This window comes from Neobacillus sp. OS1-32 (assembly GCF_030915425.1).
GTDB classification, from domain to species: Bacteria; Bacillota; Bacilli; order Bacillales; family Cytobacillaceae; genus Neobacillus; species Neobacillus paridis.
On the sequence record NZ_CP133263.1, the window covers coordinates 56,802 to 287,487 of the forward strand.

Genomic DNA, 230,686 nt, shown 5'->3' on the forward strand with positions numbered 1-230,686 from the left:
TGCAATTTTACTATGGTCAGCAAATGCCATTAAGAATACTGGATGAAGCAGAATTTTGGAAACATCAAGAGGAGGAGCATACGGTTGTAATTCGCGAGTTGGTTTCCGAACTGGAACCTGAATTTGTCGATGCTTTGAAAAAATGGGAACAGGCCCTTGCTGAAACAAACCAGCAGGTAGTCCGTTTTATTGAATCGGTGGTCCGCTCTGGTTATCAAATATCAGACCAGTTGCACCAACAAGTGATGCAGCTGGTGGCCTATTGCCTGCAGCAAAGTGAATCGTTTATTGCCCTATGCCAACAAATCAAAACACACAGTGCTGCGGTAAGCAGCAATCATACAGCAAAAGTAGTACTTGTGCACATCATCCGTGAATCCGAGTATTTTATCGGTATTGCTCAGGCACTGTTATCAAGTGGACAGTAATAAACTTTAAAGTGATATTCCTTATTGGGATATCACTTTTTGAATCATGTTGACGCGACGGGTAAATTATCAAAACAGACGGGTAAAATCAGAAAAATGACGGGTAAATGATAAATCCCGTCTTAAAGCAGTACCAATAAAATAAAAAGCCAGCAAGTAATTCGCCGGCTTTTACACTAGTACGATTGTTTTTCTAGTAATATATGAAAAAAGGATTAACACTCCGATGGTTATAAGACTAACGGATGTTCCAATAATATTATTGCGATTAAATATAAATCCGATGAAGATCACGCCCAAGGCGATTAAAGCAAAGACGGTCGAATATGGGAACCATTTTACTTTAAAAGACGGCTGATTGAGGTATTGCGGCCGTAGTTTTAACTGTGCGGCACAAATACTCATCCATATTAGCATGACGGTGAAACCAGGGATTGTCATTAAATAGCTGATGACTTCATCAGGGGTCAGGTATGCCAGGAAGACGCCAAACATGATAAACAAACTCGTCATCATCAGCCCAATAATCGGAATTCCTTTACGAGATAATACCGCTAATCTGGCAGGCGCCACACCACTTTGTGCCATCGAAAATAACGTCCTGGAAGTTGCATATATACCGGAGTTAGCCGCCGAAAGCACCGCGGTCAAGAGCACAAAATTCATAATATGGGCTGCACCAGGCAGACCGGTAACACTAAATACTTGGACAAACGGGCTGTCGGCGCCAGTAACCTTATTCCACGGCATTATCCCACAAATGATGAGGATTGGCATTATATAGAAAATAATAATCCGCCAAACCGTACTCTTGATAATTCTTGGTAATACCCTTTCTGCATCCTTCGTTTCGGTCACGGCAACACCGATCAACTCGGCCCCGCCATAAGAAAACATAACGACCAAAAAGGCGCTGAACGTGCCCCCAAGGCCATGAGGGAAAAAGCCGCCATGCCCGGTATAATTTGACAATGGATTGTGAATCCCACTGGGAATAACGCCTAACAGTAATAAAAATCCTAAAATGATAAAGGCCGTTAGAGCAAGAATTTTCACCCCGGCAAACCAAAATTCAAGTTCTCCATAGTATTTTACTTGAAACAAATTAATTCCAATGATCACCACAGCGCAGATCAGACTTAGCAGCCATAAGGGGGATTGAGGAAACCAAAATTGCAGGAAGCTTCCTGCAGCTAATAATTCTACTGCCGTCACGATAATCCAGTTGATCCAATAAAGCCAACCCACGAGGAAAGATACTTGGGAACCAAAAGCCTTGTTGATTAAATGCTGCACATTATGATTGGGATAAGCCAAAGCCAATTCACCTAGCGCCGCCATAATAATGAACAGAATAACTCCACCAATTAAATAGGCAAAAACAACGCTTGGGCCGGCAGTATGGAGCGTATCCGCACTCCCTTTAAATATCCCTGTACCAATCATCCCGGCTAATGCAATAAATTGAACGTGGCGCGGTAATAATCCTTTGTTTAGTTGCTGTTTTTTCATAGTGCACCCGCTTCTCTCTCGCTTAAACGCTTTTAAGTGATAAAGCATTTTTTTATATTAATATATCATTTTTGTGAAAATTGTCAATAACAGCTAGTTGTTTCATAGAGATTGTAGGAAAACACAATAAAACAACACGCGGCAATCCGCGTGCTGTTTTAACGATTTCATTTATGAAGACATTTTAACTTTCTTATGTGTGGTCGTCCATTTTCCACGGCTTGGACTCATGACCAAATCATTATAGGCTAAGACATTTAAATCTCGTTGTACGGTTCGAGGAGTGATACCAAATTCCTCTACAAGTTCCTGTGTTGTAACTGTGCCATTCTTACGGATAAACATGTAGATACATTTGATGCGGTTTAACATCCGGTTAGTTGAAGGTTTCAAAGAACCACTCCCTATCCTTTTTTCAAACCTTTGGCTAATCCCTCTATCGACAGTCTGGTTGAAAATTGCTTTTCAAAATATGTAATTTTCTTTTCCGCGCAGACATCTCCTTTTTATGGAAGGTCCTCTGTCAATATTTCAATGTCTTATCCTTAGTCTTATTGTACCCATAATTTCAAAAAATTTCTACTACAATAGTATAGTTTTAAGAATTTTCCTCCATTATTTTGAAAAGCAGAGTGTTTTCCCTCCTTTTTTTAATTCTTACTATAGGGTATGGTGTAAACTATGGGACTTATGATAAATTAATTGAATTTTCTAATAAAATTTTTAGTGAAATATTTCGTTTTTTAGAAACTAGCTTAGTTGTAAGGACAAAAATTCAAGCGAGGGTTTTCACCAATGACAAGCATCATGTAAACCGGAAATTGAAAATCGATGTGGAAAATTGTAATCTTTACTATAAGTTACGTGGAAATAATCTGCGTCTTTTTATAAAGTGTCTCTTCATAGTTAGGCAAAAATAGAATAAAATTGTGAAAAGGAATGAAAACAATATGCAGCAAACCCATTATTTTTTTGCCGTTAGGATCCCGGAAGATACGAAGGTACTTATGAAGGATATAATGGAGAAATTGCAACAAAGTTTTCCTTTTGACCGCTGGGTCCATCATCAGGATCTTCATATTACATTAGCATTTCTCGGGGCGGCGGAGGCTGAGAAACTGACGGCAGCAGAAAGCTTCGTGAGAGAGGGATTAGAAACGGAAAAATCTTTTCGATTACAAATAAACGGACTCGGAGTCTTTGGAAGGGAGGATTCCCCAAGAGTATTTTGGGCAGATACGGTCGATAGCAGTGAACTGCGAATCGTAAGGAATAAGGTATATACAGCTTGCGGGAAAGCAGGCTTTCAATTAGAAACGAGGCCATTTCGACCGCATATTACTTTAGCAAGAAAATGGAGCTCCGAAACCACTTTTCAAAAAAAGAGGCTTGAAGTTTGGCAGGAATTGCAATCTGAACCACTCTCCTTTCAGGCGAAGGATGTTGTGTTATATCAAACGTATCTCAATCAAACTCCTAAATATAAAGCGATAACTATTTTTCCACTACAATCATAGAGATAAAAGGGTTGGTTTTTATGAGAAGCATCTACTTTATTGTTAATCCGAATGCCGGAAACGGACGCTGCCGTAAAATATGGGATAGAATAGAAACCTTGTTGATCGATGAACAAGTTTCTTTTTTGGCATTTTATACGGAATATCCGGGTCATGCAAAAAAACTTGCCGGACAAATTGCGGCTAAACATGATGGGGAAACCATCATTGTAACGGTTGGCGGCGACGGAACTTTGCATGAAGTCATGAATGGCGTCACCAGGAATAAAAATGTCATCCTTGGGTTTATTCCAGGCGGGTCCGGGAATGATTTTTCCAGAGGCTTCAAGATTCCGTCCAACCCTGTGAAAGCTCTGCAGGTACTGCTTCGTTTAATAAAAAGTGATCCTGTTCAAATAGATAACGGAAAAATGACATTGGCGGACGGGGCGGAGGAGTTTTTCATTAACAATATGGGTGCCGGATTTGATGCACTCATTGCCTATCAGGTCAATCATTCACCAATCAAGGCTATCCTTAATAAGCTGTCATTGGGCCGTTTAGTTTATGTTTATTTTCTGCTGAAAGAATTATTCACTTTTAAACCGACAACCATTGATATTGCGATTGATGGGAAAAAGTATTACTTTAAACAGTCATGGTTTGTCACCGTTTCAAATCAGCCATATTATGGCGGGGGGATGAAAATTGCCCCCGCAGCTATTCCCGATGACGGTTTACTGGATATTACCGTTGTTCATGAATTATCCAGATGGAAGCTGTTGCTGGTATTTATAAGCGTCTTTTGGGGCAAGCATATATTTTTTCAAGAAGTGAAGACCTTTAAAGGCAGAATGATATCGATTCAATCGGCGGAGAAACTGTTTGTCCATGGGGATGGGGAGCATGTTGGCTACACTCCTTTAAAAATCGAAATCCAGGTCAAGTCGATGCAGGTATTGACAAGAATGCAGCATGCCCCAGAAGTTAATCTAGAAGCGAGGGATTCAAATGACTTCCAATAATAGGAATTTTCTTGCTTATTTGGACGAGATGGACTTGATTACCATTCTTCTTCCCCTTTCCTATCACCAGGGGTTATCTTCCTCTTTTTCTTTAACTGATGGACTAGGAGAGAGTCGATTGCAAACAATTAAAAAATATTTCATCGAAGGCTATTATAAATATATCTGCCGATTTTCGGAAGAATATGACTTTGGGAAACAGTATTGGATTATCGACGAACATAGCGGCAAAACCGATTTACAAATCGGTGCTGTCATTAGAACGGAAGCCTTTGACCAAAAATTTTATTATGAGGGGCATGATTTAGGAGTAACCTATCAGAAAGATCAGTGCCTTTTTAAACTTTGGGCGCCGACTGCTGTTCAGGTTAAATTGAAATTAAGCCCACCTTCCAGTCCCGATTCGGAAATAGTAAAGCTGAAACGAGGGGATAAGGGGATTTGGTCGGTAATCGTTTCCCGTGATTTGGAATATTACCAATATAGTTATCTTGTACAGGTTAATCAGGAATGGCGCGAGGCCGTTGACCCGTACGTCAAGGCTGTCAGTGCAAATGGTGAAGCCGGTGTTATTGTCAATCTGAAGAAGACCGATCGGCCGAAGATCACTCTCCCCCCATTGAAAGTCCGGTGGATGCCATTATTTACGAAACACATATAAGAGATTTCACGATTCACCCGAATAGCGGGGTTAAGCATAAAGGATTATATCTTGGGGCCGGGGAATTAAATACCAAAGGTAAGGACGCCGAACCTACCGGTTTATCCTACGTAAAAGCTTTAGGTGTTACCCATATAGAATTCCTTCCGTTTCATGATTTTGCCGGTGTTGATGAATTAAAGCCGAAGGAATCATATAATTGGGGCTATAATCCCCTGCATTTCAATACTCCGGAAGGCAGCTACTCCACAGATCCCACTGATCCCTATTCCAGAATTATCGAATTAAAGCAATTAATTGACCAGGTTCATCGAGCTGGACTTCGGGTTATGATGGATGTGGTCTATAACCACGTTTATATCCGTGAACAATCCTCATTTGAAAAAATCATTCCTGGTTATTACTTTCGTCATAATGACATGGGAATGCCATCAAATGGCACCGGTGTCGGGAATGATATCGCATCCGAACGGCGGATGGTACGAAAATTTATCGTTGATTCCGTTCGCTACTGGCTAGAGGAATATCATATTGATGGTTTTCGTTTCGATTTAATGGGGATTTTGGATATTGAGACAATGAATGAAGTGAAAACTGTCTGTGATTCAATCAGTAAGGGTGAGGAAGTCCTCATCATTGGTGAGGGCTGGAGTCTTAATACCCCGCTGCCGTGTAACCAAAAAGCGAATCTGGCAAATCAGGATAAATTGCCGCGGATTGCCCAGTTTAATGATCAATTTCGCGATGTTATAAAAGGCAGTACGTTTCATTCTTGATGATAAAGGCTATGCCCTGGGAAATGAAGCGTACCATGAGGCCGCATTTGAAGCGATTACCGGCAGTATTGGCTTTAATAAGCGAGAAAATCGTCTGTTTAATGAACCAACGCAAACTGTCAACTATATTGAATGTCATGATAACCATACATTATGGGATAAGCTTCAAGTCTGTTTGAAGGATGAAAATATAGAGGTAAAAAAGAAATATCACCGTTTGGCAACCGGATTGGTCATCTTGTCGCAAGGAATTCCTTTTCTCCACAGCGGGCAGGAGTTTTTCCGGACGAAACAAGGTAACGGCAACAGCTACCGAGCCCCTGACACTGTTAATCAGCTCGATTGGATACGGAAAAGTGAAAATGAAGAAAATGTAAACTATCTAACAGGTCTTATTCAAATTCGTAAGGAATATCGTTGTTTTCGTTACCGGACTGCTGCCGAAATCCGAGCTAAAATTCGACAGTTTCCACTCCCCGCACCAATGATGGGCTTAATATATTATTCAGAAGGATACGATATTCTTCTCGTAGTGAACCCATCGAAAAAGCAGTACTCCATTTCCCTGCCAAAGGGAAAATGGTCACTTTTAGCTAATCAACATTATGCAGATAAGGTTCCAAAAGGCAGCTTTTACGAGGGGGAATCAGTGATTGAACCAATCTCACTTCATGTATTCGTAACATCCAGCTCTACGAGTAATCCTGCGGCAGCATTAGCATCGCTTTTTCTTCAAAAAGATGACTTGACGAAAAAAGGCAAATGGAGATAAAATCTATTATGATGGCTATTGTAGAATAACATATCAATAGCCCTTTTTTATTTAAATAACAGACCACGTTTAAATCTATTCTAATTGGAAATTGGTTATAAAGATAAACCTTTGGACGGTTAAGGTTCTTCCTATCCTGGAGAAGTCCTTCTAGTAAAGTTAGTTAGGATTAGGGACACCACCATTAGAACGGCATAAATTGAAGGTGACAATGTTGGAACATATATTAGGACAAAAGTGGGAAATAACACCCGCTGGCGGCGCCACTGGTGAAGCATTTTTTGCAAAAAATGAGAACCAAAGCCTTTTTCTCAAACGGAATTCTTCCCCTTTTTTGGCCGTGCTGTCAGCCGAAGGGATCGTTCCAAAGCTGATTTGGACAAAGCGTTTGGAAAACGGTGATGTCATTACAGCCCAGCAATGGCTGGAAGGGCGGGAGCTAAAACCAGAAGAAATGAATCAAGAACTTGTTGCCAGGCTGTTAAAGAAAATCCACCGATCAGAACCGATGCTTAGTATGCTTAGCCGCCTCGAAAAGTCTCCTTTAAACCCTGAAATGATATTTCAATCGATTATAAATGAAGTCGATAACGAAACGCTTTCTTTACCGGAAGTTCGGAGGGCATTGGCTTTCTTAAAACAAGAATCAAAAAATGTCCATTGCGAAGAAAAAGTCGTTTGCCATGGTGATTTGAATCATAACAATTGGCTGCTTACAGAGGATAACGAGCTGTACCTAATTGATTGGGATGGAGCTGCGATTGCCGATCCGGCAATCGATTTAGGAATGCTATTATATTGGTACATTCCCGAAGAAAATTGGCGGGACTGGCTTTCCATGTATGGGGAGGAGCTTACAGATAACTTAAAACTAAGGATGAAATGGTATACAGTCCTTCAGACCATTTCATCCATTCAGTTCCATAAAGATAAAAACCGCCTTGAGGAAATGAAGAAATGGATTAAATTTCTAGACGAAATTCTTTAATTACGAAAATTGTCCAATATCATTTACCCATTGTGATAAATTTTCCTGATTGGAAACAATGTGTTGGTCGAGGTCGGCAGTCTGGGCTCCTTCTTGACTGTAATAATAGATATCCTGCAGAATGTCTTTTATATTTTGGCTGACCTGTGCATTTACCATCAGTGATTTAGCCAATCGTTCCAGCTGTTCACATTCCGCTGTTGAGCCGCAACAATCGGTTTGATGATCATTTAATATATCTTTTAGTAATGTGACTTGATCCTGATGATTCAGTGGCAAGAAAAACACATCCTTTCAAGTAAAAATGAAAATTGAATTCACCTTTAGGTTGTGGATTCTTTTTTTGTTTATTCACTTGCAACAGATATTGCTTCGTGATATTGTTTTCATCAAAATTATCTTATAGGAGTGCCGTAATGAGACTTAGAAATAAACCTTGGGCAAAGGATAAAATAGCACAATACCCCCAGTATATCGTTCCAAATCCGGAAGAATATAAAGGAAAATGGCATGAGGCATTTGCTAGTGATCAGCCGCTCCACATTGAAGTAGGTACCGGGAAAGGCCGGTTTATTACCGAAATGGCCAAAGCTCATCCAGAGATTAACTACATTGGGATCGAATTATTTGATAGTGTCATCGTCGCTGCATTAGACCGATTAATTGAGGCAGAGCTTCCAAATCTTAAGCTGTTAAATGTTAATGCCAAGGATTTAGCCAAGTTTTTTGCCAAAAACGATGTCCAGCGCGTTTATTTGAATTTTTCTGATCCGTGGCCTAAAAAGCGTCATGAAAAAAGAAGATTGACTTACAAGGACTTCTTGAAGCTATATGAGGAAATCATGACAGATGGCGGGGAAATTCATTTTAAGACAGATAATCAAGGCTTATTTGAATATTCATTAATGAGTTTTTCTGCCTATGGCTTGCTGTTGAAATTTATCAGCCTTGATCTTCATAACAGCGATTTTGAAGGTAATATCATGACTGAATATGAAGAAAAGTTTTCCGAAAAGGGAAATCGGATTTATCGTTGTGAGGTTAAATATCAACATTAATGATTTCGGACCGCTCATTTTGATGGGTTGTCCTTTTTATTTTTCTTAATTATCAGATAATGATAAACTAAAAAAAAGGAGTTGATGAGTATGGATACATTAAAGATCGGAAATGTATCGTTAACATGGTTATCCGGCGGAGTAACCAATCTGGACGGGGGAGCCATGTTTGGAGTCGTACCAAAATCATTATGGTCGAAGAAATATCCGGCAAATGAAAAAAATCAAATCGAATTGCCAACAGACCCGATTTTAGTTCAATTTGATGGGAAAAATATCTTAATTGAATCGGGGTTAGGAAATGGAAAATTAACTGAAAAACAGCTTCGGAATTATGGGGTAACGAAGGAATCCGAACTGGATGTTTCCCTACAAAGCATAGGCCTTGATTCAACTAAAATTGATTACGTATTAATGACCCATTTACATTTCGACCACGCATGTGGCTTGACCAAACCTGGAAATGGTGAATTTGTATCGGTTTTTCCTAATGCCAAAATCATTACATCCAAAATTGAATGGGATGAAATGCGTCAACCCAATATTCGTTCAAAAAATACATATTGGAAGGAAAACTGGGAAGCCATCGAATCACAGGTTGAAACATTTGAGGAAAACTGGAGTTTTGGCCCGATCCGGATGATTCATACCGGAGGTCACAGCAATGGACATTCCATTGTGATCATTGAAGATGGCGGAGAAATGGCGATTCATATGGCTGACATTATGGCAACGCATGCCCACCAAAATGTCCTATGGGTAATGGCCTATGATGATTATCCAATGGATTCAATTGCTGCAAAGGCTAAATGGCAGCCATTTGCTGTAGAGAAACAGGCCTGGTTCACTTTTTATCATGATGCATTTTACCGGGCAGTTAAATGGGGACCGGACGGTCAAATGATGGAAAGCGTGAAAAGATCGAAATAACGAAAAGCCGTATCCTAATCGATGAATGGGATACGGCTTTTTCTTAAGCAATTCCTTCCGACAGACGGCGAATATCAATGAGTGTTCCTGTTGAGGCATCTGCAATAAATTCATATTGTTCATCGATGCCTTCAACAGTTTTGGAGATTCCTCCTTTGTAAACCTGGTAATGGATTTGCTGTTTTTGATATGGCTCCGCTACCATATGGATCCATGAGCCGGATATCGATCCATTTTGACTAAATTGCTTTTTAACATTTTCTAATACTTTTTCAGGTGATACCTTTGTTTGTTTAGTAATCATTTGGCGTGCCGTGTAGCCGCCAAGAATACCAACTGCAGCACCAAGCATAAAAGATTTCCAGTTCATTGCAGGACCTCCAACATACAAATATGGAAAAGATTGTGACTTCCTATTCTCTTCCAGTATAGCGCATTAATTTGACGGAAGATAGAAAAATCAAATGTTGGTAAAAATCCAATAAATTCTGTAATATTAGGCTGAATACATATATTATTTAGACCAATTCAAAAGGAGCAAACAGCTGATGAATGAACAAACTTTAAAGCTTTTTCAAACGTTAACAGAGCTTCCCGGTGCACCGGGAAATGAACATGCTGTCAGGAAATTTATGAGGGAACAATTAACGCAATATGCCGATGAAATTGTCCAAGATCACTTAGGCAGTATTTTTGGTGTTAAAAAGGGCAATGACCAAGGTCCCACCATTATGGTTGCCGGCCACATGGATGAGGTTGGCTTCATGGTTACAGCCATTACTGATAATGGTATGCTTCGATTTCAACCATTAGGAGGCTGGTGGAGCCAGGTCCTTCTCGCCCAAAGGGTCCAAGTCATGACGAAAAATGGTCCAATCATCGGGGTCATCGGCTCGATTCCACCGCATCTCTTAGATGAAGCGAAGAAAAATAAACCGATGGAACAAAAAAATATGTTAATTGATGTCGGTGCAGATGATCGGGCAGATGCTGAAAGAATGGGAATTAGACCGGGACAGGCGATTTTGCCAATCTGCCCATTTACCCCAATGGCAAACGAAAAGAAAATTTTAGCTAAAGCATGGGATAATCGCTATGGCTGCGGCCTGGCGATTGAGCTGCTGCAGGAATTAAAGGATGAAACATTGCCAAACATCCTTTATTCCGGGGCAACTGTACAGGAGGAAGTTGGATTACGCGGTGCCCAAACGGCAGCCAATATGATAAAACCTGATCTCTTCTTTGCACTTGATGCCAGCCCTGCCAATGATGCGAGCGGCGATAAATCGGAATTTGGCCAACTTGGGAAAGGGACATTGCTGCGAATTCTTGACCGGTCTATGGTAACCCATCGGGGAATGCGGGAATTTGTTCTTGATATGGCGGAGACAAACCATATTCCTTATCAATATTTCGTTTCGCAGGGCGGAACCGATGCCGGCCGTGTACACTTGGCAAATGAGGGAATTCCAAGTGCGGTAATTGGTATTTGTTCGCGTTATATTCATACCCATGCTTCGATCATCCATGTAGATGACTATGCTGCTGCTAAAGAATTATTGGTTAAATTAGTAAAAGCCTGCGACAAAACAACAGTAGATACCATTAAGTCCAATAGTTAATTTTTCTGGGGACAACTCTTTTGAGTAAGCCCCTTTTTTTATAAAGGAGATGGACAGCAATGAAAATCGTCATTGGATCAAAAAATCCTGCTAAAATTGCCGCAGTTAAAAATAGTTTCAGCCATCAGGCGGCCGAATTCTGTTCACTTGATATCCCCTCGGGAGTCAGCGAACAGCCTTTTTCCGATGAAGAAACGATTAAAGGGGCGATTAATCGGGCAGAAGGCGCCCTTCTTGAAGGAAATGGAGACATCGGAATTGGCCTTGAGGGAGGCGTCCAGGAAACGAGTTACGGTCTCTTGATTTGCAACTGGGGGGCATTGGCAGCACCGGGGAAGGAGCCGATTATCGCCGGGGGCGCCCGGATTTTACTGCCTGAAGAAGTGGTCGGTAGATTGCGGGCTGGTAAGGAACTTGGTCCGGTTATGGAAGAGTATGCGAAAAAGAAGAATGTCAGTAAACAAGAAGGGGCTGTCGGAGTATTTACCGACGGACGGGTCAACCGTACGGAAATGTTTACCCATGTGATGAATCTTCTTGTCGGACAATTTAACTATCACCAAAAGCAGAAATAGGATAAGCTAATGGAAAACAGATAGCAATTCTTTTACAACAAAGGTGAAATTCAGCACTGCATTTCGTTGGACTAGAAGCAGTTTGACTGCTATGATGTGATAGAACGTTAACAAATGATCAAGGCAATACGGAGGCGTTTTAAAATGAAAAATTTACAATCCATGGAGCAATTTGAACAGCTTCGTCAACAAGGAAAAACAATTTTCATGTTTTCTGCCGATTGGTGTCCAGATTGCCGTTTTATCGAACCGGTGCTCCCGGAAATTGAAGCAGAATTTCCTGACTATGCGTTTATTCATGTGGACCGTGACGGCTATATAGATCTCTGTCAACAGCTTGATGTATTCGGCATTCCAAGCTTTATTGCTTATAAGGACGGGGAAGAGCTTGGCCGCTTTGTCAGCAAAGATCGCAAAACAAAAGAAGAAATAGAAAACTTTATCAAAGGTTTAAAATAGAACCTGCCCTCCTTCCCTTTTGGAGAAGGAGGTTTTTTCCTGTAAAATAGGGAAAACGATTCCTGGGAACGAGAGGGGGATGTAGATGGACAGTCTTAAAATGAAACGTGAATTGGAGTCGCGCTTGGCAGGCGAGGATAGAATCATTACTTATGACCGTGAGAAAGACGAGCTGCGAATTGAAAGTAAAACAGCGGGGAAAGGGATTACCGTATCGCTCCCCGGCATTGTGGCTAAGTGGCATAACGAAAAGGAAAAGGCGATTGAAGAGGTTGTTTATTATGTAGAACAAGGGCTGATGGCAATGGTAAGCCCTGTTCAATTAACCGATCATGAGAAAAGAATCTTTCCCGTTATCCGTTCCACATCCTTTCCGGTGGAAGCTGAAGAAGGTGTACCATTCTTGACAGATGATCATACGGCTGAAACAAGAATTTATTATGCTTATGATATGGGAAAAACCTATCGCTTACTCGATTCCCGGATTATTGAAAAAGAGGGCTGGGAGCCACATCGGATTAAGGAAATTGCTTTGTTTAATGTAAGATCTTTGTCAACTAATTTAAAAGAAGATCAAGTTGCCGGTAATACTTTTTATTTTTTAAATACAAATGATGGCTACGATGCAAGCCGAATTTTAAATAAAGGTTTTCTACACGACATGGAAAAACAAATAACCGGAACGATGGTTGTAGCTGTTCCGCATCAGGATGTCCTGATAATCGCCGATGTTCGCAATGACAGGGGCTATGATGTAATGGCGCAAATGGCGATGAGTTTTTTCACAAGCGGTCACGTCCCGATAACCGCCTTATCCTTTTATTATCAAAATGGGGAATTAGAACCGATTTTTATCCTTGGAAAAAATAAATAAAAAATAAAATTGGGACCCGAAAGTGGTCCTTTTTCCTTGAATGATTTCCGGATTTGTCCAATTATAAATTGTTTTGAACTATTTCTATAGAATTGTCTCGAAAAAATATCAATTACTGCTAAAATAGAGTAATAAATGACAGCAGAAAGAGTGATAGTTTTGAGTTGGATCCAAAACTTATTTCAAAAATTAAAAAAAGATGAGGAAGAAGAATTTGCTGAATCCTTTTTTCATAATGATAAACAGGGAGATCTTTCACCACTTCAACAATATGATGGTGCAAAGGATGTCGAGGTAAAGGTTTCCTATCAATATCCGAAAAGCAACCCTCTGCCTCCCGAATTGTTACTCAAAACAAATCCAGAAGGCAGACATAAAGGAAAAAAAGCAAGGCATTCAGAAAAAAGAAAAACTGATCAAGTGGATGATTTGTATGATAAAAATGCATTTCCTAAAGAGGAAACACGACTAATAAAAGCAAACAGTTCATTTCATCCAACCGAAATTCCTTCTCCGGTATTTGGATTTAGGCGGCCAAGAAAAAAAACAGATATTGTTGAACACGAACTAAGTCCTTTTTTTCAAGCTGATCTTTCACCGCTGCCTGAGAATAAGGAATTGGCAACGGAAGTTGTTGAGAGGGAAAAGGAACAACAGGAATCCTCTCCTGTAACTCAGTGTGTGGAAGAAACTTCAGTTTCGCTTGAGAATACATCGGAGCAAGTGGAAATGGAACGGGATGCAGAAAATACATATGAGCTGCCTGCTGCGAACAAAGAAATAGTTGCCGAAGCTAACGGGCGGCAGCAAGAAAACAGCAGCGAACCGTTTTTAAAGGAAGAAAATATTGAGAAGAGAAGGTCAGCGCGGTCAGCAAGACAGCATTTACCCTTTAATGTTTTAATGTTAAAGCAGGATAAGGAAAAATGGGGGATGCATAAACGAATAAACAAAATCGCACCTAAACAGGAGCATACCAACCAGCCTGGAGAGGCGGAAAAGGCAGCTATGTCATTTGGACAGATTGAAGAGGAAAAGGAGCCAGCCGGAGAAATAAATCTGCCAGGCCATTATCAATTCCCTGATGTTAAGCTGTTAAAACCGCCGATTGCTAAAGGGAATGATACCGAGTGGATGATGCAGCAAGAGAAGCTTCTCAATCAGACATTAGAGAACTTTAATGTTGGCGCCAGCGTTGTTAATGTTACTCAAGGCCCTTCTGTAACCCGATTTGAGGTACAGCCGCAGCCAGGTGTTAAGGTCAACAAAATCACCAACCTGAGTGATGATATTAAGTTAAGCCTGGCAGCCAGAGATATTCGGATTGAGGCCCCTATTCCCGGTAAACATACGATCGGGATTGAGGTCCCTAATCAAACAGCAAGACCAGTATTTATTAGCGAGATTATTCAAAGCCGTACTTTTCGCGAAACAGCCTCACCATTAACTGTAGTCCTAGGACTTGATATTGCCGGGAACCCGATTGTTACCGATTTAAAGAAAATGCCTCACGGACTGATTGCCGGTGCAACTGGTTCGGGAAAAAGTGTCTGCATCAACTCGATCATTATCAGTCTGCTTTATAAAGCCGCACCAGAGGATTTACGCTTGCTGCTGATTGATCCCAAAATGGTCGAATTAGCTCCCTATAATCGGATTCCACATCTTGTCAGTCCCGTCATTACCGACGTAAAAGCGGCGACAGCGGCATTAAAATGGGCTGTCGAGGAAATGGAGCGGCGTTATGAACTTTTTGCTCATACTGGTGTTCGCGACATTAACCGGTTTAATGAACTGGCAGTGGAGCATAAGCAATATTCTGATAAACTGCCATATATCGTGATCATTATTGATGAACTCGCCGACCTTATGATGATGTCACCAGCAGATGTCGAAGAAGCGATTTGCCGGATAGCCCAAAAGGCAAGGGCATGCGGCATCCACCTGATCATTGCCACACAAAGACCGTCTGTTGACGTCATTACCGGTTTAATTAAAGCCAATGTGCCGACACGGATTGCTTTTTCCGTATCCTCACAGGTTGATTCCCGAACGATTATTGATATAAGCGGAGCAGAAAAGCTATTAGGACGCGGTGATATGTTATTTTTAGAAAATGGTTCTTCAAAGCCTGTCCGCTTGCAAGGAACATTTGTATCAGATAACGAAATTGACCAGGTTGTGGATCATGTCAAAGAACAGCGGGAGCCGGAATATTTATTTGAGCAAGAAGAACTGTTAAAAAAGTTGCAGCTAGCAGAAGGGGAGGATGAGCTGTTTTTTGAGGCTTGTGAATTTATTGTGGATCAGCAGGCTGCCTCCACCTCAAGCCTGCAGCGCCGCTTTAAAATTGGTTATAATCGTGCGGCCAGACTTATGGATATGCTCGAGCAAAACGGCTACATCACAAGTGCAAATGGCAGCAAACCCCGTGAAGTGTTAATCACCCAAACCGATTTGGAGATGATTCAAGATTTAAATGGATAATGGTTGATGATCATGGTATTGCTTTAAAGCAATGGACAAATAATAAAAAATAGATTGCTGACTGCTTTTTGTAATAAAATAGTTTTTATCCATGAACAGTGCTATAATATAAAAATGTGTTTAGCAGGTTTTTATTGTTACGTTGACAAAAGCTGCATGATTAGCAAATACAGACTGATGTCATATACTGTTTTACAGTATTATGTTGGTTGGAGGTTCATCTGATGACTATTTACCATTTTGTGGGGATAAAGGGAACAGGAATGAGTGCACTTGCACAAGTTTTACACGATATGAAATTTGAAGTGCAAGGCTCCGATTTTGAAAAACACTTTTTTACCCAAGATGCCCTTGAAAAATCCGGAATAAAAATCCTTCCTTTTCAAAAGGAAAATATAAAACCAGGAATGACCATTATTGCAGGGAATGCTTTTCCCGACACCCATGAGGAAATCCAAGAAGCGATGAAACTCGGTCTTCCGATTGTCCGCTACCATCGCTTTTTAGGCGATTTCTTGCAGCGGTTTACAAGTATTGCAATTACAGGGGCTCACGGTAAAACCTCAACAACAGGTCTCCTTGCCCATGTGATTTCCGGAATGAAGCCGACATCGTTTCTAATTGGCGATGGAACTGGTAAAGGAGAAGAAAATGCTGAGTATTTTGTTTTTGAAGCATGTGAGTATCGCCGACATTTTCTCTCCTATTTCCCTGATTATGCCATCATGACTAATATTGATTTTGACCATCCTGATTATTTCGCCAATATTGATGATGTCTTTTCCGCATTTCAAGAAATGGCAATGCAGGTGAATAAAGCTATCTTTGCCTGCGGTGATGACGAGCAGCTTCAAAAAATTCAGGCAAAAGTTCCCGTTTTATTTTATGGATTTGATGAAGGAAATGATTATCAAGCCAAAAATATTGTGAAGACCACGGATGGAACAAGCTTTGATGTGTTTATCCGCAATACCTTTTATGATACATTTTCGATCCCGACCTTCGGTACCCATAATGTGTTAAATGCCCTGGCTGTTATTGGCTTGTGTCATTATGAAGAAATGAGTGTTGATACAGTAAAGGAAAGATTAACTACTTTCCAAGGGGTTAAAAGAAGATTTTCGGAAAAAAGAATTGGTTCTCAAATATTAATTGATGATTATGCCCATCATCCGACTGAAATAAAGGCAACCATTGATGCAGCTAAACAAAAGTATCCGGAAAAAGAAGTTATTGCTGTTTTTCAGCCACATACATTTACCCGGACTCAAGCCTTTCTTGAGGATTTTGCTGCGGCTTTAAGGCTGGCGGATCGTACCTATTTGTGTGAAATTTTTGGCTCTGCTCGAGAAAATCATGGGAAATTAACGATTAAGGATTTGCAGGCAAAAATTGTCGGAGCGGAAATTCTGACGGAAGATAATACGGCCGTATTACAAAAGCATGATCATAGTGTCATCCTGTTTATGGGTGCTGGGGATATTCAAAAATTCCAAGAAGCGTATGAAAAATTATTGGTTTAACAGAGGCTGACCCAAAAGATGGTGTCAGGCACCGCAATGGCATATCTAGCTGCTGACCAAAGTAAAGCGTTAGATATAGTTAGTGGTGCTTGCCGCCATTAGGGACAGCCTCTTTATTTTAGGAATTTTATGTATCTGCTAATTCGCTTTATCTATAAGTATTTTTTTTAATTAATGGCAGGAAAACGAGACAAATAGATGGAAGTAGTATAAGATGATAGCGAGGTTTAGATCCTCAAAAGTTAGGCTATACATATGATAGATTGAGGCGGAGGTTTTACCATGCAAATTATTTTATACTTAAGCGTTGCCTTGATAGCTGTTGCGTTTTTAGTGCTTGTCATTTTTTTATCGAAGACCCTTAAGACTCTTCAGGAAACATTATCAAGTGTTTCTGATACGTTAAAGGGGGTAGAGAATCAGCTTGACGGTGTAACACGGGAAACTACCTTGCTTTTACAAAAAACAAATGCGTTAGCTGATGATATTCAGCAAAAGTCCCAAAGCATAAATAGTGTTGTAGATGCGGTAAAAGAAGTAGGTGAAACCGTTTCAAACTTTAACGGAACATTAAAAAATATTACAACAACGGTTGACAAAAAAGTAGAGGAAAGTAAAGAAAAGGTATCACAAATCATTCAATGGAGTCATATCTTCCTGGAATTAAAAGAAAAATGGCAGGAACGAAAGGAATTAAAAAATGAAGCTTATGAAACCGATAAGCGGAAAATTCACTCTTATTAGGACAAAAAGGAGCTGAAAAAAATGTCTAAACGAGATTATGATTCACGGGAAACCAACCAAAATCGCACCGGAGATTCAGCGGGTAAAAGCTTTTTTCTGGGCGCCCTGATTGGAGGTCTTGCCGGGGCAGCAGCAGCCCTTCTCCTTGCTCCTAAATCCGGAAAAGAGCTGCGCCATTCCATTAGCAGTAACACTGGGACGATTGTCACAAAATCGGTGGAATTGGGTGAAACAGTGAGAAATAAAACCTCCAATTTTTCACAAGGTTTAACCCGTCAATCTACAGAGATTATGAATAGAGTTACGGGAAAAGCAGTAAGCGATGAAGCAGCTGAGAATGAATCTGAAACTATCTATATTCCGATTGGCACCTCGAGTAAAAAACAGGATGATAAAGGGGCAGTGAATGACGGAGAGATAGAAAGGAAATTAAAAGAAGCTCAAATGGCCTTTGACGAGGAAGAACGGCGAATCAAACTATAATTGTAAAAGGTAAGGCCAGTTTAATTGTTAACCACACGGTGAAGTGATAAAATGACTTCACCGTTTATTTTTGGAGGGATACCAATCATGCTAAAAAAAGTTGATACGATCGAACAATTTAACGAGATCATCAAAGAGGATTCGCGTTTTTATTTTTTTAAGCACAGCCTTACCTGTCCAATCAGTCAGGCTGCGTACAAGGAATATGAGAAATTTACGGCAGACCATCAAGAGATTCCTGCTTATTATTTGGCTGTTCAAGATTCCCGCCCATTGTCAAATGAAATAGCAGAGAGGTTTGATATTAAGCATGAATCACCGCAGGCGATTCTTTTTTCAGATGGGAAAGCTGTTTGGAATGCCTCTCACTGGAAAATTACCAATCGTTCTTTAACAATGGCCTGGCAAGAAAATGAATAAAAAATGTCACAACATAAAGGGTTTTGCGATACAATAATTTTATACCATAAACATCTACTTTAACGCTTAAAAGCGTTTAAGAAATAAAGAAAAAAGAGATTACAAAGACATTACTTTCCGTTATAATAAACCCTAATAAAATTGTTACAAAATTTTTAAAATACTTATGAATCCGGTAAACCATAATCGATATCTCGATAGATTTGACTATTGTTAAACGAAGGAAAGGATGGGGACGAAAGATGGGCAATAATGAATTAGAGCGGTTGAGAGAGCGTGTGGATGAAGTAAACTTGGAGTTGTTGAGGTTAATCAATGAAAGGGCCCAGCTCGTTCAAGAGATAGGACATGTAAAAGGGAGCCAAGGAGTTTTTCGCTTTGATCCGGTCCGCGAAAGAATGATGCTTGACAAGATTAAGCAAAATAATGATGGACCATTTGATAATGCTACGATTGATCATCTCTTTAAGGAGATTTTTAAAGCAGGCTTGGATTTGCAAAAGGATGATCACAAGAAAGCGTTGCTTGTGTCCAGAAAGAAAAAGCCGGAAGACACCGTTATCAATTTAAAAGGGGAATATATCGGTGATGGCAAACAGCATTTTGTTTTTGGCCCGTGTGCCGTCGAATCCTATGAGCAAGTTGCCACTGTGGCCAAAGCAATGAAGGAAAAAGGCTTAAAGCTATTGCGCGGCGGTGCCTACAAGCCAAGAACCTCTCCATATGATTTTCAAGGCCTTGGGGTTGAGGGCCTCAAAATCTTAAAAAGGGTGGCTACAGAGTTTGATATGGCCGTGATTAGCGAGATTGTCAATCCTGCTGATATTGAAATGGCGGCTGAATATTTGGATGTCATTCAAATTGGCGCCCGAAACATGCAAAACTTTGAACTGTTAAAAGCCGCAGGGGCTGTCAATAAGCCGGTTCTGTTAAAAAGAGGACTAGCCGCAACCATTGAGGAATTTATTAATGCAGCTGAATATATAATGGCCCAAGGAAATGGACAAATCATTCTTTGCGAGCGCGGCATCAGAACATACGAACGGGCAACAAGAAATACGCTTGATATTTCTGCCGTGCCAATTTTAAAACAAGAAACGCATTTACCTGTCATGGTCGATGTTACCCATTCAACTGGCAGACGAGATCTGTTGCTTCCATGTGCGAAAGCAGCGATTGCTATTGGAGCAGACGGCGTTATGGCGGAAGTTCATCCAGATCCGGCTGTTGCCCTGTCCGATGCCCAGCAGCAAATGAATTTGGAACAGTTTGATCAATTCTATAATGAGCTGATTGCTTCAAAATTTGTTCACCTTTAATCATCTGAGGGTGAATGGCCTTCTGCTGTTTTAGCAGAAGGTTCATTTTTTAAGAAAATAAAAAAATATCGCCTAGCCAATTGCGGCTTTTATTTTCTTGTCGTATCATTAATACATAATTTAGATTGTTTACTTTATCACAAAAGGGTTGGAAGCGGATCAATGGTTTGTTTCGGATCCTATCTTGTGAGACTGGATTTAATGACTAGATTTTCACGACGTGATGTAAAATAAAGAGAACGATGTTCGTTTTTAGGAGAGTGTTATGAGTGAATAATATTACCATTTATGATGTTGCCCGTGAAGCAAATGTTTCCATGGCTACCGTTTCACGTGTAGTGAACGGCAATCCAAATGTAAAACCGGTTACCCGGAAGAAAGTATTAGAAGTCATCGAGCGGCTTGGCTATGTACCGAATGCAGTTGCCAGAGGGCTCGCAAGCAAAAAAACAACGACGGTTGGTGTTATTATCCCTGATATATCGAATATCTTTTTCGCGGAGCTGGCCCGCGGTATTGAGGATATTGCCACGATGTATAAATACAATATTATCCTTAGTAACTCTGACCAAAATAAAGATAAGGAATTACATTTAATTCATACAATGCTTGGAAAGCAGGTAGATGGCATTGTCTTCATGAGCGGCAAAGTTACCGAGGAACATGTTGAGGAGTTTGAAAAATCACAAGTCCCAATCGTTCTTGCGGGATCCATTGAAGCTAGCGAAAAGATTCCATCCGTTAACATTGATTACGAACAGGCTGCTTATGATTCGATTAATGAGTTTATTGCCAGAGGCCATAAACGGATTGCCTTTGTCAGTGGGCCGTTCTATGAACCTGACATTACTGTCAAGAAGCTAAACGGTTATAAACGAGCCTTAGAGGAAGCAAAACTTCCGTTTAACGAAGAGCTTATTATCGAAGGAGATTATACGTACGATTCTGGATTAGAAGCTTTTGATAAAATGTTAGAACTATCGGAAAAGCCTACTGCCATTTTTGTCGGGGCGGATGAAATGGCTCTTGGGGTTGTTCATGGGGCAGAAGACAAAGGCTACCACATTCCAGAAGATTTTGAAGTGATTACATCCGACAATACAAGACTGTCACTGATGGTTCGTCCGCAGCTTACAACGATTGTTCAGCCGTTATATGATATTGGTGCGGTGGCCATGCGCCTTTTAACTAAATTAATGAATAAGGAAAAAGTGGAGGACCAAATTGTGGTACTGCCACATCGGATTGAACACCGACAATCAACAAGAAATCAATAAGAAGAATAAAGAAAACTCGCCGACTGGCGAGCCCTAAGGGCGGTTCATGAGGCGTAGTTGAACTTATGCCTAATAGGAAAGTTTTCACACTTTCCTATCGGCCAAAAAAGCCGGCCATCTTGGTCGGCTTTTGCCATTACACGGTTTCGCTTTTCCTTTGATTTCTAATCGGGTATAGCGCTTTTTCAAGCGTATTTAAATTCTTTTCCGTTATTTCGGATTTTCTAGGGATGGGAGGGTATAGATTTTCCGGGTCATCCCATTCTCTTGGCAATTCGAGTGGGGCTTTAGCCTGCCAGTAATCAACCCATTCAGCAGGCAGGGGACCCGAAAATTTCGAGTTTTCCGTCATTTCCAGCCAAATCAGTGCCCATGCTCTAGGCACCACACGCCAAATATCATAGCCGCCGCCGCCCACCGCAATCCATCGGCCGCCACAATATTGATGAGCAAGTTCATGGGCCAGCTTGGGGATTTCCCGATAGCTTCTCATTGTTGTTGATAAATGTGTTAATGGATCATAATAGTGAGCATCTGCCCCGTTTTGAGTTAAAATGACATCGGGTTTAAAAAATTCCGTTATCTCTCTAAATGCTTGTGTATAGACATGAAGCCATGATTCATCTTCAGTAAAGGCATCAACGGGGATGTTGAAGGAATAACCATAGCCTGCCCCTTGTCCTCTTTCATTGACATTGCCTGTACCCGGGAATAAATAACGGCCAGTTTCATGTATTGAGAGAGTACATACTCTTGGTTCATCATAAAACGACCATTGAACGCCATCACCGTGATGTGCATCCGTATCTACATAAAGAACGCGGGCATTATATTTTTCCAGCAAATATTTAATGGCTACGGAGCTGTCATTATAGACACAAAAACCCGATGCTTTGCCCCGAAAACCATGATGTAATCCACCGCCAAGGTGAAGGGCATGCAACGCCCGGCCTGACATGACTTCATCAACAGCAGTCAGTGTGCCGCCAACCAATAATGAACTGGCTTCATGCATGTTGGGAAAAATCGGAGTATCCTCTGTACCCAAGCCGTAGTTTTCGGCAATTTCGTTCGGGAGCTGGCCGTGGCCTGCTTTTTTCACTGCTTCAATAAAACCAGGATCATGAACAAGCTGTAATTCTTCTTCTGTGGCCATTCTCGGTGGAACCATACATTTTGGGTCCAATGCATTGATCTTTTGTAATAAATCCATTGTTAATTTAAGCCGGAATTGATTAAAAGGATGATGATTGTTAAATTTGTAATTTAGCAGTTCTTCGGAAAAGATAAATTTGCATGCATCTGTCATAGTGAAATCCCCGGAAGATTAGGCCATAAAACGTGATGGCCAGCTTTTCTGAGATCTTGAATGAGTCCAGTGGGATTCATTAATTGAACCCTAAAGACCAGTATTTTATATTGATCATCCTGTTTATCCGGGTAAACCAGTACGCTAAGAATATTGGCATGTCGTTTACAGATAATTCCGGCAATATCGGAGAGGACACCGGAGATATTGGGAACCCTTATCTCAATTTGCGATCCTGGCTGATGGGCACCTGTCAGTTCGACCATTGTTCTTAAGATATCCGTTTCCGTAATAATTCCAACCAGTTTATGGTCATTAATAATCGGAATCGCGCTAATTTTGTGTTCATAAAATACCGCTGCTATCTCTTCAACAAAGTCAAGCGGATGACCGGTAATGATGTTTCGTTCCATAATCAGTTCAAGTGGCTTTTTTAAATCATCCGGATTTTCAGTTGTCCGGAATGTTGAAGGAGTTACTTCTTTTAATCGGGAAATAGTAACTAGACCAACTAAATTATTTTCACCATTAATAATCGGGATATGGCGGATATTATTAGTTTCCATTGCCTGAATAGCATCCTCAATTGTATTCGTAGGATGCAGCGTAACAACATCTCGATTCATGATTTCTTCTACAATCATTGCGATCCCCTCAATTCTAAAATTCAGATAAAAACTGGGAGTTTAATACATAAGTCGATTCATAAAGCGTAATCTGTCAAACCTTTGAATGCTTTCAATATCAACCCGTTTTCCAATTCTCGCCATTAAGCAGTTAGCAGGATGGGAACAAATTTCCGGATCGTCTGTGGCATACCACTCTAACCCACCGGCATTCATCATTTTTTCCATAACCTTTCGATATTCCCATACATTTAATTTCGTTCCTTTTAAATCCCAATGCCAATAGTATTCTGTTGTAATGATAATATAATCTTCCATTGCGTCATCCATCATTGACACTTTTAAAAGGTTTTTGCCAACTGCACAGCCTCTAAATTCCGGGATTACTTCAATCGCACCCAATTCAATTAGATTTTCGATCTTTCCCTCTGACCAGCGTTCCATCGGGTCGGGATAGAGGAATGTAACATAGCCAACAATGGTATTTCGATGTCTTGCAATAATGATTCGGCCTTCTGGCAAATCAGCAATTCCGATTAGAGCCTTGTGCTGCTGTTCTGGGGGGCGAAAGGCAATTAAATCTTTATGAAAATCTAACGCTTTCAGCTGGACTGAGGAAATAGGACCCTCAATAATTAGCGTGCCATTAGGAGTCTTTAACTCCTTGGCATTGTAAGTTTTTTTATGTTCCATTAAGTCACCCCTAGAAATCAATAATATCACAAATATATTATACATAATTTTCATGACGGAAAAGTTACTTCACAAAAATTTTTGGAATCTTTATCTTAATTGTTACAAATTTCGGAAAAAATTTTAAAAAAATATTTTTTTAAAATTGTGAATTGTCGCCTTTGGTAATATAATAACATTATCAACTTTAAAAAGGGGGAGATTTTGTGAGAGTGGAAGCGTTACCAGTTGTACAGGGGGAATATAATTTACGCAATTATGAGGAAATGTATGAAAAATTCAACTGGAAAGAAACAGAAAAGGAATTTTCCTGGAGTGAGACAGGGCTTGTCAATATGGCTTATGAGGCCATCGACCGCCACGTTGAGACCTTCCGGAAAAACAAGATTGCTCTCTACTATCGTGACGGATCTAGAAATGAAAAGTATACTTTTAAAGAAATGAAAGAGCTTTCAAACAAAGCGGGAAATGTACTAAAGAAGTATGGTGATGTTGAGAAGGGCGACCGGGTATTTATTTTTATGCCGCGTTCACCAGAACTTTACTTTGTTGCGCTGGGGATTATTAAGCTTGGTGCCATTGTTGGTCCATTGTTCGAAGCTTTCATGGAGGGTGCGGTCAGGGACCGCCTGCAAGACAGTGGAGCAAAAGTTTTAGTCACAACTCCGGAGTTACTCGATCGAGTTCCTGTACAAGACTTGCCGGAATTGAAGCATATTTTCCTTGTTGGTCAAAATGTGAAGGAAGAGGGGATCTTTGTTGACTTTTTAGACAAATTTGCCGAGGCTTCTAAGGAACTTCAGATTGAATGGGTTGAGCGCAATGATGGTCTGATCCTTCACTATACTTCTGGTTCCACTGGAAAACCGAAAGGCGTGCTGCATGTACATAATGCGATGATTCAGCATTATCAAACAGCAAAATGGGTACTTGATTTAAAAGAAGAGGACGTATACTGGTGCACAGCTGACCCGGGCTGGGTAACCGGAACTTCTTACGGAATGTTCGGTCCATGGTTAACCGGAACCTCTAACGTCATTATTGGCGGCCGCTTCAGCCCGGATTCCTGGTATAAGATGATCGAAGACTTTGGTGTTACCGTTTGGTATAGTGCCCCAACCGCATTCAGAATGTTAATGGGAGCGGGGGATGAACTTGTTAAAAAATATGATTTAAGCAGCCTGCGTCACATTTTAAGTGTTGGCGAGCCGTTAAACCCTGAGGTTGTAAAATGGGGTGTAAAGGTATTTAATAAACGAATTCATGACAACTGGTGGATGACGGAGACTGGCGGGCAATTGATCAGCAACTACCCTTGTATGCCGATTAAACCGGGTTCAATGGGGAAACCGATTCCCGGGGTTGTTGCGGCAATTGTTGATGATCAAGGCAATGAGCTGCCGCCGTACCGGATGGGCAATTTGGCGATCAAAAAAGGCTGGCCGTCGATGATGTATACGATTTGGAATAACAAAGAGAAGTATGAATCATATTTCATGCCAAATGGCGACTGGTATGTTTCGGGGGATTCAGCCTATATGGACGAGGATGGATATTTCTGGTTCCAAGGCCGGGTCGACGATGTCATCATGACATCCGGTGAACGCGTCGGGCCATTTGAAGTTGAAAGCAAGCTGGTTGAGCATCCAGCGGTCGCTGAGGCTGGAGTAATCGGAAAGCCGGATCCCGTCCGTGGTGAGATTATTAAAGCTTTTGTTGCTCTTAGAGATGGTTATGAGCCTTCCGAAGAATTGAAAGAGGATATTCGTCAATTTGTTAAAAAAGGACTTGCTGCCCACGCAGCTCCAAGGGAAATAGACTTCCGTGACAAACTGCCAAAGACGCGCAGCGGTAAAATCATGAGACGTGTCCTAAAGGCATGGGAGTTGGATTTACCAACCGGTGACCTTTCAACAATGGAAGACTAAGATGAAACAAAGACAGCACATCACCGCTTGATGTGCTGTCTTTTTATAACGCACTATTTCATAAAGTTCTACCGATTTATTGGCGCATTTGAACGTTTTATTAGCGAATCTGGACCTTTTATTAGCGATTTAGTGCATTATATTAGCGAATTAAAAAATCGTAAAAGAATGAGCTATTAATATTTAATTAATGTATACTTCTTTTTCCCTCTTCTAATGATAATAAACTGTCCTTCAATCCGATCTGCTTCTTGGAGAACATAGGCGGTGTCGGTAATTTTTTCCCCATTCACAGAAACAGCCCCATTCGAGATGTCTTCACGTGCTTGACGTTTCGACGGAGAAATTTTGGCAGCCACTAACAGGTCAACTAAATTTTCCTCTCCGGCTGCTTCGTATGTTGGAACGTCCTTAAAACCCTGCTTGATTTCATTAGCCGATAAATTTTTTACATCGCCGCTGAAAAGCGCCTGAGAAATTTTAATTGCTTGCTGCAATGCGTCCTCGCCGTGAATCAAACGGGTCATTTCTTCCGCTAACGCCTTTTGCGCTTTGCGCAGATGTGGTTCTTCTTCGACGCTTTTGGCCAATTGTTCAATTTCGTCATGAGAAAGGAAGGTGAAATACTTCAAAAATTTCACCACGTCGGCATCAGCAGTGTTAATCCAGAATTGATAAAACTCATATGGTGTCGTTTTTTCCGGATCCAGCCAAATAGCGCCACCTTCAGATTTGCCAAACTTGGTGCCATCTGCCTTTGTCACAAGTGGGATCGTCATTCCATATGCTTTCGCTTCATCCGAATGCATTTTCCGGATGAGCTCTAAGCCGGTGGTAATATTTCCCCACTGGTCACTGCCGCCAATCTGCAATTTACAATGATAGTGATCATATAAATGATTGAAATCCATTGCTTGCAGGATTGTATAAGTAAATTCAGTAAAGGAAATTCCTGTTTCAAGGCGGTTGGCAATCGTATCTTTGGCCAGCAAGTAATTAACCCCAATATATTTTCCGATATCACGAAGGAAGGTAACAACACTCATGGATTTGGTCCAATCGTAGTTATTTACCATGATGGCGCCATTTTCTCCCTCAAAATCAAAAATAGCCTCGAGCTGTTTTTTAATTCCCGCAGCGTTTTTCTCCACCGCCTCTAATGTTTGCAGTTTTCGCTCTTCTTTTTTTCCGCTTGGGTCACCAATTAGGCCAGTTGCCCCGCCGACTAAAACGATTGGCCGGTGGCCATGCTCCTGAAATCTTCTTAATGTTAAAAATGGCACTAAATGACCGATATGAAGACTGTCAGCAGTCGGGTCTGTTCCGCAGTAAAGCGATATTTTTTCCCTATTTAACAGTTCTTTCAGGCCTTCTTCATCCGTTTGCTGATAAATAATTCCCCGCCATTGTAAATCTTCCAGTAAGTTCACCAATAACTACCTCCAGATAAAAAAATAAGTCCCTGCATAAAATGCAGGGACGAAAGAAATCGCGGTACCACCCAGCTTGAGGATCATAATCCTCCAACTCGAAAAAAATAACGGTTTTATCCGTCCTCCGCTACTTGAATTGTTTCACGGAGAAAGCTCGAGGATGTAATTCATTCTTCTATTTGTGACAGCTTGCACCGACCGCTGTCTCTCTTGATACAGGGATAGAAGAACTACGATTGTTTCCCTTCACAGCCTTTAATAAAAATAACTTATAGTCTTTTTTATCATAATCCTTTTTCATTGTCAAATTAGATAGGGAAATTTCAGAAAAATGATGAATCATGTCAATCTTCCGCTTATCGATATGATATAATTGAAGGTAATTTTAGATGAGGTGATGGAATTAATGAAGGAAAAATGGCAAAAATGGATCAACAAAATAAAGTCCATCTTTACCTTATTAACCCATGGAAAAACGGTAAAGGGCGCTCGGATTACCTATGCAGTCGTATGGAATTTATTCCTTCTAACGATGACAGTTGTCATTTTAGGGGGGGCGTTTGCAGCAGGTGTTGGTGCCGGTTACTTTGCATCACTCGTGAAGGATGAGCCTGTCCGTTCTTATGAGAGCATGAAAAAAGATATTTATAATTACACAGAAACATCGGAATTATATTTTGATCATAATGTCTATCTTGGAAAGCTAAGAACTGATCTTGAACGTGAGGAAGTTAGCCTTGATCAAGTGTCTGATTATTTGATAAAGGCCATCGTGGCCACTGAGGACGAATATTTTTATCAACATCACGGTGTTGTACCAAAGGCTGTTCTGCGTGCTCTGTTTCAAGAAGTTACAAACTCCTCAGTCCAATCAGGAGGTAGTACATTAACCCAGCAATTAATTAAAAACCAAATTCTGACGAACGAAGTTTCATTTCAAAGGAAAGCCAATGAGATTTTACTGGCACTCCGGCTAGAGAAATTTTTTAGTAAGAAGGAAATACTGGAGGCTTACCTGAATGTTTCTACCTTTGGAAGAAACTCTTCCGGTAAAAACATTGCCGGGGTTCAAGCAGCAGCGAAGGGGATTTTTGGGAAAAGGGCAAGTGAATTAACATTAGCACAGGCTGCCTTTATTGCCGGCTTGCCGCAAAGTCCGTTTGGCTATACTCCGTTTACAAATGAAGGAACTGTTAAAAAGCACCTGGAACCAGGTCTTTCCCGGATGAAAACAGTATTAAAGAGAATGTATGACGGCGGTTATATTAGTGAAAAGCAATATAAAGAAGCATCTGCCTATGACATTACAAAAGACTTTATCCCACGTGCTGCCAATCCGATTGAAAAATATCCTTGGCTGACCTTTGAAATTGAAAACCGGGCCAAAGAGGTTTTAATGACAGTGCTGGCACAAAAGGACGGTTATTCGGAAAAGGATTTAAAAAAGGATGATTCGCTTTACTATAAATATAAAACGTTAGCAGCCCATGATTTGCGACAGAATGGGTATAAAATTTATACGACTATTGATAAAAAAATTTACGATGCAATGCAAAAAGTAAAGGACCGATACCAATGGTATGGACCGAATAAACCGGATAAAATAAAAGACCCGGATACAGGGGAATGGAAAACAGTGATGGAGCCTGTCCAGGTTGGTGCCATGTTGATTGAAAATAAAACCGGAAAAATCATCAGTTTTGTTGGCGGAAGAAAGTATGATAGCGAGCACCAGTTGAACCATGCGACAAATGCCATCAGGCAAAACGGATCAACCATGAAACCGCTGCTTATATACGCTCCGGCAATTGAACTAGGGAAGGCCTCACCGGGGACTCCTCTTCCTGATGTCGCCTTAAGCCTTAATCCTGCAAGCAGCAGTCCATGGCCGCACAACTACGATTACCGCTACAGCGGTTTGGTTTCAGCCCGTTACGCACTGGCAAAATCCTACAATGTTCCGGCTGTGAAACTGTATAAGGAAATCGTCAACCAACGTCCAGCCAAGTATCTTGAAAAAATGGGTTTCACTTCGCTTACCAAAGCAGACTATACAAATCTTGCTGCCAGTATCGGTTCGTTGACGAACGGTGTTACGATTGAAGAAAATACAAACGCCTTTAGCACATTTGCCAATGGTGGACAATTTATTGATGCCTATCTGATTGACAAAATCGTTGATAAAAATGGCAAGGTAATTTACCAGCATAAAGCGAAGCCGGTGAAGGTTTTCACACCGCAAACGGCCTATCTTACTCTAGATATGATGCGGGACGTGATCAAAATGGGGACCGCGGCGGGGCTCAGGAGCAAGTTAATCTTTAATGCCGACTGGGCCGGGAAAACAGGAACTGGGAATCAGTATATCGACTCCTGGTTTGTCGCAACCAATCCTAATGTCACCTTTGGGCTTTGGAGGGGTTATGACAAGCCTAAATCACTCCAGACTTATGGGATGTCCTACAGCCAGCGAACGAATACTCTCTGGGCTCAATTAATGAATGCCGCTTATAAAATCAGACCCGATTTGGTTGCCCCAAAACAATCTTTTAAGATGCCGGGCGGAATTGTCAGACGTTCCTACTGTGCCGTTTCAGGGCTGCTTCCTTCTGCAGCCTGTGCAAAAGCTGGACTCGTTGAAAGTGATTATTTTAAAGTTAATAATGTTCCTACAAAAGTGGATGACAGTTTAATTGAAGGTCAATATGTCACAATTGGAGACAAGAAGTATTTAGCCTTGCCTTCCACACCAAAGGAGTTTGCCCAGGTTGGCTTAATTTTAAACCCTGATTTTATCCGGCGAATGGTCGGGCCTAATTTTCATAATTACAGTCAGCTCATTCCCCAACGGGATCGCTGGGGAAAGGTACTTGTCTCGACAGCCAGGTTGGCGGATAACGGAAAAAAACCCAATCCTGTTAGTTTAAAAGCAAGCGGAAATACATTAAGCTGGTCGCAAGCTTCTGACAAAGATGTCGTCGGCTATCGGATTTACCGCGGGGGGGCAAAAGTGGGCAGTATTGTAAATGGCTCGAAGCGATCATTTACCGCCGGAAACGGGGCCTATTATGTGACGGCAGTCGATATTGCAGGGAATGAATCGGCACCATCGAATCTAGTTGAAATTGGAACGGGCGAAAAGCCCAAAGATCAGCCGGTAACAGGTAAACCGGGAGAAAAGTCAACAGGAAACCCTAAAGACAAGCCGGCTGGAAAAGATAACCACTAAGAAATCAGTTTAATCGCTGAACAGTGAAAAGGTTGTAGCAAAAGCACACTTGATGTGTGCTTTTTTGCGTGCTGAAATAACAGAAAAAAATTCCCTAACCAAAATGGCAGGGAATTTCTTTTGCGAAAATTAACGAGAGTAGAACTCAACGATGAATGTTTCGTTGATTTCAGCTGGTAATTCAGAACGCTCTGGCAAGCGAGTGAAAGTACCTTCTAATTTGTCTGCATCAAAAGTTAAATAATCAGGTACAAAGTTAGTTGCTTCGATTGCTTCTTTAATCACTTCAAGATTACGTGATTTTTCACGGACGCTGATCGTTTGACCAGGAGTTACGCGGTATGATGGAATATCTACGCGAGAACCATCAACCAAAATGTGCCCGTGGTTAACTAATTGACGAGCTGCACGACGAGTGCGGGCAAGACCTAAACGGTAGACTAAGTTATCAAGGCGAGATTCAAGCAGGATCATGAAGTTTTCGCCGTGAACGCCGCTCATTTTACCTGCTTTTACAAATAGGTTATGGAATTGACGCTCATTTACTCCGTACATATGACGAAGCTTTTGCTTTTCTTGTAATTGCAATCCATATTCAGAAAGCTTTTTGCGTTGGTTTGGACCATGTTGTCCTGGAGCGTAGGGACGCTTTTCTAATTCTTTCCCAGTACCGCTGAGAGAAATACCAAGACGGCGGGATAATTTCCAGCTTGGGCCGGTATAACGAGCCATAAAATGACTCCTCCTTCGTGTTTTTATTTGGGTAAAATAAAAACCGTTAAGACACACTTTTAACAGTCATTTTGTTTTCATGCACCATCGCCCCAGCAGCAGAGGGTTACACGATGCACCATCGTAAGATCTCTGAAAATGGTCTAGCTTCCGCTTTTCTTACGAGGAACAAAATGAAACAATTAAAGTTGTTCTTATAGGCTGCAATATTTTACACAAATGCTATTATATAATTTTTATATGATGAAAGTCAATATCATTTTAGCTAAAACAGTATATTCATGGATTGAAAAAATAAAAATGAACTTTTTCGAGAAAATATTGCAAAAGGACTACGAAATTTCCTGATATCAGGTTATAATGTATATATTTGGAATTTTATGCTATATCTGAATATTAGGTGGAGATAAAATGAATTATCTTGAAAGAGATCTGCGAGCGCAAGCTGAAAAATATAAAAATCTATTCCTAATTAGTGAAAAGCTGCATTCATGTATGGATCTGGAGACCTTATTAGAGGAACTATTTGTTATTTTGCAGAAGAATTATTCTGATTATTCTTATTGCCTGTTTCTTTCATTTGATACCCATAACCGTGAAAATTATCCGATCAAGGAATTGGAATACGATAGTGAAAATGTTGCCGCCGCGAAAGCCTATGCCTTAGGGGAAGTTCAATTTGAACAATCAATCACAGATAGAAACGCGATTATTTATGCACCTTTAAAGGGGATTCAAGGAGTTTATGGGGTATTGCAAATGATTGCCCGCGATTCAGTTGATTTTCCAGAATCAGAAATTGAATTTATAACCCTACTGGCTGGCAGTGTCGGACATGCCATTGAAAATGCAAAGCTGTACCAGCAGTCGGAACAGCTGGTATGCAATTTAAAGCTGTTAAATGAAGCTACCAAACAGTTTAATTCCAATCTTAAGCTTGAGGAGGCAATGAGCAATATTTCTCAACAAATTCAGTCCGCTTTTCAGGCAGAAGAGGTCGGCTTTTTTGTGCTGACGGATGACCAGTTGAAAGTGAAATTGCTGCCTGGTTCAACTTCATATTTTTATTCAAAGCCGGGACAAGTCTATATCCAATATTTTAAGGAGAAAATTCTGCAAGAAAAAGATTCTCTTTACTTTGCTGATTTTAGGAGCGAAATGGAGGATGGAGAAGAATTTCACTCCATTATGGCTGTTCCTGTGTACCAAGGTCAGAGCTTAAAGGGCTTTGCCATTGTCATGCATCATAAGCCATATTTCTTTACATTTGACACATATAAATTATTGCAGACATTAATTCAACATTCATCGTTGGCCATAATGAATCATAAGCTGCGGGAGGAATTGAATAAATTAGTCATCACGGATTATTTGACAAAGCTGCATTCGCGCAAATATTTAAATGAAAAGATTCTCCATTCGATGAACAAGGATAAGCAGGGTACGTTCATCTCTGATTGATATTGATAATTTCAAAAAAATCAATGATACCTACGGACATCAAGTGGGCGATGAGATTCTCGTTCAAGTGGCTAATGTAATTAAAGCGAATATTCGCGAAAAAGATATCGGAGCACGCTGGGGCGGCGAAGAGTTAGCCATCTATCTGCCAATGGTTTCATTGGATGATGGGACAGCGATTGCGAAAAGATTAATTAAGAAGGTGGAGGAAAATTCAAACCCTAGAGTCACGGTCTCATGCGGTGTTTCGTATTGGTATAAAGATTTGGCTCATTCCTATCAATCCTTGTTTAAACAGGCGGATGAAGCGTTATATGTGGCGAAAACAACCGGGAAGAACAGAGTAGTTGCTCAAACAGATCATCATGAGGCAAGATAGCAATGGTATCAGGCACTTTTTTGGTGCCTGACACCGCTTGAAACAGCCTTTTCTTAAATGAATTTAATTAATACTGAAACAAATTCCTCAAGCTTTTCTTGATCAAGTTCATCGAAGCGGTTCAATTCTGGTGAATCGATGTCTAAAACACCAATTAACTGTTCCCCTTTTAAAAGCGGTATGACGATTTCCGATTGAGAGGCGGAATCACAGGCAATGTGACCGGGGAATTGGCTGACATCAGCGATTCGGACCGTTTCTTTTTTTAATGCGGCGGTACCGCATACCCCTTTGCCGACAGGGATTCGGACGCAGGCGGGCAGACCTTGAAACGGCCCTAAGACAAGCTCGTTATTTGTATCCATTAAATAAAAACCAACCCAGTTAATCCGGTCAAGAAATTGATTTAATAAGGCCGCTGCATTGCTTAAGTTGGCTATTTGATTTTTTTCATCATGGATTAATGCATGTAATTGCTTTTTAACCATTTGATAATTTTCTTCACGGCTTCCCGTGTATTTTTCGACGTTAAACATGTTATTTCACCTATTTCTGTTACGTATTATTCATTATTTTAGCAGAAATCGAAGAATTTGAGCAGACTTTGTCGACATTTTTGAGAAGGAAACAACGGTGACAACAAGAATCCTTATAATAAGGGGATTTATGATGTTTCAAGGGGGGGAATCAATGAAGAAAAATGCTAAGGATGAGATTATCAGAGCGGCAATTATATTGTTTAATTCAAAAGGGTATTCAGGAACGTCAATAAGGGATATTGCCAAGCTGGCAAAAGTTAATACAGCGACCATTGCCTACTATTTTGATAACAAAGCGGGGCTGTTGGAATATTGTATTACCCACTTTTTTGAGCAATATATTCGAATCATGGATGAGGTGTTTCCTTCAATTGATAAGGGCGCCAGAACATGCCTAAAGCAAATGGTTACAGAATTATTGCAATTTCAATTTGATAACATTCAGCTGGCCAGCTTTGTTTATCGGGAAATGTCAGTGAATACGCAAGTTTCCCGCGAAGTCATGGCTACATACTCTTTGAAAGAGAAATATTATTTTCAACAGATATTTGAAAGAGGATTTGAATGGAACGAGTTTCGGCCGCATTCCATTCCGTATTTAATCATTCAGCTCAAGGCCTTATTAATGATGCCATTTACCAACGCCATTTATCTGCGGGAAGTATTATATATTTTTCCAAATGAAAATTTCTTTGTGCAAAAATATTTGAAAGATATCCATTTATGGATTGATCGAACCTTATGTACCGACCTTCCGCTTAAAAAAGGTGCGATAGTAAAATAGCGATAACCGCTATTTTTTTTTTACAAAAAAATTGAAAATAATAGTCAAAAATTGTCGTTTACATGGTATCATAAAGGCATCGAATAAACATGAAAGAATTTTTTTAAGATAAATTGTACGTGCTAAAATGGAATCATTGTTGTTTGGAATAGGAGGCTTACAAGTGATTTATATCATTGGACCGTTCATCCTCTTACTTGCATTATTTGTATCAGGATATTTCATAAAGAAAAAATACTTTAAAGAAATGGACCGTTTAGAGGCTTGGAAGATTGATCTGTTTAACCGTCCGGTAACAGAAGAAATGTCAAAAGTAAAACAGCTGAATATGACGGGACAGACAGAGGAGCTTTTTGAGCGTTGGCGGAATCAGTGGGATGAAGTGATTACTGTAAAGCTTCCAAGTTTTGAGGAGATGCTGTTTGATGCGGAAGAATACATAGATCATTACCGTTTCAAGAAAGCTAAAGAATTGCAGCAGCAGCTTGCAGAACAACTGCAGGAGGCTGAAAACCAAATAAATAATATTTTAGCTGAGCTCAATGAACTGGTTGGCAGTGAAGAAAAAAACCGGCAAGAAATTGAACAATTAAAGGAACAATATCGGGAAACAAAGAAGATGTTGCTGGCGCATCGTCATAATTTTGGCAAAGCCGAAAAACAGCTGGAAGCCGGACTTGATGAGATTTCCCAAAAGTTCCATGATTTTGATGAAAAAACAGAACATGGTGACTATTTGGAAGCGCGCGAAGTGGTTCTCTCGATTCATAGTAAGCTTGACATGATAAAGAATAACATGGATTTAATCCCACAATTGCTGATTGAAAATCAATCACTGCTTCCCAATCAACTAACGGAGGTTCTAGACGGCTATCGGGAGATGACGGAAGCTGACTATTACTTGGAACATATTAACGTGGAAACTGAAACAAATCGTTTACAAGAGAAGCTGGCCGAAAATATCTCCTTCATTGAAAACATAGAAATGGAAAAAGCTGCAGAGGGTACAAAAGAGGTAAAAGAGCGCATTGATATTCTGTTAGATCTGTTGGAAAAAGAGGTTTATGCCAAGCACTCGCTGTTAAAAAATAAGGAGATTACCAGTGATCTGTTGGCCTCAGCCGAAGCGGAAAATAAAAATCTTGCGGGTGAAATCCTCCAAGTGCAAGCAAGTTACCAAGTACCGGAAAAAGATTTGGAAATTCAAACGAATTTGGAAAAGGAACTCGCTGCGGTTTATAAACGCTATGAGATTCTATTAGAGAAATTAAAGCAAAATGAAACGGCTCAATCTGTCATGAGTGATGAGCTAAGTGAAATTAAGGAACAATTAGATTTGCTTGTTGAAGAACAGCAAACTTTCTCGCAAAAATTACAGGCACTTCGCAAGGATGAGTTTGCCGCTAGAGAACAAGTAAAAGAGCTAACGAAGAAAGTGGCAGAAACGGTTCGGCTTGTACAGAAAAGCAATGTTCCCGGATTGCCGGAAGATTATAAATACCTTTTTGAGGATGCCAATGAAAGTATTCGCAATGTCAAAGTACAGCTGGAAGAAAAACCGCTAAATGTTTCCGTGCTTAATCAATATTTGGAGATGGCGGTGTTAACGGTCGAAAAACTGGTGAATTCGACGATCGAGTTAATTGAAAATGTGATGCTTGCCGAACAAGGAATTCAATATGGAAATCGCTATCGAAGTCAATATCCATCTGTTGCCAAAGGCTTAGCCGAAGCTGAAAATGCTTTTAGACGTTATGATTATCAAGAAGCACTAGAGCAGGTTGCTGCCTCCCTTGAAGCAGTTGACCCGGAGGCGTTGAAAAAAATTAAAGCTGCAATAGAGTCAGCATAACCAAAGAAACCGGTTTTAACCAAATATTGGTTAGCCGGTTTCTTTACTTCTTTTTTTAAAACCTGGTATTTTTATGATAAAATTTTAGCGGCAGAAGAAAGGTGAAAAATTATGATCTACTTTGATAACAGTGCGACAACCAAACCCTATAAAGAAGTGCTTGATTCATTTCTTAAAGTTTCAAGTGACTATTTCGCAAATCCATCGTCATTGCATCGTTTTGGCGGGCAAGCTGAAAAGCTTCTTTCCCAAGCAAGAGAACAGGTTGCCCAGCTCCTGCAGGTTAAAACAAATGAAATATATTTTACCTCTGGTGGGACTGAAAGCAATAATTTGGCGGTTAAAGGTGCTGCTTTGAGAAACAAAAATAAAGGTAAGCATTTAATTACATCAAGTGTGGAGCATCCCTCTGTCCGACTGGCCATGGAACAGCTGGAACAGGTCGGATTTGACATCACTTATGTACCGGTTGACCGGAACGGAAGGGTATCGGCTGCTGACATCGAAAAGGCGATTCGAAAAGATACCACTTTCATTTCGATCATGCTTGTAAATAATGAGGTCGGAACGATTCAGCCAATCAAAGAAATAGGTGAAATGCTAAAGAGGTACCCAACTATTCTTTTTCATGTTGATGCTGTCCAGGGGATTGGAAAGGTTCCCCTCACTCTTCATGAAGACAGGATTGATTTATGCTCTATCTCCGGTCATAAATTTCATGGACTAAAGGGGACAGGTGTCCTTTATGTTCGTGATGGAGTAAGAATTACGCCATTATTTTCTGGTGGCAGCCAAGAGCGAGCCTTGAGGAGTGGAACGGAAAATGTAGCAGGGGCCGTTGCTTTGGCGAAAGCACTCAGAATGACTTTTGACAGGAGTACAGCGGGGATTGAGAATATGAGAAATATTCAAAACATGCTACGGCAGGAATTAAGCAAAAATGAACGTATTCAAATAAATACACCGTCCGAAAATGCTGCTCCGCATATTCTGAATTTCTCGCTGAATGGGATTAAATCAGAGGTATTTATTCATGCCCTTGAGGAGAAGGAGATCTTCGTCTCAACAACAAGTGCCTGCTCTTCTAAAAAGAAATCAGCCAGTACCACACTTACCGCAATGGGAGTCCCAAAGGCAACTGCTGAAAGTGCCGTTAGGATCAGCCTGTCTTATGATAATACCACCGAGGAAGCGTTGAAAGTCATTGAAGCGATTGAGAACTCATTAAAACAATTAGAAAGGGTAATGAAATAAATGAATTATGACCGTATATTAATTCGTTATGGGGAAATATCTACTAAGGGTAGGAATCGAAATAAATTTATCGATAAGCTAAGAAAAAGCGTGCGCATCGCGTTGACGAACTTTCCTAACATTAAAATAGAAGCCAGCCGTGATCGGATGTATATTGTCCTAAACGGCGAAAATTCCCAAGCGGTTATTGAAAAGTTAAAACCTATTTTTGGGATTCAATCCTTCAGTCCAGCTATCAAAGTGGCCAAAGAAATTGAAACATTAAAAATAAAATCACTTGAATTGGTAAAATCTCAATACAGTGAAGGAAACACCTTTAAAGTAACGGCAAAAAGATCTGATAAGACGTTTGAATTAACGACAGATGAAATTAATCATTTGATAGGCGGGCATCTGCTGCAGAACATCCCCGGCTTAAAAGTAAATGTTAAAAATCCTGATATTAATCTAAGGATTGAGGTGCGAAAAGAGGCTATTTATTTATCATCTGAAACCATTCCAGGTGCTGGCGGGCTTCCAGCCGGGTCAGGGGGAAAAGCAATGTTAATGCTGTCCGGCGGAATTGACAGCCCAGTAGCAGGTTATTTATCAATGAGACGCGGACTGGATATTGAGGCAGTTCATTTTTTCAGCCCGCCATTCACCAGTGAGCGGGCTAAGGAAAAGGTAATTGATCTGTCAAAAAGACTAGCGGAAATTGCCGGTGGTTCGATAACACTCCATATTGTGCCATTTACTAAAGTGCAGCAAGTGATCCGTGAGCAGGTCCCGGAAAATTATACGATGACCTCTACCAGAAGAATGATGCTGCGAATTACCGATGAAATTAGAAGGAAACAGGAAGGGCTCGCGATCATAACCGGGGAAAACCTTGGCCAGGTTGCCAGCCAAACATTGGAAAGCATGTATGCCATTAATGAAGTAACCAATACGCCCATTTTACGTCCATTGATTTCGATGGATAAGAACGATATTATAAAAATGGCTGACATGATTAATACCTTGGAAATTTCAAACAGACCTTATGAAGATTGCTGCACCATCTTTGTCCCAGCATCACCGAAAACGAAACCTAAAAGAGAAAAAGTCATTCAATATGAAAGTTATTTTAACTTTGAACCATTGATTCAAGAGGCCGTGGAAAAGGTGGAAACCATCACCATTAAGCCTGAACGGGAACAGCGTCGGGAATTTGAAGAATTATTCTAATTGTATATTTTGATATTTTTGTGAACAATTACCAAGTAAAAACAAGAATTTTGCCATGTGGTTTTACACATTCTATACTCACAAGGAGGTGAAAATCACATGGCAAACAACAACAACTCCAATCAATTACTAGTAGCAGGCGCTGAGCAAGCCCTTGAACAAATGAAAGTGGAAATTGCTCAAGAATTTGGTGTAAACCTAGGTGCTGAGACAACTTCACGAGCTAACGGTTCTGTTGGTGGTGAAATCACTAAGCGTCTCGTTTCTATGGCACAGCAGCATTTAAGCGGATTTTCACGCTAAACCTAAATAAATATAATGGCTACAGAGAGTAGAGGATTCCTCTACTCTCTTTTTGCATGGAGAAATTTTTAACTGAATAATAATTTAAAATCTTAAAATAATTTTGTATAATCATACTATAACCTATCTTGGGAGGGATACGATGAAAAGAGAAGATCTAATTGCCCCTGAACAGTATAATCTTGTGACAGAGGTAGAACGCTTTGCAAACGATCCGAAGAAAATTGCTTTAAAGTGGGAAAACGAATCAGGGGAGAAGAAGCAGGTTACATATGAACAATTATTGAAACAAGTAAACCGGGCCGGAAATGTTTTTAAGGCCAGTGGTTTAGACAAAGGCGATGTGGTCCTGGTGATTGTACCTCGGCTGATTGAAGCCTATGTTGTTTATTTAGCCGCCTTAAAGGCCGGTATGGTGGTGATTCCCAGCTCTGAAATGTTAAGAGAAAAAGATTTGCAATATCGCATTTCTCATGGCGATGTTAAAGCGGTTGTCAGCTATTATCCCTATGTTGACCAATTTAGCAATATTACTTCAGCGCAGCCCCTTGTTAAATTCACCGTAGGTGCAAAAGCCAAAGGCTGGATTCATTTAGATGCAGAAATGGAGGAAGCAAGTGAGGAATTTGCAACAGTAGCCACGTTAAGAGACGATATGGCCTTTTTATCTTATACCTCCGGAACAACCGGAAATCCTAAAGGTGTTGTTCATACCCACGGCTGGGCCTTTGCTCACTTAAAGACAGCAGCATCCAATTGGCTCTGCATCGAAGAAGGGGATACTGTTTGGGCAACCGCAAGCCCGGGTTGGCAAAAATGGATTTGGAGCCCTTTCCTCTCGGTTCTCGGCTCTGGTGCAACAGGATTAGTCTATAATGGCAAATTTGAACCCAATAAATACTTAAGCCTGCTGCAAAAATATGATGTAAATGTTCTTTGTTGTACACCAACGGAGTACCGGTTAATGGCAAAAGTGGATAATTTGGCTGAATATCAATTGCCAAACCTTCACAGCGCTGTATCTGCTGGTGAACCATTAAATCGCGAGGTCATTGATACTTTCCGGAAACATTTTGGTGTTGATGTTCGTGATGGTTATGGTCAAACGGAAAACACCTTACTCGTCGGAGTAACAAAAGGAATGGAATTAAAGCCGGGTTCAATGGGAAAACCGACTCCGGGCAATCGTGTCGAAATTATTAATGATGAGGGGGAAGTATGCGCTGTTGGAGAAGTTGGCGATATTGCCGTGCACATTGAAACCCCTGCCTTATTTAAAAATTATTACAAGGATCCGGAAAGAACCGCGATGCAATTCCGTGGAGATTATTATATAACCGGAGATAAAGCAAAAATGGATGAGGATGGCTATTTCTGGTTTGAAGGCCGCGGTGATGATATTATCATCAGTTCAGGCTATACCATTGGTCCTTTTGAAGTCGAGGACGCCCTTGTCAAGCACCCATTTGTAAAAGAATGTGCTGTGGTCGCCAGCCCTGATGAAATCCGCGGCTTTGTGGTAAAAGCTTTTGTCGTTCTAAAAGAGGATGTCGATGCAGATTCTCCGGATTTAACGGCAACACTGCAGGAGCATGTTAAAGCGTTGACTGCACCGTATAAATATCCAAGAAAGATCGAGTATGTGTCGGAACTGCCAAAAACAACCTCCGGTAAAATCCGCAGAATTGAACTGCGCCAAAAGGAATTGGAAACAGCAAAAAAATAAATGACTTATATGTCTAATTAGCGGATAACCGCTGGTTCCTTGCCTATTTGCATTGTGCACTTGCGGAAATATATAAACTGTCCCTAGCAGGAATTTTACTTATGAATCCCATTAGTGAATGAAGCAGGCGAATTTCTCTCGTCTGCTTTTATATTGCAAAAAGGAGAACAAAAAATTCCCCTATTTTAGTTGTTTCATTGTATAATTAAAATTATTTCGATTTTAGAAAGAATAGGGGCTTGGGAAATGACAAAAAAAAGCGAAGCACAGCTAGGCGCCATTCATGCTGGTTTTTCCTATCTTCTTTGGGGGTTATTACCGATCTATTGGAAGTTTTTGGGTGGCATAAATGCTATAGAAATCCTTGCCAATCGGATTTTTTGGTCGTTTATTTTTATGTTGCTTGTTGTGTTATTAACAAAAAAATCGGGACTGTTTCTTTTAACCATCAGGGGATTTGCCAAAAAGAAAAAGCAATTGTTCGCCTTGATTTTGGCCTCAATACTGATAACCATTAATTGGTTCATTTATATTTGGGCGGTGAATAGCGGTCATATTGTTGAAACAAGCTTAGGTTATTACATCAATCCGCTGGTCAGCATCTTATTGGGGATGGTCGTTCTTAAAGAAAAATTATCACCGGCCCAATATTTATCTTTTTTTCTGGCAGCAATTGGTGTCATCATTACGACCGTTGCTCATGGTAAATTCCCATGGATTGCGATTGGTCTGGCCATCTCCTTCGGCTTGTATGGTTTGGCGAAAAAATTGATTAATGTTGATTCGTCTGTTGGGTTAACATTGGAAACGTTAGTGATTACACCGGCGGCGGCAGCTTATCTGCTTTATCTGTTTATAAATGGAACAAATGCCTTTTTATCAGTTGATATCCGTACAGTATTATTATTAATCGGATCTGGAGCAGCGACAGCCGTACCCCTGCTTTATTTTGCGAAAGGGGCGCAAAAAATCCCGTTGTCTTTACTCGGCTTTTTACAATATATTGCTCCGACTTTGACGCTACTTCTCGGAATTTTCGTCTACCATGAACATTTTTCAACAGTACAATTGGTATCATTTTTGTTTATTTGGACGGCATTAATACTTTACTCTCTTTCCAAAACAAGGTTATTTGCCGGAAAACGCTTAAACGAAAAGCAAGCATTGTAAAAAAAGGTGTCAGCTCCAGCAAATTTTTGCTGGTGGTCTGACACCTTTTGAATCATAGAAACGTCCGCTTTACTTTTTCCCAGAAGGAATTATCTTTTAATTTTAATGTTTTTAACTTTTTATTGCTTAATTGGATTTCGATATGATCCACTTCGCGAATACTTAGCGCTTCATTATCCATTCCCATTACAGGATGGTCATTCTCTGTTTTAACTTTTAGTGTAAGTTTTCGATCATTGCTTAAAATAAACGAAGAGCCAAGGGTCCGGTAATTGTTGTTATTAATCGAAGCTATCTCGCTTATTTGCATACAAGGTATAAGCGGGTCAACAATCGCCCCTTTTACCGATTTATTATAGGCTGTGCTTCCTGTCGGGGTTGCGACAATTAAGCCGTCGCCGCGGAATGTTTCAAAATGAAGCTGATCGATAAAGACATCAATTACCAGGGTTTTTATGATGGATGAAACGATACTAAATTCGTTAATGCAATTAAACGCGCCCTGGCCATTGACGGAGACCTCTATCAGAGGGTAACGGCGTACCTCCAGCTGCTCATTCCTCATCGCTTCAATCAATTTCGAGGTATCATCAATGCGAAAATCACAATACATATTTAAATTATTTTTAGTTGAAATCCCCATATACAAACAATCATCACGAAATCCTGTTTTTCGAACAGCTTGAAGAAATGCCCCATCATCGCCAATGCTGGCAATAATATTTGCCTGGCGAAAATCGTTGACAATCGTAAACCCATATCGTTCCGTAGCTTCAAAGAGTGGCGCTGCATTTCGAAGGATTTCTTCATTGCGCTTGTAATAATAATATACATTACGTCTTTCTGGCATACATGATCCCCTCCTGGAAAAATGGTGAGAAAAAGAACAAGTTTTCTCCATTTTACCATGTATCTTTGATAAAATAAGGTTTGTCCTGCATTAGTTTAGCATTTTTTTTGAAACAATATGAGAATGGATATTTCATTTTTAGCGGAAAGAGAAAGAGAGGAATATGGATGAGTGGAAAACGTTGGGCTGCACTAGGGATTGCTGCCGCATTATTCTTTGTTTCAATTGTTGTAAATTTTCTATCTGCGTTTGCTTTTAAGGGAATCAAAACAGATTTCACTGATTTTATGACTTCAGCTGAGCAGCCGTTTACAGAGGAAGTGGTGGATAACGGGAGCGAGCTTAAGAAAATAGTCGTTCTTGATGTCGATGGCGTTATTCAGGACACCGGTGATTCCGGATCGCTGTTACAAGGCGGAGGATATAATCATCAAACGTTTATGAAGCAGTTAAACTATCTTAAGGATGACGATTCGGTAAAAGGGGTCATCATTAGGGTAAACTCTCCAGGAGGCGGTGTGATGGAGAGTGCTGAAATTCATGATAAATTGGTTGAAATCCAAAAGAAATCTAAAAAGCCGGTCTATATTTCGATGGGGGCAACGGCAGCATCAGGGGGATATTATATTTCAACGGCGGCGAAAAAGATTTATGCCAGTCCGGAAACGTTGACAGGAAGCCTCGGAGTCATTATGGAAGGAATTAACTATAAGGGATTAGCCGATAAGTATGGTGTTGATTTTGTGACCATTAAAAGCGGGAAATATAAAGATATTATGAGTCCGACGCGGAAAATGACGGAAGCAGAACGAAAAATTTTACAAACGATGATTGATCACTCTTACCAAGGCTTTATCAAAGTCATTTCCGAAGGCCGTCATATGAGTGTTGACAAAGTTAAACAAATTGCCGATGGCCGGGTGTATGATGGCCGGCAGGCAAAGGAATTAAATCTAATTGATGGTTTTGGATACTTGGATGATGTGATTAAACAAATGAAAAAGAATGAAAAGCTTAAGGGTGCAAAGGTTGTCCGATATACGGAGCCGCTTGGTCTCGGTTCGCTGTTTTCTTTCGAGGCTAAAAGATGGGCCGGTAATAACGCTGAAATGGCCGGCTTAATGAAGGTTCTTTCAAAACCCAATTCACCACGGCTAATGTATCTTTATGCGGAATAGGGGAGATAGCGGATGGATACGAATGAAAAATTTTATGAAACAGAAAAAAATATTTCCGAAGGTTTTAAGGACCAAAGTTTGAATCGCACTCAAGCTGCTGATGGGGAAGTACCCGCGGAAAGTCACACCCAGCAGCTGCCAGTTCGCTATGCTGGTTTTTGGATGCGGTTCTGGGCCTATCTGCTTGACTTAATTGTAATCGGAAGCATTGTTCGTTTGTTGATTAACCCGCTTTTTCGCCTGCTTGATATTTCCTTGGCCGAATATAATATGTTTGCTCCGATCTCCATTGCGTCAGCCGTGATCTTTTATTTATATTTCGTGTTGATGACGAAGTTTTTTCAGCAAACACTGGGGAAAATGGTGTTTGGGTTGAAGGTAATTGATTTGAAACATGAAAAATTATCATGGGGAACGATTATTTTTCGTGAATGGATCGGCCGGTTTATTTCCGTCACCGTTCTCATTGGCTACCTCATCGTTGCCTTTCTTCCCAAAAAGCAAGGGCTGCATGATATTTTTACCGATACGACTGTTATTCATTCAGACTAATCGACAGACACCAAGCTTGATAAGTCTGAAGGGAAAAAGACTTTGGGGTATTTAAGCCTGTCAACAAAAGTTGGCAGGTTTATTTTTTTACGGTTGAGGAAATAATAGCAGGCTGAAAGGTTGTGGAGAACTTGCTATGGCTTTATATTTCTTTATCCGTTTTGCTGGGATTATTGCTGCTTATTGTATTTACCAAATTAACGATCATCATCAATTATCAGCACCATAATGATGACGATGATTTAAAAGTGGAGTTCAAGATTTGGTTCGGGTTGATTCAATATAAAATCAATGTTCCGTTAATCAAAATTGATGATGACTCTCCCAGCGTGATTGTCAAACATCATTCTCATTTAGGAGAAGAGCCAGGTGGAAAAGTAGATCATAAGGTGAACCAAATCACGAAAGATAAGGCAGTAAAAAATATTGAGAAGGCCAGAGATTTTTTGCAAAAGGTTGTAAGAATGCAAGTCATCGTCAGGAAGTTCTTTCAAAAGATTAGTGTTAAAAAATTCGAGTGGTCATCATATATCGGAGTTGGCGATGCTGCTTATACGGCGATTGCAGCAGGGGCATTATGGACCCTTAAAGGGAGTATTGTAGGTTTCTTAAGTCGCTTTTTTAAGCTGACAGTCATGCCGCAACTAGCGATAACGCCCCAGTTTCAAGCTGCGGTGATTCAAACGCATCTGCTATGTATTTTTCAGTTTCGAATCGGGCATGCTATTTTAGCAGGATTAAAGTTGATTAAATACTGGAGAGGCGAAAAAAATCGCTTCACAAGCAAATCAACTTTTTCAAATGATAAAACAAAGTTCGTTTGAAGAAGGAGGAAATTACGATGGCAGATCATCCAATTCAGGGATTGATGACTACTGCAATGGAAAGTCTAAAGGAAATGATTGATGTGAACACAATCATTGGGGATCCTGTGGAAACCCCTGATGGGAGTGTCATTTTAACTGTTTCTAAGGTAGGGTTCGGATTTGCAGCCGGCGGCAGTGAATTTAACATGAGCGGTAGTTCAGGAGGCCAAAATCAAGGCCAGAGCCAAAGTCAGGGACAAGGTCAAAGCCAAGGGCAGCAGCTTCCATTCGGAGGAGGCAGCGGTGCCGGTGTCTCGATTACGCCAATCGCCTTTTTAATTGTCAATGCCCAGGGAGTAAAAATGCTTCATTTAAATGAAAGCACTCATTTGTATGAGAAGATTTTAGAACTTGCCCCTCAGGCAGTGGATAAAATTCAACAAATGTTCGCCAAGAAAAATGAATCAAGCCAACAATCTCAAACCGGAAATCAATCCCCCAATCATAAACCTAAAGTAGACTTGGACATTGATGTAATCCAATAATGCAATACACTGCGGCTCGCCGATTGGCGAGTTTCTTATATTTAGACAATGATAATTTCAAAGGCCATATTAATTGCAAAATTCATACTTACAGGATATATTTACTATGTACATGTGGGAAACGAGTTGATTCAAGTTGAATCAGTTATACTCAGTAGAATAAAGGAGGATGTAAATATGGCAAATGTTACATTTAAGGGAGGTCCTGTCACTTTACTTGGCAACGAAGTAAAGGTAGGAGATAAGGCGCCTAATTTCACTGTCTTGGCTAACGACTTATCAGAAGTTACTTTAGACGATACAAAGGGTCAAGTTCGCCTAATCACTTCCGTACCATCCCTTGACACTGGAGTGTGTGATGCCGAGACACGGCGTTTTAATGAAGAAGCGAACAGCTTGGGAAATGTAAAAATATTAACAATCAGCGTTGATCTGCCATTTGCTCAGAAGCGCTGGTGTGCAGCCGCCGGAATTGAAAATGTCCAAACCTTATCAGATCACCGTGATCTTTCGTTTGGGGAAGCGTACGGGGTTGCGATTAAAGAATTAAGATTATTAACCCGTGCCGTATTTGTCGTTGATTCTTCCGACACGGTTACATACGTTGAGTATGTAAGTGAAGCAACCAACCATCCAAACTACGAAGCAGCCCTCGAGGCCGCACGAAATGCTAGATAATTCGAAAAGCAAAAGCGACCGTTTTGCGACGTATGGACTGGAGGGGTTCGACTGAGATAAAGGAAACACGAAGAGCGTTAGCGATTTGATGTTGACTTATCGTAGGGAGAAGACCGAAGTACACTAGTCGCTGGGCGCTGGAGCTAGACAATTTTTCAAAGTTCAATTAGGGCCTCGCCATTCGGCGGGGCCTTTTAAACTTGTGTTAAGAATACATACGTGATTATAATCTTAGTAGTAAGGGAGGGAAAAGATTGAATTCTCCAGTTGAGCAATTATTTACCTTATTTAATGAGACATCTATTCGCTTGCAGGACGAGCTGGGATGTTCTTATTTGGAGGCATTGGCGGAGTCCGGAGAAAATGTATTCCAGGGTGCCGTTCTTCAAGAGGAACTAAGTGAATTAACAGTTAAATGGCTAACAAAACAATATGAAGGGATACACTTAGGGCAATACTCCAAAGAAGAGATCCGCAAGGCATTCCAATTGGTGATCTTAAAAGGGATGAAGGAAATGGTCCAGCCTAACCACCAAATGACTCCGGATTCTGTAGGGATGCTGACGGCCTTTCTCGTCGAAAAGTTTATTAAGACTCCATCCTTTCGTTTGCTTGACCCGGCAGTTGGTACAGGCAATTTATTGCTGACGGTGTTAAACTACACGGATAAAAACGTTGCGGCTTATGGGGTGGACATTGATGACTTGCTGCTCAAGCTTGCTTATATTAATGCCAATTTACAGCAGCAACCGGTGCAATTCTATAATCAAGACAGTTTAGAGACTCTCTTTATTGATCCGGTTGATGCGGTAATTGCAGATTTGCCTGTAGGTTATTATCCCAACGATATCAGGGCCGATGATTATCAATTAAAGGCGGATAACGGTCATAGTTATGCCCATCATTTATTTATTGAACAAAGCGTTCGCCATACGAAACCGGGAGGATATTTATTTTTTATTATCCCAAATGGATTATTTGAAAGTGAACAAGCAGGTAAGCTTCATGATTTTATCAAGGAACATCTGTTGATTCAAGGATTGCTGCAGCTCCCTGTCAGCATGTTTAAAAATAAGAATGCTGCCAAAAGCATATTTATTGTTCAAAAGAAAGCTGCTGACCTTAAACCGCCTAAGCAGGCATTACTAGTAAATTTACCAAGTTTATCAAATAAACTGGAAATGGATAAAATTCTATTTAAAATAAATAAATGGTTTCAAGACAATAAGGGATAACATCGTTCATTGGTGTTATCTCTTTTTTATTTTATCAATTCTGAATAAAACTATATTTCGCTGCAATCGATTACATTTCAAAAGCATCTTGAAATGCTATTTTCGCAGTGATTAAATGAAAATTCGGGGATGTAATACAAAGGTATTATGCACAAACTATAAGAGTAAATAAATGGATACAAAAAAATGTTTTTAGATAAAGGAGCGATCGTACATATGGCGAAAATAATTGCGATTAATGCCGGGAGTTCTTCTTTAAAGTTTCAATTATTTGAAATGCCGCAGGAAGAGGTCATTACAAAGGGGCTGATCGAGAGAATCGGGTTAAAGGATTCCATTTTTACGATTACAGCAAATGGTGAAAAGCTTCAGCAAACTCTGGATATTCCTGATCATGAAGTAGCTGTTAAAATGCTGTTGGAAAAATTAACCTCACTTGGAATTATTGATTCATTGGATGAAATAGAGGGTATTGGTCATCGCGTTGTTCATGGCGGGGAAGAATTTAATGATTCCGTTCTTATCATTGATGAGGTATTACAGAAAATTGAAGGTTTATCGGAATTGGCGCCATTGCATAATCCGGCTAATGTGACAGGAATTAAAGCGTTTAAACGGGTCCTTCCCAATGTCCCGGCTGTTGCGGTATTTGATACCGCCTTTCATCAAACAATGCCGGAAAGTTCTTTTTTGTACAGCCTGCCGTATGAGTATTATCAAAAATACGGCATTCGAAAATATGGCTTCCACGGAACGAGCCATAAATACGTTTCCCAAAGAGCTGCAGAAATTTTAAGCCGTCCGCTTGAACAGCTGCGGCTGATTTCCTGCCACTTAGGGAATGGTGCGAGTATTGCAGCCATTCAAGGAGGAAAGTCGATTGACACTTCGATGGGCTTCACCCCTCTTGCCGGGGTAACAATGGGAACCCGGTCTGGAAACATTGACCCGGCACTTATTCCTTTTATTATGGAGAAGACGGGAAAGACCGCAGAAGAAGTACTGGAGATTTTAAATAAAAAGAGCGGCATGCTGGCTATTTCAGGTTTTTCAAGTGATTTACGAGATATTGAAATTCAGGCAAGTCAAGGTAATCAACGGGCACAGCTCGCTTTAGATGTTTTCTCCAATCGGATTCATAAATACATCGGTTCTTATGCAGCCCGCATGAATGGCGTGGATGCGATTATCTTTACCGCAGGAATTGGTGAAAACAGCGATGTGATTCGCGAGAATGTGTTAAGGGGCCTGGAGTTTATGGGGGTTTATTGGGACCCTGCCCTTAACAAAATTAGAGGTAAAGAAGCATTTATTAGTTACCCCCACTCTCCCGTAAAAGTCATGGTCATCCCAACAAATGAAGAAGTCATGATTGCTCGCGATGTTGTCAGGTTAACGGCAAATCGATGAAGCAAAGACAAGCAAAGGCCCTGTGGCTTTTGCTTTTTTCTTAACCCATTATTAATGTGCTATACTGGTAATAGAACCAGATTTAAGGGGGAATGTTGATGCCGCTGACAGATCGCGAAAGAAAGGTCTTAAACGATATAAAGGAATGGGAAAATAATTTATTGAATTACCAACCAAATGATTTTCAATTAACCTATGAAAAATATTTGGAGAGGTCCTTTTCCCTATTACCGGAAAACTTGCAGAAACAATTTTTTGCTGTCATCGATACTTGGCTGTTTCACCTGCATGGCATTATTCAAGGTTCCCAGCTTCAAATGGATACAAAAGAAAGAATCATTGCGTCGGGAAGAATTTTTCAAAAGGAAATCGAAGAAATCACTGACATGCGGCGATTAACAATTGAGCAATTGCAATACATAGCTGAACAGCAAATTGCCAGACACCGTTTTTATTCATTCGCTCAAGGCGGATTGGCGGGAACGGGAGGTACCCTTTTATTGGGAACTGATATCCCGGCAATGGCTGTAATTAATTTACGAGTAGTCCAGCTAATTGCGATGACCTATGGGTTTGAAATAAATACTCCCCATGAAATGATGACGTCTTTAAAGGTATTTCATACGGGCACATTGCCACCCAGGATCCAAAAAGCGGGATGGTCGATGTTGATGAAGGAATTAGCTGACGAAGATCATTACTTCTATGAAGGAAAAGAAGAAATTATAGACATTACCTGGATTGAACTGCCTGTACAACAATTATTAAAGGCAATGGTTATTACTTTATTTCGAAAAAAAATGATTCAAGGTATTCCCCTTGTCAGCATGGCAATAGGGGCTGGCGTAAATTATCAAATAACAAGAAAAGTAACAGAGGTGGCTCACAAATATTATCAACTGCGCTATCTAAAGGCTAAAGGGGAGTTGTAAGCATGAGTACACAAGAACATAAAATGCAGGCACCACGGACAGTCAACTGTAAAGTCATTACAGTAAGTGATACAAGAAATCAAGAAACTGATAAAAGCGGCCGGCTGATGATTGATTTGTTGGAACAAGCGGGACATAAAATAGTGGAATACTGTGTTGTAAAGGACGAGATTGAACCGATAAGGAGAGAAATTTTACAAGCTTGCAGCCGTGAAGATATCGATGTAATTCTAACAAATGGCGGCACAGGAATTGCCAAGCGGGATGTAACGATTGAAACAGTAAAGGGTTTGCTGGATAAGGAAATTGTTGGTTTTGGGGAATTGTTCAGAATCCTGAGTTATCAAGAGGATATTGGTTCGGCAGCTATTTTATCAAGGGCCATTGCCGGGGTGGTTCAAAATAAAGCGGTATTTTCAACACCGGGTTCTTCCGGTGCGGTTAAGCTTGCGATGAATAAATTAATCCTCCCCGAGATCGGCCATGTTGTAAGAGAAATTAACAAGGATTTATAAAAGCCTACTTTTCATGGTGGTTTGCTAGGCTGGCGTCAGTGCCCGGCGGCTTATTGCCCTAACCGGTCACTTCCGCATATTTATTGATGGACTTTGCCTGAAATGGTTTGATTTGCCCGGTACCAGAGCCATAAATCATTTATGATCGATGCCAGCTCGGCAATCTCACTGTTCAACCGGCAGGAGCGGGGAAAATCAGTTTCATTGTCAAGTTGTGCTTGTTTTTTATTTATTTCCGATTCCAGTTCAACAATCCGGTCAGGTATCGCTCCCCGAATTTTTTCCCAGTGGTAAAGAATAGCCTCTTGCGTTTCTTTACTATAATCCTCCCAGTCGGATGATAATTCAGGAATAAAGATACCAAGACGCTTGTCGAAAGAAAAATATTCTTTCATTGGTATTCCTCCAAGTTGTATAGTTATTTACCATTGTACTACACAATCTTGATCGAGGGCTAAATTTTTTAAAAAAGCACGGAAGCTGCTATCGCTTCCGTGCTTAAAATTTTATTCGATATCTTTTTGTGTACGTATGACGAGAACATCACAAGGAGAATAGCGGATGATATGTTCAGAGACACTTCCCATAAAAAATCTTTCTACTACATTTAAGCCTGTAGCTCCGCAAAGGATTAAGTCAACGTTGTGGTTCTTCGCGAGATCTCTTGGAATCCTTACTTTTGGAGAGCCAAAATCAATTTCGTATGTGACATCATGTAAGCCAGCTTCCAGAGCTTGTTTTTTATAATTCTCAAGCATGTCTGTTGCAAGTTTTTCTGCTCTGTCACCTACCACCGTGTCATATGCTTCGATCAATGCAAATGACCTGGTATCGATGACATGAACCAACAGCAGTTTTGCGTTATTTCTTTTGGCAATTTCAACCCCTTTTTTGAAAGCCCAATCTGCTTCTTTTGAGCCATCAATTGCAACCATAATTTTTTGGTATGTTACTCCCATGATTATCATCTCCTCCCTTTGATTATACAATATTTAACAAGGAATAACTATTGCAATTTTTTGAACAATAAGAAGGAATTCAACTTTGAAAAAGGAGATTTTGAATATGGGTAAAAAAGATCCAAATAGGCAAAATTTATTCGAATTTGATGAGCATGGAACCAACCTAGTCGGGGAACAAATCATGGATGCCTATAATATCGGTTTTATCGACACGGAGACGACCGCCGATGAAAGTGATGAATTTTTTTCGGCTGAAGGGTAAAGAAAATCGCAGATATAAGTTTTTTCTAATGTTAAACTGCTGAACGAACTTGTTAAAAATGGCTATACTACATGATTGGGGTAGCCTTTTGTGTGTTTATCACTGAAAATTACCGAAAGCAGGGCGATTACCCAAGACTTTATTAAGGCTCTTGCATATTCTTTAGTGAAAACACATGAGGAGGTTAAAAAATGAATACTAATATGTATATGGGTCCTGGATATGAACAAATGCCGTATAATCCTGGTGACTCCCGGCTATGGGGAGGATTTGGCTGGGGTTTTAGGCCATGGGGCTTTGGCTTCAGACCATGGGGCTGGGGCTTTGGCCGGCCGTTCGGCTTTGGCTTTGGTTTTGGCGGTCCGTTCTTTGGCGGTTTCCCATTCTTCATTTAAAAAAAATTAGAATTTTGGGCAGGATTAAATAAGACTAACACACAAAAACCAGCATCTAACTGATGCTGGTTTTATATATTATTATTAGTGGAGCCGCAATTGCCGTATTAAATATAAGAAAGTTTTAAACCACCACTCCTCAAAGTGGGTGTTCGCACAAAGTTCCTGCATGTCCCCCATGTCGTATAGACAGAGGCCTGTCATTTTAGCTTTGTTTTAAAACTCCCTATAACAGTCTAAAGGTTAAAACTTTATTATGATTACGTACAACGCAGCTTGTATAAGTATATTACTGCAAAACTTGCTAAAGTTCAATGTGAATAGTTGGAAATTGGTTTCTTATCTGATCATTTGTAGTTCTTTTGGAAATTTAGTCAATACCTTGGCACCCTCTGCGGTTATATAGACATCATCCTCTATCCGTACACCTGCTACATTTGGTACATAGATGCCCGGTTCAATCGTGTAAACCATGCCTTCTTCAATAACAAGCTGATTGGTTTCGGTCATTGAAGGATACTCATGAATCCCAATTCCTAGACCGTGTCCCAGCCGATGTGGAAAATATTCACCGTAACCGGCATCAGTAATGATTTTCCGTGCAGTCAGGTCGACTTGGGCAGCCGTTACCCCCGGCTTGCTTGCTTCAATAGCAGCTAATTGAGCCTGTAAAACCGTATCATAGATTTCTTTCTGCTTATCATTAATATCACCGTAGGCAACGGTTCGTGTGATATCAGAACAATAACGATCCACCACAACTCCTAAATCAAAAAGGACAAAATCGCCTTTCCGAATTTTTGTATCTCCAGGGTTTCCGTGGGGAGAAGCAGCATTAGTTCCCGTCAATACCATTGTGGCGAAGGACATTTCGCTGACGCCCTTTTGTTTTAAGGCATATTCCAAAGCATTCAAAACATCAAGTTCCGTCTTGCCTTCTTTAATTTCGCTGCAGCCGAATTCAACAGCATAATCGGCCAGCGCGCATGCTTCTTGAATTGCTTTTAATTCTTTTGCATCTTTAATCATGCGGAGCCTTCTTACTTTTTCTTCTGCCGAAACAAATACAGCTTTCGGGAACAATTGCAAAAGCTGTTCATATCGTTCAACATTCATATGTTCTTTTTCAATCGCAGCTTTAGTCACCCCATGAATCCTTTTCCCAATCGCTGTGTGAATCATTTCCCATGGATTATCAATGTCGCTGAAGCCGATAATTTCTTGCTCCCAGCCTGACCGTTTTGCATCATGAACTTCCATTGCCGGACAGACTAAAAATGGCTCTGCCTCCTGGAAAACAGCCAGCGCAAGCAGCCGCTCGTGTGGGTCTGTATAATAACCGGTTAAATAAAAGACATTCTCTGAAGAGGTTAAAAAGCTAACTTCAATTTCTTGCTCCTTCATCCATGTTTGCAGCTTTTCTAAACGCTGATTCAATTTTTTTGCCTCCTTCATATGTATTACCACATTGAGAGTATCAATTTAAAATTAAAAAGTAAACTATCAGTGACCGGTAAAAGTTCACCTAATTGTCCTTTGGCTTAGAAAAAGAGAAGGAATTTTAACTTTTTTATGGAAGTACATTAATGTATAGATATTAAAAAGGAGCTGAGAAGATGAAAATTTCATATCACGGACATGCGGTTGTTCAAATTCAAACAAATGGAAAGACAATCTTAATTGATCCATTTATTACCGGTAACAGTTTAACTGATTTGAAGGCAGAAGAAGTAAAAGCAGATGCGATTATTTTGTCTCACGGTCATAATGACCATGTCGGCGATACCGTTGCGATTGCGAAACGAAATGATGCTCTCGTTATTGCGAATGCTGATCTTACCACATACCTCAGCTGGCGAGGAGTTAAAACGCATGGTATGAATATTGGCGGTGCCTGGGAATTTGACTTTGGAAAGGTAAAGTTTACCCAGGCTTTTCACGGTTCAGGATACACCACAAATGACCATGAAATCATTTATTGCGGTATGCCGACGGGAATTCTGTTCATGAGTGAAGGCAAAACGATTTACCATGCCGGTGATACCGGGTTATTTTCTGATATGAAGCTGATTGGCGAACGTCATCGAATTGATGTAGCATTTTTACCGATCGGTGATAATTTTACCATGGGGCCTGAAGATGCAGCCTACGCAGCCAAACTATTAAAGGCCAAGATGGTGGTGCCCATTCATTACAATACCTTCCCGCCAATTAAACAAGATCCACATCGTTTTATCGAAATGCTAGAAGCTAGAAACGGAAAAGTCTTAAATCCAGGTGAGGCAATCGAATTGTAAAATTTATTAGATTCACATACTTTTTTCCTCCTATTGTGCATACAGTGAAACAAGCAGTATTTATAATAGGAGGAGTGAACAAGTTGAAAAAAAATAGATATTTACTTTGCCTGTTACTTTGTGGTTTGCTGCTTTATTTTGCTGTACCGCGGCTTTCGGTAACGGCTCAAGGGATTCAAGGAGTTTTCGCTATAACTTGGCTGATCTTTGCCTTGATGGTTATTGCCGGCAATTTAACGGCACTGCTTTATGCTCCGAAAAGAAAAGTGCAAAGGTCCCAACCACAAAAATTGCCACGAAAATCCCGTTCCTTCTAACTGAATAATGTGAGAAAGCGCATTGAATCAAGACTTTTAAAACTTTATAATGGAATTTAGGCATCATTCTAGAAAAGGTTCCAGAAGAAGCGAATTCGAGAGTATAAAGGGTGAAGGTCTTGGCTACAAAACATGAACAGATATTACAATATATTGATGGACTGCCAATTGGAGAAAAAATCTCGGTTAGACAAATAGCCAAAGCATTAAATGTGAGCGAAGGTACAGCCTACCGGGCCATTAAGGAAGCGGAAAATAAAGGGTATGTCAGCACGATTGAACGGGTAGGAACCATCCGTATTGAACGCAAGAAAAAGGAAAATATTGAAAAACTCACATATGCTGAGGTAGTTAATATCGTAGATGGCCAAGTTTTAGGCGGCAAAGGCGGTTTGCATAAAACACTAAATAAATTTGTCATTGGGGCAATGAAATTAGAAGCTATGATGCGATACACTGAAGCCGATAATCTTTTGATTGTTGGAAACCGGACACAGGCCCATGAACTGGCATTAAAAGCTGGTGCAGCTGTCCTCATAACCGGAGGATTTGATACCGATGAACATGTAAAAAAATTGGCCGATCAGCTGGAACTTCCGATTATTTCTTCCAGCTATGATACGTTTACGGTAGCAACGATGATTAACCGTGCGATTTATGACCAGCTCATCAAGAAAGAAATTATTCTGGTTGAAGATGTATTAACCCCCCTGACGAAAACCTATTATTTACGGACTTATGATAAAGTCCTCAAATGGCACGAGTTAAATCAGCAAACAACTCACAGCCGCTACCCGGTCGTCGATCAAAATCTAAAAGTTCAAGGAATGGTGACTAGTAAGGATATACTTGGGCGGGATCGTGATATTACGATTGATAAGATTATGACCAAGCATCCGATGACCGTTAATGGAAAAACAAGTGTCGCTTCGACAGCCCATATGATGGTTTGGGAAGGAATTGAGGTTTTGCCGGTAGTAGATGATGCCAACCGATTGGAAGGAATCATCAGCAGGCAGGATGTTCTGAAGGCATTGCAGATGAACCAGAGACAACCGCAGGTTGGTGAAACAATTGATGATATTATCACCAATCAAATGGAGCTAGTGAAGGAAAAAGAAAGAGGCGAAGATATCTTTACATTGGAAGTAACTCCGCAGATGACCAATCATCTTGGAACGATTTCATATGGTGTGTTTACAACCATTGTTTCAGATGCAGCTAATCGAGTGTTACGCGGTTATAAAAAGGGCGATTTAGTCGTTGAAAATATGACGATTTATTTTCTAAAACCAGTTCAGATGGAAAGTAGATTGGAGATCCATCCCAAGATCCTGGAAGTTGGTCGGAAATTTGGTAAAGTGGATGTAGAAGTTTTTAAAGATGGAGTTCTTGTTGGGAAAGCGATGATGATGTGCCAGTTAATTGATCGGACATAACAACCATTTTACAAAACGAGAAAGCCGCTTCCTCTTTTAGAAGCGGCTCCATTAGTTTTCGACATCTAATTCTCTGGCTTCCTCGATGGCAAATGGAAGATAATGTTTATATTTTTTATACCCGATCCAGGCAAAATAGCTTCCATAAAGAATAAATACAATTGCGACCAAATAATTAACGAGGGATTCAGCGATAAAAATCAAATGGTTTAATCCGAATAAACTGACAAAAAGTCCAAGAGCGATATTGGATTTCGCCGCAAGCCACTTTTTTTCAACCGGGCGGTTGCTTCGAAAGTATTTTGTTTTATAAAATAGATAGAAAACCAATAAAATAATAATGAAAAAGATAAAAATAAACATTATAACTCCTCCAAGTATCAAACTGATTATTATTGTACCGTTAAATTTATGAAAATACCACAACCAGGTTTAACTGTGAAAGGGTAAAGGAGCGCTTATGAAAGAGAAAATATTAGAGGCCATCAACCAATATGAAACGATCATTGTTCACCGCCATGTCCGTCCAGACCCTGACGCCTATGGTTCACAGGGAGGATTAGTAGAAATTTTAAAAGAGTCCTTTCCGGAAAAAAATATCTATGCCGTCGGGAAGGATGAACCAACACTCGAATACTTGCGCAGTCTTGATGTAATTGCGGATGAGGTTTACAACGGGGCTTTAGTCATTGTTTGTGATACGGCAAATAAAGAAAGGATATGCGATTCCCGCTACTCCATGGGGGATATGCTAATAAAAATTGATCATCATCCAAACGAAGAACCATATGGGGATCTTTTGTGGGTGGATACAACCGCAAGCTCCTGCAGTGAGATGATTTATGATTTCTACCTGTATGGAAAGGACAAAGGATTAAAAATGAATGATGAAGCGGCCAGGCTGCTCTTTGCTGGTATTGTTGGCGATACAGGCCGGTTTATTTTTCCCAGTACGACAGAGAAGACCTTTGCTTATGCTGGGGAATTAATTCACTATCAATTTTCCAGACCGGAATTATTTGACAAAATGTATGAGCTTGAACCCAATATTGTGAAGCTTAAAGGCTATATATTGCAAAACTTTGAGTTTCAAGACAATGGCGTGGCGATTGTAAAGCTGACTAAAGGGCTGCTGGAAGAATATCACGCAAAACCGGCTGGGGCTTCGCTTTTAGTTAATGCTTTACAGGATGTAAAAGGAATCAAGGCTTGGGTTTTCTTCATTGAGGAAAATGACCAAATAAGAGTTCGGCTTCGCTCTAAGGGACCGGTTATTAATGGAGTGGCAAGGAAATTTAGAGGCGGGGGACACCCGCTGGCTGCAGGTGCTTCAATTTATTCATGGGATGAAGTAAATGATGTCATTAATGAACTCCATAAAGTTTGCGAATAGGGATTTAAGCGGGAACGGCCAAACCGATATGGCCGTTTCCCTATTCAGCAAACTGGATTTCCAACTCGACTGTTAAGGTCGTGAAAATGACCATCTCCCGTACCTTCAGCTTATACCTTTTATCATATATTTTAATCGGTTTATTTTCGATGATTTTCTTAATTAAATCCTTACTTTTCGCAACTGTTTCTAAATCTTTTGCCAGAACCATTTTAATATCAATCCGAACGTCTTCTTCTGTCTCAAACACACTAAACTCATCCAGCTTATATTTTTCCCAGTTGATAATTTTGATATTAATCTTTTGGATGGTTATTTTTCCTAAATTACGGTTATTAAGCTCCTCATAGTCTTCCTGCCAAATTTTTATGTCATTTTTTAATTCGGCAATATCGTTCTCCTGTTTGCGAATGAGCTTTGCGTTTTCTTCCTGCCAAACACCAAAAATATATAAAAAAATACACCAGCTGATCATACCGCCAATAACCATTCCTGAGAAAAAGCGCTGCCATGATGGTCTTTGGTAATAAGGAGGAATTCTCATGGTGAAATATGCTCCTGGGTGAGCCAGTTGATGACGAGCGCGCCTGTTTGAGCGCCGCCTAAAGCAGACAGAATTAATAAAAATTGCTTAAAAAGATCCCTTGTCTCTGCATTTAAAAAACCGCGTTCAAACGTATAAACGGCATCAAATGTTCCGCCAATTGCTGCCACAATTGCCCATATTCTAAGTGCTGAAGAAAGCCGATACACAGTCGTCAATGGTGGCTGTCCGGTTAAAAAAGAAGCAATTCCGCCAATCAGCGAACCACCGAGCAGGACACCCAAGGCGATAAAGTAACTTTCAATAAATGCTGGAAAAAAACCGATTTCTTTCATACAGTTCTCCGTCCTTGTTTTCACAATATATGGTCTTCTACCATTTATATGGACAGGCAGTCATAATTATGAATGATTAAATGAGAACATATTTTCTTTTTTTAAAATAAAGCTCTATAATGAAAGGTGAAATCATGTATTAAGGGTGTGATGAAATGTCTTTTGTTCACCTGCATGTGTATAGTGCGTATAGTTTATTGACAAGCACAGCTGCTGTACCCGAGTTAATTAACAATGCTTGGGAAAAGGGCTTTCGCACGCTTGCTCTTACAGACAGAAACGTTATGTACGGTACGCTTGAATTTTATAAACTGTGTAAACAAAAAGGAATCAAGCCGATTATCGGTTTAACAGTGGATGTATCAGGCACCGTTAAAGAAAACGAGGCCTTCCCGCTCGTCCTCCTGGCAGAAAACGAAACCGGGTATAAGAATCTATTAAAAATATCAAGTGCTGTTCAGACAAAATCTGAAAATGGGCTTCCTGTTAAATGGCTGCGACACTATTCCGCCGGACTTATCGCCATCACACCAGGGGTCGAAGGGGAAATTGAACAGGCCATCCTCAACGGAGAACTCGAACAGGGCCGCGAATTAATCCGAAAATTTTTGACCATTTTTGGGAAAAAGAATTTTTTTCTGTCACTGCAAAATCATCAGTTGGAACCGGAAGCTAAAATTAGACGACAACTAGTATTACTATCAAAGGAACTGAGTGTCCCGCTCGTTGCAACGAACCAAGTCTATTATTTAGAACAGGTTGATACTTTTGCCCACGAATGCCTGCTGGCGATTAAGAATGGTGATAAATTGCAGGATGACACCCGAGAGAAATTAGGAAGCGACCAGTTTTATTTAAAAACAGCAGCAGAAATGATGGAATGCTTTGGGGATATTCCGGAAGCCTTGGAAAATACCCTGCTAATCGCTGAGAGGTGCAAGGTAAATATTGAATTAAATAAAACTTATCTGCCAACTTTCCCTGCAGAAAATCATTCTTTCGGCTGATGACTATTTGGAACAATTGTGTTATCAGGGACTAAATGAACGTTTTACTTCCCCGCCGCAAGAATATAAAGAACGGCTGGCATATGAATTGGCCGTCATCAAGCGGATGAAATTTAGCAACTATTTTTTAATTGTTTGGGATTTTATAAAATACTCCCGCGAAAAGGGAATTTTAACCGGACCGGGGCGGGGTTCGGCCGCCGGCTCACTTGTGGCATATGTATTATATATAACGGATGTCGACCCAATTCAACATCATTTATTATTCGAACGATTCTTAAATCCGGAGCGAATATCGATGCCTGATATCGATATCGATTTTCCTGATCATCGTCGCGATGAAGTCATTGAATATGTTGCCAGGAAATATGGGGAACTGCATGTTGCCCAAATTGTGACGTTCGGAACGCTGGCAGCAAAAGCAGCCTTAAGAGATGTGGGACGTACTTTTGGCTTAAATACGAAAGAACTGGAGCATTTATCGAAATTGATCCCCTCCCGGATCGGGATCAATTTACCAGCTGCTTATAAAGAGTCTGAGGGTTTAAAGAAATTTGTTAATGAATCACCGCTAAACAAACGGCTATATGAAACTGCTTTAAAATTGGAGGGCCTGCCGCGGCATACTTCGACACATGCCGCCGGCGTAGTCATCAGTGAAAAGCCGCTTATCGAGTTAGTCCCGATTCAATCTGGCACCAATCATGTATATCTTACCCAATATTCGATGGAATATCTGGAAGAAATGGGCTTGCTTAAAATGGATTTTCTCGGGCTGAGAAATCTGTCATTAATAGAAACCATATTGTCGTTAATTCATCGCAATACCGGGAAGAAGCTGGAGATTCGCTCTGTGCCGTTGGATGACACAAAAACTTTTGCCTTATTAGCGGCAGGAGAAACGACCGGTATTTTCCAATTGGAATCCGAAGGAATGAGAAAGGTGTTAAAGCAGCTAAAGCCGTCAAGATTTGAGGATATTGTTGCTGTTAATGCCCTGTACCGCCCTGGACCAATGGAAAATATCCCCCTGTTTATTGATCGGAAACATGGACGGGCTGTTATCGAATATCCACATCCGGATTTAAAACCAATTTTGGAAAATACGTATGGCGTGATTGTTTACCAGGAACAGATTATGCAAATTGCCTCAAAAATGGCCGGTTTCTCACTTGGAGAAGCGGATCTGTTAAGAAGGGCTGTAGCCAAAAAGCAAAAGGAAGTACTCGCTAAAGAGAGAAATCACTTTGTTCAAGGTGCCCTGAAAAAAGGCTATAATACGGAGCTGGCCAATGAAATTTACGACTTAATTGTCCGCTTTGCAAATTATGGATTTAACCGCAGCCATGCGGTCGCTTATAGTATGATTGCCTACCAATTGTCCTTTTTAAAAGCAAATTATCCGATCCATTTTATGGCAGGGCTTTTAACATCGGTGATTGGAAATGAAACGAAAATTGCGCAATATATTTTGGAGGCAAAGCAACTGGGGATTACGATTCTGCCTCCATCGATTAATCAAAGCGGTTTTTCCTTTCAAGTCGAACATAAAGGAATCCGCTATAGCTTGGCCGCTATTAAAGGTGTGGGCGGTCAAGCACTGAAGGAAATTTTTCAGGCCAGAAAAAGGAAAAAGTTTGTCGATTTATTCGATTTTTGCCTTAGAGTTTCTACAAAAGTGATTAACCGAAAGACACTTGAATATCTTATTCATTCCGGAGCCTTTGACGAATTTGGCGAAGATCGTGCGGTATTATTTGCTAGTCTTGGTGTAGCCATTGAACATGCCCAAATATTTAAACCGGATGATTCCAATCAAATGGATTTATTTGCAGGAGAATTTGATCTTAAGCCGAAATATGTAATAGTGGATCCAATCAGTCAGGAACATAAACTCTCATTTGAGAAGGAGGCCCTTGGATTTTATCTCTCTGACCACCCCATTTCAATTTACGAGAAGGAACTTAAACGGAGCGGTGCTCTAGGCCTATTTCAGTTAAGTGCCAGTTCAGGGAGAGTTACCTCGGGTGTTTATATTTCGGCAGTCAAATCGATTCGGACGAAAAAGGGTGAGGTGATGGCCTTTTTGACGATAAGTGATTCCAGTGGTGAGATGGAGGCAATTGCATTTCCGAATGTTTATAAAAAATCATCAGCACTGTTAAAGCAAGGGAAATTTGCCTTGCTTGAAGGGAAAATGGAGGAGAGAGGGGGGAAACTTCAATTTATTATCCAGCAGGTTCAAGATCTTGACCAATGGCTGAAAAGAACATCGTTGAAGCCGGTTTTATATTTGAAAATTTGCAAACAAATGCATCAAGATCTATATCTTCAGCAAATTAATCAACTGCTTGAGAAACATAAGGGAGATACTAGCGTCATTATCCATTATGAAATGAATCGGAAAACAGTAAGGTTAGGGACGGAAAAAAATGTTCACCCAACACCTGATTTGCTGCAATCTTTGCAGGAACTTTTAGGTTCGCCAAACGTCGTCCTGAAAGATTAATTCTTTACAACATAGGATGATATGTTATATTGTAAAAGAGAAATTGTGGTCTGACCACCAGGGACGAAGTGTTTTTTTATAGAAAGGTCTTGTATTTAATTTTGTGTATATATTTAAGGGGTGACATTTCTTGACTTTAAGAGAAGAAGCATTACATATGCATCGAATTAATAAAGGAAAATTGGAGTCAAAATCGAAGGTACCTGTCCGCAATGCTCATGATCTTAGTTTAGCCTATTCGCCGGGGGTAGCAGAGCCATGTAAAGATATTTATGAAAAGCCGGAGACGGTATACGAATATACGATGAAAGGAAATATGGTCGCGGTTGTTTCTGACGGAACCGCCGTATTGGGACTGGGAAATATCGGACCGGAAGCAGCCCTGCCAGTAATGGAAGGAAAAGCGGTATTATTTAAAAGCTTTGCAGGTGTAGATGCTTTTCCTATTTGTTTAAATTCAACCGATGTTGATAAAATTGTTGAAACGGTCAAGCTGCTGGAACCCAATTTTGGTGGGGTAAACCTGGAAGACATTGCCGCCCCGAATTGTTTCGTGATTGAAGAAAGATTGAAAAAAGAAGCGAATATCCCTATTTTTCATGATGACCAGCATGGAACGGCTATCGTTACCGCCGCCGGTCTAGTTAATGCACTAAAACTCACCGGCAAAAAGATGACAGAAATAAAAGTAGTTGCCAATGGTGCAGGGGCAGCAGGAATCGCGATTATTAAATTGTTATACAGTTTTGGCGTCAGGGATATTATTATGTGTGATACTAAGGGAGCAATTTATGAAGGACGCCCTAATGGAATGAATGCTGTTAAGGCTGAGGTTGCAAAATTCACGAATCGTGATAGTGTTTCCGGAAGTCTTGAGGATGTGATCAAAGGTACTGATGTATTTATTGGGGTCTCCGTTGCCGGTGCATTAACGAAAGAGATGGTGGCGTCCATGAACCCTGATCCGATTATTTTTGCAATGGCAAATCCGGTTCCAGAAATAATGCCTAGTGAGGCAAAAGCAGCAGGGGCCAAAGTAGTTGGTACTGGAAGATCTGATTTTCCGAACCAAGTAAATAATGTTCTTGCCTTCCCAGGTATTTTCCGCGGAGCACTGGATGTCCGCGCCACCCATATCAATGAAAAAATGAAAATTGCCGCTGTACATGCCATTGCCGGTTTAATACAGGATGATGAATTAAATGAGGATTATGTCATTCCGGCACCGTTTGACACCCGTGTTGCTCCAAATGTAGCAGCAGCTGTTGCCAAAGCAGCGATGGAAACAGGTGTTGCCCGAATCAAGGTAGACCCTGAGGAAATTAAGGAAAAAACAAAGAGGCTCGCGCTTATTGGTAAAAGTGAGTGATTGGTAAGTGTCAACGACAAAAGTATATCTTGAAATTGTTAAACAATTAAGAGAAATGATTACTGCTGACGGGCTCAAGCCTGGAAATAAAATTCCTTCTGAACGGGAGTTAACCGAGCGTCTGAACGTAGGACGCTCTTCCGTCAGGGAGGCGCTCAGAGCGTTGGAACTGCTCGGGTTAATTGAAACAAGACGAGGAGAGGGTACCTTCCTCCGCGATTTTCGCGGGAATCAACTCGTTCAGCTTCTTAGCACATTCATCTTGCAGGATGAAAAGGCAAAAAAGGATGTCTTTGAAACCAAAAATATGATAGAAATTGATTGTCTTCGGTTAGTGCTGCAGCGGACAGACAAAGAAAGTATCGGCAATCTAATGAATTGGGCATCAAATACAGAGGACTTTCATGATGATGAATTTTTTTATCGGATTATTTTACTGGCAGATAATCACCTATTTTTAAGAATGTGGGTGATTTTAAAGGACTATTATTATTCCTTAATTCAAACTCCTCCCCAATACGATCGTGAGGATTATTTATTTTTATTAAAGGCTTTAGGTGAAAAAAACGAAGAACAGACTATTTTGGCTTACCGTAAATTAAGAAATTTATCTGTTTTGTAACGACAAATTGTAACAATCATTGATGCTTATTTATTTTATAGTAGAAATGGTACTCACCCAAAAGAGGGGGCATTTTTAATATGCAAGTGGTCTGACCACTTTTGTAATCTAAACGTATGAGAATTAGATTAGATAGAAAGACTGCTAAGTAGATTTAAACGAATCGTTTTTTATTTGGCAGCTGTTATTCAAGGGAGGTTTAAACTTGGCACTTAAAGATCTGTTTACAAAAAATCAGACCAAAAAGAAAAAATACGCAACCATTCCGACGGAAGCAGCAAAACAAGATGTACCCGAAGGAATTATGACAAAATGCCCTTCATGCAAGAAAATTATGTTCACAAAAGAGCTATTAAAAAATCATAAGGTATGTTTACATTGCCAGCATCATTTTCAAATGAATGCAAGAGAACGAATCGAAAGTTTTATGGATGAAGGCAGCTTTGAGGAAATCAATGAAAATATGACTTCAAAGAATCCGCTTGATTTCCCAGGTTACTTAGAAAAGCTGGAAAAAGATCGGCAGCAAAGTAAGTTAAATGAAGCTGTCGTTACGGGAAGCGGGACCGTTGGAGGCCACAAGGTCGTTGTTGCCATTATGGATGCTTCTTTTCGGATGGGAAGTATGGGATCAGTTGTCGGGGAGAAGATCACACTGGCAATTGAAAAAGCGGACGAGCTAGCAGTTCCCTTTATTATTTTCACGGCCTCTGGCGGAGCCAGGATGCAGGAGGGCGCCATTAGCTTAATGCAAATGGCCAAAACAAGTGTGGCATTAAAGAAATTCAGCAGCCATGGCGGTTTGATTATATCGATTATGACTCATCCAACGACCGGTGGAGTATCAGCCAGCTTTGCATCATTGGGTGATTTTAACTTTGCCGAACCTAAAGCGCTAATTGGGTTTGCCGGCCGCCGAGTCATTGAACAATCGATTCGCGAAAAACTGCCGGAAGATTTCCAAACAGCCGAGTTTCTTTTAAAACACGGGCAATTAGATGCCATCATTTCACGATTAGAACTTGCCGAGAAAATAGCAAGTATCCTTGAAATCCATCAGCCAGGGGGTGAAATCAAGTGGTTGGAGAATTAGAATTCGAACGTCCGCTTATTGAATTGCGGAAAAAGATTGCAGAATTAAAAGAGTTTACCAATAATACGGATGTTGATTTAAGCTCTGAAATAAGTAAATTGGAGGCTCGGTTAGAAAAACTTGAACATGATATATATGAAAATATAAAACCATGGGATCGTGTGCAAATTGCACGGCATCCGAATCGACCGACAACGCTTGATTATATTTCTTATTTATTTGAGGATTTCTTCGAATGTCACGGAGACCGAACATTTGCAGATGACGAGGCCATTGTAGGCGGAATCGCCAAATTTAAAGGCCTGCCCGTTACAGTTATTGGTCACCAGAGAGGAAAAGATACGAAGGAAAATATCCGCAGAAATTTTGGCATGCCGCACCCTGAAGGATACAGAAAGTCATTAAGGCTAATGCACCAAGCCGAAAAATTTAAACGGCCGATCATTTGTTTTATTGATACAAAGGGTGCCTATCCGGGAAAAGCTGCTGAAGAGCGGGGGCAAAGTGAAGCAATCGCCCATAATTTGTTTGAAATGGCCGGACTAAAGGTCCCGGTGATTTGCATCGTGATTGGCGAAGGAGGCAGCGGTGGAGCACTTGCACTTGGGGTCGGCAACCGAATTTATATGCTGGAAAATTCCACTTATTCGGTTATTTCACCTGAAGGAGCCGCAGCAATTCTTTGGAAGGATGCTGCATTGGCAAAACGGGCAGCAGAAACAATGAAAATTACAGCACCGGATTTAAAAGAATTGGGAATTATTGATGAGATTATTCCGGAAGTAAAAGGCGGTGCCCATAAAGATGTTCAGCAGCAGGCTGAAGAGATTGAACGGGTGTTAATAACTGCTTTAAAAGAGTTAATAAAATTATCGGAAAATGAATTAATTGAAGACAGATACAATCGTTTTAGAACGATTGGAGAGTTTGATTTCACAAATGAATATGTTGAGATAAACTAAGGAACGTGCTAATCTTGGGCGCGTTTTTTTGGCAGACAGGAAACTTTCCTATCAGGCGTACGTGTAACTGGGCCTGACGAACTGCCCTTAAGGACTTACTAATCAGCGCGTTTTCATTTGCAAGATTTTCAAAAAATGTTCACAGAAACAAGCAAGATAACGTTTACAAATATTAATAAAACGATTTCAATTTAACAATTATTCGACGAATTAAAACTGAGGCTGTGATGAGGTTGTTAAGCCATCGCCTTCGTGTTATTTTATTTATATTCAAAGACTTTTACGAGAATAATAAAAAGAGGTTTCCTTTTATTATTCGGAATGATTTACATAGTTTTTCAATTTCAATTTTGAGGTGAGAATTATGAAAAAAATTGGAGTACTTACAAGCGGCGGCGACGCGCCAGGGATGAATCCGGCAATTAGAGCGGTAGTCCGAAAGGCTATTTATCATAATCTTGAAGTGTATGGAATCTACGGGGGATATACAGGATTGATTTCAGGAAATATCCAGAGACTTGATTTGGGCTCTGTTGGGGATATTATTCACCGCGGGGGAACGATGCTGCATTCAGCGCGCTGCCCGGAATTTAAAACAAAAGAAGGACAGCAAAAAGGAATAAAGCAATTACAGGCGCATGGGATTGAAGGACTGGTTGTCATTGGCGGCGATGGATCCTACCGCGGTGCTAAAGCGTTAACGGAGCTAGGATTCCCATGTATTGGTGTTCCGGGAACAATTGATAATGATATTCCTGGGACAGATGTTACGATTGGCTTTGATACCGCATTGAATACGGTGATTGATGCCATTGATAAAATTCGTGATACGGCATCCTCTCATGAAAGAACATTTGTCATTGAAGTAATGGGACGCGATGCCGGGGATATCGCCCTTTGGGCAGGCCTTGCCGGCGGTGCCGAGACGATTTTAATTCCAGAAGAAAAATATGATTTAAATGACATTGTGGAGCGGCTGCGCAAAGGGCAAGAGCGTGGGAAAAAACATAGTATCATTATTATTGCGGAAGGAGTCGGCAGTGGAATAGAGTTTGGCAAACGGCTTAAAGAAGCAACAAATCTTGACACGAGAGTCTCAGTATTAGGACATATTCAACGCGGTGGGTCACCAACCGTTGCTGATCGAGTGCTTGCGAGCAGATTGGGTGCCAGAGCGGTTGAACTGCTGATTGAAGGAAAAGGCGGTCGTGCAGTCGGAATCGAAAATAATGTTCTCGTGGATTACGATATTATCGATATTCTTGACAAACACCATAAATTTGATCGAGAACTTTATAAACTTTCCCAAGAATTATCGATTTAACTTAGAAGAATGGCCGACTTAACAGGGAGGAAATAAAAAATGTTGCGAAAAACAAAAATAGTTTGTACGATTGGTCCTGCAAGTGAAAGTGTTGAAAAGTTGGTGCAAATTATCAATGCCGGCATGAATGTTGCACGGTTAAATTTTTCACATGGAAATTATCAAGAACATGGGATGCGGATCCAAAATATTCGTGAAGCGGCAAAGCAAACGGGAAAGACAATCGCTATTTTACTTGATACCAAAGGTCCTGAAATCAGGACACATAATATGAAAAATGGAGCAATTGAACTGAAAGCCGGAGAAAATATTGTGATCTCAATGACGGAAGTAGAGGGAACGACTGAGAAATTTTCGGTTACGTTTTCCGGATTAATTGATGATGTCCATGTCGGTTCCAAAATTCTTCTTGATGATGGTTTAATTGGTCTTGAAGTTTTAAAAATTGATCAAGCTGCAAAGGAAATTCACACGAAAATTCTTAACAGCGGTACGCTAAAAGATAAAAAGGGAGTGAATGTTCCTGGTGTTTCAGTAAATTTACCGGGAATTACCGAGAAGGACAGGCAGGATATCCTGTTTGGGATCGAACAAGGGATTGATTTTATCGCGGCCTCATTTGTCCGCAGAGCAAAAGACGTGTTGGAAATTCGCCGGCTTTTAGAAGAAAATAATGCTACATACATCAATATCATTCCGAAAATTGAAAACCAGGAAGGCGTCGACAATATTGATGAAATTCTTGAGGTTTCCGACGGACTAATGGTTGCCAGAGGTGATTTGGGCGTAGAAATTCCCGCTGAAGAAGTGCCGCTGGTGCAAAAGCTGTTAATTAAAAAATGTAATGCCCTAGGGAAACCGGTTATTACAGCTACCCAAATGCTTGATTCGATGCAGCGAAATCCACGACCTACCCGTGCTGAGGCAAGTGATGTAGCGAATGCCATTTTTGACGGCACTGATGCAATCATGCTATCAGGTGAAACGGCTGCCGGCCAGTATCCTGTAGTAGCGGTGCAAACGATGCACAATATTGCTTCAAGGGCCGAACAAGCTTTAAATCATAAAGAGATTTTATCGCTCCGCAGCAAGAGAATGGAGCATAATATCACGGATGCCATTGGGTTATCAGTTGCCCACACAGCTTTAAATTTGGAGGTTAAATCGATCATTACCCCAACCGAAAGCGGTCATACGGCACGGATGATTTCCAAGTATCGCCCTAAAGCAGCCATTGTTGCTGTCACAGCGAATGAAACAATATGCCGCCGGTTACAATTAGTGTGGGGAGTATACCCACAGCTTGGAAAATGTGCAACCACGACAGATGAAATGTTGGAAATTGCCGTGGAAGAAAGCCTGAACAGCGGCATAGTTAAACGTGGCGATCTCGTCGTGATTACCGCTGGTGTGCCGGTTGGCGAAGCAGGAACAACCAATTTAATGAAGATTCACGTTGTTGGAGATATTATTGCCAAGGCACAAGGAATAGGACGTAAGTCTGCCTTTGGTAAAGTTGTCTGTGCACACGATGCCGAAGAAGCTATGGAAAAAGTTAAGCCGGGCTCCATTTTGGTAACACTCGGGTCAGACCGTGAAATGATGCCGGCAATTGAAAAATGTGCTGCTTTGATCACTCAAGAAGGCGGGTTAACAAGTCATGCAGCAGTCGTTGGTTTAAATCTCGGAATTCCGGTCATTGTCGGGGTTGAAAACGCCCTTGGCTTATTAAAAGATGGCCAAGAGGTAACGGTAGATGCAGCCCGAGGTATCATTTATAATGGTCACGCAAGCGTATTATAAATCAAACCGGACTTGCTAACGAAAAAAGTATCATTAGTCAACATAAATAAGCACCAAAAAAAGCAGAGCAAATGCTCTGCTTTTTTTGTAAGATAAGAAAGTATAAATTTTCGACTTTGGGAATTGTCCAGCTCCAGCGCCTAGCGGCTAGTGTCCTTCGCTCTCCGCCCTACGATAAGTCAACATCGAATCGCCTCCTGCTTCTGTGCCAAAGCTTATTCAACGAAGCTGATGTTCAGCTCGTCGCAAAGCCTGGGAAGCATATTCAGGTAGTTACTTGGCTCTTCGTGTTTCCTTTATCTCAGTTGGAGCGCTCCACAAGGAAGGCTTCGACAGCATTTGCATCGCACGAAGGAAAAGCGATAGCTTTTTCGAGGAGGCCATACGCCGCTGATCAAGGCGCTTGCGCTTTTCTAATCGTTTAGGAAATCACACTAGCGTTGCAAAATTCAACTACGCCTCCTGAACCGTCTTTACGGACCCGCCAGTCGGCAAGTTTTCATTCATGTCTCATTCCCTTTTATATACGTCCAAAGGTCATGAAACACATTTGCCCGATATAGGGTATTGATAATAACAACAGTGACAGGCCCGATAACTAAGCCGAGAAAGCCCAATAATTTAAAACCGACAAACAATGCAACCAAAGTGGCTAATGGATCGAGGCCAATACTTGAAGAAAGAATTTTTGGTTCCATTACTTGTCTCTGAACGAGAACCACGATGTAAAGAATACCTAAACCAATGGCCAGGCCCATATCACCGCCAATCGCTTCATAAATAATCCATGGCACAAAGACAGCTCCTGTACCAAGATAGGGAAGAATGTCGACAATACCTGTTAGTAAGGCTATCGTAATCGCGTAATCAACTCTTAGGATTAGCAAACCAATCAAAATAATCACGGTGGTAAGCGAAATAAGTGTCAGCTGGGCTTTAATAAAACCAAATAATGCCTTTTTTAAATCAATAAAAATGGTTTTACCGCTTTTCTTGGCTTTATTCGGTAACAGACGCCCTCCCGCTGCAGTTAATCGCTGCCAGTCTTTGCTGATAAAAAAAGTAGCTAATAAAGAAAATATTAGAACAGTAGCGGCATTTGGAATCCAAGAAAAGATAGTTGGAATATTGCCAAACAAATTTTTAATGAAATTACCAACTGTTGTTCCGATTGTCTTTCCAACATTTTGGATGTTTGTAATGATTGTATCCTGTTGCCCAGTACCTAACTGTTTAAAAACGGATGTCAACTGGTTGTAAAGTGGGATGATTTGGGCTGTAAATAAATTTTCAAGATAATCAATCAAAGTATCGAGATGCTGAGGTACAACTTTCGCCAAATAGTTTGCTCCGGAAACAATTTCAGCCACCAATAAGGTTACTAATCCGGCGAATACAGCAATCAGCAGGATTAGCGTAACAATAACGGCCAGTGCCCGCGGCATTTTTGCTTTTTTTTCAAAGAAATTAACAACCGGATTGATCATAAAAGCAATGGCAATTGCTATTATGAAGGGATAAGTTATTTTCGATAAATAATATAAGGAAAGAAAAGCTAATACAACCACACCAATAACCAATAAAAATCTCAGTGTTCGGTAAAGGTACTTCAAATTCAAAGAAAGCCCTCCTAATAATTGCTATGACCTATTTTACCATTTATTTTATCGATCTGCATAATTTCCCAAGTACTCTTTTTGATATATAAGTTATACGGACAATTAGGAGCAAAAGTTTCAGGATACAAGTTTTTGCGACCATCAATTCATTAACGTTAACACTTTTTTGATTATTATGGTAAAATAATATAAATAAAAGATATTTTGCAATCAAATTAAAAAATACCGAAGGAGTTTGATTGTTTTTAAAATAATATTTTTTGTATTTTGAGTTCCTTTTCATTCACAAAAGTCTGATTATTGTTTATAATAAACTTGTAAGCGTATCCTTTTTACATAAACTATATTTTTATAGTGGATACTTGTAAAATAATTAATTATTGTGAATGAAAGGCGCTTTCCGTTTTAATCCCGAACAATCGCTCAGTCAACGGATGTTCTAGTAAAAGGGATTCATTAGTTGACATGAAACGCCATTTCTTTCCAATAAGAGCTTTTATAGCTCCGAGTAAAGACCAATTTTAAAAACATGGGTAATGGGGAAATTAGAAAGTGAAGGAGAGATTATGATGACAGTAACACGCGGTCTTGAAGGGGTAGTCGCAACAACTTCCTCCATCAGCTCAATTATTGATGACACGCTGACATATGTTGGCTACAACATTGATGATTTAGCTGTAAATGCTAGTTTTGAAGAAGTAATATATCTTTTGTGGCATTTGAAATTGCCTAATTCCGAACAATTGGCAAAATTAAAAGAACAGCTCGCGGAAAACGCAGCCCTTCCACAAGGAGTTATTGAGCATTTTAACATGTACCCAATTCATGATGTACATCCAATGGCAGCGCTTCGTTCAGCTGTTTCTTTGCTAGGTTTATATGATGAAGAAGCAGATATCATGGATCCGGAAGCAAATTATCGCAAAGCCATTAGATTACAGGCTAAAATGCCTTCAATCGTTGCCGCTTTCGCTCGGGTTAGAAAGGGCCTCGAACCAATTACTCCAAGAAAAGACCTGGATTTTGCTGCTAATTTTCTGTATATGTTAACCGGAAAAGAGCCGGAACCCATTGCAGTTGAAGCAATGAATAAGGCCCTTGTCCTTCATGCAGACCATGAACTGAATGCTTCAACATTTACCGCACGTGTTTGTGTAGCAACACTATCTGATGTTTATTCCGGAATTACAGCAGCCATTGGGGCTTTAAAGGGACCTCTTCATGGCGGAGCTAACGAAGCGGTTATGAAAATGCTGACGGAAATCGGTACACTTGAAAACGTTGAACCGTATATTCGTGGGAAACTTGCCAACAAAGAAAAAATTATGGGGTTTGGTCATCGGGTATACCGCAAAGGGGATCCTCGTGCCAAACATTTAAGAGAAATGTCGAAGAAATTGACGGAACTTACTGGACAGCCTGAGCTGTATGAAATGTCCGTTAATATTGAAAAGATTGTTACTGGTGAAAAGAAATTACCGCCTAATGTAGACTTTTATTCTGCCTCTGTATATCATAGTTTAGGAATTGATCATGATTTAATGACACCGATCTTTGCTGTAAGCCGTGTATCCGGATGGCTGGCTCATATTTTAGAGCAGTATGATAACAACCGTTTAATCCGTCCGCGTGCAGAATACACTGGCCCTGGTATGCAAAAATATATTCCGATTGAACAAAGAGGATAATATTTTACTTTTCTATCAAAAATTGATTCAATAGAATATGGATAAAGAAAGGTTAGGGGATGAGTCTTCTAACCTTTGATTCAGTCCATTTCTTTTACTTTTATTTTTATTGTTCTATACATACAGGAGGGTGACGTAACATGCAAGGAGAAAAAATCACGGTTAAAAATGGAGTATTAAACGTACCAAACAACCCGATTATCCCGTTTATTGAGGGGGACGGGACTGGTCCGGATATTTGGGCTGCTTCTTATCGGGTTTTAGATGCAGCAGTAGAAAAAGCCTACAGGGGTGAACGGAAGCTGGTTTGGAAAGAAGTTTTAGCAGGTGAGAAGGCCTTTAATCAAACGGGGGAATGGCTTCCGCAAGAAACTCTTGACGTGATTAAAGAATATTTGATTGCCATCAAAGGTCCATTAACCACGCCTGTCGGGGGAGGAATTCGTTCATTAAACGTTGCTTTGCGTCAAGAATTGGATTTATTTGTCTGCTTGCGGCCTGTAAGATGGTTTGAAGGTGTTCCTTCACCGGTTAAGCGTCCTCAGGATACGGATATGGTTATTTTCCGGGAAAATACTGAAGATATTTATGCCGGTATCGAATACGAAAAAGGTACTGATGCCGTTAAAAAGTTAATAGACTTTTTACAAAACGAAATGGGCGTAACGAAAATCAGATTTCCGGAAACATCCGGTATCGGTATTAAGCCAGTTTCCGAGGAAGGCACAAAGCGCCTGGTTCGTGCCGCCCTTAATTATGCGATTAAGGAAGGACGTAAATCGCTAACACTTGTTCATAAAGGAAACATTATGAAATTCACCGAGGGTGCCTTCAAAAACTGGGGCTATGAGCTTGCGGAAAAAGAATTTGGCGATAAGGTATTTACTTGGGCTCAGTATGACCGAATTAAAGCCGAACAAGGTACGGATGCCGCAAATAAAGCCCAAGCTGAAGCTGAAGCTGCCGGCAAGATCATTGTAAAAGATGCCATTGCAGATATTTTCTTACAACAAATTTTAACACGGCCGCGCGAATTTGATGTCGTCGCTACAATGAACTTAAACGGTGACTATATTTCTGATGCTCTTGCAGCACAAGTAGGCGGGATCGGTATTGCTCCTGGAGCTAATATTAACTATGAAACTGGCCATGCCATTTTTGAAGCTACTCATGGTACTGCTCCAAAATATGCCGGCTTGGATAAGGTGAATCCTTCATCTGTTATTCTTTCCGGTGTACTGATGCTGGAACACTTAGGCTGGAATGAAGCAGCCAATATGATTGTAAAATCCATGGAAAAAACGATTGCTTCCAAAGTGGTTACCTACGACTTTGCCCGCTTAATGGACGGTGCAACAGAAGTGAAAACTTCTGAGTTTGGTGATGAATTAATTAAAAACATGGAATAATCATTCCAGTTTATTAAAGAATTTGGGCTGTTTCACAACAGCCCAAATTCCACTTATATAATAATTAAAAAGGGAGTTGATCATCATGTCATTAAAACGGAAGAAGATCTCTGTTATTGGCGGAGGATTTACAGGTGCAACGACGGCATTTTTACTTGCGCAAAAAGAACTTGGAGATGTTGTCTTAGTTGATATTCCGCAGATGGAAAATCCAACCAAGGGCAAGGCTTTGGATATGCTGGAAGCAAGTCCGGTTCAAGGATTTGATGCCAATATTATTGGTACATCCAATTATGAGGATACGAGAGACTCTGACATTGTTGTCATTACCGCTGGTATTGCCCGTAAACCAGGGATGAGCCGTGATGATTTAGTTCAAACAAACCAAAAGATTATGAAAGCTGTAACCTCTGAAATCGTAAAATATTCTCCAAACTGCACCATTATTGTGTTAACAAACCCTGTTGATGCCATGACTTACACCGTCTATAAAGAATCAGGATTCCCTAAAAACCGAGTCATCGGTCAATCGGGTGTTCTTGATACTGCTCGTTTCCGCACCTTTGTAGCTCAAGAATTAAATTTGTCAGTTAAAGATATTACCGGCTTTGTTCTCGGTGGACATGGCGATGACATGGTGCCGCTTGTCCGCTACTCGTATGCCGGTGGAATTCCTTTAGAAACATTAATTCCGAAGGATCGTTTAGAGAAAATCGTTGAGCGGACAAGAAAAGGCGGCGGCGAAATTGTGAACCTGCTGGGTAATGGAAGCGCCTACTATGCTCCGGCAGCATCTTTAGTTGAAATGTGCGAAGCTATTCTGAAAGACCAGCGCCGCATCCTTCCATCTATCGCTTATCTTGAAGGCGAATATGGTTATCAAGGTATTTATCTTGGGGTGCCTACCATCCTTGGTGCTAACGGTATTGAAAAGGTCATTGAGCTTGAATTGACAGCTGCAGAAAAAGCGGCATTAGACAAATCTGTTGAATCTGTGCGTCATGTTATGAATGTTTTAGTGTAAATGTCTCAGTGAAAATCGGGTAAAGGGAGAGCCTTTTTCCCGATTTTTTCAGCAAATAGTGAAATCGTTTTCAAAGGGGTGCTAAATAATTTGTTGCTTGGGAAAAAAAGAAAGTTAGGAAGAAGGATTGAAGAAATTTCAATAGGGGAGAAATTATCTATTACGGAAAAAGTTGAAGATAAGGATCTTTTGCTCTATCTAGGATTAACTGATGATGCTAATCCTCTTTATATTCAACATGATTATGCCTCGCAAACTCCATTTGAAAAACCAATGGTCCCCACTATTATGCTAACAGGCATGATTACCTCAGCCGTATCAAAATATTTGCCTGGTCCGGGAAGTCATATTATAAAGCAAGAAATAGAGTTTAAGAAACCTGTATATCATTATGAGAAGGTGGAACTCTTATTTGAAGTAATCGAAGTGAATTCAGCTAAACATTTTATTTCACTAAAAATTAACGGATTAAATGAACAAGGGGATACGGTCATTAAGGGAACATTAAAAGTCTGCCCGCCTTACCGGCTGATGGATATTCACTCCGAGGCATTGGAGAACTTTTAAATTTAGACTGTAAAGGAATGTGGACACATTCCTTTTTTTTGTCTAGCTCCAGCGCCTAACGCCTAGCAAACTTCAGGTCTCCTCCCTACGATAAGTAGTAGGCTCGAAGTCAAGTAATCTTTTCTAATTTATAATATAATGGAACAAATGATACATAAATAGCGGGGGGTATTATGAAAACGAAGGTACTAGTTGTCGATGATGAGCAATCAATCGTTACTTTACTGCAATATAATTTGGAACAAGCCGGTTTTGACGTCATAACAGCGATGGATGGTGCAGACGGAAAACGCTTAGCAGAACTGGAATCGCCGGATATTATCGTTTTGGATTTAATGCTGCCGAAATTAGATGGAATGGAGGTATGTAAACAGCTAAGACAGGAAAGGATTATGACTCCGATTCTGATGTTAACAGCAAAAGACGATGAACTGGATAAAATATTAGGCTTAGAGCTGGGCGCTGATGATTATATGGTGAAACCATTTAGTCCGCGGGAGGTCATAGCGAGGGTAAAGGCCATTTTGCGAAGGACTCAAGCACAAGTAGAGACGCCTGGGGACAGAACCGCTGAAGAATTACGAATTGAGATTGGCAGTCTAAAAATTTTACCGGAAAAATATGAAGCTTATTTTCAATCTGAACTGCTTGAATTAACCTTAAAGGAATTTGAATTGCTTCATTATCTTGCACAAAACAAAAACCGTGTCCTGACCCGCGAACAATTGCTCAGCGCTGTTTGGAATTATGACTTTGCTGGTGATACTAGAATTGTCGACGTTCATATTTCTCACTTAAGAGAAAAAATTGAGAAGGATACAAGAAAGCCGGTGTATATTAAAACAGTCCGCGGGCTTGGTTATAAACTCGAGGAGCCAAAGGGAGAATGAACAAGTTTCGGACAAGGCTGCTTATTGCTCTGATTACTTTAATTATTTCAGTATTAGTCGGCTTGGGAATATTGCTTGGACAATTGTTTAAAAGCTATTATTTGCAATCCTTCAATGAGCGGTTAAAAATTGAGAAAAATCTTCTGGGCACCTATATTGAGGAACATGGAGGGGTATCCTCATTTAAACAACAAGATGTCTTAAAAATAAGTGATATGTTAAATGTCAGGGCAACCATTACCGATCAACACGGAAACATTTTGTATGACAGTGGTGAATTCAATGATCTTAGTTCCACTGGCCTGAAAAAAATTATTGATGATGTTGTTAAGAAAAAAATAGTAAAAGAGGCTCGCTTAGAAGAAGGGGACGGCTATGACCTCCACTACTATTGGAAGGCACTTACAAAAGACGGTCAAAAGGAAGGTTATATCTTTTTAAGTACCAAAACGGATGAATTGAACCAGGCATATGGTCAAATTTGGTGGATTCTTTCGATTAGTTTAGGTATTGCCCTGATTATGATCCTCTATTTAGCGATACGAATTACCTCCCGATATACAAAACCGATAGAAGAGGCCACCACTGTCGCAATCGAATTAGCCAAAGGGAATTATCGGGCCAGAACATCAAACAGTAAAATGGCTGAAACCGGGATGTTAGAGACAGCGATTAATCAACTTGCCAATAATTTACAAAAGATGGTAAAGACACAAGAAATGCAGCAAGACCGGCTTACGGCATTAATTGAAAATATCGGCGCAGGATTAATTCTGATTGACAGCCGCGGGATGATCAATTTAATTAATAAAGGCTATATTGAGATTTTTCAAGTGAATCCGAATGAGTATTTGAACCAATTGTATTATGAAGTCATTGAGCAAAAGGAGATATGTCAATTAGTTGCCGAAGTATTTCGCACGGAACAAAAGGTCAGAAATCAATTATTAATCCCTCTGCAAATTGAAAGAAGGTATTTTGATGTTTATGGGGTGCCAATCATCGGGTCAAACCATGTTTGGAAAGGCGTCCTGCTTGTTTTTCACGATATCACGGAAATGAAAAAACTCGAGCAAATGCGGAAGGATTTTGTTGCTAATGTTTCTCATGAGATAAAAACCCCTGTTACCTCGATAAAAGGATTTGCCGAAACCTTAATGGATGGGGCAATGAATAATAAAGAAACGCTGGAGGCCTTTCTTTCCATCATTTTAAAAGAAAGCGATCGCCTGCAGTCGCTAATTCAGGATTTATTGGAACTTTCAAAAATTGAACAACAGGGATTTCAATTGAATTTGCAGCAGGTGGATTTAAATGACTTGCTTCACGAAGTCGTAACGCTTTTAATTGGAAAGGCACAGGCAAAAAATATCCATCTGGAATTAACCACTAACGGCATACCCGTACGGATCAAAGGGGATCTGGATCGGTTAAAACAAGTATTTATCAATATCGTTAGTAACGCGATCAACTATACTCCTGCGGATGGTTATGTAACAGTCTCTGTGAGGGATCTTGGAGATCTGGCCCAAGTTCTTGTAAAAGACTCGGGGGTGGGAATCGAGAAGGAAGAGATACCGCGGATTTTTGAGCGTTTTTACCGAGTGGACCGGGCCCGAAGCCGTGATTCTGGGGGGACTGGACTTGGACTGGCGATTGTTAAACATTTAATCGAGGCACACCATGGCAATATTCATGTCAGAAGTGAGGTTGGAAAGGGAAGCGAATTTATTATTGAACTCAAAAAACAATGACAATGGGTCTTGGAAGGTGAAACAAATGAATAAGAAAAAGCTGGTGCTGATTGATGGGAATAGCATTGCCTATCGCGCCTTTTTTGCATTACCCTTACTGAATAATGATAAAGGTATTCACACAAATGCTGTCTATGGTTTTACGATGATGCTGATGAAAATTTTGGAAGAGGAAAAGCCAACACATATGCTGGTAGCCTTTGATGCGGGAAAAACAACTTTCCGCCATAAAACCTTTGAGGAATATAAGGGCGGAAGACAAAAAACGCCGCCGGAGTTATCAGAACAATTTCCCTTTATTCGTGAACTTCTTGATGCCTATGGTATTTCCAGATATGAGCTGGAAAATTACGAGGCAGATGACATTATTGGCACCCTGTCTCTAATGGCGGAAGCAGATGGTTTTGAAGTAAAAGTCATTTCCGGAGATAAGGACTTAACTCAGCTGTCCTCAAAGGCAACCACCGTTGGCATAACCAGAAAAGGAATCACTGATATTGAGGAATACACCCCGGAGCATATTAACGAGAAATATGGGTTAACCCCTGAACAAATTATCGATATGAAGGGGCTGATGGGGGATGCCTCTGATAATATCCCGGGTGTACCCGGCGTCGGGGAAAAGACAGCGATTAAACTGTTGAAAGAATTTTCAACAGTTGAGAATTTACTGCAGTCGCTTGACAAAGTTAGCGGCAATAAACTTAAGGAAAAACTGGCGGAGTTCACTGATCAGGCACTAATGAGCAAACAACTGGCTACTATTGAACGTAAGGCACCGATAGAAGTGAACTTGGGAGACATTACCTTTGAAGGATTTCAACGTGAAAAAGTCGTGAATTTGTTTAAGGAATTGGGATTTTCCTCGTTATTGGACAAGCTGGGGGAAGCTGCTCCTGAAACGGAAACAAATCGACTTGAGGAAATTGCCTTTACCAGCCCGTCCGTGATAACCGAAGACTTATTTACCAAGGAAAATTATTTTTATGTTGAAATGCTCGATGATAATTATCATCATGCTGATATACTTGGCTTTTCGGTTGTCAATAAAAAGGGAGCCTTTTTCTTTTCGCCAGAACTTGCCTTAAGATCAGATGTATTTAAAAACTGGGCAGAGGATGAACAGAGTAAAAAAATCGTCTATGATGCAAAGCGTTCAGAAGTCTCCCTAAGGAGATATGGAATCCATTTAAAAGGTACTGATTTTGATATTGTGATTGCTACCTATCTTCTTAACCCATCTGATTCACAGGAGGATCTTGCGGCGATTGCGAAAAAATATCAGCTTTATAATATCCAATCAGATGAATCCTTTTATGGAAAAGGAGCAAAGCAAAAAGTTCCTGAGGAAACTGTGCTTGCCGAACACCTTGTCCGAAAAGCGATAACGATGTCTGAATTAAAAGCAAAGCTCGAAGCCGAATTAAAGAAGAATGAACAATATGAATTATTTACTGAACTGGAGATGCCGCTATCCCTGATATTAGCAGATATGGAGTCAACCGGCATTAAAGTGGAGCGAAAACGTCTGGAAGCGATGGGGCGAGAGCTTAATGAACGGCTGATTGAAATCGAAGAAAAGATATGCGAATTAGCTGGTGAAAAATTTAATATTAATTCCCCAAAGCAATTGGGTGTTATTTTATTTGAAAAATTAAATCTTCCATCATTTAAGAAAACAAAAACGGGTTATTCCACATCTGCTGATGTCCTGGAAAAACTGGCTCCGCATCATGAAATTGTCGAGCATATTCTTCTCTATCGACAATTAGGGAAACTGCAATCGACTTATATTGAGGGATTGCTAAAAGTAATCGATCCAAAGACGGAAAAGGTTCATACCCGATTTCAACAAACGCTGACAGCAACAGGAAGATTAAGTTCAATTGATCCCAATCTCCAGAATATCCCGATTCGCCTTGAGGAAGGCAGGAAAATTCGTCAGGCCTTCGTTCCTTCAGAGGAAGGCTGGGTTATTTTTTCCGCCGACTATTCGCAAATTGAGCTGCGTGTTCTTGCCCACATTGCCGGCGATAAAAAACTGATCCAGGCATTTAAAGATGGTATGGATATTCATACAAAAACGGCGATGGAGGTCTTTCATGTCGATAAGGATGAAGTGACATCCAACATGAGGCGGCAGGCGAAGGCTGTTAACTTTGGAATCGTCTATGGCATCAGTGATTATGGGCTATCGCAAAATTTAGGGATCAGCAGAAAAGAAGCTGGACAATTTATTGAGCGCTATTTAAACAGCTATCCGGGCGTAAAGGAATATATGGAAGACATTATTCATTCGGCAAAGCAAAAGGGGTATGTAACGACGTTACTGCAAAGGCGAAGGTACTTGCCAGATATCACCAGTCGAAATTTTAACATAAGAAGCTTTGCGGAAAGAACGGCGATGAATACCCCCATTCAAGGAAGCGCTGCTGATATCATTAAAAAGGCAATGATTGATATGGATGAAGCGTTAAAGGATAAGGGTTTGAAAACACGGTTACTCCTGCAGGTACATGACGAATTGATTTTTGAAGCTCCGGAGGAAGAAATCGAGATTCTAAAAGAATTAGTTCCACTAGTAATGGAAAATGCGATTGAATTAGATGTACCGTTAAAAGTTGATTACGCCTATGGACCAACATGGTTTGATGCTAAGTAAGGGGGATATTTGTTCATGCCGGAACTTCCAGAGGTTGAAACAGTTCGAAAAACACTAAAAAAACTAGTTCTTGATAAAACGATTGAAAATATCCAGGTTTTTTGGGCGAAAATGATCAAAAATCCGCCGGAAGTAGAACAATTTATCGACGCCCTCAAAGGTGAGACGATCGTTGAGATCAGCAGGAGAGGAAAGTTTTTACTTTTTTATACAAAAACCTATGTGCTTGTGTCACATTTAAGGATGGAAGGGAGATATGGCCTGTTTTCCAAAGATGAGCCATATGATAAGCACACACATGTGATTTTTCATTTTACCGATGGTACCGATTTAAGATACCGCGATGTCCGGAAATTCGGCACGATGCATTTATTTCTCAAGGGTGAAGAATTTGCCAGGCCGCCGCTTGCCGGACTTGGTCCGGAACCTTTTTCAGACGAATTTACTGTCGGTTATTTGCAGGCAAAATTAAAACAGACTCATCGGAAAATTAAACCTGCTTTACTGGATCAAAACCTGCTTGTCGGTCTCGGGAATATTTATGTGGACGAATCGCTTTTCCGTGCCGGTATCCATCCGGAAAGATTGGCAAGTTCTCTAACGAAAAAAGAAGTCGCCTTTTTGCATCGTGAAATTGTTGCAACCTTAGCGGAAGCCGTTGAGAAGGGGGGAAGCACGATCCGCTCATATGTGAACTCCCAAGGTGAAATCGGGATGTTTCAGCTTCAATTATTGGTCTACGGACGGAACGGGGAAGAATGTAAAAAATGCGGCCGTCCCCTTGTAAAAACAACTGTCGGCGGCAGGGGCACACATTATTGTCCACACTGCCAAAAGCTTAAGAAGAGAAGGAATTAAGAAGAGAGAATAATTAAAACACAAATTATAGGCTCCTGCCATATACTATCGTAGTGATTTTGGAGGAAGGAGTCCTTGACAACATGGGTCCATTATTCTCACTTTTTATTTTAGCCTTTGCTCTAAGTCTTGATAGTTTTAGCGTCGGCTTAACCTACGGATTAAGAAAAATGATCATGCCGCTAAAGTCAATTATGATTATCGCAATCTGTTCGGGGCTAACGTTGTTAATTGCGATATCGATTGGACATGGGCTTGAAAAGGTACTATCACCCAAAATAACTACCAGCTTGGGCGGTTTCATTTTAATTGTCCTGGGAGCGTGGGTGTTATATCAATTTTTTCGTCCCGATAAAGAGAAGGAAATCCTCAAGCAAGAAAAAACCATTGTAAATTTTGAAATCCGCTCCCTTGGATTGGCCATTAACATTCTAAAAAAGCCGATGTCTGCTGATTTTGATCAATCCGGGACAATTACCGGCATTGAAGCCTTAATGCTGGGGTTTGCCTTATCGCTTGATTCCTTTGGCGCCGGCATTGGAGCTGCAATGTTGGGCTTTTCACCAATTTATTTAGCCGGTTTGGTAACTGTGATGAGTTTCTTATTTTTACTTTTAGGTATCAAAAGCGGTACTGTTTTGCATCGCTTTCACTGGGTTCAACGGTTTACCTTTTTGCCGGGAATCTTACTAATTATTATTGGTATTTGGAAAATCTGATCGATTAGAAAGGAAAAGAGTATGTCATTAGTTGTCGGTTTAACAGGCGGAATTGCCAGTGGAAAAAGCACCGTATCTAATATGTTGAAAGAAATGAATATAACCGTTATTGATGCAGATGTTGAATCACGTCTTGCCGTACAAAAAGGTGAGCCAGCCTACAGGAAGATCATAGCCGAATTTGGCCGGGAGATTTTACTTGAAAATGGTGAAATCGACCGAGCTGCACTTGGTTCAATTATCTTCCATCAAGAGGAGAAAAGACTGCTCTTGAACCAGATTGTTCATCCGGAAGTCAGAAGAAGAATGAACGAGAAAGTCAAACAGGCAAAGCTTCATCATGAGGAAATAATCGTTCTTGATATCCCGTTATTATTCGAAAGTAACTTAACTTATATGGCAGATAAAACACTCCTTGTATATGTAGACGAGGAGATCCAATTAAAAAGGTTAATGGAGCGAAACCATTTATCCGCGGCGGAGGCGGAGGCAAGGATTCAGTCACAAATGCCCCTCTCCGCTAAGTTAACTCTCGCTGATGCCGTCATAAACAATAATGGTACGCTCAGAGAAACGAAAAGGCAACTGATGAAAATCCTTGCCGACTGGGGCATTCACAAGGAGTAAATGTTGACTGAAAAAGGGACCAATATGGTTCCTTTTTATTTGGTTAAGAGTATTTTTTTAAAAATAAAACTTTATAAAAAATGAGCTATTTATTTATCACAGTTAAGGTTAAATGTGTTATACTAATAACATCAGACAAAGATATAAAGTATAACATTAATACGGAAGGGGCCGTACGATGGGGACTAGAATTGCAATTAACGGATTTGGGAGAATTGGAAGGATGGTTTTTAGACAAGCAATCCTTGAAAATAAATTGGATGTTGTCGCTGTTAACGCCAGCTATCCTGCAGAAACATTAGCTCATTTAATAAAATATGATACAAGTCATGGTACCTTTCAGGGAGATGTCCTTGCTTTAGATGATGAAATGATTGTAAATGGCAAACGTGTCAAGCTATTAAGCAATCGCAATCCGGAACAGCTCCCTTGGAAAGAGCTGGGGATTGACATCGTCATTGAGGCGACTGGGAAATTTAATTCCCGGGAAAAAGCAGCGCTGCATTTGGCGGCGGGAGCAAAGAAGGTCATTTTAACTGCACCAGGTAAAAATGAGGATGTTACTATCGTTATGGGTGTAAATGAGGAAATGCTTAATGTGGAAGAACATGATGTGATTTCAAATGCTTCTTGTACAACCAACTGCCTTGCTCCAGTCGCCAAGGTATTGGATGAGAAGTTCGGAATCGAAAGCGGGTTAATGACGACTGTTCATGCATACACAAATGACCAAAAAAATATTGATAATCCACATAAAGATTTGCGAAGAGCCCGTGCATGTGCACAATCCATAATACCGACCACAACAGGTGCGGCCAAAGCATTATCCCTTGTACTGCCACAATTAAAAGGAAAATTGCATGGAATGGCGCTCCGCGTGCCGACACCAAATGTCTCGCTTGTTGATCTGGTCGTTGATCTTAAAACAGATGTGACCATTGAGGAGGTAAATAATGCCTTTATTGAGGCGGCCCATGGTCCATTACAAGGAATTTTGGATTTTACGATGGAACCGCTAGTGTCAATTGATTTTAATACAAATGATCATTCCGCCACAATCGATGGGTTATCAACAATGGTACTGGGGACAAGAAAAGTGAAGGTACTGGCTTGGTATGATAATGAATGGGGCTATTCTGCCCGAGTTGTTGATTTGAGTCTGTATGTCGCAGCGGAAATGGCGAAACGCTCCCAAGTGAAGGTAAGTTAACCAATTTATCCTGAATGAATGACTAGACAAAAGGTGTACAGCTGTGCACCTTTTTTATATTTTTTCGGGTAATGTTTTATAATAATACATAAGGATATTAAGAAGGGGGTCACTTGCATGGCTTTTTTGGTCAGTTTATTTACCCGTTATAAGAGAGAAATTGAGACATCTGATAAACAGCCGGATGAGAGCTTAAAAACACATTATTATAAAGCAGCTTATCAACAAGTATTTGCTTCTGTTGAAAAGGTATTTAGAGATGATGCTGATTGCCGGATCACCACTGTTTCACAGGAACGCGGCGAAATCGCTGTTGAAATCAGTAAGCCTTTTAACTGTTTCCTGGTGGCGACAATTGTTTCTGTCAAGCCGTTGGAAACGGCTGTCGACTTTACCATTTCTTCAGAAAAGTTTTCGTTATTAGGTATTTATCCTGATTTAAAAAAGCGAATCAACTCCTATTTTAATAAAATTAATCAAGTACATACGAATATTTCTCTGAAATGAAATTAATCCATACTTCTACTTGTCGTTTTGACAACTTTTTTATAAGATAAGATTAGGAAAATTATCGGATTTTGTTAGGGATTATTGTGTCAGAGTTGGAGTTGATTCTATAATGAAATGCCCTTCATGTCAGCACTATGGTACACGTGTACTGGATTCTCGACCGGTCGATGAAGGACGAGCAACAAGAAGAAGACGGGAATGTGAAGAATGCGGCTATCGGTTTACGACTTTTGAAAAAATTGAAGAGATTCCCTTAATCGTCGTAAAGAAAGAAGGAACAAGGGAAGAATTTAGCCGAGATAAAATCTTAAGAGGCTTAATCAAAGCCTGTGAAAAACGGCCTGTTGCTTTAAAAGAGCTGGAAGACATTACCCATGGTGTTGAAAAAGAGCTTCGAAATAAGGGGATTTCGGAAATAAAAAGCGAGGTAATTGGTGAAATGGTCATGGACAGATTAGCCAAGGTTGATGAGGTCGCGTATGTCCGCTTTGCATCTGTTTATCGCCAATTTAAAGATATCAATGTTTTTATTGATGAGTTAAAAGAATTGATAAAAAAAGAAAAATCATAGGGAGCTAAAGGGTTCTTTGGCTCCTTTTTTCAATCTAGGAAAAAATAAAGGGAAAGGTGAAATCGTATGGCGCAGCATTGGCAGGAAATTCTCCCGATTGATCGTTATGTTGTAACGGCAAGCGGGTTACTCCATGAGTATGATCGCAAAGTGCTTACATTTTTATACCAGCCCTTAATTGGCTCAACCTGTTTTAGCTTATACATGACTCTTTGGGGAGAGCTCGAGGAAAATAGACTGTGGTCTGAAACCTCTACACATCATTTGTTAATGAACCTTTTGGATATGAATTTAAAGGAGATTTATGAAGCACGGCTAAAGCTTGAAGGGATTGGATTACTTAAGGCTTATGTTAAAACGGATGAAGGGGAACGATCCTTTATTTACGAATTGTCGCCACCCTTAAATCCTCAGGCATTTTTTATGGACGGTATGTTAAATATTTTCCTATATCAAAAAATCGGCAAAAAACATTTTTTGCGGCTGAAACGATTTTTTTCCGTCCCGCTAATTCCTAAGGATAAGGAGTATCAGGACGTAACACGATCTTTTCATGATGTCTTTGCATCTGCAACCCCTGAGAGTCTTCAATACATGCAGGATATTTCCGGCGATCTTGAGTCAGAAGCTAATAAGCAATTTATTGGTCGGCATGAACAAAAGGGGATTCAAATCGATCCTAATACTTTTGATTTTAGCCTATTAATGGCAGGATTAAATGAATCACTTGTACCTAAAAAAGCCATAACATCAAAGGTAAAAGAAGTTATTAGCATTTTAGCGTTTTTATACAATATAGATCCAATTGAAATGAAAAAGTTTATTTTAGGTGCTCTTGATGAAACAGATGAAATTAACATCGAAGAACTAAGAAAAGGTGTACGGGATTGGTATCAATTTGTTAATTACGATCAACTTCCTAGTCTAATTAGTCGTACACAGCCAGTTGCCTATCATGTTCAATTAACAGAACCGAAGACACCGGAGGAAAAATTAATTCGTTCTTATGAAACAACCTCCCCTTTAACTGTTTTTAAAGAGCTTTCTGGTGGAGTAGAGCCAGCAACTTCGGATTTAAAAACATTAGAAGAAGTAATGATTAAATATAAGCTTCCACCAGGTGTGGTAAATGTCTTGATCGATTATGTAATGAGAAAAACAGACATGAAATTTACAAAGGGATTAGTTGAATCCATTGCCAGCCATTGGGCGAGAAAACAAATAAAAACGGTTAAAGAAGCAATGGAAGTAGCTAAAAGTGAAAATTGGTCAAACGAAGGGAAAACCAGCGGTAGAAACACAAGAAAAAAACCAATTCGAACGGAAATCCTGCCAGACTGGTTTGATGAGCAGGAGCAATCAAAACAGCCGAATAAAAAACAACAGGCCAGAAATGCTGATTTAGCGGCTAAAAAACGGGAAATTGAAGAGATGTTGAAGGCATTTGACGACTAGGGGGTGATCTGCCATGGAAAAAATTAATCAAACACTAAAACGCTTAGCTTCACATGAAAATTTTCAAAAGCGCTATGAAAAAATGCGTCAGGAAATCCTCGTTCATCCCGATATCAAGGCATTTATCAGAGAAAACCAGAGTAAAATCAGTCCGGAAATAATTGAAAAAAGCTTAAACAAACTTTATGAATATATCAACCAAAGCAAAGAATGTAATAAATGTGAAAGTCTTGAAGGTTGTATCAATATGATGAAAGGGTACCACCCGGAATTGGTGCTGACAAGAAATTCGATTGATGTTCGTTATGACCGCTGTCCACGGAAGATTCTGGATGATGAAAAGCGAAAAAATGAACGGCTTATTAAAAGTTTATACGTTCCGAAAGATATTCTGACAGCCACGTTCGAAGATTTTGAACATGATGCCGAGAGGATTGATGCTGCCCAAAAGGCTGCTGCCTTTCTCTTGAATTATGAGCATGGAAAAACAACAAAAGGATTATATTTTTATGGCAAATTTGGTGTTGGAAAATCCTATTTATTAGGAGCGATTGCTAATAAATTAGCAAAAAAACAAATTTCTTCGATGATTGTTTACGTTCCGGAATTGTTTCGTGAAATGAAAAGTGCGATTGCCGATGCTACCTTAAACGATAAAATTGAGGCGTTAAAGAAGGAACCGATTCTGATGCTTGACGATATTGGTGCTGAGTCCGTTTCAAGCTGGACGAGAGATGAGGTGCTTGGACCCATACTTCAATTTAGAATGCTTGAAAGTCTGCCAACCTTTTTTACTTCCAATTTTGATCTCGAAGGCTTAGAGCATCATTTAGCCCATAGCCAGCGTGGTGAAGAAGAAAAAGTGAAGGCTCGAAGAATCCTGGAGCGGATTCGTGCTGTTAGTGAACCGGTTCTTGTTGGCGGCCCGAACCGGCGAGGTTAAAATAATTTATATGTTTTAATGAGGACTGTCCGAAATTGGGCAGTCCTTTTTAAATGTTCGTGTTTTCGAAGGTATTCTAATTTTAGCAAGTCCCCCATATATATTACAAACAGAGATTTTGGTAAAAGGGGGGATTTGGTTGGTAGAAATCATCTTCCAAAGCAAGTCGGATGCGATTAAATTTTATAATCATTTGCAGAAATGGTTAAAGCATGATCCAGTTTATGAAAATGTTCTTCTACATGAAGACCGACATATAGTAAAAATTTCAAAAGATTCTCTTACCAATGAGATTCTCGAGGCGATTAAAGCTGCTTTCTATGAATTTATTACAACGGTCAAGCGTGATGATTGGCTGAAAGACATACTGAAAAATCAATATTATTTTGAAGATATTGAAGAACAGCAGCAAATCCTCGACATTCTTTATTCCGTACTTGATGGCGGGCGGGAAGACCTGGCCGTCTTTTTGAAAGAAACTAATTTTGAGAAAATGATTAAAGATGCTATTGATCATGTGATTGCTGACAATGTCAAGTTTTCATTTGATTCATTTTTAAAATTTCGGCTCCGCTCTTATTTGCAACTATTGCAGAACTATATCGAGATTTCTATTGACGAATATAAAATGGAGCAGGAATATCAAATGTTTGTCCAAATGCTGCGGGATTTTTTGGCGGATCGTGAACCGATAATGGCGCTTTTGCATTTATTATTCGATGATGATATTACTTTTTTCGATGAGCAGTTTGTGGAGATAAAACGAGGCGAATTAGCTAAAATGATTGATCGGAAGCTTTTGGTGAACCATCCAGTTTATATTGATTCCGCCTCGATTGCACCGCTTCTATCCCTGGCACCGACAAAAATTTTTCTGTATACAAAAAATGCCGAGGCTCCATTAGTCCGAACAATCAAAAATATCTTTGAAGAAAGAGTAATCATTAAGCCATTTCAGGCGCTGCGGGAAATCAAAAGCAAAAAGATCGAGGATCATTCCTCGCAACAGTATGGCTAATTGTGGCATTAATTTGTTATTTTGGGCTCGAACAACTTGATTTTTAAAAATGAAGTCATTATAATAACGTACATAGCAGAAAAGTGATATCGCTCTGTGCTGGATATGAAAGAAATACATTTAAAAGTAATGATGAGGATAACAGTATTTTTTTACGGTTTATAGAGAGGGAGGCCGCGGCTGAAAGTCTCCTAACACGAAAGAAATACTTACCACCTTTAAACTTCAACAGTAAACACTTCAACGATTGAAGTCAGTAATTGTTGACGGTTCAGCCGTTACCTGACCAGAAGTCAATTTTGTTCGGGCAATGCCCGGTGAAATTGAGAAATTTGGGTGGAACCACGTGTTAATGATAACTCGTCCCTATTGCTAGGGGCGGGTTTTTTATTTTTCGAAAAAATAAAAAGGAGGAAGAAAAAATGTCAGATGTTGTCAAAATTACGTTCCCTGATGGCGCAGTAAAGGAGTTTCCTAAGGGAACAACAACAGAAGATATTGCCGCTTCGATTAGCCCTGGTCTAAAGAAAAAAGCGATTGCCGGCAAATGGAATGGCAAAATGTATGATCTACGCCGTCCAATCTTGGAAGACGGAGCAATAGATATTGTAACGCAGGACAGACCGGAGGCGCTTGAAGTACTGCGTCATAGTACAGCCCATTTAATGGCCCAAGCGGTGAAAAGATTATATCCAAATACGAAGTTTGGTGTAGGTCCTGTCATTGAAAATGGGTTCTATTATGATATGGATTTGGAGCAGTCGCTTACACCGGAAGATCTTCCGAAAATTGAAAAGGAAATGGCCAAAATCGTGGGTGAAAACCTTGAAGTTGTCCGTAAAGAAGTGAGCCGTGCGGAAGCCGTCCAGCTTTTTAAAGAAGTGGGCGATGAGTACAAATTGGAACTCATTGAGGCGATTCCGGATGATGAAACGGTCACGATCTATCAACAGGGGGAATTCTTTGACTTATGCCGCGGCGTTCATGTGCCATCCACTGGGAAAATTAAAGTCTTCAAGTTATTAAGCATTGCCGGTGCCTATTGGCGCGGGGACAGTGACAATAAAATGCTGCAGCGTGTATACGGGACAGCGTTTTTCAAAAAGGAAGACCTGGAAGAACATCTCCGGTTGCTTGAAGAAGCAAAAGAGCGCGATCACCGTAAGCTGGGTAAAGAGCTAGACTTGTTTACAACTTCGCAAAAAGTAGGACAAGGGCTTCCGCTTTGGCTGCCAAAAGGGGCGACAATCCGCCGCATCGTCGAGCGCTATATTGTCGATAAAGAAATCAGCCTCGGCTATGACCACGTGTACACTCCAATCATGGCCAATGTTGAACTTTATAAAACTTCCGGCCACTTGGACCATTACCATGAGGATATGTTCCCGGTTATGGAAATGGACAATGAGCAACTAGTTTTACGTCCGATGAATTGTCCACATCATATGATGGTCTATAAAAATGCGATTCACAGCTATCGCGAGCTGCCAATTCGGATCGCTGAGCTTGGAACGATGCACCGCTACGAAATGTCTGGTGCCTTGTCAGGACTGCAGCGTGTGCGCGGCATGACGTTAAACGATGCTCATATCTTTGTCCGCCCGGATCAAATCAAGGAAGAGTTCCAACGGGTCGTCCAGTTGATTTTAGAGGTTTACAAGGATTTTGACATCACCGATTATTCTTTCCGTCTATCCTATCGCGACCCGCAGGATAAGGAAAAATATTTCGATGATGATGCGATGTGGGAAAAAGCTCAAAGCATGCTGAAGGAAGCGATGGATGACCTGGGCCTCGATTATTTCGAAGCGGAAGGAGAAGCAGCTTTCTATGGTCCTAAGCTAGATGTTCAAGTAAGAACAGCATTAGGGAAAGACGAAACACTATCCACCGTTCAATTGGATTTCTTATTGCCGGAACGCTTTGACTTAACTTATGTCGGTGAAGACGGCAAGCAGCATCGTCCGGTTGTCATCCACCGCGGGGTTGTCTCGACAATGGAACGTTTTGTTGCTTACTTGATTGAGGAATACAAAGGAGCATTTCCGACATGGCTTGCACCAGTGCAAGTTCAAGTCATTCCGGTTTCACCGGAGATTCATTATGACTATGCGAGAAAAGTTCAGGAACAGCTAAAAGCAGAAGGCTTCCGTGTGGAATTAGACGGCCGTGAAGAAAAAATCGGCTATAAGATTCGGGAGGCACAAATGCAAAAAATCCCATATATGCTTGTTGTCGGTGATAAGGAAGTAGCTGAACATGCCGTCAATGTTCGTAAATATGGCGAACAAAACTCCGAAACACAAAGCTTTGCCGACTTTTTAGCAGCGCTCAAAGCTGAGGTTAAAAAAGCATAATTTGGCAACGGGAGGATCTCAGCCTCCCGCTGTTATTTAAAAAACCAGTTGAATAATTTATTGTTTCCTGTTAAAATAATTTTCGTTGTCGTAAATGAAGTTCATTTGACATAATGCCTTTGTATATGATATAGTAACTAAGGTATAAAACTGAATACGATATTTTGGGAAAGAAGAAGCACCCGCTTCTCACCTGATTGACGCTATATTGGCAGTTAGCAGGTTTTAGTTGAACTCTTTTTAGTAATTTTACTATGTTCGTAAAGTGTGGGTGGTTTTCATCCGCACTTTTTTATTTGAGTATTGTCATGGATAGTAAATCCTGTTGATTCAATAGGGTGTCAGTAATCAGGTATGAAGTGTTAGCCTTGTTTGATTTTCTTGACCCGAACGAAAAGTATTCGTGATTAAACCTTGGAGGTGGCTAATTATTAGCAAAGACATGTTGTTAAATGAGGGAATTCGCGCTCGTGAAGTTCGTCTAATTGATCAAAACGGTGAGCAATTAGGGATTAAGTCTAAAAACGAAGCGTTAGAGATTGCCGGACGAGTGAATCTTGATTTAGTGCTTGTTGCACCGAACGCAAAGCCTCCGGTAGCCCGGATTATGGACTACGGCAAATTTAAATTTGAGCAGCAAAAGAAAGAAAAAGAAGCTCGTAAAAATCAAAAGATCATTACGACTAAAGAAGTGCGTTTAAGTCCAACAATTGATGAGCATGACTTTAATACAAAGCTTCGCAATGCTATTAAATTTTTGGAAAAAGGCGATAAGGTAAAAGCTTCGATCCGCTTTAAAGGTCGGGCAATTACTCACAAAGAAATCGGTCAAAAAGTATTGGATCGATTTGCTGATGCTTGCAAGGAAGTAGCTTCGATTGAAGCCCACCCAAAAATGGATGGCCGGAGCATGTTCTTGGTTTTAGCACCGAAAAATGATAAGTAATAAGGAGGATATCCCAAATGCCAAAAATGAAAACACACCGCGGCGCTGCAAAGCGTTTTAAAAAGACTGGTTCAGGTAAATTAAAACGTGATCACGCTTATACGAGCCACTTATTTGCCAATAAATCTACAAAAGCAAAACGTAAACTTCGTAAACCAGCGATTGTTTCAAATGGTGATTACAAACGCATTCGTTCTTTATTATCTAACATGAAGTAATTCGAAAGTTTCGATTATATAGGAGGGAAATTCAATGCCACGTGTAAAAGGCGGTACAGTTACTCGCAGACGTCGTAAAAAAGTTCTTAAATTAGCTAAAGGTTATTTCGGTTCAAAACATACATTATACAAAGTTGCTAACCAACAGGTTATGAAATCATTAAGCTACGCTTATCGTGACCGTCGTCAGAAAAAGCGCGATTTCCGCAAACTGTGGATTACTCGTATCAATGCAGCAGCACGTATGAACGGTCTTTCTTACAGCCGTTTAATGCACGGATTAAAGCTTGCCGGCATCGAAGTAAACCGCAAAATGCTTGCTGACTTGGCTATTAGTGATGCCAATGCATTTAATCAATTAGCGGAAGCTGCGAAAGCACAATTGAACAAATAAAGCGGAAGCGCCTTGTCCAGGGGCGACAAGCACAAGACGAGCTGGCGAGAAGGCTGCTTTTTAGCCTTCTTGACGGATTAGCTTGTGACCTTGAGCCCCTAGGCGCTGGAGCTAGAATAAACAAATAATTTTTCAGATACAGCCATTCTCTGTGATGAGGATGGCTTTTTCTATAAAGGAGTGCTTTAACCATGAATTATAATGTCAAGGTAAAATTAATCCATAAGGATGCGATGTTACCCTTCCAAGCAAATCCGGGGGATGCAGGATTAGATTTATTTGCTGTAGAGGAAAAACTGATTAAGCCCGGAGAAGCGGAATTAATTCGTACAGGGATTATATTAGAGCTACCGGAAGGAACGGAAGCGCAGGTGAGGCCGAGAAGCGGCTTAGCATTAAAACATTCCGTCACCGTCTTAAATAGTCCCGGTACGATTGACGAGGGTTACAGAGGGGAAGTAAAAGTCATCCTCATCAATCATGGAAAAGAAGAATTTAAAGTCGAAAAACAAATGCGAATCGCCCAAATGGTGATTGCCCCGGTTGCCAAAGTTGATATCACTCAAGTCGAAGAGATAGCTGATTCCGAGAGAGGTGCAGGAGGCTTTGGATCCTCCGGGATAAAGTAAAATGAAAGAGATTATCCCATAGGTAAAGATAGTTGAAGGATTTTTGAATATGTTTAAGATTTGTTTCCACAGCCGGCTCATGTTGAATTTATCTCGCAATTCATTTTAAAAAAGCCCTCCCCGAAAATATACGGGGGAGGGTTTCTCTGTCTCAAAAGAATAAATCGAGAATGAAATAGCATATTGCTGCAAGAGTAGCGGAAATAGGCAAGGTAATGACCCAAGTAATGAGCATCCTTTGCGCCGTGCCCCACTTGACTCCTTTCAGACGATGAGAAGCACCAACTCCTAGAATGGATGAAGAAATCACATGTGTTGTGCTGACAGGCATGTGAAGAAACGTTGCGCCAAAGATTACGGCAGCTCCCGTCAAATCAGCTGCGACCCCGGAGACAGGGCGGATTTTCATGATTTTGCCGCCGACGGTTTTAATAATTTTCCAACCACCCAAGGCGGTTCCCAATGCCATTGAAAGAGCACAAATAAATTGCACCCAGAACTGAATATCATTGGAACTTTGATAATTATTGACGATCAAGGCCATTGTAATAATTCCCATGGCCTTTTGCGCGTCGTTAGTTCCGTGAGAGTATGACTGTAAAGCAGCGGTGGCAATCTGGATGTGCCTAAATCGTTTGTTGGTTTTCGGCAAATTACTATTTTTGAAGACCAATTTAATAATACTATAGACGATATACCCTACTCCGAATGCTAGAAGCGGGGATAAAAGGAGTGCCTTTATAATGGCAATAAAACCACTATAATTTAATGTGTTGAACCCTGCAGCGGCAATAGCAGCACCGGCAATGGCCCCAATTAACGCATGGGATGAACTGCTTGGAATCCCATAGTACCAAGTGACTAAATTCCAGATGATCGCAGCCGCTAACGCTGCAAGGATCACGGTCGATCCGTTTTCAAGAGTAAAAGGATTGACAATATCCTTCGTAATGGTTTTTGCCACCCCTGTAAATGTCATTGCACCGACAAAGTTCATCACGGAAGCCAATATAATCGCACGTCTTGGGCTGAGTGCTTTTGTCGAAACGGATGTCGCAATCGCATTTGCCGTATCATGAAACCCATTAATAAAATCAAATACGACCGCAAAAACAACAATTAAAATTGTAAGGATAAGGATTGTATTCATGCTAGTTGGTTACTCCTTATGCATTTTTCATAATAATTGCTTCAAATATGTTAGCGACATTCTGACAGTAGTCAGCTACTGTTTCAAGCTCTTCATAAATTTCCTTATATTGAATAATTCGAATGGGGTCCTTTTCGGTATGGAATAAATGTTTAATAGAAATCCGCAGAATCAGATCACATTTAGATTCATAGTCTTTCACTTTTATCATATGCTCTCTAATTTGTATCAGCTTCTTATTCGATAATAAATCGATAGCTTTCTCGATTTCTTCAACACATTTTTGGATGGCATCAACAAACTGGAGCATATATTCATTAGCCGATGTGATGGAATACATATCAAATAATGCAGCAGTACGTTCTAAGCCATCGAGAATATCATCCATATTCATTGCTAGTGCTAGTATATCCTCACGCTCAATCGGCGTTATAAACACATTATTCAGATCCTGAATAACTTGATGGACAAGAGAGTCGCCTTTTTTCTCATAGTCTTTCATTTTTTCAGAAAAAATAGCTAAGTCTTCTGTATTCCTTAACTTATAATCAGAAAAATAATTCGTACTCTCTGTCAAGTTCGCAGATATATTAGCTAAATGAAGAAAAAATTGATCCTTTTCTCTCTTAAACATCTACCTGATCTCACCTCGTAAATTATTTATCAAGCTCTACAAATTTTAGCTTATTTTGTAGAAAGATAATAGGAGTTTAATGAATAATTTACATAAACTTTACAATCATGGATTGATTTGACTTACATATAATGGAGAGATTATTTCAAGTGATTCGTTATAGGAAATAAAACTATTTATTTTATCCAGCGCCATTTGAAATGGTCCCGGACAATATGGAAGGTTGTTGTTGAGGCAGAAGGCACTGGCTGGGGCTTCCATGAAAGTTTGGCCGATTCCTATTATTCAATTGAATGGATCCATGAAGATGGAGAGGACGAATAAGTATTAAAATGGAAAATTCTCTTAAAAAATAATAGTTTGTTTGTACGAAAAAAGTGCGGCTCACATTAGTAGGCCGCACTTTTTCGTGACAATATCATGCTGAAAAATCAACATTCTTGGGTATTTCTATTTTTAATTTTCGGACAGCCCCTTTAATTAGCAAAATAGAACTATATAATTTTAGACTCTAAATATCCTGCTGATTTCTGCGCTAAGTCCTTCAAAAATGAATGATTGTGCCGCCTCGTCATTTTTAAAAGTGGTGCTATTACTTATATTATTGTCCTCAAAAAGATAAACAGTGACTTCCTTGTTGTCCGGATTCACAATCCAGTACTCGTTCACCCCGCAGGACATATAGAGATCAAGCTTTTTAATCAGGTCCTTTCTTCTCGTACTCTTTGAAAGTACTTCTGCGACTAGTGACGGGACCCCTTTATAATAATCCTCCTCGTTTAAATTTTCCTCCAGGTCGCAAATAATCATGATATCAGGCTGAACGATATTAATATTTTCGGGTGTTCTTCTTAGCTCAATATCGTAGGGTGCAACCATTGGAGTACATTTTGATCCTTGGAAAAAGGTGTAAAAAATTACAAGTAACTCAGTAATAGCTATTTGATGAGCAGTCCTTGGCGAAGCGAGTAAATAGATTTCCCCATCAATATACTCGTATCTTTCGTCAGAGTTCTGTTGTAATTCGAGAAACTCTTCATAAGTCGCTTTTTTTCCATAAAAGCTATATTCTGGTGCATTTTCATGTACTTGATCTGGTTGGGCATTATCCTTCAATCGTTTTTCTTTGATTGCTGTTAGTTTGGCGATTTCTGTGCCGTTTCGTGTAATAATAATATCCTCTTGTGCCGCAAGCATTAAATACTTTCCAAAATTATTCTGCAATTCAGTGGAGTTAATGATCATATTATAGCACCTCCAATATTAGTTAAAATAGCTAACTTAGCTATTTTTATCATACCGAATTATTTGTTTTTTTGGAATGGAAAGACATATTTTGAAATAAATTATCAGGGGAACCAACACTATTAGCGAAAAATTTGTAATATTAATATTTTCTTCGCTATAATTATTAACGATACATACATATAAGGGAGGCTAAAGAATGGCAAAGTTCGATGAAACATTGACGATGCTGAAGGATTTAACCGATGCCAGGGGCATTCCCGGCAACGAGCGTGAAGTCCGCGAAGTAATGAAAAAGTACATAGAGCCATTTGCGGATGAGATCACAACTGATGGACTTGGCAGCTTAATTGCAAAAAAGGTTGGAAAAGAAGATGGGCCTAGAATTATGATAGCCGGCCACCTGGATGAAGTCGGCTTTATGGTTACGCAAATCGATGATAAGGGCTTTCTGCGCTTTCAACCGGTTGGCGGCTGGTGGGGGCAGGTCATGCTGGCTCAGCGCGTTACAATTGTCACGAAAAAAGGTGATGTGACCGGCATTATTGGTTCCAAACCGCCGCATGTGTTATCTCAAGAGCAGCGTAAGAAACCGGTGGAAATTAAAGATATGTTCATTGATATCGGGGCATCGAGCCGGGAAGAAGCTGAAGAATGGGGCGTACGTCCGGGAGATATGGTTGTGCCATACTTCGAATTTACCGTCATGAACAATGAGAAAATGCTGCTGGCTAAAGCCTGGGATAATCGCATTGGCTGCGCGATAGCCATTGATGTGTTAAAACAATTGAAAGGTGTCGAGCATCCAAACGTTGTGTACGGTGTCGGTGCCGTTCAAGAAGAGGTCGGCCTCCGAGGTGCAAAAACAGCTACTTACAAAATCAAGCCGGACATCGGCTTTGCTGTTGATGTTGGCATCGCCGGCGACACTCCGGGAATCACCAAAAAAGAAGCAATGAGTAAAATCGGCAAAGGCCCGCAAATTGTGGTATATGATGCCTCAATGGTCAGCCATAAAGGTTTACGGGATTTTGTTACAGATGTGGCCGATGAATTAAATATTCCCTATCAATTTGAATCCATGCCTGGCGGCGGAACCGATGCCGGTTCCATTCATTTAGTGCATAACGGCGTGCCGGCACTGGCAATCACTATTGCCACTCGCTATATTCATTCACATGCCGCGATGCTCCACCGCGATGACTTTGACAATGCCGTGAAGTTGGTTGTGGAAGTGATTAAACGTCTTGACCGTGAGACGGTTGATAAAATTATTTATGAATAAAATTTTGAATCCTCGGTACTGGGTATCGGGGGTTTTTTGTGAATATTTTTGGAAGGAAAGTCTACTCGTCCAAACCATCTTGGAATTTGTCCAAGGTTACTTAAAAAATGTCAATACCTATCACTAGTGTTGCATAAAAAGTATCGGAATTTTCAGTTAAAATATTTCACCTTTTTAGGGCCAAAAAGATAAATACCCATTTAAAGGTGGCTCTGTCCATTTGGAAATTTATTTACAGTTAAACCTGAAGACCTGTGGGACGACAACAAATTTGCTTATTAAGGAACAGCTTTTCCTTCAATCTTTCGAAGCCAAATATGCGCCGGTTTCCATAGTGCAGCCCTTAAATATCGGCTAATTTGTAGGATTTTTCGACTACTTTTTAATTCAATTTGCGCTAGAACATGTAGGCAAAAAACAATGAGTGCAATGAACACTTGATTCTGAATCGCCCATTCGCTTTGACCGTAAAACTTTTTTATGCTGAGGTGCTGTTTGATCCATTTGAAAAATAATTCAATGGCCCAGCGTGATTTGTACATCTCTGAAATTTCATCAGCTTCCAAATCGAAACGGTTGGTGATTAAATGGAGTTCATTTCCTTTTGAATCCAGAACTTTTATCAGTCGAAAATAATTTTCAGCACGATTTTGTGTGGTTCCAATCAACACCATTTGGTCCGATAAAACAGAAGAATTTTCCGGTAGTTTAAAGTTGTAAACTTCCCGTATAACAGCGTTCTTACGTAACCTTGAAAGAAAAAAGTAACCATCATCGGTCATGCGGTCAAAACGTTCGTAATCTAAGTAACCACGGTCGAACACATACATGCATTCTTTGTCATCTACCATGATTTCAAGCTGGCCACGATCATGTTCTTTTGCCGTAGTCATAACGGCTTTTTCCGGGTAAGAAGTGCCTTTTTCCATAAATACAAGCCGCAAATGCAGTTTTACTCCAGCCTTTGTTTTGCGGAATTTTGCCCATTTATGATTCGTCAAATTGAGTGGCAAGGTACTTGAATCGATGATTTTTAATGGCATCACAAGTTTTGTGTAATGTGTTTTGACATGAATTTGGGACACCAAATCAAGAAAAAGCCTTTGGAATAGATCAGGATTCATCCCATTTAAACGGCGTGACAGCTGAGAAATACTAATAGAATCAAGGTCAATTTCCTTTTGAAGCTGATCATCGAAAAGGTAATCTCCAAGCGCATGAAGGCTTTCCACTTCTTGTAGCTGCGCAAAAAGAAGTAATTTTAGGAACGACTCCGTCGTTAATTTCTTTGTATAGTAATCTAATTTCATCGTTTTCACCTGTTCCTCAAATAATTGAAGATTTATTGGTGAAAACCATTGTCCAAATGAAGTTTTTCGTGTAATCTTGTCCATGAGCTAGTCCTTTTATATTGGATTTGGACGGATTACCACCTGACCTATCCATTATAAAGGACTTTTTCTTTGCAGAGAATAATAAAATTGAACATTTCGAGTATTCCTAATAGTTAAATTAAATTAATGCAACACTAGTGAATACCTATATAAAATAAAAACTGCCGGTCCATGGATCGGCAGCCCTTTATAAATTTTATTGCTTTAACCCGTTTTCAAGGGTGCTGAGCATTTCCTTTTTCTCATCTTCAGAGGAATGTTGCCAGATGACCTCAAAAAGAACGCCAAGACCAGGCAGCATTTTTTCCTCACCACTTTGAATGGCATCAACAATGGTATCTTCTAATTGTTCTTGCGTATTTCCGGAAACATTGTGAATAATGGCATTGCGTAAATTCAAGTTCAAAATCAATACACCCCTTCAGTAACATCATTTTCACTAATATGATTTTCTCTTTTTGGTTTTATTATGTATTTTCGTTATAATATTAAAATCAAAGGTAATTAAAGGGGAAAAAATCATTGAAGTACATTCAATCATTACAAAATCCACAAGTGAAGCAATGGAAAAAGCTATTAACCAAAAAAGAACGGGATCGCTCCGGTACCTTTTTAATCGAAGGCTTTCATTTAGTCGAGGAGGCCCTTAAAGAAGGGCTGGTATTAGAGGTGATTGTTTCTGAAAAAATTGGACTACCACCCCGCCTTGATATCGGTTCAGCGGCTGTTATAACGGTTACGGAGGAAATAGCTGATTCACTGTCAGATACAGAGACACCGCAGGGCATCTATGCTGTTTGCCGCCAGCCAAAAATAAATGAGGGTGTTTCAAATGCTAAAACTTATTTGCTAATTGATGCCGTCCAAGATCCGGGAAATCTTGGAACGATGATCCGTACCGCCGATGCTGCGGGAATGGATGCTGTTATTGTCGGCCGCGGCAGTGTGGATGTATACAATTCAAAAGTGTTACGGTCGGCTCAGGGCAGCCACTTTCACCTTCCGATTATTAGAGGAGATTTAGGAACATGGATTGACAGGCTGCAGAAAAAAAATATTCCTGTTTACGGAACAGCACTTGAAGGGGCGGCAACATATACGGATATTCCAGCTGGTGAAACATTTGCCTTAATCGTTGGTAATGAGGGCAGCGGGGTGAACAAAGACCTGCTTTCTACGACAACGGCAAACCTTTATATTCCGATTTATGGCAAGAGTGAATCATTGAATGTCGCTGTTGCTACAGGAATTCTGTTATATTATTTGAAAAAATAGGCGAAACTTGTTTGAAACGCTTGAAAAATTAGTATATAATAATGAACAATGTTAATGAAAATAAAGACGATGACGGAGAAAAGTATTATACTTGTTTGACCATCCAGGGAGAGAGTGCCGTGACTGGAAGCATTCTTATGGAAAAGGTATAAGAAGTTCACCTCCTGAGTTGGCATCGGGACCATTTCGATCATGAAATGTAAAGATGCATCGGCGAAAAGCCGTTATCCCAATCAAGTGAACACCAGTGTCTGACATAGGTGTTTATAAGGGTGGTACCGCGACAATAACCTCGTCCCTTTTTGGGATGGGGTTTTTTTATTTTCTGAATTGTCCAGCTACAGCGCCTGAAGACTAAGGAAATCTTCTTAGAATAATTATCGCAGGAACAAGCTGTGCTTGTTCCGAAGGCGCTTCCGCTTTTCGCGGTGCCTGACACCAAAATATAAGGAGGAAAAGGATCATGCAAGAGCGTTTAAAAGAGCTGCAGGCAGAAGCGATTGAAAAGGTTGAACAGGCTTCGAGCTTAAAGGAATTGAATGACATCCGCGTTGCTTATTTAGGAAAAAAAGGTCCGATTACCGAGGTCCTTCGAGGTATGGGAAAACTTTCTGCAGAGGAGCGTCCAGTTATCGGGGCTTTTGCCAACGAAGTCCGGGCAGCTATTTCTGCAAAAATTGAAGAGAAACAAGCCGAGCTGGAGGAAGCAGCGGTGCAAGCCAAATTGGCATCAGAAACCATCGATGTTACTTTACCAGGGCGCCCGGTTAAGCTAGGCAACCATCACCCGTTAACCAAAATTATCGAAGAAATCGAAGACTTATTTATCGGTATGGGTTATGAGGTAGCGGAAGGGCCGGAGGTAGAACAGGACTACTATAATTTCGAGGCCCTGAACCTGCCGAAAGGACACCCGGCACGAGACATGCAGGATTCCTTCTATATTACAGAAGACATTTTATTACGGACGCATACATCACCAGTACAAGCCCGGACAATGGAAAAGCACGAAGGGAAAGGTTCTATCAAAATTATTTGCCCTGGTAAAGTGTACCGCCGCGACAATGATGATGCGACACACTCTCACCAATTCATGCAGATTGAAGGTCTCGTTGTTGGTGAAAACATCCGTATGAGTGACCTGAAAGGAACACTAGAAGTGTTTGCTAAGAAAATCTTCGGTGAAGACCGGGAAATCAGACTGCGTCCAAGCTTTTTCCCATTTACAGAGCCATCCGTAGAAATGGATATTTCATGTAAAATTTGTGGCGGCCATGGCTGCAGCGTTTGCAAGCATACCGGCTGGATTGAAATTCTCGGTGCCGGCATGGTTCATCCAAATGTACTTGAAATGGCCGGCTATGATTCGAGAGTATTCAATGGATTTGCCTTTGGCATGGGCCCGGAACGGATTGCCATGCTGAAATATGGCGTTGATGATATCCGTCATTTCTATACCAATGATGTTCGATTCTTAAAACAGTTTGCAGTTGAAGAGTAGGAGGTTTAGGATATGTTGGTTTCATATAAATGGCTCCAAGACTATGTTGATTTATCGGGAATCACAGCGAAGGAGCTTGCTGAAAAAATCACCAAAAGCGGGATTGAAGTCGAAGGAGTAGAGGTTCTAAATGAAGGTATTAAAGGGGTTGTTGTCGGCTATGTGCTTGAGCGCGAGCAGCACCCAAATGCCGATAAATTAAACAAATGCTTGGTTGATATTGGCGCCGGCGAACCGGTGCAAATTATTTGCGGCGCCCCGAATGTTGATAAAGGACAAAAGGTTGCAGTTGCCACGGTTGGGGCAAAATTGCCGGGCGGTGTGAAAATTAAACGAGCCAAGCTTCGCGGCGAAGTATCAAACGGGATGATTTGCTCGCTTCAAGAGTTGGGCATGGAGGGAAAAATTGTTCCGAAAGAATATGCAGAAGGAATTTTTGTTTTTCCACAAGACGCGGAAGTTGGCACTGACGCGATTGCTCTATTGAATCGAAACGACGAGATCCTTGAGCTCAGTCTAACGCCAAACAGAGCGGACTGCTTAAGTATGCTTGGAGTTGCCTATGAAGTGGCAGCAATTTTAGGAAGAGAAGTAAAACTTCCGGAAACGAAACTTGAACCTGTAGCTGAAAAGGCATCTGATTACGTCAAGGTTGTCGTTGAAGCACCGGAAGATAACCCATTGTATGTGGCGAAAATAATTAAAAATGTCAAAATCGGTCCATCCCCACTTTGGATGCAAACCCGTTTAATGAATGCCGGAATCCGTCCGCACAACAATGTAGTCGACATTACCAACTATATCTTGCTGGAATACGGCCAGCCGCTCCACGCTTTTGACTACGACCGTTTTGGATCCAAAGAAATTCTCGTCCGCCGCGCGAAGGAAGGGGAAAAGTTTACAACGCTGGATGATGTGGAACGGAGCTTAACAGCCGATCATTCTTGTAATTACGAATGGAACCGAGCCTGTCGCCCTTGCCGGGGTAATGGGAGGTGCTAATTCAGAAGTTACATCCGATACTACCACTGTTTTGCTGGAAGCGGCCCTTTTTAACGGTCTTACAGTTCGTAAAGCATCAAAAGATCATGGATTGCGCAGTGAAGCAAGTGCCCGCTTCGAAAAAGGCGTTGATCCTAACCGGGTCCGCGCAGCCGGTGACCGGGCAGCTTACCTTATGGCGAAATATGCTGGCGGTGAAGTATTGACAGGGGCAGCTGAGGTAGATACATTAACGATTGAACCGGCGGTTATTCCAATTACGCTTGAAAAAATCAATCGAGTCCTCGGTACAGATCTCGACATGAACCAAGTAAAAGAAATATTTGCCCGCCTGCAATTTGAGGCTTCTGTTGATGGCGATACCATTACCGTTACAGCTCCAACGCGCCGCGGTGATATTAAAATTGAAGAAGACCTGATTGAGGAAGTGGCTCGTCTCTATGGCTATGACAATATTCCCAAAACATTGCCGGTTGGTTCTTCCACGCCAGGAAAATTAACAGCCTATCAAAAGAAACGCCGCGTTGTCCGACAATATCTGGAGGGGGCAGGACTTTATCAGGCTGTTACCTACTCCTTAACAAGCGAGGAAAAAGCGGCTCAATATGCTCTCGAAAAACGCGAGGCGATTCATTTAGCGATGCCGATGAGTGAAGACCGCAGCGTGCTTCGGTTAAGCATATTGCCTCAGCTATTAGAGGTTGTAAAATATAATAGCGCCCGACAAAATGATAGCTTAGCGGTCTATGAAACAGGCAACGTCTTTTTAGCAAATGGTACTGACGCGCTTCCGGAGGAAAGAGAACATTTAGCAGCCGCCATTACCGGCTTGTGGACAAATCATTCATGGCAGGGAGAGAAAAAGCCTGTAGATTTCTTCGTGTTAAAGGGGATTTTGGAAGGGCTGTTTGCCAAGCTTGGGTTAACGGATAAGGTGGAATATGTACAAGCGCAGGTAGACGGTCTGCACCCGGGACGGACGGCCGAAATCCTATTGAACAGTAAACGAATCGGCTTTGTCGGTCAGGTACACCCAAGTGTCCAAAAAGATCTGGACCTCAAAGACACGTACGTCTTCGAGCTGTCATTAAAAGCGGTGCTGGAAGAGGAGACAGACGACTTACAATATGTTCCGATTCCGCGCTTCCCATCAATTACAAGGGATATTGCCCTCGTGGCAAACAAAGAGACAGTGTCAGACACCTTAAAGGAGATCATTCTTGAGGCCGGGGCTCCGCTCTTGAAGGAAGCAAACGTCTTTGACTTATACGAAGGCGATAAAATGGAGGAAGGCAAGAAATCGATTGCTTTCTCCTTAAAATACGCTGACCCGGAACGGACCCTGACGGATGAAGAGGTCACGAAGGTTCATGAACAAGTACTGGCCGCTTTGAAAGAGCAAGCAGGCGCCGTCTTACGGGGATAAATTATGGAAAAAGCTAGCTTAAGGGCTAGCTTTTTTCGTTATTATTTTCGATTCGCTAATAAAAGCAATTGATTCGCTAATAAAATATATGAATTCGCTAATATCCCCCGAAAATTCGCTAATATAATTTTTAAAAATAAATTATTAGCAAATTTCGTCAAAAATCAGCAGGATTTTCTCCTTGCATCCGAGAAATTAATAAGCAATGTTGAAAGGAGTGATCGTTTTGATCGTAAAAGCAAGGACAATTCCATTAAAACTTCTCATTTTAGCAGCGATTTTGCGGCGGCTGCCGCCAAACCACGAAAAATACCAGGCCATTTTTGAAGAATTCAAGCGAAGAGAAGCGGGATACCAGGGAGAGGTCTCCGTCGATTACTACTATCGATTCCTGCCACAGCAAAAATACCGTATTCTTCATGACTTAAACCTCCCAGACGGTGATTATAACTGTCAAATTGACACCCTTCTCGCGACTCCCGAATTTATCCAAATTATAGACGTAAAGAATATGAGCGGAAAATTAATTTTTGATACCGAAAACCAGCAGTTTATTCAAATCACTAACGACAAGGAGAAGGGGTATCCTGATCCAATCGCGCAGGCTTGGAGGCATAAAGAATATTTAAGAAAGTGGCTTATTGCTAATGGTTTTCCTCCGGTACCGATTGATTACATAGTAGTGATCAGCAACCCGTATGCTACATATGTAATATCAGGTCCCAGCACCCGCAAGATTAATCCCCGTATATGCAAAGCCGATGCGTTTATAGGAAAAATGCAAGTTCTTGAAAAAATGTATCCCGAGCCAATCCTTAGTGAAAAAGAACTTCGAAAGCTTTGCCGACTCCTGATTAAAATGAATACCCCGCCGACAAACTTTCTTCTATCTAGATATGGGATTTACCGATCCGAATTACTTCCCGGCGTTCACTGCCCCATTTGCTACTATCTTCCAATGATTCGAAAAAAACAGAAATGGTATTGCCCACACTGTCATCATTTTTCGACCACTGCCCATTTGGAAGCTTTAATGGACTATTTTCTATTGTATGATATGAAAATTACCAATAAGCAGTTTCGGGAGTTTGCTCATGTTAATTCCATCCATACAGCAAAAAGATTATTGACATCAGATAAAATAAAATTTTCAGGAACAAATAAAGGACGGGTGTACTTTCCGGTAACTTTTCCATGGTAAAATTCAATTCGCTAATAAATAGGTCCAATTCGCTAATATAACAATATAATTCGCTAATAAAACTGCTAGAATCGCTAATAAACACAAAAAATTCGCTAATAAAACTTTTAGATGTTATTTCCTGGTCAAATAATATTAAAAAACGGCCCCGTCATTAAATCGATGGGGCCGTTTTTCTTACATCTTATATTTTTCATAGATTTCATCATATTTTTTTGCCAAGGCTACGTTTAAATCTGTCAGCCCGCCTGCGTGCCAGGAAGTAAGCTTCAAAGTCACCAATTTATAATCAATAGCCATGAAAGGATGATGATTCTGGTCTTCCGAAAGCTGGGCAATTTCGTTTACAAACTCAATACCCTTTAAAAATTCCCGAAAACGATATTTTTTTACCACGAATTTTCCATCGAGCTTCCAACCGATTAAACTATCAATGGACTTTTCAATTTCTGCGTCAGTTAATCTCCGCAATCCCAACCTCTCCTCCTAGTTTCTCTTTTTCCGTACAAGCGCCATTGCCTTTTCTGTATTGGCAAAATGAAGTTTTACGAATGAACCGAGTTGATCGCGCCCCTTTTGCAAAATCAGCTTCGCTGCTGCTTCATCAACAAGTGGACCGGCGCCTTTTGGAATGGGGAAGCCGGCCGATTCACTCAGCTTATCCATATATTGAATGAAAGCGTAGCGAGCGAGGATGCTGGCAGCGGCAACGGCGAGATGGATGCCCTCCGCCTTGGTACTAAAGTACACCTTCTCGCGGGCGATGGATTTTTGTCCTTTTAAATGCTGAAAATAAGTGCCTGGCTGGACGAATTGATCGATCAAAATCGCCTCCGGCTTTTCCGGAGCTATTTTCTCCATTACTTTTAGAATCGCTTGATTATGAAGCAATGCTTTCATTTTTCCCTGCGACATCCCGGTCTGCTGGATCTGATTATATTTATCATTTTTCAAGGTCATCAGGCTAAATGGGATGATCTCTTTAATTACTTTGGCTATTTCGATGATTTTCTCATCAGTTAAATCCTTGGAATCGCGTACGCCCAATTCCTTTAATAACGGAATTTGTTCCTTCTTTACATAGGCGGCAACAACCGTAATTGGACCGAAAAAGTCCCCCGTTCCCACCTCATCGGAACCGATCACGGACATCCGGCTTATTTGTGCGGGTAGATCGCCTTTAGCGATAGACTTTGTCTTGACAGCTGCTGACTTTTCGATTGCAGCATCTCCCGATTCGGTTTTCTGCCATTTTTCCGCTTCTGTTTCATAATCATTTCCTTGAAATAGGACTTTGCCTGATTGATAGGCAGTGATGGTGCAGCCCGGCATTTTGGCAGCAAACACACTTCCCGGCGGATTTTTGTCTAGCAATTGTTTTTCATAATATGTTTTCATTTCATGAATCGTATCTTTTCCACAAATTAAAACAACTTGTCCCATAATGAAACACCACATTTCTTTTAACTTTTCCTTTTATTTGTGTTCGTGTTATGATAAAGTGTAGGATTCTTGATTGGAGGCATTTACGTTGTCAAATACACAAAAAAATCGAATAACTGTTGATATTTTTGGTACCCAATATGTCATTCTAGGAACAGAAAGTAAAGACCATATCCGACATGTCGCATCATTAGTTGACAAAAAAATGCGTGAAATCAGTTCGAAGAATCCCGGATTAGATGTTAGTAAACTCGCTGTTTTGACAGCTGTTAATGCAGTCAATGATTATCTGATCATAAAAGACGAATTGGAACAGCGGAAAACAGAACAACAAAATGAGAAGGAATAATAACATATGTTAGACTTGGCTATTATCATTTTTCTGTTTATCGGTTTTCTTATTGGCTTGAAGAGGGGCTTTATTTTGCAGCTTGTCCATCTTACAAGTTTTATTATCGCATATGTTGTCGCCTATTTATACTATGAAGAATTAGCACCAAAGCTTATTCTTTGGATCCCATACCCGACTTGGGGGGATAATCCGACATTAAAAATATTAACGGACTCTAGTAATATGGAATCTGCTTTTTACCGGGCAATTGCTTTTGTCATCATCTTTTTTGCAGTAAAAATTATTTTGCAAATTATCGGCTCGATGTTTGACTTTATCGCTCATTTACCGGTCTTAAAGCAGCTAAATGTCTGGGCAGGTGGAATACTAGGATTTTTAGAAGTCTATTTACTTATTTTTATTGTATTATACATTGCTGCCCTCATGCCAATTGAACATTTTCAAACGATATTAGATGACTCGTCATTGGCAAAAACGATCGTCCACTACACCCCAGTCCTATCTGAACAGCTCAAAGGCTGGTGGATTGAAAATACGGCTGCGTGAACTTCTCTATAGGCAGAGAAGTTTTTCTATTAACGGGCAAAATAAGATGGCGACGAAAATAGGCAGGTGATTGTATTGGGAGTAAATAAACAAGAAATTGTCCGTCATTTGGAAATGATTGCGGTTTATATGGAATTAAAAGGGGAGAATCCCTTTAAGGTTTCGGCTTTTCGTAAGGCCGCCAATGCCTTGGAAACCGATGATCGCAGCATCTCTGAAATCGACGATTTTACGGTCATATCCGGTATCGGTAAAGGGACTGCCACTGTCATTGAGGAATACATAAAAGATGGCTCCTCAACGCTTTTAAAGGCGCTTAAACAAGAGGTTCCTGCCGGGTTAATTCCCCTCTTGCAGCTGCCGGGTCTTGGCGGTAAAAAAATTGCTAAATTATATAAGGAATTAGGTGTTATAGATGTTAACAGTTTAAAGGAAGCCTGCCGGGAGGGCCGGGTTCAGTCGCTTGCCGGTTTTGGAAAAAAGACCGAGGAAAAAATTTTAGCAGCGATTGCCAACGTGGGATCGAGACCAGAACGGCTGCCGCTGGCCTACATGCTGCCGCTTGCCGGACAGATTGAAGCGATGCTGGCTGAAATTAAGGAAGTTAAACGGTTTTCAAGGGCTGGAAGTTTACGGCGAATGCGTGAAACAATCAAAGATTTGGATTTTATTATCGCGACAACTGAGCCAGAAGCTGTGCGTGAGCAATTATTAAAGCAGCCGGGCATAAAAGAAGTAATTGGGGCTGGTGATACTAAGGTTTCGATAGTGTTTACCCAAGACTACGATATATCGGTTGACTTTCGCTTAGTAAAGCCCGAAGAATTCATCACCACTCTGCATCATTTTACCGGCTCCAAGGATCATAATGTCCGTATGCGTCAGCTTGCCAAGGAGCGCGGCGAAAAAATCAGCGAATATGGTGTGGAAAACAACGAAACAGGTAAAATTCAAACGTTCAAATCGGAGGAAGAATTTTTCAACCATTTTGGTTTGCCTTATATTCCACCGGAAATTCGTGAAGATGGGAAAGAAGTGGATATCTTTTCAGCCAATCAAGGATTAATCGACTTATCGGACATAAAGGGTGACCTTCATATGCATACAACATGGAGTGATGGTGCCCATTCCATCGAGGAGATGGTCGAAGCGTGCCGGGCGCGTGGTTACCGCTACCTGGCGATAACCGATCATTCCCAATATTTAAAGGTTGCAAGCGGACTCACAACAGAGCGGCTCTTGAAGCAACATGAAGAAATTAAGAAACTCAATGAAAAATATGATGATATATTGATTCTATCAGGGGTGGAAATGGATATATTACCGGATGGCACCTTAGACTATGAGGATTGGGTCCTGGCCGAAATGGATTTTGTCATTGCCTCGATTCATTCCGCTTTTTCCCAATCGAAGGAAAAAATCATGGAGCGGTTAAAGACAGCGCTGGAAAATCCCCATGTTGATTTACTTGCCCATCCAACTGGAAGGAAAATTGGCCGGCGCGACGGCTATGAAGTGGACATTGATTTACTGATAGAACTGGCAAGAGTGACGAACACGGCTTTGGAGCTGAATGCTGATCCGAACAGGCTGGACCTGAAAGCGGAATATTTACGCAAAGCCCAGGAAGCCGGGGTGAAAATTCTTATTAATACCGATGCCCATAGGAAAGAAACCTTAAGCGATATGGAAATTGGCGTTGCTGCTGCCAAGAAGGGCTGGGTAAAAGCTTCAACGGTACTGAATGCACTTGAACCACATGATCTCCTTCATTTTTTGCATAATCGACATTGAACAATAAAGGAGGGATACCCTCATGCAAGATAAAGTATTAAAAGTGTTAGAATTTACTAAAGTGAGAGAGCAGCTGTTAGAGCATGCGGCTTCATCACTAGGGAAAGAAAAAATAGCAAACTTGGTACCATCAACGGATTTCGACGAGGTGGTGAAACTTCAGGCAGAAACCGATGAGGGGGCCACTGTTTATCGGATTAAAGGCAATATTCCACTTTCAGGGATCTATGATATCAGGCCGCATATTAAGCGTTCCATCATTGGCGGGGTGTTAAGCCCGCATGAATTGATGCAAATTTCCAGCACCATTTACGCAAGCCGGCAAATGAAACGTTTTATTGAGGAAATTGATGAAGAACGCACTGAGATACCGATTTTAAAGGAGCAGGTGGATCAGATTATTCCACTAACGAACCTGGAGCATGTCATTAAACAGGCGATTGACGAGAGCGGTGAAGTGTTGGACGGGGCCAGCGAACTGCTTCGGACCTTAAGACACCAGCTGCGATCCAATGAGGCACGGGTCCGGGAAAAATTAGAAAGTATGATTCGTTCCTCCAGCGCCCAAAAGATGCTGTCAGATGCGATTATTACTATTCGCAACGACCGTTTTGTCATCCCTGTTAAGCAAGAATACCGCGGTCATTACGGCGGGATTATTCATGACCAAAGCTCTTCGGGGCAAACATTGTTTATTGAGCCGCAGGTGATTGTGCAATTAAACAATCAGCTGCAGGACATCCGCGTTAAGGAACAATTGGAAATTGAACGAATCCTTACCGAGCTGTCAGCAAAAGTGGCCGAATTTGCAAACGAACTGCAAATCATTGTCAAGATCCTGGCTAATTTAGATTTTATTTTTGCCAAGGCAAGATATGGGAAAAAAATAAAAGCGACGATGCCGATTATCAACAATGAAGGCAGAATCGCATTATATCAGGCAAGGCATCCGTTCATTCCGCTTGATGAGGTTGTCGCAAATGACATTTTGCTTGGCGAAGATTATACCACGATTGTCATTACCGGTCCCAATACCGGCGGGAAAACGGTTACGCTCAAAACACTTGGACTATGTTCGCTTATGGCTCAGGCCGGATTGCAGGTACCGGCCCAGGATGGTTCCGAACTGGCGGTGTTTGGCGCTGTTTATGCCGATATTGGTGATGAACAATCCATTGAACAAAGCTTGAGTACATTTTCTTCCCATATGGTAAATATTGTCGATATTTTAAATCGAGTTGATGATAACAGCCTTGTCCTGTTTGACGAGCTAGGTGCCGGTACTGATCCACAAGAAGGAGCAGCATTGGCGATTTCGATTCTAGACGAGGTTTATCGGATTGGTGCCAGGGTAGTCGCTACCACTCACTATCCGGAGTTAAAGGCATACGGCTATAATCGTGAAGGCGTCTTGAATGCCAGTGTTGAGTTTGATGTCGAGACACTAAGCCCCACCTATAAATTATTGCTGGGAGTGCCCGGCCGCAGTAATGCATTTGAAATTTCCCAACGCCTTGGCCTCAATGAACGAATCATTAATAATGCCAGGTCCTATATTAGTGAGGACACCAATCAAATTGATAACATGATCGCGTCGCTTGAAGAAAGCAAGCACCAGGCAGAAATCGAACAGCAGGAAGCATTGGACTTTTTAAGGCAGGCGGAAAAGCTTCATAAAGATTTGCAAAAACAAATGATAGAATTCTATGAGAAGAAAGATTCTATGCTCGAAAAAGCGGCTGCAAAGGCGGCTGAAATTGTCGATGAAGCCAAAAAAGAAGCCGAGCAGGTCATTCGCGATCTTCGTAAAATGCGAACGGAAAAGCACGCTGAAATAAAAGAACACGAATTAATTGATGCTAAGAAACGTCTGGAAAAAGCAGTACCGGAGATGACTAAATCAGCGAAATTGACCAATAAGAAGAGTAAAAAGCAGCAATATCTGCCCGGGGATGAAGTGAGGGTTTTAACCTTTGATCAGAGAGGTACACTTGTGGAGAAAGTTTCTGCTGATGAGTGGCAGGTACAAATGGGAATTTTAAAAATGAAGGTCAAAGAAAAAGATATGGAATATCTTGGGTCAACGGAAAAGAAACAAGAGACAAGACCGATGGCCATTGTAAAAGGCAGCGACTCCCATGTTAAACTGGAGTTGGATTTACGTGGAGAACGGTATGAAGATGCGCTGCTCAAGGTAGAAAAGTATATTGATGACGCTCTTCTTGCAAGCTACCCGCGTGTCTCAATTATTCATGGAAAAGGAACAGGTGCTTTAAGACAAGGAGTTCAGGAGTATTTAAGAAATCATCGAGCGGTTAAGAAAATCCGCTTTGGCGAGGCCGGAGAAGGAGGCACCGGTGTCACTGTAGTGGAATTTAAATAATGTCCGGGGAGACTTTGCAATGAACCAGTTTTGGGAAAATGAGTATATTCAAATTGCAGCTTATTATAGTGTTGTCATTTTATGCACAATTGTTTTTTTGGCGATTTTTGAATTGGTCACGAAATATCGGAATTGGGAAGAAATTAAAAATGGCAATCTGGCCGTGGCCATGGCGACCGGAGGAAAAATCTTCGGGATTGCAAATATTTTTCGCAGTACAATTGAAGAGCATACTTCATTGACTTCTATGATTGGATGGGGGATTTATGGCTTTTTCCTATTGTTGGCAGGCTATTTTATCTTTGAATTTTTGACGCCAAAGTTTAAAATTGACGAAGAAATTCAAAATGATAATCGTGCCGTCGGTTTCATTTCCATGATGATCTCGATCGGGTTATCTTATGTGATCGGTGCAGGAATTTCTTAAGGGGAGAAAGGGAAAATGAAAAATTTAGCAAAGGTTCTGATAGGTTTATCAGCTGTGTTTATTCTGATCGGGATTATATATCTTGTATTTTTCACATGAATCGAATGTTCCGTTAGACATTTCAATCTAATTAAAGTCATCACTGATCCTTCAGTGGTGATTTTTTTTACTACCAGGTAAATTAGAGGGGAGAAAATTGTGAATTGTTAAATATATAATCCTGTACTATAATTAAATGAGTAGTTGGAATTTTTAAAAATTTTCGTAAAGGGAGGTTAATAAATGATAGAATCTAAACCATGGTTGAAATTGTATCCTAAAGAGATACCTGCCACGATCGAGTACTCCTCTGACCCGATTCAGACATATTTGGAAAATTCCGCTGCAAATTATCCAGATAAAGTTGCCATTCATTTTATGGGCAAGGAGTTAACTTTTAAACAGTTGCATGAGGAGGCCGTAAAGTTTGCCGGATATCTGCAAAACCACATCGGCATTATAAAAGGAGACCGTGTTGCCATCATGCTTCCGAATACGCCGCAGGCAGTCATTAGCTATTTTGCAATTCTGCTGGCCGGAGGAATTGTCGTTCAAACGAACCCGCTGTATACGGAACGTGAATTAGAATATCAAATGAAAGATTCAGGGGCAAAAGCCATCGTCACCCTTGATATCCTTTATCCTAGAGTAACAAAGGTAATGCCGCAGACAGGACTAAAGCATATCATCGTCACTTGCATTAAAGATTACTTGCCGTTTCCTAAAAATCTTCTGTATCCCTTTATTCAGAAAAAACAATACGGACTGGTCGTTAAAGTAAAGCATGAAGGAAATTCACACTTGCTTTCAGAAATTCTAAAAATGAAACCGCTTAAACTGACCAAGTATGAGATCAATCCTGATGAAGACCTTGCATTGCTCCAATATACGGGAGGGACAACCGGTTTTCCAAAAGGCGTAATGCTGACGCATAAGAATTTAATGGCCAACACGACAATGAGCGAGAAATGGATGTACAAATGTCACCCTGGTGAAGAAACGATTCTTGGCATTGTTCCTTTTTTCCATGTTTATGGTATGACTGTTTGTATGCTGTTATCGATAAAAATGGCTGGCAAAATGATTCTCATGCCAAAATTTGATGCGTTAGAAACGTTAAAAACGATTCACAAACAACGTCCTACACTTTTTCCTGGGGCACCGACCATCTATATCGGTCTGCTGAACCATCCTGATATAAAGAAATATGATCTGTCTTCCATTGAGGTCTGCATCAGTGGATCCGCCCCACTTCCGTTAGAGGTCCAGCAGAAGTTCGAAGAGGTAACGAATGGTAAGCTAGTCGAAGGCTATGGATTATCAGAAGCATCACCAGTGACACATACGAATTTCCTGTGGGATGTGGAAAGGGTAAAAGGCAGTATTGGGGTTCCATATCCGGATACAGAGGCAAAAATCATTGCTGTTGGTTCAGAAGAGCCGCTGCCCCCTGGTGAAATTGGCGAAATTGTCATTAAAGGGCCTCAGGTCATGAAAGGCTACTGGAATCGGCCTGATGAAACCGCCGAAGTTTTGAAAGACGGCTGGCTGTATACCGGTGATCTTGGCTATATGGATGAAAAGGGCTATTTTTATGTGGTTGATCGCAAGAAGGATATGATCATCGCCGGAGGGTACAATATTTATCCCAGAGAAATCGAGGAAGTATTGTATGAGCACCCGGATGTAGTGGAGGTTGTAGCTGCAGGTGTTCCTGATCCATATCGCGGCGAAACCGTTAAGGCTTACATCGTCTTAAAGGAAGGCGCAAAGGTTACCTCAGAAGAAATGAATCAATTTGCCAGAAAATATCTGGCAGCCTATAAAGTGCCGAGAATATATGAGTTCAGAGACGAATTACCTAAAACAGCCGTTGGAAAAATTTTAAGAAGACAGCTTGTCGAAGAAGAAAAGAAAAAAATCGATGAACAAAATAAAAACCATGCTTAATCCGAACAATTTTAATTTTTTTTTGCAGTAAGCTTGTCCCAACAGCATAGATCATAGATAAAAATTTGTTGCTTGAAAGTCAATTTGTTTTCTTGACAGACATGCCGATAAAATCTATTATAAAAATATGAATGATGATTCATTCATATTTTTCTTTTTAAATTTTTCTTCAAAGAAGGGATTACAATGAAGAAGACAAAACCAAAATACATGCAGATCATTGATGCCGCAGTGGTAGCGATTGCGGAAAACGGCTATCACCAAGCACAAGTATCAAAAATTGCGAAGCAGGCGGGAGTCGCCGACGGGACCATTTATCTTTATTTCAAAAATAAAGAAGATATTCTTATCTCTCTCTTTGAAGAAAAAATGGGAACTTTTATTGAAAAAATAGAGCAAATGATAGCAGGAAAAAAGACCGCAACGGAGAAGTTATTAAAAATGATTGAAACTCATTTTGAATTGCTTTCAGCCGATCATCATCTTGCCATTGTTACACAGTTGGAATTACGTCAATCCAATAAAGATTTACGATTGAAAATTAATGATGTGTTGAAAGGTTATTTAAAGGTGATTGATAAGATACTGATTGAAGGCAAGGAAAATGGTGAGTTCTCAAACAATCTTGATATTCGTCTTGCCCGACAAATGGTTTTTGGCACAATTGATGAAACAGTTACGACATGGGTGATGAATGAAGAAAAATATGATTTAAAAGCTTTGGCATCCCCAATCCATAATATGTTTATCAATGGATTTGGCGGTTGCTAGGGTCTGAACAAAGGGGGAATTTATTGGGATGGACTATTTAAAATGGTCAAGTCAGGACAGGATTGCCACGATTACCATACAACGTCCGCCGGCAAACGCGCTTTCATCAGGTCTTTTACGGGAATTATCAGCAGTGCTGGATGAAATCGAACCAAACCGCGACATTAGGGTGATTGTGATTCATGGAGAGGGACGCTTTTTCTCAGCCGGGGCAGATATTAAGGAATTTACCACGCTTAATTCTTCAGAAGGGTCTTCAAATTTTGGTAAGTTTGGACAAGATTTGTTTGACCGGATCGAAAAGTTTCCAAAACCAATCATTGCCGCCATTCACGGTGCTGCGCTTGGCGGCGGTTTAGAGCTGGCCATGGCATGCCATATCCGCTTGGTTAGTGAAACCGCGAAACTGGGGCTGCCTGAGCTTCAGCTTGGGATAATTCCTGGTTTTGGCGGAACACAGCGGCTGCCAAGGTATGTTGGAATGGCTAGAGCAGCCGAAATGATGTTCACCTCAGAGCCAATAACCGGGCTGGAGGCAGTGGAATACGGTCTGGCTAATCATGCATATCCGGAGACAGAAGTATTGGGAGAAGCGTTAAAGCTGGCACAAAAAATTGCCAAGAAAAGCCCTGTTTCGCTTCATGCGGCTATTCAACTATTAAACTATGCCAAAACGGGCGAATTCTATGAAGGTATGAAAAAAGAAGCGGAATTATTCGGAGAGGTCTTTGTGTCAAATGACGCGAAAGAGGGGATCCAGGCTTTTATTGAAAAAAGAGAGCCGCATTTTAAAGGAGAGTAAACATATCTATTTAATAATTTTTTAGCTCCAATTTTTTCAATCTTTTTAACTGAACAAATGTTTGAATTTTTTAGGAGGCGCTAGATAATGAACATTTACGTATTAATGAAGAGAACCTTTGATACCGAAGAAAAAATTACATTAAGCGGCGGAAAGATCAACGAAGATGGTGCTGAATTCATCATCAACCCTTATGATGAATATGCCATTGAGGAAGCAATTCAAGTCCGCGATGCCAATGGCGGTGAAGTAACAGTTATTTCTGTTGGCAGCGAAGAGGCTGAAAAGCAATTGCGCACTGCGCTTGCAATGGGCGCTGATAAAGCAGTCCTTATCAATACAGAGGACGATGTTGAAAACGGCGACCAATTTACGACTGCCAAAGTTCTTGCTGAATATTTAAAAGATAAAGAGGCTGATTTAATTTTAGGCGGGAACGTTGCGATTGATGGCGGATCTGGCCAAGTCGGACCACGTGTTGCGGAACTGCTCAATATTCCCTATGTAACAACGATTACGAAATTAGAGATCGATGGTAACAATGTAACGGTGACCCGTGATGTTGAAGGTGATTCCGAAGTAATTGAGACAAGCCTGCCACTGTTAGTAACAGCACAGCAAGGTTTGAACGAACCGCGCTATCCATCGCTTCCTGGGATTATGAAAGCGAAGAAGAAGCCGCTTGAAGAATTAGAATTGGATGATCTTGATTTGGATGAAGAAGATGTGGAAGCAAAAACAAAGACAATCGAAGTGTATTTGCCGCCTAAAAAGGAAGCTGGAAAAGTGTTAGCAGGAGAGCTATCCGATCAAGTAAAAGAGTTGGTTCATCTGCTTCACACTGAAGCAAAAGTAGTCTAATTAACACATCAAATTTTTGAAAAATGAGGCGGAATGTCGTTTAACGTGAGTTAATGCTAACTAATGAAAGCGGATAGGCCATATTAATGTAATGCCTTTTCCGATTCTGTTCACACCGCCTGCATTGGCTGGTGGGAGGTATTTGTTCGTTTTTTCAAAGTAAATGATGGCGCGGAAGGCCATAGTTCGTATACAGGGGGTAAACTCATATGTCCAGAAAAGTATTAGTATTAGGAGAAGTTCGCGACGGCTCCTTACGTAACGTATCCTTTGAAGCAGTGGCTGCAGCCAAAACGGTGGCTGAAGGTGGAGAAGTTGTCGGAGTATTACTTGGTGAGAATGTAAGCGATTTAGGTACAGAGTTAATTAAAAACGGTGCAGATCGTGTCGTTGTAGTAGAAGATGGCAAATTGGCTCAATATACTTCTGATGGGTATTCTCAGGCAATCCTGGCTGTAATGGATCAAGAGCAGCCGGAAGGACTGGTTTTCGGTCACACGGCCCTTGGGAAAGACCTATCACCAAAAATTGCTGCCAAACTCGAATCCGGCCTGATTTCAGATGCAACCGCAGTTGAAGTGGTTGGAGGAAATGTTGTGTTTACAAGACCAATCTATTCAGGCAAGGCATTCGAAAAGAAAATTGTCACAGACGGATTAATTTTTGCAACCGTTCGTCCTAATAACATCACACCGTTAGAAAAAGACGAATCAAGAAGCGGTGAAGTTACTTCTCTTTCCATTGAAATTAAAGACCTTCGTACGATCATCAAAGAAGTGGTGAGAAAGGCAACCGAAGGCGTTGACCTGAGCGAAGCAAAGGTAGTTGTTTCCGGTGGGCGCGGAGTCAAGAGTGCTGAAGGCTTCAAACCATTAAAAGAATTGGCCGACGTATTAGGCGGTGCAGTAGGTGCTTCCCGAGGTGCATGTGACGCTGAATACTGCGATTATTCGCTGCAAATCGGTCAAACTGGTAAAGTTGTTACACCAGATCTTTATATCGCTTGTGGTATATCCGGCGCCATCCAGCATCTTGCCGGGATGTCAAACTCCAAGGTAATTGTTGCGATCAACAAGGATCCAGAAGCAAATATCTTCAAAGTAGCAGACTACGGAATCGTCGGCGACCTGTTTGATGTTGTCCCAATGCTAACGGAAGAATTTAAAAAGCTAAAAGTTCATCAATAATAAGAAAAGCGCAAGCGCCTTGGTCATCGCTGGACAATAAGAGAAGCGGGCAGCATAGAGACTGCTCGCTTTTTGCATAGCCCGTTTGTATCCGGGGAAAAGTACTTAGGAAACAAATTATTAGCTTGATTTTTCAATCAATGTTATACTTTCGGTAGTATTTGAAAGTAATTTGTAGGAGGTTAAGTAAATTATGGCAATTTCTCACATAACAGATCAAAACTTTTCAGCTGAAATAAGCTCTGGCCTTGTTCTGGTAGATTTCTGGGCACCATGGTGCGGTCCATGTAAAATGATTGCTCCTGTTTTGGAAGAACTTGACGCTGAAATGGGCGATAAAGTGAAAATTAAAAAATTAGATGTGGATGATAATCCACAAACTGCTTCTAACTTTGGTGTTATGAGCATCCCAACACTATTGGTATTCAAAAATGGCGAGGTCGTTGATAAAGTAGTCGGCTTCCAGCCAAAAGAAGCTTTGGCAAGCGTCCTGCAAAAGCACATCTAAGCAATTTATTATGACAAAGCCTTAACCGGAATCTTTCTGGTTGAGGCTTTTATTTCGTACTTTTCTTTACAGGCGGATTGTTTTAATATGGATAGGAAAGTGAATTGCCAGAAAGGAGTGGCCGGAATGAATGAAACGATTAAACAAAAACTGACATTGCTGCCTGATCAGCCTGGCTGCTACTTAATGAAGGACCGTCAGGGAACGATCATTTATGTTGGCAAGGCTAAAGTCTTAAAAAACCGTGTTCGATCGTACTTTACCGGATCGCATGACGGTAAAACCCAGCGGCTTGTCCAGGAAATTGAGGACTTTGAGTATATTGTAACCTCCTCTAATATTGAGGCATTACTGCTGGAATTGAATTTAATCAAAAAACACGATCCTAAATATAATGTGATGTTGAAAGATGACAAAACCTATCCGTTTATCAAGCTGACAGCCGAACGACATCCAAAGCTGATCATCACCAGAAAAGTCAAAAAGGATAAAGGAAAATATTTTGGCCCTTACCCAAACGTTGGTGCTGCAAATGAAACGAAAAAGTTGCTAGACCGGATTTATCCTCTAAGAAAATGCGCGACCTTGCCGGATCGCGTTTGTTTGTATTACCATCTTGGGCAGTGCCTGGCACCATGTGTAAATGACGTGAGTGAAGAACAGTACAAACAAATAACCGATGAAATTACTCGTTTTTTAAATGGCGGGTATAAAGAAATAAAAAAAGAACTGACCGAGAAAATGACAGCTGCTGCCGAGGAACTTGATTTTGAACGGGCCAAGGAGTATCGCGACAAAATTGCTCATATTGAAACGATTATGGAAAAACAAAAGATTACGATGACGGATTTTACCGACCGCGATGTGTTTGGCTACGCTGTTGACAAAGGTTGGATGTGTGTGCAGGTCTTTTTTGTCCGTCAGGGAAAAATGATCGAGCGCGACGTCTCGATGTTCCCCGTCTATAATGAACCGGAGGAAGAAATCTTGACCTTTCTTGGTCGTTTTTATCAACAACCGAATCATTTTAAGCCAAAGGAAATTCTCATTCAGGACGAAGTCGATGTGCATATGGCGGAGCAGCTTCTAGAAGTAAAAGTACTGCAGCCAAAGCGAGGACAAAAGAAGGATCTCGTCAAGTTGGCGATCAAAAATGCCAAAATTGCTTTGAATGAGAAATTCTCGCTAATTGAAAAAGATGAAGAAAGAACGATTAAGGCGGTGGAAAATTTGGGGGAACTTCTTGGAATTTATACACCGCATCGCATTGAATCTTTTGATAACTCCAATATTCAAGGAACTGACCCGGTTTCAGCAATGGTTGTCTTTACTGATGGAAAAGCGGACAAACGTGAGTATCGGAAATATAAAATCAAATCGGTTCAAGGGCCTGATGATTACGAATCGATGAGAGAGGTAACAAGAAGGAGATATTCCCGCGTTCTGAAGGAAAACCTGCCGCTGCCGGATTTAATTATTATTGATGGTGGCAAAGGACATGTGGAAGCAGTCAGAGACGTGCTGGAAAATGAACTCGGCCTGGATATTCCCTTGGCAGGTCTGGTAAAGGATGAGAAGCATAGGACTTCACAGCTTTTGTTCGGTAATCCGTTAGAAATGGTCCCCCTGCCCCGAAATAGTCAAGAATTTTATTTGCTGCAAAGGATTCAAGATGAGGTTCACCGGTTCGCCATCACCTTTCACCGCCAAACACGCGGCAAAAATGCTTTCCATTCCATGCTGGACGATATTCCTGGCGTTGGTGAAAAGCGGAAAAAGCTGTTATTAAAGCATTTTGGCTCCGTGAAAAAAATGAAGCAGGCAAGCCTGGAGGAATTCACAGCAATTGGGCTGCCGCATCACGTTGCCGAAGAACTGTTAAAAAAATTACAAACATAGCAACAACCGCAGTACCTGCTTCAGCGAAAAAATGGTGTCAGGCACTATCTGAATCATTCACATAGTGCCTGGCACCGAAGCCTATACCGAATCTTTTTGATCCCATTTGACTGTAAAGCGGACGATATTGGCTTTTTTTATTGGGTGTTCAAAGGTTTCAGTTATCACTTGTTTTTGCCGTTCGATTTGTTGGGCCAGGAAGCCTGCCTCCAGCTGAAAGAATTGCTCAGCTTTTGATTTTACCCGGGATACAAGCAGCGGGCTGGTTAATTCAAATTCCATTTCGGTTTTTGTTTCATTTTTTAATACAAGATGTCCCCACGAAGCTTGATCGAAAAATTCGACAATTTTGTCGTAATCATCCAATGGATATTTACGTGCGAGGTGTTTACCAGCCCAATATAATATTTCCGGGGTATCTTTTCCCAATATATCAGGTAAAAGAATTTCCCGAATTAATTCATATCCAAAGATGGAAATGGATCTGGGATCATCCGTATTGATTAATTGTTTTGAAGCTGTGCTTTCGTTCACAAGTTTCCCCTCTTTCTACCATTCTATTATATACAATTTGAGTAAAGTTTCAGCACTGTTTTTTAAAAAAGGGTTGTGAAGAACGGATTATTATATTAGGAATATTTACTAATTTTCCTGATAATTTATTGTTCCCTAAACGAGAAAAATCCCAGCCAAAATTTATTGGGAATACATCCAAAAATTGCCGGAATAATTTATCGTTGCAAAGATGACCAGGAGCATTTTTTAAAACTATTATAATAGCAATATATTTTAAATATTTTATCTATTAACGATAGAATTATGTATCCGTTTCCTTGACGCTCTATGTTGTTGGGAGTACAATGTACATGTCACATAATTGTCACAGTGATGTAAGTTTTTGGGGAAATTTGGGGACTTAACATCATCGTGAAAATTCAAAGGGGGTTCAATTTATTAATGGCGGGTAATCGCGAGTTTTTTAATCGGAGATTGCATTCATTGCTTGGGGTTGTTCCAATTGGCTTGTTTCTATTGGTGCATCTTACAGTCAACCACCAAGCAACAGGGGGAGCGGAATCATTTAACCGAGCCGCAAATTTTATGGAGAGTTTGCCATTTTTGCATGTCCTTGAAATCTTATTAATTTTCTTACCTTTATTATACCATGCAATTTATGGCCTATACATTGCCTTTACGGGCACTGTAAACACTGGGAAGTTCGGGTATTTTAGAAACTGGATGTACCTTCTACAGCGGATTACAGGTGTTATTACTCTTATTTTTGTTGCATGGCATGTTTGGGAAACAAGGATTGCAATGATGTTTGGCACACCTCTTAACTACCAAATGATGGAGGATATTTTTTCCTCGCCGTTTATGATCGGCTTTTACCTTGTTGGGATTATTTCAGCTATTTTCCATTTTTCTAATGGATTATGGTCGTTTATGGTTAGTTGGGGGATTACATTATCGCCTCGTTCTCAAGTGATTTCTACATATGTAACAATGATTATTTTTGTAGTTTTGTCCATCGTGGGAATTCAAACTGTTTTTGCATTTATTTAATAGATTTTGAACGGAAAAATACAGGATTTAGAATTAGGGAGTGACTTACGATATGAGTAATGGCAAGGTGATCGTAGTCGGCGGTGGACTTGCTGGCTTGATGGCAACGATTAAAGTTGCAGAACATGGAACACCTGTAGAATTGTTTTCACTTGTTCCGGTTAAACGCTCTCACTCCGTTTGTGCCCAAGGCGGTATTAATGGAGCAGTAAATACAAAAGGTGAAGGGGATTCCCCATGGATTCACTTTGACGATACGATTTATGGCGGCGACTTTTTGGCAAACCAACCGCCAGTTAAAGCGATGTGTGAAGCAGCACCTGGTATCATAAATCTATTTGACCGGATGGGAGTTATGTTTAACCGTACTCCGGAAGGATTGCTTGATTTCCGACGCTTTGGTGGGACACAGCATCACCGTACTGCATTTGCCGGTGCAACTACCGGACAGCAATTACTATATGCTTTGGACGAGCAGGTGCGCCGTCACGAAGTTGCCGGATTGGTGACAAAGTATGAGGGCTGGGAGTTTTTAGGTGCAGTCCTTGACGATGAAGGTGTCTGCCGCGGGATTGTAGCACAAGACTTAAAAACGATGGAAATTAAATCATTTGCTGCTGATGCCGTGATCATGGCGACAGGCGGACCGGGAATTATCTTTGGAAAATCAACCAACTCTGTTATTAATACTGGTTCAGCTGCATCTATTGTTTATCAACAAGGGGCTTATTATGCAAATGGTGAAATGATTCAAATTCACCCAACCGCCATTCCTGGTGATGACAAGCTTCGCCTCATGAGTGAATCTGCTCGTGGTGAGGGAGGACGTATCTGGACCTATAAAGATGGAAAACCATGGTACTTCTTGGAAGAAAAATATCCTGCATACGGAAACCTGGTACCTCGTGATATTGCAACGCGTGAAATTTTCCATGTTTGCGTTGATATGAAATTAGGTATTAATGGTGAAAACATGGTTTACCTCGATTTATCGCACAAGGATCCACATGAATTGGATGTAAAACTTGGCGGTATTATTGAAATTTATGAAAAATTCGCCGGAGATTATCCGCATAAGGTTCCAATGAAAATTTTCCCTGCTGTTCACTATTCAATGGGCGGTTTATGGGTGGATTATGATCAAATGACAAATATTCCAGGTCTGTTCGCTGCTGGTGAATGTGATTATTCACAGCATGGTGCAAACCGATTAGGTGCGAACTCCTTGCTTTCAGCCGTGTATGGCGGCATGGTTGCCGGACCTAATGCACTTAAATATATTGAGGGACTTGAAAAGAGTTCCGATGCAATATCTTCAACTGTTTTTGATCGCAAAGTTAAAGAAGAACAAGAGAAATGGAATGCAATTATGGCGATGGATGGTACTGAAAATGCGTATGTGCTTCATAAGGAGCTCGGCGAATGGATGACCGCAAATGTTACCGTAGTTCGCTATAATGACAGGCTGTTAAAAACAAATGAAAAAATTCAAGAACTATTAGAACGGTACAAAAACATTAACATTAATGATACGGCAAAATGGAGCAACCAGGGAGCTGCATTCACCCGTCAATTACAAAACATGCTGCAAATGGCACGTGTCATCACTATTGGTGCTTACAACCGTAATGAGAGCCGCGGTGCTCACTATAAACCTGATTTCCCTAAACGTGATGATGAAAACTTCTTGAAAACAACAATGGCGAAATTTGTTGATTCTAGTTCTGCTCCAGCTTTCCATTACGAGGATGTTGATATTTCCTTGATTAAGCCGAGAGAGCGCGATTATACGAAGAAGCATTAAGTGAAAGGGGAGTAGGAAAAAATGGCAGAAACGAAAACAGTTAAATTTATCATTACCCGTCAGGATACTCCGGACTCTAACCCTTACGAGGAGGAATTCGAAGTTCCATATCGTCCCAATATGAACGTTATCTCAGCGTTAATGGAAATTCGGAGAAACCCTGTAAATAATAAAGGTCAGCAGACTGCACCAGTCACCTGGGATATGAACTGTCTTGAAGAAGTCTGCGGTGCTTGCTCAATGGTTATCAATGGCAAGCCGCGCCAAGCATGTTCAGCGCTGGTAGACAAGCTGGAACAGCCAATCCGTCTGGCACCGATGAAAACATTCCCTGTTGTCCGTGACCTGCAAATCGACCGCAGCAAAATGTTTGATTCCTTAAAGAAAGTTAAAGCATGGATTCCAATTGACGGAACCTATGACCTCGGACCTGGTCCGCGGATGCCGGAAACGAAGCGTCAATGGGCATACGAGTTATCTAAATGTATGACTTGCGGCGTTTGCTTGGAAGCATGCCCAAATGTAAATAGTAAAACGAATTTCATGGGACCATTTGTCTTTAACCAAGTTCGTTTATTCAATGCCCACCCAACAGGTGCCATGAACAAGGCAGAACGTCTTAATGCCTTTATGGAGGATGGCGGGCTGACAGGCTGTGGTAACTCACAAAACTGTGTTCAAGCATGTCCGAAGGGTATTCCGATAACAACATCGATCGCAGCCGTTAACCGTGATGCAACCCTTCAATCATTCAAAAACTTCTTTGGCAGTGACAGAGCCTAATCGAAAACAACCTTCTTTTTCCAGTTTTGCTGAAAAAGAAGGTTGTTTTGTTGTTTGCGTTCGAAATCAGGTCGGGAGAAAAAAATAACTTGCTAGATAAGATTAATAAAAATCTCCTGCTTCAAGGCGAATACAGTCACTACCTTTCCACTGTTCACATATGATATGGTGACTAAATATATACCCACCCCCGGTGCATAACTGGCGAAGGCAAGGAGGGTTACAATACTTGAAGGAGAATGAATATACTCACAAGCCATTACTCACCAAACGAGAAAGGGAAGTATTCGAACTGTTAGTACAAGATAAAACAACAAAAGAAATTGCTGGTGAATTATTTATAAGCGAGAAAACGGTTCGGAATCATATTTCCAACGCAATGCAAAAGCTTGGTGTAAAGGGGCGATCACAAGCAGTTGTAGAACTCCTTCGTATGGGAGAGCTAGAACTATAAACATGGCCGGCATCCGTAATGGAGGCCGGTTCATGCTTTTTATCAGTACAAAAGGTAAAATTCTATAAGAAGTGGTTGTTAATCAGCAAATGGATATTCAATAGTTTTACTTGAATTTTTCCTTGAAAAAGTAGAAAATAAGGACAAGTTTACCTTGTCTCGAGGAGAAGCCTATTTTAGGAGTGTAAAATACATGAAACCCGAAAATCCAGAAAGAACTGGGGACATTATTGCTAATATTGAGAAGGATCTACGTTATATCTCCGGAATTATTAAGCAAAAAGGCAGGGAAATGCTGACTAATTATAAGATTACGCCCCCCCAATTTGTCGCCTTGCAATGGCTCTTTGAAGAGGGGGACATGACCATTGGTGAGCTTTCCAGCCGGATGTATTTAGCTTGTAGCACAACAACGGATCTGGTCGACCGTATGGAGAAAAACCAATTAGTTGAACGGGTAAAAGATCCGCATGACCGCCGTGTTGTCCAAATTCATTTACTTGAAGAAGGAAAAAGAATTATTGATGAAGTCATCAAAAAACGGCAGGCCTATTTAGCAGAAGTGTTAAAGAACTTTTCAATAGAAGAAATTCAACTTTTGCAAAATAATCTGGAAAAGCTGCATGAAGAAATGCGCTAATTTGAAAAGGATAATTTGCTGGCAGCAGTCTGGTTTTGGCTGGCACAAAAGACGCAGTATTTCAAGAATTTAAATGAGGCGAGAAGTTTTGAAACAACCAATTGGTGTAATAGATTCCGGTGTTGGCGGACTAACAGTTGCAAAAGAAATCATGCGGCAGCTTCCGAATGAACAAATAATCTACTTGGGAGATACCGCCCGCTGTCCCTATGGTCCAAGAACAGCAAAGGAAGTAAAAAGATTTACATGGGAATTAACTCATTTTTTATTAAAAAAAAATATTAAAATGCTCGTCATTGCCTGTAATACGGCGACGGCAGCGGCCCTTGAGGAAATTCGCCGGGAGCTTCCGATTCCGGTCCTGGGTGTTATTAATCCGGGAGCCCGGGCAGCAGTTAAGCGAACAAAGAATTACCGGGTCGGTGTGATTGGAACTGAAGGAACTGTGAAAAGCGGGGCTTATGAAAAAGCTTTAAAATCGTTAAATAGCCGGCTTTATATCAAAAGTCAGGCCTGTCCCAAATTTGTTCCGCTAGTTGAAAGCGGCGAATATGATGGACCGATTGCTGAAAAAATCGTTAGTGAAGCGTTAAAGCCGTTAATCGATCAAAATTTAGATACGTTGATCATGGGCTGTACCCATTACCCTTTACTTGGCACACTAATACAAAGGGAAATGGGGGAAAAGGTACAGGTGATCAGCTCAGGTGATGAAACGGCTCGGGAGGTAAGTGCCATTTTGGAATATAATGGGCGGCTGGATACTGATGATGATCAGCCGGTTCATGAATTTTATACAACCGGTTCAACGTGGATTTTTTCAAAAATTGCTTCCCAATGGCTCGGGCCACAATTTCCTGTCAACCAGGTAAAAAAGATTAAGCTATAAGAAGGACCTCCTTTGATTAAAAGGAGGTTCTGGTTTTTACTACTCTTTCGATATCAACAACATTAATTTTTCTTTCTAAAGACGGTCTAATTTTTTTATAGGCTCGTATACATGATAGTACAAACTGTCTTTGGGGGGAAAAATATGCTCAAACATAAAGGGAAAATCCTCGGATACACGATTCTTACTTCTGCAATTGTGTTGTCAGGGTGCGGCTTGCTTGGCGGTGAAACAAAACAAAAAATTGATCCGCCAAAAACTATATCAGTTGCGGATCCAAAAGAAAGTAAAAAAACCGCAGCAAAAAACACAGAAAACACAGTGAAGACCGAACTTTACCTGATTGATAAAAACGGCTATGTTGTCCCGCAAACCCTTAATTTGCCTGCGACCAAATCGGTGGCAAAACAAGCGCTTGATTATCTAGTGGTTAATGGTCCTGTTGCGGAGAGTCTGCCAAATGGGTTTAAAGCTGTATTGCCTGAAGGAACAGACCTGTCGGTAGATGTAGCGGATGGTGTAGCAACCGTTAATTTTTCAAAGGAATTTAAGAACTACCAGCCAGAGGATGAACAGCGAATTCTTCAATCAGTAACTTGGACATTGACGCAGTTTGATAATATCAATTCAGTTAAGCTGAAACTGAATGGCCACCCCTTAACGCAAATGCCAGTCAAGGGAACCCCTATTAGTGAAAACCTCTCCAGGGCTGCGGGAATCAATTTTGATTTGACTGATGTAGTGGATATTACCAATACAAAGCCTGTAACGGTTTATTTTATCGGCGGTGAAGAAGGTTCCTATTATTATGTTCCGGTTACACGAAGAGTCAGCAACAGTGAAAAGGATAATATTGCTGCGGCTGTGACGGAATTGGTGAAAGGGCCTAGTGAAAAATCAAATCTCGTATCTGAATTTATGTCGGATGTAAAGCTTTTGGATCCGCCGAAAGTAGAGGACGGGAAAGTAACCTTAAATTTTAATAAGAATGTCTATGGCAGCTTTGAGGAAAAGGTGATTTCCCAACATTTATTAGATGCCTTGGTTCTTACTTTAACCGAACAAAAAGGAATTGAAAAAGTAGCGGTTCAAGTAAATGGTAAGGCTGAGATCAAGAGTGATCAAGGGAAGAATCTTTCAGAGCCTGTAACACGTCCAGAAAAAGTAAACACCGGTAGTTTTTAAAAGGAGATTTTTGTTATACTATATAAAGGACTGTGAAAGGAGGTTGGCTGGTAAGCCGCCTCTTTCTTATTTAATGAAAATGCGTCTTGAAATGAAGGAGGAAGCATTGTGCGTATAGATGGAAGAGAACCAATGCAATTAAGACCGATACATATTGAAACCAATTATTTAATGCATCCGGAGGGTTCGGTGCTTATATCTGTAGGCAATACGAAAGTGATTTGTGCAGCCAGTATCGAGGATCGGGTACCACCCTTTATGAGAGGAGAAGGCAAGGGCTGGATTACCGCTGAATACTCGATGCTGCCGCGGGCTACCGAAACAAGAAATATTCGGGAATCGTCTAAGGGAAAGGTTTCTGGAAGGACGATGGAGATTCAGCGCCTGATTGGCCGCGCCTTACGTGCAGTGGTTGACCTTGGCACGATTGGAGAACGAACTGTTTGGATCGACTGTGATGTGATTCAGGCTGATGGCGGCACAAGAACCGCCTCGATTACCGGGGCATTTGTTGCGATGAGTCTGGCGTTAAATTCATTAGCTGAGAAAAAGTCACTTGCAAGATTTCCAATTATTGATTACTTGGCCGCAACCAGTGTCGGAATTTTAAAGGATAATCAAACCGTGCTTGATCTAAATTATGCTGAGGATTCAAAAGCTCAAGTGGACATGAATGTCGTGATGACTGGCAGCGGTGAATTTGTCGAATTGCAAGGAACGGGCGAGGAATCAACTTTTTCCTATGAGCAGCTTCAAGGCTTGCTGCAGGCTGCTCAAGGAGGCCTTGTCGAACTTTTCGAGTACCAAAAGAACGCACTTGGAGCAGAAATAATGAAAAAAATCGAGGAGCGACGGAAGAAATAGGGTGGGTTAAGAGAATTGCAGATAATTGGCTGAAACTGCAGATATAATACTGATTATTGCAGATAAGTCAGTAAAAATGGCAGATATATTTGTTCAATTGCCTATTTCGCGCCTGTTAAAATATATTTTATAAGGAAATAAAGGAGTTAGCCATGAAAGAAGTCATTATTGCAACGAAAAATCCCGGCAAAGCCAGAGAATTTGAACATATTTTTTCACCGAGAGGCATCACAATAAGGACTTTACTTGACTTCCCGGATTTGCCTGAGGTGGAAGAAACGGGTTCGACTTTTGAGGAAAATGCGATATTAAAAGCAGAGACCGTTTCCAGAGCATTAAATAAAATGGTGATGGGCGATGATTCCGGCTTGATAATTGATGCCTTGGGTGGCAGACCAGGAATTTATTCAGCCCGGTATGCTGGTGAGCCGAAAAATGACGAAAACAATATTGATAAAGTGCTATCAGAATTAACTCATGTTCCGAAAGAAAAAAGGACAGCAAGATTCTATTGTGCATTAGCTCTCGCCGTACCGGGACAGGAAACTTTCACGGTGTCTGGCACCTGTGAAGGAGAAATTCTCGAGGAGCGCAGAGGCAAAAACGGATTTGGTTATGATCCGATATTTTTCCTTCCTGAAATAGGTGGGACAATGGCAGAGCTGACCTCCGATGAAAAAAATAAAATCAGCCACCGTGCCAATGCTTTAAAAAAATTGGATGCCGAGCTGGATTCACTCTTAGAAAGAGGTGACAATCATGTGTAAGGTGCTGATTGTCAGTGACAGCCATGGTTTAACAAAGGAACTGGAGGTTATTAGAGAAAGGCACTCACAGGAAGTTGACCTCTTCATTCATTGCGGGGATTCCCAGTTGATGCCTGACCATAAAGCGATCACCGGGTACCTTACCGTGGCTGGGAATTGCGATTTTGGTGATTATCCCTTAGAACTTTTCCCCAATGTTGCTGGTAAAAAGTTTTTTATTACCCATGGTCACCATTATTCGGTAAAGTCTTCATTAATGAAATTAAAATTCAAGGCTCAGGAAGTAAACGCTGATATCGTTTGCTTTGGCCATTCGCATGTGTTGGGGGCTGAGCTAGTGGATGGAACATTATTTGTCAATCCAGGCAGCATTCGCCTCCCGCGCGGCCATTTCGATAAAACATATGTTATTCTGGAGTTAAACAACGATTCAGTAACCATGAAAGTTTATGAAGTAAACGGTCGCGAACTCCCAAGCTTGGCCCGCGGATTTGTGCTAAAATAGAAAAGGGGAGAATCCTCTCCCCCCTATTCATGAAAAAATATGAAATCACTGTTGACTTTTAGATATTAGGATAATATAATAAATCTTGTCTTTGATAAATAGATACCACGTCCCAGTAGCTCAGCTGGATAGAGCATACGCCTTCTAAGCGTACGGTCGGGAGTTCGAACCTCTCCTGGGACGCCATCCTACATACCAGACATCTGAACTTGCCTATTAAGGTGAGTTTTTTTTGTACTTATTTTAGTATAGGATTGGTTTCCTTTTTCCCATTATTAATGCTAAACTTATGGACATCAACAGGCCGAAGGACGGATTAATATGATGAAGAAGCGGGAAACGCTAAAAAGAAAAGATAATGTAATATTTTTTCCGGGATTTGAAAAGAGGTTAATTAGCAAAGGCATTGAAAATCTGCACAATAAAAAATTTTCCGATGCGATTGATTTGCTTGAGCTTGCGAGGGAATATGACCCCGATAATGATGAAATTTTAATCGGGCTTGTTATGGCGTATTTCGAAGCATCTGCCTTTGAAAAAGCCAGGGAGATCGCCAAGGAGATATTGCGAAAAGGGGTTGGCGATTATTTTCAAATGGTGGATTTATATCTGACAGTGCTGATCCAGCTTCACGAGTACGAAGAAATTATTACCACTATAGAACTATTACTGGATGAAAAAGAAGTTCCGCCTGACAAGTTTGATCATTTTTTAACAATTCTCCAATTTAGCAAGAAGATGCTCCAGAACCCTGCTCCAGCAGTAGAAAGAAAACAGCAGAAAGAAGAAAATAACCCGCAAAAGCTAAATCTTTTTTCACTTAATGGTGTAAATGAACAAATGCTTTTAGTTTCAAATCTTGCTGAAAAAAATATTCGACCATACTTCCAAGAAATTGCAGAATACTTAAGGGCGGAAACAGGAAATTTTTTTCTTAAAACTATTTTATTGACCCTTTTAAAAGAGCAGGAAATTGACAGCCCGGTAACTGTCAATAAATTTGAAGTCAGGAAAAATGTCATTCCGGTCAAGCTTCCGGAGGTTAGGCAGCAGCCAAAAATGCTCGAGGTCAAAGCTGCGTTGGAAAATCATCTTGAAAGCCGGAATCCCGTTCTATATCAAAATATCATCACCTTAGTAGAACGGATTTTCTTCATTAGTTATCCGATGGAATTGGAGCCAGCTAATGCATTTGCCTGGGCAGCTGCCTTTCATTTTCTGGCAGAGGAATACCATGGATTTCAATCGAAAAAAACTGAAGTGGCTAAGGAATATGATGTCAAACCCGAAGAAATGGAACAGGCAATCAGGCAGGTCGAGCGAATCGAAGAAATTTCTTACCCCAATCTCTAGCCAAGGCTGTTGAAAGAAACAAAACCTATGGTATAATGTAGGGGTTGCATTGTGTAAAAAAGGTCATATTACAGTAAAAAACTAGGACATGACTTGGTAACAAGACATATTCCTGAATTTAATTCGTTACGAATGAAATGAGAATAGATGTTGGAGGGAACAGTATGACTGCAAAATGGGAAAAGTTAGAAGGAAGCCGCGGCGTACTTACAGTTGAAGTAAGTGCCGATAAAGTAAACGAAAGCTTAGATGCGGCATTTAAAAAAGTGGTTAAGCAAGTAAATGTACCTGGTTTCCGTAAAGGAAAAATACCGCGTGCATTATTTGAAAAGCGCTTTGGTGTAGAATCACTTTATCAAGATGCTTTGGATATTCTTCTTCCAGATGCATACAGCAATGCGATTGATGAGACTGGAATCGAGCCAGTTGATCGTCCGGAAATCGACATTGAGCAAATAGAAAAAGGCAAAGAATTAATTTTCAAAGCAACTGTAACGGTTAAACCTGAGGTGAAATTAGGTGACTATAAAGGTCTTGAGGTTGAAGAATTAGACACTACCGTTACAGACGAAGATGTGCAAAAAGAACTTGAATCACTGCAAAATCGTCATGCAGAGCTTGTTGTAAAAGAAGCAGGCACTGCTGAAAATGGCGATACAGTTGTCATCGACTTTGAAGGTTTCGTTGATGGCGAAGCGTTTGAAGGCGGCAAAGCTGATAACTATTCATTAGAACTTGGGTCTAATTCATTCATCCCTGGTTTTGAAGAGCAGTTAGTTGGTGTTGCTACAGGCGAATCTAAAGACGTCGAAGTGACCTTCCCTGAAGAATATCATGCAGCAGAGCTTGCAGGAAAGCCGGCAACATTCAAGGTTACTGTTCACGAAATCAAAGCAAAAGAACTTCCTGAGTTAGATGATGAATTTGCAAAAGATGTCGATGAAGAAGTTGAAACATTAGATGCATTAAAAGAAAAAATCAAAACCCGTTTAGAAGACAGCAAAAAGCACGAAGCTGAACATCACCTGAAAGATTCACTTGTGGAAAAGGCAGCAGACAATGCTGAAGTTGATATCCCTGAAGTGATGATTGAAAACGAAGTCAACCGCATGTTGCAAGAATTCGAACAACGTCTGCAAATGCAAGGAATGAATCTTGAGCTTTACTTCCAATTCTCAGGTCAAGATGAGCAGGCTCTACGCGAGCAAATGAAAGAAGAAGCTGGAAAACGAGTGAAAATTAACTTAACATTAGAAGCCATTGCTAATGCTGAAAATATCGAAGCAACGGATGAAGATGTGAATGCCGAGTTGGAAAAAATGGCTGGAATGTACAATATGACCGTTGATAACATTAAGGCAGCTCTTGGTGGAGTGGAAGGCATTAAATCAGACCTTAAACTTCAAAAGGCAGTAGACTTTCTTATTGAAAATAAGAAGTAAACATTAATGTACCACAAGGCACGATTTTTTAGTCGTGCCTTGTTTTTGCTACATTCGGAATTCTTTAGGTATTTTACAGCATTTTATCAATCGTCTTTCAGACCTGTTCAGCAGTGAAGTTTTCTTTTATGTATTTTTTGAATTACATATTATAATTAGAGTAGGGAACATTTTTAACAACAAGCAGGAAAAATTCTTTTCAAGAGCGAATTAATAATTCCATGCATGATAAGTCTTATTTTTAAAAAATATGGCTAAGATTAATTAGTACCTTTATTTTAAACGCGAAATCCCCGTAAAATGAAAACATATTAGGATAAAGCTTTTTATTTTCAGTATATTGACCAAATGTGATACAATGCAAAATACATACTATTCAATTGATAATAATCGTTTGTGGGAATCGCGTTAACAATAAAGGATTAACGTTCTGAGGGGTGAAAGGTTTGTTTAAATTTAATGATGAAAAAGGACAATTAAAATGTTCGTTCTGTGGTAAAACTCAGGACCAAGTTCGAAAATTAGTAGCGGGGCCAGGAGTTTATATATGCGATGAATGTATTGAACTTTGCACTGAAATTGTTGAGGAGGAGCTTGGTACAGAAGAGGAAGTAGAATTTAAAGATGTTCCTAAGCCACGGGAAATTTGTGAAATTCTTGACGAATATGTAATCGGTCAGGATCAAGCGAAAAAGTCGTTATCTGTTGCTGTTTATAATCACTATAAACGGATTAATTCCAACAGCAAAATTGATGATGTTGAACTGCAAAAAAGTAATATCTGCATGATTGGGCCGACAGGAAGCGGTAAAACATTGTTAGCACAAACATTGGCGCGAATTTTAAATGTCCCATTTGCCATTGCCGATGCGACTTCCCTTACGGAAGCGGGTTACGTTGGCGAAGATGTTGAAAATATTTTGTTAAAATTAATCCAAGCTGCCGATTACGATGTGGAAAAAGCAGAAAAGGGCATTATTTATATCGATGAAATTGACAAAATTGCCCGAAAGTCTGAAAATCCTTCGATTACCCGGGATGTTTCCGGTGAAGGTGTTCAGCAGGCGTTGTTGAAAATTCTTGAAGGTACGGTTGCCAGCGTTCCCCCTCAGGGAGGCAGAAAACATCCGCATCAAGAATTTATCCAAATTGATACAACCAATATCTTATTTATTTGCGGCGGTGCTTTTGACGGTATTGAGCAAATTATTAAGCGCCGCTTAGGGCAGAAAGTAATTGGTTTTGGTTCAGACATTAAGCAGCACGAGGTTAGTTCAAAAGAGCTGCTTTCCAAAGTTTTGCCTGAGGACTTATTACGCTTTGGGTTAATCCCTGAATTTATTGGCCGCCTTCCGGTCATCGCCAGCCTTGAGCAATTAGACGAAGCTGCGTTAATTGAAATTTTAACAAAACCTAAAAATGCGCTCGTCAAGCAATATCAAAAAATGCTTGAAATTGATAATGTAGAATTAGAATTTGAAGAGGGTGCATTAAAAGAAATTGCTAAAAAAGCAATTGAACGCAAAACAGGTGCTCGCGGCTTACGATCCATCATTGAAGCGATTATGCTTGATGTTATGTTCGACCTGCCTTCACGTGATGATATATCAAAATGTATTATTACCAAGGATACGGTTGTCAATAACAGTGTTCCAAAACTCATTTTAGAAGATGGAACCGTCATTGTAGAAGAAAAATCGGCTTAATAAGGTGGACAAAATTTTAGACCCGGTAGTTTGCCGGGTCTTTTAATTTTTTTGTTTATTCCACCAATCTGCAGGAAATACTTATTATTATCAAATGAGTATTTCTGTGCAGGAGGAATAGAGATGAGTTGGACGGGGATTGCATTATTTATCCAATTATTTTTTGGAATCATTATTGGACTGTATTTTTGGAACTTGCTCAAAAATCAGCGGACGCAAAAGGTATCGATAGATCGGGAATCACGCAAAGAAATGGAGCAATTACGAAAAATGAGGTCGATTTCCTTAACTGAGCCACTATCTGAAAAAGTGCGCCCAACCAGTTTTCAAGATATTGTCGGCCAAGAGGATGGGATTAAATCATTGAAAGCAGCTTTATGCGGGCCAAATCCACAACACGTCATCATATATGGTCCTCCTGGAGTCGGCAAAACAGCTGCTGCCAGGTTAGTGCTAGAGGAAGCCAAGAAGAATCCCAAATCACCTTTTAAACGTGACTCGGTTTTTATTGAATTAGATGCAACGACAGCCCGGTTTGATGAACGGGGGATCGCTGACCCATTAATCGGTTCTGTCCATGATCCGATTTATCAAGGTGCCGGGGCTATGGGACAGGCTGGAATTCCCCAACCGAAACAGGGTGCCGTGACCAATGCCCATGGCGGTGTCTTGTTCATTGATGAAATTGGCGAGCTCCATCCGATTCAAATGAATAAATTGTTAAAAGTATTGGAAGATCGAAAAGTATTTTTAGAAAGTGCTTATTATCACGAGGAAAATACACAAATTCCAACACATATCCATGATATTTTTAAAAATGGCCTGCCGGCCGATTTTCGTTTAATTGGGGCGACAACCCGAACACCCAGTGAAATCCCACCTGCCATCCGCTCCCGCTGCATGGAAGTGTTTTTCCGCGATTTAACCGAGGAGGAGATCGTAACGGTTGCCAAGAAGGCGGCCGCCAAGGTCTCCATGGATATTAGTGAAACGGGGGTTCATACCTTATCTACATATGCCAGAAACGGCCGTGAAACAGTCAATATGATTCAGATTGCTGCTGGATTGGCGATTACCGAAGAACGAAATTATATTAAGGATGAGGACATTGAATGGGTGATTCATTCCAGCCAACTGACACCTAGGATGGAACGGATGATCGGAGACAATGCCCAAATCGGGCTTGTTAACGGGCTGGCCGTCTACGGTCCAAATTCTGGAGCGCTGCTAGAAATTGAAGTAACTGTAATTCCTGCAAAAGAAAAAGGAACTATTAACATTACCGGCATTGTCGAAGAAGAAAGCATTGGCGGGCAAGGGAAATCAATCCGGCGAAAAAGCATGGCCCGCGGGTCGATTGAAAATGTGATTACCGTTTTACGATCGATGGGTGTTCCGGCAAATGACTATGATATCCATGTGAATTTTCCCGGCGGGGTGCCAATTGATGGTCCATCTGCGGGAATTGCCATGGCAACGGGGATTTACTCGGCAATTTACAAAATCCCGATTGATCATACAGTAGCGATGACCGGAGAAATAAGCATTCACGGTAATGTGAAACCAGTTGGCGGTGTTTATCCGAAAGTTAAGGCAGCGAAAAAAGCAGGGGCCAAAACGGTTATCATTCCTGAAGAAAATAGGCAAAATATTTTAAATGAAATCGGCGGAATTAAGATCATTCCGGTGACCCATCTGAATGAAGTTTTTGAAATTGCTTTAGTTCATAATTTGGCAAAAAACACTGTCATTCCGGCCTCGATAGAATTGTCCAAAAAAGAATCCATTTAAAAACTTCGTCTGCTGTTAGAAAATGGGTATCACAAAAACTTCGGTTTGAACAAAACCGGAGTTTTTCTATTGTAATTTGGGGAACATAAAAGTATCGTGTAATGACAGGAATCAGTTAAAAATAGACACTAAAAAACAAATAAGATAGAATTTGTACAAGGACTATTCCTTTCATACTTAATGGAGGTGCAGTACTTTGACGAATAAGAAGGAATTAATCGTCCCACTTTTACCGCTTCGGGGGATGCTTGTGTATCCGACAATGGTCCTACATCTGGATGTCGGACGTGAACGGTCAGTACAGGCACTTGAAAAAGCGATGGTAGATGACCATATCATATTTTTAACAACCCAAAAAGATGTCACCATTGATGAACCTGCTGAAGAGGATCTATACCGTTTTGGCACTTTAACAAGGGTTAAGCAAATGTTAAAGTTGCCTAATGGGACTATCCGTGTATTGGTGGAAGGTCTTAAACGGGCGGAGATTGTAACTTTTCAAGCTGAAGACAGCTACTATTCCGTACAAATCAATACATATGAGGACCCCGAAATAAAAGATATCGAAGATCAAGCTCTGATGAGAACGATGCTCGATTATTTTGAGCAATACATAAAATTATCGAAAAAAGTCTCGGCAGAAACATTTGCATCGGTTACGGATATTGAAGAACCGGGAAGAATGGCGGATATTATTGCTTCCCATTTACCAATCAAGTTAAAGGAAAAGCAAGAAATTCTCGAAATAATTGACGTTAAACAAAGAATGAATTATGTGATTAATATCATTCATAACGAAAAAGAAGTGCTTAATCTTGAAAAAAAGATTGGCCAGCGCGTCAAGCGGTCGATGGAGCGGACGCAAAAGGAATATTATTTACGGGAGCAAATGAAGGCGATCCAAAAGGAACTGGGTGATAAAGAAGGGAAAACAGGTGAAATCGCCGATTTGACCGAAAAAATCGAACAGGCAGGGATGCCGGAACATGTTTATCAAGCAGCCATGAAGGAATTGGATCGCTATGAAAAGGTGCCGGCAAGTTCGGCTGAAAGTGCGGTTATTCGCAATTATATTGAATGGCTTATCTCTCTGCCGTGGTCCCAAAAGACGGATGATGACATCAACATCGATCGGGCAGAAAAGATTTTAAACCAAGACCATTACGGACTCGAAAAAGTAAAGGAACGAGTTCTTGAATATCTGGCCGTTCAAAAGCTGACCAATTCCTTAAAGGGACCGATTCTTTGTCTTGTCGGACCTCCAGGGGTTGGAAAAACTAGCCTGGCCCGGTCGATTGCGAGATCCTTAAACCGCCATTTTGTCCGGGTATCGCTTGGCGGAGTTCGTGATGAATCAGAAATCCGCGGCCACAGAAGGACATATGTCGGTGCCATGCCGGGGAGAATTATTCAAGGAATGAAGAAAGCGGAGACCATCAATCCGGTATTTTTACTCGATGAAATTGATAAGATGTCCAGCGATTTCCGTGGCGATCCGTCGGCGGCGCTGTTAGAGGTATTGGATCCGGAGCAAAACCATAATTTCAGTGATCATTATATTGAGGAGCCGTATAACTTATCGAAGGTCATGTTTATTGCAACTGCCAATAATTTAGCAACCATTCCTGGTCCATTGTTAGACCGAATGGAAATCATTCTCGATTGCCGGCTATACCGAGTTGGAAAAGGTTCATATTACCCGCGACCATTTACTGCCGAAGCAAATTAAAGAAAATGGATTGACAAAAAATACACTGCAAGTGCGTGATGATGCCATTTTAAAAATTGTCCGTTTCTATACAAGAGAGGCTGGGGTGAGAAGCCTTGAACGGCAAGTGGCAACCATCTGCCGTAAAACGGCTAAAATTATTGTCTCGGGTGAGAAAAAACGCGTTGTCGTTACTGAAAAAATAATAGAAGACTTTTTAGGAAAACCAAAATTCCGTTATGGACAGGCGGAAGCTGAAGATCAAGTTGGGGTGGCAACGGGTCTGGCCTATACCACTGTAGGCGGTGACACCTTGCAAATTGAAGTCGCTTTGGCTCCCGGAAAAGGAAAACTTGTCTTAACTGGTAAACTCGGCGATGTCATGAAGGAATCTGCCCAAGCGGCCTTTAGCTATGTCCGTTCAAAAGCAAAGGAACTAGGGATTGCGGAGGATTTTTATGAAAAATATGATATCCATATTCACGTACCTGAAGGTGCTGTTCCCAAGGATGGTCCTTCTGCCGGGATTACCATCGCAACTGCACTGGTTTCAGCCTTAACAGGGCAACCAATTCGCCGTGAAGTTGGGATGACCGGAGAAATTACGTTACGCGGCCGGGTGCTGCCAATAGGCGGTTTAAAAGAGAAATCTCTCGGTGCCCACCGTGCTGGTTTAACGAAGATCATCCTGCCAAAAGATAATGAAAAGGACATCGACGACATTCCGGAAAGTGTTCGTAATCAATTGGAATTTATCCCAGTATCGCATCTGGATGAAGTGCTGAAGCATGCTCTCGTAGAAGGTGATATGAAATGAAGGTCACCAGTTCCGAAATCGTAATCAGTGCGGTTAGACAAGAACAGTATCCGGAAAGTAATTTACCAGAATTTGCCCTTGCCGGCCGCTCAAATGTCGGAAAATCATCATTTATCAATAAAATGTTAAACCGAAAAGGGTTGGCGAGAATTTCCTCCAAACCTGGTAAAACACAAACATTGAACTTTTTCCTAATCAATGACCTTTTACATTTTGTCGATGTTCCCGGTTATGGTTATGCCAAGGTGTCAAAGTCGGAGCGGGCTGCCTGGGGAAAAATGATCGAAACGTATTTCACAACGCGTGAGCAGTTAAAGGCAGTTGTATTAATCGTCGATTTACGCCACCCGCCGACAGAAGATGATGTGATGATGTATGATTTTTTGAAGTATTATCAAATCCCCTGCATCATTATTGCCACAAAGGCCGATAAAGTTCCAAAGGGAGAGTGGCAAAAGCATGTAAAGGTGATTCGTGAAACATTAGACCTTGAAGCAAACGACCAAATCGTTGTTTTTTCGGCAGAAACTGGTGAAGGCAAAGATACAGCTTGGGCCATCATCGAAAGCTTTATATAGCGATTATCCAAATGTAGGTGTCAGGCACCATGTTTTTCATAGTGCCTGACACCTTACTTTTTCTTTTTAAGAAGAAAATAGAGGCCAATCACAATGAGGAGGGCAGGCCAAAATTTCCAGATAAAGCTCACTCCGCTTTGCAATAGTCCAAAATAGTCGGCTATTTGGTCATAAAATAGCAGCAGTACTGATAGGATGAGAAACAGGAATGCTTGAAATAAGCCTGTATTGGCTTTTTGAAAGCGTAGAAAGGAACCGATGGAGATGATTAACATGAGCATTCCAATTTGGTTATCAGGCCAGAAAGCCAATTTTCCTACAAGCAGAAAATGAAGGCCAAAGCCGAAACAGAATGAACCCGGGAAGGATTGCTTCGGAATCATTTGCCCAATACCCTTGACCCAAAAATGCTGTGCCGACAATAATCATTAAGATTGGCCATGTTGAAAATGGCTGAAAAAAGGAAACCCCAGCCTGCTGCAATAAATAATAAGCACCTAAGCCGATTAAAATAATCCCCGGGAAAATACGTTGATTTTTCATTTCAAACACCACTTCCAGTAAGGTTCACTTGAATCATGTCGAATTTTTTGATACTGTACAAAGGGAGAATATTAATTATAAAACTTCTTTATTCAATTTTCTATATTAACATAAAGTGTCATTTTTTGTTCACAATTTTAACAATTTGGACAAAAATGGGCATGTTAAGATTAGAATTGGATTACTGTATATTTTAATGGGGGTGTACGTGAACAAATGCATATTTTGGTGATCGGTCTTAATTATAAAACAGCCCCTGTCGAAATTCGCGAGCGGTTGACATTTAATGATACCGATCTTGTGGATGCGATGAAATTATTAAACAAAAAGAAAAGCATCCTGGAAAATGTTATCTTGTCCACTTGTAATCGAACGGAAATTTATGCTGTTGTTGATCAATTACACACTGGCCGCTATTATATTAAAGAATTTTTAGCGGAATGGTTTGGAATCGAGCAGGGAGAGTTTTCTCCGTTTTTGTTCATTTATGACGGCGACGGTGCAGTGGAACATTTATTTAAGGTAACTTGCGGTCTTCATTCCATGGTTTTAGGGGAAACTCAAATTCTTGGACAGGTACGGACAAGCTTTATGGAGGCCCAAACCAATGGCACAACCGGCTCTGTATTCAATCACTTATTTAAGCAAGCGATTACGTTAGCGAAAAAGGCTCACTCCGACACAGAAATTGGGGCCAATGCCGTTTCGGTCAGCTATGCAGCAGTTGAATTAGCAAAGAAAATATTCGGTTCGCTTGAGAATAAGCATGTTGTTATTTTGGGTGCTGGGAAAATGGGAGAATTGGCCGTTCAGAATTTGCACGGCAATGGCGTTAGAAAAGTGACAGTAATCAACCGAACGTTTAATAAAGCCCAAGACCTTGCCAGCCGCTTTAATGGCGAAGCAAGAACGATGGATGAATTGCAAAAATCACTGGTGGAAGCTGATATTTTGATCAGTTCAACTGGTGCAAAGGATTTTGTGATAACAAAAGAGCGGGTATCGCGGATTGAAAAGCTGCGGCGGGGTAAACCGTTATTTCTAGTGGATATTGCCGTACCGCGAGATCTTGATCCAAAGCTTGCCGAACTTGAAAATGTTTTTTTATATGATATTGATGATCTCGAGGGAATTGTTGAAGCCAACTTAGAGGAACGGAAAAAGGCTGCCGCCAATATCATGCTCATGATTGAAGAGGAAATCGTTGAATTTAATCAATGGCTGAGCATGCTCGGTATTATTCCAGTTATTTCTGCTCTTAGGGAAAAAGCATTGGCAATTCAAGCTGAGACAATGGTCAGCTTGGAACGAAAGCTGCCCAATTTATCGGACCGTGATAAAAAAGTTTTAAGTAAACATACAAAAAGTATTATTAATCAAATGCTCAAAGATCCGATTCTCCAAGCAAAGGAACTGGCGGCAAGACCTGATCGTGAACAGGCCTTGGATTTCTTTATGAAGATCTTTAATATTGAAGATCTGGTAAAGAATCAACAAGCGATTTCATCCAAAAAGAATAAACAGCCGGTTAAAGAAGCGCAGGCTTCCTTTCAGTCATAAGGGGGCCATTCGCTATGATTAGCGTCTCTATGACGAGGGTGCATGAAGTAACGGTTGTTCTTTATGCCTTAAGTGTATTACTATATTTTTTCGATTTTATTTATCATAACCGGAAGGCAAATCGGGTTGCCTTCTGGTTACTTGCATTTGTATGGGTTTTGCAAACCATTTTCCTCATTCTTTATATGAAAGAAACGGGGAGATTCCCAGTTCTCACAATATTTGAGGGTCTTTATTTTTATGCCTGGGTCTTAGTTACCTTGTCACTTGCTATAAATCGGATATTACGGGTTGATTTTATTGTTTTTTTTATGAATATATTAGGGTTTATTGTCATGGCAATTCACACATTTGCCCCAACTGCCTCTCATTCTCATGTAATGGCACAACAGTTGGTGTCTGAATTGTTGTTGATTCATATTACGATGGCGATTCTGTCTTACGGGGCCTTTTCCTTGTCCTTTGTCTTTTCGCTATTATACTTACTGCAATATGATTTATTAAAGAAAAAGAAATGGGGTACAAGACTTTTACGGCTCGCCGACCTGGAGAAGCTGGAGAGGTTGTCATACATAATGGCAGTAATTGGTGTCCCGATGCTTCTATTAAGTTTGATCTTAGGTTTGCAGTGGGCGTTCCTCAAGCTCCCCGGCATGCCTTGGTACGATATTAAAATCATCGGTTCGTTTATTCTGCTAACTGCTTATAGTTTCTATTTATATTTACGTACTGTAAAAGATCAATCAGGAAAAAAATTGGCCCTGTGGAATGTAGCCTCGTTTTTAATTGTTTTAATTAACTTTTTCTTATTTGGGCAATTATCGTCCTTTCATTTATGGTACTCATGACACGAGGAGGCAATTATGCGAAAAATTATTGTAGGTTCCAGACGCAGTAAATTAGCATTAACACAAACCAACTGGGTAATGGACCAGCTGAAGAAGATTGAGCCAAGCTTGGAGTTTGAAGTAAAGGAAATCGTCACAAAAGGCGATAAAATTTTAGATGTGACGCTGTCAAAAGTAGGCGGCAAGGGCCTATTTGTCAAAGAAATTGAGCAGTCGATGCTGAGCAAAGAGATTGATATGGCGGTCCATAGCATGAAGGATATGCCAGCTGTCCTGCCGGAGGGGCTGACAATCGGTTGTGTTCCTGTCCGTGAAGATCACCGCGATGCTTTAATTTCAAAAGACCATGTGAAATTAGCAGATCTAAAACCCGGTGCGATTATCGGAACAAGCAGCCTGCGCCGCAGCGCTCAGCTGCTGGCCAAACGGCCAGACTTAGAAATAAAATGGATTCGCGGCAATGTCGATACCAGATTAGCTAAATTGGAGACAGAAGATTACGATGCCATCATTTTAGCAGCGGCCGGCCTTTCCCGCCTAGGCTGGTCGGCTGATATTGTAACAGAATTTTTAGACACGGATATTTGCATCCCGGCCGTAGGCCAAGGGGCCTTATCAATTGAATGTCGCGAAGACGACCAAGAATTGCTGGAGCTATTTAAAAAATTTACGTGCAAAAAAACAGAAAGAGCGGTCCGGGCAGAACGGGCCTTCCTGCAAAAAATGGAGGGCGGCTGTCAAGTTCCGATTGCCGGTTATGCGTTTATCGCCAATAACGATGAGATTGTTCTAAATGTATTGGTAGGAACGCCGGATGGCCGGCAAATTCTTAAAGAGGAAGTAAGCGGGCACAACCCGGAAGAGCTTGGTAGGAAAGCTGCTGATATTTTGATTGAAAGAGGAGCCAAGGACTTAATCGACCGAGTGAAGCAGGAGCTTGAGGAAAAATGATCAAGGCACTGCCATTACTTGATAAAAACGTTCTCGTCCCGAGAAGCAGAGAGCAGGCCCAATCCTTCTCTAAGCTGGTTGAAGAATACGGAGGGATTCCCGTCGAAATCCCGCTGATTGCTTTTCGTCCGCTTGAAAAAAATCAGTATTTTGAGGCATGTTTGTCCAGGCTTGAGAGATATGACTGGATCATTTTTACAAGTAATACTACGGTTGAAACCTTTTTTTCGTTTGTAAAGGCTGAGGCTAAGCTGCCGAAAATTGCGGTGATCGGAAAACGAACCGAAGCCGCGTTAAAGGAAAAAGCTGTGCCGGTAGAATTTGTGCCTTCTGTGTATGTAGCAGAGACATTTGTTGAGGAATTTAACCCGTATGTTCATGAAGGAGCTCGGGTGTTACTTCCAAAAGGGAATCTTGCCCGTGATTATATCGGATTATCCTTGGCTAAGGCAGGCGCCGAGGTCGATGAAGTGGTTATTTATGAAAATTATTTGCCGGAGGAAAGCCGCAGAAAGCTGGCAGAAGCGCTGAGCCGTCGGCAGCTGGATATTCTCACATTTACCAGCCCATCCACTGTCGATCATTTGATGGCTGTAGTCCGTGAAAATGGGTTGCTGGAACAACTAAACGGCTGCATCATCGGCTGCATCGGCCCCGTTACCGAAAAGCGGCTTCGCGAATACGGGCTGCCGATTCATGTCTCACCCAAGCAGTATACGGTGAAGGAAATGTTGAAGAGCTTGGCCGAGTTTCTGGAAGAGCAAGGGCCATCATTAACGGATGCCATAGGTCAGAAAAAAAGGTAATCTGACCGTAACTGGTAAAGCGACAGTAAACGGTTGTCATCTGACAGTAATAGAAGGTTATCCCGCCAGTATACAGGTGTCATGCGACAGTCTATCAAATTAATCATAAAACATATTTTTATTATTTTGGGAGGTATGAACAATGGAACTGCAATTTTCACGTCATCGCCGGTTAAGGTCAAGTGCCAGCATGCGCGCACTCGTGAGAGAAAATCACTTAAGCGCGGATGATTTTATTTACCCGCTGTTTATATACGAGGGCGAAAACATCCGTAAGGAAGTCTCCTCGATGCCCGGCGTGTTCCAAGTATCATTGGATAATCTAGAAGCGGAAATGGAAGATATCGCTGCCCATGGAATTAAGGCTGTCTTATTATTTGGGATCCCGGAAACAAAGGATGAATGCGGCGGTCAGGCATACCATGACCACGGGATCGTCCAAGAAGCTACCCGCTTCATTAAAAAACATTTTCCGGACATTCTTGTTGTTGCTGATACCTGCCTGTGTGAATATACCAGCCATGGTCACTGCGGAATGGTTAAAGGTGATAAAATTTTAAATGATGAATCACTTGATTTGCTTGTTAAAACAGCCGTCAGCCAAGTAAAAGCCGGAGCCGATATCATTGCCCCATCCAACATGATGGACGGCTTTGTTGCGGCAATTCGCGCCGGATTAGACGAAGCCGGATTTAAAGAAATTCCGATCATGTCCTACGCCGTTAAGTATGCATCGTCATTCTACGGGCCATTCCGTGAAGCAGCAGAAGGCGCGCCCCAATTCGGCGACCGCAAGACCTATCAAATGGACCCGGCCAACCGTTTAGAAGCGTTTAGAGAAGCAGAATCCGATGTTGCTGAAGGAGCTGACTTCTTAATTGTCAAACCAGGTATGCCATACTTGGACATTGTCCGTGATATTAAAAATAACTTTAACCTGCCAGTGGTTGTTTACAATGTCAGCGGTGAATATTCAATGATTAAAGCGGCCGCGCAAAACGGCTGGATTGATGAAAAGAGCACCGTTTTGGAAATGCTGACAGGGATGAAGCGAGCAGGTGCCGATCTCATCATCACTTATCATGCAAAAGACGCGATTCGCTGGTTAAAAGAAGACCAATAAATTATTGAAATGAGGGAATAGGATGCGCATCTTTACAAAATCGATTGAAGCATTTAAAGAAGCCCAAAAGCTCATGCCGGGTGGTGTAAACAGCCCGGTTCGTGCCTTTAAATCTGTCAATATGAACCCCATTTTCATGGAGCGGGGAAAAGGCTCGAAGATTTATGATATTGATGGCAATGAGTATATTGACTACGTTCTGTCATGGGGACCGCTCATTCTCGGCCACTCCAATGATCGTGTAGTGGAAGCGTTGAAAAAAACAGCTGAGCTTGGAACAAGCTTTGGTGCCCCGACATTGATGGAAAACAAGCTGGCCAAGCTGGTCCAAGAACGGGTACCTTCAATTGAAATTATCCGGATGGTGAACTCCGGAACAGAAGCCACAATGAGTGCGCTTCGCTTGGCACGGGGCTATACTGGCCGTGACAAAATTTTAAAATTTGAAGGCTGCTATCACGGTCATGGTGATTCGTTATTGATTAAAGCCGGTTCCGGTGTTGCCACACTAGGCTTGCCCGACAGCCCGGGCGTCCCTGAAGGTATTGCCAAGAATACAATCACTGTTCAATATAATGATCTCGAAGGGGTAAAATACGCCTTTGAACAATATGGCAAAGATATCGCTTGTATCATTGTAGAGCCCGTTGCCGGCAACATGGGGCTTGTGCCGCCGCTGCCAGGATTTCTGCAAGGACTTCGAGATATTACGACCGAGTACGGGGCCTTGCTGATTTTTGATGAGGTTATGACAGGTTTCCGTGTTGGCTATCAGTGTGCTCAAGGCTATTTTGGCATTACACCGGATCTCACTACCCTGGGCAAGGTAATCGGCGGCGGTCTCCCGGTTGGAGCTTACGGCGGCAAAGCGGAAATTATGGAAAAAATAGCCCCGAGCGGTCCAATCTATCAAGCAGGAACATTATCAGGAAATCCGTTGGCAATGACCGCTGGCTATGAAACATTAAGTCAGCTGACACCAGCTCACTATGAGGAGTTTATCAACAAAGGTGACAAGCTTGAACAGGGCTTTAAGGCGGCGGCTGAGAAATATGATATTCCGATTACTTTTAACCGCGCCGGCTCGATGATTGGCTTCTTCTTTACTGATGAAGACGTTATCAACTACGAAAAAGCAAAAACATCGAATCTGGAATTTTTTGCAGAGTACTATCGGCAAATGGCTGATCAAGGCATTTTCCTGCCACCATCCCAATTTGAAGGATTGTTCCTGTCAACGGAACACTCCGATGAGGATCTCGACAAAACCATTAAAGCGGCAGAGGTTGCGTTCTCGAAGCTTAAATAATGGTTGGACTTCCCACCCGTCAAACATGGCGGGTGTTTTTTCATTATGCGAGTGGTTTCAACGTGCTGGTTTTTTTACGTAATTCAGAGGTTATTTTTCAAAAAACAAGCATAATTTTACAAAATTACTTATCAATTTTACAAAACTCCGTAGCGATTTTACATAAAAAGGTACAAAATGGAGCCCTCCCTGACTTTACCTAAAAATAATCATAAATAAAAGAAGATATTCATAAATTGTAAGTGACATAGTGATTTTGCGTGAAGGAAAGGAAAGGAGGAGTCGCTTTGTCCCAGGAGAATCAATCATCACTAAGATTTTCCTTGGAGGAATCTCTGTGGTTTCGAAAAGGACAGGAAGTCGAGGAACTGCTGTCCATTTCGCTCGACCCGGATATAACAATCCAGGAAAATGATCAGTATGTAACGATACGTGGAACGCTTGTACTTACCGGAGAATATAAAAGTTGTGAAGCAGACAATGAAAGCGAGGGGGAAGGTTATACCTCGCACAAGTTTATTGAGACGGTATCCGAACGAGAGGGGGGAAATTGCGAATTTTCCCATCACTTCCCAGTTGATATAACCATTCCAAATAATAGGATTCAGAGTATTTATGATATTGATGTCCTTGTGGAATCGTTTGACTATTCCATACCTGAGCGCAGTTGTTTAAAGCTGACGGCAGAACTGAACATAAGCGGTCTTCATGGAATTGAGTCAAACCATCAACAGCAACAGGCACAGGAGTTTGAGGTTCTTCCGCGCGATGATTCCCCAGAAGAGGACGAAACCGTAGCGGATCAGCCGTCCATTGCCGAGAATCCTGCCAATGATTTATTATTTGAAACAGAAGCACGAAAAGAACAGGAGGGAGAACCGGAAACGACTATTCCAAGGTTTCCAACCTTTCATTACCAGGAAGAGGAACAGGCTGATCATGAAGCGACAGAGCCTTCATGGCATTTCCAAGAATATAATCCTTCTGTTAGCGAGCCTGTCTGGCCTTTACAGGAAGCTAGAAGCGAAGAGAAACAGCCGATCGAAGTGGAGGTTGAAATCGAGCAAGAAATCGTCGCTGAAAATGAAGAGGTTGACTATGTTCACGAGGATGAAAGCTCATCTTCTTCCCCTGAGGATACGCCGAAAGATAAAAAGAAAAAACTATTCTCTAAAACTAAAACGATGACATTGACGGAGTTTTTTGCCCGTAAGGATGAAGGAACTGCACAGGTCAAATTAAAGGTTTGCATTGTTCAAAAAGGCGATACGGTCGAAAGTCTTGCTAAACGTTATGACGTTTCCGTGCAAAACCTGCTTCGGGTAAACAATTTAGAATTGAATCAGGATGTATTTGAAGGGCAAGTTTTATATGTTCCCGCAACACTGGCAAAAAAATAATGCGTTAGAGGAATATAAGTGAGCGGGTTTCAAAGGACCTGCTCCTTCTTTTACGGATTATTTACTTTGCTATTTTGAAAGAAAGAGTTGAGTTCGCATGGATGACTCGAATCGTCTGGAAGCAGTAGCACCTATTCTTCAACAATATCAAGTTGAGCCGTATTTTATTGAAGATTTTGGCACCATTCAAAAGATATATTCAAACAAGGGCATATTTGCTTTAAAAAAGATCTCCCCTGCATGCGGAACTGATTTTATCCGTCATGTTCACTTTTTATATCAAAAAGGGTTTAATCGGATTGTGCCCATTTACCCGACAATGGATGGCAGATATGCGGTGCTGCACGACCATTATCTTTACTATCTGATGCCATGGCTGGCAAACGAAAACCGCGATCCCAAAAGCCGTCAGTTGTTCAGAGAGTTGGCACGGCTCCATTCTCTTTCCGCAAAGGAAATCATGATCAACAAAGAAGAAAGGCTCGAACATTACGAAAAAACAATTCAGCAGCTGGAAAAACATCAAGAATTCTTGAACGGCTTTATCGATGTTTGTGAAAGAAAGACATATATGTCGCCTTTTGAGTTGTTATTTTGCTTATATTACAATGAAATCAGCCAAGCGCTTCGCTTTTCTAAAGCGAAGTTTGAAGAGTGGTATGAAACTACAAAGGAACATGATAAAGCTCGTATGGTCGTTACCCATGGGAAGTTATCAACCGACCATTTTTTGTTTGATGAGCGGGGGTACGGCTATTTTATCAACTTCGAAAATGCGGCCTATGGCTCGCCGATCCATGACCTTTTGCCATATATATCCCGGACGTTAAATACGAGTCCAAGGCGGAGCGATGACACCATTGATTTGCTTTATCATTATTTTAAATATTTTCCCTTCAAAGAAGAAGAAAAACAATTATTTTACAGTTATTTAGCCTATCCGATTCCGTTGATACAAACGGTGGAAAAATATTACCGCAAACAGCGTCGGAAAAATGAATTAAAATATGTCCGCCAGCTGCAGCAGCGCTACTGGCATTTGAAAAATACTGAGTATGTCGTCATGCGGATGACAGAAATTGAAACACAGCAGCAGCAGGCAAACGAGGCACTTGCCCAAGAAGCGAAAGAAGGAGCCCAACAGCAGCAGTAAGTCTGCAGGTTAGGCTCCTTATATGATTTCAAAATAGATGGAAATAGCAATCACGATAAAAAAGGACAACAATAAGACATCAAAAATGGTCGGCAGAAAAATCGTGCGGATGAACTGGAAAATAATAAAGGGAATGATTAATTGTCCGCTCCATTTACGAAACGTTCGAAACCAGGGACGGTATTTATATTTCTGTAAATTCCTCAACCGATAACCTCCCCTTTCCCAAGTTATTATAGTTTATGTATATTCCCAAGTTGTGTGCACATTTCCGAAAACAGCATATCGTATAAAAAACAATAAATTTGGCCAACATGATTGACGTAACCAGCTCTTTTGGATAGTATAAACAATATAACTGAAAACTAAAGCAGTGACAGGGAAGAGTACGATGCCACCCTGCTTCAAGAGAGGGAAATCAATTGCTGGAAGATTTCCTAAGCAGAACATCGGAAGGTCGCCCAAGAGCTTCTTCTGTGAAAAGGATCCATACTGGACTGAGTAATGGAAGACGGATGAAATCCGTTATCTGTTGAAGTGCCAATCAAGTACTTGATTGGAAAAAAGGTGGTACCGCGAAGCAAACTCCATTCGTCCTTTTATGACGATTGGGGTTTTTTTACGTTGATGGCAATCATTAAAGGAGGTAAATGTTAGATGGAAACACAAGAAGTGAAGATGTCCACCAAATACGATCCGCAAACGATTGAAAAAGGTCGTTATCAGTGGTGGCTTGAAGGGAAATTTTTTGAAGCCAAGGATGATGAATCAAAACAGCCCTATACCATTGTGATCCCGCCGCCGAATGTTACCGGGAAACTGCATTTAGGTCATGCCTGGGATACAACCCTGCAGGATATCATCACCCGGATGAAGCGAATGCAGGGCTACGATGTTCTCTGGCTGCCCGGTATGGACCATGCCGGAATTGCAACACAGGCGAAGGTTGAGGCTAAGCTCCGCAGCGAAGGTAAAAGCCGTTATGACCTCGGCCGGGAAAAGTTTGTCGAAGAAACGTGGAAGTGGAAGGAAGAGTATGCTTCCCACATCCGCCAACAGTGGGCAAAATTAGGCTTAGGGCTCGATTATTCGCGCGAACGGTTTACGCTTGATGAAGGACTGTCAAAGGCGGTTCGTGAGGTATTTGTTACCCTTTATAAGAAAGGGTTGATTTACCGCGGCGAATATATCATTAACTGGGACCCCTCAACGAAAACGGCACTTTCTGACATTGAGGTTATTTACAAGGACGTTCAAGGTGCCTTTTATCATATGAGATATCCGTTAGCAGATGGATCAGGTACGATTGAAATTGCGACAACACGACCGGAAACAATGCTTGGGGATACAGCCGTTGCCGTTCATCCCGACGATGAACGTTATCAGCATTTAATTGGGAAAACGGTGATCCTGCCGATCGTTGGCCGGGAAATTCCAATTGTGGCCGACGATTATGTCGATATGGACTTTGGTTCTGGGGCGGTAAAAATTACTCCGGCACATGACCCGAACGACTTTGAAGTCGGTAACCGCCACAATCTGGAGCGCATTCTGGTAATGAATGAAGACGGAACGATGAATGAAAAGGCCGGCAAATATCAAGGGTTAGACCGCTTTGAATGCCGCAAGCAAATTGTAAAGGACCTGCAAGAGCTTGGCGTGTTATTTAAAATAGAAGACCATCTTCATTCTGTTGGCCACTCGGAGCGCAGCGGTGCTGTTGTCGAACCGTATTTGTCGACGCAATGGTTTGTCAAAATGAAGCCGCTCGCAGAAGCTGCGATTGAATGGCAAAAGAAAGAAAACAAGGTTCACTTTGTCCCGGACCGCTTTGAAAAGACCTATCTGCACTGGATGGAAAATATCCGTGATTGGTGCATTTCGAGACAATTATGGTGGGGGCACCGGATTCCGGCATGGTATCACAAGAAAACGGGTGAAGTGTATGTTGGACATGAAGCACCTGCCGATAGCGAAAATTGGGAACAGGACAAGGATGTTTTAGATACATGGTTTAGTTCCGCTTTATGGCCATTCTCGACAATGGGCTGGCCTGACACGGAAACGGCAGATTTTAAGCGCTATTTCCCGACAGATGTACTCGTAACCGGTTATGATATCATTTTCTTCTGGGTTTCGCGGATGATTTTCCAATCGATCGAATTCACAAGTGAACGGCCATTTAAGGACGTTCTCATTCATGGCCTAGTCCGGGATGAACAAGGAAGGAAAATGAGTAAATCGCTTGGTAATGGGGTCGATCCGATGGAGGTCATTGACCAATATGGCGCCGATGCCTTGCGTTATTTCTTATCGACCGGAACATCGCCGGGGCAGGACTTGCGTTATAGTACGGAAAAGGTTGAAGCAGTCTGGAATTTTGCTAATAAAATATGGAATGCCTCCCGCTTCGCTTTGATGAATATGAATGGCTTAACGTATGATGAGATTGATTTCAGCGGCGAAAAGTCGGTCGCCGACAAGTGGATCTTAACGCGCTTGAATGAAACAATTGACCATGTCACAAAGCTTTCTGACCGCTATGAGTTTGGGGAAGTCGGCCGTGCTCTTTATAACTTCATTTGGGATGACCTCTGCGACTGGTATATTGAGATGGCAAAGCTGCCGTTGTATGGCGAAGATGAAACGGCCAAGAAAACAACACGTTCAGTCCTGGCCTACGTATTGGATCAAACAATGCGCCTGTTGCATCCATTCATGCCGTTTATTACGGAAGAAATTTGGCAGAATCTGCCGCATTCAGGTGAGTCGATTACAGTAGCAAAATGGCCGGAAGTAAGACCGGAACTGTCAGATGACGACGCTGCCAAGGAAATGAAGCTGTTAATGGAAATGATTCGATCTGTCCGAAATATCCGGGCGGAGGTAAATACACCGTTAAGCAAAAAAATCAAAATGCTTGTAAAAGCAAAGGACGAAGTGATTCTCAATGCTATTGAGAAAAATCGGGCCTACATCGAGCGGTTCTGTAATCCGGAAACATTACAAATGGGCACAGATATTGACATCCCGGAAAAGGCCATGACCTCAGTTATTACCGGCGTTGAAATCATTCTTCCGCTTGAGGGATTAATCAATATTGACGAGGAAATGGCCCGGCTTGAAAAAGAATTAGATAAACTGAATAAAGAAGTCGACAGAGTACAAAAGAAACTAAGCAATGAAGGCTTTATCAAAAAGGCACCTGAAAAGGTGATCGCTGAAGAACGAGCCAAGGAGAAAGACTATCTGGAAAAGAGAGATATCGTGATGGCTCGTATTCAAGAACTACGCGGCTAAAAATAATTGAGGCGGATCCATCTGAAGGATTCGTCTCACCTTTATTTTAAAAAGAATATTGGGGGTGGCCGGAATGTTTACAACCTATGAAGAAGCCCTGGAGTGGATTCATGGGCGGCTAAGACTTGGCATTAAGCCTGGATTAAAACGGATGGAATGGATGATGGCAAGGCTCGGGTTTCCGGAAGAAAATCTGAAAATGGTGCATATCGGCGGGACAAACGGGAAAGGATCAACGGTAGCCTTTTTACGCTCAATACTCCAGGAGGCTGGCTATACTGTCGGGACGTTTACTTCTCCCTATATTGAACATTTTAATGAACGGATCAGTATCAATGGGAAACCCATCAGCGACGAAGAAATCCTAAATTTAACAAATATCATTCTACCGTTAGCAGAGCAATTGGAGGAAACAGAGCTTGGTGGTCCAACAGAGTTCGAAGTGATCACGGCAATGTCGTTTTATTATTTTGCCCATCATCCAAAAGTAGATGTCGTTCTTTATGAGGTAGGCTTGGGCGGCCGCTTTGATTCGACCAATATTATTCAACCGCTGGTCTCGATCATTACGAATATCGGCCTTGACCATACCAATATCCTTGGCGACACATATGAAGAAATCGCGTTTGAAAAAGCAGGTATTATTAAAAAAGCTACCCCGGTTTTTACAGCAGTTAAACATCCGGGGGCATTAAAGGTGATGAAAGACCAGGCGAATATAATGGAAGCGCCGCTTTATCACTTAGGTGAAGATTTTATCATTAGCGATCACCACTCGATGATAAAAGGGGAAGTCTTTACGCTTCAAACTGCAACAGAAACTTTGAAACAGCTGGAAATCAGCATGATTGGTCAGCATCAAACGGAAAATGCGGCGTTAGCCATTTGCACGGCCCAATATTTAAATCAGGCCGGCTTGTATAAAATCACGGAGCGGGATATACGAAAAGGATTAACGCATACTTATTGGCCGGGAAGATTTGAAATTCTCTCGGAGCTTCCGTTGGTAATCATTGATGGGGCGCATAATGATGAAGGCATTACCACGTTAGTACATGAATTATCATCGCGTTTTTCTGACCGTACGATCCACGTAGTGTTTGCAGCGTTAAAGGATAAAAAATACGACAAAATGATCGCCCAGCTGGATAAAGTGGCCAGCCAGATTACATTTGTCAATTTCGATTATCCACGGGCGGCAAAAGCCGAAGACTTTTTGAAAATCAGTCAATCAGCCAATAAAACAGCGGTAGATGATTGGAAAACGTACCTTTCTGAAGAGATACAAGACCTTAAGGGCAGCGACATGCTGGTTATTACAGGCTCACTCTATTTTATTTCAGAAGTTAAACCATTTTTATGTTGTTATTTGAAAAATAAGACAATTTCACTGTGACAAGCTTCTTAATATTTGTTAAAATTAATTTATCTTGAATTAATAACATTTTGAAAAGGGGGGCTTTAGATGAAAATTAATCCACTTTTGAAAAGAATTATTTATCTATCGTGGATCATTGTGGTTCCAGCCGGTTTATGGTTTACCTATAAAACTTACCCCCCTCATTTTTCCGGTAATTGGCCTGATTTATTGGCATTTTTCTTGCTAACATTGGTGGTTGCGGCGATGCCGATCGTCATCAATAATATGTTTATTTTTTTAATTCAGTGGGTGGCTTTAGCTACCTTTTTAAAATTTGGCTTGTTTTTTGAGATTATTTTTGCCCAGTTTGCGGTTGTCGTGGTCCTGTTAAGGTCACATGTTTATCGCCGGGAAGAGTTTTTCCGATATCCGCTAAATTTAAATATGTTTTTTGCGGTCTCATTCTTCAGCGGGATTATTTATTATACTCTTGGTGGTGAAGTGGCGCCAACATTGAGCGGTAACCTAAGCGCCATTTGGCTCGCTGTTGTTTATTCATTTGCTAACTATGGAATCAATCAAATTATCATTTCACTTCATCTTCATTTTATTTATAAAACATCATTTTGGGGGAAGGACTTCTTTGTCGAAACGATTTCAACGATCATCACCTTCCCGATTGGGATTGTATTATATATTTTATACAACCAGGTTGGCATACTAGCACTCTTATTTGTTGGAGTTCCGTTTATTAGCGTGTCAATTATTTTCAATCTCTATTATTCCAGTCAAAAGATCAATGAATACTTGCAAAAAGCAGCTGAAATCGGCCATCAGATGGCCGAGCGTCTGAATGAAAACGATGTGATTCATTTATTTATCCAAAAGCTTAGTGAAATGCTGCCAGTCGATTATGCTTATATTTTAGAATCAGAGGGGGAAGAGCCTAGATTGCTCCGCCGCATGGAAAATGGAACGGTTCTGCCGAATGAAATGAAATCAATGAAAAAAACGGAAGGCATCAGCGGCTTAGTATGGCAGAGCGGAAAAGCCCATCTTTTCAATAAAAAGCAGGAATGGAAGCAGTATGAAACCGGTAATATTCCTTCAAATGCTGAGAGTATTTTAGCTGTTCCCATCGAAAGAAGTAACAAAATAATTGGCGTCCTAATTCTCGCATCCAATCAAAAACGTGCCTATGAAAAATATCAACTGATGATTCTCGAAATTCTTTGCTCATCCTTCGCGGTTGCGATGGAAAATGCCAAGCACTATGAGCAAACAAAGCGGCAGAGTGAACGTTGCCCGCTAACGAAATTATATAATTACCGTTATTTCGAAAATGTGTTGATGGATGAATTCGATAAATTGCTCCATTTTAAACGGCAGCAGCTTGGCTTAATTATCCTGGATATTGACCATTTTAAAACGATTAACGATACCTATGGCCACCAAAGTGGAAATGAAATCCTCATCGAATTGGCAACTAGAATTTGTAAACTAGTAGGTGACCGGGGGACAGTGGCCCGTTATGGGGGCGAGGAATTTGTTGTCCTTTTGCCAGACCTGTCGAAACAAGAAGCTTTTCAGTTGGCCGAACTGATGAGGCAGTCGATCGGAAATTGGCCTTTCGTTTTACGCCAGTCCTTGGATCAAAGAGAACATCAGGTGCCGATTACCGTTTCCATTGGCGTTGCTGTGGCACCTGAGGATGCCGAAGATGCCCTTGCATTAATTCGCCATGCCGACAGAGCGCTTTATGTCGGCGCAAAACGGGCCGGACGGAACCGGGTCGCGGAGTATTCGACTTGTTAACCGGCTTCTATTATATATATAGTTTTTCAAAAAGGTCGATTCACTGAATCGATCTTTTTGACTTTTTCTTTTGATTATGTTTGATTTCGAAATATTGGGTATTTTATAAAAAAGTCTCATTCTTCAATAAAAAAATTCATTTTATAATGATTATTAATTTGATATACTACTAGTAGAAGGAAAATAGGAAAATAGCATCATTTATATAAAGAAAAAAATCTATTTATAGGAAGGAGGAATCATTTATGAAAAGAATCTATGCATTATTTGGATTACTTCTACTAATGGTAATATTCAGCATACCGAATAAGTCCTTTGCCCAATCAAACAATCCGCCAAAGGTAGATTTTAGTGTAAATCCATCACAAAATGTAATTGTTAAACCACAAGATCAAAATGCATTGGGCAATCTCGATGTTCACTTAACACCGTCCGGAAAGTCAACGAATGTAAATCGTGACCCGATAGATGTTATATTTATTTTTGATAAATCGGGGTCTATGGATGAATCAGGGAAGAATCCGCAAAAATTTAAAAGCGCCAAAAATGCCATGGCTGAGGCTGTCAGTTATTTCAAAAAAAATGCAGGTCCAAATGATCGGTTTGCTTTTATTTCTTTTAGTTCGGATGTAGAACAGGTAGTAAATTTTTCTCCGACAACGATAAATGAAGGATTGGATAAAATTAATCAGACGGCCCAATCACTTACAGCAAAAGGCGGAACGAACTATACGCAGTCATTTGAAAAAGCAATTGAGCTACTGGATGGATCGCAAAACAATAAATACATTATCTTTTTGACGGATGGTGAACCTACTTTTTCCATCTTTAATGAAAAAATGACCTATAATAAACAAGTACAGGTAGGTACGAAAACTGAATGTGTCCTAGGTATCTTATTTTGTAGTGAAAAACCTGTTTATGAAACAAAACAAGTTACTGAGGATGTTCCTGTGCACTATGAATTATATGGTTCCGGTAAAAGCATGACAAACAAAGTGTATTATGAATTAAATGGAACCAGATATAATAAGAGCATGTCGGTTGCAGCAACTGTAAACAATATCAGAAGTCATGGAGTCTCAATGGCCAATAAACTAGCGGAGAAAAATATTAAGCTATTTTCCATTGGTTTCGGCAGTGATTCTGAAGTGGATATGGCCTATTTGCGTGAGCTTTCATCGAAAACTGGGGTTACCGCACGACAAGCTAATACAGATAATATTTCTGGTATTTTCCAAGATATTTCAAAAGATGTTGCCACTCCTGCGATTGATGGGGAAGTATCAGTCGATCTAAGTAAGTTTAACGGAAAAGTAAGTTTAGTAGACGGAACAGACGCAAGACTTGAAGGAAATACGGCTATTTATAAATTCAACTTTAATTTTCCATTCAATCAAGAGGTTAATCAATCAAAAGATATCAGCTTCCCATTTAGTTTTTCGGAAACAGGTACGTATACGTTCGATAATATTTATATGACTTACCGAAACCTTGATGGTTCTATTGTCACACTCAAACATGACCCAGTTACAATCGAGGTTAAACCAGATGCACCACCAGGCTTTAAAGGCTCAATGACATTAAATGGAGTTACGAATACCGTTGATAATTTAATCAAAATTTCAAACGTTAAACAAACAACGAACCAATTTAATGTGACCTATAGTTTGTCTCCATATGGGCTTATAAATAATACCGTTAAGGGAACATTAAGCAATTTGAGAATTATACAACCATTGCCTGAAGGTATTTCTTTAATCCCGTCAACAGGTATTAAACTTATTACTTATAATGGCAAACCAGCAGCGCAGATTGATCTATCTCAGACTATCAATTATGAAAATGGGGCTTTTAGTCCAACCCAAGTTCCTGCGGTTCTTAAATTACAAGCTGATTGGGCACTGAGTAATACCGTGATGCCAAAAGCCATTTTGCAATTTAAAGATAGCCGGTTTACGCAAACACAAGAGACCTCTATTCCTGCCTCCAATCAGGTTATTAATATGAAGGTTAGATTGAATCAGTTTCCTGATATCATATATGAGGGAGATTCGTTTGGAATCATTACAAAAATAAATGATACATTAAAGAACACAATTTCCCAAACAGATTTTCCAAATAATTATGGTTTGAAAAATAAACCTGTTAAGGAAATGGTTTTCGGTCAAGATGGTACATCGATCATCATTACCTATTTTGATGACGAAACAGCAACCATCTATTTAAAACCTGATTTTGAGCTCAAAGGAAAAGACACCGGTAAGCAATATAATTCCGGGGATACAGCCAATGAGTTTGTCGATGTGAAATTATCAAAACTGATTCCGGGTAAAGAAGTGAAGTATTACTACTCGATTAATCAACAGCCATGGGTAGAATTTAATCCGAATGAGGTTATTCCTATAACAAAATCAGGAGATAATACTATCACGATTAAAGCTGAAGGCGGGTTTGCTTTAGATAATCAGCCGATTACAAAAACCATTAAGATTATAAAGAAAATTGAATCTGTCTCAGTTGCCCCGAATCCAATTGAGGTTGAAGTAGGTACATCGGTTGAATTCGCTGTGACGATTCTTCCAAATGATGCAACCAATAAAGACGTAACGATTTCGATAGATAATAAGGAAATCGCAGACTTATTGGAAGCAAATCGAATAATCGGTGTAAAGGAAGGAAATACTGAATTAATAATTAAAACAACAGATGGTTCCGATATTACCGTTACGGTTCCGATCCATGTAAAAGATCCATATATCGCCTTAAAGGAAATTAAATTTAAAAAGGCTGTATTTAAAATTCGTAAGAATGATAAGATCCCAGTCGAAGATTTACTGATTTTCAATCCAGCCAATGCCACCAATAAGGCGATAGCTGATGTAACAACCACAATGAAAGACAAAGTGGCGGTTACAAAAGAAAATGGAACTTGGTATATTATCGCTAAAGACATCGGTTATTCAACGGTAAAGGCAACGGCAGTGAAACAAAAAGACGGCAGCGAGCCAAGTGATTCCGCATTATTCGAAGTAGTAAACGACGATCAGTCGTCCGATGATAATGGAGTAGACGGCGCAGGCCGCTGGTAATAAAAAACTCGTTCCCTATGTTCGGGAACGAGTTTTTTACTCTACAATTAATTCATCTGAATAGATTTGCAGTTGATCAATAATCGGCAATGCATCAATTCTTTGCAGGAGGATGTCGCTATTATAATTGACAATAAAACGAGAATACATATCTGTTTGAGTCAGACTTGGTGGTAAATCATCTATTTTTGTGACTTCGCCTCGAATTGCATTGATCTCTAGCCTGTCCTTGGCAAACAGGCCGCCATCAATATAAAAGAGCGAACCAACACCATAGAGGATGGCATTCGATTCCGTATAGAAAAAGGCTTTTAAAGGTTTAATCGTATTTTCTTTCTCAGGTAAATAAGGTTTTGCACTTTCTTTAGAAGGTTGGAAATTTTTAAATTCATTGATCCTTGTAATCGTTAACTTACCATTGGCTAATAAGATTAATTGTTTCTCATTATCATTGGCACCTAGGATATTTACATTTGAAATGTTGGCTGTATGATCGACATAGACAACCGAGTTAAAAATGACCGCATCATTTTCACTGGTTACGGTACTGGCAGCTAATTCATCATCGCCATTAATAGTCAGCGAGCCGGCTGTCACAATGTTCTTGTTGATTTTTATAGAAGTATCAACTGGCTTAATCATAATATTGTTACCAGCTAGAATATCGGCATTTACGATAATGTCATTATTTGCGCTGGCTCCCATATTTAATTTATTTCCACAAATGACTACACCATTTACTTCCACTTGTCCGCTATTTCCACTGGATTCAATATCTATATTGTTTGCACCAGCGATATTTCCATTTAGCAGAATCGTACCGCCAAAGTTAACAATATGAATATCACCAGTCACATAAATATTGCTTAAGTTAATATTTTGATAGCTTACAATATAAAGATCTCCTTTTACAACGAGCTGTTGTTTTAATGTAATATCATTACCACTGCTCATAATAACCAAGTCACCATTGACGCTGATCGGATCATCTATAGGCGGTGTGCTTCCCATAATATAGCTTCCCTTCGCTGTAGTACCTCCATTTGGCAGATTAACCGGGGCATCTTTCCTATCAATTCCGAAATCAGATAGCGGCCGATTATTTTCCGTGTATTGAGCATTAATCCGATCCAGCAAATCTGTTTGAAAAGCACCCCGATCCCCGTCCCAGGACAATCCTAAACCACCTTCCACAAGTATATCATTCATTTGATTATCGAATGATTCCCGAAAATTAATATTAATAAATTGACTGTCATTCTTAAGTTCAGGAATTTCTCCTTTATAAAAATGCTCCTTTTCCTTTACAATTGGCAGTAAATTTGCCGTCGAACTATAGAGATCCCCATTAATGGAAGGCATCGGTGTAGCGGATGTTTTATCAGATCCATCTCTAAGCTGATAATTCGCATTTTCACTGATCGTTAATTGATTAGCATAAACATTCCCGTAAATATTCGGTGAACCGTTTAACACCAGACCGAAATCATTCCCTTCACCGTAAGAGCCAACGGCATATTTTAAAAAGCTCGGCAGCGGGGAGAGAATAAAGCATTTGCGAATTGTTCGCTGAATTTTACCCTCATTCTTGTTTGGATTTTTCGTGACAAGCACAATCTCAAACACTCTCGTAAAATCATTGTCCTTGTTAATCTGATAACTAGAAAACTTGCTTAAATCGTTAACACAGGAGCCAGACGATCCAATAATTTCAGAAGCGCTCGCGCCGCTTTCATCCACGAGACTAAGGCATTCTATTTTTGCTTTTTCGTTGTCTGTTATTTTAGTTAATGAATCTTTTAAGAGCTCTTGAAGCTTTGGATCGAATGTAGGATCAATCGTTGTTTGCCCGCCTGATCGCGTCATATACGATTTTAGCGATAGGGTATTTAGTTTATTCGTAATATTGGTTGTAATGTCACCAACCACTTTTATGGCGTTATAAGATACATCAATATCCGTTTTTCGGTTTTCTGTCCGTTTTGTACCACTGATTGAGGAGGAAATGATCGCCAAACCGATGATGGTAAATACTAATGATATGAGAAGTACGGTTATCAGTGCGTTCCCCTTTTGGTTATGAATCAATGAAACTTCCCCCCTTAAAAGCCAAATTGACTTGTTAATTTGAAAGGTTTTTCCAATCGACTATGATTTAATTCTAATTCAATCTTGACCATCCCCGCCTTACAGCCTCCATCAGCTGGTTGCGAATGGTCCTGATTGTCATTACATGTATAGGTCATGTTGACATTGCTAAAGTGCGAAATATCATCAAATCTTTTTCCGTCGATCTCAAGTATTTGATTTCCATCCGCATCTTTCAGAAACGTAATGATTTTACTCGTAGTCGTATCAGTATCTCGATCTTCATGCTGTTTGACTTCATAAAAGCTTCTCTTATCTACTTGTTGGATTTTGGTGTATTGATTATCAACCAGTTCAATGCAGTTGTTCCCACACTTCTTTACCTCATCAAAGGGATAGGAATAGAAGGTGTTCATGATCATGGTGACAGCATAATCAGCATCATCCCGGAGTTGTCCTTCAATTTGAATTTTATTGTAAAGCTTTAATCCTGATGTGAGCACACCATAAATAACCGGCAAAACGATCATTAAAAGTGTGAAAACGGCCAATAATTCAATTAGCGTAATTCCCTTTTCATCGAATATCTTCACTTTTTAAAGCCCCTTTGAGTTCGGTCGAATCTGGTTTTTTATTAACTTCCCACCCAACTTTTACTGCTAATGGAATCATAAAGGATTGATTATCCTCATCTGTAGAAGTAATCGTTACATTGTAGTCGATAGACGGTAGTTCAATATGATGCTAAACTTCCGGTTAATCGTGAAATAGTGAAAACACAGGGAAAGAAGGGTATTCTTGTTAAAGTATACCGGTACAAGGTTGATGAGGATGGAAATACCCTCGAAAAAACGCTGCTTGCGGAAGATTTCTATCTCCCGATAAATCGGCTTGTGTTTCATAGTTTATTAGTAAACGAGCAGCAAACTTCAGAAACGAACGCGGACGGAACAGTTACCGGAACAGAGAACGCTGATACAGGAAATAACGGAACGAAAAACGGCAATAAAGAAAATGGAAATTCAGCGGATTCTTCTAACGAAACGGATCAAAAGACCGGGAAGGGTCAGAGTAATCAGGGGACAAAAAATTCTGATCAAACCACAAATGAAGCTAGAAACTCTGGTGATTTATGGGGAAAACCGAATGAAGCTGCAAAATAAGAAAAAAAGCAGGGGTTATGATGATTCAAACGCGAAAGAGGCTTGGAGATTTACTGATTGAAGCAGGATTAATTACCGAAGAACAATTACAAATGGCCTTAAAAGATAAAAATCCAAAACAAAAAATTGGAGACGTCTTGATCCAAAAAGGGTTTATAACGGAACAGCAGTTGATTGAGGTTTTGGAGTTCCAACTGGGAATTCCTCATATTACCTTATACCGCTATCCTTTTGACCCAAGCCTTTTTTCCCTTGTTCCAAAAGAAATAGCCAAAAGGCGGCTAATTATTCCGTTGAAAAAAGAAGGGGAAAAGCTCTTAGTTGCCATGGCGGATCCAATGGATTTTATTACGATCGATGACTTAAGGCTATCGACGGGATTTCATATTGAGACGGCCATTGCCACTAAAGACGATATTCTTCGGGCAATAAACAAGTATTATGACATGGATGAGGGGTTTGAAGATTTATTACTTGACCGTGAGCCGTCTGTCCAATCAGAGGAAGAAAAAATTGTTGATAAGGATTCACCCATTGTTAAACTGGTGAATCAAATCATTTCCAATGCTGCAACGGCAAAGGCCAGCGATATTCATATTGATCCACATGATACGAAAGTTGTTATTCGAAATCGGATTGACGGTGTTTTAAGAACAGAAAGAAGTCTGCCAAAACATATGCAAAGTGTTTTGACAGCAAGAATTAAGATTATGGCGAACATGGATATAACCGAACATCGGATTCCTCAAGATGGGCGGATCAAGATGAATCTCGATTTTCATCCAATTGATATTCGTGTCTCCACTTTGCCTACTATTTATGGTGAAAAAATTGTTTTACGATTATTGGATTTAGGATCGGCCTTAAACGATCTTAATAGTTTGGGATTTAATAAAGTAAATTTAAATAGATTTATCCGATTAATTGAAAAACCGACTGGTATTATTCTCATAACTGGACCAACCGGATCAGGAAAATCATCAACCCTTTATGCTGCCTTGAATCGATTAAATAGTGAAGAGGTCAATATTATTACGGTTGAAGATCCTGTTGAATACCAGCTTGAAGGAATTAATCAAATTCAAGTGAATTCGAATGTTGGCTTGACATTTGCGGCCGGTCTGCGCTCTATTTTGCGTCAGGATCCCAACATTATTATGGTTGGGGAAATTAGGGATACAGAAACAGCAGAAGTTGCCATTCGTGCCTCGTTAACTGGTCACCTTGTTCTAAGCACACTTCATACGAATGATTCTCTTGGCTCGATTACCCGTTTAATCGACATGGGGGTAGAACCATTTATGGTGGCCTCTTCTATTAGCGGAATCGTGGCGCAGCGGCTGGTGAGAAGAGTGTGCCGCGATTGTGCCGAAGTACAGCAACCGACAAAGCGGGAAATTGAGATTTTTGCCAGAAGAGGGTTGAAAATTGACCAAGTTACCCGCGGGAAAGGTTGTGCTTCCTGTAATATGACGGGGTATAAGGGCAGGATTGGGATTCATGAAGTGTTAGTGATGGATGATCGGATGCGGCGGGTCATTATGAATGGCGAGCCGTTTTCGAGACTTCGCGAATTAGCCTTGGAAAATAAAACAATTTTTTTAATTGATGATGGTCTATTAAAAGTAAAACAAGGAATTACCACCACTGAAGAAGTTTTAAGAGTGGCCATCCCTGATTAGGAGTTTTCAAAATGAAGAGTAAAATTGACCTTCTGCTTAAAGCCGGGTTTGATGTAAAGGCATCGGATATTCATTTGACAGTTGGGGTTCCGCCGATTGTAAGAATCAATGGTGAATTAAAAAGACTTGGCAAAGAGCCGCTAACTCCTGTTGATACCGAAGAAATGGCAAAGGCAATTGTCCCCAGCGGGATGTGGGAAAGATTTAAGGAAAAAGGAGAGCTTGATTTTTCTTATGGACTGCCAGGGGTCTCAAGGTTCAGGGTCAATGCCTACTTTCAACGTACCTGTATCGCGATGGCGATTCGCGTGATTCCAACACGGATTCCCACACTTGACGAACTGGACTTGCCAGCTATCATCAAAAAAATTGCTGATCGCCCACATGGACTCGTGCTGGTAACCGGTCCTACGGGCAGTGGAAAATCGACGACATTGGCGGCATTGCTAAATTTTATGAATCAAACACAGAGAAAACATATCGTCACGCTGGAGGATCCGATTGAATATTTACATAAGCATGGAAACTGTATTATTGACCAGCGGGAGGTAGGGTTTGATACGGAAACCTTTGCGAATGGATTAAGGGCAGCGTTAAGGCAGGATCCCGATGTTATTCTGGTTGGTGAGATGCGGGATTTGGAAACGATCCAAACGGCCATTACGGCAGCTGAAACGGGGCATTTGGTTTTGGGAACATTACATACATCCAGTGCACCAGCAACGATTAACCGCATTATCGACGTATTCCCGCCTTCACAGCAGCCACAAATCAAAATTCAACTTGCCTCTGTTCTCGTAGCGATTGTTTCACAACGGCTGTTTCCAACTGCCGACAGAAAAGGAAGAAGAGCAGCTACCGAAATTTTAGTCAATAATTCTGCTGTTGCCAATCTGATCAGAAATGATAAAATTCATCAAATTGCCAATGTCATGCAGACTTCAAGAGCTTCAGGAATGCAAACGCTGGAAATGAATATTAAAGACTTACTGCAGTCAGGTGCAATCGCAAAAGAAGCAGTTGTTCCGTTCTTACAGGAAAAGGTGGAATAAGATGGCGCGATTTAAATACAGCGGACGTGATAAAAAAGGGAAAAAGTCAGGTGTGATAACCGCGTCTTCCAGAAGAGAAGCATTGCTTGAGCTGAAAGACAAGGGAATCAGAGTGTTGGAAATAAATGAAGTGCCGGAAACTTTCTTCACCAAAGAGTTAACATTGGGCAACCCTGTTAAACTGCAAGATTTTGTCATTTATCTAAGGCAATTCGCCACCTTGATCAGGGCAGGAGTTCCAATCGTCGAGGCGACCGCTATTTTGGCAGAACAAACAGAAAGTAAATCGCTTAAAAAGGTGTTACTCGAAGTAGAACAAGATTTACGTGAGGGTCATCCATTATCGGCTGCAGCCGAAAAACATAAAAGAATATTTTCCAATATGTTTGTCAATATGATTAGGGCTGGGGAAGCCGGGGGAAATATGGATGAGACGCTGGAAAAGTTGGCAGTGCACTTTGAAAAGCAACACTTTACAAAGCAAAAGATTGTCTCGGCACTTGCTTATCCCCTCACTGTTGCGATTATTGCTGTCGGTGTAGTCATTTTTCTTTTGGTCAATGTAGTGCCGACGTTTGTTGATATGTTCAAAGATTTTGGCGGGGAACTGCCGGCGATTACCCGGTTTGTGCTGAGTGCCAGCGATTTCATGCAAAAGTTTTGGTGGCTGGTCATTTTCATCTTCTTAGCGTTTGCCACAGCGATTATGGCGATCAAGAAAAATAAAAAAACAAAATATTATCTGGATTATTTCTTATTGCGAATGCCGATTTTCGGAAAAATGCTGCAGAAGGCGGCAATCGCCCGGATGACAAGGACATTAAGTTCGTTATTTTCAAGCTCCGTGCCGATTTTACAAGCGATGTCCATTGTCGAGACGATTGTGGAAAATGAAGTAATCGCAAGGGTGATCGAAAAGTCACGGAATTCGTTGGAACATGGACATTCACTAACAGACCCGATGAAGCAGCACTGGGCATTTCCACCTCTGGTAACACAAATGATTATTATCGGGGAACAGTCAGGTACACTTGATTTAATGCTGGCAAAAGTGGCTGATTTTTATGAAAAAGAAGTTGAAAGTGCCACCGATCGGCTAAAATCATTGATGGAACCGCTGATGATTGTCGTTTTGGCTGGTTTAGTCGGGACGATTGTTACCTCGATTTTGGTACCGATGTTTGATATTTTCCAACATGTTGGTTAATCAAAATTTTTCAAAAAAATTCAATTTCTATTATTTTGCTAATCTAGTATAATATAGTTGTATGACAAAGGTCATAATCCAAATTGACTATTAAAGGAGAATGGGTATGTTACAAAAAGTAGGAAAAAGGTTAAAAAATCAAAAAGGGTTAACGTTGATCGAACTTCTAGCGGTTATTGTCATTTTGGGGATTATTGCGGCAATTGCAATTCCAGCCATTGGTGGGATTATTCAGAAGTCGAAGGAAGATGCGGTAAGATCGGATGCTATTCAAATCTTAAACTCCGCTAAAACGTATGTGGCAGCAAATGGAATTCCTTCAAGTGGAAATGTAACTGATTCAGATCTTGATTCATATGTAGATAGTGAAAATTTTAAGGGTGTAAAGTATTCCGTTGAAATTACTGAAGGCGGTGATAATAAAATAACATATAAACTAACAACTAATGGTAGTGTGCAAGCAGGTAAAAAGTATATTGTGTTTGATAAGGCCACTATTTCAGATATTGATAATAAAGTAGCTGCAAGGGTTAAAGTATCGAGTGAAGTAACCCAACCAACAAATCCGTAATATGTTGTTATTATTAGTCTTTCTCTACGGAATTACCTTAGGTTCCTTCTACAACGTAGTCGGCCTGCGGATACCAGTTAACCAATCCATCGTCAAACCGCGGTCGCATTGTCCAAACTGTAACCATACGTTATCAGCGATTGAGCTGATTCCAGTTTTATCATATGTATTATTAAGGGGGAAATGCCGGCGCTGCAAGGCGCCGATTTCGCCCTTCTATCCTATTGTCGAACTGCTGACAGGGCTTTTGTTCGCAGCTGCTCCGCTGATCATCGGCTGGTCCTATGAACTGATCATCGCCTGGACCCTGATCTCGTTAATGGTGATTGTCTTTGTTTCCGATGTCCATTATATGATCATTCCTGATAAGGTTCTCATCGTCTTCACGCTGCTATTGGTAGCAGAGAGATTCTTCCTGCCACTTACTCCATGGTGGGACTCGCTTGCCGGCGCTGCAGCCGGTTTTATCTTACTGCTTGTGATTGCGATCATCAGCAGAGGCGGCATGGGAGGCGGAGATATTAAACTGTTCGCCGTCATCGGACTTGCCGTTGGAACGAAGCTCTTGCTCATCGCCTTTTTTTTGTCTACCCTTTTCGGCGCTGTGTTTGGACTAGCTGGCATGGCGATTGGCAAGATAAAAACAGGCAAGCCGATGGCCTTTGGACCCTATATCGGCTTGGGCACCATCACCGCCTATTTCTTCGGCGAAAGAATCCTGCAATGGTATATTGATTTTTTTTAAGGAGTTTTCAACATGGCATTCAATTTGATGATCGGAAAACATAAAACGGTCAATTTGACCATAAAAGATCATGCCATCCGGTTTGTCGAGCTTAAACAAACTCAGCCGCTTGCCATTCAAAGGATGGGCGAGTATTATTTGCCCAATGGTTTGATCAAAGAGGGCAAAATACTCGATTTTGATACGTTAGCAACGATTCTAGAACAATGTGTTGCCGAATGGAAAATGGCCAAGAGACAAGTCCGATTTATTGTTCCAGACCCTTATATCGTTATCCGTAAAATACCCATTCCACATGATATCCAAGAAGATGAAATAAGGGGATATTTATATATGGAAATCGGTTCAAGTATTCACTTGCCATTTGACGAACCAGTATTTGATTATTACCTGTTAGACCACACAAAAGAAACAGAAGAAAAGGCGAATGAAATTTTACTATTTGCCGCGCCAGAAGATAAAGTAAGAGAATATACGGATCTATTTGAAAAAGCAAAGTTGAAACCGATTGCCGCTGATATTTCTGCCCTTGCGATCAACAGACTTCTGTTTCATTTGCAAGACCGCCCAAAATTACAACATCAATACTTAATTGTCCAAGTCGATTTACAATCGGCAAATGTATGTATCTTTGAAAATAATATCCCGGTTATTATGAGACATTTGTATATCGATATCGAAAGAGAAAAATGGAATTACACCCAGAAAAAAGATTCCTTCATCACCTTTGATTTTATCGGCGACAAACAGGAAGTCCTAAATGGATTAATCGATATGTATAGTGAAATGGAAAAGGTGATGAATTTTTATCAATATTCTTTGAAACAAGGAAATCAGCGAGTCCAACAAATTATTCTTGATGGAGACCATCCTTGGCTAAATGAAATATTCGCCCAATTGAAAGAAAGATTTGAGATTCCCGTTTTAAAAATCAACGATCTTCTAAAAAAACATATAGGCACTGAGCCGGTACCCTCCCAATTTCATTTAAATATGGGGTTAGGTTTAAAAGAGGTGTAATGATGTTAGTTGAAATTAACCTGCTGCCAAAAAAAGATGAAAAGAATATCGCCATTTATGTGATGGCAGGGATTTTTTTGTTTCTGCTCATCATATTGTTTGTTTGCTTCAGCTTTTATCTAAACGGAAAAAAGGAAGAACTGAACACCTTGGATAAACAAGTAACCATGAATCAAAAGATCCTCGAGATACAGCAGCAGAAATTAAAAAGCTACCAATCCTCCAATTCAGTGGTGAAGTTGGAAACTGTCATTAAATGGGCAAAGGATCAGCCCAATAATATCGTTTATGTGTTACAGAAACTGACGAGTGCTCTGCCACAACGGGGATTTATTCTTGAATTTGAATTGAACGAGGAAAGCAAAATCACCCAAAAGGTTCAGTTTGATACAAAAACGGATGCTGCCTACTATTTAAGTTCAATTTTAAAATATCCTTGGATCACGGATGCGGTGATTAATGATGTAAATCAGACTGATCTTAAGCAGTTAGCGAATAACCAGAATAGTACCCAGGATCAAACGGTAACAGAGGGAGAGATCGTACCTCGTTATCAGGCGGAATATCAAATCGACCTGAATATTCCGTTATTAAAAAAAGTCAGTACCAAAACGGATAATAAAGAGGAAGGGGGCGCAACCCCATGACCCTCGAGTTTTCCAAAAAACATACGCTTGGCTTCATCCTGGGACTGATCGTCATTGGATTATTAGCTGTTCTTGCCTACTACGTTTACATCATTCCAATTAATACCAACTTAGATCAAAAAAAGTCAGAGTTAAAAATGACAAACCAAGAATTAACGATCTATCAAAATAAACTTAAACAAACAAGTAATCAAACAATTGTCAGTTCAATGGAATTGCAACAGCAAGTACCTGTTAAACGAATGCTTGACCAATTGTTATTGGATATAGAAAAGGCAGAAATTATTTCCGGGGCGAATATTATTGAGACGAAACTAAATAGTTCTGGACAAGATGCGATCCAAGCTGCTACTAATGATACAGCGCAAAAAACGCAGAGCAATAGCAGTTCAGCGTCAACATCAAAAGCAACGGCAACGGATAAAACATTGCCTAACGGAATGAAACAAACATCGATTTTATTATCAGGGGAAGCTAATAGTTATTTTGAGATGGAAAAGTTCTTGGAGGAAATCAAGTCTTTAAAAAGGATTATCAAAATTGACCAACTTAAGTTTACCGGTCAGGAAGAAATGGTCTCAGTCGAACAAGCATCCTCACCGCTAAAATTTGAGGCTGTCTTGACTGCTTATTATGACCCTGAACTGGTTGACCTGCAGAAAGATCTGCCGCCTATTGATGTTCCTAAAGTTTCAAATAAAAAAAATCCATTAAGTGACTTTTTAGCTGAAGAAGACGATCAAGAACCTTAAATCATTTGGAAGAACAAAGGGTCCTGTGAATGAAAAAACGATTGCGCTTTAATGAAAAAGGATTAACTTTAATTGAGTTGCTCGCAGTCCTGGTCATTTTGGGAATTGTTGCTGCCATTGCGATAATCTCGATTTCAAGAGTCATACAAGATTCAAAAGACCGGGCCTTTGTTGCGAATGCACTTGCCTTAAAAGAGGCAGCTAATTTATTTTTAAGACAAGAAAGTGTACATGATAGTTTTCCGAGCAAGATTACCTATAAAATGCTCTATGATTCTGATTTTATCGATGAGTTTAAAGATCCTGATACGAATGATTACTTATTGCCAACTGATCAAACATATGTCGTTGTAAAGGGCCAAAAAATCGATGCTGTTTGCCTTCAAGGAACAAAAAGAAATTTATGCTCCTATCAAGGGGAAAACACTCCTGTTCCCTTTAATAAATTGTCCGTCGAGCAAATCAGTTCCAATAAATGAAAATTTTGGCGAAAGTCTACGATAACAAGACGACAAAAGTCTTGTTATTTTTTTTGCCCGTTATGATAGGATGAAACCAATCAGCTATCTTTATCGAAAGGAGCAGGCGAATGTGGACAAGCCTAAAAAAGGCAGTACCATCACAATTAAAATAAATGAAAACCATAAAGCCTATCAGGACGAACTTCGAAAAGGTGGGCTTAAGCCGATGAAGACGACAGCTTCCAAAATAGTAGAATGGCCTCAAACGGATAAAAAAGACGATCATTTGCTGGAAACAGCAGCGGCACATGAATCAGAGGATGAAAGTTTTGATTGGATCATTCCCGAATCATTGGAGAATGATCGTGAAAAATTCCATGCTACAGGCGGCAAAGGGAAGAGTAATGATCCTAAAAAAGCAGGCGTCAAAAAGACGGTTTCCTTTTCAAGCTATTATAAAAAGAAAAACGGCCGCCCGCTGCGAACCATTTTTATTACCGCTCTATTGGCAGTTTTAATTGGCTCAACGATTGGTATATTCATGCTTAAGCTATTAAATGGCCAGCCTGCCGAAAAGGTAGTGCCCCAACAAAATGCTGTCGATGAGGCGCAGTCGGGACCAAAGAAAACGAATAAGACGACAGCAAAAACGACTGCGGCCGCCAATAAACAACAAACCATATTCGTAATTCAGGGAGGTGTTTTTGCTTCCAAGACTGGTGCTGAGGAGACGAGTCAACAACTTGCTTCGATTGATATTCCATCACAATCAATCGATCTCGATGGCAAGTTTTATTTGTTTTTGGGTCTTGCCGATTCAATTGAAAACGCCAAATCACTGGGTGCCCACTATAAAGCAAACGGTGTCGCCGATGTTTTTGCCAAGCCGCTATTATTGGACGCGAAAAATATTACCGGCTTAACTAAAACGGAAAAAAACTTTTTTGAATCTGTCCCATCCATCTACCAAACACTTTCTCTAGCGACCTCAAGTGCACTGTTGACCAATGAGATTCCACCCGAATCTGCTGGTAAATTGGCAGACGTTAAGAAACAATTAAAGGCTGCTGACATGAACAACGAAAAGATCAAAAAAATAAACCAGGAATTAACGGCAGCATATGAAAAAGTAAAGCAGTATGAAACAGCGAAGGATGAAAAAAATTTAACTGATGCCCAGCAGCATTTATTAAACTTCGTGGCATATTATTTTTCTCTCTGAATGGTCATTTCGCCAGAGTCATTGCCACACAAATATTTTCCGGGAAATTATTTCTCCATAAGGTCTGTCCAGTCCGGGCAGACTTTTCTTAGGTGGAAAAATACTTTCACGGAAAAATACCTGTATAATTTTACAAATTTCATCAAAATTTAATGATATAAAAATTGTTTGCGACGACGATTTTTGATACGATTGAGTTGTATCTCCCTTTAAACGCAAAAAGGTAAGGTGATGACATGCAAAACCTCATTTTAGCCTCTTCTTCTCCACGGCGAAAAGAACTTCTAGAAAATCTCCACTTAACATTTGCAATTTCCAGCAGCGAAGTTGATGAAAGCTACAACCCGAAGCTTACACCGGAAGAAGTCGTTATGGAACTGGCAGAACGGAAAGCACGGGCGGTTTTTAACCAGCATCGGGATGCTTATGTAATTGGCGCCGATACAATTGTGGTGGCGAATGAGCAAATTTTGGGCAAGCCGGCAGATGAGGCGGAAGCTATTTCAATGTTACACAGTCTTTCCGGAAAACAGCATCATGTTTACACAGGTGTATCGATTGTCTCGCAGACAAACTCAACCAAATTTTATGAAAAAACAGAAGTATGGTTCTGGGAGTTAACAGATAACGAAATCACTACCTATGTGAAAAGCGGCGAACCATTTGACAAAGCAGGGGCATATGGCATTCAACAGCTGGGAAGTTTGCTTGTCAAAAAAATTCATGGAGACTATTTTACAGTTGTCGGCCTGCCTGTTTCCAGGACTTTACGAGAACTGAAGCGGCTTGGCTATCAACTGCCGTTCTAACCTTATTATCAGTAACTCCCGGCCAAAATGGGAGGAAAAAACAATGGCAACAAAAACATTAATGATACGTGATTTTCCGCAGGATGAACGACCAAGAGAGCGCTTTATTCAACATGGACCACAGAGTCTTTCGAACCATGAACTGATTGCCATTCTGCTTCGCAATGGGACAAAAGATGAATCGGTCCTGCAGTTGGCAAACCGTCTCCTGACCCATTTTGAAGGGTTACGGCAGCTGAAATCAGCGACTTTGGAAGAGATCACTGAAATTAAAGGCATTGGACCTGCTAAGGCGATTCAAATTCTGGCGGCGGTTGAAGTCGGCCGCAGAATCAGCAATTTGAATTTCCATGACCGTTATGTGATCCGTTCGCCGGAGGATGGGGCAAAATATGTGATGAATGATATGCGCTTTTTAACGCAGGAGCATTTTGTTTGCTTATATTTAAATACGAAAAATCAAGTCATTCATAAGCAGACCATATTTATCGGCAGTTTAAATGCCTCAATCGTCCACCCAAGGGAGGTCTTCCGCGAAGCCTTAAAGCGGTCGGCAGCCTCGGTTATTGCCCTGCATAATCACCCTTCTGGAGACCCTACTCCGAGTCGAGAGGATATTGAGGTAACGAATCGACTCGTTGAATGCGGAAAAATCATCGGCATTGATTTACTCGATCATCTCATCATAGGGGAAAACAAGTTTGTCAGTTTGAAGGAAAAAGGCTATATATAATCCTATGATTTTGTTTGATGTTGCGTTATAATATTGTTTATGATTTTTTAGGACTGCTTCTTAAAAATAGCTACTACAATCATTACAATTAAGACATGATATAAAAGTCATTGCCTGTAATTTTAAATTTTGTGATTCGGATTAGAAAGGGAGATACAATATTATGTTTGGATTTGGAACAAAAGATCTTGGAATTGACTTAGGAACTGCAAATACTCTTGTTTATATAAAAGGAAAAGGCATTGTGCTGCGGGAGCCATCGGTAGTGGCCATGCAAACGGATACTAAAAGTATTATTGCTGTCGGAAATGACGCGAAAAATATGATTGGCCGAACCCCGGGAAACGTAGTCGCCTTAAGACCAATGAAGGATGGAGTTATTGCTGATTTTGATACAACGGCGGCGATGATGAAGCACCTGATCCGCAATGCATTGAAGAGTAAAGGCCCTTTTTCAGGAAAGCCCTATATCATGGTTTGTGTTCCATCGGGAATTACCGCAGTTGAGGAAAGGGCGGTTATTGATGCGACAAGGCAAGCAGGGGCAAAGGATGCCTATACCATTGAGGAACCGTTTGCCGCGGCAATAGGTGCCAATCTGCCTGTTTGGGAACCGACCGGAAGTATGGTCGTTGATATTGGCGGCGGGACCACTGAAGTTGCGATCATTTCCTTAGGGGGAATTGTAACAAGTCAATCCATTCGCGTAGCGGGGGATGAAATGGATGAAGCGATCATTTCTTATATAAGGAAAAACTATAATTTGTTAATTGGTGACAGGACGGCAGAAACAATTAAGATGGATATCGGTTCTGCAGGAGAACCTGAAGGTATGGATAATATGGAAATTCGCGGCCGTGATTTGTTAACCGGTCTGCCAAAAACGATTGAAATAACCCCGAAAGAAATTTCAGCTGCGTTGAAAGATACTGTCTATTCGATCGTAGAGGCCGTGAAAAATACATTAGAAAAGACACCGCCTGAACTTGCCGCCGATATTATGGATCGTGGTATCGTTTTGACTGGCGGCGGTGCACTGCTGCGGAATTTGGACCGGGTCATCAGCGAAGAAACCAAAATGCCTGTATTGATTGCCGAAAATCCGCTCGACTGCGTTGCCATCGGCACAGGCAAAGCATTGGATAATATTCAACTGTTTAAAAATAAAGCCAAGGAATCTCGTTAATTCGATAATCGTAAATGAAAAAAAGAATTGCGAACCTATCCATTAGAAAAATAGAGGTGTATCAAAATGCCACAGTTCTTTTTGAATAAACGTCTGATCATTTTGTTAGTCAGCATTATTGTTCTCGTGGCATTGATTGGGTTTTCTTTAAGGGAGAGAGACAAGCTTACCTGGCCGGAGCAATTTGTGAAGGACACAACCGGTTGGGTTCAATCCCTGGTTTCAAAGCCTGCTGGCTATATTGCGGGCTTTTTTGAAAATCTCCAGGATTTGCAAAATACATATGAAGAGAATAAAGAATTAAAATCACGAGTTGAAAAAATGGCCAGCCTTGAAGCGGAAGTACAAGCGCTGCAAAAAGACAATAATGAACTGCGTGAAATTCTTGGTGAAAAGAAGTCTTTGCGAGATTATCAAACACAACCAGCCACTGTTATTGGCAGGAATCCTGATCGTTGGCATGAAATGATTATTATTGACAAAGGGAATCTAAAAGGAATTAAGAAAAATATGGCTGTGATTACCGCCAATGGGTTAATTGGCAAAGTGAAAAGTGTAAGCCAATTCAGCTCAACGGTACAGCTGTTAAGTGCAATGGATCCGAAAAACCGTATATCTGCTGTCATCCAAGGGAAAAAGTCCGATGTATATGGCTTTGTCCAAGGATTTGATGACAAAGAGAAATTGCTTCTAGTGAAAAGCATTCCCTCCGGGGCCAAGGTTGAAAAAGGACAAACGGTAACGACCTCCGGTTTGGGCGGTGTTTTTCCAGAAGGGCTTTTGATTGGGAAGGTTGTCGATGTAAAAACTGACCAATATGGACTCAACCAAACGGCGTTAGTCAAACCCGGAGCTGATTTTTATGATATTCAAAATGTCATCATTATTAAACGCTCGATGACACAGCCAGCTAAAAAAGATATGTCATCCGGGAAGGAGGAGGAATTGTGAAGAAATTCCTTCTTCCCCTTTTATTTTTGTTCCTGTTCATTTTTGAAAGTCTATTTATTCAATTTTTACCCGGGAACTTTTTGGGGCATAATCGGATTTTTGTTCCCCGTTTTTTATTCTGTGCGGTGCTTTTATTGACCATATTTATTGGCAGGAAACCAGGAATGATTTATGCCGCCATTCTAGGACTGGTGTTTGATATTGTCTATATTGAAATCATCGGCATTTATTTGTTTCTCTTTCCTTTCGTTACCTATCTAATTTCGAAAATAATGCATGTCCTGCAGGCAAATCTTATCGTTGCCTTTCTTGTTACGTTGATCGGAGTCGGCTTACTGGAGTTTGGCGTCTTTGCCATGGATTTATTAATTCATGTAACCAATCTTGATATCTTAAGCTTTCTAAATTTGCGACTCTATCCAACGTTAATGCTTAACGCCGTGTTTTTACTGATCTTTATTTATCCATTGAAACGGTTTATGGAAAAGTACGCAATCTTAGGCAGAGACGAATAATCCACGATAAAAAAAGGAAAATAACCAGTTTGTGTCGAATTTCAATTAAGATCATTCTTTATCCTTCTTGGTCAGAGTGCTATGAACCTGTGTGTTGAAATTGCTTTCTTAATTATGAGGTGAATTTTTCTCCATGAAAAAACGGCAAAATGTTACAATAAAAGGTACAAAGGACGGTCTTGTTCTCCGTTTTGCTGATAGCTGTTCCTATGATGAGCTTAAGCTGGAATTAGATCAAAAGCTTTCAGCAAACACCGGGACACAGGATGAGCACCACTCAATCTCCGTAAAACTGGAGGTCGGCAACCGCTATTTAACGGATGAGCAACGGGAAGAATTGAAAGAATTAATCCGAAAAAAAAGAATCTTGTAGTTGATGATATAGTATCAAATGTTATTACAAAGGACGAAGCCGATCAGTTAAGGGCAGAAAACGAAGTAATGACCGTTACAAAAATTATCCGTTCCGGACAGATTTTGCAGGTTCCCGGGGATTTATTGCTGATTGGTGATGTGAATCCTGGCGGTACTGTGATTGCTGGTGGAAATATTTTTATTATGGGAGCATTAAAAGGAATCGCCCATGCAGGCTGTTATGGAAATGATCAGGCAGTAATTGCCGCATCGATTATGAAACCAACTCAGCTGAGAATTAACAATTCTCTTAACCTTGTATCAGACCTCATTTCGGCGACTGAAAAGCGGGAAATGGAATGTGCGTATATGGATGAAAACCATCAAATCAAAATTGATAGATTACAATCTTTAATTCAGTTAAGACCAAATTTAACGAGATTAGAAGGGGGACATTAAAGTGGGAGAAGCAATCGTAATTACATCCGGTAAGGGCGGCGTCGGTAAAACGACTACAACCGCTAACATTGGTACAGCACTCGCCCTTCAAGGTAAAAAAGTTTGCCTGGTTGATACAGACATCGGCCTTCGAAACTTGGATGTCGTAATGGGACTTGAAAACAGAATCATCTATGATCTTGTTGATGTGGTTGACGGACGCTGCAAAATCCATCAAGCTTTGGTCAAGGACAAACGATTTGATGGTTTATTATATTTATTGCCGGCAGCCCAAACCGTTGACAAATCAGCCGTTAGGCCGGAACAGATGAAGAAGCTGGTTGAGGAATTAAAACAAGATTACGATTACGTCATTATCGACTGTCCAGCTGGCATTGAACAAGGTTATAAGAATGCGGTTGCCGGCGCTGATAAAGCGATCGTTGTGACAACCCCTGAGGTTTCAGCTGTTCGTGATGCTGATAGAATAATTGGTCTACTCGAAAAAGAAAGGCAGTTGGAGGCCCCAAAATTAATCGTCAACCGGATCCGAAATCATATGATGAAAACTGGAGATATGCTTGATCTGGATGAGATTACGGAGCATTTATCTATTGGCTTAATCGGAATTGTTGCTGATGATGATGAGGTCATCAGAGCCTCAAACCATGGTGAACCGATTGCCCTAAATCCAAACAGTAAGGCCTCGATTGCTTACCGGAATATTGCCCGAAGGATTCTCGGTGAATCCATCCCGCTTCAGCCTCTTGAAGATTCTAATAAAGGTGTCTTTTCAAAAATTAAAAAGTTTTTTGGTGTTCGTTCATAGTAAATGGTCCTGTCTGCAAAATGTGTGGACAGGCATTTTTTATTTCAATACAAAAAATATGGGTAAAGGAAAGAAAGTCATACTCTGTGAATCTCCTTCATAGACTTGTACAAATGTTAAAAAAGGGATTGATGGGTATGGCGCGGTCTTCAGCTGATGAAATACGGCGGCGAATAGCCAAACGAAAAAAGGGAAAAGGAACTTCTGGGAAACATAGCAGCGAGCAGCAATTACTATGGCCCGGTGATGAAGAAAGTTATGGTTATAACTATATTTCACCATCCAGAGATGAGGGGCATCCGCTATTTAAAAAAGAGGTGTTCTTCTTCAAGATCTTGGCCTCGGTTCTCCTTTTCTTAGTAGTGGCAATCATATTTCGCAGTCAAGTTCCTGCCTTCGAGCCGGCAAAGAACTTTATTGGCAAAACAATGGACACGGAGTTCAAGTTTGCTGTCGTCTCCAAATGGTATCAGGATAAGTTTGGCAAGCCCCTGGCATTGCTGCCTTTTACAGAAAAAGAAAATGGCGGCCGAAAGGAGGAGATTCAAAGAGGTGCTGTTGCCGTTTCCGGCAGGCTGCTTGAAAATTTCGAAAAGAATGGCCAGGGAATTATGATTGAAACTGGAAAGGATGCTCCGGTACAAACAATTAATGATGGCTTTGTACATTTTGCCGGTGTAAAAGAAGGTTTAGGAAAGACGGTGATAATAGAACATTATGATGGCACGGAAACCTGGTATGGCAATTTGGACAGCATTAAGGTAAATCTCTATGATACGATCGAAAAGCGCACCGTTGTTGGGACGGTATCGGCCTCTTCTGGTGAAGATAAATCAAAAGGGCAATACTATTTTGCCGTAAAAAAGGGTGATACTTTTATCGATCCAGTTAAGGTGATTCGCTTTGAATAGACTGTTCAACTTATTCAGGCTTGTCCACATTCACCCGCTGCTATGGTTAATTATCGCCCTGTCAATTATAACTGCGCATTTCTGGGAAGTTTGTTTATTGATCGGCATTATTTTTATTCATGAAATCGGGCATGCAGCTGCAGCTTCTTTTTTTTCCTGGAGAATAAAAAAAATCATTCTGCTGCCATTTGGCGGCGTGGCTGAAATGGATGAGCATGGGAATCGCCCGCTAAAGGAAGAGGCGATTGTAGTGCTCGCAGGTCCGCTGCAGCACGTCTGGATGATTGCAGCTGCATCTGTTCTGGTAACATTCAACTTCCTGTCTGAAGATCTATATCAATTATTCATTCAATACAATTTGATGATTCTTGTATTTAATTTATTTCCGGTTTGGCCGCTTGATGGTGGTAAGCTGGTATTTTTATTGCTCTCATTAAAAAATTCTTTTACCCGCGCCCATCGTATCACCTTGGTTATTTCACTATTTAGCCTAACCATTTTTTCAATCTGCGTCATCCTTGCCGCCCCGGCCCATATCAATGTTTGGGTTGTCATCGGTTACCTGTTTTTCTCTATCTATTACGAATGGAAACAACGGCGCTTTATTTTCATGCGGTTTTTATTAGAACGGTATTATGGAAATAAATCAAATCCGGATGAATTAGTACCGATCCTGGCAAATGAAGAGGATTTATTAATTCAAGTGTTAGAGAGATTCCAACGCGGCTGTAAGCATCCAATAGTAGTGGAAGCGGACGGGCAGCAGAAGGGTACCTTGGATGAAAACGAGCTGCTCCATGCTTACTTTACGGAAAAACGATTAACGGATAAAATCAGCGATCTTCTCTTTTTATACTAAAAAAAGTATAATGATACCAATTGAAGAAAAAGTGAGGACGTTAGGTTTGGAAAGGTTAATTGTAAATACCACTTCACGTGAGAAAAGGTATGCTTTCATAAGAGATCATCAAGTGGAAAAGCTTGTTTTTGACCGGCCGGAACATCGTTCTCTGGTCGGTAATATTTATTTTGGAACGGTAACAAAAGTCTTGCCGGGGATGAATGCGGCCTTTATCGATATCGGCACTGAAAAAAAAGCTTACTTGCATCGTAACGCGCTTCCTTCTTATGTGGCGTCGCAGGAAAAACAAAACAGTATCACCTCTTTTGTCCACGAAGGGGAAAAGCTGCTCGTTCAGGTGGACAAGGACGCCACAGGCACGAAAGGTCCAAAGGTAACTGGCATTATTGAAATTTTGGGGGCGCATCTGATCTATATGCCAAAGGGTCATTATCTGGCTGTTTCCAAAAAAATCCTCGATGACAGAAAAAAGGCTCAGCTTAAACAGTTGGGCAATCAACTCAAGAAGGAAGAGGAAGGGTTGATTTTTCGAACCTCAAGTGAGGTCGCCGCGGAACAGGAGATTCAGGATGAACTCAAGCAGTTAAGGCAGCGATACGATGAGCTTGAACGGCACATCGCCAACATGAAAAAGCCGGGTTTGATTTTTCAGAAGGACTTTTTTTATGACCTGTTAAAAGCGGAGACTGCGACAATGACTGCTGGTGAAGTCATTGTTGATGATTTAGCGCTTAAAAAGAAGCTTGAAGCCAAAGGTGAAGTTAAAGTAACTTATTATAATGGAAAAGAAAACATCTTTTCAGCATTTCGGGTGGAACCGGAAATTGCTAAGGCACTAAAACGAGTGATCTGGCTGGATAACGGTGCTTACTTGATTTTCGATGAAACCGAGGCATTAACGATCATCGATGTGAATACCGGCAAGTTTTCCGGAAGAACCGATTACCAGGATACCGTATTTAAAACCAATCAGCTGGCAGCAAAAGAAATAGTCCGCCAACTAATCCTCCGTGATATTGGCGGCATTGTGTTAATTGACTTTATCGATATGAAGCGGGAATCGGACAGGGAAAAGATTCGGCAGATAGTCGAGTCAGAGCTAGCAAAGGATCAGAAAAGAACAAAAGTTGTCGGTTTCACCCCCTTAGGCATCCTACAGCTGACGCGGAAAAGAACAAAGGTGGCGATTTCCGAGGCGATGCAGGTCAGATGCCCTGTCTGTCATGGAACTGGAAAAATCTTAAGCGCGGAAACAGTTGCTTTTCGGCTTGAGCGGGAACTGTTAGAGCACCGCAATACGGAATATGAGGCCGTGCTGGTGGAAACCACACCGGAAGTAAAACAGGCTCTTATAGGTTCGGATGGATCCTATAAGGAATTATTAGAAGAAATGCTTCATTATAAAATTTACTTTTCCATCACTCCATCGATTGAACATAATTTTGCTTTAACACAGTTTGGTGATGAACAGGAGATTTCCGAAAAAGCCTGCGACTCTCCCCACTTTAACGGTCAGTAAGATAACTGCCGGTAACAGTCCGATTCATTCACATAGTGGAGAAACCGCTCATATGATGAAGTTTCACTTTATATTGACACATAGGTTCCAATTGTGTTAGGATTGTAATGTTGTTTGTAGCACCCGTGCTACAACCGCACATATCAGGTTACAAGATTTTGCTTTTGAGTTGCAAAACACCTGCAGATGGCGAGTCTGAGTTTAAGAGGAGGTGCAGTTATGTACGCAATTATCGAAACTGGCGGTAAGCAATTGAAAGTGGAAGAAGGCCAAGCGATCTACATTGAAAAATTAAATGCAGAAGCTGGCGAAACGGTTACTTTTGACAAGGTTCTTTTCGTTGGCGGTGAAAATGTAAAGGTTGGCAGCCCTGTTGTTGAAGGCGCAACGGTTACAGCGAAGGTTGAAAAACAAGGTCGTGCGAAGAAAATCATTGTTTTCAAGTACAAAGCAAAGAAAAACTACCACAAGAAACAAGGTCATCGTCAACCTTACACTAAAGTAGTCATCGAAAAAATCAACGCGTAAGGTGTTGGAACCCTAGATGATTCAAGTAGTGATTAATCGTACGAAATCCGATAAGATTCATTCGTTTGAAATAAGCGGACATGCTCTATTTGACAAGCGCGGCAAGGATATTGTCTGTGCCGGAGTATCCGCAGTATCAGTCGGTGCTATTAATGCGGTGCACGAACTGACAGGTGTTACTCCTGAAATTGATCATGATTCCGGCTTACTTCGCTGTGTGATTCCGGATCCACTTCCGGAGGATACAAGCGAAAAAGTGCAGCTTCTCCTTGAAGGCATGATTGTTGCACTCCGAACGATTGAAATTGATTACGGGAAACACATAAATATTACCTTCAAAAAACAGGAGGTGGAATAACATGCTATTAAAATTAGATCTTCAGTTGTTTGCATCTAAAAAAGGGGTAGGTTCTACAAAGAACGGACGTGACTCGATCGCAAAGCGCCTTGGTGCTAAGCGTGCAGACGGTCAATTCGTAACTGGCGGTTCTATCCTTTACCGTCAACGCGGTACAAAGATTTACCCAGGTGAAAATGTTGGCCGCGGTGGAGACGATACTTTATTTGCAAAAGTTGACGGCGTTGTAAAATTCGAACGCTTTGGTCGTGACCGCAAAAAAGTAAGCGTATATCCAGTAGCTCAAGAAGCTTAATGGTGATGGAAAACTCTAACACACTAGTTAGGGTTTTCTTTTTTTTTAATAGATAATTCGTAAAAAAAATACATATCGATCAAGGGATTCTCCTCGCACATATAGAAAACATAGAAAATTGCTTACTCATGGTTGTTTTTTTGATATACTAACAACAAACAGTTTTTCGGACAAACCAATTGGGAGCGAAAGTATGGAGAAGCAATGGGATATAATTGAGGTCCTGCGTCATTCCCGTCATGACTGGATGAATAGACTGCAGTTGATCAAGGGGAACATTGAATTAAACCGAATTGACAGGGCGAAAACGGTGATTGACGAAATTATCATTGAGGCACAAAATGAGACAAAACTCTCCAACCTGCCAATGCCCGGATTTGTTTCACTGCTGTTAAAAACGAACTGGGAGAACCCTTCATTTAAGCTCGAATATGAGGTATTAATTGAAAAGGGAGCAGTAAGAGTAGATGATAACCTTTTAACAAATTGGACAAGTCGATTTTTTTCATGCCTACATAACGCGATTGATGTATTTCAAGATAATCGATTACTTATTACAATTGAACCGCGATCAAACGGACTTCGTTTCTTTTTTGATTTTAGCGGGATAATAATGTACAGTGAACGAATTGAAACATTCCTTACTGAGCAAAGATCAACACTTAATGCGAGGATCAAGGAATTTTCTGAAAGCGAACTCGAATTGGAGGTTTTTATGCCGGCTTTATGAGCCTGTAGAAACTTGCGACCGACGGGAGGATTTTACAATGTTTGTCGATCAGGTAAAAATTTATGTAAAAGGCGGCGATGGCGGCAATGGAATGGTCGCTTTCCGCCGTGAAAAATATGTTCCTAAAGGCGGTCCGGCCGGTGGTGATGGCGGTAAGGGGGCTGATGTTATCTTTAAAGTCGACGAAGGCCTGCGGACGTTAATGGACTTTCGTTATCAGCGCCATTTTAAAGCACCACGCGGCGAGCATGGCATGTCCAAGAATCAGCATGGCAGAAACGCCAAAAATCTAATTGTTAAAGTCCCGCCTGGAACGGTAGTGATGGAAGCGGAAACGAAACAGGTTATTGCCGACTTAGTTGAGCATGGCCAACAGACGGTGATTGCTAAGGGCGGCCGCGGCGGCCGCGGAAATACGAGATTTGCGACACCAGCTAATCCGGCACCGGAAATTGCTGAAAATGGTGAGCCTGGCGAGGAGCTCGAGGTCATCTTGGAGTTAAAATTACTCGCTGATGTTGGCCTTGTTGGTTTTCCAAGTGTCGGGAAGTCAACATTATTATCGGTCGTCTCTTCGGCTAAGCCGAAAATTGCCGAGTACCATTTTACAACCATTGTTCCCAACCTTGGAATGGTGGAAACCGAGGATGGCCGCAGTTTTGTGATGGCTGACCTTCCGGGGTTGATTGAAGGAGCACATGCAGGGGTTGGCTTGGGACACCAGTTTCTGCGTCATATTGAACGGACAAGAGTGATCGTCCATGTGATTGATATGGCGGCCACAGAAGGCCGTGATCCATATGAAGATTACTTAACGATCAATCGTGAATTAAACGAGTATAACCTGAGGCTGACAGAACGACCGCAAATCATTGTTGCCAATAAAATGGACATGCCTGATGCTCTTGAGCACTTGAAAAAATTTAAAGAGCAGCTTCAGGAAGATTATCCAATTTTCCCGATTTCGGCCATTACCCGAAAAGGATTACGGGAGCTGTTGTTTGCGATTGCTGATAAATTGGCAGAGACGCCGGAATTCCCGCTGGATCATGAAGAGGAAACAATGGTTAATCGTGTTGTCTATAAACACGAAGCAGAGCCGCAGCCTTTCGTCATTACAAGAGAATCAGATGGAAGCTTTGTGCTTTCCGGCGAAAAACTGGAAAAGCTGTTTAGAATGACTGATTTTACCCATGATGAATCTGTCCGCCGTTTCTCCAGACAGATGCGCAGCATGGGAGTGGATGATGCACTTAGACAAAGGGGAGCCAAAGACGGGGATATTGTTAGGTTATTAGATTTTGAATTTGAATTTATCGAGTAAAGTTTCCAAAAAGGTAGAGATGAGTATGGATAACTTTGAAAAAAAATTCTATTTGGTTCGGGAAGACGTCCTGCCGGAAGCAATGAAAAAAACGATTGATGCCAAAGAGATGCTTGAACGCGGTAAGGCAGAATCGATTTGGGATGCTGCTCAAAAGGTGGATTTAAGCAGAAGTGCTTTTTATAAATATCGAGATACTGTTTTTCCGTTTTCGGCGATTCAGAAAGAACGATTAGTGTCCTTGTTTTTTCATATCGAGGATCGTTCAGGCACATTATCCAAGCTGCTAAGTACGGTCGCAAGGTTTGGCTGCAATGTCCTGACCATTCACCAAACGATTCCGCTTCAAGGACGGGCCAATGTAACGCTGTCGTTAAATACGTCAGAAATGGAGTTTGAGATTGAAATGCTGCTTTCGGAGTTAAGAAAGCTGGAATTTGTCGAGAAGGTAGAGGTATTAGGAACGGGTGCTTAGCGTCGTTCTTGGCTTTTCTAGAGGGGAGTAAGGGAGAAGTGAAGGTAGGATATTTAGGTCCAAAAGCAACATTTAGTGAATTAGCAGTGAAAAAGGTATTTGAAGGGTTTGAACATAAGCCGTATCAGACGATCCCGGAATGTATGGATGCTGTTTCAAGGCATGAAGTTGAACTTGCTGTGGTGCCGCTGGAAAATGCGTTAGAGGGTTCTGTTAATATTACGCTTGATTATTTAACACAGGTTGCAAAACTCCCGATTATTGGAGAAATTACAATTCCAATCAAGCAGCATTTAATGGTTCATCCGGCGAATGCAGACAAATGGCAGAATGTTGAAAAAGTTTACAGTCACTCCCATGCGATTGCTCAGTGTCATAAATTTTTACATCATCAATTAACGGGGGTACCGTTTGAAAGTGTGTCATCAACAGCTGCTGCAGCTAAAATGATTATGGAAACACCAGAAGTAAATGCGGCGGCGATTGCCAATGAATTGGCAGCAAAAGAATATGGACTGACGATTGTCCAAAGAAATATTCATGATTTTGACTATAATCACACCCGGTTTATTGTGTTGGCAGAAAAAAATATTGATTTTCAAGTGGTCAGCGGGTCCACACATTATAAGACAACGCTAATGGTGACTTTGCCTTCAGACCAAGCCGGTTCCCTGCACCAGGTTTTGTCAGCATTTGCCTGGCGGAAAATAAATCTCTCAAAAATTGAATCTAGACCGATGAAAACAGGGATTGGCAATTACTTTTTCATTATTGATTTGGAAATGAAGCTGGATGAAGTACTGATTCCCGGGGCGATTGCTGAAATGGAGGCATTAGGCTGCTGTGTCAAGCTGCTCGGAAGCTACCCGGCGATTATGGTCGATTTACACTAAAAGGACCCCGTGGGGTCCTTTTTATTCCAACAAAATTCCCTCTTTTTTAAGGGCCGTTTCCGCTCGATCTAAATCCGTTTCCCTTGCGGCCGTTAATGTATGTAAATGAATTCCGCCGGTTAATTCTGAGAGGAGCGGTGCTTTAGTCGTTTCCAGCTTATTCATAAACTGCTTAACTTCCTCTCTGTTAGATACCATAATCGAGGCGGTTAAATCTCCATAAACTGCATGTTCAATTTTGACATCTTTTACGGTTACTCCATGGTCAACAATCATATTTAGTTCTTTTTCTGTTTCAGCTGGTGTATGACGGCAGGCAATGATCCGTTGGTAGATAATATTCCCCGCCGGTTGTTGTAAAAACATGTATCCTTGGCTAGTGGCGATAATCGGCTCCCCTTTTGCTTTGAGCAAAGTAATGTCACCCACAATCACTTGTCTGCTAACATTTGTCTTCTCAGCCAATTCACTCCCTGTAATAGGATGACTGCTTTCCCTTAATAATTGTAGAATAAACTTTCTTCGTTCGTCCCCAAGTATCTTTTTTTGTTCCATCATAAAACGCTCCTTACCCGTTTACATGCTTCAATAGTACCACACCGCTTTTTAAAATGAAAAGTCGAGTACCGGATTACCGTTCCAGCTTGGATAAACATATTTTTTAAAATAAATGCATAAGTTTTTGTGAAGAATAATAGCATTTTGCCCATTCTCACATACACTATATGGACTTATGCCATAGGAGGGAAATCAGAGTGAAGATCCATATCGTACAGAAAGGGGATACTCTTTGGAAGATCGCCAAGAAGTACGGCGTGAATTTTGAAGAGCTGAAAAAGATGAATTCACAGCTCAGCAACCCTGATATGATTATGCCCGGAATGAAAATAAAGGTTCCGACTACAGGCGGAAATATTAAAAAAGAAGGGACAGGTAACCCGGGAGTAAAAAAAGAGGTTCCGATTGCTGAGCATCCGTTTGCCAAAGAAAAGCCCATTCTCAAGGAAGAGCCGATTAAAGAAGTACCGATTAAGGAAATGCCCACAAAGGAAGTGCCAATTAAAGAACAGCCGATCATAAAAGAAACACCCAAAGCACCTTATACCCCAAAAATGCCCCTGCAAATAGTCCCAGAAATCGATATTAATAATTATTATATGACGAACATGACGAATATGACGGTAAAACCGGAGCTGCCGCCGAAACCAGCTAATATCCTGCCGGAAGTTAAAGAGGTTCCAAAAAAAGAAGTTCCAAAGAAAGAGATACCAGTAGAGATGCCTCCGCCTCCGCTGCCGATACAGGAAGCCCCTTGTCCTCCGGTACAAGACTATTGTGTCCCGGTTACACCGATTTTACCAGGACCGGGATTTTGCCCGCCGTATGGAGGGATTCCGATGCAGCCCTATATGGTTCAGGGGGCAATGATGCCGGGGCCGTCGAATGTGCTTCCTAATCCAGTACCTAACATGCCACCGAATCCGGTTGCTGCCGGTCCAAATTATATGCCGATGCATTTTGATGACGAATCGTCCGCCTTTATGCCACAAATGCCGATGATGAATCCAGGGTTTAATCCGGGTAGTACAATGGCACAGGGCGCATATCCGGCTTCTCCAGCGCCTGGGATGCAGTCGATGGCAATGGATCCGGCAGCGTATGGCGGAATGGCGCAAACATTTCCACAGACACCGGGTGCCTATAGCGGCTTACCGATGGGATATGGGCCAACCTCGGCAGGGTATGGTCAAATGCCAATGAATTACGGACAGCTTCCTGCTGGATATCAGGGAGGTTTCGGGCAGACGCCAATGGGTTATCCAGGGGGATATGAACAGATGCCAGCTGGTTTTGCTCCAGCGCCGGGAGGAATGGAAGTCGGTTCAATGGCCCCGGCCATGCCCGATGGTTCGGCTGCCGGAGCACCATATGGAATGAGCGGAATGCCACCGTATGGTCCGACACCCTATGGATATCCACAAATGATGGGAACTGCGCCACAGGGAATGTATGGTTATGAAGCATCTGCCCGGCAAACTGTGCCAACAATTCAATCATCAGAGCAGCCCCCTCAAGGTTTCCCAGGAGGTAGTGGAGGCGATTGCGGCTGTGGTTCTCCAACACCGGTGGAAGCGCAAGCGACTTTTGTCCCGCCAACACCACCAATTTATAGTGCGCCATATACTGCATCACTTGACGCAGCACAGCCACCCTTTATGAATCCGTATGGGATGGGACCGGTTGACACAAGTTCTTATGGAATGTCCGAAAACAATGACGAAAGTAGTTAAACCTTCGAAGGGCAGGTATGGAGACGATGCTTATTATAATCGTCTCTTCTCTTATTTTCGGTCCCAATTGAAGGAAAAAATAAAGGAAATGGTCCCGCTGCAAAGATCGGTTTTGTTATTAAAAACGGAACAGCATCTCTATGTCGTCAAAGGATATCAGTCGAATCAAAGACTTAAAATCCAAGAAGCATTCACATCGACACTGAGAAAAGAAGGATTTATGAACACCTACGTCTTTTTGCAGTCTCCGGCAAAAGAACAGCTATTTTTTGAAGGAAGTTATTTTGGACTGATTGAATACATTCCCCAAAATAAAGTAGCATTCACCTTTCAAACACTAAAAAACCGGCGTGATGGACTGGACTTGCTAGAGAAATTTCATCATGCCACAGCCTCCTTTGAAACTAGGTATCGAAGGCTTCTTCCGAAAGCTGATTTAATCGGAAAGTGGACGGAGAGATTAGAGGTTTTTTCAAATAACCTGCCCTTTCTCATGTATTTTATGAATGAACCATTTATCTCTGAAATCGTCTCCTGGGCAAATTGGTCAGTCAAGGGAATGGAAGCAAACAGAGAATATTTTGAAGAAGAACCGTTTGTCATCCTTCATGGTGATGTCGCCCATCATAATTTTTTGCGTAATGAAGATGGTAAACTGTATATCATTGATTTTGATTTAATCAGTATCGGCCCTCGAGTGCTTGATTATTTGCAGTATGCCAACCGAATTCTTCCTTACCTGGACTGGTCAATCGATAAACTTGGCAGCCTGAAACAAATGCGAAAATTCCTTCATGACAATAGTTTTTTATATGCGTTAGCCTATCCGACTGACATATTTCGTGAATGGAATCGCTTGATCAGAGAACAATCCTATTCAGACCCTCATAAATTGCAGCAGGTTATGGATTTGTCTATTGGCCAATTTTATTCAAGGAAAAAATTTATTAGCAGGTTGAAAAGTATGGTGAATGAATCAGGGTATTAAAATAGAATGAAATCCCCTTGAAAATTACACCCTAAGAAAGAGCATGTTGGTCATGCTCAGGATCAAGTAAGGGGGTTTTTTCGCTTGAATAAGAACCGATGGACCATTCCTTTCACTGCTTTTCTGCTTTTGGGTGTTGTGGGCTGTGGAAATGATGACAATCGTACTGGTGCCAATGAAACCAATCATAATCCGCTTCGTCCAGTAGGATATTATTCCAATGAAAACCACCCGGACAATGGTAATCCTTTATTTCGAGATAATGATGGTCCTGTCACAGAATGGATGGACCACACTTTGGGGGATGAGGATCAGCTATATCATGAGCAGCAGCGAAAAATGCTGCAAACGAGGGATGAAAACGGTCATCCGGTCAACCCGACAAAACCTTTAGCGGAAACTGATCGTAATTTTTTTCAGCGTGACAATCGCTTTAGTACCAGCGATATCAATTATCATGGCCATTTAAATCGCAATATCGCGAATACCGGGTCATATGTTGACGATGAGTATCAAGAGGATGTTACCGATGCAATTAGAAACAAGGTAGAAGATGTTGATAATGTTAGAAGTATTCGTTCGGTTGCTTACGGCAATACGGTTTGGATTTCAGTGAATTTACGTGATCAATCAAAGGCCGCTGACACAACAAGGGCAATTCAAAAAGCAGTCCGCCCGATTGTAAAGGGAAAGACGATTAGGGTCATTTCTGATGAGGGGGCCATTGGCCGGGATCGCAACATCAATAATGACATTCCACAACGGCAGGCGGTACCGCAAAAATAAACAGGAAAAAAGGCAAAGCATCCCGGCTTTGCCTTTTTGGCTGGTTCGTCAAGGAAGGTGCAGCAATATTGCTTGGATAAAAAGGCAAAAAAAGGTGACAATAGGAAGGAAAAGTTTGTTTTCATCTGAACAAAATGAGGTGAAGGGTATGAGGTTCAAAAGGAAAATACCAGCTCGCTTTTGTTTCACTGTCTTTGTAACTCTCTTGTTAAACATGGGGATATCATCGACTGGTTCCGCCATAGACGGAAAACCCCGGCAAGCGGCGGGACCTCAGCACGTAACAGTTATTCTGGAACGTGTCTATTTAGATGGAGAAGTGAGCCAAGAAGTTATTGAGGAAACATACTGGTCAAGGGAAAACTTTTGGGCAAAATATGATGCCTGGCAGGTTAAAGACAGGAGTGCTTCCAGAATCGTATTTACGAAGCAAATAAATGATATTTCACCTCTATTAAAAGCGAATGGTTATTTTGGGATCACCGAAGATGGGGTATTAACCATTTTCAATGGAAGACCCGGGCGCTCCAAAATTATCCAATCATTTTTTCAAATAGATATGAAAAAGCTTGAGAGTCATAAACAAGAAGAATTATTACAGGGAATTCCGATTAAAACAAAAGACCATTATGTAAAGGTATTGGAGACCTTTAAGCATTATTCCGTAACAAAACAATAGGCACTACATAAAATCAGACCGATGGATCTAATCGGCCTGATTTTGTGCGCTTGGCAGCGCATCGGACTAGAGGGTGAAAGTCCCGAACACACCGAAGTGGCGGAAGTGTATAGCTGACAGGTAGTGCATTGCCGTGAGGAAATGTGCAGAGGACTTGAAGGCAAAACCTGGAACAGGCGACTATTTAACCATGTTGGCTGGCTGAGTCGGATAACCCTGCAAAATAAGGGAGTGTCCAAAACCACAAGAAGGCTCTGTTAGTTAGGAGGACTGGATTCAGGGGAAAGCCCGATGACGTGACCCAAGGAGGTCTCATCGTCTCCATACATACTATGGTAAACCTTAAACAAGTCAGTGATTGGCAAGTTAAGGCTATGGGTGGTGAGAAGTCAGAGCAGGGGATAGTAGTGAACAAACTTACCGGAAAGGTCGCAAAGGTAAGTGACTCAATACCTAGTTATTGAGAGGAGCCATAACCCAAAAGGTATGGACTCTATGCGAAGCCCGTCTGTCCATGGAAGAGAAACTGAGTTAGCTTAGAATACGTCATGTCCATACAGAAACCGAGAGGACAAATCCATAGAATCGGGGTCGAACAGAAGGGTAGACCGTATGGGGCGTAGTACTTTATGGATCTGTTGATATTGCCGAGGTTGGGCTAGTTAATCATCAGACTGAAAGGAAAGAAACGGAACATGAACGGAAAAGAAGACAAACAAGGTTTTCGTGAGGGAGTAAAGACTCCACAAAAGAAGAAATGGTATAGTCTCATAGATAAAATATGGGCAATGCCTAACATGGAGGAAGCCTTTAAAGAGGTAAAAAGGAATCGTGGAGCCGCAGGGGTAGACGGAGTAACCATTAAAGCATTTGAATTTGGTGTGGAGGATAATGTACAAATCCTTCAACGTGAGTTACGAGAAAAGACATACAAGCCGAGACCTGTGAAGCGTGTATATATTCCAAAGGCTGACGGTTCAAAAAGACCTTTAGGTATCCCAACCGTGAGAGACCGAGTAGTACAAGCTTCTGTACGTAGAATAATAGAACCAATATTTGAAGCTAAATTTCTTGATTGTAGTTTTGGTTTTCGACCGAATCGAAGTGCACATATGGCATTAGAGAAAATCCGAAAGGATTTACTGGATGGGTATGTGTACGTAATTGATGCAGACCTGAAATCATATTTTGATACAATTCCGCATGACAAACTTATGACTTTAGTTAGGGAAGAAATAGTGGACGGAAGTGTCATTAGATTGCTTGAAAGTTTTCTCCAAGCAGGAATTATGGAGGGTGGCAGTTTCCATCTAAATGAAAAAGGTACTCCACAGGGCGGTGTCATCAGTCCGTTACTTGCGAACATATATTTGCATCCATTGGATGAACTTATGACAGAAAGAGGGCATCGCATTACACGATATGCAGATGACTTCGTTATTTGTTGTAAATCACAAAAGGGTGCCGAAAGGGTACTTAAATCAGTCACTCGATTCCTTGAACAAAAACTCGGATTAATCATCCATCCCGAAAAGACTAAGATTGTTAATAATATGAATGAATCATTTGTTTTTCTGGGGTATGAATTTAAACAAGCTTTCTGGGTTAAACCTTCTAAGAAATCTATAAAGAAGTTTAAAAGTAAAGTCAAGGAGATAACAAAGCGAAACCAAACGGTGAACATTGAAAAACTGATTAAAGAAAGACTCAACCCATATTTAAGAGGATGGGGAAATTATTTTGGATATTGGCACTCAAAGACACTAATGGTTAAGTTTGATAAATGGATTAGAAGAAGATTACGGTCTGTTCAATTAAGAAGTTGGAGGAAAATAAGGAAACTACATAGGGAGTTACGCAGAAGAAAATGGAAAGGGGAACTTCCACAGCTTCGGATGTATGCATGGAGAAGTTCAAAGTGTAAACCCGTAAACGTAGCCCTTCCAAATGAATGGTTTTATAAAGAGAAAGGTCTTGTTTCTCTTGTGGATATTTACAATGAACATCATCCCCAACGGGGATAATCATGGAGGAGCCGTATGCGATGACCCGCACGTACGGATCTGTGAGAGGCGCATGAGTAATTCATGCGCCTACTCTATTTTTGAAAATATGATAGAATGAAATATAGCGCTGATTTTACGCTGTTAAGTGTTAATAGACTTGGGGAGAGAATTGGATTGTTTGAATTTATCAAAGGTACTGTTCGTTTCGTCGGACCTGAATATATCGTGATTGAAAATAACGGAATCGGGTTCCAAATATCAACGCCTAATCCGTTTATTTATGCCGGTAAAATGGAAACAATGGTAATAGTTTATACGTATCATTATGTTCGTGAGGATATAATGGCCTTATATGGTTTCGAAACAAGAGAAGAAAAAATGTTGTTTACAAAGTTATTAAACGTTTCGGGGATCGGACCAAAAGGAGCCCTTGCGATCCTTGCCTCCGGAGATGTCGGCCAGGTAGTCAATGCGATTGAAAAGGAAGACGAAAAATTCCTGGTAAAATTCCCCGGTGTCGGCAAAAAAACGGCCCGGCAAATGATTCTCGATTTGAAGGGGAAATTGCAGGATATTGTTCCTGACTTTTTTCCGAATTTGTTTAATGCCGATAGCCTTCCATTACATAAGGAAGAAACGAATACAGCCTTTGAAGAGGCCGTTCTGGCCTTAAAGGCGCTTGGCTATTCTGAAAAAGAAATCAAGAAGATTTCCCCGGAATTATCGAAGGAACAATTAACCACCGATCAATATATTAAAACAGCCCTGCAGCGGCTTTTAAAATAGGTGATGCTGAATGGAAGAGCGGATCATTTCCAGCGAAGTTAACGAAAGTGAAGTCAGTTTCGAACAAAGCTTACGGCCTAGAAACTTACAGCAATATATCGGACAGGATCAAGTGAGGAAAAACTTGGATATCTTTATTGAGGCGGCAAAGCAACGGGAAGAAACCCTTGACCATGTTCTGCTTTACGGACCGCCAGGATTGGGAAAGACGACTCTCGCGATGATTATTGCCAATGAAATGGGGGTAAATATTAGGACTACTTCCGGACCAGCGATTGAAAGACCGGGAGATTTAGCAGCCATTCTTACGGCACTAGAGCCCGGAGATGTGTTGTTTATCGATGAAATTCATCGGCTGCCGCGATCGATTGAAGAAGTCCTTTACCCGGCGATGGAGGACTTTTGTCTCGATATTATTATCGGCAAAGGGCCGAGCGCCCGATCCATTCGCCTTGATCTGCCGCCGTTTACCCTTGTAGGCGCAACGACAAGAGCCGGTTCGTTATCGGCGCCATTACGCGACCGATTTGGAGTTTTGTGTCGCCTCGAGTATTATAATGTGGAACAGCTGACAAATATCGTTTTGCGCACTGCTGAACTATTCTTAACTGAAATTGACTTTCAATCAGCAGCGGAAATAGCCAGAAGAGCGCGAGGAACGCCAAGGATTGCCAACCGTCTGCTGAAACGGGTCCGGGATTTTGCCCAAGTAAAAGGGGATGGCGGAATCACCCTCCCGCTTGCGAAACAAGCACTTGAACTGTTGCAGGTAGACCGACTTGGCCTTGACCATATCGATCATAAACTGTTAAAAGGGATCATTGATAAATTTCGCGGCGGCCCCGTCGGTCTTGATACGATTGCCGCAACCATTGGAGAAGAGCCAGAGACGATTGAAGATGTGTATGAACCTTATTTACTGCAAATTGGGTTTCTGCAGCGGACACCACGCGGCAGAGTCGTCACGGCTGCCGTTTATCACCACTTTGGTATGGAGGTGCCGGCACCTTGACAGGATTATCAAAAACATTAATGATAATTGGAGCGATTATCTTTTTGATTGGCTTTTTAATGCCGTTTTTACATTTGGGAAAGCTTCCTGGTGATATTATCATTAAAAAAGGAAATACCACCTTTTATTTTCCGGTCGTCACCTGCATTTTATTAAGTATTGTTTTATCCCTAATTTTTTATGTTCTGGGGAGATTTCGTTAAAGTAAGGATGTTTGAGTATGAAGGTAGATTTATTTGATTTTCATTTGCCAGAAGAATTAATTGCCCAGGTTCCGCTAAAAAAAAGGGCCGAAAGCCGATTAATGGTGCTGAATAAAAAAACGGGCGAAATCAGCCATGAAATTTTTAAAAATATCACCAAATATTTGCGGGCAGGGGACTGCCTTGTCTTAAATGATACGAAGGTATTGCCAGCACGGCTTTTTGGCGTCAAAGTGGAGACCGGGGCAAAAATTGAAGTGCTGTTGTTAAAGCAGTTGGAAGGCGATACCTGGGAGACACTGGTCAAACCGGCCAAGCGGGTGAAGGTTGGAACCGTGATTGATTTTGGCGATGGTCTGCTGACTGCTGTTTGTACCGGAGAAGCCGATCATGGGGGCAGGACCTTTGAGTTTAAATATGAGGGGATTTTTTATGAAATCCTTGATCAGTTAGGTGAAATGCCCTTACCGCCATATATCAAAGAGCAGCTTGATGATCAGGACAGGTACCAAACAGTTTATGCAAAAGAACCGGGATCTGCGGCAGCTCCGACTGCGGGATTGCATTTTACCGAGGAATTGCTGCAGGAGATTGCCGAAATGGGCGTTCATATTGCCTTTATTACGCTTCATGTTGGCCTTGGAACATTCAGACCGGTCAGCTCGGATGTTGTTGAAGAACATGATATGCATGCAGAATATTATATTATGACCGACCAGACAGCCACCCTGCTTAACAAGGTCAGAAGCAGCGGCGGCAGAATTATTACGGTTGGAACAACCTCTACAAGAACGCTGGAGACCATTGCTGCTGCCAATAACGGGAAATTTAAAGCATCGAGCGGCTGGACGGACATTTTTATTTATCCGGGATATGAATTTAAGGGGATCGATGGTATGATTACGAATTTCCATTTGCCAAAATCCACCCTGATCATGCTTGTTAGTGCACTAGCTGGACGTGAACATATTTTGCATGCATATAATACTGCTGTAGAGGAGAAATATCGCTTCTTTAGCTTTGGCGATGCCATGTTTATCGTTTAGTGGAAAAGGGGCGGAGCGCCGCATAAGTGAATCACTTTAGCAAAGCTTGCTTTAAAAAAAATCTTCATTTAAATAAGTTTTTGCTTAGCTCTGCTCACACCGCTTTTAGGAAGGAGAAAAAATTTTGACTGCGATTCGCTATGAATTAATCAAAACATGTAAACAAACCGGCGCACGGCTTGGCCGGGTTCACACACCGCATGGTTCCTTCGATACACCGGCATTTATGCCGGTTGGAACATTGGCGACTGTGAAAACCATGTCCCCTGAAGAGTTAAAGGGGATGGGTGCCGGGATTATTTTGAGCAACACTTATCATTTATGGCTTCGTCCGGGCCACGAAATTATTAGAGAAGCGGGCGGATTACATAAATTTATGAACTGGGACCGGGCGATTCTTACCGATTCCGGCGGCTTTCAGGTGTTTAGTTTAAGCGAGTTTCGGAAGATTGAAGAGGAAGGTGTTCATTTTCGTAATCACTTAAGCGGGGAAAAATTATTTTTATCGCCGGAAAAATCGATGGAAATTCAAAATTCCCTTGGCTCTGATATCATGATGGCTTTTGATGAATGCCCGCCATATCCGGCAACTTTTGACTATATGAAAAAATCAGTAGAACGAACGTCAAGGTGGGCGGAGCGCTGTTTAAAAGCGCATCAGCGCCCCGAAGAGCAAGGCTTATTTGGAATAGTCCAAGGCGGGGAATATGAGGAGTTACGGAAACAGAGTGCCCAAGACCTGGTATCGCTCGATTTCCCAGGCTATGCCGTGGGCGGACTGTCGGTTGGTGAACCAAAGGATATTATGAATCGGATGCTGGAATTTACAACACCGCTTCTGCCAGCTAATAAACCGCGTTATTTAATGGGTGTCGGTTCGCCGGATTCATTAATAGACGGGGCGATTCGCGGCATCGATATGTTTGACTGTGTCCTGCCAACCAGGATTGCCAGGAATGGTACATTAATGACAAGCCAAGGCAGGTTAGTGGTAAAAAATGCGCAATATGCCCGAGATTTCGGGCCGCTTGATCCAGATTGCGACTGCTACACTTGCCGAAATTACAGCAGAGCCTATATTCGTCATTTAATTCACTGTAATGAAACATTTGGAATTCGTTTAACATCTTACCATAACCTTTATTTTCTGTTAAAATTGATGGAGAAAGTCAGACAAGCCATTCTAGAAGACCGGCTTGGTGATTTCCGCGAAGAATTTTTTGAGCGTTACGGGTTTAATAAACCAAACGCAAGAAATTTCTGATAAAGGATTGCTGAAAGGAGGGAAATTGGATGTCAGGTGGATTGGGAACATTTATACCAATAATTTTAATGTTCGTGTTATTTTATTTTTTATTAATTCGTCCACAGCAGAAGCGCCAAAAGGCAGTGCAGCAAATGCAAAGCGATTTAAAGAAAGGTGATAAAATTGTCACCATTGGCGGTTTGCATGGTACGATTGATTCAATTGATGAAAGTAAAGTCGTGATTAAATGTGGCGACGGCAGCCGTCTTACATATGATCGCAATGCGATTCGTGAAGTAACGGAAGCAGCAAAGGAAGCGCAAGCATAATCTTGCAGGAAAAAGGAAGCCGAAAATCATTCGCGCTTCCTTTTTTCAATTCGCTAATAAAGTGCTTCAATTCGCTAATAAAGTGTACTGAACAGCGAAAATCTCTCCGGTAAAGAACAGGTTAAGCCGATCTCGAGTTATTCGTTGCGACGTTGACCCCAAGAATCCCACCCATCATGGCAATTAATGTATAGCAGGTGTGATAAATTAATTGTTCCGCATCAAACAGCCGGTCGTACCCTAAATATTGAAATAAAAAAACAATGATTGAGTAAATGAGCCCTGTTACACCACCAATTAACCAGCCTTTTTCCTTACGCTTCCCGCCAGACAAAAAACCTCCTCCAAACAAGGCAATAAATGAAATGGCTGTGACAATGTATTGGAGTGTTGCTTCATCAGCGGAAGTAAACCTCATAATAAAAGACATGATCAGGCTACAGATCGCAGCAAAGGCAAAAATAAAGATTAACCCGTACAAAACCGCAGTACCAAAGCTTTTTGACTCGATTTTTCTCTCCCCCTTAAGCCCTTTGGCCATCAGTATTCCATCTGTTTAATTTTGTAAAGCTTAAACAGACTTTTTCCTAGTACAAGCATATTCATCGAGGATTGAAAATAGAATACAATTTTATAACGCTTCAAGTTCAGGATGGTATTTTATTCCGATCATGATATCTTCTAAAATGACCAACAATAAGAATTGAATCGTTTTGATAAAGGAGGGGCGATAATGGTAGTTTATTTGCATATTATTTTTCGAACGCTCATTTTATATATCATTTTACTGTTAATATTCAGATTAATGGGAAAGCGGGAAATAGGAGAATTAAGCGTCCTCGATTTAGTAGTCTTTATCATGATTGGTGAGATGGCAGTGATTGCGATTGAAAATACGAAGGATCCATTATTCCATACGCTCATTCCGATGGTGTTATTAATGTTGATTCAAATTACACTTGCCTTGATATCGCTAAAAAGCAAGAAATTTCGTGATATCGTAGATGGCAAGCCGACGATCATTATTAACCGCGGTAAACTGGACGAGCAAGCAATGAGAAAACATCGCTATAATTTTGATGATTTGATGATGCAGCTGCGCGAGAAAGACGTAAGAAGTATCAATGATGTCGAATTCGCGATTTTAGAGACTTCAGGAAAATTGTCAGTAATTGAAAAGATGGAAGACCCCAAAAAGCCGAAGAACCCCCAAAAAAACGGAGATATTACGATTCCGTTAATCATGGATGGAATGATTATGGAAGAGGGCTTGAGTAAAATTAAAAAAACTAATCTTTGGCTTCGTCAGGAAATAAAAAAGATGGGGTATCGCGATATTAAAAAAATTTCCTTTTGTAGCTATGAAAATGGTAAGTTTTTTATTGATTTAATGGATAATGAATAATGAGACACGCAGTCTATTTTCTGCGTGTCTCCCTTAGTTTTTGGCAAAAAATCCACCGATCCAGGGAATTCTCTTTAAGTCATCTTTTTTAATTAGGCCGATCATTAACAATAAGGCAGCATAGGCAATTGTCATGATGAACAATGAAATGAATACTCTGATGACTAACCATTCATCTAAAAAGATATGCTCAAATACCCAGTTGCCAATCCAACCTGCTGCAGCCATGACCAGAAAACCCTTTAAATAATCAAGGATAAAAAAGGAAAACGAAACTTTTTTCAAAACAGTGGCTAAATGGAGAAACGTGACTAAGACAAAGCCAACAATAATCCCCAGTGCTGCTCCCGTTATTCCGAATGAGGCTTGGGAAGCCAAGAGGAAAATGACCACTGTTTTTACAACTGCACCAATTAAGCTGTTGATCATTGCAGCTCTAGCAAGATTTAGCGCCTGCAGAACAGCCTGCAATGGACCTTGAAAATAATAAATGATAAAGAAAGGAGCCATCAGGCGGACTAAATAGGAACCTTTTGATGAACCGTACATGAGCTCCATCAGCGGATCAGCCAGGACATAAAGAACAATAACAGCTAATCCCCCGGATAAAAAAACAAACCGCAGCGCCTGTTCCAAGCGATATTCAATTAATTTATAATTGCTCCGCGAATTGGCTTCACTAATTGCCGGAACTAGTGATGTTGCCAGCGAAAAGGTAACAAAGGAGGGCAGCATTAACAGCGGCATCGCATATCCCGTTAAGGCACCGTATTGTTTTGTTGCATCGCCAGCAAGAACTCCTGCAAGGGCTAAGCTGTGGGCGACAACAATCGGTTCAAAAAACCAGGAAACCGATCCAATCATCCGGCTGCCCATCGTAGGAAGCGCAATTTCCATTAAATTTTTAAAAGTGTTTTTACCGGATTGAATGAATTTTAAAAAGTTTTTTCGCAGTTTAAACCGTTTTTTTAGTTTAAACGTTGTTACCAAATACAGCAGTGAAACCAATTCCCCTAGAACAGAGGCACCCATTGCGGCTGCGGCTGCATATTCAACTCCGTATGGAAGAAATGCCTTAGTCATCACAGCGATCAAGGTAATTCTAATAATCTGTTCTAATATTTGTGAGATGGCGGATGGCTGCATGTTCTGTCTGCCTTGAAAATAGCCTCTTAAAACCGAAGAGACGGCAATAATTGGAATGGCCGGTGTAATCGCAAGTAATGGATAAAGAGTTCTTGGATCGGTAAACAGCGTATTTGAAAGCAACGGTGCCAGTAAAATTAATGCCGGCGTAATCAGAATCGATAAGGAAATCGTGATAGCGAGGGACACGACAAGGATTTTTTTAATTTCGGCATAGTTCCCCCTGGCCTCTGCCTCCGCGACATTTTTCGAAATAGCAACAGGCAGACCCAGCTGCACCAGTGTGACCACAAGGATAAAGGTTGGATAGGCCATCATATATAAGCCAACACCTTCTTCACCGATGCTGCGTGCTAGGACTATTCGATAAATAAAACCGAGGACTCTGGTAACAAAGCCCGCTGCCAAAAGGATAAAGGTCCCCTTTAAAAACTTCGACATTCAGCTTCCCACCTTCTCAAACAAGAAGAATTCATATACAATTAACTATATGCTTCAAGGTGGACAAAGCATGACAAGTTGTCATTTGAACTTGAGGACGGATATATTTAGAGGAGGCAGTGATGATGGGAAATGTCCATGCTTATGATTATTTTCGAACCGAAGTGAAGCCAGCATTAGTCAGTAAATTAGAAGAATTCCATTTACTTGGATATGATTCAATAACAGAGGATGGGCTTTGGGATTTTTTTACCAAGAAAAAATGGAAAAAAACAAAGGCGGATATTCATCTTTATGAAATTATTGATGATATACTCGCTGTCAAGGTAAGTGATTACATTAGCTTTACGACCATAGAGTCGTTAAAAACGGCTGAGTTTTCATTTCGCGATGAAAATGAATTAAAAGAGTTATTAAAATAATGTTTCTGTTCCATCAATATTTTCATTTATTGTAAATTGACAGTCCTTCCTTCTTATTTCATAATGTAGAAAGTGACTTCACTTTACAGTTAATCAATGCTTGTATGATTTTTAGGCCCAATGACAGGCATTAAGGAGGAAAATTTACATAATGGTTAAGCGCAGTAGAATTGTTGCGTTCTTTTTGCTTGTTATCCTTTTAGGTAGCACAATGGGAGCAACAGCAAAGAATATATTACACAATATTAAACTTGGACTAGACCTTCAAGGCGGATTTGAAGTCTTATATCAGGTTCAACCCGCGAAAAAAGGTCAGAAAATTGACAAGGATGTCCTGGCCAGTACAGCTGAGGCGCTCGATAAGCGGATTAACGTCCTTGGGGTAAGTGAGCCAAGTATTCAAATCGAAGGAAAAGACCGGATCCGCGTTCAGTTGGCTGGGGTAAAGGATCAAAATAAAGCACGTGAAATTTTGTCTACCCAGGCCAATCTAACCTTTAGAGATGTGAATGACAAGCTGATGATGGATGGTTCCGACCTAAAGCAGGGCGGCGCCAAGCAAACATTTGATGAACAAGGAAAGCCAAGTGTTTCGTTAACATTGAAAAGTGCTGACAAATTTGCCAAAGTAACGAAAGAAATTTCCAGCAGACCTTATGGAGAGAATCTATTAGTTATTTGGCTTGATTTTGAAGAAGGTAAAGATTCGTTTAAAGCTGAAGCTGTTAAGAAAAAATCAAAATATTTATCAGCACCAACGGTCAATCAAGTATTTAACCAAGATACCGTTTCCATCGTCGGGAACTTTACCACCAAAGAAGCTAAATCCCTAGCCGATTTATTAAATGCCGGATCATTACCAGTAAAGCTTAAGGAAGTATATTCCTCTTCTGTGGGTGCTCAATTTGGTGAAGAGGCATTAAATGACACGATTTTTGCAGGACTTATCGGGGTTGCGATTATTTATTTGTTCATGCTGCTTTATTACCGTTTCCCAGGTTTCATTGCCTGCGTAAGTTTGAGCATTTACATTTACTTAATTTTATTAATATTTGACTGGATGAATGGAGTGCTGACGTTGCCTGGGATTGCCGCGGTCATCCTCGGGGTCGGGATGGCTGTCGATGCCAATATCCTTACTTATGAACGGATAAAGGAAGAACTTAAAGTTGGAAAATCAATCAAGTCAGCCTTCCAGGCCGGGGAGAAAAATGCCTTTACCTCGATTCTTGACTCGAACCTGACAACGATACTGACTGCCGCTGTTCTGTTCTTCTATGGCAATAGCTCTGTTAAAGGGTTTGCGACGATGTTAATCATCAGTATTCTGATGAGTTTCTTAACCGCCGTTTATGGTTCGAGGCTATTTTTGGGTCTATGGGTGCATAGCGGAATCTTTAAAAAGAAGCCAAGCTGGTTTGGTGTTAAGCAGGCTGATATTCACGATCTTAAGGAAAATGTCCATACATTAGACCTGCCAACCCGTTTTGACAAGCTCGATTTCGTTAAGCACCGGAAGAAGTTCTTTACGATTTCAAGTGTCCTTCTCGTGGCTGGCTTAATCGTTCTGATTGTGATGCGTTTGAATTTGTCAATCGACTTTTCAAGCGGAACGCGGATTCAAGTGGATTCCAATAAGCCTTTGACAACAGCAACACTGGATAGCGCTTTTGCAAAGCATGGTTTGACCGCCGATGATACTGTTCTATCTACGGATAAAATGAGGGGTTCAGCTCGCTTTGTTGGAGTTATTACCAAGGATGAAATCGCAAAGATAAAATCTGATTTTAAAGCAGAATTCGGCTATGAGCCAAATGTTAGCACGGTTTCTCCAATGGTTGGCAAGGAACTGGCGAAAAATGCAGTTATTGCGCTGCTAATTGCCTCGATTGGGATTATCATTTATGTCAGCTTCCGCTTTGAGTTATCGATGGCAATTGCCGCAATTGCCTCCTTGCTCCATGATGCCTTCTTTATGGTGGCTTTCTTCAGTATCACAAGACTTGAAGTGGATTTAACCTTTATTGCCGCTGTGCTAACGATTGTCGGTTATTCGATTAACGATACAATTGTAACTTTTGACCGTATACGTGAAAATATGCAAAAGAAAAAGCGGCTTAAAACAGCTGCTGATATCGCCGAAGTATTGAATGTGGGTACCCGTCAAACTTTAACCCGTTCGATTAATACTGTCTTTACAGTATTAGTTACCGTCGTTGCTTTGATTATTTTCGGCAGCGAATCAATCCGCAACTTCTCGATTGCCTTATTCGTCGGCTTAATGGTTGGGGTCTATTCCTCGATCTGTATTGCCGGTCCGCTATGGTATGTGATGAAGACACGGGAGTTGAAAAAGAAGGGCGTTATCAAAACTGTAAAGGAAAAGAAAAAATATTCCGATCAGCCGCAAGTTTAACTTTAAGAAAAGCGCAAGCGCCTCGATCAGCCCCTCGAGGGGCTTGGCGCTGGAGCTGGACAACTGAACATAAAACCGCAGGAAAATTCTTCTGCGGTTTTATTTTTCTAGCTCCAGCGCCTATCGCCTAGCAAACTTCAGGTCTCCTCCCTACGATAAGTCAACATCGATTCACTTCGTTCATCGTGTTTCCTTTATCTCAGTCGAAGCCCCTCCAGTTTGTACGGCGATGACCAATGCGCTTCCGCTTTTATTTTTTTCAAAGATTGAAAGGCCTGCGATGCTCCTGTATAATAAGAAAGTCTGAGAGGTGAACGGGAATTATGTTAAAACCGAAAACAAGATGGGTTGTCCGTCATTCCGATCATCAACTGGCTGAGTCGCTTGCCAATGAATTAAACATCACCCCTCTTGTTGCAACATTGTTAGTTAACCGTGGATTTGATACAGCTTCCTCCGCACGGTTTTTTTTATTTGGAAAAGAAGAGTTTTATGATCCATTTTTATTTAACGGAATGGAGACAGCTGTAAAGCGTATTCGTGCTGCCATTGATCAGAATGAACCGATTCTCATTTTTGGTGACTACGATGCAGACGGGGTCAGCAGTACTTCCGTGTTAATGCTTACACTTCGTGATTTAGGGGCCAATGTCCAATTCTATATTCCAAATCGTTTCTCAGAAGGGTATGGTCCGAACGAACCCGCCTTTCGCCATGCAGCGGAGCTTGGAATTAAACTGATTATTACCGTTGACACTGGCATAGCAGCGGTTCACGAGGCGGAAGTGGCCAAGCAGTTGGGGATTGACCTGATCATTACGGACCACCATGAGCCTGGGCCGGTATTACCACATGCGCTGGCAATCATTCACCCGAAGCTTGCTGACAGCACCTATCCGTTTCGCGAGTTGGCCGGGGTAGGAGTAGCCTTTAAATTAGCCCATGCTCTTTATGGACGCCTTCCTGAGCATTTATTGGAAATTGCCGTCATCGGGACGATTGCTGACTTGGTTTCCTTAACAGGTGAAAATCGCTTAATCGCTAAAAATGGTTTGCAGAAATTGAAGGAAACGGAAAGAATCGGGCTAAGAGCGATTTTTAAAACTGCGGGGATCGATCCGCTGGCGATTAATGAAGAGACGATTGGATTTTCAATCGCACCGCGAATTAACGCAGTTGGAAGGCTGGCGGATGCCGATTTAGCTGTTCAACTTCTCTTAACTGAGGACCCTGTTGAGGCAGAGGAGCTTGCAGCTGAGATGGAAGCCTTGAATAAATCACGGCAAGCACTTGTCAATACGATGACGGAAGAAGCGATTGCCGAGGTTGAAACCCATTACCCGATTGACAGCAATAAGGTTCTGGTGATTGGGAAAGAAGGCTGGAATGCCGGGGTAATTGGCATTGTTGCTTCCAAACTGGTGGAAAAATATTATCGTCCGGCGATCGTCCTCAGTTTTGATCAAGAAAAAGGCTTAGCGAAAGGATCAGCACGAAGTATTCCCGGGTTTGATCTATTTCAAAATTTATCGACTTTACGAGATATTCTACCTCATTTTGGCGGGCATCCAATGGCAGCCGGGATGACCTTGAGGCTTGACGATGTGGCGGAACTGCGTCAGAAATTGAATCAGTTGGCTGCTGATGTACTCACTGATGATGATTTTATCCCGGTAACGTATTTGGATAATGAAGTACCTTTGAAAGAAATTGATTTACAATCGCTGGAAGAAATGAGGTTACTCTCTCCCTACGGAATAGACAATCCTAAACCAAAGGTGTTAATTAATAATGTGGGGATTACTAGCCTCAGAAAAATTGGAAGTGACCAAAATCATTTAAAGATTACCGTTAATGATCATGATGCCCATCTTGATGGAGTAGGGTTTGGTCTTGGAGCGGTAGTCGATCAAATCTCACCTGCTGCAAAAATTTCATTAATTGGTGAATTATCGATTAATGAATGGAACAATATACGTAAACCGCAAATTTTTGTCCAAGATATCGCTGTTCGCTCATGGCAATTGTTCGATTTTCGCGGACAAAAGCATCTGGGGAGTATTCCGGTGACTGTACCGGAGGAAAATCGAAAACTCATTGTTTTCAACAAGCATCATGCGGAAAAGATAAACAAGCATCTTGGAATTGAGCCGGTTTGTATTGAAGATGTGGAATCGGCAAAAGCATTTGATGGCTATCATGCCAATATTGCCTTAGTCGATTTCCCGCCTTCAAAGGAAATTCTGATTCAATTATTGAAAGGGAAACAGCCAGCAAGAATATACGCATATTTCTATAAAGCTTCAAGTGACTTTTTCAGCACGATACCAACCCGTGATCATTTTAAATGGTTTTATGCCTTTCTTTTAAAAAATAATCCCATTGATCTTAACCGCTATGGAGATGACATAGCAAAATTAAGAGGCTGGTCTCGGTCAACAATCAACTTTATGACAAAGGTGTTTTCTGAACTGAATTTTGTTACAATAAACAATGGATTTATTACTTTAAATAAACAACCACAGAAGCGCGATTTAACTGACTCAAGAACATTTCAGCAAAAGCAGGCCCAATCAGAACTTGAACGGGATTTATTATTTTCATCATTTCAAGAATTAAAACAATGGTTTACCAATATTATTGAAGAGTCAGTTGAAATTGAGGAGGCTATTAAACAATGGATTTAAAACAATTTGTAGCAATCGTACCGGACTATCCGAAAGAGGGAATCGTGTTTAAGGATATTACGCCATTAATGAATAATGGCGAAGCCTATAAATATGCTACCGATCAAATTGTTGACTTTGCCAAAGATAAACAAATTGATCTTATTGTCGGCCCGGAAGCCCGCGGATTTATCATCGGCTGTCCGATCGCATACGCACTTGGCGTAGGTTTCGCACCGGTAAGAAAAGAAGGCAAACTTCCCCGTGAAACAATTAAAGTCAGCTATGGTCTTGAATATGGAAAAGATGTTCTAACCATTCATAAAGACGCAATTAAGCCAGGACAGCGAGTACTTATTACCGATGATTTGTTAGCTACCGGCGGTACGATTAACGCAACCATTCAATTAGTGGAAAAGCTTGGCGGTGTTGTTGCTGGAATCGCTTTCCTAGTCGAACTGACTTATTTGAACGGCAGGAAAAAACTTGACGGCTATGATATATTAACATTAATGGAATACTAATCAAACGAGGGCACTCATAAGGGGAGTGCTCTCTTTATATCTTTTATTTTCAAAAAGTTACAGAAATATCGACAAAATCCATCGTTTTTTCTGGTAAAAACGTCTCAAATACTTTACATCTTGGCGTTTTTTTTCGATAATAGTTACAATCATTCTAATTTATTCTTTTGAATTATAAAATATTTCCGATGCAGCTTTAAATAGCTGCCATAATGGGATGAAAATAAAGGTGATTTTATGGCGAATGATCAAGTGTTGACAGCCGAACAAGTCATCGACAAGACTAGAGAATACTTAAACGAAGAGCATGTTGCTTTAGTAAAAAAGGCATATGAATATGCGAAACATGCTCATCGTGAACAATATCGCAAATCAGGTGAGCCGTATATTATCCATCCAATTCAAGTTGCCGGCATTCTGGCAGATCTTGAAATGGATCCGGCAACGGTAGCCGCTGGTTTTCTTCACGACGTTGTCGAAGACACAAATGTTTCCTTACAGGATATTGAGGAAAATTTCAATGCTGAAGTTGCGATGCTTGTCGACGGGGTAACAAAATTAGGAAAAATTAAATATAAATCACATGAAGAACAGCAGGCTGAAAACCATCGGAAAATGTTTGTCGCCATGGCACAGGATATCAGGGTCATCTTGATTAAACTTGCGGACCGTTTGCACAATATGCGGACACTTAAACATCTTCCTGTAGAAAAGCAGCGCCGAATTTCCAATGAAACTTTGGAAATTTTCGCTCCTTTAGCCCATCGTCTGGGAATCTCAAAAATAAAATGGGAGTTGGAAGATACCGCTTTACGTTATTTAAATCCGCAGCAATATTATCGGATTGTCAATCTAATGAAAAAGAAGCGTGAAGAGCGGGAGAAGTACCTTGATGACGTGATAGAAGAAGTTAAGAGCCGCTTAAATGATGTCTCGATTAAGGCAGAGATTTCCGGCCGTCCGAAGCATATTTACAGCATTTATCGCAAAATGGCGCTGCAAAACAAGCAATTTAATGAGATATATGACCTGCTTGCGGTAAGAATTGTCGTAAATAGTATTAAAGACTGCTATGCGGTACTAGGGATTATCCATACCTGCTGGAAACCGATGCCCGGCCGTTTCAAAGATTATATTGCAATGCCTAAACCGAATATGTACCAATCGCTGCACACGACTGTGATCGGTCCTAAAGGAGACCCGCTGGAGGTACAGATTCGTACCTTTGAAATGCATCGAATCGCTGAATTCGGGATTGCTGCCCATTGGGCCTATAAAGAAGGAAAGACCGTAAATGACAGTTCAACCTTTGAGCAAAAATTGTCCTGGTTTAGGGAAATTCTTGAGTTTCAGAATGACACGAACAATGCCGAAGAATTTATGGAGTCGTTAAAAATCGATTTATTCTCGGATATGGTGTTTGTGTTTACCCCTAAAGGGGATGTCATTGAATTGCCGGCCGGTTCTGTCCTGATTGATTTCTCCTACCGGATTCACTCGGAAATTGGCAACAAGACAATCGGAGCCAAAGTAAATGGTAAAATGGTTACGCTCGACTACAAGCTCAAAACCGGTGATATTGTTGAAATTCTTACCTCCAAGCATTCCTATGGTCCGAGCCAGGACTGGTTGAAGCTGGCGCAAACGTCGCAAGCAAAAAATAAAATTCGCGCCTTCTTTAAAAAGCAGCGCCGCGAAGAAAATGTTATTAAAGGAAAAGAGCTTGTTGAACGCGAAATTCGCAGTATGGAGTTTGACACGAAAGAAATTCTGACGGCAGACAATCTGAAAAAGGTTGCTGAGAAGTTTAATTTTACCAATGAGGAGGATATGTTTGCCGCGGTGGGTTATAATGGTGTCACTGCTTTGCAAGTGGCCAATCGGCTGACGGAAAAATGGCGCAAAAAGCGCGATAAGGAGCAGTCGGCAAGTATTATAAATGCTGTAGCCGATTTGAAGTCATACCCGACAACGAAAAAACGGGAGTCTGGTGTTCGAGTTCAAGGAATTGATAATTTATTAATTCGCCTGTCGAAATGCTGCAATCCCGTACCAGGAGACGAAATTGTCGGTTATATCACAAAAGGACGCGGAGTCTCGGTTCATCGCGCGGATTGTACCAATATTGACTCTAATGACGCCCAATCGCGTTTAATCGAGGTTGAGTGGGAATCGTCTTTAAATGACCGCAAGGAATATAATGTCGACATTGAAATTAACGGCTTCGATCGCAGTGGTCTGTTGAATGAAGTCCTACAGGCAGTTAATGAAACCAAGACGAATATTTCGGCAGTAACCGGAAAGATAGACCGTAACAAAATGGCTACGATTATCATGTCAATTGCCATTCATAATGTCAGTCATTTGCAAAAGGTAGTGGATCGAATCAAACAAATCCCGGATATATATTCAGTCCGGCGAATGATGAACTAAGGAGATTTTGACATGCGAGTAGTACTTCAACGCAGCAAAGAGGCAAAAGTAACGGTTAACGGTGAGGTGACGGGGCAAATCACGAAAGGACTTGTCCTGCTTGTCGGTGTCACCCACGATGATACCGAAGAAGATGCCGCCTATTTAGCTGATAAAATTGTAAATTTAAGAATTTTTGAAGATGAAAATGAAAAGATGAATTTATCGCTGCTTGATGTCGGCGGGGAAATTCTTTCGGTTTCCCAGTTTACTTTATATGGGGATAGCAGCAAAGGCAGGAGACCCAGTTTTATAGATGCGGCAAGACCGGATCATGCTGTTAAGCTATATGATACTTTTAACCGTTTGTTACGCGAAAAGGGTGTCACAGTAGAGACTGGTGTCTTCGGTGCGATGATGGATGTCCAATTAACAAACGACGGTCCGGTCACATTAATAGTTGAAAGTAAAAAGTAAGAGGCTGCTAGGTCAGCCTCTTTTAATATTATGGCTGTGTAACTTACTAGCCTCTATTCAACTTCCAGTTTTAGGTAAAATCCTGTCCATCATGAAATATTTTTACGGCTATTGGAGATAATAGCAGTAAAGATAGCTATCATGAGGAGGGATGAATTTGCGTGCGAGTGAAAAGGGGATGAAGATCCAATCGATGGATAGCCGCCTGTTTGGGGTAGATTTTCATGACTTTCTGCAGAAGGAGCAGCATTCCACCCCGGTTGAGCTGGCATCAGAATTTGGGCTGACGATGCGGGATGTCAAAAACTTAAAAAAACATTTAGAACGGGCATAAACTTTACTTGACATTACTACTATTGCTTCGTATTATAATAAAATAAACTAAAAATTCGACATATCCAATGATGGAGCATAGTAGTTAAGGCAATATTCATGAAAAGAGAAAAAATGCCCTGGCTGAAAGCATTTTTGCATGAATCTTAATGAAAGAACACTCCGTAGGATTCGCTCTGAAAAAGAACTTACTTTAGTAGGAGATGAACGCAGCAGGCGTTAACTGTATGAGAGGAAAAGCAATCAAGTAAAACTGCTTTTCAACTAGGGTGGCACCGCGGAATAACTTCCGTCCCTTGTATTAATTGCAAGGGATGGAAGTTTTTTTATTTTAACCAAGTCTTGAATATACATAAAACCATATTTACAAAGGAGGATCTGCCATGTCTATCAGTATTCCCAGGGGAACACAGGATATTTTGCCAGGTGATGTCGAGCTTTGGCAGCAAATTGAGCAAAAAGCTAGAGAGCTTTGTGAGAAATATCAATATCAAGAAATTCGTACCCCGATTTTTGAACATACGGAACTTTTTTCAAGGGGAGTCGGCGATACAACAGATATCGTCCAAAAAGAAATGTACACCTTTGAAGATCGCGGCGGGCGCAGTATGACACTTAGACCTGAGGGAACTGCCTCTGTGGTCCGGGCGTTTGTCGAGAAAAAAATGTTTGGTCTTGCCAAACAGCCGGTCAAGCTTTATTACATGGGACCGATGTTTCGCTACGAACGGCCGCAATCAGGACGCTTCCGTCAATTTGTCCAGTTCGGGGTGGAGGCACTTGGAAGCAATGACCCGGCAATTGATGCAGAGGTTATTTCCCTGGCGATGAATTTATACAAGGAAATGGGATTGAAAAAGCTGAAACTGATTATTAATAGCTTGGGTGATAAGGAATCCCGCCTTGCACACCGTGAGGCTCTGATCCAACACTTCCAACCGAGAATCGGCGAATTTTGCTCAGACTGTCAAAACCGTCTGAAAAGAAATCCGCTCCGCATTCTTGATTGTAAGCAGGATCGCGACCACGAATTAATGAAAACAGCGCCATCGATTATTGATTATTTGAATGAGGAATCGAAGGCTTATTTTGAAAAAGTTCAAAAGTATTTAGGCTTGCTTCATATTTCATTTGAGGTTGATCCTAACCTGGTCCGTGGCTTGGACTATTATAATCATACGGCATTTGAAATCATGAGTGATGCCGAAGGATTTGGTGCCATCACCACACTTTGCGGCGGCGGCCGCTATAACGGCCTGGCAGAGGAGATTGGCGGCCCGGAAACGCCGGGGATCGGATTTGCCTTAAGTATTGAACGATTTATTGCTGCCCTTAAGGCCGAAGGAATTGAAACGGCGGTGAACGAAGGCATTGATTGCTACTTGGCGGTTCTTGGAGAAGAGGCTAAGGACTATTCCGTAGGTCTTCTGCAGCAGCTGCGCTTGGCTGGGTTTTCCGCGGAAAGAGATTATCTTAACCGAAAAATTAAAGCCCAATTTAAAGCCGCCGACCGCTTACATGCGAGATATGTAGCCATACTTGGTGATGATGAACTAAAAAATAATGTCATTCATGTGAAAAACATGGCAACTGGTGAACAAGTTGAAGTAGCACTCGATTCTTTCGTTGCCTATTTTCAAAAGTTACAATAATAGGGGGATTTAACATGATGTTTGGCAGGACGTATTTTTGTGGTGAAGTGCCTGAGACAGCAGTAGGTGAAAAGGTAACTTTAAAAGGCTGGGTGCAAAGAAGACGTGACCTTGGCGGTTTAATCTTTGTCGATTTACGTGACCGTTCAGGTATTGTCCAAATTGTCTTTAACCCGGACGTCTCTCAGGAGGCGCTTGCGGTTGCCGAAACCATCCGTAATGAATACGTACTCGATGTGGTTGGAACAGTCGTTGCCCGCGAGCCGGAGACTGTTAATGAAAACTTGAAAACAGGTAAAATTGAAATTCAGGCAGAAACGGTAACCGTGTTAAATGAGGCAAAAACACCGCCCTTTATGATTACTGATAAAACCGATGCTTCTGAAGATGTACGGTTAAAATACCGCTATTTGGATTTTCGCCGTCCGGTCATGTTTGAAACGTTAAAAATGCGCCATCAAGTGACAAAAACAATTAGAAATTTTCTAGATTCTGAAGGTTTTTTGGATGTTGAAACGCCAATTTTGACAAAAAGTACTCCTGAGGGAGCACGCGACTATTTAGTCCCAAGCCGTGTACATCCTGGTGAGTTCTATGCCCTGCCACAATCGCCGCAGCTTTTTAAACAGCTGCTGATGGTCGGCGGCATTGAACGCTATTACCAAATTGCCCGCTGCTTCCGGGACGAGGACTTGCGCGCTGACCGCCAGCCGGAATTTACGCAAATTGATATTGAAACAAGTTTTTTAAGCCAAGATGATATTTTAGCGCTAATCGAAAGAATGATGTCAACGCTCATGAAGGAAGTAAAGGGAATTGAAATATCCGTTCCTTTTCCAAGAATGGCTTATGAAGAGGCAATGAACCGATACGGTTCCGATAAACCGGATACCCGTTTTGGTCTTGAACTTGTAAATGTTTCTGAAATCGTCAAGGATTCAGGGTTTAAGGTATTTGCTTCTACTGTTGCTGGTGGAGGTCAAGTAAAAGCAATCAATGTTAAGGGGGCTGCTGCTAAATACTCCCGGAAAGATATTGATGCCCTGACAGAGTTTGTTGCCCGCTATGGCGCTAAAGGTCTTGCCTGGTTAAAAGTAGAGTCAGATGGGCTTAAGGGTCCGATCGCCAAGTTCTTCTCCGATGACGAAGCGGCGGCTCTCAAAGCAACCTTGGAGGCTGTTGAAGGTGATTTACTCCTATTTGTTGCGGATAAAAAGAGCGTTGTAGCCGATGCATTAGGTGCGTTGAGACTTAAGCTTGGGAAAGAGCTGGACTTAATTGATCAAAGCAGGTTCAATTTCTTATGGATAACAGACTGGCCGCTGTTGGAATATGATGAGGAGGAGGGCCGGTATTACGCGGCTCACCATCCTTTTACCATGCCTGTTCGCGAAGATTTAAAGTATCTTGATACAGATCCTTCCAAAGTCCATGCACAAGCCTATGATATTGTGTTGAACGGTTATGAGCTAGGCGGCGGTTCCTTGAGAATTTTTGAGCGCCCGATTCAGGAGAAGATGTTTAAAGTTCTGGGCTTTACACCGGAACAAGCACAAGCCCAGTTTGGCTTCCTGATGAATGCCTTCGAATATGGAACGCCTCCACATGGTGGGATTGCAATGGGATTAGACCGTTTGGTTATGCTGCTGGCCGGAAGTTCTAATTTAAGAGAAACGATTGCTTTTCCGAAAACTGCCAGCGCCAGCTGCTTGTTAACAGAAGCGCCAAGTGATGTTTCTGAGGCTCAATTAGAGGAATTAAGTTTGTCACTAAATGTTAAGAAATAACAAGAATTCGCTTTCAGGAAATCTTGAAGGCGGCACCAAAATATGCTAAGATGAAATCAGTCAAAGAGAGTCCTGAAATGTTCGTTGTGTTACCTGAAGTTTTGACCGAACATAGATTTATTGGGAATCCGGAGTTTTCTGATTGCGCACATGCCCTGATTCTTGATCTGGGGACTTGCAATATCGGAAATAGGATACCCACCTGCTGAGAGCGGGATCAAAACAAGGGATCAAAAGCGACGGCATTATTGGGACTCTTTTTTATTTGAATTTTCACCTCCTGCAGCGTTTCAGGAGGTTTTTTATTGTATTTATTTGTATAATTCCTATATAAATACTTGCTTTTATCGGATGGTATGTTATATTTTTTAAAGTAAAAAATAAAATAACACTGACTTAATTTGGAGTGAACATCATGCTGCATCAATTTTCTCGTAACGAGCTTGCGATTGGAAAAGAAGGCCTTGATATCATGAAAAATAGCACGGTTGCCGTTCTCGGAATTGGCGGTGTCGGCTCGTTTGCCGCGGAAGCCCTTGCCCGTTCTGGTGTCGGCCGCTTAGTGCTGATCGATAAGGATGATGTTGATATTACCAACGTTAATCGCCAGTTGGTAGCATTGCTTTCTACAGTTGGCCGGCCAAAGGTTGAAATTATGGAAGAACGGATTCGAGATATTAATCCTGATTGTGAAGTTATTTCACTAAAAATGTTTTATACGGAAGAAACATATGAAGAAATATTCAGCCACCATCTGGATTTTGTTGTCGATGCTTCCGATACGATCGTCTATAAAATTCATTTGATGAAGGAATGTTTAAAACGAGGGATCCCGATGATTTCCAGCATGGGAGCGGCTAACAAAATGGATCCGACACGTTTTCAAATTGCCGATATTTCAAAAACCCACACAGATCCGATTGCCAAGGTTATCCGGACAAAGCTTCGCAAAGAGGGGATTCGAAAGGGGATTCCGGTTGTTTTTTCCGATGAAAGTCCGATTGTCATTCGTGAGGATGTCCGCAAGGTTGTCGGTAACGATGCTGCGGAGATTAGAAAAGCAAAAATGCCGCCATCATCGAATGCTTTTGTCCCATCAACATGCGGATTGATTATGGCCAGCTATGTTGTGAGACAATTGCTTAAGGATATTAAGATCCAACGCGTGAGCGATGAGAAATAGAATTGTTAGATTTGGCCCCGAACTAAAGTGTTCGGGGCTATATTATTTTTTAATCTTCACAAATTGTTCCTAATTATAGGATGAGAACTTCTTTATAATAAAAATATAGATAAGAAAAAATCTGTATTTTTCAACTATTGGAGAAGGTGGTACGAAAAAAGAAAAACGTGTTTGGAAGGTTAAGATGGGTGACATTCTTGAAAGCGTATACAATTGACTGAATTGAATGTGAACAAAGGAAACTGTCTATGAGCCGTTCAGTAAGGACAAACAGCCGCTGTTTTAGCAAGTAGGATACATTGGATTAGCAAACAGATTGAAGGGAATGATGATGACGGCAGTTGCTGAAAAGCTTAACCTTGAGGAAAGATTAAAATCTATTTTTGGGGACAGAGTCAGAATGGACCGGATTGAATGTAAAATGTATTCCTATGATGTAGGGGCTCTCCCTGGTTTGGTGAAACCCTTTCTTCCGGTAGGAATTCCAAGCGGGGTTGTCCGGCCAAAAACAGAAGAGGAAATTTTTCGGCTTGTAAAACTAGCTAAGGAAGAAGGCTTGAAACTTGTTCCGAGGGGAATGTCTACTTCCGGATTTGGGGGTGTACTTCCGGATAATGGAGCTATTGTTGTTGATCTTTCAGGAATGAACAAAGTGATTGCGATAGACAAGGAGAATCTTCTTGTAACGGTAGAACCTGGTATTATTTGGGAAGCATTGCAAACCAAACTCCACAGAGCTGGATTGGACTTAATTCTTTATCCGACTTCCCTGCCCTCTTCCACTGTAGGAGGTTTGCTTGCTCAAGGGGGAACCGGATTTGGCGGCTATGAATACGGACTCTTTAAGGAAAATGTTTCAGAAGCAACGGTTATTTTTCCGGACGGAGAATTAAAAACCGTTTCAAAAGAAGAACTTCTCCTTTATATCGCAGACTTAGAGGGAATTACCGGAATTATTACCAGAATCACGTTTAAAGTCAGAAAATTGGAGCCTGAAATCCACCGCTTAGTTTCTTTTACAGACAGCCAAAAAGTGGAGAATGTGTTAGAGGCTGTCCGTAAGGCGGATTTGCCAATTTGGTCGATCACCTTGCAAAATCCTCAAGCAATGAGGCTGAAAAAACAGATTCCGATACGGAAAGGCCATCCTTATGAAGAGAGAAATCGCCGAAGGGAACCTGAACTCCCTGAAACATATGTCCTTTTATTGGCCTATCCTGCTTCAAGGAGGAAGGATATTGATCCTGGGCTGGAACAAATGATTCAAGAACATAGTGGTGTTGAGCTGTCTGAAGAGGCAGCAGAGCACGAGTGGCAGGAAAGGTTCAAACCGATGCGTTTTAAACGGGTCGGGCCTTCTTTAATCCCGACGGAGGTTGTGGTTCCGTTGGCAAGGTTAAGTAAGGTCTTAAATGAAATCGATGAAAAAATAAAACATCCCCTTGTTCTCGAGGGCATGGCCGTAAAAGGAGATAAAGTCGTGTTGCTCGGGTTCATTCCCCATGATGAACGGACATTTGGCTTTAATATGGCTTTTGCCTTATCCTTGTCCGTTATTGAAATCGCCAAAAAGCACGGGGGATCTTCCTATTCAACTGGCTTGTATTTCCGCCGTGAAGCGAAGAATGTACTTGGTACTGAACGTTATGAAAAGGTGAAGAATTTTAAAGAAAGAATGGACCCGGATGGCATCATGAATCCGAATAAGGTATTGGGGCGGGGAGTAATTGATACGATTATGGGAACGGCGGCAACGCTAGAACCAATAATCAGACCCTTTGCCAATGCTGCAACCGCTCCGTTCGGGGAAGCTGTACGACAGGGAAAGAAAAAGGGCATTCCTGCTGATGTTGCTTACTATGCAACCGCATGTGCCCGCTGTGGTTACTGTGTATCCACATGTGAGCAGTTTTCAGGCAGGGGCTGGGAATCTCAATCACCAAGAGGCAAATACCATTATATTCGGGAAGTTATAGCTGGAAGAGAAAAATTTAATCCCGAAACGGTTAACAATTTCTTGCTTTGTACCACTTGTGAAGCGTGCAACATCCGCTGCCAGTTGGATATGCCGGTTGAACATAATTGGATGGAAATGAGGGGGACTCTGATTCATGAAGAAAAACGGATGACATTCCCTCCGTTTGAGATGATGGCTGCATCAGTCCGGGGAGAACGCAACATTTGGGCAGGCAAAAAGGAAAAACGGGCCAATTGGGTTCCTGAAGAGATAAAACCAAAAATAAAGGAGAAAAGTGATGTTCTGTATTTCGCTGGCTGTACGGCTTCATTTGTCAATACAGACGTTGCCCAAGCAACGGTTCGACTGTTGGATAAAGCGGGAATTGAGTTTACCTATATGGGGACCGACGAAGCCTGTTGTGGCATTCCAATGAAAGTTGCGGGAAAATGGGATGTCTTCGAGGAGATTTTTGAGCACAATGTTTCCGAAGCTCGAAAACGGGGGGCAAAAACGATTGTTACATCCTGCCCTGCCTGTGCTTTAGTTTGGAAGGAACTATATGCCGAACTGGCTAAGGAAAAGGGAATAGACTATGATTTTGAGGTCAAGCATTATTCAGAAATTGTTTCAGAGGCGATAAAAGAAGGAAATCTTACATTTGATCATGAAGTGCATCAACGGGTCACTTTCCATGATTCCTGTCATATAGGCAGAGCACAGGGAATTTATGAACAGCCGCGGGACATGTTAAAAGCCATCCCGGGAGTTGAATTTGTTGAGATGGAACATAACCGGGAAGAAGGACTATGCTGCGGGTCGGTCCTGACTCTTGTCGGCGAAACCCCTGTTGCCCCCAAGTTGGGTGGAAATCGACTACAGGAAGCAATCGATGTAAAGGCAGATACTGTCGTTGCCCTGTGCCCATGCTGTCAAGTCCAGTTAAGGGATTCCAATATTAAGAACCAATTTAATTTAAAGGTAACAGATTTGGCCCGCATTGCCATGGAGGGACTTGGCTATGATATAGAAGATAAAACCGAATACTCAATGGAAATGTGGGGATACTTTGAAAAATTCATCATGCTCATGAAGCCGGAAGTACTGGCAGATATTATGGCCTCCCTATTCAAGCCGATGTTCGATAACATGCCTTCAAAAATGGTAAGCATGATGAAAGCAATGAAGCGTACCCCGGGGGGCCTTGCGATGATGGAAAAAATGATGCCAACCTTGATGCCCAAAATGGTTCCGGATCTGATGCCTAAAGTGATGCCTGATATGTTGCAGGAAGTATCAAGGAGGGTCGGGCCGCTGCCGGATGATATGGAGGAATTGATGCCTGATCTCCTGCCAAAAACGATGGAATCGCTAATGCCAAATATGCTTCCACTCATCATTCCATATATCACACCAAAAATGATCGACTATATTCAAAAAAATCTGTAGAGTTCAAGAAGCCTGAATAAAAATGCTGACCTTAAAACAGGCCAGCATTTTTTGCACTTAAAATGTTTTCGCTATTTCAGCGGCTTTTTGAACTGCTTTTTCAACTATTTCGTTGGCTTTATCTGGTGCATGGTCCATTCCTTCGACAAATAATTGATGAAAATCTGTGATTCCTAAGAAAGTAAATAAAGTTTTTACATACTGGCTTGCCGGGTCTGAACCATTGTAGAAACCGCCGTTAGCCTGAATATGCAAGAGTTTCTTGCCTTCCACTAATCCAACTGAACCTGAATCAGTGTATTTAAAGGTTTTGCCAGCAACTGTAACTGTATCAAACCAAGATTTTAACCGAGTGGGTACGCTCAAATTCCATAAGGGATTGGCGATGACAATTTTATCCTGTTCCAAAAAGTCAGCAGTAAAGGAATTAAATAAGGTAACTTTATGCTGCTGAGCATTCGATAACCGGTGGAAAGGTGTCCCTTTACCTAATTCATCCCATGCGTCCAATAAATCTCCGTCGATTTCCGGCACATTCATATTATATAAATTGATATCCTCAATAATATCATCAGGATGATGCTCCTTATAAGATTGAACAAAAGCATCTGTTACCTTCATAGATCGGGATACTCGTTGATTTAAGGGATGTGCTCTGACGATTAACACTTTTGCCATTTATCATACCTTCCTTCAAAATTAATCATTTTTACTATAAACAAACTAAAAAAATATTGCATTATCCAAACGAATATTTCATTAGTTTGACAAATATTTGTGGAGAAAATATGTAAAAGAGACTTCGCCGGTTTCCACCAGTATTATTTTGCACCAAATCCTTGGTTTTATTTAAAAACAAAACACTGCTGATCAGCAGTGTTTACTGTGCTTTGATTAAAAAGCGGCAATGATCTTCATTATCTGTTTTGCAGGTAATCCGTTGAACATTTTCAATTCCAAGAACTTCTTTAAACATATTCGTTTCGCAGGTACAAGCCTTTTTGTACGCCTTGGCGACAGAAAAGATTGGGCAATTATATTCAATCAGTTCATACGTATCTTGCCCCAGTTTGTTAAGTTCCGCCATATAGCCTTTGTCGCGTTGAATTTTCTGCAATTCCGCGACTTTCTCGTGGAAATTCTTATTTGCCATTTTTGGCAAATAGCTGAGTCTTTGTCTTTCGCTCCTTTTCTCAAAAAGAAAATCAATTATTTCTTCCCCATGTAATGCTTCTAAATCGTGAAGAAATTCAAGCGTTAACGTTTCATAATGATTGGGGAATAGTTCATCTGCCTTTGATGATAAAGAATATACTTGTATCGGTCTGCCCATTGGTTTTCTGACTTCGTTTATGGTGAGGAAGGAGTCGCGTTCCAATATATTTAAATGCTTTCTGACAGCCATTTCCGTTATTCCTAAAAAAGTAGACAGTTCACTGACAGTTAGGTTTGTTTTCTTTTTTAATAATTCGAGGATTTTATCTTTTGTTGATATTCGTTCAATCATTTTTTTCACCTGCTCATTATGTGGTCTTGAGAAAAATCCCTAGAGGACCGTAAATGATTATTTTCTAAACAAAAAGGTATAAAAACTATTTTATTTTACCATACATCTGAATAGAGAAAAAGTTAAAAAGGAATCATTACTTTGGTAAAATACCATCTTTATATTTTTAAACTTATCAGTTGAAAAAGTTAATGAAGAAGTTCTATAATTAAAAGGTAAACAATTATGAGGAGGAATGAACAATGGCAAAATATGAACTTCCTGCATTACCTTATGCAGCAAATGCACTTGAGCCTTATTTCGATGAGCAAACGATGAATATTCACCATGATCGTCACCACGCTACATATGTTAATAACTTAAACGCAGCCCTAGAGGGTCATGACGATCTATCTGCCAAAAGCGTTGAAGATTTGATTGCAAACCTCGAGGCTGTTCCGGAAAATATTCGTACTGCAGTACGTAATAATGGTGGCGGACATGCAAACCACAGCCTATTCTGGAAGGTTCTTGCGCCGAATGCAGGCGGTGCCCCAACCGGCGAGATTGCTGATGCGATTAATCAGGCTTTTGGCAGCTATGATCAATTTAAAGAGGAATTTACCAAGGCAGCCACAGGCCGTTTTGGTTCCGGTTGGGCTTGGCTTATCGTTGATAACGGGAAACTGGCGATTACCAGCACTCCAAATCAGGATAGCCCTCTAATGGAAGGGAAAAAACCAGTTCTTGGTTTAGATGTTTGGGAGCATGCTTATTATCTTAAGTATCAAAACAAACGTCCTGATTATATTGCCGCTTTCTATCATTTAATTAATTGGGATGAAGTCAATAAACTATATAAAGCGGCCCAAGCTTAAAAAGAAGTTATCAAAAAAAGGATCCCTCGTGTTCAGTTACAAGAGGGATCCTTTTTAGCTATTTTTTGGGGGTTAATTTTTCATAAACGGCAGCAAAGGCTTGTTCGAATTTACCCGTTTTCTTAGGATGATAGTATTGTTTATGTTTAATTTTATCAGGCAAATATTGTTGTGGTACCCAGCCGTTCGGATAATCATGAGGATATAAATAACCGATTCCGCGTCCAAGCTGTTTTGCCCCCTTATAATGGGCGTCCCTTAGGTGGTCCGGGACATCACCGGTCATTCCTTTGCGAATATCCTCGAGGGCCGCATCAATCGCCATTATGGCGGAATTAGATTTGGGAGACAGGCATAGTTCAATGACAGCGTTGGCAAGCGGAATTCTCGCTTCTGGGAAACCGATTCTTTCTGCTGTTTCAATTGCTGCCAGCGTTCTTGCTCCAACCTGTGGATTAGCCAGGCCAATATCCTCATAGGCAATCACAATTAGCCGTCTGCTGATGCTGGGAAGGTCTCCTGCTTCAATCAATCTGCCTAGATAGTGAAGTGCGGCATTGACATCACTGCCCCGGATTGATTTCTGAAAGGCGGAAAGCACATCGTAATGGGCATCGCCGTCTTTGTCAGCGGTAATACTTTTCTTTTGCAGGCATTCTTCAGCCGTATCAACATCGATATGAATGATGCCCTCTTCATCCGGATCGGTGGAAAGAACAGCCAGTTCTAACGCATTTAATGAACTTCTCACATCCCCGCCCGACCCCTGGGCAAAATGATTTAGGGCATCTTCTGAGATTTCTACCTTCAGTTTTCCTAATCCCCGTTCCTCATCCTCAAGGGCCCGTCTTAATGCCTGCTTTACTTCTTCAGGAGTTAACGACTTAAGTTCAAAAATCTGGCAGCGGCTGCGGATGGCGGGGTTAATTGCGTGATAGGGGTTGCTCGTTGTTGCTCCGATCAGGACAATCATCCCATTTTCCAAATAAGGCAAGAGAAAATCTTGTTTTGCTTTGTCTAAACGGTGAACTTCATCTAGCAATAATATCACTTTTCCGGACATTTTTGCTTCGGCGGCAACGATTTCCATATCCTTTTTATTATTTGTAACAGCATTAAGTGTTCGAAAAGCGTATTTTGTACTGCCGGCAATGGCACTGGCGATGGAAGTTTTCCCAATTCCCGGTGGCCCGTAAAGAATCATCGAGGTCAGTTGTTTTGCTTTTACCATCCGGGCAATAATTTTTCCCGCTCCGACAAGATGCTGCTGGCCAACAACTTCTTCAATGGTTCTTGGACGCATACGGAAGGCTAAAGGTTTTTGCTGCATTTCGATCTCTCCAAACAAATTTTCGCTCTTACCTTTACCATACCATTTTTTATTGGAAAAGCATACGAAAGAAGAATATGTTATAATGCTAATGCCTATCAAATTACTGAGATTAGAATTTAAATTATTTATTGGATAGAGGTGCTATAAATGAAAATTTCAACAAAAGGCCGTTACGGTCTAACGATTATGATCGAGCTTGCGAAAAATTATGGAGAAGGGCCGACTTCACTAAAATCAATTGCTCAAACAAATGACTTATCGGAGCATTACTTGGAACAGTTAATTGCCCCGCTGCGAAATGCCGGATTAGTAAAAAGTATCAGAGGGGCATATGGAGGCTATATTTTATCTAATCTGCCTTCCAAAATTACCGTTGGTGATGTGCTTCGCGTATTGGAGGGGCCGATTACACCCGTCGAAGGAATTGAAGAGGAGGAGCCGGCCAAGCGTGAGTTATGGATTCGGATCCGTGATGCGATTAGAGATGTAATTGACAATACAACATTGGAGGATTTAGCCAGCCATAGTGAAGACAATGATATGGAGGGTTATATGTTTTATATTTAGGAAATAATAGAGCATTATTTTGAATGAAGGTGTAAATATGGAACGAATCTATCTCGATCATGCCGCCACTTCCCCCATGCATCCAAAAGTGATTGAAAAAATGCTGAAGGTCATGAAGGAAACGTTCGGAAATCCATCCAGCATTCACTCATTTGGACGGGAAGCGCGGCATTACCTTGATTTAGCAAGAGCAGCTTTAGCTGGCAGTATTGGGGCAAAGGAAAATGAGATTATTTTTACCAGCGGTGGAACCGAAGCGGACAATATGGCCTTATTCGGGGTGGCCGAGAGCTACCAACATAAGGGCCGGCATATTATTACGACACAAGTAGAGCACCATGCGGTTTTGCATGCGTGTCAAAAATTAGAAAAGCAGGGTTTTGAGGTTAGCTATTTGCCTGTGGATGAAACGGGACGTATCTCCATCGCTGATCTAAAATCGGCATTGCGGGATGATACAATCTTGGTGTCAGTCATGTATGGCAATAATGAAGTTGGCACATTGCAGCCGATCGCCGAAATAGGCCAAGTCCTTGAAGGTCATCAGGCAATTTTCCATACGGATGCGGTTCAAGCTTACGGGGTGGAAAAAATGGATGTGAACGAAAGCCATATTGATTTATTATCTGTCTCTGCCCATAAAATAAATGGCCCCAAAGGGATTGGTTTTTTATATCTTAGATCCAATATAAAAATTGCTCCTAGGGTTTTTGGCGGTGAGCAGGAGCGGAAAAGGCGTGCCGGAACGGAGAATGTAGCTTCCATTGCTGGCTTTCATGAAGCGGTCGTCATTGCGGCGGCGGATCGTGAACGAAAACGTGCAAAATTTCAAGGATTTAAGCGCCTCTTAATCGAAAGACTGCAAGATCAAGGAATTGAATTCGCAATAAACGGATCACTTGAACATTCACTGCCACATGTATTAAACTTAAGTTTTCCGGGTACAAATGTCGAGTCGATGCTGATGAATCTCGATTTAGCAGGAATTGCAGTATCAAGCGGTTCAGCGTGCACAGCCGGGTCAATTGAGCCTTCGCATGTGCTTGTTGCCATGTTTGGAAAAGGGTCGGAGCGTTTAGCCAATTCGATTCGCTTCAGCTTTGGCTTTACCACAACGGAAGAAGAAATTATCAAGGCAGCGGAAGAAATCGTTAAGATTATTATGCGGCTAAAAAAATAGATTTTTTGCTAATAAGGAAAAGAGAGAGGTGAAATGAAGTGGAAAGGAAAGATCCGAAAAATACCCGGGTCGTAGTCGGCATGTCCGGCGGTGTTGATTCGTCAGTTGCCGCATTATTGTTAAAACAGCAAGGCTATGACGTGATCGGGATTTTTATGAAAAACTGGGATGATACGGATGAATTCGGAGTATGTACAGCGACCGAAGATTATAATGATGTCATCCGAGTCTGCAATCAAATCGGGATTCCTTATTATGCTGTTAATTTTGAAAAGCAATATTGGGACAAGGTGTTCACCTATTTCTTAAACGAATACCGCGCTGGACGGACGCCGAATCCAGATGTGATGTGCAATAAAGAAATCAAGTTTAAAGCATTTCTGGAGCATGCCATGAATTTAGGGGCCGATTATTTAGCGACAGGCCACTATGCCCGTGTGGAGTTTCGTGATGGTGAATACAAAATGCTGCGCGGCTTAGATGAAAATAAGGATCAAACTTATTTTCTCAATCAATTGACACAGGAGCAGATCAGTAAAGTCATGTTCCCGATCGGACATTTGGAAAAATCAAAGGTCCGCGAAATTGCCAGGGAGGCAGGGCTGGCAACAGCCGCAAAAAAAGATAGTACTGGAATTTGTTTTATTGGCGAACGGAATTTTAAAGAGTTTCTCAGTCAATATCTGCCAGCACAACCGGGAAATATGGAAACATTTGAAGGCGAGATCAAAGGACGCCATGAAGGGTTAATGTACCATACGATTGGTCAGCGCCATGGACTTGGGATTGGCGGTGCCGGTGAACCCTGGTTTGCCATCGGCAAGGATTTAAAACGGAATGTTCTTTATGTGGGACAAGGCTTCCATCATGAAAAACTTTATTCCGATTCCATTATTGCTACAGATGTCAGCTGGGTTTCTAACCGGGAAAAACCTGCGGAATTTGATTGTACGGCAAAATTCCGCTATCGTCAGGAAGATCATAAAGTAAAAGTACGCCTATTGGCAGACAATAAGGTGGAGGTTATTTTCTATCAACCCATCCGGGCGGTAACACCGGGTCAGGCTGCTGTTTTTTATCATGGTGATGAATGCCTTGGCGGCGGAACGATTGATGAAGTGTATAAAAATGGTGAGCGTTTAACATATGTTGGGTAGAATTTTGCTCTGATTCCTCTTAAATGAATCAGGGCTTTTTTTTTCTGAGGATTAACGGATATATCGATTTGCATACCATAAGGTAATCTCTGTCTGGACTTGTCCATTAAAACGGAGAAATATGATATACTTCCCTTTAGAATGGAGTTGAATAGGATGGACAAAAACCGACTAGGTGTACAATATATGCAGGAAGGCAACTTGGAAGAGGCGGCAAAAACCTTTAATGAGGCGATTAATGAAAAACCCGACGACCCAATCGGATATATAAACTTTGGAAATGTACTCTCAGCGCTGGGTGATAATGAGAAGGCCTTAAAGTTTTTCCAGAAAGCCATCGAGCTTGATGAAAATGTTCCGGCCGCTTATTACAGTGCCGGCAGCCTCTACTTTGACCATGAACAATTTGCGGAAGCAAAGCAGATGTTTGAGACGGCGATGAAAAAAGGGTTGGAATCAAGCGATACCTACTTTATGCTTGGGCTTACGCTTGTTCACTTAAGTCAAGGCAAATTGGCATTGCCCTATTTACAAAGGTCAGTGGAACTAAATGAAAATGACACGGAGGCGCGCTTTCAATATGGACTGTGTCTGGCACAGGAGCAGTTTATTGACGAAGCGATGATCCAGTTTGAAAAATGTCTTGAATTGGATCCAAACCATTCTGATGCCTATTATAATCTTGGTGTTTCCTATGCCTTTAAAGATGACTTCGAAAAGGCCATCCGCTTGTTTAACAAAGCACTGGAAATTCAACCAGACCATCTACTGGCCGGCCATGCAAAGAAAATGATCGAACAAGCCTGACGACAAAACGAAAATTGATCTGAAAGGAGGGAGCCATATGGCACAGCAGGAATCTCTCGATTTATTTGGGGACGAGGGTCGATATATTAAAGGAAGACCGATTGTGACCATTTTTCACAATGAACAAAATCTTTACACCGTTCTTCGGGTTCGTGTCGATGAAACCAATCATTCATACGATGAGAAAGAAGCAGTAATCACCGGCTATTTTCCCAAAGTGTATGACCAGGAAACGTATATTTTTTACGGGGAATTTAAGGAACACCCTAAGTTTGGGTTGCAATTTCAAGCCAAGCACTACCGCAAAGATATGCCGCAGTCAAAACAAGGGATTATCGCCTATTTATCCGGAGAAATGTTTAAAGGAATAGGGAAGAAAACGGCAGAAAATATTGTTAATACATTAGGCGAAGATGCGATTTCCAAAATCCTCAATCAGCCCTCATTGCTGGATTCAGTGCCGAAACTCCCTCCAGATAAAGCAAAATCATTATATGATACGCTAATGGAACATCAAGGGCTCGAACAGATTATGATTGCTCTTAATCAGTACGGCTTTGGACCACAGCTATCAATGCGAATTTATCAAGTTTATAAAGAGGAAACTTTGAATATAATTCAAAAAAATCCCTATAAGCTTGTCGAGGATGTCGAAGGAATCGGGTTTGGCCGGGCAGATGAATTGGGATTCCAGCTTGGAATCTCCGGAAATCACCCGGACCGGATTAAGGCTGGTTGCTTGTATGTGTTAGAAAATGAGTGCATGCAAGCAGGACATGTTTACATGCTTGCTGAAGACCTGCTTGAACAAGTAAAAGCACTTCTTGAAGAAAATAAGCGTGATCAAATTGAATTCCTGGATATCTCCAATGAGATAATCAAGCTTGAAGAAGAAGGAAAAATCATTGGTGAGGAAAAGCGGATTTATTTGCCCTCGTTATTTTTTGCTGAAAAAGGACTAGTAACCAGTATTCAGCGGATCCTAAAACAAACTGAATACAAAGATCAATTCCCGGAATCGGAATTCCTGCTTGCATTAGGAAGTTTAGAAGAACGGCTTGGGGTTCAATATGCCCCGACGCAAAAGGAAGCAATTCAAACGGCGCTCATGTCACCGATGCTGATTTTAACCGGCGGACCGGGAACGGGAAAAACAACGGTCATCAAGGGGATTGTCGAGCTTTACGGGGAATTGCATGGCTGCTCATTGGACCCGCAGGATTATGATAAGAAAGACGAAGCTTTTCCATTTTTACTGGCGGCCCCAACTGGAAGAGCAGCCAAAAGGATGAGCGAGTCAACAGGACTACCGGCAGTAACGATCCACCGGCTCCTCGGTTTTAACGGCACAGAAGGCTTTGACCGCGATGAAACGAGCACATTGGAAGGAAAAATTTTAATTGTTGATGAAACCTCAATGCTTGATATATGGCTGGCCAATCAACTGTTTAAGGCTTTGCCGGAAGAGATCCAAGTCATCCTCGTCGGCGATGAAGATCAGCTTCCATCGGTGGGACCGGGTCAGGTGTTAAAGGATTTGCTCCGATCCGAGCGAATTCCAACCGTCAGACTGACAGATATTTATCGCCAGGCAGAGGGATCGTCAATCATCGAGCTTGCCCATGAAATCAAACAGGGACGGCTGCCCGCTGATATTACCATGAAACAGGCGGACCGCTCGTTTATTAAGTGCTCCACAGCACAGGTCGCCCAGGTGGTCGAAAAGGTTGCTCTGAATGCAAAATCTAAAGGATATACGGCGAAAGATATTCAGGTGCTGGCACCGATGTATCGCGGACCGGCGGGGATCGATCGGTTAAATCTGTTATTACAGGATATCTTTAATCCGAATCCTGACGGCAAGCGCAAGGAAATTTCTTTTGGTGAAGTGAAGTACCGGATTGGCGATAAGGTGCTTCAGCTTGTGAATAAACCGGAGAACAACATTTTTAACGGTGACATTGGTGAAATTATTTCCATCATTTATGCCAAGGAAAATACGGAAAAACAAGATTTGGTCTATATTTCCTTTGAAGGAACGGAAGTTGAATACACCAGGCAGGATTTAAACCAAATTACCCATGCCTATTGCTGCTCCGTCCATAAATCACAGGGCAGCGAATTTCCGATTGTGATTCTTCCGATTACAAGAAGCTATTACCGAATGTTACAAAGGAATTTGATTTATACCGCTATTACCAGAAGCAAGCAGTCATTGATTCTGTGCGGCGAGCCTGATGCGCTCAAAATGGGTGTTGAAAGAGCGGATGAATCAAAACGATTAACCACATTATGTGAAAAGCTTCAGGAGGCCGTGCCTTCAGCTAGAGAGAAAATGGAACGAACCACAAACATGAAACCTGAAATGTCATTAGAGGAAGAATTAATGCTGGTCGATCCAATGATCGGAATGGAAAACCTTACACCTTATGATTTTATAACAAATGACTGAAACTAAGAATGTTCGAGGGAGGTGTCACTCTTTGCGAACATTTTCTTTATTGAAAGGGCAGCCTGTTTTTGAAACAAAAAGCGGCCGAAAAATTGGTGAAGTCACTGATCTTTATATGTCAACCGACGGAATCGTGAAAGGTTTATTAGTCAAAAAGGGCGTGTTCATCAAACAATCCTGCTTTTTGGATATCAAGAAAGTTGCCTCCTTTGGCTGGTATGGGGTAATGATTGAGGACGAAAACATTTTGGTGAAACAAAAGGAGAGTTCGGAATATACAACCGCTCATTCCCTTGAAGGGATGATGATGCTCACGGAGAGCGGCAACACTCTTGGGTTGCTAAAAGACGTATATTTTCAGGAAGAATTGGGCACAATCGTAGGGTATGAAATCACGGATGGCTTCTTTTCGGATATTATTGAAGGTAAGCGAGTGATCCAGACCCGGAAGCCCTTAACAATCGGAAAGGACGCCATTATCGTTGATGTAAATCAAACGTGAGGTGTCATTCCATGTTGAAGTGTCCCAATTGCGGAAGTAAAGATATTGGTAAAATTGGCATCAACCAATATTATTGCTGGAATTGCTTTATTGAACTTTCTATTGCCAAAGGAATCATCAATACTCACCAGGTCGAAGAGGATGGTACCTTGAGTTCCTTGGATGATTTATTTGATGAAGAACAACGCCGCTACACCCTATAGGATTGCCAAACGCCAATTTGATAAGAGGTGAAGACGGATGAACAAGTTGATGACGTCAATGATAGCTTTTGGTGCAGGAATGGCTGCTTATAATCTGGTACAAAGAAATAATTTGATGTCAGGCCGGCAAATGAAACGGATCCAAAGAAAAGTGAAACGTGCTTTTGGTTAATTTATGCTTCCCCTTACTTAAGGGGAAGTTTTTTAGCTAATGGGGGGTGTTGATTTTTTCCATTTGCCGCATCCATTCAACTACGCTTCATGAACCGTCCTTAAGGACTTGCCAGTCGGACGAGTTTCATTTACATAATTCCCGGTTATGTCTCGAAAACTAGCTTTGAGGAGGCATTGTTTTGTGGATATTCGGGTGAAATGGTATTACCGTATCGGATTTTTACTCCTGTTATTAATTGCTATTTTTGTTTTCTTTAAGATCAGATATGTCTGGATGCCGATTGTCAGAGTAGCCGTCATTATTGCCATTCCCTTCGTAATTGCCGGATTTATCACTTATTTATTACATCCGATCGTGGAAAAATTGCATGAAAAAGGGCTATCAAGGGGATGGGCAATTATTTTGATTTATATTGTTTTTTTTGGCGGAACCGGATTTGCTCTTTATAAAGGGATACCGGCAATGATTGATCAGCTTAAAGATCTATCAGAAAGTGCGCCGATGTTTGCGGAACAATACCGAGGGTGGATTCAAACACTGCAATCCCATACAAGGGAATGGCCAGATGGGCTGCAAACAAAGTTAAATGATGAAATTGATGCCTTCGAAAAAAGGTTGGATTCCTTATTATCGGCAATCGTTAACGTATTAGTAGATTTTTTAAACTCGGCGGTCATTCTCACGATCATTCCGTTTATTGCCTTTTATATGTTGAAGGATTTCCCTTTGATTAAACGGTCGGTATGGTATATGACTCCAAGATCCTGGCGGAGAAAAGGGACACTTTTTTTAAGGGATGTTGATAAATCACTGGGAAGTTACATCCGCGGGCAGTTGTTGGTCTGCATCATTATTGGCTGTATTTCGGCCTTATTATTTTGGATATTTCATTTAAAATATCCGCTGCTTTTAGGTTTTATTATCGGGGTAACAAATGTTATCCCCTATTTTGGTCCATTTATCGGAGCGGTTCCGGCTGTTATTATTGCGGCAACGACATCCGGAAAATTGGTGATTATAACGCTTGTCATCGTTTTTGGGCTACAATTTCTTGAAGGAAATATTCTATCCCCTTTTATCGTTGGAAAAAGCCTCCAGATGCATCCGCTGGTGATCATGTTTGCGATTACAGCAGGAGGAGAAATTGGCGGAATGCTCGGACTAATCTTAGCTGTCCCTGTTCTGGTCATTTTAAAAGCGGGGATTATTCATGCCAAAAATCATTTTGCCAGTGATAAGGTTCGAAAACAGGATGCGAATAGCGGCGAGAATTGACAAACGTTTTATTGGTGGATATAATTCGTCATATAGAATATATGTAAAAAATGTTGAAGGATCGAGTATGTTGTAGACCATCTGCAGCACATTCAAATTTATGTGCATCAGAGAGGAACTCCCGCGGCTGAGAGGATTTCCAGATGAAGGACAACAGAATGCTAATCCGGAGTGCAGCTAATTCCTGCCGTAGGCCTTGCGTTAAAGGTATTGAGAGATGAGTTTCTATTGGGACTCATAATCAGGGTGGTACCGCGAGTTAAACTCTCGTCCCTGTCCAGGGGATGAGGGTTTTTTTTGTTGAAAAAAGGCACAACACAATGTAATTTAAGTTCAAGGATTCAGAAACACTTTTGATAAAATATACATTGCTCTTTCGCATACCGCCTACTATCTTAAAAAGCAAACTAAATAGGAGGTACATATGAAAAATCTATCTGGCTCACAAATACGGAAAATGTTTTTGCAATTTTTCCATGAGGAAAAAGGACATCTAATTGAACCAAGCGCATCGCTAATCCCCCATGATGATCCGTCATTATTATGGATCAACAGCGGTGTGGCCACATTAAAAAAATATTTTGACGGGCGTGTAGTCCCGGAAAATCCAAGAATAACGAATGCGCAAAAATCAATTCGTACAAATGATATTGAAAATGTTGGAAAGACCGCTCGTCACCACACATTCTTTGAAATGCTGGGTAATTTCTCCATCGGTGAGTATTTCAAGAAAGAGGCGATTACCTGGGCCTGGGAATTTTTGACTGATAAAAAATGGATTGGCTGGGATCCGGAACTGTTATCTGTCACAATTCATCCAGAGGACCATGAAGCATACGATATTTGGCACAATACGATTGGACTTCCAGAGGAACGAATCATCCGCCTCGAAGGGAACTTCTGGGATATCGGGGAAGGCCCGAGCGGCCCGAATACGGAAATTTTCTATGACCGCGGACCGCAATACGGTGATGACCCGAATGATCCGGAGTTATATCCTGGCGGTGAAAATGAGCGCTATTTGGAAGTATGGAACCTTGTTTTCTCGCAATTTAACCATAATCCTGATGGCACATATACACCACTGCCAAAGAAAAACATTGATACCGGAATGGGCTTGGAACGGATGGCTTCAGTTGTCCAAAATGTACCAACCAATTTTGATACCGATTTGTTTATTCCGATTATCCGGGCAACAGAGGAAATCTCCGGGGTTAAATATGGAGCCGATAAAGAAACGGATGTAGCATTTAAAGTAATCGCCGACCATATCCGAACTGTGTCGTTTGCCGTCGGAGACGGAGCCTTGCCGTCGAATGAAGGGCGCGGCTATGTATTAAGACGGCTGCTCCGCCGTGCGGTTCGCTATGCAAAGCTGATTAATATCAATCGCCCGTTTATGTACGAGCTTGTTCCGGTTGTTGGCGAAATCATGGCTGATTTCTATCCGGAGGTAAAAGACAAGGAAGAGTTTATTCAAAAGGTAGTTAAAAACGAGGAAGAACGGTTCCATGAAACGCTTCATGAAGGCTTAGCCATTTTAGCCGAATTAATAAGGAATGAAAAAGCTAAAGGCAGCGACACTATTAATGGAGCGGATGTGTTCCGTCTCTATGATACCTATGGCTTCCCTGTGGAATTAACCGAAGAGTACGCCCTGGATGCAGGCATGAAAATTGATCATGAAGGCTTTGAGGCAGAAATGGAAATGCAGCGTGAGCGTGCCCGTGCCGCACGTCACGATGAAAGTTCGATGCAGGTTCAAGGCGGTGTCTTAAGGGATATTAGGTTAGAAAGTAAGTTTGTTGGCTACGGAGAACTTAAGACCAATTCAACTGTGATTGCCATCATCAAAAACGGTATCCTTAGCGAGAAAGCTACAGTTGGCGAAGAAGTCCAAATCATGCTTGATGTGACACCTTTTTATGCGGAAAGCGGCGGTCAGATTGCTGACCATGGGGTAATCGAAGCTGGCGGGGTCAGCTTATTTGTAAAGGATGTTCAAAAGGCACCAAACGGACAAAATCTTCATCAAGCTGTGGTCAAATCCGGCACGTTAACAAC

213 protein-coding genes, 1 tRNA gene, 2 other RNA genes, 5 pseudogenes and 6 other annotated features (2 of these 227 only partly in view) are annotated in these 230,686 nt (G+C 41.1%); of the genes and pseudogenes, 184 read left to right on the forward strand and 37 right to left on the reverse strand.

Going from position 1 to position 230,686, the window contains the following annotated elements; translation table 11 throughout:
* Positions 1 to 428: the 3' portion of a DUF2935 domain-containing protein gene (locus tag RCG24_RS00365; protein ID WP_202653184.1), read on the forward strand. 1 nt of this gene lie to the left of the window's left edge; the window shows 428 of its 429 coding nt (coding positions 2-429); its start codon straddles the left edge of the window (only 2 of its three bases are visible, at positions 1 to 2); its stop codon occupies positions 426 to 428.
* 171 nt (positions 429 to 599) lie between these two features.
* On the opposite strand, the gene RCG24_RS00370 is transcribed toward RCG24_RS00365, so the two are convergent.
* The gene (locus tag RCG24_RS00370) at positions 600 to 1,940 is read right to left on the reverse strand and encodes an amino acid permease (RefSeq protein WP_202653185.1); all 1,341 of its coding nucleotides are present in this window, start codon (positions 1,938 to 1,940) and stop codon (positions 600 to 602) included.
* Positions 1,941 to 2,111: 171 nt separating this feature from the next.
* Positions 2,112 to 2,333 carry a DeoR family transcriptional regulator gene (locus tag RCG24_RS00375; protein ID WP_202653186.1) on the reverse strand — a complete coding sequence of 74 codons (222 nt, stop codon included), beginning with the start codon at positions 2,331 to 2,333 and terminating at the stop codon, positions 2,112 to 2,114.
* Between the two features lie 557 nt (positions 2,334 to 2,890).
* Here RCG24_RS00375 and thpR point away from each other — a divergent pair.
* The 6 genes from thpR to RCG24_RS00405 all read left to right on the forward strand — a co-directional run bounded on the left by thpR (position 2,891) and on the right by RCG24_RS00405 (position 7,658).
* Positions 2,891 to 3,457, forward strand: a complete 567-nt coding sequence (thpR, locus tag RCG24_RS00380; RefSeq protein ID WP_202653187.1) for an RNA 2',3'-cyclic phosphodiesterase — start codon at positions 2,891 to 2,893, stop codon at positions 3,455 to 3,457.
* Positions 3,458 to 3,477: 20 nt separating this feature from the next.
* Positions 3,478 to 4,461, forward strand: a complete 984-nt coding sequence (locus RCG24_RS00385) for a diacylglycerol/lipid kinase family protein (RefSeq protein ID WP_308078026.1) — start codon at positions 3,478 to 3,480, stop codon at positions 4,459 to 4,461.
* Positions 4,448 to 5,122: a hypothetical protein gene (locus RCG24_RS00390; protein WP_308078027.1), complete on the forward strand. Its 675-nt coding sequence runs from the start codon at positions 4,448 to 4,450 to the stop codon at positions 5,120 to 5,122. The genes RCG24_RS00385 and RCG24_RS00390 overlap by 14 nt, the downstream gene beginning before the upstream one ends.
* On the forward strand, positions 5,092 to 5,898 hold the full coding sequence (locus RCG24_RS00395) for an alpha-amylase family glycosyl hydrolase (RefSeq protein WP_308078028.1): 807 nt from the start codon (positions 5,092 to 5,094) through the stop codon (positions 5,896 to 5,898). Before RCG24_RS00390 ends, RCG24_RS00395 begins: the two co-directional genes overlap by 31 nt.
* A 175-nt stretch (positions 5,899 to 6,073) precedes the next feature.
* Positions 6,074 to 6,670, forward strand: coding sequence for a hypothetical protein (locus RCG24_RS00400; protein WP_308078029.1), 597 nt, complete (start codon positions 6,074 to 6,076; stop codon positions 6,668 to 6,670).
* A 214-nt stretch (positions 6,671 to 6,884) separates the two neighbouring features.
* Complete coding sequence (locus RCG24_RS00405; protein ID WP_202653230.1) at positions 6,885 to 7,658, forward strand: phosphotransferase family protein; 774 nt, start codon at positions 6,885 to 6,887, stop codon at positions 7,656 to 7,658.
* On the opposite strand, the gene RCG24_RS00410 is transcribed toward RCG24_RS00405, so the two are convergent.
* Positions 7,659 to 7,937, reverse strand: a complete 279-nt coding sequence (locus tag RCG24_RS00410; RefSeq protein WP_202653190.1) for a YtzH-like family protein — start codon at positions 7,935 to 7,937, stop codon at positions 7,659 to 7,661. It lies immediately after the preceding gene.
* Positions 7,938 to 8,074: 137 nt separating this feature from the next.
* Here RCG24_RS00410 and trmB point away from each other — a divergent pair, with 137 nt between their 5' ends.
* Positions 8,075 to 8,716: a tRNA (guanosine(46)-N7)-methyltransferase TrmB gene (gene trmB / locus RCG24_RS00415; RefSeq protein WP_202653191.1), complete on the forward strand. Its 642-nt coding sequence runs from the start codon at positions 8,075 to 8,077 to the stop codon at positions 8,714 to 8,716.
* Positions 8,717 to 8,806: 90 nt separating this feature from the next.
* Positions 8,807 to 9,646, forward strand: coding sequence for a YtnP family quorum-quenching lactonase (locus tag RCG24_RS00420; RefSeq protein WP_202653192.1), 840 nt, complete (start codon positions 8,807 to 8,809; stop codon positions 9,644 to 9,646).
* Positions 9,647 to 9,689: 43 nt separating this feature from the next.
* Here the strand turns inward: RCG24_RS00420 and RCG24_RS00425 are convergent, their stop codons facing one another.
* The gene (locus RCG24_RS00425; protein WP_202653193.1) at positions 9,690 to 10,016 is read right to left on the reverse strand and encodes a PepSY domain-containing protein; all 327 of its coding nucleotides are present in this window, start codon (positions 10,014 to 10,016) and stop codon (positions 9,690 to 9,692) included.
* A 178-nt stretch (positions 10,017 to 10,194) separates the two neighbouring features.
* On the opposite strand from RCG24_RS00425, the gene RCG24_RS00430 reads away from it, so the two are divergent.
* From RCG24_RS00430 to ccpA, 11 genes are all read left to right on the forward strand, one after another.
* Positions 10,195 to 11,268 carry a M42 family metallopeptidase gene (locus tag RCG24_RS00430; RefSeq protein WP_202653194.1) on the forward strand — a complete coding sequence of 358 codons (1,074 nt, stop codon included), beginning with the start codon at positions 10,195 to 10,197 and terminating at the stop codon, positions 11,266 to 11,268.
* Between the two features lie 59 nt (positions 11,269 to 11,327).
* Positions 11,328 to 11,843: a DUF84 family protein gene (locus RCG24_RS00435; RefSeq protein ID WP_202653195.1), complete on the forward strand. Its 516-nt coding sequence runs from the start codon at positions 11,328 to 11,330 to the stop codon at positions 11,841 to 11,843.
* Positions 11,844 to 11,987: 144 nt separating this feature from the next.
* Complete coding sequence (locus RCG24_RS00440; RefSeq protein WP_202653196.1) at positions 11,988 to 12,302, forward strand: thioredoxin family protein; 315 nt, start codon at positions 11,988 to 11,990, stop codon at positions 12,300 to 12,302.
* A gap of 85 nt (positions 12,303 to 12,387) precedes the next feature.
* Positions 12,388 to 13,176, forward strand: coding sequence for a DUF1444 domain-containing protein (locus RCG24_RS00445; RefSeq protein WP_202653197.1), 789 nt, complete (start codon positions 12,388 to 12,390; stop codon positions 13,174 to 13,176).
* A 159-nt stretch (positions 13,177 to 13,335) separates the two neighbouring features.
* A complete protein-coding gene (locus RCG24_RS00450; protein ID WP_308078030.1) occupies positions 13,336 to 15,663 on the forward strand; it encodes a DNA translocase FtsK in 2,328 nt (775 codons plus the stop codon).
* A gap of 224 nt (positions 15,664 to 15,887) precedes the next feature.
* Positions 15,888 to 17,186 carry a UDP-N-acetylmuramate--L-alanine ligase gene (murC, locus tag RCG24_RS00455; protein ID WP_202653199.1) on the forward strand — a complete coding sequence of 433 codons (1,299 nt, stop codon included), beginning with the start codon at positions 15,888 to 15,890 and terminating at the stop codon, positions 17,184 to 17,186.
* Between the two features lie 282 nt (positions 17,187 to 17,468).
* Positions 17,469 to 17,930, forward strand: a complete 462-nt coding sequence (locus RCG24_RS00460; protein ID WP_202653200.1) for a DUF948 domain-containing protein — start codon at positions 17,469 to 17,471, stop codon at positions 17,928 to 17,930.
* A gap of 21 nt (positions 17,931 to 17,951) precedes the next feature.
* Positions 17,952 to 18,413: a YtxH domain-containing protein gene (locus RCG24_RS00465; protein WP_202653201.1), complete on the forward strand. Its 462-nt coding sequence runs from the start codon at positions 17,952 to 17,954 to the stop codon at positions 18,411 to 18,413.
* 87 nt (positions 18,414 to 18,500) lie between these two features.
* Positions 18,501 to 18,833, forward strand: coding sequence for a bacillithiol system redox-active protein YtxJ (ytxJ, locus tag RCG24_RS00470; RefSeq protein ID WP_202653202.1), 333 nt, complete (start codon positions 18,501 to 18,503; stop codon positions 18,831 to 18,833).
* A 242-nt stretch (positions 18,834 to 19,075) separates the two neighbouring features.
* A complete protein-coding gene (locus RCG24_RS00475) occupies positions 19,076 to 20,152 on the forward strand; it encodes a bifunctional 3-deoxy-7-phosphoheptulonate synthase/chorismate mutase (protein WP_202653203.1) in 1,077 nt (358 codons plus the stop codon).
* Positions 20,153 to 20,421: 269 nt separating this feature from the next.
* The gene (ccpA, locus tag RCG24_RS00480; RefSeq protein ID WP_308078031.1) at positions 20,422 to 21,429 is read left to right on the forward strand and encodes a catabolite control protein A; all 1,008 of its coding nucleotides are present in this window, start codon (positions 20,422 to 20,424) and stop codon (positions 21,427 to 21,429) included.
* 136 nt (positions 21,430 to 21,565) lie between these two features.
* Here the strand turns inward: ccpA and RCG24_RS00485 are convergent, their stop codons facing one another.
* The 3 genes from RCG24_RS00485 to RCG24_RS00495 are packed head-to-tail and all read right to left on the reverse strand — an operon-like array spanning position 21,566 to position 24,057.
* Positions 21,566 to 22,738: an acetoin utilization protein AcuC gene (locus RCG24_RS00485; RefSeq protein WP_202653204.1), complete on the reverse strand. Its 1,173-nt coding sequence runs from the start codon at positions 22,736 to 22,738 to the stop codon at positions 21,566 to 21,568.
* A complete protein-coding gene (locus RCG24_RS00490; RefSeq protein WP_202653205.1) occupies positions 22,735 to 23,382 on the reverse strand; it encodes an acetoin utilization AcuB family protein in 648 nt (215 codons plus the stop codon). The genes RCG24_RS00485 and RCG24_RS00490 overlap by 4 nt, the downstream gene beginning before the upstream one ends.
* A gap of 42 nt (positions 23,383 to 23,424) precedes the next feature.
* Positions 23,425 to 24,057, reverse strand: coding sequence for a GNAT family N-acetyltransferase (locus tag RCG24_RS00495; RefSeq protein ID WP_202653206.1), 633 nt, complete (start codon positions 24,055 to 24,057; stop codon positions 23,425 to 23,427).
* Positions 24,058 to 24,263: 206 nt separating this feature from the next.
* Between RCG24_RS00495 and acsA the strand changes: the two genes are divergently transcribed.
* Positions 24,264 to 25,985, forward strand: coding sequence for an acetate--CoA ligase (gene acsA / locus RCG24_RS00500; RefSeq protein ID WP_202653207.1), 1,722 nt, complete (start codon positions 24,264 to 24,266; stop codon positions 25,983 to 25,985).
* Between the two features lie 176 nt (positions 25,986 to 26,161).
* Here acsA and tyrS read toward each other — a convergent pair whose 3' ends face one another.
* Positions 26,162 to 27,415 carry a tyrosine--tRNA ligase gene (tyrS, locus tag RCG24_RS00505; protein ID WP_202653208.1) on the reverse strand — a complete coding sequence of 418 codons (1,254 nt, stop codon included), beginning with the start codon at positions 27,413 to 27,415 and terminating at the stop codon, positions 26,162 to 26,164.
* A gap of 42 nt (positions 27,416 to 27,457) precedes the next feature.
* Positions 27,458 to 27,677, reverse strand: a binding site (T-box leader).
* Positions 27,678 to 27,824: 147 nt separating this feature from the next.
* Between tyrS and RCG24_RS00510 the strand changes: the two genes are divergently transcribed.
* A complete protein-coding gene (locus RCG24_RS00510; protein ID WP_202653209.1) occupies positions 27,825 to 30,647 on the forward strand; it encodes a transglycosylase domain-containing protein in 2,823 nt (940 codons plus the stop codon).
* A 129-nt stretch (positions 30,648 to 30,776) separates the two neighbouring features.
* On the opposite strand, the gene rpsD is transcribed toward RCG24_RS00510, so the two are convergent.
* Complete coding sequence (rpsD, locus tag RCG24_RS00515) at positions 30,777 to 31,379, reverse strand: 30S ribosomal protein S4 (RefSeq protein ID WP_202653210.1); 603 nt, start codon at positions 31,377 to 31,379, stop codon at positions 30,777 to 30,779.
* A gap of 411 nt (positions 31,380 to 31,790) precedes the next feature.
* Here rpsD and RCG24_RS00520 point away from each other — a divergent pair, with 411 nt between their 5' ends.
* Together RCG24_RS00520 and RCG24_RS00525 are read left to right on the forward strand one after the other, a co-directional pair.
* A complete protein-coding gene (locus RCG24_RS00520; protein ID WP_308078032.1) occupies positions 31,791 to 32,840 on the forward strand; it encodes a GGDEF domain-containing protein in 1,050 nt (349 codons plus the stop codon).
* Between the two features lie 43 nt (positions 32,841 to 32,883).
* Positions 32,884 to 33,219, forward strand: a complete 336-nt coding sequence (locus RCG24_RS00525) for a GGDEF domain-containing protein (protein WP_308078033.1) — start codon at positions 32,884 to 32,886, stop codon at positions 33,217 to 33,219.
* Positions 33,220 to 33,272: 53 nt separating this feature from the next.
* On the opposite strand, the gene RCG24_RS00530 is transcribed toward RCG24_RS00525, so the two are convergent.
* Positions 33,273 to 33,755, reverse strand: a complete 483-nt coding sequence (locus RCG24_RS00530; RefSeq protein WP_308078034.1) for a GAF domain-containing protein — start codon at positions 33,753 to 33,755, stop codon at positions 33,273 to 33,275.
* A 154-nt stretch (positions 33,756 to 33,909) separates the two neighbouring features.
* Between RCG24_RS00530 and refZ the strand changes: the two genes are divergently transcribed.
* The 7 genes from refZ to rarD all read left to right on the forward strand — a co-directional run bounded on the left by refZ (position 33,910) and on the right by rarD (position 42,056).
* A complete protein-coding gene (gene refZ / locus RCG24_RS00535) occupies positions 33,910 to 34,542 on the forward strand; it encodes a forespore capture DNA-binding protein RefZ (protein WP_308078035.1) in 633 nt (210 codons plus the stop codon).
* 163 nt (positions 34,543 to 34,705) lie between these two features.
* The gene (gene ezrA, locus RCG24_RS00540) at positions 34,706 to 36,394 is read left to right on the forward strand and encodes a septation ring formation regulator EzrA (protein ID WP_308078036.1); all 1,689 of its coding nucleotides are present in this window, start codon (positions 34,706 to 34,708) and stop codon (positions 36,392 to 36,394) included.
* 111 nt (positions 36,395 to 36,505) lie between these two features.
* Positions 36,506 to 37,648 (forward strand): cysteine desulfurase family protein, encoded by a 1,143-nt coding sequence (locus RCG24_RS00545; protein ID WP_308078037.1) that lies wholly within the window; start codon positions 36,506 to 36,508, stop codon positions 37,646 to 37,648.
* Positions 37,649 to 38,857 (forward strand): tRNA uracil 4-sulfurtransferase ThiI, encoded by a 1,209-nt coding sequence (gene thiI / locus RCG24_RS00550; protein ID WP_308078038.1) that lies wholly within the window; start codon positions 37,649 to 37,651, stop codon positions 38,855 to 38,857.
* A gap of 99 nt (positions 38,858 to 38,956) precedes the next feature.
* Positions 38,957 to 39,160: an alpha/beta-type small acid-soluble spore protein gene (locus tag RCG24_RS00555; RefSeq protein ID WP_202653217.1), complete on the forward strand. Its 204-nt coding sequence runs from the start codon at positions 38,957 to 38,959 to the stop codon at positions 39,158 to 39,160.
* Between the two features lie 142 nt (positions 39,161 to 39,302).
* The gene (gene mbcS, locus RCG24_RS00560) at positions 39,303 to 40,886 is read left to right on the forward strand and encodes an acyl-CoA synthetase MbcS (RefSeq protein WP_308078039.1); all 1,584 of its coding nucleotides are present in this window, start codon (positions 39,303 to 39,305) and stop codon (positions 40,884 to 40,886) included.
* Positions 40,887 to 41,132: 246 nt separating this feature from the next.
* Entirely contained in the window at positions 41,133 to 42,056 is a 924-nt protein-coding gene (gene rarD / locus RCG24_RS00565; protein WP_202653219.1) for an EamA family transporter RarD, read from the forward strand.
* A 52-nt stretch (positions 42,057 to 42,108) separates the two neighbouring features.
* On the opposite strand, the gene RCG24_RS00570 is transcribed toward rarD, so the two are convergent.
* Positions 42,109 to 42,906 carry an NAD kinase gene (locus RCG24_RS00570; protein ID WP_202653220.1) on the reverse strand — a complete coding sequence of 266 codons (798 nt, stop codon included), beginning with the start codon at positions 42,904 to 42,906 and terminating at the stop codon, positions 42,109 to 42,111.
* 167 nt (positions 42,907 to 43,073) lie between these two features.
* On the opposite strand from RCG24_RS00570, the gene sppA reads away from it, so the two are divergent.
* From sppA to RCG24_RS00615, 9 genes are all read left to right on the forward strand, one after another.
* Entirely contained in the window at positions 43,074 to 44,084 is a 1,011-nt protein-coding gene (sppA, locus tag RCG24_RS00575) for a signal peptide peptidase SppA (RefSeq protein WP_202653221.1), read from the forward strand.
* Between the two features lie 12 nt (positions 44,085 to 44,096).
* Positions 44,097 to 44,636, forward strand: a complete 540-nt coding sequence (locus tag RCG24_RS00580; RefSeq protein ID WP_202653222.1) for an RDD family protein — start codon at positions 44,097 to 44,099, stop codon at positions 44,634 to 44,636.
* Positions 44,637 to 44,758: 122 nt separating this feature from the next.
* Complete coding sequence (locus RCG24_RS00585) at positions 44,759 to 45,460, forward strand: DUF2953 domain-containing protein (RefSeq protein WP_308078041.1); 702 nt, start codon at positions 44,759 to 44,761, stop codon at positions 45,458 to 45,460.
* A gap of 17 nt (positions 45,461 to 45,477) precedes the next feature.
* Positions 45,478 to 45,987 carry a GerW family sporulation protein gene (gene ytfJ / locus RCG24_RS00590; RefSeq protein WP_308078042.1) on the forward strand — a complete coding sequence of 170 codons (510 nt, stop codon included), beginning with the start codon at positions 45,478 to 45,480 and terminating at the stop codon, positions 45,985 to 45,987.
* 177 nt (positions 45,988 to 46,164) lie between these two features.
* Positions 46,165 to 46,665, forward strand: a complete 501-nt coding sequence (tpx, locus tag RCG24_RS00595; protein WP_308078043.1) for a thiol peroxidase — start codon at positions 46,165 to 46,167, stop codon at positions 46,663 to 46,665.
* Positions 46,666 to 46,919: 254 nt separating this feature from the next.
* Positions 46,920 to 47,900, forward strand: a complete 981-nt coding sequence (locus tag RCG24_RS00600) for a class I SAM-dependent methyltransferase (protein ID WP_202652123.1) — start codon at positions 46,920 to 46,922, stop codon at positions 47,898 to 47,900.
* 216 nt (positions 47,901 to 48,116) lie between these two features.
* The gene (locus RCG24_RS00605) at positions 48,117 to 49,310 is read left to right on the forward strand and encodes an acetate kinase (RefSeq protein ID WP_202652124.1); all 1,194 of its coding nucleotides are present in this window, start codon (positions 48,117 to 48,119) and stop codon (positions 49,308 to 49,310) included.
* 98 nt (positions 49,311 to 49,408) lie between these two features.
* Positions 49,409 to 50,242 (forward strand): EcsC family protein, encoded by an 834-nt coding sequence (locus RCG24_RS00610; protein ID WP_202652125.1) that lies wholly within the window; start codon positions 49,409 to 49,411, stop codon positions 50,240 to 50,242.
* 2 nt (positions 50,243 to 50,244) lie between these two features.
* On the forward strand, positions 50,245 to 50,757 hold the full coding sequence (locus tag RCG24_RS00615) for a MogA/MoaB family molybdenum cofactor biosynthesis protein (protein ID WP_202652126.1): 513 nt from the start codon (positions 50,245 to 50,247) through the stop codon (positions 50,755 to 50,757).
* An 80-nt stretch (positions 50,758 to 50,837) separates the two neighbouring features.
* On the opposite strand, the gene RCG24_RS00620 is transcribed toward RCG24_RS00615, so the two are convergent.
* Complete coding sequence (locus tag RCG24_RS00620) at positions 50,838 to 51,152, reverse strand: hypothetical protein (RefSeq protein ID WP_202652127.1); 315 nt, start codon at positions 51,150 to 51,152, stop codon at positions 50,838 to 50,840.
* A gap of 111 nt (positions 51,153 to 51,263) precedes the next feature.
* On the reverse strand, positions 51,264 to 51,716 hold the full coding sequence (locus RCG24_RS00625; RefSeq protein WP_202652128.1) for a universal stress protein: 453 nt from the start codon (positions 51,714 to 51,716) through the stop codon (positions 51,264 to 51,266).
* Positions 51,717 to 51,822: 106 nt separating this feature from the next.
* Here RCG24_RS00625 and RCG24_RS00630 point away from each other — a divergent pair, with 106 nt between their 5' ends.
* Positions 51,823 to 51,981, forward strand: coding sequence for a hypothetical protein (locus tag RCG24_RS00630; protein ID WP_202652129.1), 159 nt, complete (start codon positions 51,823 to 51,825; stop codon positions 51,979 to 51,981).
* 191 nt (positions 51,982 to 52,172) lie between these two features.
* Complete coding sequence (locus RCG24_RS00635) at positions 52,173 to 52,376, forward strand: hypothetical protein (RefSeq protein ID WP_308078044.1); 204 nt, start codon at positions 52,173 to 52,175, stop codon at positions 52,374 to 52,376.
* Between the two features lie 86 nt (positions 52,377 to 52,462).
* On the opposite strand, the gene ssrS (RCG24_RS00640) is transcribed toward RCG24_RS00635, so the two are convergent.
* Together ssrS (RCG24_RS00640) and RCG24_RS00645 are read right to left on the reverse strand one after the other, a co-directional pair.
* Positions 52,463 to 52,657, reverse strand: a non-coding RNA gene (gene ssrS / locus RCG24_RS00640) — 6S RNA.
* Positions 52,658 to 52,715: 58 nt separating this feature from the next.
* Entirely contained in the window at positions 52,716 to 53,813 is a 1,098-nt protein-coding gene (locus RCG24_RS00645) for a M24 family metallopeptidase (RefSeq protein WP_308078045.1), read from the reverse strand.
* Positions 53,814 to 53,992: 179 nt separating this feature from the next.
* On the opposite strand from RCG24_RS00645, the gene RCG24_RS00650 reads away from it, so the two are divergent.
* The 3 genes from RCG24_RS00650 to RCG24_RS00660 all read left to right on the forward strand — a co-directional run bounded on the left by RCG24_RS00650 (position 53,993) and on the right by RCG24_RS00660 (position 56,429).
* Positions 53,993 to 54,673, forward strand: coding sequence for a metal-dependent hydrolase (locus RCG24_RS00650; RefSeq protein WP_308078046.1), 681 nt, complete (start codon positions 53,993 to 53,995; stop codon positions 54,671 to 54,673).
* An 83-nt stretch (positions 54,674 to 54,756) separates the two neighbouring features.
* Positions 54,757 to 54,990: a hypothetical protein gene (locus RCG24_RS00655; RefSeq protein WP_202652136.1), complete on the forward strand. Its 234-nt coding sequence runs from the start codon at positions 54,757 to 54,759 to the stop codon at positions 54,988 to 54,990.
* A gap of 119 nt (positions 54,991 to 55,109) precedes the next feature.
* On the forward strand, positions 55,110 to 56,429 hold the full coding sequence (locus RCG24_RS00660; RefSeq protein WP_202652138.1) for a CBS domain-containing protein: 1,320 nt from the start codon (positions 55,110 to 55,112) through the stop codon (positions 56,427 to 56,429).
* Between the two features lie 51 nt (positions 56,430 to 56,480).
* Here RCG24_RS00660 and RCG24_RS00665 read toward each other — a convergent pair whose 3' ends face one another.
* Positions 56,481 to 56,792, reverse strand: coding sequence for a YtpI family protein (locus tag RCG24_RS00665; protein WP_308078047.1), 312 nt, complete (start codon positions 56,790 to 56,792; stop codon positions 56,481 to 56,483).
* 97 nt (positions 56,793 to 56,889) lie between these two features.
* Between RCG24_RS00665 and RCG24_RS00670 the strand changes: the two genes are divergently transcribed.
* The gene (locus tag RCG24_RS00670) at positions 56,890 to 57,822 is read left to right on the forward strand and encodes a DHH family phosphoesterase (RefSeq protein ID WP_202652142.1); all 933 of its coding nucleotides are present in this window, start codon (positions 56,890 to 56,892) and stop codon (positions 57,820 to 57,822) included.
* Positions 57,823 to 57,862: 40 nt separating this feature from the next.
* Here the strand turns inward: RCG24_RS00670 and ytrI are convergent, their stop codons facing one another.
* Positions 57,863 to 58,366, reverse strand: a complete 504-nt coding sequence (gene ytrI, locus RCG24_RS00675; protein ID WP_308078048.1) for a sporulation membrane protein YtrI — start codon at positions 58,364 to 58,366, stop codon at positions 57,863 to 57,865.
* Entirely contained in the window at positions 58,363 to 58,701 is a 339-nt protein-coding gene (locus tag RCG24_RS00680; protein ID WP_202652146.1) for a sporulation membrane protein YtrH, read from the reverse strand. Before RCG24_RS00680 ends, ytrI begins: the two co-directional genes overlap by 4 nt.
* Before the next feature lie 155 nt (positions 58,702 to 58,856).
* On the opposite strand from RCG24_RS00680, the pseudogene dnaE reads away from it, so the two are divergent.
* From dnaE to pyk, 7 genes and pseudogenes are all read left to right on the forward strand, one after another.
* Positions 58,857 to 62,217, forward strand: a pseudogene (dnaE, locus tag RCG24_RS00685) (DNA polymerase III subunit alpha).
* A 130-nt stretch (positions 62,218 to 62,347) separates the two neighbouring features.
* Positions 62,348 to 63,586, forward strand: a complete 1,239-nt coding sequence (locus tag RCG24_RS00690) for an NADP-dependent malic enzyme (RefSeq protein ID WP_308078049.1) — start codon at positions 62,348 to 62,350, stop codon at positions 63,584 to 63,586.
* Positions 63,587 to 63,593: 7 nt separating this feature from the next.
* Complete coding sequence (locus RCG24_RS00695) at positions 63,594 to 64,208, forward strand: FadR/GntR family transcriptional regulator (protein WP_308078050.1); 615 nt, start codon at positions 63,594 to 63,596, stop codon at positions 64,206 to 64,208.
* Positions 64,209 to 64,413: 205 nt separating this feature from the next.
* On the forward strand, positions 64,414 to 65,301 hold the full coding sequence (gene accD, locus RCG24_RS00700) for an acetyl-CoA carboxylase, carboxyltransferase subunit beta (RefSeq protein WP_202652152.1): 888 nt from the start codon (positions 64,414 to 64,416) through the stop codon (positions 65,299 to 65,301).
* On the forward strand, positions 65,286 to 66,263 hold the full coding sequence (accA, locus tag RCG24_RS00705) for an acetyl-CoA carboxylase carboxyl transferase subunit alpha (protein WP_202652154.1): 978 nt from the start codon (positions 65,286 to 65,288) through the stop codon (positions 66,261 to 66,263). The genes accD and accA overlap by 16 nt, the downstream gene beginning before the upstream one ends.
* A 364-nt stretch (positions 66,264 to 66,627) precedes the next feature.
* Positions 66,628 to 67,587, forward strand: coding sequence for a 6-phosphofructokinase (pfkA, locus tag RCG24_RS00710; RefSeq protein WP_202652156.1), 960 nt, complete (start codon positions 66,628 to 66,630; stop codon positions 67,585 to 67,587).
* A 42-nt stretch (positions 67,588 to 67,629) separates the two neighbouring features.
* Entirely contained in the window at positions 67,630 to 69,390 is a 1,761-nt protein-coding gene (gene pyk / locus RCG24_RS00715) for a pyruvate kinase (RefSeq protein ID WP_202652697.1), read from the forward strand.
* Between the two features lie 503 nt (positions 69,391 to 69,893).
* Here the strand turns inward: pyk and ytvI are convergent.
* A complete protein-coding gene (ytvI, locus tag RCG24_RS00720) occupies positions 69,894 to 71,009 on the reverse strand; it encodes a sporulation integral membrane protein YtvI (protein WP_308078052.1) in 1,116 nt (371 codons plus the stop codon).
* Between the two features lie 569 nt (positions 71,010 to 71,578).
* Here ytvI and citZ point away from each other — a divergent pair.
* From citZ to dut, 21 genes are all read left to right on the forward strand, one after another.
* Complete coding sequence (gene citZ / locus RCG24_RS00725) at positions 71,579 to 72,697, forward strand: citrate synthase (protein ID WP_202652699.1); 1,119 nt, start codon at positions 71,579 to 71,581, stop codon at positions 72,695 to 72,697.
* Positions 72,698 to 72,837: 140 nt separating this feature from the next.
* Positions 72,838 to 74,106, forward strand: a complete 1,269-nt coding sequence (icd, locus tag RCG24_RS00730) for an NADP-dependent isocitrate dehydrogenase (RefSeq protein ID WP_202652161.1) — start codon at positions 72,838 to 72,840, stop codon at positions 74,104 to 74,106.
* A gap of 85 nt (positions 74,107 to 74,191) precedes the next feature.
* Positions 74,192 to 75,130, forward strand: coding sequence for a malate dehydrogenase (gene mdh / locus RCG24_RS00735; protein WP_202652162.1), 939 nt, complete (start codon positions 74,192 to 74,194; stop codon positions 75,128 to 75,130).
* Positions 75,131 to 75,220: 90 nt separating this feature from the next.
* Entirely contained in the window at positions 75,221 to 75,697 is a 477-nt protein-coding gene (locus tag RCG24_RS00740) for a MaoC/PaaZ C-terminal domain-containing protein (RefSeq protein WP_308079081.1), read from the forward strand.
* A 173-nt stretch (positions 75,698 to 75,870) separates the two neighbouring features.
* The gene (locus RCG24_RS00745; RefSeq protein ID WP_308078053.1) at positions 75,871 to 76,587 is read left to right on the forward strand and encodes a response regulator transcription factor; all 717 of its coding nucleotides are present in this window, start codon (positions 75,871 to 75,873) and stop codon (positions 76,585 to 76,587) included.
* Positions 76,584 to 78,341, forward strand: a complete 1,758-nt coding sequence (gene pnpS / locus RCG24_RS00750) for a two-component system histidine kinase PnpS (protein ID WP_308078054.1) — start codon at positions 76,584 to 76,586, stop codon at positions 78,339 to 78,341. Before RCG24_RS00745 ends, pnpS begins: the two co-directional genes overlap by 4 nt.
* A gap of 25 nt (positions 78,342 to 78,366) precedes the next feature.
* Positions 78,367 to 81,003 (forward strand): DNA polymerase I, encoded by a 2,637-nt coding sequence (polA, locus tag RCG24_RS00755; RefSeq protein WP_308078055.1) that lies wholly within the window; start codon positions 78,367 to 78,369, stop codon positions 81,001 to 81,003.
* 15 nt (positions 81,004 to 81,018) lie between these two features.
* Positions 81,019 to 81,861 (forward strand): DNA-formamidopyrimidine glycosylase, encoded by an 843-nt coding sequence (gene mutM / locus RCG24_RS00760; RefSeq protein WP_308078056.1) that lies wholly within the window; start codon positions 81,019 to 81,021, stop codon positions 81,859 to 81,861.
* 83 nt (positions 81,862 to 81,944) lie between these two features.
* Positions 81,945 to 82,580 (forward strand): sporulation membrane protein YtaF, encoded by a 636-nt coding sequence (gene ytaF, locus RCG24_RS00765; RefSeq protein WP_308078057.1) that lies wholly within the window; start codon positions 81,945 to 81,947, stop codon positions 82,578 to 82,580.
* A 21-nt stretch (positions 82,581 to 82,601) separates the two neighbouring features.
* A complete protein-coding gene (coaE, locus tag RCG24_RS00770) occupies positions 82,602 to 83,207 on the forward strand; it encodes a dephospho-CoA kinase (RefSeq protein WP_202652173.1) in 606 nt (201 codons plus the stop codon).
* A gap of 178 nt (positions 83,208 to 83,385) precedes the next feature.
* Positions 83,386 to 84,417 (forward strand): glyceraldehyde-3-phosphate dehydrogenase, encoded by a 1,032-nt coding sequence (locus RCG24_RS00775; RefSeq protein WP_202652175.1) that lies wholly within the window; start codon positions 83,386 to 83,388, stop codon positions 84,415 to 84,417.
* 117 nt (positions 84,418 to 84,534) lie between these two features.
* A complete protein-coding gene (locus RCG24_RS00780; protein ID WP_202652177.1) occupies positions 84,535 to 84,924 on the forward strand; it encodes a hypothetical protein in 390 nt (129 codons plus the stop codon).
* Positions 84,925 to 85,036: 112 nt separating this feature from the next.
* Entirely contained in the window at positions 85,037 to 85,498 is a 462-nt protein-coding gene (gene nrdR, locus RCG24_RS00785) for a transcriptional regulator NrdR (RefSeq protein ID WP_202652179.1), read from the forward strand.
* Positions 85,499 to 85,564: 66 nt separating this feature from the next.
* Positions 85,565 to 86,953, forward strand: a complete 1,389-nt coding sequence (locus RCG24_RS00790) for a replication initiation and membrane attachment family protein (protein WP_202652180.1) — start codon at positions 85,565 to 85,567, stop codon at positions 86,951 to 86,953.
* Between the two features lie 13 nt (positions 86,954 to 86,966).
* Positions 86,967 to 87,896, forward strand: coding sequence for a primosomal protein DnaI (gene dnaI / locus RCG24_RS00795; RefSeq protein WP_308078059.1), 930 nt, complete (start codon positions 86,967 to 86,969; stop codon positions 87,894 to 87,896).
* 139 nt (positions 87,897 to 88,035) lie between these two features.
* The gene (gene ytxC / locus RCG24_RS00800; RefSeq protein ID WP_308078060.1) at positions 88,036 to 88,914 is read left to right on the forward strand and encodes a putative sporulation protein YtxC; all 879 of its coding nucleotides are present in this window, start codon (positions 88,036 to 88,038) and stop codon (positions 88,912 to 88,914) included.
* A 422-nt stretch (positions 88,915 to 89,336) separates the two neighbouring features.
* A complete protein-coding gene (thrS, locus tag RCG24_RS00805) occupies positions 89,337 to 91,271 on the forward strand; it encodes a threonine--tRNA ligase (RefSeq protein WP_308078061.1) in 1,935 nt (644 codons plus the stop codon).
* A 164-nt stretch (positions 91,272 to 91,435) separates the two neighbouring features.
* Positions 91,436 to 91,571 (forward strand) — a sequence feature (ribosomal protein L20 leader region).
* 142 nt (positions 91,572 to 91,713) lie between these two features.
* The gene (infC, locus tag RCG24_RS00810; protein WP_202652703.1) at positions 91,714 to 92,217 is read left to right on the forward strand and encodes a translation initiation factor IF-3; all 504 of its coding nucleotides are present in this window, start codon (positions 91,714 to 91,716) and stop codon (positions 92,215 to 92,217) included.
* Positions 92,218 to 92,234: 17 nt separating this feature from the next.
* Positions 92,235 to 92,435 (forward strand): 50S ribosomal protein L35, encoded by a 201-nt coding sequence (gene rpmI, locus RCG24_RS00815; protein WP_202652189.1) that lies wholly within the window; start codon positions 92,235 to 92,237, stop codon positions 92,433 to 92,435.
* A gap of 34 nt (positions 92,436 to 92,469) precedes the next feature.
* Positions 92,470 to 92,829 carry a 50S ribosomal protein L20 gene (rplT, locus tag RCG24_RS00820; protein ID WP_308078062.1) on the forward strand — a complete coding sequence of 120 codons (360 nt, stop codon included), beginning with the start codon at positions 92,470 to 92,472 and terminating at the stop codon, positions 92,827 to 92,829.
* Between the two features lie 191 nt (positions 92,830 to 93,020).
* Positions 93,021 to 93,458 (forward strand): dUTP diphosphatase, encoded by a 438-nt coding sequence (gene dut / locus RCG24_RS00825; protein WP_308078063.1) that lies wholly within the window; start codon positions 93,021 to 93,023, stop codon positions 93,456 to 93,458.
* Between the two features lie 151 nt (positions 93,459 to 93,609).
* Here the strand turns inward: dut and RCG24_RS00830 are convergent, their stop codons facing one another.
* Positions 93,610 to 94,608 carry an inorganic phosphate transporter gene (locus tag RCG24_RS00830; protein WP_202652194.1) on the reverse strand — a complete coding sequence of 333 codons (999 nt, stop codon included), beginning with the start codon at positions 94,606 to 94,608 and terminating at the stop codon, positions 93,610 to 93,612.
* A 16-nt stretch (positions 94,609 to 94,624) separates the two neighbouring features.
* Positions 94,625 to 95,242, reverse strand: coding sequence for a DUF47 domain-containing protein (locus RCG24_RS00835; RefSeq protein ID WP_308078064.1), 618 nt, complete (start codon positions 95,240 to 95,242; stop codon positions 94,625 to 94,627).
* A 195-nt stretch (positions 95,243 to 95,437) separates the two neighbouring features.
* On the opposite strand from RCG24_RS00835, the gene RCG24_RS00840 reads away from it, so the two are divergent.
* Positions 95,438 to 95,566, forward strand: a complete 129-nt coding sequence (locus RCG24_RS00840; RefSeq protein WP_308078065.1) for a hypothetical protein — start codon at positions 95,438 to 95,440, stop codon at positions 95,564 to 95,566.
* Positions 95,567 to 95,746: 180 nt separating this feature from the next.
* On the opposite strand, the gene RCG24_RS00845 is transcribed toward RCG24_RS00840, so the two are convergent.
* The gene (locus RCG24_RS00845) at positions 95,747 to 96,487 is read right to left on the reverse strand and encodes a type II toxin-antitoxin system prevent-host-death family antitoxin (RefSeq protein ID WP_308078066.1); all 741 of its coding nucleotides are present in this window, start codon (positions 96,485 to 96,487) and stop codon (positions 95,747 to 95,749) included.
* A 199-nt stretch (positions 96,488 to 96,686) separates the two neighbouring features.
* Between RCG24_RS00845 and RCG24_RS00850 the strand changes: the two genes are divergently transcribed.
* Complete coding sequence (locus tag RCG24_RS00850) at positions 96,687 to 97,772, forward strand: M42 family metallopeptidase (protein ID WP_308078067.1); 1,086 nt, start codon at positions 96,687 to 96,689, stop codon at positions 97,770 to 97,772.
* Positions 97,773 to 98,050: 278 nt separating this feature from the next.
* Here the strand turns inward: RCG24_RS00850 and RCG24_RS00855 are convergent, their stop codons facing one another.
* Both RCG24_RS00855 and sspI read right to left on the reverse strand, forming a co-directional pair.
* Positions 98,051 to 99,166: an IS4 family transposase gene (locus RCG24_RS00855; protein ID WP_308077077.1), complete on the reverse strand. Its 1,116-nt coding sequence runs from the start codon at positions 99,164 to 99,166 to the stop codon at positions 98,051 to 98,053.
* A gap of 196 nt (positions 99,167 to 99,362) precedes the next feature.
* Positions 99,363 to 99,572: a small acid-soluble spore protein SspI gene (gene sspI, locus RCG24_RS00860; RefSeq protein ID WP_308078068.1), complete on the reverse strand. Its 210-nt coding sequence runs from the start codon at positions 99,570 to 99,572 to the stop codon at positions 99,363 to 99,365.
* 116 nt (positions 99,573 to 99,688) lie between these two features.
* Here sspI and RCG24_RS00865 point away from each other — a divergent pair, with 116 nt between their 5' ends.
* The 4 genes and pseudogenes from RCG24_RS00865 (at position 99,689) to RCG24_RS00880 (ending at position 105,571) form a co-directional block, all read left to right on the forward strand.
* On the forward strand, positions 99,689 to 100,441 hold the full coding sequence (locus RCG24_RS00865) for a TrmH family RNA methyltransferase (RefSeq protein ID WP_308078069.1): 753 nt from the start codon (positions 99,689 to 99,691) through the stop codon (positions 100,439 to 100,441).
* A 60-nt stretch (positions 100,442 to 100,501) separates the two neighbouring features.
* Positions 100,502 to 100,744: a binding site (T-box leader), on the forward strand.
* Between the two features lie 160 nt (positions 100,745 to 100,904).
* Positions 100,905 to 101,942: a phenylalanine--tRNA ligase subunit alpha gene (pheS, locus tag RCG24_RS00870; protein WP_308078070.1), complete on the forward strand. Its 1,038-nt coding sequence runs from the start codon at positions 100,905 to 100,907 to the stop codon at positions 101,940 to 101,942.
* Positions 101,943 to 101,954: 12 nt separating this feature from the next.
* A pseudogene (pheT, locus tag RCG24_RS00875) lies at positions 101,955 to 104,370 on the forward strand (phenylalanine--tRNA ligase subunit beta).
* 226 nt (positions 104,371 to 104,596) lie between these two features.
* The gene (locus RCG24_RS00880) at positions 104,597 to 105,571 is read left to right on the forward strand and encodes a nuclease-related domain-containing protein (protein ID WP_308078071.1); all 975 of its coding nucleotides are present in this window, start codon (positions 104,597 to 104,599) and stop codon (positions 105,569 to 105,571) included.
* Between the two features lie 177 nt (positions 105,572 to 105,748).
* Here the strand turns inward: RCG24_RS00880 and RCG24_RS00885 are convergent, their stop codons facing one another.
* Positions 105,749 to 106,042, reverse strand: a complete 294-nt coding sequence (locus RCG24_RS00885; RefSeq protein WP_308078072.1) for a 4a-hydroxytetrahydrobiopterin dehydratase — start codon at positions 106,040 to 106,042, stop codon at positions 105,749 to 105,751.
* Positions 106,043 to 106,057: 15 nt separating this feature from the next.
* On the reverse strand, positions 106,058 to 107,014 hold the full coding sequence (gene rnhC, locus RCG24_RS00890) for a ribonuclease HIII (RefSeq protein WP_308078073.1): 957 nt from the start codon (positions 107,012 to 107,014) through the stop codon (positions 106,058 to 106,060).
* Positions 107,015 to 107,102: 88 nt separating this feature from the next.
* On the opposite strand from rnhC, the gene zapA reads away from it, so the two are divergent.
* The 12 genes from zapA to uvrC all read left to right on the forward strand — a co-directional run bounded on the left by zapA (position 107,103) and on the right by uvrC (position 120,533).
* On the forward strand, positions 107,103 to 107,363 hold the full coding sequence (gene zapA, locus RCG24_RS00895; protein ID WP_308078074.1) for a cell division protein ZapA: 261 nt from the start codon (positions 107,103 to 107,105) through the stop codon (positions 107,361 to 107,363).
* A 6-nt stretch (positions 107,364 to 107,369) separates the two neighbouring features.
* Positions 107,370 to 107,912, forward strand: coding sequence for a CvpA family protein (locus tag RCG24_RS00900; protein WP_308078075.1), 543 nt, complete (start codon positions 107,370 to 107,372; stop codon positions 107,910 to 107,912).
* A gap of 75 nt (positions 107,913 to 107,987) precedes the next feature.
* A complete protein-coding gene (gene polX, locus RCG24_RS00905) occupies positions 107,988 to 109,706 on the forward strand; it encodes a DNA polymerase/3'-5' exonuclease PolX (protein WP_308078076.1) in 1,719 nt (572 codons plus the stop codon).
* Positions 109,707 to 109,728: 22 nt separating this feature from the next.
* Positions 109,729 to 112,089, forward strand: a complete 2,361-nt coding sequence (locus tag RCG24_RS00910) for an endonuclease MutS2 (RefSeq protein ID WP_308078077.1) — start codon at positions 109,729 to 109,731, stop codon at positions 112,087 to 112,089.
* 19 nt (positions 112,090 to 112,108) lie between these two features.
* The gene (locus tag RCG24_RS00915; RefSeq protein ID WP_202652217.1) at positions 112,109 to 112,516 is read left to right on the forward strand and encodes a DUF350 domain-containing protein; all 408 of its coding nucleotides are present in this window, start codon (positions 112,109 to 112,111) and stop codon (positions 112,514 to 112,516) included.
* A gap of 282 nt (positions 112,517 to 112,798) precedes the next feature.
* Positions 112,799 to 114,505, forward strand: a complete 1,707-nt coding sequence (locus RCG24_RS00920) for an AMP-binding protein (protein ID WP_202652218.1) — start codon at positions 112,799 to 112,801, stop codon at positions 114,503 to 114,505.
* A gap of 186 nt (positions 114,506 to 114,691) precedes the next feature.
* Positions 114,692 to 115,276 carry a fatty acid metabolism transcriptional regulator FadR gene (locus RCG24_RS00925; RefSeq protein ID WP_202652219.1) on the forward strand — a complete coding sequence of 195 codons (585 nt, stop codon included), beginning with the start codon at positions 114,692 to 114,694 and terminating at the stop codon, positions 115,274 to 115,276.
* Positions 115,277 to 115,304: 28 nt separating this feature from the next.
* Positions 115,305 to 116,078 (forward strand): enoyl-CoA hydratase, encoded by a 774-nt coding sequence (locus RCG24_RS00930; RefSeq protein ID WP_308078078.1) that lies wholly within the window; start codon positions 115,305 to 115,307, stop codon positions 116,076 to 116,078.
* A gap of 87 nt (positions 116,079 to 116,165) precedes the next feature.
* The gene (locus RCG24_RS00935) at positions 116,166 to 116,939 is read left to right on the forward strand and encodes an electron transfer flavoprotein subunit beta/FixA family protein (protein WP_202652221.1); all 774 of its coding nucleotides are present in this window, start codon (positions 116,166 to 116,168) and stop codon (positions 116,937 to 116,939) included.
* A 209-nt stretch (positions 116,940 to 117,148) separates the two neighbouring features.
* Complete coding sequence (locus tag RCG24_RS00940; RefSeq protein ID WP_308078079.1) at positions 117,149 to 118,126, forward strand: electron transfer flavoprotein subunit alpha/FixB family protein; 978 nt, start codon at positions 117,149 to 117,151, stop codon at positions 118,124 to 118,126.
* Positions 118,127 to 118,319: 193 nt separating this feature from the next.
* The gene (gene trxA / locus RCG24_RS00945; RefSeq protein WP_308078080.1) at positions 118,320 to 118,634 is read left to right on the forward strand and encodes a thioredoxin; all 315 of its coding nucleotides are present in this window, start codon (positions 118,320 to 118,322) and stop codon (positions 118,632 to 118,634) included.
* Between the two features lie 126 nt (positions 118,635 to 118,760).
* Positions 118,761 to 120,533, forward strand: a complete 1,773-nt coding sequence (gene uvrC, locus RCG24_RS00950; RefSeq protein ID WP_202652224.1) for an excinuclease ABC subunit UvrC — start codon at positions 118,761 to 118,763, stop codon at positions 120,531 to 120,533.
* 81 nt (positions 120,534 to 120,614) lie between these two features.
* Here the strand turns inward: uvrC and RCG24_RS00955 are convergent, their stop codons facing one another.
* On the reverse strand, positions 120,615 to 121,067 hold the full coding sequence (locus tag RCG24_RS00955; RefSeq protein WP_202652226.1) for a YslB family protein: 453 nt from the start codon (positions 121,065 to 121,067) through the stop codon (positions 120,615 to 120,617).
* Positions 121,068 to 121,490: 423 nt separating this feature from the next.
* Between RCG24_RS00955 and RCG24_RS00960 the strand changes: the two genes are divergently transcribed.
* From RCG24_RS00960 to yihA, 17 genes and pseudogenes are all read left to right on the forward strand, one after another.
* On the forward strand, positions 121,491 to 122,099 hold the full coding sequence (locus RCG24_RS00960) for a succinate dehydrogenase cytochrome b558 subunit (protein ID WP_308078081.1): 609 nt from the start codon (positions 121,491 to 121,493) through the stop codon (positions 122,097 to 122,099).
* 52 nt (positions 122,100 to 122,151) lie between these two features.
* Complete coding sequence (sdhA, locus tag RCG24_RS00965) at positions 122,152 to 123,903, forward strand: succinate dehydrogenase flavoprotein subunit (protein WP_308078082.1); 1,752 nt, start codon at positions 122,152 to 122,154, stop codon at positions 123,901 to 123,903.
* A 21-nt stretch (positions 123,904 to 123,924) separates the two neighbouring features.
* Complete coding sequence (sdhB, locus tag RCG24_RS00970) at positions 123,925 to 124,686, forward strand: succinate dehydrogenase iron-sulfur subunit (RefSeq protein ID WP_202652229.1); 762 nt, start codon at positions 123,925 to 123,927, stop codon at positions 124,684 to 124,686.
* A 229-nt stretch (positions 124,687 to 124,915) separates the two neighbouring features.
* A complete protein-coding gene (gene gerE, locus RCG24_RS00975) occupies positions 124,916 to 125,140 on the forward strand; it encodes a spore germination transcription factor GerE (RefSeq protein ID WP_009796032.1) in 225 nt (74 codons plus the stop codon).
* A gap of 193 nt (positions 125,141 to 125,333) precedes the next feature.
* Positions 125,334 to 125,780: a MarR family winged helix-turn-helix transcriptional regulator gene (locus RCG24_RS00980; protein WP_202652230.1), complete on the forward strand. Its 447-nt coding sequence runs from the start codon at positions 125,334 to 125,336 to the stop codon at positions 125,778 to 125,780.
* Between the two features lie 88 nt (positions 125,781 to 125,868).
* Positions 125,869 to 126,669: a glutamate racemase gene (gene racE / locus RCG24_RS00985; RefSeq protein ID WP_308078086.1), complete on the forward strand. Its 801-nt coding sequence runs from the start codon at positions 125,869 to 125,871 to the stop codon at positions 126,667 to 126,669.
* Between the two features lie 144 nt (positions 126,670 to 126,813).
* Positions 126,814 to 127,854: a GerMN domain-containing protein gene (locus RCG24_RS00990; RefSeq protein ID WP_308078087.1), complete on the forward strand. Its 1,041-nt coding sequence runs from the start codon at positions 126,814 to 126,816 to the stop codon at positions 127,852 to 127,854.
* A 108-nt stretch (positions 127,855 to 127,962) separates the two neighbouring features.
* Entirely contained in the window at positions 127,963 to 128,718 is a 756-nt protein-coding gene (gene rph, locus RCG24_RS00995) for a ribonuclease PH (RefSeq protein ID WP_308078088.1), read from the forward strand.
* Between the two features lie 152 nt (positions 128,719 to 128,870).
* A complete protein-coding gene (locus RCG24_RS01000; RefSeq protein ID WP_308078089.1) occupies positions 128,871 to 129,485 on the forward strand; it encodes an XTP/dITP diphosphatase in 615 nt (204 codons plus the stop codon).
* Positions 129,478 to 129,990 carry a metallophosphoesterase family protein gene (locus tag RCG24_RS01005; protein ID WP_308078090.1) on the forward strand — a complete coding sequence of 171 codons (513 nt, stop codon included), beginning with the start codon at positions 129,478 to 129,480 and terminating at the stop codon, positions 129,988 to 129,990. The genes RCG24_RS01000 and RCG24_RS01005 overlap by 8 nt, the downstream gene beginning before the upstream one ends.
* A 109-nt stretch (positions 129,991 to 130,099) precedes the next feature.
* Positions 130,100 to 130,176 (forward strand) — tRNA-Arg (locus tag RCG24_RS01010).
* A 135-nt stretch (positions 130,177 to 130,311) separates the two neighbouring features.
* A complete protein-coding gene (locus RCG24_RS01015) occupies positions 130,312 to 131,343 on the forward strand; it encodes a tetratricopeptide repeat protein (RefSeq protein ID WP_308078091.1) in 1,032 nt (343 codons plus the stop codon).
* Positions 131,344 to 131,507: 164 nt separating this feature from the next.
* A complete protein-coding gene (gene tig / locus RCG24_RS01020; protein ID WP_308078093.1) occupies positions 131,508 to 132,785 on the forward strand; it encodes a trigger factor in 1,278 nt (425 codons plus the stop codon).
* 446 nt (positions 132,786 to 133,231) lie between these two features.
* Complete coding sequence (gene clpX, locus RCG24_RS01025) at positions 133,232 to 134,491, forward strand: ATP-dependent protease ATP-binding subunit ClpX (RefSeq protein ID WP_308078094.1); 1,260 nt, start codon at positions 133,232 to 133,234, stop codon at positions 134,489 to 134,491.
* A gap of 123 nt (positions 134,492 to 134,614) precedes the next feature.
* On the forward strand, positions 134,615 to 136,282 hold the full coding sequence (lonB, locus tag RCG24_RS01030; RefSeq protein WP_202652241.1) for an ATP-dependent protease LonB: 1,668 nt from the start codon (positions 134,615 to 134,617) through the stop codon (positions 136,280 to 136,282).
* 196 nt (positions 136,283 to 136,478) lie between these two features.
* A pseudogene (gene lon, locus RCG24_RS01035) lies at positions 136,479 to 138,807 on the forward strand (endopeptidase La).
* Positions 138,804 to 139,385, forward strand: coding sequence for a ribosome biogenesis GTP-binding protein YihA/YsxC (gene yihA, locus RCG24_RS01040; RefSeq protein ID WP_308078095.1), 582 nt, complete (start codon positions 138,804 to 138,806; stop codon positions 139,383 to 139,385). Before lon ends, yihA begins: the two are co-directional and overlap by 4 nt.
* Before the next feature lie 294 nt (positions 139,386 to 139,679).
* On the opposite strand, the gene RCG24_RS21235 is transcribed toward yihA, so the two are convergent.
* Positions 139,680 to 139,928 (reverse strand): LiaI-LiaF-like domain-containing protein, encoded by a 249-nt coding sequence (locus RCG24_RS21235; RefSeq protein ID WP_374049113.1) that lies wholly within the window; start codon positions 139,926 to 139,928, stop codon positions 139,680 to 139,682.
* 216 nt (positions 139,929 to 140,144) lie between these two features.
* Here RCG24_RS21235 and hemA point away from each other — a divergent pair, with 216 nt between their 5' ends.
* From hemA to ysxE, 8 genes are all read left to right on the forward strand, one after another.
* A complete protein-coding gene (gene hemA / locus RCG24_RS01050) occupies positions 140,145 to 141,488 on the forward strand; it encodes a glutamyl-tRNA reductase (RefSeq protein WP_308078097.1) in 1,344 nt (447 codons plus the stop codon).
* Positions 141,489 to 141,502: 14 nt separating this feature from the next.
* Positions 141,503 to 142,336: a cytochrome c biogenesis protein gene (locus RCG24_RS01055; RefSeq protein WP_308078098.1), complete on the forward strand. Its 834-nt coding sequence runs from the start codon at positions 141,503 to 141,505 to the stop codon at positions 142,334 to 142,336.
* 15 nt (positions 142,337 to 142,351) lie between these two features.
* Positions 142,352 to 143,287 (forward strand): hydroxymethylbilane synthase, encoded by a 936-nt coding sequence (gene hemC / locus RCG24_RS01060; RefSeq protein WP_308078099.1) that lies wholly within the window; start codon positions 142,352 to 142,354, stop codon positions 143,285 to 143,287.
* Positions 143,284 to 144,093 (forward strand): uroporphyrinogen-III synthase, encoded by an 810-nt coding sequence (locus RCG24_RS01065; RefSeq protein ID WP_308078100.1) that lies wholly within the window; start codon positions 143,284 to 143,286, stop codon positions 144,091 to 144,093. The genes hemC and RCG24_RS01065 overlap by 4 nt, the downstream gene beginning before the upstream one ends.
* Before the next feature lie 142 nt (positions 144,094 to 144,235).
* Positions 144,236 to 145,216 carry a porphobilinogen synthase gene (gene hemB, locus RCG24_RS01070; protein ID WP_308078101.1) on the forward strand — a complete coding sequence of 327 codons (981 nt, stop codon included), beginning with the start codon at positions 144,236 to 144,238 and terminating at the stop codon, positions 145,214 to 145,216.
* 22 nt (positions 145,217 to 145,238) lie between these two features.
* The gene (hemL, locus tag RCG24_RS01075) at positions 145,239 to 146,525 is read left to right on the forward strand and encodes a glutamate-1-semialdehyde 2,1-aminomutase (protein ID WP_308078102.1); all 1,287 of its coding nucleotides are present in this window, start codon (positions 145,239 to 145,241) and stop codon (positions 146,523 to 146,525) included.
* 287 nt (positions 146,526 to 146,812) lie between these two features.
* A complete protein-coding gene (gene spoVID / locus RCG24_RS01080; RefSeq protein WP_308078103.1) occupies positions 146,813 to 147,925 on the forward strand; it encodes a stage VI sporulation protein D in 1,113 nt (370 codons plus the stop codon).
* Between the two features lie 97 nt (positions 147,926 to 148,022).
* On the forward strand, positions 148,023 to 149,078 hold the full coding sequence (ysxE, locus tag RCG24_RS01085) for a spore coat protein YsxE (protein ID WP_308078104.1): 1,056 nt from the start codon (positions 148,023 to 148,025) through the stop codon (positions 149,076 to 149,078).
* A gap of 18 nt (positions 149,079 to 149,096) precedes the next feature.
* Here the strand turns inward: ysxE and RCG24_RS01090 are convergent, their stop codons facing one another.
* Positions 149,097 to 149,285 (reverse strand): hypothetical protein, encoded by a 189-nt coding sequence (locus RCG24_RS01090; protein ID WP_308078105.1) that lies wholly within the window; start codon positions 149,283 to 149,285, stop codon positions 149,097 to 149,099.
* 157 nt (positions 149,286 to 149,442) lie between these two features.
* Positions 149,443 to 149,680, forward strand: a binding site (T-box leader).
* Between the two features lie 55 nt (positions 149,681 to 149,735).
* Between RCG24_RS01090 and RCG24_RS01095 the strand changes: the two genes are divergently transcribed.
* The 4 genes from RCG24_RS01095 to RCG24_RS01110 all read left to right on the forward strand — a co-directional run bounded on the left by RCG24_RS01095 (position 149,736) and on the right by RCG24_RS01110 (position 158,645).
* Positions 149,736 to 152,378, forward strand: a complete 2,643-nt coding sequence (locus tag RCG24_RS01095) for a valine--tRNA ligase (protein WP_308078106.1) — start codon at positions 149,736 to 149,738, stop codon at positions 152,376 to 152,378.
* A 73-nt stretch (positions 152,379 to 152,451) separates the two neighbouring features.
* Positions 152,452 to 153,774, forward strand: a complete 1,323-nt coding sequence (locus tag RCG24_RS01100; protein ID WP_308078107.1) for a bifunctional folylpolyglutamate synthase/dihydrofolate synthase — start codon at positions 152,452 to 152,454, stop codon at positions 153,772 to 153,774.
* 69 nt (positions 153,775 to 153,843) lie between these two features.
* Complete coding sequence (locus tag RCG24_RS01105) at positions 153,844 to 155,553, forward strand: sensor domain-containing diguanylate cyclase (protein WP_308078109.1); 1,710 nt, start codon at positions 153,844 to 153,846, stop codon at positions 155,551 to 155,553.
* A 245-nt stretch (positions 155,554 to 155,798) separates the two neighbouring features.
* Positions 155,799 to 158,645, forward strand: a complete 2,847-nt coding sequence (locus RCG24_RS01110) for a VWA domain-containing protein (protein WP_308078110.1) — start codon at positions 155,799 to 155,801, stop codon at positions 158,643 to 158,645.
* Positions 158,646 to 158,681: 36 nt separating this feature from the next.
* Here the strand turns inward: RCG24_RS01110 and RCG24_RS01115 are convergent, their stop codons facing one another.
* Both RCG24_RS01115 and RCG24_RS01120 read right to left on the reverse strand, forming a co-directional pair.
* Positions 158,682 to 160,733, reverse strand: coding sequence for a hypothetical protein (locus RCG24_RS01115; RefSeq protein WP_308078111.1), 2,052 nt, complete (start codon positions 160,731 to 160,733; stop codon positions 158,682 to 158,684).
* 14 nt (positions 160,734 to 160,747) lie between these two features.
* A complete protein-coding gene (locus RCG24_RS01120) occupies positions 160,748 to 161,326 on the reverse strand; it encodes a PilW family protein (protein ID WP_202652275.1) in 579 nt (192 codons plus the stop codon).
* Positions 161,327 to 161,470: 144 nt separating this feature from the next.
* On the opposite strand from RCG24_RS01120, the pseudogene RCG24_RS01125 reads away from it, so the two are divergent.
* From RCG24_RS01125 to pheA, 28 genes and pseudogenes are all read left to right on the forward strand, one after another.
* A pseudogene (locus RCG24_RS01125) lies at positions 161,471 to 161,896 on the forward strand (hypothetical protein); the annotation flags it as partial.
* A gap of 17 nt (positions 161,897 to 161,913) precedes the next feature.
* Positions 161,914 to 163,578 (forward strand): GspE/PulE family protein, encoded by a 1,665-nt coding sequence (locus RCG24_RS01130; RefSeq protein ID WP_202652285.1) that lies wholly within the window; start codon positions 161,914 to 161,916, stop codon positions 163,576 to 163,578.
* An 11-nt stretch (positions 163,579 to 163,589) separates the two neighbouring features.
* Positions 163,590 to 164,630 (forward strand): type IV pilus twitching motility protein PilT, encoded by a 1,041-nt coding sequence (locus tag RCG24_RS01135; RefSeq protein ID WP_202652287.1) that lies wholly within the window; start codon positions 163,590 to 163,592, stop codon positions 164,628 to 164,630.
* Between the two features lies 1 nt (position 164,631).
* Entirely contained in the window at positions 164,632 to 165,837 is a 1,206-nt protein-coding gene (locus tag RCG24_RS01140) for a type II secretion system F family protein (protein WP_202652289.1), read from the forward strand.
* Positions 165,838 to 165,943: 106 nt separating this feature from the next.
* A complete protein-coding gene (locus tag RCG24_RS01145) occupies positions 165,944 to 166,408 on the forward strand; it encodes a prepilin-type N-terminal cleavage/methylation domain-containing protein (protein ID WP_308078113.1) in 465 nt (154 codons plus the stop codon).
* Position 166,409: 1 nt separating this feature from the next.
* Positions 166,410 to 167,153, forward strand: coding sequence for a prepilin peptidase (locus RCG24_RS01150; RefSeq protein WP_308078115.1), 744 nt, complete (start codon positions 166,410 to 166,412; stop codon positions 167,151 to 167,153).
* A gap of 12 nt (positions 167,154 to 167,165) precedes the next feature.
* Positions 167,166 to 168,173 carry a type IV pilus biogenesis protein PilM gene (gene pilM / locus RCG24_RS01155; RefSeq protein WP_308078116.1) on the forward strand — a complete coding sequence of 336 codons (1,008 nt, stop codon included), beginning with the start codon at positions 167,166 to 167,168 and terminating at the stop codon, positions 168,171 to 168,173.
* Positions 168,173 to 168,820, forward strand: coding sequence for a fimbrial assembly protein (locus RCG24_RS01160; protein ID WP_202652297.1), 648 nt, complete (start codon positions 168,173 to 168,175; stop codon positions 168,818 to 168,820). The genes pilM and RCG24_RS01160 overlap by 1 nt, the downstream gene beginning before the upstream one ends.
* Positions 168,817 to 169,572 carry a pilus assembly protein PilO gene (locus tag RCG24_RS01165; protein WP_202652299.1) on the forward strand — a complete coding sequence of 252 codons (756 nt, stop codon included), beginning with the start codon at positions 168,817 to 168,819 and terminating at the stop codon, positions 169,570 to 169,572. Before RCG24_RS01160 ends, RCG24_RS01165 begins: the two co-directional genes overlap by 4 nt.
* 29 nt (positions 169,573 to 169,601) lie before the next feature.
* Positions 169,602 to 170,051 (forward strand): prepilin-type N-terminal cleavage/methylation domain-containing protein, encoded by a 450-nt coding sequence (locus tag RCG24_RS01170; protein ID WP_308078118.1) that lies wholly within the window; start codon positions 169,602 to 169,604, stop codon positions 170,049 to 170,051.
* A gap of 70 nt (positions 170,052 to 170,121) precedes the next feature.
* On the forward strand, positions 170,122 to 171,255 hold the full coding sequence (locus RCG24_RS01175; protein ID WP_308078120.1) for a hypothetical protein: 1,134 nt from the start codon (positions 170,122 to 170,124) through the stop codon (positions 171,253 to 171,255).
* Between the two features lie 236 nt (positions 171,256 to 171,491).
* The gene (locus RCG24_RS01180; protein WP_202652304.1) at positions 171,492 to 172,064 is read left to right on the forward strand and encodes a Maf family protein; all 573 of its coding nucleotides are present in this window, start codon (positions 171,492 to 171,494) and stop codon (positions 172,062 to 172,064) included.
* Between the two features lie 43 nt (positions 172,065 to 172,107).
* Positions 172,108 to 172,797, forward strand: coding sequence for a RadC family protein (radC, locus tag RCG24_RS01185; protein WP_202652306.1), 690 nt, complete (start codon positions 172,108 to 172,110; stop codon positions 172,795 to 172,797).
* Between the two features lie 163 nt (positions 172,798 to 172,960).
* The gene (locus RCG24_RS01190) at positions 172,961 to 173,983 is read left to right on the forward strand and encodes a rod shape-determining protein (protein WP_202652308.1); all 1,023 of its coding nucleotides are present in this window, start codon (positions 172,961 to 172,963) and stop codon (positions 173,981 to 173,983) included.
* Between the two features lie 66 nt (positions 173,984 to 174,049).
* The gene (mreC, locus tag RCG24_RS01195) at positions 174,050 to 174,934 is read left to right on the forward strand and encodes a rod shape-determining protein MreC (RefSeq protein WP_202652309.1); all 885 of its coding nucleotides are present in this window, start codon (positions 174,050 to 174,052) and stop codon (positions 174,932 to 174,934) included.
* Positions 174,931 to 175,449: a rod shape-determining protein MreD gene (mreD, locus tag RCG24_RS01200; RefSeq protein ID WP_202652311.1), complete on the forward strand. Its 519-nt coding sequence runs from the start codon at positions 174,931 to 174,933 to the stop codon at positions 175,447 to 175,449. The genes mreC and mreD overlap by 4 nt, the downstream gene beginning before the upstream one ends.
* 133 nt (positions 175,450 to 175,582) lie before the next feature.
* Positions 175,583 to 176,262: pseudogene (gene minC, locus RCG24_RS01205) on the forward strand (septum site-determining protein MinC).
* A gap of 1 nt (position 176,263) precedes the next feature.
* Positions 176,264 to 177,070 carry a septum site-determining protein MinD gene (gene minD, locus RCG24_RS01210; protein ID WP_202652315.1) on the forward strand — a complete coding sequence of 269 codons (807 nt, stop codon included), beginning with the start codon at positions 176,264 to 176,266 and terminating at the stop codon, positions 177,068 to 177,070.
* 137 nt (positions 177,071 to 177,207) lie between these two features.
* Positions 177,208 to 177,981 carry a M23 family metallopeptidase gene (locus RCG24_RS01215; RefSeq protein WP_235887846.1) on the forward strand — a complete coding sequence of 258 codons (774 nt, stop codon included), beginning with the start codon at positions 177,208 to 177,210 and terminating at the stop codon, positions 177,979 to 177,981.
* Positions 177,974 to 178,840 carry a M50 family metallopeptidase gene (locus RCG24_RS01220; RefSeq protein ID WP_308078121.1) on the forward strand — a complete coding sequence of 289 codons (867 nt, stop codon included), beginning with the start codon at positions 177,974 to 177,976 and terminating at the stop codon, positions 178,838 to 178,840. The genes RCG24_RS01215 and RCG24_RS01220 overlap by 8 nt, the downstream gene beginning before the upstream one ends.
* Before the next feature lie 10 nt (positions 178,841 to 178,850).
* A complete protein-coding gene (locus RCG24_RS01225) occupies positions 178,851 to 180,362 on the forward strand; it encodes an Rne/Rng family ribonuclease (protein WP_235887847.1) in 1,512 nt (503 codons plus the stop codon).
* Positions 180,363 to 180,484: 122 nt separating this feature from the next.
* Positions 180,485 to 180,569: a sequence feature (ribosomal protein L21 leader region), on the forward strand.
* A 12-nt stretch (positions 180,570 to 180,581) separates the two neighbouring features.
* Positions 180,582 to 180,890, forward strand: a complete 309-nt coding sequence (gene rplU, locus RCG24_RS01230) for a 50S ribosomal protein L21 (RefSeq protein ID WP_202652321.1) — start codon at positions 180,582 to 180,584, stop codon at positions 180,888 to 180,890.
* Between the two features lie 16 nt (positions 180,891 to 180,906).
* Entirely contained in the window at positions 180,907 to 181,248 is a 342-nt protein-coding gene (locus RCG24_RS01235; protein ID WP_202652322.1) for a ribosomal-processing cysteine protease Prp, read from the forward strand.
* A gap of 1 nt (position 181,249) precedes the next feature.
* Positions 181,250 to 181,543: a 50S ribosomal protein L27 gene (gene rpmA / locus RCG24_RS01240; protein WP_191269736.1), complete on the forward strand. Its 294-nt coding sequence runs from the start codon at positions 181,250 to 181,252 to the stop codon at positions 181,541 to 181,543.
* Between the two features lie 193 nt (positions 181,544 to 181,736).
* Positions 181,737 to 182,273, forward strand: coding sequence for a Spo0B C-terminal domain-containing protein (locus RCG24_RS01245; protein WP_202652324.1), 537 nt, complete (start codon positions 181,737 to 181,739; stop codon positions 182,271 to 182,273).
* Positions 182,274 to 182,310: 37 nt separating this feature from the next.
* Entirely contained in the window at positions 182,311 to 183,597 is a 1,287-nt protein-coding gene (gene obgE / locus RCG24_RS01250; RefSeq protein WP_308078123.1) for a GTPase ObgE, read from the forward strand.
* Positions 183,598 to 183,616: 19 nt separating this feature from the next.
* Positions 183,617 to 184,072 (forward strand): ACT domain-containing protein, encoded by a 456-nt coding sequence (locus RCG24_RS01255; protein ID WP_202652328.1) that lies wholly within the window; start codon positions 183,617 to 183,619, stop codon positions 184,070 to 184,072.
* A gap of 38 nt (positions 184,073 to 184,110) precedes the next feature.
* Positions 184,111 to 184,965: a prephenate dehydratase gene (pheA, locus tag RCG24_RS01260; protein ID WP_202652330.1), complete on the forward strand. Its 855-nt coding sequence runs from the start codon at positions 184,111 to 184,113 to the stop codon at positions 184,963 to 184,965.
* A 21-nt stretch (positions 184,966 to 184,986) separates the two neighbouring features.
* Here the strand turns inward: pheA and RCG24_RS01265 are convergent, their stop codons facing one another.
* Entirely contained in the window at positions 184,987 to 185,523 is a 537-nt protein-coding gene (locus RCG24_RS01265; RefSeq protein WP_202652332.1) for a transcription repressor NadR, read from the reverse strand.
* A 197-nt stretch (positions 185,524 to 185,720) separates the two neighbouring features.
* Here RCG24_RS01265 and safA point away from each other — a divergent pair, with 197 nt between their 5' ends.
* From safA to yajC, 11 genes are all read left to right on the forward strand, one after another.
* Positions 185,721 to 187,256, forward strand: coding sequence for a SafA/ExsA family spore coat assembly protein (gene safA / locus RCG24_RS01270; RefSeq protein ID WP_202652334.1), 1,536 nt, complete (start codon positions 185,721 to 185,723; stop codon positions 187,254 to 187,256).
* On the forward strand, positions 187,240 to 188,244 hold the full coding sequence (locus RCG24_RS01275; RefSeq protein ID WP_202652709.1) for a phosphotransferase: 1,005 nt from the start codon (positions 187,240 to 187,242) through the stop codon (positions 188,242 to 188,244). The genes safA and RCG24_RS01275 overlap by 17 nt, the downstream gene beginning before the upstream one ends.
* Before the next feature lie 84 nt (positions 188,245 to 188,328).
* Positions 188,329 to 189,030: a YhcN/YlaJ family sporulation lipoprotein gene (locus tag RCG24_RS01280; protein WP_202652336.1), complete on the forward strand. Its 702-nt coding sequence runs from the start codon at positions 188,329 to 188,331 to the stop codon at positions 189,028 to 189,030.
* Positions 189,031 to 189,244: 214 nt separating this feature from the next.
* Positions 189,245 to 189,709 carry a BofC C-terminal domain-containing protein gene (locus tag RCG24_RS01285; protein ID WP_308078128.1) on the forward strand — a complete coding sequence of 155 codons (465 nt, stop codon included), beginning with the start codon at positions 189,245 to 189,247 and terminating at the stop codon, positions 189,707 to 189,709.
* 695 nt (positions 189,710 to 190,404) lie between these two features.
* The gene (gene ltrA / locus RCG24_RS01290) at positions 190,405 to 191,733 is read left to right on the forward strand and encodes a group II intron reverse transcriptase/maturase (protein WP_308076963.1); all 1,329 of its coding nucleotides are present in this window, start codon (positions 190,405 to 190,407) and stop codon (positions 191,731 to 191,733) included.
* 156 nt (positions 191,734 to 191,889) lie between these two features.
* Positions 191,890 to 192,501, forward strand: a complete 612-nt coding sequence (gene ruvA, locus RCG24_RS01295) for a Holliday junction branch migration protein RuvA (protein ID WP_202652340.1) — start codon at positions 191,890 to 191,892, stop codon at positions 192,499 to 192,501.
* A 10-nt stretch (positions 192,502 to 192,511) separates the two neighbouring features.
* The gene (gene ruvB / locus RCG24_RS01300; RefSeq protein WP_202652342.1) at positions 192,512 to 193,513 is read left to right on the forward strand and encodes a Holliday junction branch migration DNA helicase RuvB; all 1,002 of its coding nucleotides are present in this window, start codon (positions 192,512 to 192,514) and stop codon (positions 193,511 to 193,513) included.
* Complete coding sequence (locus tag RCG24_RS01305; protein ID WP_202652344.1) at positions 193,510 to 193,716, forward strand: DUF2905 domain-containing protein; 207 nt, start codon at positions 193,510 to 193,512, stop codon at positions 193,714 to 193,716. Before ruvB ends, RCG24_RS01305 begins: the two co-directional genes overlap by 4 nt.
* Positions 193,717 to 193,733: 17 nt before the next feature.
* A complete protein-coding gene (gene queA / locus RCG24_RS01310; protein ID WP_202652346.1) occupies positions 193,734 to 194,762 on the forward strand; it encodes a tRNA preQ1(34) S-adenosylmethionine ribosyltransferase-isomerase QueA in 1,029 nt (342 codons plus the stop codon).
* 124 nt (positions 194,763 to 194,886) lie between these two features.
* Positions 194,887 to 196,026, forward strand: coding sequence for a tRNA guanosine(34) transglycosylase Tgt (tgt, locus tag RCG24_RS01315; protein WP_202652347.1), 1,140 nt, complete (start codon positions 194,887 to 194,889; stop codon positions 196,024 to 196,026).
* 29 nt (positions 196,027 to 196,055) lie between these two features.
* Entirely contained in the window at positions 196,056 to 196,337 is a 282-nt protein-coding gene (gene yajC, locus RCG24_RS01320; protein WP_202652349.1) for a preprotein translocase subunit YajC, read from the forward strand.
* Positions 196,338 to 196,458: 121 nt separating this feature from the next.
* Here yajC and RCG24_RS01325 read toward each other — a convergent pair whose 3' ends face one another.
* Positions 196,459 to 196,878, reverse strand: coding sequence for a TIGR04086 family membrane protein (locus RCG24_RS01325; protein ID WP_202652351.1), 420 nt, complete (start codon positions 196,876 to 196,878; stop codon positions 196,459 to 196,461).
* 192 nt (positions 196,879 to 197,070) lie between these two features.
* Here RCG24_RS01325 and RCG24_RS01330 point away from each other — a divergent pair, with 192 nt between their 5' ends.
* Positions 197,071 to 197,742, forward strand: coding sequence for a DUF421 domain-containing protein (locus RCG24_RS01330; protein WP_202652353.1), 672 nt, complete (start codon positions 197,071 to 197,073; stop codon positions 197,740 to 197,742).
* A 33-nt stretch (positions 197,743 to 197,775) separates the two neighbouring features.
* On the opposite strand, the gene spoVB is transcribed toward RCG24_RS01330, so the two are convergent.
* Entirely contained in the window at positions 197,776 to 199,329 is a 1,554-nt protein-coding gene (gene spoVB, locus RCG24_RS01335) for a stage V sporulation protein B (RefSeq protein WP_308078131.1), read from the reverse strand.
* 122 nt (positions 199,330 to 199,451) lie between these two features.
* Here spoVB and RCG24_RS01340 point away from each other — a divergent pair, with 122 nt between their 5' ends.
* From RCG24_RS01340 to RCG24_RS01395, 12 genes are all read left to right on the forward strand, one after another.
* Complete coding sequence (locus RCG24_RS01340) at positions 199,452 to 199,751, forward strand: post-transcriptional regulator (protein WP_306792899.1); 300 nt, start codon at positions 199,452 to 199,454, stop codon at positions 199,749 to 199,751.
* Between the two features lie 151 nt (positions 199,752 to 199,902).
* Positions 199,903 to 202,167 carry a protein translocase subunit SecDF gene (secDF, locus tag RCG24_RS01345; RefSeq protein ID WP_202652357.1) on the forward strand — a complete coding sequence of 755 codons (2,265 nt, stop codon included), beginning with the start codon at positions 199,903 to 199,905 and terminating at the stop codon, positions 202,165 to 202,167.
* Positions 202,168 to 202,490: 323 nt separating this feature from the next.
* Entirely contained in the window at positions 202,491 to 204,854 is a 2,364-nt protein-coding gene (gene recJ / locus RCG24_RS01350) for a single-stranded-DNA-specific exonuclease RecJ (protein ID WP_308078132.1), read from the forward strand.
* A complete protein-coding gene (locus RCG24_RS01355; protein WP_202652360.1) occupies positions 204,845 to 205,357 on the forward strand; it encodes an adenine phosphoribosyltransferase in 513 nt (170 codons plus the stop codon). The genes recJ and RCG24_RS01355 overlap by 10 nt, the downstream gene beginning before the upstream one ends.
* A gap of 237 nt (positions 205,358 to 205,594) precedes the next feature.
* Positions 205,595 to 207,790: a RelA/SpoT family protein gene (locus RCG24_RS01360; RefSeq protein WP_308078133.1), complete on the forward strand. Its 2,196-nt coding sequence runs from the start codon at positions 205,595 to 205,597 to the stop codon at positions 207,788 to 207,790.
* Positions 207,791 to 207,802: 12 nt separating this feature from the next.
* Positions 207,803 to 208,246: a D-aminoacyl-tRNA deacylase gene (gene dtd, locus RCG24_RS01365; protein WP_202652364.1), complete on the forward strand. Its 444-nt coding sequence runs from the start codon at positions 207,803 to 207,805 to the stop codon at positions 208,244 to 208,246.
* A 157-nt stretch (positions 208,247 to 208,403) separates the two neighbouring features.
* A complete protein-coding gene (locus tag RCG24_RS01370; protein ID WP_202652366.1) occupies positions 208,404 to 208,580 on the forward strand; it encodes a hypothetical protein in 177 nt (58 codons plus the stop codon).
* Between the two features lie 58 nt (positions 208,581 to 208,638).
* Positions 208,639 to 208,879, forward strand: a binding site (T-box leader).
* A gap of 83 nt (positions 208,880 to 208,962) precedes the next feature.
* Positions 208,963 to 210,231: a histidine--tRNA ligase gene (gene hisS, locus RCG24_RS01375; protein WP_202652368.1), complete on the forward strand. Its 1,269-nt coding sequence runs from the start codon at positions 208,963 to 208,965 to the stop codon at positions 210,229 to 210,231.
* Positions 210,232 to 210,248: 17 nt separating this feature from the next.
* Positions 210,249 to 212,018, forward strand: a complete 1,770-nt coding sequence (gene aspS, locus RCG24_RS01380; protein WP_202652713.1) for an aspartate--tRNA ligase — start codon at positions 210,249 to 210,251, stop codon at positions 212,016 to 212,018.
* Between the two features lie 66 nt (positions 212,019 to 212,084).
* Positions 212,085 to 212,277: non-coding RNA, 6S RNA (ssrS, locus tag RCG24_RS01385), on the forward strand.
* Between the two features lie 156 nt (positions 212,278 to 212,433).
* On the forward strand, positions 212,434 to 213,201 hold the full coding sequence (locus RCG24_RS01390) for a tRNA threonylcarbamoyladenosine dehydratase (RefSeq protein WP_308078134.1): 768 nt from the start codon (positions 212,434 to 212,436) through the stop codon (positions 213,199 to 213,201).
* Between the two features lie 325 nt (positions 213,202 to 213,526).
* Positions 213,527 to 216,607: an FAD-binding and (Fe-S)-binding domain-containing protein gene (locus RCG24_RS01395; RefSeq protein WP_235887850.1), complete on the forward strand. Its 3,081-nt coding sequence runs from the start codon at positions 213,527 to 213,529 to the stop codon at positions 216,605 to 216,607.
* 57 nt (positions 216,608 to 216,664) lie between these two features.
* Here RCG24_RS01395 and RCG24_RS01400 read toward each other — a convergent pair whose 3' ends face one another.
* Both RCG24_RS01400 and RCG24_RS01405 read right to left on the reverse strand, forming a co-directional pair.
* Positions 216,665 to 217,285, reverse strand: coding sequence for an NAD(P)H-dependent oxidoreductase (locus tag RCG24_RS01400; RefSeq protein WP_202652372.1), 621 nt, complete (start codon positions 217,283 to 217,285; stop codon positions 216,665 to 216,667).
* Between the two features lie 202 nt (positions 217,286 to 217,487).
* Positions 217,488 to 218,114 (reverse strand): helix-turn-helix transcriptional regulator, encoded by a 627-nt coding sequence (locus RCG24_RS01405; protein WP_202652374.1) that lies wholly within the window; start codon positions 218,112 to 218,114, stop codon positions 217,488 to 217,490.
* 242 nt (positions 218,115 to 218,356) lie between these two features.
* Between RCG24_RS01405 and RCG24_RS01410 the strand changes: the two genes are divergently transcribed.
* The gene (locus tag RCG24_RS01410) at positions 218,357 to 218,971 is read left to right on the forward strand and encodes a superoxide dismutase (protein ID WP_202652376.1); all 615 of its coding nucleotides are present in this window, start codon (positions 218,357 to 218,359) and stop codon (positions 218,969 to 218,971) included.
* A gap of 58 nt (positions 218,972 to 219,029) precedes the next feature.
* Here RCG24_RS01410 and RCG24_RS01415 read toward each other — a convergent pair whose 3' ends face one another.
* Positions 219,030 to 220,301 (reverse strand): replication-associated recombination protein A, encoded by a 1,272-nt coding sequence (locus RCG24_RS01415; RefSeq protein ID WP_202652378.1) that lies wholly within the window; start codon positions 220,299 to 220,301, stop codon positions 219,030 to 219,032.
* A gap of 150 nt (positions 220,302 to 220,451) precedes the next feature.
* Between RCG24_RS01415 and cymR the strand changes: the two genes are divergently transcribed.
* The 10 genes from cymR to alaS all read left to right on the forward strand — a co-directional run.
* Positions 220,452 to 220,871, forward strand: coding sequence for a cysteine metabolism transcriptional regulator CymR (gene cymR, locus RCG24_RS01420; RefSeq protein WP_202652380.1), 420 nt, complete (start codon positions 220,452 to 220,454; stop codon positions 220,869 to 220,871).
* A 37-nt stretch (positions 220,872 to 220,908) separates the two neighbouring features.
* Entirely contained in the window at positions 220,909 to 222,051 is a 1,143-nt protein-coding gene (locus RCG24_RS01425) for a cysteine desulfurase family protein (protein ID WP_202652382.1), read from the forward strand.
* 38 nt (positions 222,052 to 222,089) lie between these two features.
* Positions 222,090 to 223,208 (forward strand): tRNA 2-thiouridine(34) synthase MnmA, encoded by a 1,119-nt coding sequence (gene mnmA / locus RCG24_RS01430; protein WP_308078135.1) that lies wholly within the window; start codon positions 222,090 to 222,092, stop codon positions 223,206 to 223,208.
* A 156-nt stretch (positions 223,209 to 223,364) separates the two neighbouring features.
* Complete coding sequence (locus tag RCG24_RS01435) at positions 223,365 to 224,015, forward strand: tetratricopeptide repeat protein (RefSeq protein WP_202652386.1); 651 nt, start codon at positions 223,365 to 223,367, stop codon at positions 224,013 to 224,015.
* Positions 224,016 to 224,052: 37 nt separating this feature from the next.
* Positions 224,053 to 226,467 carry an SF1B family DNA helicase RecD2 gene (locus RCG24_RS01440; protein WP_308078136.1) on the forward strand — a complete coding sequence of 805 codons (2,415 nt, stop codon included), beginning with the start codon at positions 224,053 to 224,055 and terminating at the stop codon, positions 226,465 to 226,467.
* A gap of 31 nt (positions 226,468 to 226,498) precedes the next feature.
* Complete coding sequence (locus RCG24_RS01445; RefSeq protein WP_308078137.1) at positions 226,499 to 226,969, forward strand: PRC-barrel domain-containing protein; 471 nt, start codon at positions 226,499 to 226,501, stop codon at positions 226,967 to 226,969.
* Positions 226,970 to 226,980: 11 nt separating this feature from the next.
* On the forward strand, positions 226,981 to 227,172 hold the full coding sequence (locus RCG24_RS01450; RefSeq protein WP_308078138.1) for a hypothetical protein: 192 nt from the start codon (positions 226,981 to 226,983) through the stop codon (positions 227,170 to 227,172).
* A 37-nt stretch (positions 227,173 to 227,209) separates the two neighbouring features.
* Positions 227,210 to 227,344, forward strand: a complete 135-nt coding sequence (locus RCG24_RS01455; protein ID WP_308078139.1) for a YrzQ family protein — start codon at positions 227,210 to 227,212, stop codon at positions 227,342 to 227,344.
* Positions 227,345 to 227,527: 183 nt separating this feature from the next.
* Complete coding sequence (locus tag RCG24_RS01460) at positions 227,528 to 228,622, forward strand: AI-2E family transporter (protein ID WP_308078140.1); 1,095 nt, start codon at positions 227,528 to 227,530, stop codon at positions 228,620 to 228,622.
* A gap of 424 nt (positions 228,623 to 229,046) precedes the next feature.
* Positions 229,047 to 230,686, forward strand: the 5' portion of a protein-coding gene (gene alaS / locus RCG24_RS01465; protein WP_308078141.1) for an alanine--tRNA ligase. It continues 1,000 nt past the right edge of the window; 1,640 of the gene's 2,640 nt are visible here — the first part of the coding sequence; the start codon lies at positions 229,047 to 229,049; its stop codon lies off the right edge, out of view.

What these genes read in the sequence shown, in the direction of transcription:
- RCG24_RS01360 (WP_308078133.1), top strand. Translation starts at nt 205,595, where the DNA reads ATGGCGAATGATCAAGTGTTGACAGCCGAACAAGTCATCGACAAGACT.
- rpmI (WP_202652189.1), top strand. Translation starts at nt 92,235, where the DNA reads ATGCCAAAAATGAAAACACACCGCGGCGCTGCAAAGCGTTTTAAAAAG.
- mbcS (WP_308078039.1), top strand. Translation starts at nt 39,303, where the DNA reads ATGAAAAGAGAAGATCTAATTGCCCCTGAACAGTATAATCTTGTGACA.
- dut (WP_308078063.1), top strand. Translation starts at nt 93,021, where the DNA reads ATGAATTATAATGTCAAGGTAAAATTAATCCATAAGGATGCGATGTTA.
- rnhC (WP_308078073.1), bottom strand. Translation starts at nt 107,014, where the DNA reads ATGGGACAAGTTGTTTTAATTTGTGGAAAAGATACGATTCATGAAATG.
- RCG24_RS01130 (WP_202652285.1), top strand. Translation starts at nt 161,914, where the DNA reads ATGATGATTCAAACGCGAAAGAGGCTTGGAGATTTACTGATTGAAGCA.
- RCG24_RS00745 (WP_308078053.1), top strand. Translation starts at nt 75,871, where the DNA reads ATGAAAACGAAGGTACTAGTTGTCGATGATGAGCAATCAATCGTTACT.
- RCG24_RS01065 (WP_308078100.1), top strand. Translation starts at nt 143,284, where the DNA reads ATGATCAAGGCACTGCCATTACTTGATAAAAACGTTCTCGTCCCGAGA.
- RCG24_RS00665 (WP_308078047.1), bottom strand. Translation starts at nt 56,792, where the DNA reads ATGTTTATTTTTATCTTTTTCATTATTATTTTATTGGTTTTCTATCTA.
- thpR (WP_202653187.1), top strand. Translation starts at nt 2,891, where the DNA reads ATGCAGCAAACCCATTATTTTTTTGCCGTTAGGATCCCGGAAGATACG.
- RCG24_RS00530 (WP_308078034.1), bottom strand. Translation starts at nt 33,755, where the DNA reads ATGTTTAACGTCGAAAAATACACGGGAAGCCGTGAAGAAAATTATCAA.
- RCG24_RS00420 (WP_202653192.1), top strand. Translation starts at nt 8,807, where the DNA reads ATGGATACATTAAAGATCGGAAATGTATCGTTAACATGGTTATCCGGC.
- tpx (WP_308078043.1), top strand. Translation starts at nt 46,165, where the DNA reads ATGGCAAATGTTACATTTAAGGGAGGTCCTGTCACTTTACTTGGCAAC.
- RCG24_RS00670 (WP_202652142.1), top strand. Translation starts at nt 56,890, where the DNA reads ATGAAAGAGAAAATATTAGAGGCCATCAACCAATATGAAACGATCATT.
- nrdR (WP_202652179.1), top strand. Translation starts at nt 85,037, where the DNA reads ATGAAATGCCCTTCATGTCAGCACTATGGTACACGTGTACTGGATTCT.
- RCG24_RS21235 (WP_374049113.1), bottom strand. Translation starts at nt 139,928, where the DNA reads ATGAAAAATCAACGTATTTTCCCGGGGATTATTTTAATCGGCTTAGGT.
- hisS (WP_202652368.1), top strand. Translation starts at nt 208,963, where the DNA reads ATGTCTATCAGTATTCCCAGGGGAACACAGGATATTTTGCCAGGTGAT.
- RCG24_RS01405 (WP_202652374.1), bottom strand. Translation starts at nt 218,114, where the DNA reads ATGATTGAACGAATATCAACAAAAGATAAAATCCTCGAATTATTAAAA.
- RCG24_RS00845 (WP_308078066.1), bottom strand. Translation starts at nt 96,487, where the DNA reads ATGATCATTAACTCCACTGAATTGCAGAATAATTTTGGAAAGTATTTA.
- RCG24_RS00855 (WP_308077077.1), bottom strand. Translation starts at nt 99,166, where the DNA reads ATGGACAAGATTACACGAAAAACTTCATTTGGACAATGGTTTTCACCA.
- RCG24_RS01440 (WP_308078136.1), top strand. Translation starts at nt 224,053, where the DNA reads ATGGCACAGCAGGAATCTCTCGATTTATTTGGGGACGAGGGTCGATAT.
- RCG24_RS01400 (WP_202652372.1), bottom strand. Translation starts at nt 217,285, where the DNA reads ATGGCAAAAGTGTTAATCGTCAGAGCACATCCCTTAAATCAACGAGTA.
- mreC (WP_202652309.1), top strand. Translation starts at nt 174,050, where the DNA reads ATGCCACAGTTCTTTTTGAATAAACGTCTGATCATTTTGTTAGTCAGC.
- ytxJ (WP_202653202.1), top strand. Translation starts at nt 18,501, where the DNA reads ATGCTAAAAAAAGTTGATACGATCGAACAATTTAACGAGATCATCAAA.
- thiI (WP_308078038.1), top strand. Translation starts at nt 37,649, where the DNA reads ATGAATTATGACCGTATATTAATTCGTTATGGGGAAATATCTACTAAG.
- RCG24_RS00425 (WP_202653193.1), bottom strand. Translation starts at nt 10,016, where the DNA reads ATGAACTGGAAATCTTTTATGCTTGGTGCTGCAGTTGGTATTCTTGGC.
- RCG24_RS00960 (WP_308078081.1), top strand. Translation starts at nt 121,491, where the DNA reads ATGGCGGGTAATCGCGAGTTTTTTAATCGGAGATTGCATTCATTGCTT.
- RCG24_RS00625 (WP_202652128.1), bottom strand. Translation starts at nt 51,716, where the DNA reads ATGGGAGTAACATACCAAAAAATTATGGTTGCAATTGATGGCTCAAAA.
- ltrA (WP_308076963.1), top strand. Translation starts at nt 190,405, where the DNA reads ATGAACGGAAAAGAAGACAAACAAGGTTTTCGTGAGGGAGTAAAGACT.
- secDF (WP_202652357.1), top strand. Translation starts at nt 199,903, where the DNA reads ATGGTTAAGCGCAGTAGAATTGTTGCGTTCTTTTTGCTTGTTATCCTT.
- yajC (WP_202652349.1), top strand. Translation starts at nt 196,056, where the DNA reads ATGTCAGGTGGATTGGGAACATTTATACCAATAATTTTAATGTTCGTG.
- RCG24_RS01425 (WP_202652382.1), top strand. Translation starts at nt 220,909, where the DNA reads ATGGAACGAATCTATCTCGATCATGCCGCCACTTCCCCCATGCATCCA.
- RCG24_RS01055 (WP_308078098.1), top strand. Translation starts at nt 141,503, where the DNA reads ATGATTAGCGTCTCTATGACGAGGGTGCATGAAGTAACGGTTGTTCTT.
- RCG24_RS00925 (WP_202652219.1), top strand. Translation starts at nt 114,692, where the DNA reads ATGAAGAAGACAAAACCAAAATACATGCAGATCATTGATGCCGCAGTG.
- RCG24_RS01180 (WP_202652304.1), top strand. Translation starts at nt 171,492, where the DNA reads ATGCAAAACCTCATTTTAGCCTCTTCTTCTCCACGGCGAAAAGAACTT.
- RCG24_RS00475 (WP_202653203.1), top strand. Translation starts at nt 19,076, where the DNA reads ATGGGCAATAATGAATTAGAGCGGTTGAGAGAGCGTGTGGATGAAGTA.
- RCG24_RS01105 (WP_308078109.1), top strand. Translation starts at nt 153,844, where the DNA reads ATGAAAATTAATCCACTTTTGAAAAGAATTATTTATCTATCGTGGATC.
- cymR (WP_202652380.1), top strand. Translation starts at nt 220,452, where the DNA reads ATGAAAATTTCAACAAAAGGCCGTTACGGTCTAACGATTATGATCGAG.
- aspS (WP_202652713.1), top strand. Translation starts at nt 210,249, where the DNA reads ATGTTTGGCAGGACGTATTTTTGTGGTGAAGTGCCTGAGACAGCAGTA.
- RCG24_RS00485 (WP_202653204.1), bottom strand. Translation starts at nt 22,738, where the DNA reads ATGACAGATGCATGCAAATTTATCTTTTCCGAAGAACTGCTAAATTAC.
- RCG24_RS01235 (WP_202652322.1), top strand. Translation starts at nt 180,907, where the DNA reads ATGATTCAAGTAGTGATTAATCGTACGAAATCCGATAAGATTCATTCG.
- RCG24_RS00430 (WP_202653194.1), top strand. Translation starts at nt 10,195, where the DNA reads ATGAATGAACAAACTTTAAAGCTTTTTCAAACGTTAACAGAGCTTCCC.
- RCG24_RS01095 (WP_308078106.1), top strand. Translation starts at nt 149,736, where the DNA reads ATGGAAACACAAGAAGTGAAGATGTCCACCAAATACGATCCGCAAACG.
- RCG24_RS00520 (WP_308078032.1), top strand. Translation starts at nt 31,791, where the DNA reads ATGAATTATCTTGAAAGAGATCTGCGAGCGCAAGCTGAAAAATATAAA.
- RCG24_RS00510 (WP_202653209.1), top strand. Translation starts at nt 27,825, where the DNA reads ATGAAGGAAAAATGGCAAAAATGGATCAACAAAATAAAGTCCATCTTT.
- spoVB (WP_308078131.1), bottom strand. Translation starts at nt 199,329, where the DNA reads ATGTCGAAGTTTTTAAAGGGGACCTTTATCCTTTTGGCAGCGGGCTTT.
- hemC (WP_308078099.1), top strand. Translation starts at nt 142,352, where the DNA reads ATGCGAAAAATTATTGTAGGTTCCAGACGCAGTAAATTAGCATTAACA.
- RCG24_RS00390 (WP_308078027.1), top strand. Translation starts at nt 4,448, where the DNA reads ATGACTTCCAATAATAGGAATTTTCTTGCTTATTTGGACGAGATGGAC.
- rplU (WP_202652321.1), top strand. Translation starts at nt 180,582, where the DNA reads ATGTACGCAATTATCGAAACTGGCGGTAAGCAATTGAAAGTGGAAGAA.
- rarD (WP_202653219.1), top strand. Translation starts at nt 41,133, where the DNA reads ATGACAAAAAAAAGCGAAGCACAGCTAGGCGCCATTCATGCTGGTTTT.
- recJ (WP_308078132.1), top strand. Translation starts at nt 202,491, where the DNA reads ATGTTAAAACCGAAAACAAGATGGGTTGTCCGTCATTCCGATCATCAA.
- mdh (WP_202652162.1), top strand. Translation starts at nt 74,192, where the DNA reads ATGTCATTAAAACGGAAGAAGATCTCTGTTATTGGCGGAGGATTTACA.
- icd (WP_202652161.1), top strand. Translation starts at nt 72,838, where the DNA reads ATGCAAGGAGAAAAAATCACGGTTAAAAATGGAGTATTAAACGTACCA.
- RCG24_RS01005 (WP_308078090.1), top strand. Translation starts at nt 129,478, where the DNA reads ATGTGTAAGGTGCTGATTGTCAGTGACAGCCATGGTTTAACAAAGGAA.
- RCG24_RS01145 (WP_308078113.1), top strand. Translation starts at nt 165,944, where the DNA reads ATGTTACAAAAAGTAGGAAAAAGGTTAAAAAATCAAAAAGGGTTAACG.
- sdhB (WP_202652229.1), top strand. Translation starts at nt 123,925, where the DNA reads ATGGCAGAAACGAAAACAGTTAAATTTATCATTACCCGTCAGGATACT.
- RCG24_RS00900 (WP_308078075.1), top strand. Translation starts at nt 107,370, where the DNA reads ATGTTAGACTTGGCTATTATCATTTTTCTGTTTATCGGTTTTCTTATT.
- RCG24_RS00940 (WP_308078079.1), top strand. Translation starts at nt 117,149, where the DNA reads ATGTCCAGAAAAGTATTAGTATTAGGAGAAGTTCGCGACGGCTCCTTA.
- RCG24_RS00775 (WP_202652175.1), top strand. Translation starts at nt 83,386, where the DNA reads ATGGGGACTAGAATTGCAATTAACGGATTTGGGAGAATTGGAAGGATG.
- ytrI (WP_308078048.1), bottom strand. Translation starts at nt 58,366, where the DNA reads ATGAGAATTCCTCCTTATTACCAAAGACCATCATGGCAGCGCTTTTTC.
- RCG24_RS00835 (WP_308078064.1), bottom strand. Translation starts at nt 95,242, where the DNA reads ATGTTTAAGAGAGAAAAGGATCAATTTTTTCTTCATTTAGCTAATATA.
- RCG24_RS00570 (WP_202653220.1), bottom strand. Translation starts at nt 42,906, where the DNA reads ATGCCAGAAAGACGTAATGTATATTATTATTACAAGCGCAATGAAGAA.
- RCG24_RS01255 (WP_202652328.1), top strand. Translation starts at nt 183,617, where the DNA reads ATGAGTATGGATAACTTTGAAAAAAAATTCTATTTGGTTCGGGAAGAC.
- RCG24_RS00460 (WP_202653200.1), top strand. Translation starts at nt 17,469, where the DNA reads ATGCAAATTATTTTATACTTAAGCGTTGCCTTGATAGCTGTTGCGTTT.
- RCG24_RS01110 (WP_308078110.1), top strand. Translation starts at nt 155,799, where the DNA reads ATGAAAAGAATCTATGCATTATTTGGATTACTTCTACTAATGGTAATA.
- hemA (WP_308078097.1), top strand. Translation starts at nt 140,145, where the DNA reads ATGCATATTTTGGTGATCGGTCTTAATTATAAAACAGCCCCTGTCGAA.
- ytfJ (WP_308078042.1), top strand. Translation starts at nt 45,478, where the DNA reads ATGGCAGATCATCCAATTCAGGGATTGATGACTACTGCAATGGAAAGT.
- pnpS (WP_308078054.1), top strand. Translation starts at nt 76,584, where the DNA reads ATGAACAAGTTTCGGACAAGGCTGCTTATTGCTCTGATTACTTTAATT.
- RCG24_RS00370 (WP_202653185.1), bottom strand. Translation starts at nt 1,940, where the DNA reads ATGAAAAAACAGCAACTAAACAAAGGATTATTACCGCGCCACGTTCAA.
- dnaI (WP_308078059.1), top strand. Translation starts at nt 86,967, where the DNA reads ATGGAAAAAATTAATCAAACACTAAAACGCTTAGCTTCACATGAAAAT.
- RCG24_RS00790 (WP_202652180.1), top strand. Translation starts at nt 85,565, where the DNA reads ATGGCGCAGCATTGGCAGGAAATTCTCCCGATTGATCGTTATGTTGTA.
- RCG24_RS01435 (WP_202652386.1), top strand. Translation starts at nt 223,365, where the DNA reads ATGGACAAAAACCGACTAGGTGTACAATATATGCAGGAAGGCAACTTG.
- queA (WP_202652346.1), top strand. Translation starts at nt 193,734, where the DNA reads ATGAAGGTAGATTTATTTGATTTTCATTTGCCAGAAGAATTAATTGCC.
- ysxE (WP_308078104.1), top strand. Translation starts at nt 148,023, where the DNA reads ATGGATGACTCGAATCGTCTGGAAGCAGTAGCACCTATTCTTCAACAA.
- trxA (WP_308078080.1), top strand. Translation starts at nt 118,320, where the DNA reads ATGGCAATTTCTCACATAACAGATCAAAACTTTTCAGCTGAAATAAGC.
- RCG24_RS00630 (WP_202652129.1), top strand. Translation starts at nt 51,823, where the DNA reads ATGGGTAAAAAAGATCCAAATAGGCAAAATTTATTCGAATTTGATGAG.
- RCG24_RS01225 (WP_235887847.1), top strand. Translation starts at nt 178,851, where the DNA reads ATGATACCAATTGAAGAAAAAGTGAGGACGTTAGGTTTGGAAAGGTTA.
- RCG24_RS00910 (WP_308078077.1), top strand. Translation starts at nt 109,729, where the DNA reads ATGCAAGATAAAGTATTAAAAGTGTTAGAATTTACTAAAGTGAGAGAG.
- RCG24_RS01245 (WP_202652324.1), top strand. Translation starts at nt 181,737, where the DNA reads ATGGAGAAGCAATGGGATATAATTGAGGTCCTGCGTCATTCCCGTCAT.
- RCG24_RS01135 (WP_202652287.1), top strand. Translation starts at nt 163,590, where the DNA reads ATGAAGAGTAAAATTGACCTTCTGCTTAAAGCCGGGTTTGATGTAAAG.
- RCG24_RS00930 (WP_308078078.1), top strand. Translation starts at nt 115,305, where the DNA reads ATGGACTATTTAAAATGGTCAAGTCAGGACAGGATTGCCACGATTACC.
- RCG24_RS01390 (WP_308078134.1), top strand. Translation starts at nt 212,434, where the DNA reads ATGCTGCATCAATTTTCTCGTAACGAGCTTGCGATTGGAAAAGAAGGC.
- RCG24_RS01160 (WP_202652297.1), top strand. Translation starts at nt 168,173, where the DNA reads ATGATGTTAGTTGAAATTAACCTGCTGCCAAAAAAAGATGAAAAGAAT.
- RCG24_RS00555 (WP_202653217.1), top strand. Translation starts at nt 38,957, where the DNA reads ATGGCAAACAACAACAACTCCAATCAATTACTAGTAGCAGGCGCTGAG.
- pfkA (WP_202652156.1), top strand. Translation starts at nt 66,628, where the DNA reads ATGAAAAAAATTGGAGTACTTACAAGCGGCGGCGACGCGCCAGGGATG.
- RCG24_RS01285 (WP_308078128.1), top strand. Translation starts at nt 189,245, where the DNA reads ATGGGGATATCATCGACTGGTTCCGCCATAGACGGAAAACCCCGGCAA.
- mutM (WP_308078056.1), top strand. Translation starts at nt 81,019, where the DNA reads ATGCCGGAACTTCCAGAGGTTGAAACAGTTCGAAAAACACTAAAAAAA.
- RCG24_RS01165 (WP_202652299.1), top strand. Translation starts at nt 168,817, where the DNA reads ATGACCCTCGAGTTTTCCAAAAAACATACGCTTGGCTTCATCCTGGGA.
- RCG24_RS01215 (WP_235887846.1), top strand. Translation starts at nt 177,208, where the DNA reads ATGGCGCGGTCTTCAGCTGATGAAATACGGCGGCGAATAGCCAAACGA.
- hemB (WP_308078101.1), top strand. Translation starts at nt 144,236, where the DNA reads ATGGAACTGCAATTTTCACGTCATCGCCGGTTAAGGTCAAGTGCCAGC.
- RCG24_RS01330 (WP_202652353.1), top strand. Translation starts at nt 197,071, where the DNA reads ATGGTAGTTTATTTGCATATTATTTTTCGAACGCTCATTTTATATATC.
- citZ (WP_202652699.1), top strand. Translation starts at nt 71,579, where the DNA reads ATGACAGTAACACGCGGTCTTGAAGGGGTAGTCGCAACAACTTCCTCC.
- RCG24_RS00445 (WP_202653197.1), top strand. Translation starts at nt 12,388, where the DNA reads ATGGACAGTCTTAAAATGAAACGTGAATTGGAGTCGCGCTTGGCAGGC.
- RCG24_RS00465 (WP_202653201.1), top strand. Translation starts at nt 17,952, where the DNA reads ATGTCTAAACGAGATTATGATTCACGGGAAACCAACCAAAATCGCACC.
- RCG24_RS00435 (WP_202653195.1), top strand. Translation starts at nt 11,328, where the DNA reads ATGAAAATCGTCATTGGATCAAAAAATCCTGCTAAAATTGCCGCAGTT.
- RCG24_RS01275 (WP_202652709.1), top strand. Translation starts at nt 187,240, where the DNA reads ATGACGAAAGTAGTTAAACCTTCGAAGGGCAGGTATGGAGACGATGCT.
- RCG24_RS00620 (WP_202652127.1), bottom strand. Translation starts at nt 51,152, where the DNA reads ATGAAAGAATATTTTTCTTTCGACAAGCGTCTTGGTATCTTTATTCCT.
- RCG24_RS00830 (WP_202652194.1), bottom strand. Translation starts at nt 94,608, where the DNA reads ATGAATACAATCCTTATCCTTACAATTTTAATTGTTGTTTTTGCGGTC.
- trmB (WP_202653191.1), top strand. Translation starts at nt 8,075, where the DNA reads ATGAGACTTAGAAATAAACCTTGGGCAAAGGATAAAATAGCACAATAC.
- RCG24_RS00680 (WP_202652146.1), bottom strand. Translation starts at nt 58,701, where the DNA reads ATGAAAGAAATCGGTTTTTTTCCAGCATTTATTGAAAGTTACTTTATC.
- RCG24_RS00850 (WP_308078067.1), top strand. Translation starts at nt 96,687, where the DNA reads ATGGCAAAGTTCGATGAAACATTGACGATGCTGAAGGATTTAACCGAT.
- RCG24_RS00545 (WP_308078037.1), top strand. Translation starts at nt 36,506, where the DNA reads ATGATCTACTTTGATAACAGTGCGACAACCAAACCCTATAAAGAAGTG.
- RCG24_RS01170 (WP_308078118.1), top strand. Translation starts at nt 169,602, where the DNA reads ATGAAAAAACGATTGCGCTTTAATGAAAAAGGATTAACTTTAATTGAG.
- RCG24_RS00990 (WP_308078087.1), top strand. Translation starts at nt 126,814, where the DNA reads ATGCTCAAACATAAAGGGAAAATCCTCGGATACACGATTCTTACTTCT.
- rpmA (WP_191269736.1), top strand. Translation starts at nt 181,250, where the DNA reads ATGCTATTAAAATTAGATCTTCAGTTGTTTGCATCTAAAAAAGGGGTA.
- ruvB (WP_202652342.1), top strand. Translation starts at nt 192,512, where the DNA reads ATGGAAGAGCGGATCATTTCCAGCGAAGTTAACGAAAGTGAAGTCAGT.
- RCG24_RS00605 (WP_202652124.1), top strand. Translation starts at nt 48,117, where the DNA reads ATGGCGAAAATAATTGCGATTAATGCCGGGAGTTCTTCTTTAAAGTTT.
- infC (WP_202652703.1), top strand. Translation starts at nt 91,714, where the DNA reads ATGTTGTTAAATGAGGGAATTCGCGCTCGTGAAGTTCGTCTAATTGAT.
- coaE (WP_202652173.1), top strand. Translation starts at nt 82,602, where the DNA reads ATGTCATTAGTTGTCGGTTTAACAGGCGGAATTGCCAGTGGAAAAAGC.
- uvrC (WP_202652224.1), top strand. Translation starts at nt 118,761, where the DNA reads ATGAATGAAACGATTAAACAAAAACTGACATTGCTGCCTGATCAGCCT.
- sppA (WP_202653221.1), top strand. Translation starts at nt 43,074, where the DNA reads ATGAGTGGAAAACGTTGGGCTGCACTAGGGATTGCTGCCGCATTATTC.
- RCG24_RS01325 (WP_202652351.1), bottom strand. Translation starts at nt 196,878, where the DNA reads ATGGCCAAAGGGCTTAAGGGGGAGAGAAAAATCGAGTCAAAAAGCTTT.
- RCG24_RS00615 (WP_202652126.1), top strand. Translation starts at nt 50,245, where the DNA reads ATGAGTACACAAGAACATAAAATGCAGGCACCACGGACAGTCAACTGT.
- thrS (WP_308078061.1), top strand. Translation starts at nt 89,337, where the DNA reads ATGTCAGATGTTGTCAAAATTACGTTCCCTGATGGCGCAGTAAAGGAG.
- RCG24_RS01100 (WP_308078107.1), top strand. Translation starts at nt 152,452, where the DNA reads ATGTTTACAACCTATGAAGAAGCCCTGGAGTGGATTCATGGGCGGCTA.
- RCG24_RS01150 (WP_308078115.1), top strand. Translation starts at nt 166,410, where the DNA reads ATGTTGTTATTATTAGTCTTTCTCTACGGAATTACCTTAGGTTCCTTC.
- RCG24_RS00650 (WP_308078046.1), top strand. Translation starts at nt 53,993, where the DNA reads ATGAAAATTTCATATCACGGACATGCGGTTGTTCAAATTCAAACAAAT.
- RCG24_RS01015 (WP_308078091.1), top strand. Translation starts at nt 130,312, where the DNA reads ATGATGAAGAAGCGGGAAACGCTAAAAAGAAAAGATAATGTAATATTT.
- lonB (WP_202652241.1), top strand. Translation starts at nt 134,615, where the DNA reads ATGAGTTGGACGGGGATTGCATTATTTATCCAATTATTTTTTGGAATC.
- RCG24_RS01265 (WP_202652332.1), bottom strand. Translation starts at nt 185,523, where the DNA reads ATGATGGAACAAAAAAAGATACTTGGGGACGAACGAAGAAAGTTTATT.
- RCG24_RS01175 (WP_308078120.1), top strand. Translation starts at nt 170,122, where the DNA reads ATGAAACCAATCAGCTATCTTTATCGAAAGGAGCAGGCGAATGTGGAC.
- refZ (WP_308078035.1), top strand. Translation starts at nt 33,910, where the DNA reads ATGAAGAAAAATGCTAAGGATGAGATTATCAGAGCGGCAATTATATTG.
- RCG24_RS00635 (WP_308078044.1), top strand. Translation starts at nt 52,173, where the DNA reads ATGAATACTAATATGTATATGGGTCCTGGATATGAACAAATGCCGTAT.
- RCG24_RS01415 (WP_202652378.1), bottom strand. Translation starts at nt 220,301, where the DNA reads ATGCAGCAAAAACCTTTAGCCTTCCGTATGCGTCCAAGAACCATTGAA.
- dtd (WP_202652364.1), top strand. Translation starts at nt 207,803, where the DNA reads ATGCGAGTAGTACTTCAACGCAGCAAAGAGGCAAAAGTAACGGTTAAC.
- RCG24_RS01140 (WP_202652289.1), top strand. Translation starts at nt 164,632, where the DNA reads ATGGCGCGATTTAAATACAGCGGACGTGATAAAAAAGGGAAAAAGTCA.
- pilM (WP_308078116.1), top strand. Translation starts at nt 167,166, where the DNA reads ATGGCATTCAATTTGATGATCGGAAAACATAAAACGGTCAATTTGACC.
- RCG24_RS00980 (WP_202652230.1), top strand. Translation starts at nt 125,334, where the DNA reads ATGAAACCCGAAAATCCAGAAAGAACTGGGGACATTATTGCTAATATT.
- RCG24_RS01410 (WP_202652376.1), top strand. Translation starts at nt 218,357, where the DNA reads ATGGCAAAATATGAACTTCCTGCATTACCTTATGCAGCAAATGCACTT.
- RCG24_RS00580 (WP_202653222.1), top strand. Translation starts at nt 44,097, where the DNA reads ATGGATACGAATGAAAAATTTTATGAAACAGAAAAAAATATTTCCGAA.
- RCG24_RS00440 (WP_202653196.1), top strand. Translation starts at nt 11,988, where the DNA reads ATGAAAAATTTACAATCCATGGAGCAATTTGAACAGCTTCGTCAACAA.
- RCG24_RS01000 (WP_308078089.1), top strand. Translation starts at nt 128,871, where the DNA reads ATGAAAGAAGTCATTATTGCAACGAAAAATCCCGGCAAAGCCAGAGAA.
- sdhA (WP_308078082.1), top strand. Translation starts at nt 122,152, where the DNA reads ATGAGTAATGGCAAGGTGATCGTAGTCGGCGGTGGACTTGCTGGCTTG.
- obgE (WP_308078123.1), top strand. Translation starts at nt 182,311, where the DNA reads ATGTTTGTCGATCAGGTAAAAATTTATGTAAAAGGCGGCGATGGCGGC.
- RCG24_RS01450 (WP_308078138.1), top strand. Translation starts at nt 226,981, where the DNA reads ATGTTGAAGTGTCCCAATTGCGGAAGTAAAGATATTGGTAAAATTGGC.
- RCG24_RS01455 (WP_308078139.1), top strand. Translation starts at nt 227,210, where the DNA reads ATGAACAAGTTGATGACGTCAATGATAGCTTTTGGTGCAGGAATGGCT.
- tig (WP_308078093.1), top strand. Translation starts at nt 131,508, where the DNA reads ATGACTGCAAAATGGGAAAAGTTAGAAGGAAGCCGCGGCGTACTTACA.
- murC (WP_202653199.1), top strand. Translation starts at nt 15,888, where the DNA reads ATGACTATTTACCATTTTGTGGGGATAAAGGGAACAGGAATGAGTGCA.
- RCG24_RS00780 (WP_202652177.1), top strand. Translation starts at nt 84,535, where the DNA reads ATGGCTTTTTTGGTCAGTTTATTTACCCGTTATAAGAGAGAAATTGAG.
- RCG24_RS01355 (WP_202652360.1), top strand. Translation starts at nt 204,845, where the DNA reads ATGGATTTAAAACAATTTGTAGCAATCGTACCGGACTATCCGAAAGAG.
- pheS (WP_308078070.1), top strand. Translation starts at nt 100,905, where the DNA reads ATGCAAGAGCGTTTAAAAGAGCTGCAGGCAGAAGCGATTGAAAAGGTT.
- yihA (WP_308078095.1), top strand. Translation starts at nt 138,804, where the DNA reads ATGAAGGTCACCAGTTCCGAAATCGTAATCAGTGCGGTTAGACAAGAA.
- RCG24_RS00495 (WP_202653206.1), bottom strand. Translation starts at nt 24,057, where the DNA reads ATGGAACATAAAAAAACTTACAATGCCAAGGAGTTAAAGACTCCTAAT.
- hemL (WP_308078102.1), top strand. Translation starts at nt 145,239, where the DNA reads ATGCGCATCTTTACAAAATCGATTGAAGCATTTAAAGAAGCCCAAAAG.
- polA (WP_308078055.1), top strand. Translation starts at nt 78,367, where the DNA reads ATGAATAAGAAAAAGCTGGTGCTGATTGATGGGAATAGCATTGCCTAT.
- radC (WP_202652306.1), top strand. Translation starts at nt 172,108, where the DNA reads ATGGCAACAAAAACATTAATGATACGTGATTTTCCGCAGGATGAACGA.
- rplT (WP_308078062.1), top strand. Translation starts at nt 92,470, where the DNA reads ATGCCACGTGTAAAAGGCGGTACAGTTACTCGCAGACGTCGTAAAAAA.
- RCG24_RS00915 (WP_202652217.1), top strand. Translation starts at nt 112,109, where the DNA reads ATGAACCAGTTTTGGGAAAATGAGTATATTCAAATTGCAGCTTATTAT.
- RCG24_RS00610 (WP_202652125.1), top strand. Translation starts at nt 49,409, where the DNA reads ATGCCGCTGACAGATCGCGAAAGAAAGGTCTTAAACGATATAAAGGAA.
- RCG24_RS01340 (WP_306792899.1), top strand. Translation starts at nt 199,452, where the DNA reads ATGATGGGAAATGTCCATGCTTATGATTATTTTCGAACCGAAGTGAAG.
- RCG24_RS00490 (WP_202653205.1), bottom strand. Translation starts at nt 23,382, where the DNA reads ATGATTGTAGAAGAAATCATGAATCGAGATGTTGTTACGCTGCATCCT.
- ytaF (WP_308078057.1), top strand. Translation starts at nt 81,945, where the DNA reads ATGGGTCCATTATTCTCACTTTTTATTTTAGCCTTTGCTCTAAGTCTT.
- RCG24_RS00920 (WP_202652218.1), top strand. Translation starts at nt 112,799, where the DNA reads ATGATAGAATCTAAACCATGGTTGAAATTGTATCCTAAAGAGATACCT.
- RCG24_RS01395 (WP_235887850.1), top strand. Translation starts at nt 213,527, where the DNA reads ATGATGATGACGGCAGTTGCTGAAAAGCTTAACCTTGAGGAAAGATTA.
- RCG24_RS00385 (WP_308078026.1), top strand. Translation starts at nt 3,478, where the DNA reads ATGAGAAGCATCTACTTTATTGTTAATCCGAATGCCGGAAACGGACGC.
- rpsD (WP_202653210.1), bottom strand. Translation starts at nt 31,379, where the DNA reads ATGGCTCGTTATACCGGCCCAAGCTGGAAATTATCCCGCCGTCTTGGT.
- RCG24_RS00935 (WP_202652221.1), top strand. Translation starts at nt 116,166, where the DNA reads ATGAACATTTACGTATTAATGAAGAGAACCTTTGATACCGAAGAAAAA.
- RCG24_RS01190 (WP_202652308.1), top strand. Translation starts at nt 172,961, where the DNA reads ATGTTTGGATTTGGAACAAAAGATCTTGGAATTGACTTAGGAACTGCA.